Annotated in this window: 190 protein-coding genes (2 of these 190 only partly in view); 39 read left to right on the top strand and 151 right to left on the bottom strand. The window is 47.9% G+C overall.

Annotated elements, in window-relative coordinates; translation table 11 throughout:
- The 10 genes from ACFORK_RS01485 to ACFORK_RS01440 form a co-directional block, all read right to left on the bottom strand.
- Window positions 1–1532, bottom strand: partial view of a tetratricopeptide repeat protein gene (locus tag ACFORK_RS01485; protein ID WP_379194894.1) — the 5' portion only. Its footprint begins 31 nt before the window's first position; only the first 1532 of its 1563 coding nucleotides appear in the window; it begins with the start codon at window positions 1530–1532; its stop codon lies off the left edge, out of view.
- 1234 nt (window positions 1533–2766) lie between these two features.
- Window positions 2767–5184, bottom strand: a complete 2418-nt coding sequence (locus ACFORK_RS01480; RefSeq protein WP_379194892.1) for a HelD family protein — start codon at window positions 5182–5184, stop codon at window positions 2767–2769.
- Window positions 5185–5318: 134 nt separating this feature from the next.
- Window positions 5319–6617: an NCS2 family permease gene (locus tag ACFORK_RS01475; protein ID WP_379194890.1), complete on the bottom strand. Its 1299-nt coding sequence runs from the start codon at window positions 6615–6617 to the stop codon at window positions 5319–5321.
- Between the two features lie 199 nt (window positions 6618–6816).
- Window positions 6817–7572 carry a tRNA threonylcarbamoyladenosine dehydratase gene (locus tag ACFORK_RS01470; RefSeq protein ID WP_379194888.1) on the bottom strand — a complete coding sequence of 252 codons (756 nt, stop codon included), beginning with the start codon at window positions 7570–7572 and terminating at the stop codon, window positions 6817–6819.
- Window positions 7573–7638: 66 nt separating this feature from the next.
- Window positions 7639–9423, bottom strand: coding sequence for an aspartate--tRNA ligase (gene aspS, locus ACFORK_RS01465; RefSeq protein ID WP_379194886.1), 1785 nt, complete (start codon window positions 9421–9423; stop codon window positions 7639–7641).
- A 58-nt stretch (window positions 9424–9481) separates the two neighbouring features.
- Window positions 9482–10735 (bottom strand): histidine--tRNA ligase, encoded by a 1254-nt coding sequence (hisS, locus tag ACFORK_RS01460; RefSeq protein ID WP_379194884.1) that lies wholly within the window; start codon window positions 10733–10735, stop codon window positions 9482–9484.
- An 837-nt stretch (window positions 10736–11572) separates the two neighbouring features.
- Window positions 11573–12007 (bottom strand): hypothetical protein, encoded by a 435-nt coding sequence (locus ACFORK_RS01455; RefSeq protein WP_379194882.1) that lies wholly within the window; start codon window positions 12005–12007, stop codon window positions 11573–11575.
- Between the two features lie 200 nt (window positions 12008–12207).
- Window positions 12208–12363 carry a hypothetical protein gene (locus ACFORK_RS01450; RefSeq protein WP_379194880.1) on the bottom strand — a complete coding sequence of 52 codons (156 nt, stop codon included), beginning with the start codon at window positions 12361–12363 and terminating at the stop codon, window positions 12208–12210.
- A 173-nt stretch (window positions 12364–12536) separates the two neighbouring features.
- Window positions 12537–12980: a D-aminoacyl-tRNA deacylase gene (gene dtd, locus ACFORK_RS01445; RefSeq protein ID WP_379194878.1), complete on the bottom strand. Its 444-nt coding sequence runs from the start codon at window positions 12978–12980 to the stop codon at window positions 12537–12539.
- A gap of 21 nt (window positions 12981–13001) precedes the next feature.
- Complete coding sequence (locus ACFORK_RS01440) at window positions 13002–15182, bottom strand: RelA/SpoT family protein (protein WP_379194876.1); 2181 nt, start codon at window positions 15180–15182, stop codon at window positions 13002–13004.
- Between the two features lie 363 nt (window positions 15183–15545).
- On the opposite strand from ACFORK_RS01440, the gene uraA reads away from it, so the two are divergent.
- Window positions 15546–16850 carry a uracil permease gene (gene uraA / locus ACFORK_RS01435; protein ID WP_379194874.1) on the top strand — a complete coding sequence of 435 codons (1305 nt, stop codon included), beginning with the start codon at window positions 15546–15548 and terminating at the stop codon, window positions 16848–16850.
- A gap of 96 nt (window positions 16851–16946) precedes the next feature.
- Here uraA and ACFORK_RS01430 read toward each other — a convergent pair whose 3' ends face one another.
- The 6 genes from ACFORK_RS01430 to ACFORK_RS01405 form a co-directional block, all read right to left on the bottom strand.
- Window positions 16947–17465: an adenine phosphoribosyltransferase gene (locus ACFORK_RS01430; protein ID WP_379194872.1), complete on the bottom strand. Its 519-nt coding sequence runs from the start codon at window positions 17463–17465 to the stop codon at window positions 16947–16949.
- Between the two features lie 244 nt (window positions 17466–17709).
- Window positions 17710–20112 (bottom strand): single-stranded-DNA-specific exonuclease RecJ, encoded by a 2403-nt coding sequence (recJ, locus tag ACFORK_RS01425; protein ID WP_379194870.1) that lies wholly within the window; start codon window positions 20110–20112, stop codon window positions 17710–17712.
- 31 nt (window positions 20113–20143) lie between these two features.
- Entirely contained in the window at window positions 20144–21112 is a 969-nt protein-coding gene (locus ACFORK_RS01420; RefSeq protein ID WP_379194868.1) for a cation diffusion facilitator family transporter, read from the bottom strand.
- A 124-nt stretch (window positions 21113–21236) separates the two neighbouring features.
- A complete protein-coding gene (gene secF / locus ACFORK_RS01415) occupies window positions 21237–22133 on the bottom strand; it encodes a protein translocase subunit SecF (protein WP_379194866.1) in 897 nt (298 codons plus the stop codon).
- Window positions 22123–23373, bottom strand: a complete 1251-nt coding sequence (gene secD / locus ACFORK_RS01410; protein ID WP_379194864.1) for a protein translocase subunit SecD — start codon at window positions 23371–23373, stop codon at window positions 22123–22125. Before secD ends, secF begins: the two co-directional genes overlap by 11 nt.
- A gap of 223 nt (window positions 23374–23596) precedes the next feature.
- On the bottom strand, window positions 23597–23848 hold the full coding sequence (locus tag ACFORK_RS01405) for a post-transcriptional regulator (RefSeq protein WP_379194862.1): 252 nt from the start codon (window positions 23846–23848) through the stop codon (window positions 23597–23599).
- A 216-nt stretch (window positions 23849–24064) separates the two neighbouring features.
- Here ACFORK_RS01405 and spoVB point away from each other — a divergent pair, with 216 nt between their 5' ends.
- Window positions 24065–25729, top strand: a complete 1665-nt coding sequence (gene spoVB / locus ACFORK_RS01400; protein ID WP_379194860.1) for a stage V sporulation protein B — start codon at window positions 24065–24067, stop codon at window positions 25727–25729.
- A gap of 7 nt (window positions 25730–25736) precedes the next feature.
- On the opposite strand, the gene ACFORK_RS01395 is transcribed toward spoVB, so the two are convergent.
- Complete coding sequence (locus tag ACFORK_RS01395) at window positions 25737–26504, bottom strand: YetF domain-containing protein (RefSeq protein WP_379194858.1); 768 nt, start codon at window positions 26502–26504, stop codon at window positions 25737–25739.
- A 219-nt stretch (window positions 26505–26723) separates the two neighbouring features.
- On the opposite strand from ACFORK_RS01395, the gene ACFORK_RS01390 reads away from it, so the two are divergent.
- Window positions 26724–27116 (top strand): TIGR04086 family membrane protein, encoded by a 393-nt coding sequence (locus ACFORK_RS01390; protein ID WP_379194856.1) that lies wholly within the window; start codon window positions 26724–26726, stop codon window positions 27114–27116.
- 96 nt (window positions 27117–27212) lie between these two features.
- On the top strand, window positions 27213–28052 hold the full coding sequence (locus ACFORK_RS01385) for a phosphatase PAP2 family protein (protein WP_379194854.1): 840 nt from the start codon (window positions 27213–27215) through the stop codon (window positions 28050–28052).
- 83 nt (window positions 28053–28135) lie between these two features.
- Here ACFORK_RS01385 and yajC read toward each other — a convergent pair whose 3' ends face one another.
- The 8 genes from yajC to ACFORK_RS01345 form a co-directional block, all read right to left on the bottom strand.
- Entirely contained in the window at window positions 28136–28450 is a 315-nt protein-coding gene (gene yajC, locus ACFORK_RS01380; protein ID WP_379194852.1) for a preprotein translocase subunit YajC, read from the bottom strand.
- 45 nt (window positions 28451–28495) lie between these two features.
- The gene (gene tgt, locus ACFORK_RS01375) at window positions 28496–29635 is read right to left on the bottom strand and encodes a tRNA guanosine(34) transglycosylase Tgt (RefSeq protein ID WP_379195740.1); all 1140 of its coding nucleotides are present in this window, start codon (window positions 29633–29635) and stop codon (window positions 28496–28498) included.
- Between the two features lie 23 nt (window positions 29636–29658).
- On the bottom strand, window positions 29659–30687 hold the full coding sequence (gene queA / locus ACFORK_RS01370) for a tRNA preQ1(34) S-adenosylmethionine ribosyltransferase-isomerase QueA (RefSeq protein WP_379194850.1): 1029 nt from the start codon (window positions 30685–30687) through the stop codon (window positions 29659–29661).
- Window positions 30688–30696: 9 nt separating this feature from the next.
- On the bottom strand, window positions 30697–32802 hold the full coding sequence (locus ACFORK_RS01365; protein ID WP_379194848.1) for a SpoIID/LytB domain-containing protein: 2106 nt from the start codon (window positions 32800–32802) through the stop codon (window positions 30697–30699).
- A 32-nt stretch (window positions 32803–32834) separates the two neighbouring features.
- Complete coding sequence (ruvB, locus tag ACFORK_RS01360; RefSeq protein ID WP_379194846.1) at window positions 32835–33842, bottom strand: Holliday junction branch migration DNA helicase RuvB; 1008 nt, start codon at window positions 33840–33842, stop codon at window positions 32835–32837.
- A gap of 44 nt (window positions 33843–33886) precedes the next feature.
- The gene (gene ruvA / locus ACFORK_RS01355; protein WP_379194844.1) at window positions 33887–34504 is read right to left on the bottom strand and encodes a Holliday junction branch migration protein RuvA; all 618 of its coding nucleotides are present in this window, start codon (window positions 34502–34504) and stop codon (window positions 33887–33889) included.
- Window positions 34501–35004, bottom strand: coding sequence for a crossover junction endodeoxyribonuclease RuvC (gene ruvC, locus ACFORK_RS01350; protein ID WP_379195738.1), 504 nt, complete (start codon window positions 35002–35004; stop codon window positions 34501–34503). Before ruvC ends, ruvA begins: the two co-directional genes overlap by 4 nt.
- Before the next feature lie 401 nt (window positions 35005–35405).
- A complete protein-coding gene (locus tag ACFORK_RS01345) occupies window positions 35406–36155 on the bottom strand; it encodes a BofC C-terminal domain-containing protein (protein WP_379194842.1) in 750 nt (249 codons plus the stop codon).
- A 182-nt stretch (window positions 36156–36337) separates the two neighbouring features.
- Here ACFORK_RS01345 and fabV point away from each other — a divergent pair, with 182 nt between their 5' ends.
- Complete coding sequence (gene fabV / locus ACFORK_RS01340; protein WP_379194840.1) at window positions 36338–37528, top strand: enoyl-ACP reductase FabV; 1191 nt, start codon at window positions 36338–36340, stop codon at window positions 37526–37528.
- 97 nt (window positions 37529–37625) lie between these two features.
- Here the strand turns inward: fabV and ACFORK_RS01335 are convergent, their stop codons facing one another.
- Entirely contained in the window at window positions 37626–38027 is a 402-nt protein-coding gene (locus ACFORK_RS01335) for an Rrf2 family transcriptional regulator (protein ID WP_379194838.1), read from the bottom strand.
- Between the two features lie 204 nt (window positions 38028–38231).
- Here ACFORK_RS01335 and ACFORK_RS01330 point away from each other — a divergent pair, with 204 nt between their 5' ends.
- Complete coding sequence (locus tag ACFORK_RS01330; RefSeq protein WP_379194836.1) at window positions 38232–38951, top strand: YebC/PmpR family DNA-binding transcriptional regulator; 720 nt, start codon at window positions 38232–38234, stop codon at window positions 38949–38951.
- A 102-nt stretch (window positions 38952–39053) separates the two neighbouring features.
- Here ACFORK_RS01330 and uxaC read toward each other — a convergent pair whose 3' ends face one another.
- From uxaC to ACFORK_RS01295, 7 genes are all read right to left on the bottom strand, one after another.
- On the bottom strand, window positions 39054–40475 hold the full coding sequence (gene uxaC / locus ACFORK_RS01325) for a glucuronate isomerase (RefSeq protein ID WP_379194834.1): 1422 nt from the start codon (window positions 40473–40475) through the stop codon (window positions 39054–39056).
- A 14-nt stretch (window positions 40476–40489) separates the two neighbouring features.
- Complete coding sequence (locus tag ACFORK_RS01320; protein WP_379194832.1) at window positions 40490–41542, bottom strand: mannonate dehydratase; 1053 nt, start codon at window positions 41540–41542, stop codon at window positions 40490–40492.
- Window positions 41543–41639: 97 nt separating this feature from the next.
- The gene (locus ACFORK_RS01315; RefSeq protein WP_379194829.1) at window positions 41640–42353 is read right to left on the bottom strand and encodes a GntR family transcriptional regulator; all 714 of its coding nucleotides are present in this window, start codon (window positions 42351–42353) and stop codon (window positions 41640–41642) included.
- Between the two features lie 218 nt (window positions 42354–42571).
- Window positions 42572–43894: a family 43 glycosylhydrolase gene (locus ACFORK_RS01310; RefSeq protein WP_379194827.1), complete on the bottom strand. Its 1323-nt coding sequence runs from the start codon at window positions 43892–43894 to the stop codon at window positions 42572–42574.
- Between the two features lie 100 nt (window positions 43895–43994).
- Window positions 43995–45683 (bottom strand): carbohydrate-binding protein, encoded by a 1689-nt coding sequence (locus ACFORK_RS01305; protein ID WP_379194825.1) that lies wholly within the window; start codon window positions 45681–45683, stop codon window positions 43995–43997.
- A gap of 257 nt (window positions 45684–45940) precedes the next feature.
- Complete coding sequence (locus tag ACFORK_RS01300; RefSeq protein WP_379194823.1) at window positions 45941–46783, bottom strand: NAD-dependent epimerase/dehydratase family protein; 843 nt, start codon at window positions 46781–46783, stop codon at window positions 45941–45943.
- 94 nt (window positions 46784–46877) lie between these two features.
- On the bottom strand, window positions 46878–48101 hold the full coding sequence (locus tag ACFORK_RS01295; RefSeq protein ID WP_379194821.1) for an enolase C-terminal domain-like protein: 1224 nt from the start codon (window positions 48099–48101) through the stop codon (window positions 46878–46880).
- A 215-nt stretch (window positions 48102–48316) separates the two neighbouring features.
- Here ACFORK_RS01295 and ACFORK_RS01290 point away from each other — a divergent pair, with 215 nt between their 5' ends.
- The 4 genes from ACFORK_RS01290 to ACFORK_RS01275 all read left to right on the top strand — a co-directional run bounded on the left by ACFORK_RS01290 (window position 48317) and on the right by ACFORK_RS01275 (window position 54560).
- Window positions 48317–49792 (top strand): protein adenylyltransferase SelO, encoded by a 1476-nt coding sequence (locus ACFORK_RS01290; RefSeq protein ID WP_379194819.1) that lies wholly within the window; start codon window positions 48317–48319, stop codon window positions 49790–49792.
- Window positions 49793–50492: 700 nt separating this feature from the next.
- The gene (locus tag ACFORK_RS01285) at window positions 50493–50909 is read left to right on the top strand and encodes an HIT family protein (RefSeq protein ID WP_379194817.1); all 417 of its coding nucleotides are present in this window, start codon (window positions 50493–50495) and stop codon (window positions 50907–50909) included.
- A gap of 14 nt (window positions 50910–50923) precedes the next feature.
- Entirely contained in the window at window positions 50924–51805 is an 882-nt protein-coding gene (locus ACFORK_RS01280) for a helix-turn-helix domain-containing protein (protein WP_379194815.1), read from the top strand.
- Between the two features lie 109 nt (window positions 51806–51914).
- On the top strand, window positions 51915–54560 hold the full coding sequence (locus ACFORK_RS01275; RefSeq protein WP_379194813.1) for a glycoside hydrolase family 3 protein: 2646 nt from the start codon (window positions 51915–51917) through the stop codon (window positions 54558–54560).
- A 124-nt stretch (window positions 54561–54684) separates the two neighbouring features.
- Here the strand turns inward: ACFORK_RS01275 and ACFORK_RS01270 are convergent, their stop codons facing one another.
- The 7 genes from ACFORK_RS01270 to ACFORK_RS01240 all read right to left on the bottom strand — a co-directional run bounded on the left by ACFORK_RS01270 (window position 54685) and on the right by ACFORK_RS01240 (window position 68062).
- Entirely contained in the window at window positions 54685–55278 is a 594-nt protein-coding gene (locus ACFORK_RS01270; protein WP_379194811.1) for a DUF2441 domain-containing protein, read from the bottom strand.
- 342 nt (window positions 55279–55620) lie between these two features.
- Window positions 55621–56004 carry a nuclear transport factor 2 family protein gene (locus tag ACFORK_RS01265; protein ID WP_379194809.1) on the bottom strand — a complete coding sequence of 128 codons (384 nt, stop codon included), beginning with the start codon at window positions 56002–56004 and terminating at the stop codon, window positions 55621–55623.
- A 308-nt stretch (window positions 56005–56312) separates the two neighbouring features.
- Window positions 56313–62375, bottom strand: a complete 6063-nt coding sequence (locus tag ACFORK_RS01260) for an S-layer homology domain-containing protein (protein WP_379194807.1) — start codon at window positions 62373–62375, stop codon at window positions 56313–56315.
- Between the two features lie 113 nt (window positions 62376–62488).
- Window positions 62489–64045 carry an extracellular solute-binding protein gene (locus ACFORK_RS01255; protein ID WP_379194805.1) on the bottom strand — a complete coding sequence of 519 codons (1557 nt, stop codon included), beginning with the start codon at window positions 64043–64045 and terminating at the stop codon, window positions 62489–62491.
- Between the two features lie 56 nt (window positions 64046–64101).
- Window positions 64102–64986 (bottom strand): carbohydrate ABC transporter permease, encoded by an 885-nt coding sequence (locus ACFORK_RS01250; protein WP_379194803.1) that lies wholly within the window; start codon window positions 64984–64986, stop codon window positions 64102–64104.
- 81 nt (window positions 64987–65067) lie between these two features.
- Complete coding sequence (locus ACFORK_RS01245; RefSeq protein ID WP_379194801.1) at window positions 65068–65994, bottom strand: ABC transporter permease; 927 nt, start codon at window positions 65992–65994, stop codon at window positions 65068–65070.
- A gap of 202 nt (window positions 65995–66196) precedes the next feature.
- Window positions 66197–68062: a cache domain-containing sensor histidine kinase gene (locus ACFORK_RS01240; RefSeq protein ID WP_379194799.1), complete on the bottom strand. Its 1866-nt coding sequence runs from the start codon at window positions 68060–68062 to the stop codon at window positions 66197–66199.
- Between the two features lie 70 nt (window positions 68063–68132).
- On the opposite strand from ACFORK_RS01240, the gene ACFORK_RS01235 reads away from it, so the two are divergent.
- The gene (locus ACFORK_RS01235) at window positions 68133–70865 is read left to right on the top strand and encodes an alpha-mannosidase (RefSeq protein ID WP_379194797.1); all 2733 of its coding nucleotides are present in this window, start codon (window positions 68133–68135) and stop codon (window positions 70863–70865) included.
- A 62-nt stretch (window positions 70866–70927) separates the two neighbouring features.
- On the opposite strand, the gene ACFORK_RS01230 is transcribed toward ACFORK_RS01235, so the two are convergent.
- Window positions 70928–72556, bottom strand: a complete 1629-nt coding sequence (locus ACFORK_RS01230) for a response regulator (RefSeq protein ID WP_379194795.1) — start codon at window positions 72554–72556, stop codon at window positions 70928–70930.
- 268 nt (window positions 72557–72824) lie between these two features.
- Window positions 72825–73592, bottom strand: coding sequence for an HAD-IIB family hydrolase (locus ACFORK_RS01225; protein ID WP_379194793.1), 768 nt, complete (start codon window positions 73590–73592; stop codon window positions 72825–72827).
- Window positions 73593–73798: 206 nt separating this feature from the next.
- Here ACFORK_RS01225 and ACFORK_RS01220 point away from each other — a divergent pair, with 206 nt between their 5' ends.
- On the top strand, window positions 73799–74563 hold the full coding sequence (locus ACFORK_RS01220; protein ID WP_379194791.1) for an ABC transporter ATP-binding protein: 765 nt from the start codon (window positions 73799–73801) through the stop codon (window positions 74561–74563).
- A gap of 62 nt (window positions 74564–74625) precedes the next feature.
- On the opposite strand, the gene ACFORK_RS01215 is transcribed toward ACFORK_RS01220, so the two are convergent.
- The gene (locus ACFORK_RS01215) at window positions 74626–75540 is read right to left on the bottom strand and encodes a LysR family transcriptional regulator (RefSeq protein ID WP_379194789.1); all 915 of its coding nucleotides are present in this window, start codon (window positions 75538–75540) and stop codon (window positions 74626–74628) included.
- Between the two features lie 120 nt (window positions 75541–75660).
- Here ACFORK_RS01215 and ACFORK_RS01210 point away from each other — a divergent pair, with 120 nt between their 5' ends.
- From ACFORK_RS01210 to ACFORK_RS01195, 4 genes are all read left to right on the top strand, one after another.
- Entirely contained in the window at window positions 75661–76710 is a 1050-nt protein-coding gene (locus ACFORK_RS01210) for an aliphatic sulfonate ABC transporter substrate-binding protein (RefSeq protein WP_379194787.1), read from the top strand.
- 18 nt (window positions 76711–76728) lie between these two features.
- The gene (locus tag ACFORK_RS01205) at window positions 76729–77715 is read left to right on the top strand and encodes an Ldh family oxidoreductase (RefSeq protein WP_379194784.1); all 987 of its coding nucleotides are present in this window, start codon (window positions 76729–76731) and stop codon (window positions 77713–77715) included.
- Window positions 77712–78485: an ABC transporter permease gene (locus tag ACFORK_RS01200; RefSeq protein WP_379194782.1), complete on the top strand. Its 774-nt coding sequence runs from the start codon at window positions 77712–77714 to the stop codon at window positions 78483–78485. Before ACFORK_RS01205 ends, ACFORK_RS01200 begins: the two co-directional genes overlap by 4 nt.
- A 230-nt stretch (window positions 78486–78715) precedes the next feature.
- On the top strand, window positions 78716–80410 hold the full coding sequence (locus tag ACFORK_RS01195; RefSeq protein WP_379194780.1) for a CocE/NonD family hydrolase: 1695 nt from the start codon (window positions 78716–78718) through the stop codon (window positions 80408–80410).
- Between the two features lie 96 nt (window positions 80411–80506).
- On the opposite strand, the gene ACFORK_RS01190 is transcribed toward ACFORK_RS01195, so the two are convergent.
- From ACFORK_RS01190 to ACFORK_RS01170, 5 genes are all read right to left on the bottom strand, one after another.
- The gene (locus ACFORK_RS01190) at window positions 80507–82849 is read right to left on the bottom strand and encodes a glycoside hydrolase family 95 protein (protein ID WP_379194778.1); all 2343 of its coding nucleotides are present in this window, start codon (window positions 82847–82849) and stop codon (window positions 80507–80509) included.
- A 309-nt stretch (window positions 82850–83158) separates the two neighbouring features.
- Window positions 83159–85462, bottom strand: a complete 2304-nt coding sequence (locus ACFORK_RS01185; RefSeq protein WP_379194775.1) for an AraC family transcriptional regulator — start codon at window positions 85460–85462, stop codon at window positions 83159–83161.
- Between the two features lie 127 nt (window positions 85463–85589).
- The gene (locus ACFORK_RS01180; RefSeq protein ID WP_379194773.1) at window positions 85590–87170 is read right to left on the bottom strand and encodes a DUF3502 domain-containing protein; all 1581 of its coding nucleotides are present in this window, start codon (window positions 87168–87170) and stop codon (window positions 85590–85592) included.
- A 90-nt stretch (window positions 87171–87260) separates the two neighbouring features.
- Window positions 87261–88142 (bottom strand): carbohydrate ABC transporter permease, encoded by an 882-nt coding sequence (locus tag ACFORK_RS01175; protein ID WP_379194771.1) that lies wholly within the window; start codon window positions 88140–88142, stop codon window positions 87261–87263.
- Between the two features lie 30 nt (window positions 88143–88172).
- Window positions 88173–89084 carry an ABC transporter permease gene (locus ACFORK_RS01170; RefSeq protein WP_379194769.1) on the bottom strand — a complete coding sequence of 304 codons (912 nt, stop codon included), beginning with the start codon at window positions 89082–89084 and terminating at the stop codon, window positions 88173–88175.
- A gap of 409 nt (window positions 89085–89493) precedes the next feature.
- On the opposite strand from ACFORK_RS01170, the gene ACFORK_RS01165 reads away from it, so the two are divergent.
- From ACFORK_RS01165 to ACFORK_RS01150, 4 genes are read left to right on the top strand one after another with little or no spacing between them, the layout of a single operon-like run.
- On the top strand, window positions 89494–90174 hold the full coding sequence (locus ACFORK_RS01165; protein WP_379194767.1) for a response regulator transcription factor: 681 nt from the start codon (window positions 89494–89496) through the stop codon (window positions 90172–90174).
- The gene (locus ACFORK_RS01160) at window positions 90171–91955 is read left to right on the top strand and encodes a sensor histidine kinase (protein ID WP_379194765.1); all 1785 of its coding nucleotides are present in this window, start codon (window positions 90171–90173) and stop codon (window positions 91953–91955) included. The genes ACFORK_RS01165 and ACFORK_RS01160 overlap by 4 nt, the downstream gene beginning before the upstream one ends.
- A gap of 40 nt (window positions 91956–91995) precedes the next feature.
- Window positions 91996–92520: a CDP-diacylglycerol--serine O-phosphatidyltransferase gene (pssA, locus tag ACFORK_RS01155; protein ID WP_379194763.1), complete on the top strand. Its 525-nt coding sequence runs from the start codon at window positions 91996–91998 to the stop codon at window positions 92518–92520.
- A 7-nt stretch (window positions 92521–92527) separates the two neighbouring features.
- Window positions 92528–93025, top strand: a complete 498-nt coding sequence (locus tag ACFORK_RS01150) for a DedA family protein (RefSeq protein ID WP_379194761.1) — start codon at window positions 92528–92530, stop codon at window positions 93023–93025.
- On the opposite strand, the gene ACFORK_RS01145 is transcribed toward ACFORK_RS01150, so the two are convergent.
- Window positions 93022–93339, bottom strand: coding sequence for a hypothetical protein (locus ACFORK_RS01145; RefSeq protein ID WP_379194759.1), 318 nt, complete (start codon window positions 93337–93339; stop codon window positions 93022–93024). The genes ACFORK_RS01150 and ACFORK_RS01145 overlap by 4 nt on opposite strands.
- A gap of 170 nt (window positions 93340–93509) precedes the next feature.
- Here ACFORK_RS01145 and ACFORK_RS01140 point away from each other — a divergent pair, with 170 nt between their 5' ends.
- Entirely contained in the window at window positions 93510–94085 is a 576-nt protein-coding gene (locus tag ACFORK_RS01140; RefSeq protein WP_379195736.1) for a TetR/AcrR family transcriptional regulator, read from the top strand.
- 79 nt (window positions 94086–94164) lie between these two features.
- Here the strand turns inward: ACFORK_RS01140 and ACFORK_RS01135 are convergent, their stop codons facing one another.
- A complete protein-coding gene (locus ACFORK_RS01135; protein WP_379194757.1) occupies window positions 94165–94977 on the bottom strand; it encodes an SDR family NAD(P)-dependent oxidoreductase in 813 nt (270 codons plus the stop codon).
- A gap of 222 nt (window positions 94978–95199) precedes the next feature.
- Between ACFORK_RS01135 and ACFORK_RS01130 the strand changes: the two genes are divergently transcribed.
- A complete protein-coding gene (locus ACFORK_RS01130; protein WP_379194755.1) occupies window positions 95200–95781 on the top strand; it encodes an LOG family protein in 582 nt (193 codons plus the stop codon).
- Between the two features lie 701 nt (window positions 95782–96482).
- Here the strand turns inward: ACFORK_RS01130 and ACFORK_RS01125 are convergent.
- The 11 genes from ACFORK_RS01125 to ACFORK_RS01075 all read right to left on the bottom strand — a co-directional run bounded on the left by ACFORK_RS01125 (window position 96483) and on the right by ACFORK_RS01075 (window position 108059).
- Window positions 96483–96797: a hypothetical protein gene (locus ACFORK_RS01125; RefSeq protein WP_379194752.1), complete on the bottom strand. Its 315-nt coding sequence runs from the start codon at window positions 96795–96797 to the stop codon at window positions 96483–96485.
- A gap of 368 nt (window positions 96798–97165) precedes the next feature.
- A complete protein-coding gene (locus tag ACFORK_RS01120; protein WP_379194750.1) occupies window positions 97166–97852 on the bottom strand; it encodes a DUF4982 domain-containing protein in 687 nt (228 codons plus the stop codon).
- The gene (locus ACFORK_RS01115; protein WP_379194748.1) at window positions 97809–99644 is read right to left on the bottom strand and encodes a glycoside hydrolase family 2 TIM barrel-domain containing protein; all 1836 of its coding nucleotides are present in this window, start codon (window positions 99642–99644) and stop codon (window positions 97809–97811) included. Before ACFORK_RS01115 ends, ACFORK_RS01120 begins: the two co-directional genes overlap by 44 nt.
- A gap of 30 nt (window positions 99645–99674) precedes the next feature.
- Entirely contained in the window at window positions 99675–101186 is a 1512-nt protein-coding gene (locus ACFORK_RS01110; RefSeq protein WP_379194746.1) for an ABC transporter substrate-binding protein, read from the bottom strand.
- A 61-nt stretch (window positions 101187–101247) separates the two neighbouring features.
- Complete coding sequence (locus tag ACFORK_RS01105; protein WP_379194744.1) at window positions 101248–102135, bottom strand: carbohydrate ABC transporter permease; 888 nt, start codon at window positions 102133–102135, stop codon at window positions 101248–101250.
- Between the two features lie 13 nt (window positions 102136–102148).
- A complete protein-coding gene (locus ACFORK_RS01100) occupies window positions 102149–103084 on the bottom strand; it encodes an ABC transporter permease (protein WP_379194742.1) in 936 nt (311 codons plus the stop codon).
- A gap of 280 nt (window positions 103085–103364) precedes the next feature.
- Window positions 103365–104006, bottom strand: coding sequence for a TetR/AcrR family transcriptional regulator (locus ACFORK_RS01095; protein WP_379194740.1), 642 nt, complete (start codon window positions 104004–104006; stop codon window positions 103365–103367).
- Window positions 104007–104072: 66 nt separating this feature from the next.
- Entirely contained in the window at window positions 104073–105770 is a 1698-nt protein-coding gene (locus tag ACFORK_RS01090) for a glycoside hydrolase family 3 protein (RefSeq protein WP_379194738.1), read from the bottom strand.
- Between the two features lie 20 nt (window positions 105771–105790).
- Entirely contained in the window at window positions 105791–106597 is an 807-nt protein-coding gene (locus ACFORK_RS01085) for a tyrosine-protein phosphatase (RefSeq protein ID WP_379194736.1), read from the bottom strand.
- Window positions 106598–106992: 395 nt separating this feature from the next.
- Window positions 106993–107526 carry a group II intron maturase-specific domain-containing protein gene (locus ACFORK_RS01080; RefSeq protein WP_379195734.1) on the bottom strand — a complete coding sequence of 178 codons (534 nt, stop codon included), beginning with the start codon at window positions 107524–107526 and terminating at the stop codon, window positions 106993–106995.
- A gap of 332 nt (window positions 107527–107858) precedes the next feature.
- Window positions 107859–108059, bottom strand: a complete 201-nt coding sequence (locus ACFORK_RS01075; RefSeq protein WP_379194734.1) for a hypothetical protein — start codon at window positions 108057–108059, stop codon at window positions 107859–107861.
- A 133-nt stretch (window positions 108060–108192) separates the two neighbouring features.
- On the opposite strand from ACFORK_RS01075, the gene ACFORK_RS01070 reads away from it, so the two are divergent.
- On the top strand, window positions 108193–109791 hold the full coding sequence (locus ACFORK_RS01070) for an amidase family protein (RefSeq protein WP_379194732.1): 1599 nt from the start codon (window positions 108193–108195) through the stop codon (window positions 109789–109791).
- Window positions 109792–109937: 146 nt separating this feature from the next.
- On the opposite strand, the gene ACFORK_RS01065 is transcribed toward ACFORK_RS01070, so the two are convergent.
- Window positions 109938–111116 (bottom strand): adenosylhomocysteinase, encoded by a 1179-nt coding sequence (locus ACFORK_RS01065; RefSeq protein ID WP_379194730.1) that lies wholly within the window; start codon window positions 111114–111116, stop codon window positions 109938–109940.
- A 128-nt stretch (window positions 111117–111244) separates the two neighbouring features.
- Between ACFORK_RS01065 and ACFORK_RS01060 the strand changes: the two genes are divergently transcribed.
- A complete protein-coding gene (locus ACFORK_RS01060) occupies window positions 111245–111919 on the top strand; it encodes a Crp/Fnr family transcriptional regulator (RefSeq protein ID WP_379194728.1) in 675 nt (224 codons plus the stop codon).
- A gap of 87 nt (window positions 111920–112006) precedes the next feature.
- On the opposite strand, the gene ACFORK_RS01055 is transcribed toward ACFORK_RS01060, so the two are convergent.
- The 12 genes from ACFORK_RS01055 to ACFORK_RS01000 all read right to left on the bottom strand — a co-directional run bounded on the left by ACFORK_RS01055 (window position 112007) and on the right by ACFORK_RS01000 (window position 125467).
- Window positions 112007–112840 (bottom strand): carbohydrate ABC transporter permease, encoded by an 834-nt coding sequence (locus ACFORK_RS01055; RefSeq protein ID WP_379194726.1) that lies wholly within the window; start codon window positions 112838–112840, stop codon window positions 112007–112009.
- Window positions 112841–112855: 15 nt separating this feature from the next.
- Window positions 112856–113746, bottom strand: coding sequence for a carbohydrate ABC transporter permease (locus ACFORK_RS01050; RefSeq protein WP_379194724.1), 891 nt, complete (start codon window positions 113744–113746; stop codon window positions 112856–112858).
- 106 nt (window positions 113747–113852) lie between these two features.
- Complete coding sequence (locus ACFORK_RS01045; protein ID WP_379194722.1) at window positions 113853–115253, bottom strand: ABC transporter substrate-binding protein; 1401 nt, start codon at window positions 115251–115253, stop codon at window positions 113853–113855.
- 257 nt (window positions 115254–115510) lie between these two features.
- Window positions 115511–116242 carry a glutamine amidotransferase gene (locus ACFORK_RS01040; RefSeq protein WP_379195732.1) on the bottom strand — a complete coding sequence of 244 codons (732 nt, stop codon included), beginning with the start codon at window positions 116240–116242 and terminating at the stop codon, window positions 115511–115513.
- A complete protein-coding gene (locus ACFORK_RS01035) occupies window positions 116242–117564 on the bottom strand; it encodes an ArgE/DapE family deacylase (protein ID WP_379194720.1) in 1323 nt (440 codons plus the stop codon). The genes ACFORK_RS01040 and ACFORK_RS01035 overlap by 1 nt, the downstream gene beginning before the upstream one ends.
- Window positions 117561–118130 (bottom strand): ureidoglycolate lyase, encoded by a 570-nt coding sequence (locus ACFORK_RS01030; RefSeq protein ID WP_379194717.1) that lies wholly within the window; start codon window positions 118128–118130, stop codon window positions 117561–117563. The genes ACFORK_RS01035 and ACFORK_RS01030 overlap by 4 nt, the downstream gene beginning before the upstream one ends.
- 24 nt (window positions 118131–118154) lie before the next feature.
- A complete protein-coding gene (locus tag ACFORK_RS01025; protein ID WP_379194715.1) occupies window positions 118155–119198 on the bottom strand; it encodes an autoinducer 2 ABC transporter substrate-binding protein in 1044 nt (347 codons plus the stop codon).
- Between the two features lie 21 nt (window positions 119199–119219).
- Window positions 119220–120155, bottom strand: coding sequence for an ABC transporter permease (locus tag ACFORK_RS01020; RefSeq protein ID WP_379194713.1), 936 nt, complete (start codon window positions 120153–120155; stop codon window positions 119220–119222).
- On the bottom strand, window positions 120152–121114 hold the full coding sequence (locus tag ACFORK_RS01015) for an ABC transporter permease (RefSeq protein WP_379194711.1): 963 nt from the start codon (window positions 121112–121114) through the stop codon (window positions 120152–120154). The genes ACFORK_RS01020 and ACFORK_RS01015 overlap by 4 nt, the downstream gene beginning before the upstream one ends.
- Window positions 121111–122625 (bottom strand): sugar ABC transporter ATP-binding protein, encoded by a 1515-nt coding sequence (locus ACFORK_RS01010; protein WP_379194709.1) that lies wholly within the window; start codon window positions 122623–122625, stop codon window positions 121111–121113. Before ACFORK_RS01010 ends, ACFORK_RS01015 begins: the two co-directional genes overlap by 4 nt.
- A 191-nt stretch (window positions 122626–122816) precedes the next feature.
- Window positions 122817–123815 carry a LacI family DNA-binding transcriptional regulator gene (locus ACFORK_RS01005; protein WP_379194707.1) on the bottom strand — a complete coding sequence of 333 codons (999 nt, stop codon included), beginning with the start codon at window positions 123813–123815 and terminating at the stop codon, window positions 122817–122819.
- Between the two features lie 752 nt (window positions 123816–124567).
- A complete protein-coding gene (locus ACFORK_RS01000; RefSeq protein WP_379194704.1) occupies window positions 124568–125467 on the bottom strand; it encodes a LysR family transcriptional regulator in 900 nt (299 codons plus the stop codon).
- 137 nt (window positions 125468–125604) lie between these two features.
- Here ACFORK_RS01000 and ACFORK_RS00995 point away from each other — a divergent pair, with 137 nt between their 5' ends.
- Window positions 125605–126615 (top strand): alpha/beta fold hydrolase, encoded by a 1011-nt coding sequence (locus ACFORK_RS00995; protein ID WP_379194702.1) that lies wholly within the window; start codon window positions 125605–125607, stop codon window positions 126613–126615.
- A 41-nt stretch (window positions 126616–126656) separates the two neighbouring features.
- Window positions 126657–127403, top strand: coding sequence for an MFS transporter (locus ACFORK_RS00990; RefSeq protein ID WP_379194700.1), 747 nt, complete (start codon window positions 126657–126659; stop codon window positions 127401–127403).
- A gap of 19 nt (window positions 127404–127422) precedes the next feature.
- Here ACFORK_RS00990 and ACFORK_RS00985 read toward each other — a convergent pair whose 3' ends face one another.
- From ACFORK_RS00985 to ACFORK_RS00965, 5 genes are all read right to left on the bottom strand, one after another.
- Window positions 127423–128013, bottom strand: coding sequence for a TetR/AcrR family transcriptional regulator (locus ACFORK_RS00985; RefSeq protein WP_379194698.1), 591 nt, complete (start codon window positions 128011–128013; stop codon window positions 127423–127425).
- Window positions 128014–128055: 42 nt separating this feature from the next.
- A complete protein-coding gene (locus ACFORK_RS00980) occupies window positions 128056–129135 on the bottom strand; it encodes an oxidoreductase (RefSeq protein WP_379194696.1) in 1080 nt (359 codons plus the stop codon).
- Between the two features lie 280 nt (window positions 129136–129415).
- On the bottom strand, window positions 129416–130774 hold the full coding sequence (locus ACFORK_RS00975; protein WP_379194694.1) for an Nramp family divalent metal transporter: 1359 nt from the start codon (window positions 130772–130774) through the stop codon (window positions 129416–129418).
- A 250-nt stretch (window positions 130775–131024) separates the two neighbouring features.
- Window positions 131025–133094: an iron ABC transporter permease gene (locus tag ACFORK_RS00970; RefSeq protein WP_379194692.1), complete on the bottom strand. Its 2070-nt coding sequence runs from the start codon at window positions 133092–133094 to the stop codon at window positions 131025–131027.
- Window positions 133091–134113 carry an ABC transporter substrate-binding protein gene (locus tag ACFORK_RS00965; RefSeq protein ID WP_379194690.1) on the bottom strand — a complete coding sequence of 341 codons (1023 nt, stop codon included), beginning with the start codon at window positions 134111–134113 and terminating at the stop codon, window positions 133091–133093. The genes ACFORK_RS00970 and ACFORK_RS00965 overlap by 4 nt, the downstream gene beginning before the upstream one ends.
- Before the next feature lie 246 nt (window positions 134114–134359).
- Here ACFORK_RS00965 and ACFORK_RS00960 point away from each other — a divergent pair, with 246 nt between their 5' ends.
- On the top strand, window positions 134360–134989 hold the full coding sequence (locus ACFORK_RS00960) for a class I SAM-dependent methyltransferase (RefSeq protein ID WP_379194688.1): 630 nt from the start codon (window positions 134360–134362) through the stop codon (window positions 134987–134989).
- A 128-nt stretch (window positions 134990–135117) separates the two neighbouring features.
- On the opposite strand, the gene ACFORK_RS00955 is transcribed toward ACFORK_RS00960, so the two are convergent.
- Complete coding sequence (locus tag ACFORK_RS00955; protein ID WP_379194686.1) at window positions 135118–135942, bottom strand: aldo/keto reductase; 825 nt, start codon at window positions 135940–135942, stop codon at window positions 135118–135120.
- 26 nt (window positions 135943–135968) lie between these two features.
- Window positions 135969–136727 (bottom strand): IclR family transcriptional regulator, encoded by a 759-nt coding sequence (locus tag ACFORK_RS00950; RefSeq protein WP_379195730.1) that lies wholly within the window; start codon window positions 136725–136727, stop codon window positions 135969–135971.
- A 216-nt stretch (window positions 136728–136943) separates the two neighbouring features.
- On the opposite strand from ACFORK_RS00950, the gene ACFORK_RS00945 reads away from it, so the two are divergent.
- On the top strand, window positions 136944–137348 hold the full coding sequence (locus ACFORK_RS00945) for a hypothetical protein (RefSeq protein WP_379194684.1): 405 nt from the start codon (window positions 136944–136946) through the stop codon (window positions 137346–137348).
- A gap of 165 nt (window positions 137349–137513) precedes the next feature.
- Here ACFORK_RS00945 and ACFORK_RS00940 read toward each other — a convergent pair whose 3' ends face one another.
- From ACFORK_RS00940 to ACFORK_RS00910, 7 genes are all read right to left on the bottom strand, one after another.
- Window positions 137514–138485 (bottom strand): alpha/beta hydrolase, encoded by a 972-nt coding sequence (locus ACFORK_RS00940; RefSeq protein WP_379194681.1) that lies wholly within the window; start codon window positions 138483–138485, stop codon window positions 137514–137516.
- A gap of 138 nt (window positions 138486–138623) precedes the next feature.
- Window positions 138624–138908 (bottom strand): CD3324 family protein, encoded by a 285-nt coding sequence (locus ACFORK_RS00935; RefSeq protein WP_379194679.1) that lies wholly within the window; start codon window positions 138906–138908, stop codon window positions 138624–138626.
- A 505-nt stretch (window positions 138909–139413) separates the two neighbouring features.
- Window positions 139414–139674, bottom strand: a complete 261-nt coding sequence (locus ACFORK_RS00930; protein WP_379194677.1) for a hypothetical protein — start codon at window positions 139672–139674, stop codon at window positions 139414–139416.
- 106 nt (window positions 139675–139780) lie between these two features.
- Entirely contained in the window at window positions 139781–140590 is an 810-nt protein-coding gene (locus ACFORK_RS00925; protein ID WP_379194675.1) for a hypothetical protein, read from the bottom strand.
- A complete protein-coding gene (locus ACFORK_RS00920; RefSeq protein WP_379194673.1) occupies window positions 140590–141558 on the bottom strand; it encodes an ABC transporter substrate-binding protein in 969 nt (322 codons plus the stop codon). The genes ACFORK_RS00925 and ACFORK_RS00920 overlap by 1 nt, the downstream gene beginning before the upstream one ends.
- Before the next feature lie 28 nt (window positions 141559–141586).
- Window positions 141587–142822, bottom strand: a complete 1236-nt coding sequence (locus ACFORK_RS00915) for an alpha/beta hydrolase family protein (RefSeq protein ID WP_379194671.1) — start codon at window positions 142820–142822, stop codon at window positions 141587–141589.
- 140 nt (window positions 142823–142962) lie between these two features.
- Window positions 142963–144555 carry a helix-turn-helix domain-containing protein gene (locus ACFORK_RS00910; protein WP_379194669.1) on the bottom strand — a complete coding sequence of 531 codons (1593 nt, stop codon included), beginning with the start codon at window positions 144553–144555 and terminating at the stop codon, window positions 142963–142965.
- Window positions 144556–144734: 179 nt separating this feature from the next.
- On the opposite strand from ACFORK_RS00910, the gene ACFORK_RS00905 reads away from it, so the two are divergent.
- Both ACFORK_RS00905 and ACFORK_RS00900 read left to right on the top strand, forming a co-directional pair.
- Window positions 144735–145097, top strand: a complete 363-nt coding sequence (locus tag ACFORK_RS00905; RefSeq protein WP_379194667.1) for a MerR family transcriptional regulator — start codon at window positions 144735–144737, stop codon at window positions 145095–145097.
- Window positions 145098–145228: 131 nt separating this feature from the next.
- The gene (locus ACFORK_RS00900) at window positions 145229–145984 is read left to right on the top strand and encodes a Nif3-like dinuclear metal center hexameric protein (RefSeq protein WP_379194665.1); all 756 of its coding nucleotides are present in this window, start codon (window positions 145229–145231) and stop codon (window positions 145982–145984) included.
- A gap of 103 nt (window positions 145985–146087) precedes the next feature.
- On the opposite strand, the gene ACFORK_RS00895 is transcribed toward ACFORK_RS00900, so the two are convergent.
- From ACFORK_RS00895 to ACFORK_RS00885, 3 genes are all read right to left on the bottom strand, one after another.
- Window positions 146088–147239, bottom strand: coding sequence for a stalk domain-containing protein (locus ACFORK_RS00895; protein ID WP_379194663.1), 1152 nt, complete (start codon window positions 147237–147239; stop codon window positions 146088–146090).
- Between the two features lie 182 nt (window positions 147240–147421).
- Window positions 147422–148354 carry a DMT family transporter gene (locus ACFORK_RS00890; protein WP_379195727.1) on the bottom strand — a complete coding sequence of 311 codons (933 nt, stop codon included), beginning with the start codon at window positions 148352–148354 and terminating at the stop codon, window positions 147422–147424.
- The gene (locus ACFORK_RS00885) at window positions 148354–149214 is read right to left on the bottom strand and encodes an AraC family transcriptional regulator (protein WP_379194661.1); all 861 of its coding nucleotides are present in this window, start codon (window positions 149212–149214) and stop codon (window positions 148354–148356) included. Before ACFORK_RS00885 ends, ACFORK_RS00890 begins: the two co-directional genes overlap by 1 nt.
- A gap of 145 nt (window positions 149215–149359) precedes the next feature.
- On the opposite strand from ACFORK_RS00885, the gene ACFORK_RS00880 reads away from it, so the two are divergent.
- Window positions 149360–150538, top strand: coding sequence for a DNA glycosylase AlkZ-like family protein (locus tag ACFORK_RS00880; protein WP_379195725.1), 1179 nt, complete (start codon window positions 149360–149362; stop codon window positions 150536–150538).
- A gap of 58 nt (window positions 150539–150596) precedes the next feature.
- Here the strand turns inward: ACFORK_RS00880 and ACFORK_RS00875 are convergent, their stop codons facing one another.
- Entirely contained in the window at window positions 150597–151184 is a 588-nt protein-coding gene (locus ACFORK_RS00875; protein ID WP_379194659.1) for a TetR/AcrR family transcriptional regulator, read from the bottom strand.
- 177 nt (window positions 151185–151361) lie between these two features.
- Between ACFORK_RS00875 and ACFORK_RS00870 the strand changes: the two genes are divergently transcribed.
- Entirely contained in the window at window positions 151362–152102 is a 741-nt protein-coding gene (locus tag ACFORK_RS00870; RefSeq protein ID WP_379194657.1) for an SDR family oxidoreductase, read from the top strand.
- A gap of 223 nt (window positions 152103–152325) precedes the next feature.
- Here the strand turns inward: ACFORK_RS00870 and ACFORK_RS00865 are convergent, their stop codons facing one another.
- The 16 genes from ACFORK_RS00865 to ACFORK_RS00790 all read right to left on the bottom strand — a co-directional run bounded on the left by ACFORK_RS00865 (window position 152326) and on the right by ACFORK_RS00790 (window position 169520).
- Window positions 152326–153021 (bottom strand): HD domain-containing protein, encoded by a 696-nt coding sequence (locus ACFORK_RS00865; RefSeq protein WP_379194655.1) that lies wholly within the window; start codon window positions 153019–153021, stop codon window positions 152326–152328.
- A gap of 219 nt (window positions 153022–153240) precedes the next feature.
- Complete coding sequence (locus ACFORK_RS00860; RefSeq protein ID WP_379194653.1) at window positions 153241–153531, bottom strand: hypothetical protein; 291 nt, start codon at window positions 153529–153531, stop codon at window positions 153241–153243.
- A gap of 30 nt (window positions 153532–153561) precedes the next feature.
- Entirely contained in the window at window positions 153562–154686 is a 1125-nt protein-coding gene (locus tag ACFORK_RS00855) for an MBL fold metallo-hydrolase (RefSeq protein WP_379194651.1), read from the bottom strand.
- Window positions 154683–156437, bottom strand: coding sequence for an ABC transporter ATP-binding protein (locus tag ACFORK_RS00850; RefSeq protein WP_379194649.1), 1755 nt, complete (start codon window positions 156435–156437; stop codon window positions 154683–154685). Before ACFORK_RS00850 ends, ACFORK_RS00855 begins: the two co-directional genes overlap by 4 nt.
- A gap of 18 nt (window positions 156438–156455) precedes the next feature.
- Entirely contained in the window at window positions 156456–157235 is a 780-nt protein-coding gene (locus ACFORK_RS00845) for an energy-coupling factor transporter transmembrane component T family protein (RefSeq protein WP_379194647.1), read from the bottom strand.
- 14 nt (window positions 157236–157249) lie between these two features.
- Window positions 157250–157840, bottom strand: a complete 591-nt coding sequence (locus ACFORK_RS00840) for a hypothetical protein (protein WP_379194645.1) — start codon at window positions 157838–157840, stop codon at window positions 157250–157252.
- A 19-nt stretch (window positions 157841–157859) separates the two neighbouring features.
- Window positions 157860–158561 carry a Crp/Fnr family transcriptional regulator gene (locus ACFORK_RS00835; protein WP_379194643.1) on the bottom strand — a complete coding sequence of 234 codons (702 nt, stop codon included), beginning with the start codon at window positions 158559–158561 and terminating at the stop codon, window positions 157860–157862.
- A gap of 38 nt (window positions 158562–158599) precedes the next feature.
- Window positions 158600–159043 (bottom strand): NUDIX hydrolase, encoded by a 444-nt coding sequence (locus ACFORK_RS00830; protein WP_379195723.1) that lies wholly within the window; start codon window positions 159041–159043, stop codon window positions 158600–158602.
- A gap of 242 nt (window positions 159044–159285) precedes the next feature.
- Window positions 159286–160122 (bottom strand): SDR family NAD(P)-dependent oxidoreductase, encoded by an 837-nt coding sequence (locus ACFORK_RS00825; protein ID WP_379194640.1) that lies wholly within the window; start codon window positions 160120–160122, stop codon window positions 159286–159288.
- An 850-nt stretch (window positions 160123–160972) separates the two neighbouring features.
- Complete coding sequence (locus tag ACFORK_RS00820; protein WP_379194638.1) at window positions 160973–161701, bottom strand: SDR family oxidoreductase; 729 nt, start codon at window positions 161699–161701, stop codon at window positions 160973–160975.
- 402 nt (window positions 161702–162103) lie between these two features.
- Window positions 162104–163411, bottom strand: coding sequence for an LLM class flavin-dependent oxidoreductase (locus tag ACFORK_RS00815; protein WP_379194636.1), 1308 nt, complete (start codon window positions 163409–163411; stop codon window positions 162104–162106).
- 11 nt (window positions 163412–163422) lie between these two features.
- On the bottom strand, window positions 163423–163962 hold the full coding sequence (locus tag ACFORK_RS00810; protein ID WP_379194634.1) for a GNAT family N-acetyltransferase: 540 nt from the start codon (window positions 163960–163962) through the stop codon (window positions 163423–163425).
- On the bottom strand, window positions 163959–166001 hold the full coding sequence (locus ACFORK_RS00805; protein WP_379194632.1) for an ABC transporter ATP-binding protein: 2043 nt from the start codon (window positions 165999–166001) through the stop codon (window positions 163959–163961). The genes ACFORK_RS00810 and ACFORK_RS00805 overlap by 4 nt, the downstream gene beginning before the upstream one ends.
- A gap of 22 nt (window positions 166002–166023) precedes the next feature.
- On the bottom strand, window positions 166024–166848 hold the full coding sequence (locus tag ACFORK_RS00800) for an ABC transporter permease (RefSeq protein ID WP_379194630.1): 825 nt from the start codon (window positions 166846–166848) through the stop codon (window positions 166024–166026).
- Window positions 166849–166907: 59 nt separating this feature from the next.
- A complete protein-coding gene (locus ACFORK_RS00795; RefSeq protein WP_379194628.1) occupies window positions 166908–167831 on the bottom strand; it encodes an ABC transporter permease in 924 nt (307 codons plus the stop codon).
- A 24-nt stretch (window positions 167832–167855) separates the two neighbouring features.
- Window positions 167856–169520: an ABC transporter substrate-binding protein gene (locus tag ACFORK_RS00790; RefSeq protein WP_379194626.1), complete on the bottom strand. Its 1665-nt coding sequence runs from the start codon at window positions 169518–169520 to the stop codon at window positions 167856–167858.
- A gap of 268 nt (window positions 169521–169788) precedes the next feature.
- Between ACFORK_RS00790 and ACFORK_RS00785 the strand changes: the two genes are divergently transcribed.
- Window positions 169789–171123: an LLM class flavin-dependent oxidoreductase gene (locus ACFORK_RS00785; protein WP_379194624.1), complete on the top strand. Its 1335-nt coding sequence runs from the start codon at window positions 169789–169791 to the stop codon at window positions 171121–171123.
- Between the two features lie 68 nt (window positions 171124–171191).
- Here the strand turns inward: ACFORK_RS00785 and ACFORK_RS00780 are convergent, their stop codons facing one another.
- Window positions 171192–171815: a TetR/AcrR family transcriptional regulator gene (locus ACFORK_RS00780; RefSeq protein WP_379194622.1), complete on the bottom strand. Its 624-nt coding sequence runs from the start codon at window positions 171813–171815 to the stop codon at window positions 171192–171194.
- A gap of 168 nt (window positions 171816–171983) precedes the next feature.
- Between ACFORK_RS00780 and ACFORK_RS00775 the strand changes: the two genes are divergently transcribed.
- The 4 genes from ACFORK_RS00775 (at window position 171984) to ACFORK_RS00760 (ending at window position 175335) form a co-directional block, all read left to right on the top strand.
- The gene (locus tag ACFORK_RS00775; protein WP_379194620.1) at window positions 171984–172676 is read left to right on the top strand and encodes a response regulator transcription factor; all 693 of its coding nucleotides are present in this window, start codon (window positions 171984–171986) and stop codon (window positions 172674–172676) included.
- A gap of 80 nt (window positions 172677–172756) precedes the next feature.
- The gene (locus ACFORK_RS00770) at window positions 172757–173677 is read left to right on the top strand and encodes an ATP-binding cassette domain-containing protein (RefSeq protein ID WP_379194618.1); all 921 of its coding nucleotides are present in this window, start codon (window positions 172757–172759) and stop codon (window positions 173675–173677) included.
- Window positions 173670–174389, top strand: a complete 720-nt coding sequence (locus ACFORK_RS00765) for a hypothetical protein (protein ID WP_379194616.1) — start codon at window positions 173670–173672, stop codon at window positions 174387–174389. Before ACFORK_RS00770 ends, ACFORK_RS00765 begins: the two co-directional genes overlap by 8 nt.
- Before the next feature lie 22 nt (window positions 174390–174411).
- A complete protein-coding gene (locus tag ACFORK_RS00760; RefSeq protein ID WP_379195721.1) occupies window positions 174412–175335 on the top strand; it encodes a sensor histidine kinase in 924 nt (307 codons plus the stop codon).
- Window positions 175336–175662: 327 nt separating this feature from the next.
- Here the strand turns inward: ACFORK_RS00760 and ACFORK_RS00755 are convergent, their stop codons facing one another.
- The 8 genes from ACFORK_RS00755 to ACFORK_RS00720 all read right to left on the bottom strand — a co-directional run bounded on the left by ACFORK_RS00755 (window position 175663) and on the right by ACFORK_RS00720 (window position 185272).
- A complete protein-coding gene (locus ACFORK_RS00755; RefSeq protein ID WP_379194614.1) occupies window positions 175663–176721 on the bottom strand; it encodes a threonine aldolase family protein in 1059 nt (352 codons plus the stop codon).
- Window position 176722: 1 nt separating this feature from the next.
- Window positions 176723–177160 (bottom strand): MarR family winged helix-turn-helix transcriptional regulator, encoded by a 438-nt coding sequence (locus ACFORK_RS00750; RefSeq protein WP_379194612.1) that lies wholly within the window; start codon window positions 177158–177160, stop codon window positions 176723–176725.
- Between the two features lie 189 nt (window positions 177161–177349).
- A complete protein-coding gene (locus ACFORK_RS00745) occupies window positions 177350–178159 on the bottom strand; it encodes an SDR family NAD(P)-dependent oxidoreductase (RefSeq protein WP_379194610.1) in 810 nt (269 codons plus the stop codon).
- A 77-nt stretch (window positions 178160–178236) separates the two neighbouring features.
- Window positions 178237–179337 (bottom strand): MBL fold metallo-hydrolase, encoded by a 1101-nt coding sequence (locus tag ACFORK_RS00740; protein ID WP_379194608.1) that lies wholly within the window; start codon window positions 179335–179337, stop codon window positions 178237–178239.
- A gap of 145 nt (window positions 179338–179482) precedes the next feature.
- Window positions 179483–179893, bottom strand: a complete 411-nt coding sequence (locus tag ACFORK_RS00735; protein WP_379194606.1) for a MerR family transcriptional regulator — start codon at window positions 179891–179893, stop codon at window positions 179483–179485.
- Between the two features lie 216 nt (window positions 179894–180109).
- Entirely contained in the window at window positions 180110–182419 is a 2310-nt protein-coding gene (locus ACFORK_RS00730) for a glycoside hydrolase family 95 protein (RefSeq protein WP_379194604.1), read from the bottom strand.
- 1003 nt (window positions 182420–183422) lie between these two features.
- A complete protein-coding gene (locus tag ACFORK_RS00725) occupies window positions 183423–184544 on the bottom strand; it encodes an AbrB family transcriptional regulator (protein WP_379194602.1) in 1122 nt (373 codons plus the stop codon).
- Window positions 184544–185272: an MBL fold metallo-hydrolase gene (locus ACFORK_RS00720; RefSeq protein ID WP_379194600.1), complete on the bottom strand. Its 729-nt coding sequence runs from the start codon at window positions 185270–185272 to the stop codon at window positions 184544–184546. Before ACFORK_RS00720 ends, ACFORK_RS00725 begins: the two co-directional genes overlap by 1 nt.
- A gap of 148 nt (window positions 185273–185420) precedes the next feature.
- On the opposite strand from ACFORK_RS00720, the gene ACFORK_RS00715 reads away from it, so the two are divergent.
- Window positions 185421–186308, top strand: coding sequence for a TetR/AcrR family transcriptional regulator (locus ACFORK_RS00715; protein WP_379194598.1), 888 nt, complete (start codon window positions 185421–185423; stop codon window positions 186306–186308).
- A gap of 83 nt (window positions 186309–186391) precedes the next feature.
- Here ACFORK_RS00715 and ACFORK_RS00710 read toward each other — a convergent pair whose 3' ends face one another.
- The 30 genes from ACFORK_RS00710 to ACFORK_RS00565 all read right to left on the bottom strand — a co-directional run bounded on the left by ACFORK_RS00710 (window position 186392) and on the right by ACFORK_RS00565 (window position 223722).
- Window positions 186392–187072 carry a TetR/AcrR family transcriptional regulator gene (locus ACFORK_RS00710; RefSeq protein ID WP_379194596.1) on the bottom strand — a complete coding sequence of 227 codons (681 nt, stop codon included), beginning with the start codon at window positions 187070–187072 and terminating at the stop codon, window positions 186392–186394.
- Window positions 187073–187112: 40 nt separating this feature from the next.
- The gene (locus ACFORK_RS00705; protein WP_379194593.1) at window positions 187113–188294 is read right to left on the bottom strand and encodes an FAD-dependent oxidoreductase; all 1182 of its coding nucleotides are present in this window, start codon (window positions 188292–188294) and stop codon (window positions 187113–187115) included.
- A gap of 343 nt (window positions 188295–188637) precedes the next feature.
- On the bottom strand, window positions 188638–190065 hold the full coding sequence (locus ACFORK_RS00700) for an MDR family MFS transporter (RefSeq protein WP_379194591.1): 1428 nt from the start codon (window positions 190063–190065) through the stop codon (window positions 188638–188640).
- A 288-nt stretch (window positions 190066–190353) separates the two neighbouring features.
- Window positions 190354–191787 (bottom strand): aldehyde dehydrogenase family protein, encoded by a 1434-nt coding sequence (locus ACFORK_RS00695; RefSeq protein WP_379194589.1) that lies wholly within the window; start codon window positions 191785–191787, stop codon window positions 190354–190356.
- Between the two features lie 183 nt (window positions 191788–191970).
- Window positions 191971–192909, bottom strand: a complete 939-nt coding sequence (locus ACFORK_RS00690; protein ID WP_379194587.1) for an ABC transporter substrate-binding protein — start codon at window positions 192907–192909, stop codon at window positions 191971–191973.
- A gap of 266 nt (window positions 192910–193175) precedes the next feature.
- Window positions 193176–193886, bottom strand: coding sequence for a nicotinamide riboside transporter PnuC (pnuC, locus tag ACFORK_RS00685; RefSeq protein WP_379194585.1), 711 nt, complete (start codon window positions 193884–193886; stop codon window positions 193176–193178).
- A 5-nt stretch (window positions 193887–193891) separates the two neighbouring features.
- On the bottom strand, window positions 193892–194617 hold the full coding sequence (locus tag ACFORK_RS00680) for a nucleoside phosphorylase (RefSeq protein ID WP_379194583.1): 726 nt from the start codon (window positions 194615–194617) through the stop codon (window positions 193892–193894).
- A gap of 3 nt (window positions 194618–194620) precedes the next feature.
- Window positions 194621–195289, bottom strand: a complete 669-nt coding sequence (locus ACFORK_RS00675; protein ID WP_379194581.1) for a Crp/Fnr family transcriptional regulator — start codon at window positions 195287–195289, stop codon at window positions 194621–194623.
- 290 nt (window positions 195290–195579) lie between these two features.
- A complete protein-coding gene (locus ACFORK_RS00670; RefSeq protein WP_379194579.1) occupies window positions 195580–196530 on the bottom strand; it encodes an iron-hydroxamate ABC transporter substrate-binding protein in 951 nt (316 codons plus the stop codon).
- Between the two features lie 233 nt (window positions 196531–196763).
- The gene (locus tag ACFORK_RS00665; RefSeq protein WP_379194577.1) at window positions 196764–198302 is read right to left on the bottom strand and encodes an MFS transporter; all 1539 of its coding nucleotides are present in this window, start codon (window positions 198300–198302) and stop codon (window positions 196764–196766) included.
- Window positions 198303–198335: 33 nt separating this feature from the next.
- Window positions 198336–199421, bottom strand: coding sequence for a TetR/AcrR family transcriptional regulator (locus ACFORK_RS00660; protein WP_379194575.1), 1086 nt, complete (start codon window positions 199419–199421; stop codon window positions 198336–198338).
- Window positions 199422–199457: 36 nt separating this feature from the next.
- Window positions 199458–199967 (bottom strand): NADPH-dependent FMN reductase, encoded by a 510-nt coding sequence (locus ACFORK_RS00655; protein WP_379194573.1) that lies wholly within the window; start codon window positions 199965–199967, stop codon window positions 199458–199460.
- Window positions 199968–199980: 13 nt separating this feature from the next.
- Window positions 199981–200469, bottom strand: a complete 489-nt coding sequence (locus tag ACFORK_RS00650; protein ID WP_379194571.1) for a flavin reductase family protein — start codon at window positions 200467–200469, stop codon at window positions 199981–199983.
- A gap of 56 nt (window positions 200470–200525) precedes the next feature.
- Window positions 200526–201863, bottom strand: coding sequence for a zinc-binding metallopeptidase family protein (locus ACFORK_RS00645; RefSeq protein WP_379194569.1), 1338 nt, complete (start codon window positions 201861–201863; stop codon window positions 200526–200528).
- Between the two features lie 2 nt (window positions 201864–201865).
- Window positions 201866–202474, bottom strand: coding sequence for a cysteine hydrolase family protein (locus tag ACFORK_RS00640; RefSeq protein WP_379194567.1), 609 nt, complete (start codon window positions 202472–202474; stop codon window positions 201866–201868).
- The gene (locus tag ACFORK_RS00635) at window positions 202471–203547 is read right to left on the bottom strand and encodes an LLM class flavin-dependent oxidoreductase (RefSeq protein ID WP_379194564.1); all 1077 of its coding nucleotides are present in this window, start codon (window positions 203545–203547) and stop codon (window positions 202471–202473) included. The genes ACFORK_RS00640 and ACFORK_RS00635 overlap by 4 nt, the downstream gene beginning before the upstream one ends.
- Before the next feature lie 28 nt (window positions 203548–203575).
- Window positions 203576–204718: an ABC transporter substrate-binding protein gene (locus ACFORK_RS00630; RefSeq protein ID WP_379194562.1), complete on the bottom strand. Its 1143-nt coding sequence runs from the start codon at window positions 204716–204718 to the stop codon at window positions 203576–203578.
- A gap of 55 nt (window positions 204719–204773) precedes the next feature.
- Window positions 204774–205685: an ABC transporter permease gene (locus tag ACFORK_RS00625; RefSeq protein ID WP_379194560.1), complete on the bottom strand. Its 912-nt coding sequence runs from the start codon at window positions 205683–205685 to the stop codon at window positions 204774–204776.
- A 2-nt stretch (window positions 205686–205687) separates the two neighbouring features.
- Entirely contained in the window at window positions 205688–206464 is a 777-nt protein-coding gene (locus ACFORK_RS00620; protein WP_379194558.1) for an ABC transporter ATP-binding protein, read from the bottom strand.
- 433 nt (window positions 206465–206897) lie between these two features.
- The gene (locus ACFORK_RS00615) at window positions 206898–209522 is read right to left on the bottom strand and encodes a carbohydrate-binding protein (RefSeq protein ID WP_379194556.1); all 2625 of its coding nucleotides are present in this window, start codon (window positions 209520–209522) and stop codon (window positions 206898–206900) included.
- Window positions 209523–209667: 145 nt separating this feature from the next.
- Window positions 209668–210672, bottom strand: a complete 1005-nt coding sequence (locus tag ACFORK_RS00610) for a carbohydrate ABC transporter permease (protein ID WP_379194554.1) — start codon at window positions 210670–210672, stop codon at window positions 209668–209670.
- An 18-nt stretch (window positions 210673–210690) separates the two neighbouring features.
- Window positions 210691–211596, bottom strand: coding sequence for a carbohydrate ABC transporter permease (locus tag ACFORK_RS00605; RefSeq protein WP_379194552.1), 906 nt, complete (start codon window positions 211594–211596; stop codon window positions 210691–210693).
- Complete coding sequence (locus tag ACFORK_RS00600; protein WP_379194550.1) at window positions 211593–214145, bottom strand: DUF5696 domain-containing protein; 2553 nt, start codon at window positions 214143–214145, stop codon at window positions 211593–211595. The genes ACFORK_RS00605 and ACFORK_RS00600 overlap by 4 nt, the downstream gene beginning before the upstream one ends.
- Window positions 214146–214162: 17 nt before the next feature.
- Window positions 214163–214771, bottom strand: a complete 609-nt coding sequence (locus ACFORK_RS00595; protein ID WP_379194548.1) for a Yip1 family protein — start codon at window positions 214769–214771, stop codon at window positions 214163–214165.
- Between the two features lies 1 nt (window position 214772).
- Entirely contained in the window at window positions 214773–216227 is a 1455-nt protein-coding gene (locus ACFORK_RS00590) for a gluconolactonase (protein WP_379194546.1), read from the bottom strand.
- 16 nt (window positions 216228–216243) lie between these two features.
- The gene (locus ACFORK_RS00585; RefSeq protein WP_379194544.1) at window positions 216244–217119 is read right to left on the bottom strand and encodes a carbohydrate ABC transporter permease; all 876 of its coding nucleotides are present in this window, start codon (window positions 217117–217119) and stop codon (window positions 216244–216246) included.
- Between the two features lie 4 nt (window positions 217120–217123).
- Window positions 217124–217996 (bottom strand): carbohydrate ABC transporter permease, encoded by an 873-nt coding sequence (locus ACFORK_RS00580; protein ID WP_379195719.1) that lies wholly within the window; start codon window positions 217994–217996, stop codon window positions 217124–217126.
- Window positions 217997–218113: 117 nt separating this feature from the next.
- Complete coding sequence (locus ACFORK_RS00575) at window positions 218114–221008, bottom strand: extracellular solute-binding protein (RefSeq protein ID WP_379194542.1); 2895 nt, start codon at window positions 221006–221008, stop codon at window positions 218114–218116.
- 115 nt (window positions 221009–221123) lie between these two features.
- A complete protein-coding gene (locus tag ACFORK_RS00570; protein WP_379194540.1) occupies window positions 221124–222533 on the bottom strand; it encodes an extracellular solute-binding protein in 1410 nt (469 codons plus the stop codon).
- Between the two features lie 178 nt (window positions 222534–222711).
- Window positions 222712–223722: a LacI family DNA-binding transcriptional regulator gene (locus ACFORK_RS00565; RefSeq protein ID WP_379194537.1), complete on the bottom strand. Its 1011-nt coding sequence runs from the start codon at window positions 223720–223722 to the stop codon at window positions 222712–222714.
- 355 nt (window positions 223723–224077) lie between these two features.
- Here ACFORK_RS00565 and ACFORK_RS00560 point away from each other — a divergent pair, with 355 nt between their 5' ends.
- Window positions 224078–226207 carry an alpha-galactosidase gene (locus ACFORK_RS00560; RefSeq protein WP_379194535.1) on the top strand — a complete coding sequence of 710 codons (2130 nt, stop codon included), beginning with the start codon at window positions 224078–224080 and terminating at the stop codon, window positions 226205–226207.
- Between the two features lie 71 nt (window positions 226208–226278).
- Here ACFORK_RS00560 and gndA read toward each other — a convergent pair whose 3' ends face one another.
- The 4 genes from gndA to zwf all read right to left on the bottom strand — a co-directional run.
- The gene (gene gndA / locus ACFORK_RS00555; RefSeq protein ID WP_379194533.1) at window positions 226279–227694 is read right to left on the bottom strand and encodes an NADP-dependent phosphogluconate dehydrogenase; all 1416 of its coding nucleotides are present in this window, start codon (window positions 227692–227694) and stop codon (window positions 226279–226281) included.
- Window positions 227695–227713: 19 nt separating this feature from the next.
- Entirely contained in the window at window positions 227714–229072 is a 1359-nt protein-coding gene (locus ACFORK_RS00550) for a glucose-6-phosphate isomerase (protein WP_379194531.1), read from the bottom strand.
- Window positions 229073–229088: 16 nt separating this feature from the next.
- The gene (fsa, locus tag ACFORK_RS00545) at window positions 229089–229754 is read right to left on the bottom strand and encodes a fructose-6-phosphate aldolase (RefSeq protein WP_379194529.1); all 666 of its coding nucleotides are present in this window, start codon (window positions 229752–229754) and stop codon (window positions 229089–229091) included.
- 480 nt (window positions 229755–230234) lie between these two features.
- Window positions 230235–230686 carry the end of a glucose-6-phosphate dehydrogenase gene (gene zwf, locus ACFORK_RS00540; protein WP_379194527.1) on the bottom strand. It continues 1087 nt past the right edge of the window, so the window shows 452 of its 1539 coding nt (coding positions 1088–1539); its start codon lies beyond the right edge, outside the window; its stop codon occupies window positions 230235–230237.

The following is a 230686-nucleotide window of genomic DNA, read 5'->3' as shown; positions in this document are numbered from 1 at the left end:
AGCTCCAAGGCTTCTTCGTATTCCGGCTCTAGCTCCAGCGCTCTGGTCGTATAATCCAAGGTAGCCGCATCATCCCCAAGCTCATAGTTGCAGATGGCGAGACTATACAGGACAGGCACGACAGGCTCATCCAGATTGGCTTGCACAGAGAGTTCCAAGAACTCCCGTGCTTCCGCGAATTGATCCATCTCGAACAGCAGCAGTCCGCAGTCCAAGGCAAGATCATAACTAGCTTCCATCGCATAATGATTGGCCCACATGATCTGAATTCCTCTTTGCAAATCGAGCAGCTCCTCGTCACCACAGTCCTGAAGCTGGGCCGAGATGTGCTCAGCGCTGTGGATAAATAACTCGGCATCATAGCCGCCAAGGCGCCAGAAGGCCAAGAGTTGACGAAGTTCCATTTCACCCAGGTGCTGATCCACGGATCCCTTCAAGCAGTAAAAATCATCCGGCCCGAAGCGCCCAATGGACCGCCGATAGGCTAGCCGTGTCTGTACGTAACTATTCGGCTCCTGAAGCATGAAAATGCAGCCGACATTGATATCTTTATAGTGATGCTGTGTGAACAGGGACACGGCCCCTTTTTGCTCAAAAGCATGCTGGATCGCATGATAGTTCGCTGTTAGAGAGAAGCAACCGTGGTGAATTAGCTCAGGGGGCGGTGCGAACTCCCAGTTCTCTAGCCTATGGTCGCCTTTATCTGCTGTGATTAGAAGAAACCCTGCCCGGGATAAAGCATTCAGACGCTCCATACACGTCAGCCCAGCCGCAGGGAACAGAATATGCGAGTCTTCCAGCTTGTCCTGATATATTTTTATAATCCCCTGATAAGGGTGCGTATCCTCTTCATAGCCGGCTGCACGGCGGTATTGGAATTCGGGAACCACTTTTTTGAGCAGCTCCGATTGGCTAAGCCCTTCCACTTCCTCGGGAAATTTCAGTGCCACCTCGCACTCGAAAATTTTCCCTTCATCCACATAAAGCAACTCTTGCGGGATACTGCAAAAAAAGTAGTTGGCGATTACCAGGAGTGGCTGCTCCAAATCCCCAGGACGGATGACCACTTTGCTTTGTGTCAGATGCAGCTCTGTATCATGGACGGCATCAAAACGGGCAAAATCCAGCAGCCCCTCATCTACCAACGACAGCAGGCCAGGATGCCGCTGCCAGGAGGAGACGTTTTTGGCGGCCAAATCACTCATAACATAACGAACGGGAGGTAAAGTAAGCCCTGCATACTCCCTAATTTCGCGTAATTGCCGAACGATATGGAAGGCTAACCGGCCAGCGCCCGCTCCAAGCTCCAGAATGGTAACCGGCTCCGATACATGTCCTTGTGCGGCCCGATCCTGAAGAAATCCGAAGATCATCTCCGCGTAGGCTTCCGCAATCATAGGATTGCTCGTAATATACTGTGGCACTTCGTCGTCTTCCCAAGCTTTCATACCTTTTTCTTCAAAATAAGCGCGCTGCAGCTCCCAGATCGGGGCTTCACTGAAGCGGTAGAACTGTTGTCCATTGGTTGTCATTGATGTGTAACCTGCTCTCTATCATATTCCACTTAATATCTACTTCTAAGGATTGATGATCCCGGCCGGTGTGTCAACCGGTTCTTTCAGGATTTTGGTTTTATTTATAGATAAGACGAGCTTAAGGTCTGAACTAAAGTACTTAGGATCTGAATTTAAGATTTCAACTTTAGATCGAACTTAAAATCTGAACTTAGGATCTGAACTTTAGGTCGAACTTTAAATCTGAACTTAGGACGTCAACTTTAGTTCGAACTTAAAATCTGAACTTAGAACCTAAATATATGTCTCGGTAGTTCCTACGGTGGAAGGTTTGGACTTCTGATCACTGTTACCTCCGGATTTTCTCTGTATCGCCGTTTCTATAGGACGCATTAAAATAACAAACAAAGCCAAGAAAAAGAGGATAAATAGGCTTCCCGATTTGTAATTAACGGCATTTTTGCACCTTAAATGCTCTGTATTTATGGGCTAGTGTTAATTAAAGGCATTTTTGTACCTTAATTATCCCATAATATCCCTTTTAAGCTAATTTTATCCAAAATAAGGTACGAAAATGCCCTTATTTCCCTCTTTTATCTCCATTTGATAAATATAAGGTGCAAAAATGCTCTTAATTGGGGAAGTGGGCCTTTTTTCACGGTTAAGAGGAAGGAGAACGGGTGGGCGCAATTGGTTTTGTGTCCTAAAACCCTAACTTCACCAAAATCACACCTGCTCTTCTGTTTGATTTTTAACTTCACTTCATACAGCGGCTGAAATCTGGCGACAGCTTAGGCTCACGGGTGCGAGTTTTCCTACTGAGAACTTTGCTAGAGCTTTCCCGAGAGCTTTGCTGAGAGCTTTCCTTCTGGGAGCTTCGCTAGAGCTTTCTGCTGAGAGCTTTGCTTTGGGCTTTCCCGAGAGCCTTGCTAGAGCTTTTCTGCTGCGAGCTTTGCTACGGGCTTTCCCGAGAGCTTTGCTAGAGCTTTCTGCTGCGAGCTTTGCTACGGGCTTTCCCGAGAGCCTTGCTGGAGCTTTGCTAGAGCTCTCCTGTTGAGAGCTTTCCTACTGAAAGCTTTGCCGAGAGCTTTGCTACTAATTTTCCTAACGAAAGCTTTTAAGGCGAGCGCTTCGCTCCTACAGCTCCAAACCTTCCCCTTCATTCCATCTTGCTTCTGTCACTTTCTTTCATTCGTCTTATATGCAAAAAGGAACTAACCGGGGCAATCTCCCCGGTAGTTCCCCAGATATCTTAATGCAGCGACGTTTCCGTCGGCCAGCCGATCAGAACCTCTCCTTCAGACGCCTGCACGTAGGTCGGAAGTTCTCCATCATGCAGCAACCACAACTCATGCAGCGCGCGCGTGCAGCCAACATACGTCAGCTTGGCATCCCAGGCTGCGTCCCCATAGTGACTACGATCCGCATCCGCCAGGATAACGGCGTCGAACTCGAGTCCCTTGGATAGGTAAACCGGGAGTATCGATAGCCCGCCTTGGTAGGCTGTCATGCTACCGTCGATGAGATGGATGTCAGTAAAATGCTCTGCCAACGCCTCGTACAGCTCCGTGGCTTCCCGCAAACTACGTGTCAGGACAGCAACCGTACGATACTCTCGGCCAGACAACGCAGCCAGTGCGGCCCTCAGGTCCTGCATGCGTGGATCCAAGTGCTTATTCTCCGTCAACGAGCGGTCTGACTCAGAGCCACCTGCCCTTGAGTCCTCCTCAGAGCTGCCCACTTCAGAGCCACCTGCCCTTGAGTCCTCTCCCTCAGAGCTGCCCACTTCAGAGGCACCTGCCCTTGAGCCCTCTCCCTCAGAGCTGCCCACTTCAGAGCGTTCTGCCCTAGAGCCCTCTCCTTCAGAGCTGCCCACTCCAGAGCCGCCTGCCTCAGGCCGGCCCCCCTCGCCATAGGCGATGAGTCTCACCGGATTACCACTGCGGAAGACCGGCACAGCCAGCAGCGGGCTATTCACGCCCGCAGACAGGATACCGTTCGCAAACTCGATGATCTCCATCGTCGAGCGATAACTGCGCGTAAGCGCATGGTACGCCGTATGCTCAGGATCGAAGAGCTTCTGCATCTCATCCCAACCATGTACACCCTTGTAGGCATGTATGCCCTGCGACAGATCGCCGAGGATCGTGAAGGAGTGCCCGCGCACATACAGATCCAGAATCGCGATCTGGAATGGCGAGAAGTCCTGCGCCTCGTCAATCACGACATGGTCAAAACGGCTGATGCCTTCATTGCCGTTCAGAAGATAATGAATATACAGCAGAGGTGGCAAATCCTCTTCCCGAATAATACCCTTCTTCAGTTCCTTTGCCGTTTCCTTCAGCACACCAGCCGGAATGATCCCCGGTGGTTCTACCGGCCAACTCTCCGGGGTTTTCGCCGCCCGGAAGATCTGCTTATAGATCGCCAGCGGGTCGTATTTGGACCATTTGGCGCTGTACGCTTTTTCACGTTGAGCGCCTTTCTTCTTGCGTTCTTTCATGGCTGCTGCGGACGGGCTCTTCTTCAGCTCCATCTCGATCCAGCGGTGTATCCGTGCCATCACCCGCTCCTTGCGCTTCGCCGGCGGGTACGGCGCATACTCCTCGTTATGCCAGCGCAGAATCATTGAGCGGCGCAGCACCGCACCTTCCCAAGGGATGAAATCTCCTTCCGGGACAGCGTCTGCTTCCAGCAGTTTGACGGAGTCTTCAATGAGACCCATCAATGCGGTGGAGCCCTTGAAGCGGCCCGGCGTCTCTTCCGTAATTTCCGGCATGCTGCCGGAAGTCTCGAACCAGCGGTTCATCGTCTGCGTCGCATCCTGCTGCGGCAGCTCCAGCCCCAGCACCTCCGCTGCCCAATCCGGGAATGTGTTCTGCGCAATGTTGCCCACACCAAGCTCTGGAAGCACATCGGAGATGTAGTCCAGGAACATACGGTTCGGGGCGAAAATAATCATTTTCTCCGCCGAGACCTGATCCTTGTATTGATAGAGCAAGAAGGCCAGACGGTGCAGGGCTACCGTGGTCTTCCCACTACCCGCTACCCCCTGAATAATAAGCGCGGTGTTCTTCGCAGCCCGGATGATCTTGTCCTGCTCTTCTTGGATCGTAGACACGATGTCCCGCAGCCGGTTATCCTTGTTCTCGCCAAGGCGATAGACGAGGAATTCGTCCGACACCGCCGGACCATCGCTCTCCCTGTTAAAGGTATCCGCTACCCGTTCTAGAATCTGCTTGCGGATCACCACGTTGCGCTTGAGGTAGACCAGCCCTTCTACCAATCCGTCCGGTGCTTCATAGGAAGCAGGCTCCGTCCCGCCGGTAAACGAATAGAACAGGCTTGCTACCGGTGCGCGCCAGTCGATGACTAGCGGACGGTCACTTACCTGTTCTCGGTCTGCACCGATTTTGCCAATGTAAAGTGCCTTTCGATCGTTCTCATCTGTACCTTGAAAATCAAGCCGTCCGAAATAAGGCTCCTGCCTTAGCTTGGCCAAATCCCTGCGTTTCTGCTCTCTGACAGCCTCTAGGGCTTGCTCCGTGTAGTCATGCCCGGTATAAACCGGCGTATTGCGGAGCCTCTCCAGCATAGCATCAATTTCTACAAGTGTTTTGTCCAGCCTGTCTTCTTCCTCTTGATAGGCACTTTGAAGATTGTCTTCCAATTTCAGTTACCTCCTAAAAGTATTATCGAGCCATGGTTGCCTTATTCCTCTTCCACTTACAAAAAGGATTCTCATTGTAGCATAACCAAGGCCCGAAATCCATATGTTTCAAGCTGGACAAGCGGATTGAGTGATTATAACAGTGCGTGCAGGATAAAATTCGCTATAAATAGGGCCGCTATGGCGTACAGCGCCGGTGGGACATCCTTCCCTTTGCCCATCGACAGCTTAAGGATTGGGTAGGTAATGAAGCCAAACGCCATCCCGTCGACGATGCTGTAGGTGAACGGAATCATAACCATGACCAGGAACGCCGGGAACAGCTCTGTCATGTCGCTAAAGTCCATCTCACGTACACTCTGCACCATCAATCCCCCAATGACCATCAGGATCGGAGCAATCGCGCTATCCGGCACATAAGCCAGCAGTGGAATGAACAGGAAGGTTGCACCAAACAGGATACCTGTGACTAGCGAAGTCAGACCGGAGCGGCCACCTGCTGCAATACCGGCATTAGATTCGGCGGCTGCTACCACCGGACTACTGCCGAAGATGCCTGCTGCAATGTTGGCGATGGAAAGCGCGCGCAGACTGCTTTTAAAACGCTCTGGACGGTTCGCCAGTTGAGTCTGGGAAGCGATCAGACCGATATTTTCAAAGACAACAATCAGCAGCAATAGGAAGATCGCAATCCAGAATACCAGACTGAGCAGGCCAGTCCATTGCATGCCGAAGAATACACTACTGTATCCACTGAAAACATGTCCGGATTCTACATTCTCGGGTCCTTTGGTTGCCCCTAGCAGATAAGCAAGCCCGGTGCCTACCGCCATGCTAATCAGCAGACCGCCACTCGTACCCCGGATAAACAGCACCAGTGCGAGCAGCAGAGTGATACAGGACGTGATTACTGCCGGGTCACTGAAATGGCCGATAGCCACAAAGGTCGTCTGATGCGCAATAACGATCCCACTCTTCTGCAGGCCGATAAAAGTCAGGAACAGACCGATGCCGACTGTGATGGCATGCTGTAGATTGTGAGGAATCGCTTCGCTCAAGATGCGATAAAGCGAAGTGAAGGCCACGATCGCAAACAATACGCCGGTTACGACAACAACAGCCAGCGCTTCCCGCCAATCCAGCTTCATAGAATGCACAAGGGTATACGTGAAAAAGGCGTTGATCCCCATCCCCGGCACCACGATGATCGGCGTCTTGCCGGCAAAGGCCATCAATAGACAGCCCGTAATGGCGGTCAGCAGGGTAGCTACCATTCCCGCCCGCAGCGGCATACCTGCATCATGCAGTATGGCCGCATTGACCATTACAATATATACTGAAGCGAAATAGGAGAGAATACCGGCCGCCCATTCCCGTTTCCAGTCATGTTCAGGAAGTAAACCTACGCTATTTCGCCAAAAACTGTATTTCATTTTCTAAAAACCTCCGCTAATGTCAAGTCAGGCCCAGCCCTATACTTTGCAAAAAAAGTCCCCAAGCCCTGACAAAAGGGCGTCAGCAGCCAGAAACCGGCTGTACGCCCTTTTGTACGTTTACTTTGTTAATAATTAGTGTACCCTTAATTCTTAAAATTCTTACGGCCTATACACAACTGCTTGGTAAGCGATGCAATCAGAAGCTGATGCCTCCGGCCTCCAACAGATCCTTCACAGTTACGCTAACCATAATAAGACCAGCTACAGGCGGCACGAACGCGTTGCTGGCAGGCGGCTGCTTCGCTTTGCGTCTGTCCGGCGCGTTCTCGGGAACGATTTTATCCGTAACATCCTGACGCGGCACCACCGGAGTCTCCGTAGAGAATACCACCTTAACACCCTTTTTGATGCCCTCTTTACGCAGCTTCTGACGGATAATCCGGGCAATAGGGTCATAAGTGGTCTTCGAGATGTCGGCAACCTGGAACCGGGTAGGGTCCATTTTGTTGGCTGCGCCCATACTTGAAATCATCGGAATTCCCCGTGCCAGGCATTCTTTAATCAGATGGACTTTGTAGATGATCGTATCCGAAGCATCAATCACATAATCCAGCTTATATTTAAACAATTCTTCATACGTTTCTTCCGTATAGAACATGTTCAGCGCAATGGCATCACAATCCGGATTGATCAGCTTGATGCGGTCTACCATCAGTTCGGCTTTCTTCTGTCCTACAGTGGTGGTGAGCGCATGAATTTGACGGTTGACATTAGTGATGTCCACAACGTCCTTATCAATCAGGATAATCCGCCCAACCCCACTACGGGCCAGCGCCTCTGCCGCTATACCGCCGACACCACCGATACCTAGCACTGCTACTGTGCTGTTTTTCATAATATCCAGGCCTTCCGGCCCGATGGCAAGTTCTGTACGCGAGAACTGGTGCAACATATTTTAAGCCTCCTTAACTAGCACTACGAAGCGCAAAATGCGCTTCGCAGTGAATGAATAGTATGATTATTCTTTGTCCTTTTCCTTTTTCGGTTTCAGAGCCAGCTTGATGTGCAGATCTTCCAATTGCGAGCCTTCTACTGGAGATGGAGCATCCATTAGCAGATCGGTTGCACTTGCTGTTTTCGGGAATGCGATCGTTTCACGCAGGTTAGTGCGTCCAGCAAGCAGCATCACAAGACGGTCAAGACCAAAGGCAATTCCACCGTGTGGAGGTGTGCCGTATTCAAACGCGTCGAGCAGGTAACCGAATTTATCGTAAGCCACTTCCTCTGAGAAGCCAAGCGCTTTGAACATTTGCTCTTGCACTTCACGTTTGTAGATCCGCATCGAGCCACCACCGACTTCGTAGCCGTTCAGCACGATGTCGTAAGCCTGGGCACGAATGGCACCCGGATCAGTTTCGAACAGGTGCAGATCCTCTTCACGTGGACGTGTGAACGGATGGTGTTCAGCAACATAACGTTTTTGATCTTCATCATAGCCGAGCAGCGGGAAGTCTGTTACCCAAGCGAATTTGAAGACGTTGTCGTCGATCAGGCCGAGCTGACGTCCGATTTTGAGACGCAACGCGCCAAGAACATCTGCAACCACTTTTTTGTTGTCTGCGGAGAAGAGCAGCAAGTCGCCTTCCTCAGCGCCAGTACGTTCTTTAACTGCAGCAATTTCTTCTTCGGAGAAGAACTTAACGATTGGCCCCTTAAATTCGCCATCCTTCACTTGAATCCATGCTAACCCTTTCGCGCCGTAACGAGCGGCATACGGTCCAAGATCATCGATCTCTTTACGAGTCCAAGTACCACAGCCCTTGGCGTTAAGGCACTTCACTTCTCCGCCTTTTTCGATAACGGATGCGAATACCTTCACGCCGCTGGTCGCTACGATATCATTCATCTCGATCAGTTCCAGCCCAAAGCGCAGATCCGGCTTATCGGAGCCGTATTTGCCAATAGCATCAGCATACGTCAACCGTTGGAAAGGAAGAGCGAGATCTGCACCAACAGTCTCCTTGAAGAGACGCTGCAATAGCTTCTCCATCATACCCAGCAAATCATCTTGGGACAGGAAGGAAGTCTCAATGTCGACCTGAGTGAATTCCGGCTGACGGTCAGCACGCAGATCCTCATCGCGGAAGCAACGGGCAATTTGATAGTAGCGTTCTATACCGCCCACCATCAGCAGCTGTTTGTAGATTTGTGGGGATTGCGGCAGACCGAAGAATTCCCCTTCATGCACTCGGCTCGGTACAAGATAGTCACGCGCGCCTTCAGGTGAGCTTTTGGTTAGAATCGGTGTTTCTACATCGATAAAACCTTCGCTGTCCAGGAAGTCACGGAATATTTTGGATGCTTTTGAGCGGAGAAGCAGCGTCTTTTGCATTTCAGGACGACGCAGGTCGAGGTAACGATATTTAAGACGCAGTGATTCGTCTACTTCCACACCATCTTCAATGAAGAACGGAGGAGTTTTAGCTGCGTTCAACACTTCAATATCCGTGATTTGCACTTCAATCTCACCAGTAGGGAGATTCTTATTCACGGTTTCGGCATCGCGCTTAACCACTTTACCTGTAACAGCCACAACGTATTCGCTGCGTACTTTGTCAGCAATTTGCAGCGCTTCGCCCGAATAGTCGGGATTGAAAACAACCTGTACAATACCGCTGCGGTCACGAAGATCAATGAAAAGTACGCCCCCAAGGTCGCGGCGAGTTTGTACCCAGCCGTTCAGGGTAACGGTTTGTCCAATATGGTCCTGCGTTAATTGTCCACAATGATGACTTCTTTGCATGATTTATCATATCCTTTCATGGTTGAAATATCGCTTGTACTATTACTGTTACCTTAGGCTAGACGATGGACTGAACCAGTTCATCCAGCTTGACGTTACGCTGTTCTCCTGTGTCCATCGACTTCAAGGCAATTACGCCAGCCTTCAACTCGTCTTCGCCCAGGATCGCAGTGTATCTGGCCGACATGCGGTCTGCCGATTTCATTTGTGCTTTCATTTTCCGGCCCAGATAATCGCGTTCGGCAGAGTAACCCTTACTGCGCAGAAGATACAGCTGCTTCGTAATCTCAAGATCAGCTTCCTCACTCAGCGCTACGAAATAGACATCCAGCGGTTTGGAAGATTCCAGCTCAACCTTCTGGTGTTCCAGAATAAGCAGAATGCGCTCCAGACCGATCCCGAAACCGATACCCGGTTGATCCGGTCCACCGATTTGTTCCACGAGCCCATTGTAGCGCCCGCCGCCGCCGACCGTATCGATAGAACCGATGCCGGCTGCTTTATATTCAAACGCAGTATGCGTGTAGTAATCGAGTCCGCGCACAAGACGCGTATTGATGGAGTAATCAACGCCCATCGTATCCAGATGCTGCTTAACCTTGGCAAAATGCACTGTGCACTCTTCATCCAGGCTATTCAAAATAGATGGTGCATCGGTGAATTTATCCTGATCTACCTTGCAGTCCAGTACCCGCAGTGGATTGCGCTCCATACGCCGCTGGCAGTCACCACAGAGGTTGTCTTTCATCGGTCTTAGGAAATTCAGAAGCTCCTCCCGATAAGCTGCACGGCTTGGGGCGTTACCCACGGAGTTGATCTCCACCCGCACATCCTTCAGACCCAATTCCTTATAGAACTCGTAGCCCAAGGAAATAACCTCAGCATCAATTGCCGGATCCACCGCTCCGAAAGCTTCAACACCAAACTGGTGGAACTGACGATATCTTCCCGCTTGTGGACGTTCATAACGGAACATCGGCCCGATATAATACAGCTTGCTGACATCAGGCTCGCCATACAGCTTGTTCTGCACATAAGCACGTACAACGCCTGCTGTCCCTTCTGGACGAAGCGCCAGATCCCGGTCGCCCTTGTCCTTGAACGTATACATCTCGCCTTCTACGATGTCCGTAGTTTCGCCTACGCCTCTTTCAAACAATCCGGTATGTTCGAACATAGGTGTGCGGATCTCCCGGTAGTTAAAACGGTGGCACAGTTCTCTGGCCTTCGCCTCTACAAACTGCCATTTCTCCACCGCGCCTGGCAGCACATCCTGCGTGCCTGTGGGTTTCTCGAATCTTTCTTTAGCCACTGCCTATCCCTCCTGAAAAAATACCCCTTATAGCCTTAATTTCTGCGTTAATGCGCAGCACAACAAAAAATCCCTCGCCCTGTTTATTGCAAACAGGGACGAGGGATTATCATAACCAATAATTCACCCGTGGTACCACCCACATTCCGGATTAGGAGATTGCTCTCACCATATCCGCTTCAAGCGGTTAACGCCCGCCTACGCGCAAACGGCTACTATTGCAGCAGTTGTAGAATCCTGCCGATGTTCGCCGTGCGTTCTCGGGGAGGTCATTCATTCGCTCATCAACAGAATCCTTGCAGCAGCCATACGCTCTCGGGTTACATTGTCATTGGTGGACAATACCGATTCGTCAGGGGATTCCTCTCTGGGGTTGTGGGGGTCGAATTACTTATTCCCGTCATCAAAGCACTATAATGTAACTGTTATTGTTAGATTCTACTGAACCACTGCGCTAAAGTCAAGAAGGGAAATTAAAATCTAAGATGTATTTCGGCAGAAACTGAGCTAAATCGTCAAATTGTTCCTGATACAAAAAAAATGACCCACAGCCGATTGCTGCGGGTCCATCATCATATATTATTAAAAAGGGGGTCATGTCTTTATTATAATCACGCTATATTAAGGAATCATGTATGTAATATTACGAGTACATTACAGAAAAGTAAGCGCTTCATTTTCAAGGACATCCCTGTTTCGTGTTTCTATATCATACCTTTAGCCTGACATCACGGCAACCATGGGGAACCCCTATTTTCAACTGGACCAATTTAAAAACGCCGGATAACCCCTAAAGGCCATCCGACGCTATATTACTAATATCCTTGAATGCGGTCTTTAATCAAACCGCTCCACATAAGCTTGCTTGCCGCGCAGAATTTGAATGACCTCGTTATATCTATCTTCTTCTACCTTCAGCTCCATGATATAGCGGAGTTCCCCAAGTTCTTCGTCACTAAGTTCGTTGTCCTCCCCGGCGTTTCCGCTAAGCCCGCGGCTTTCAGCATCGTCCACAGTCTCTGGAATTCCGGTGCTAGCCACCAGCGCAGCTCCGGCACCCGGAGCCCCGGAGGTACCCGATATGCTGAATCCTCCCGCCGCCAAGGCCGAATTCCCAAGTGGAATCACTGGTAGCAGAAAACGGCGGTCTTGTCCCGGCCGATCATCGAGCGGCCACACCTCCAGCCCTTCCACGTTATAGGCGATAAGCGCTGTTTTGGCCCCTAGCGCATCATCTTCTGTCTTGAAATAAGCCTGAATTCTTCTAGCCATTGTTATTCCCTCCTCGGTTAAATGTTCAACCCAGTCTTCCATCCTTGAATGTCGCGCCTACATACATCAACTTTCGGGGATCTCTCGTTCATCTATTACCCGGTTCATCGAATGTTCTAACCCTGTTTTTGCAGATTGACCCTGTTGTTATCCCTATTGCGCCAATAACATCACAGAAAAAAGCCGCCTTGCCGCCCTTCTCAGGTACGCGGCAGCAGCTCGCGGCTTCTTCCCTTCAATACCTGAATCTCGGCAGGAACCTCCGCTCCTTTTACCATTGCACCAGCTTCTGCAGGGCTTCCTGTCGCCAGTGCCGGGATGCTTCTCCATACCCAAGCCTTTTGGGATTGTCTCATTGCCGTAGCTCCTTGCATCTTGCCATAATGTCCATCCGCTCCTAGTCTAACCATGCGAACAATACCCTATCCGTACAAAAAAAGATGCCGCTCATCGCTCCTAAAGGAACAATGATGCGGCATCCGTCGATGTCTTGCTGATCTCAAATAAAATTAAGATTGTCACGCTTGATTTAGCCCCTGCTATCGAGAATTAACGTAACAGGCCCCCAGTTGACGAGCGACACATCCATCATCGCTCCGAACACCCCGGTTTCAACTTGCAGACCACGAGCAACCAGCTCACGGTTAAAATAATCATATAGCTGCTCAGCCTCAGTCGGCCCGGCAGCGGCCATGAAGTTGGGGCGTCTGCCTTTGCGGCAGTCCCCGTATAACGTAAACTGCGATACAGACAGGATGGCGCCGCCGGTGTCGGTGACGCTGAAATTCATTTTCCCAGCTTCATCCTCAAAAATCCGCAGTCCCGCCACCTTCTCGACCAGATACGTCGCATCCTTCTCTGTATCCTCATGGGTTACACCGACCAGTAGCATCAAACCTTCGCCAATCTCACCGGTCACCTCGCCATTAACAGTTACCTTAGCTTCCTTACAGCGCTGTACTACTACTCTCATTACAGCTTTCAGCTCCTTGCCTTATTGCATGATCCGATGGACCGTATAGACATCCTTGACACGCTTGACCCGATCCACTACCGATTGCAAATGCTCGGTATTGCGGATCAGAACTGTCATATGAACCATGGCCATCTTGTTCTTGTCGGATCGTCCGGTCACGGCCGAAATGTTGGTCTTACTCTCCGCGACTGCCTGCAGCACTTCATTGAGTAGCCCGTTACGATCATGGCCTGTAATCTCAATATCAACGCTATAGTTGGCCTCTACGGTGCCTTCCCACTCTACCTCGATTACCCGTGCCGCTTCTTCGCCCTCACCATCTCCCGGAATATTGGAACAGTCCTGGCGGTGAACAGATACCCCACGACCGCGGGTCACATACCCCACAATGTCATCCCCTGGCACGGGATTACAACATCGGGCAAAACGCACTAGCAGGTTATCAATACCTTTGACGCGCACACCGTTCGTCGGTTGATTTCGTTTCTCGCCGGAGGATTTGATCGCCTTCATCTCGGAGGTCAGCTCCAGATGATTAGCAGCATCTTCCTGCTCCTTCCGCAGCTTCTCGGTCAGCTTGGAAGCGATCTGTGCGGCCGTAATGCCGCCGAAGCCTACGGCAGAGAGCATATCTTCAATATCATTAAAGGCGAATTTCTTCGCTGCCTCTAGCAGCTTGTCATCGGAGATCCATTCGGAGACTTCAACGTTCAGGCGCTTAAGCTCACGTTCAATCGCTTCGCGGCCCTTCTCGACATTCTCTTCACGTTTTTCCTTCTTGAACCACTGCTTGATCTTGCTCCGGGCATGGGAGGACTGAGCAATCTTCAGCCAGTCACGACTCGGTCCATACGAATGCTTGGAGGTCAGAATCTCCACGATGTCCCCGGTCTTCAGCTTATGGTCAAGCGGTACAATTCTTCCGTTTACCTTGGCACCGATGGTTCGGTTACCGACCTCCGTATGAATGCGGAAGGCAAAATCAAGTGGTACTGAGCCGGCAGGCAGTTCAATAACCTCGCCTTTTGGAGTAAACACGAAGACGAGGTCTGAGAAAAAGTCCATTTTCAGTGATTCGACGAACTCTTCCGCATCCTTGGCCTCATGTTGAAGCTCAAGAATCTCCCGAAAGAATGGCATTCGGTTCTCAGGATTGACGTTGTTGCCGGTGCCTTCCTTGTACGCCCAGTGCGCCGCGATCCCGAATTCTGCGGTACGGTGCATCTCCCAGGTGCGGATTTGAACCTCTGTAGGTTCCCCTCCTGGTCCAACCACGGTGGTGTGAAGCGACTGGTACATATTCGCTTTGGGCATAGCAATATAATCCTTGAAACGGCCAGGCATCGGCTTCCAAAGGGTATGAATAATGCCCAGTGTGGCATAACAGTCTTTGATATTATCGACAATGATACGAATGGCCAGCAGATCATAGATCTCGTTGAACTGCTTGTTCTTCGTGCTCATTTTATTATACACGCTGTAGATATGCTTCGGACGCCCGGACAGGTCGCCTTCAATGCCCATCTCATCCAGCTTGGCCTGAATGCGGCCGATGACGCTCTCGATAAACTGCTCGCGCTCCGCCCGCTTCTTATGCATCAAATTGGCAATACGGTAATATTGCTGAGGGTTCAAATACCGGAGGGCAATATCCTCCATCTCCCATTTGATTGCCGAAATACCCAATCTATCCGCAATGGGACAGAAGATCTCCAGTGTCTCGTAAGAAATCCTGCGCTGGCTTTCTTCCGACTGGTATTTCAGTGTCCGCATATTGTGCAGACGGTCCGCCAGCTTGATGACAATGACCCTGATATCCTGCGCCATTGCAATGAACATCTTGCGGTAATTCTCGTTCTGCTGCTCTTCCTTGGAGCGGAAGCGGATGCGTTCCAGCTTGGTCAGACCATCAACAAGCATGGCGCAGGTGTCGCCAAATTTCGCGCGGATCTGTTCGAGGGACACTGTCGTATCTTCCACAACATCATGCAGAAGTGCAGCAATAATGGAGATTACATCCATTTGCATATTGACGACAATATCTGCGACGGCAAGCGGATGCAGGATATACGGCTCCCCCGATTTGCGGACCTGCCCATGATGGGCCTGATCGGCAAATTCATATGCTTCCGTGATGCGGAGCAGATCTTTTTCTTTTATATATGCGCCAGCTTTGTCAATTAATCGCTCAATGCCCATTCTCGTCGTATCCGTTTCCTTTCTATAAGAAAAACTCCTGCCAGGAGTCTCTCGATGATGTAGTCAATAAAATAAACAAACCTGCAAAAATATGCGTCGTCTGCAGGTTTCTAAGGTTGGTATTCCGCTTTCTGTGAACTTCCGCTTACAGTTGAAAGTTGTCTATAATTATGACGCTTGCGAGGGATTACGTCAACACTTGCCATCTCGTGGTATTAGTGTCAGTGGAAGTCACACATAATAGACAAATTGATGTCACTTGTAAAATTGTTGTTGTAAAAATGTCAAGTTCTATTTAATCTAGTAAAGGCAGTTTGCCACGGAGTGACTTTATATTATGAAAAGAAAGAGGAGTGACCACCATTGCAACGCGAAATTCAAGTTAACGAAAGACTTCCCTGGGGGCCGGGCTTCCTTCTGAGTCTTCAGCATTTGTTCGCCATGTTCGGCAGCACAGTGCTGGTGCCCAACCTGTTCGGGGTAGACCCCGGTATGATTCTGCTGATGAACGGTATCGGCACACTCTTGTACATTTTAATCTGCCGCGGTAAAATCCCTGCTTATCTTGGCTCCAGCTTCGCTTTTATTTCACCTGTTCTGGCCGTGCTGGGACAACACCAGGATGATCATCAACGTGGATATTCGCTTGCACTTGGCGCATTTATCGTCACCGGCGTGATCTTCATCCTTGTCGCGCTGATTATCCGTTTTGCCGGAACCGGCTGGATTGACGTAGTCTTCCCTCCAGCTGTCATGGGTGCGATCGTGGCCACCATTGGACTTGAACTCGTTCCGGTAGCGGCGCGTATGGCAGGACTGATCGGTCCTGAAGGCGCAACGGATTGGACACCAGACACCAGTGCTATTACTCTCTCCATGGTAACCCTCGGCGTTACTGTGATTGGAGCCGTTCTCTTCCGCGGTTTCCCAAAAATCATTCATATTCTGATCGGGATCGTGACAGGTTACGGTTTGGCATATTGGATGGGCAAGGTAGATACAGCAGCTATTAGCAACGCTCATTTCTTTGCCAGACCAACCATTACTACACCTTCTTTTGACTGGGACGTTATTCTAACCATTATCCCTGTGTCCCTCGTCGTTATTGTTGAGCATATCGGACACTTGCTGGTTACAAGCAATATTGTCGGCAAAGACCTTGCCAAGGACCCTGGGCTCGATCGCTCACTGTTCGGGAACGGGATATCTACCATTATCTCCGGTTTTGTCGGTTCCACTCCTAATACTACCTATGGTGAAAATATCGGGGTTATGGCTTTGACCAAAGTCTACAGCGTATTTGTAATTGGTGGTGCCGCCATCATTGCAATTCTGCTCTCGTTCTCCGGTACCTTCTCATCTGTTATTGCCAATATCCCGCTTCCAGTAATGGGTGGCGTATCCCTGTTGCTGTTCGGTGTTATTGCAGCATCGGGTCTACGTATCTTCGTAGAGCAAAAGGTTGATTTCTCCAAAGCAACCAACATGATTCTGGCAACGCTCGTTCTTGTCGTAGGTATCAGTGGTACAACCCTTACTATCGGTGGTGTTCAACTGAAGGGAATGGCGCTGGCAACCATCGTCGGTATGGTTCTCTCCTTGTTGTTCAAACTCATTGAAGTGCTGGGATTGAGTAATGAGAAAGAAAATGAAAAATCTGCTCACTAATCACTCGGGTAAAATCATTTTAAAAAAGCGGACTGCTGTCATCTATCGACAGCAGTCCGCTTTTTATTTCCCGGGAAACGCTATTTCGTTTATCTCTTAGTCCTCGTAGTTCAGCAAGGAGATAACTTCGATATCAGTCAGCTTGTTGCGTCCGGCCAGTTCAACTAGCTCGATCAGGAACGCGGCCCCAACGACTTTACCTCCAAGTTGTTCGATCAGGTTAACCGAAGTAGCAATCGTACCGCCGGTTGCCAGCAGGTCATCAGCGATCAGAACATTTTGTCCTGGCTTGATGGCATCCGTGTGTATAGCCAGCTTATCCTTACCGTATTCCAGGTCATATCCAACCTCAATAGTCTCGTAAGGAAGTTTGCCGCTCTTGCGGATTGGCACAAAGCCTACGCCAAGCGCATACGCCAGTGGTGCACCCACAACGAAGCCACGAGCTTCAGGTCCGGCGATGATATCAATTTTCAGGTGGGCAACCAGGGCTTTCAGTTCATCGATCGCCTGGCGGTAAGCCTCACCGTTGTTAAGCAGTGTTGTAATATCCTTAAAGCTGATTCCCGGTTGTGGGAAATCCGGAATCACGCGAATAATTTCTTTGAAGTTCAAGATTATCATCTCCTAAAAATTTTGTGAGCATAGCCTGCATTGATTTAACGTCGAACAAAATCGCTTCGAAAGCATAGGCTTTTTGTGAGCTTATACTTCGGTGCAATACTTCGAACAAAATTACCTCGGAAGCATACGCTTAGTTTTGTGTAGCATAAGCTGCATTGATTTACTTCGACAAAACTAGCTTCGGAAGCATACGCTTTTTGTGAGCATATACTGCATTGGTCTACCTTCTATAATCTCAGGACACACCTTGCCGGCGGGATTGCATAAAGTCCTGCACCTCTGACAAACTGCCGTCCATGAAATATTGTTCCATCTCTGCTACCTGTCCCAACCGGATAAAATGCTGCGAAGTTGTTAGACTCTTGGCGGCAGGCTGTGTGACAAAAGTAATTAGCCCTTGATGGCGTTCGATAAAATCAAGCTCCTCGAACACATCCAGCATCATACTCAACATACGTACGCTTAACGGAGTCTGACGACTCAGACGCAGCAGCACCTCATGCTCTGGGGTTGCCGCAGCAGCGATGGAAGCAATCAGCTTATATAAGGCCTTAAAATGATCGCGGGTTGGAACCAGCAAACGTTCACGTCCCTCTCGGATCGAGTGGAGCAATGCCACATTATCGATGAGTGGAAAAGCTTGAAGTACCGCGTCCAACTGTTCCGGTGACTCCGGCAGATCCAGCAGACAGAGCACAAAAACACGCGCCTCTTCCAGCTTATTCTGCTCATCGTCAAGTGCAGAGATTCCACCATCCTCATTGTATACCCAAAGGGCCAGCCCTTTCAGCTCATCCGGCAAGAAAGACCGCTCCTTGCGGGACACGGCTACAGCCCGATACGGAGCCGTTCCCGCATAGGGCGTCAGACGTTCGCTGATCTCACGCGCTTGCCGAGTCACATCTGTGGCTCCGCGGAGATCGAACAGTTGAGTCTCGTGAACCTCCAGATCTTGTAGCATCAGTTGCGGTTTGCGAGAGCCGTTCCACTCATTCACAGACAATTCGGCTAACACATCCACTTTAGTACCACCGGGAAGCAGTGCCCCGAGTGCACCTTTACCAAAAGCAACCGCCTCAATAATATGCTTGCCCTGCTGGAAAACAATTTTGAGATGCTTGCCTTCGGCGCCCATGGTGCGCGTCTCTTTGACGACAGCACCGCGTAGAATAAACTTCGGCAGCGGGTTGCTCATGCCGAAGGGCGCTAACCGTTCCAACTCATCCGCCGCTTGAAGCGACAGATCGGCAATCGTTGCTTCGCCATCCGCTGATGTCACCGGCACAAAATGCTCTGGTGTGAGCACACCTGAAGCATATTCATTCAGTGCATCAGCAAAGGCACCAAGGCCATCGCGATGAAGGCTCATGCCAGCTGCCGAAGGATGACCGCCGAAATGATCCATTAAGCTAGCACAGGAAGATAGGGCTGCATAGATATCAAAGCCCGGAATCGAACGAGCCGAACCCTTACACATTCCCGTTTCGGGATGAATGTCCAAGATGATTACCGGCCGGAAGTAGCGTTCAAGCAACTTGGAGGCGACAATACCTACCACACCTACATTCCAGCCCTCAGATGCCAAAACAATAACATCCGGAAGCCCTTCAACTTCGATTCTTTCCTCCAGTTTGAGTGTAGCTTCAATCACGATTCTCTCTACAACCAGCTGGCGCTCCTTGTTCAGCAAGTCCAACTCATCCGCCAGCTCACGCGCTTCTTCTGCATGCTCTGTGGTCAACAGAGAGACAGCCCGGCCAGCGTGATCAAGCCGGCCGCTAGCGTTAATACGCGGTGCCATGCCAAAAGCAATATTAACCGCGCTTACCGTATTCATCGCGACCCCACTAACCTCAAGCAATGCCCGAATGCCAGGGAAACGGGAATTGCGCATAGAGAGAATACCCCTGCGAACAATCTCCCGATTCTCCCCTAGCAAAGGCATAAGATCGGCCACAGTACCTATGGCAGCGATTTCGGTCCACGCCTCCGGTGTATCTCCACCCAACAGCGCCTGTGCCAGCTTAAGAGCAACACCTACACCAGCCAAGCCTTTGAAAGGATAGGGACAATCCGGCAGTTTCGGATTAATCAGCGCATAGGCCTCTGGCAGAAGCGTCGGCGGTTCATGATGGTCCGTCACGATAACATCAATGCCCAGTTCCTTGGCATAAGCAATCTGGTGATAAGCACTGATGCCGGTATCTACGGTAATAATCAGGGTAACTCCCTGCTGCAGCGCCCAATCCAGGGCATGATTATGTAAACCATAGCCTTCGTTTGAACGGTGCGGGATATAAATGTCATAGGAAGCACCCAGATAACGCAGCAGATGAATCATTAGCGCTGTGCTGGACACGCCATCGGCATCATAATCACCGTAGACCAGAATATGTTCTTTTTCTTCCAATGCCTTTCTAATTCTCGGAACTGCTTCAGCCATCCCCCTTAGCAAAAAAGGGTCATGCTGCTCCTGTCCGCCGCCATCCATGAATACCAGCGCCTCTTCAGGCGTTGTTTTGCCTCTGGTAACGAGCAGTGATGACAAAAGCGGAGAAATAGAAAGGCTCCGGGCCAGTTCCCGTACTGCATCGGGATCGGCTGCCGGAGAATGCCATCTTGTTTTAGAATGAAGCACTGATAACTCACCTTTCTCTTACCTTGGCTAACTATTGAAGCAAGGTGGGCAGATCATCATCCACCAGTTCATGATTACTCTTGTAAGGATAACCCGGATCATACGGCACGACATCCATACGTACCTCGCCCACGTGAACAAAACGTTGCAGCAATAGCTTTCTGGCACATTCCGCAATCTCCTGGGCTTCCAAAACTGTAATGCGCGGGTTCACGCTGATCTTGACCTCCAGATTCACATAAGGCCCCTGCTCCATCGCCTTCAGATGCTCCACACGGATTACCCCATGCACTCGCTGCACGGTATCGAGAAAGCTGGCTACATCTTCTGAGGGTAACTCCTGAGTGTTCTTTACGTAGACCGAACTGGCAATCAGACTATAGCCCTTGCGCAAAATCAGGAGTCCCGTCAGCAGCGCAGCAATGGGGTCCATATACAGCAGCGGATGCCAGCCGGAGTAGCTTCCAGCCATCGCAAGTGTAATCCCGATCAGTACAGTGATTGAAGTATACAGACTGAAACGGTGGCTGTCCGCATAAGCAGCATGGCTGCCATCGCCCAGCCTCTTGAAGTGACGATATTGATATTGGAACACGATTTCTTTCACCAGAATTGATAATAAAACCGTTACAAGTGCGAGATACCCGGGTGTAGTTAAATGCCCATAAGTCAGATCACGAATGGAGGAAAAAACAACCTGCATCCCGCCCATCAAAATGAGCACCGAGCAGGATATAGCCAAGATTGGCTCCTTGCTTCCCTGCCGGACACCGACACTTGATCTGGAGGAAGCTTTGCTGTTCTTTTTCTGTCCAGAGCGCCACGGAAGAGCATCTGCCAACTTGGCTGCGGCGTCTGCTCCTGAATATAAAGCATCCCCCATTAATGCTTTGCTGCCTGAAATGTAACCCACGCTTCCCTTTGCTATGGCCAAAACTACATCGCTGACAATCCCGGTCCAGGCGACCGTCTCATCCTGCGTTGCTTGTTTATCATTCATGCGAGGCCCTCCTTGCTGCTGCATATCATCTCATGATGCATAAAAAGCGCGTGGCGTGCAGCTCCGAAGATTTCGAAAGCCGCGTCGCCTTTGACGCGGCTTTCTTTACAGTCAGGTTTTAGCTTTAAGCCGTTTTGTTGGCCACTTTCGGCTTCTGACGCTTCTTGAGAAGCAGCCAGAGCGGGCTCGCAATAAAGATGGAGGAGTAAGCTCCGAAAAGCAACCCGACAACCATGGCAAGCGAGAACATCTTAATGGATTCTCCGCCCATAATCAGCAGGAAGAATGCCGCTACAAATACCGTAAATGCCGTATACAGGGAACGCATGAGCGTTTGAGTCACACTCTTGTTCACAAGAGCTTTCATATCCTCATAAGTTTTCTGCTTGCCAAAGCGCAGATTCTCACGGATACGGTCAAAGATTACAATCGTATCATTGATGGAATAACCGATGATTGTAAGCACCGCGACAATAAAGGTCAAATCCACTTCCAGACGGAAGATGGAGAAGACTGCAACAACCATGAACGCGTCATGCAGCAGCGAGACAATCGCAGCCAAGGCAAAACGCCATTCAAAGCGGATACTTACATAAATGATAATCCCGAGACAGGAAATAAGTACGGCATAAATAGCGTTGCGCGCCAATTCTTTCGCCATTTCCGTATCTACGGTGTTGATTTCGAAGGAAGCCTTGTCATCCAGCTTGGTAATTCCAGCCTTCAACGCTTCACTTTGATCCTCAGTCAGCTCTTTATCATAACGGATATTGACCCGTTCCTGACCTATAGAGATGCTCGGTTCATGAGTGACACCCAGGTCCTTGATTGCCGCTTCAACTTGTTCTTGCGTAAGATTCTTGGACAGGGAGATATCCACATTGGAACCTGCCTTGAAATCAACACTGTAATTCAAACCAAAAGTTGCCAGAAAGATCAAGCCGGCTACAGTCAGCGCAATGGAGAAAATATAGAAATATTTACTTAAATGTACGAAATCAAACTCTCTCTTAAAGTGCACGGATTTCACTCTCCTTAACCCCAAATTGCTTTGGTTTACTCAGTTTACCAGCTTTGACAAGCAGGTTGAGTAACCAGCGGGAGAAGTAAAGATTCGTGGCAATACTGAGCACGATTTCCACAATCAGAACCAGTGCAAAACCTTTAACCGCACCAGTACCGTATGCGAACATTACAGCCGCAACGATAATAGTGGTGATATTGGCGTCCATTACAGTACGGAATGAAGACTTACTACCCGCCTTCACGGCAGACATAATGCTTTTCCCGTTGTAAATTTCTTCTCTAATCCGTTCGTTGGTAATGATGTTCGCATCAACCGCCATCCCTATACCGAGAATAAACGCGGCGATACCCGGTAGCGTAAGGGTAAAGTCAGCCCAAACGAAGACAAGAATCAGAAGCCATGTATGAAGGATCAGCGCGAAGCTGGCCAGAAGACCTGGCAAGCGGTACATGCCGATCATGAAAATAAGAATTATCAGGGAACCGACAAGACCGGCTTTGATCGTTTGATCAAGAGACTGTTTACCCAGTGTGGCGCCTACGCTTTGGGAGTATTTCTCCGTCAGCTTCAGCGGAAGAGCACCAAGGTTAATCGTATCAGCCAATTCACGCGCGCCTTGAAGCGTATAATTGCCGGAGATTGAAGCACTACCGTCCGTCAATTCTGCTCTGACCTGCGGATCTGACAATAAGTTCTCGTCCAGGTAGATGGCAAGGTTCTTGCCCAAGAGCCGCTTGGTAATTTCTGCGAACTTAGCCTTGTCCTTCACTTTAATGCTGATGACCGGCTGGTTCAGTTGATCACGACCAACCTCTGCAGCACCTTCTACGAAGTCACTGCCCACCAGTTCAATCTTGCTGTAAGTACCGGCAGGATCGCCCTCAGCAGCACTGCGGAAAGTCAAAACTGCAGGTTCTTTCATCTTCTTGCGGACTTCGGCCTCATTGGTCACACCCGCAATTTTCAAACGAATACGGTCCGTCCCTTCCGTGGTAACCTCTGGCTCACTAGTTCCGAGCGCATTGGCCCGCTTCTCCAGACTCTCTGCAGTTTTTTGCAGCGAAGCCCGAGTCAGTGCTCCTCCGGTCTCCATCGGTTCGGCGTGATACAAGATCTCGAAGCCGCCCTTCAGATCAAGACCCAGACGGACCTTGTCCAACAGACCAGGGGTAGTGAATACCATGACGCCTGTTAAAACGAGCACGGTAACGATAAAGCTCATAAGTCTCTTCATGCTCTTGCTAGTTCCCCTTTCATAACTCAATATTCCTATTATAGCCACGCGCCAAATGACCGTCAATTCATGTAAGAATGGACAAGGCTATATTCACACAAAGAAACGGCGGGCTCTTCCCATTTGGCAAGCCATCCGTTTTTCAGTAGGAACTGTGAAATTGAATCCCTTCATCACTTTACCGCTTTGTGAAGTTGTTTGCAAAGAAAAATGTCTCCCTGCATCAAATCAATCCCCGGTACGCGGCAATAGTCAAATAATTCATGTAACTATTGGCTTTTAAGGAATATATATCATTGACCAGCTTATAAAGCGGCGGCTGTCCTTCCTTTGCGTAATTACGGCTGACACACTCCCAGATATCCTTGCCAGTAACATATTCGTAGCCAAGGAGCCGGAATTCCTCCGCTTTGCTGCAGCACATGGCTTCGATTTCCTCACTAAGCTCGTCATAACTCCATTGCCCCGATTCCACGTGTTGACACCTCCAGGTCGCTCGTATACGCATGTTCACCCTATTTATTCGACCTTCTCCCCTGCCTTTCCTTCTTCCTTCAAAAAGTTATGTTAGCACAATGCTTGTCATGTCGGTATAGGGGTTCAGCATATCCATAGAACAAGCCCGCTTAAGTGCAAGCCTTCAGCGCATGCTCATTGACCTAACAGTTGGGTACAAGCAAATCATCAAAGGATGAGTCGCCACCAGCGTCCCATTCATGTCGGGAAGAAGGAATGTTCTGTGAAGAAACCAAGCTCCTTAAACAAACAAAGCTTTATACAAGGTACATTAATTCTGCTGGTCGCAGGATTGATCAACCGCATGCTCGGCTTCATTCCCCGAATTGTTCTTCCACGCGTGATCGGGGCTGAGGGGGTGGGCCTGTACCAGCTCGGCTATCCGTTCTTTATTCTGCTTGTTACCGTAATTACGGGAGGGCTGCCGCTGGCGGTAGCCAAGATGGTGGCCGAGGCAGAAGGCAAGAACCGTCCAGAGAGATCAAAGCAGATTTTGCGTACAGCACTTGCGCTTAGTCTGGCGCTTGGCATCTTTTTCACAATCGTTGCCTTGGCCAGCGCTTCATGGGTTGCCAACGTTCTGCTGACAGACAACCGGGTCTTCTATACATTCATTGCCATGATTCCCATGCTGTGTATCATTGCTGTATCTGCAGTCTACCGCGGCTACTTTCAGGGCAGGCAGAATATGATTCCTTCCGCGCTCTCCTCCGTGCTGGAATCCGTGATCCGGATTTTTGCTATGCTCTGGTTCTCCTGGCTGCTGCTGCCTAAGGGAATCGCTTTTGCAGCGGCAGGAGCTATGATCGGGGTCACTGTCGGCGAAATTGCGGGTATGCTCGCTCTGCTATGGCAATATTACTTCATTGTCAGAAAAGACAGGCCTGAACATGGACCGCAGTTGGAAGATCACTCTTCGGACGCTACTGTCCCTCAGACTGCACCTTCAGCAGCACAGGTCAACGATTCCTTGTTGAAACGACTGCTTGGCATTTCCATTCCGGTGACAGCCGGTCGGCTGGTGGGCTCCTTCTCCTATTTGCTGGAATCGATTATCACTGCCCGCAGCCTTGCTCTTGCCGGGATTGCCACAGCCGTTGCTACTGCACAATATGGCGCACTGCAAGGTATGGTCATTCCGCTCCTCCTGCTGCCAGGAGCACTGACTTCATCCCTGGCGGTATCGCTCGTTCCTTCCTTGTCGGAAGCCGCCTCCCGCAGGGATTTGTCCATGATCCATAAACGGATGCATCAGGCGCTAAGGCTTGCCCTGGTTACAGGGGCCCCGTTTGCTGTTCTTATGTACATCCTGGCCGTTCCGCTCTGCAGCCTGCTGTATGGAAATGCGGATACCGCCCCCATGCTGCGCTTAATCGCACCGTTCGCTGTATTCCTGTATGTACAGGCACCGCTTCAGGCAGCACTTCAGGCCATGGACCGGCCAGGGAGAGCGCTCGTGAACACCCTGATCGGAGCTGTGGTCAAAATCCTGTTGATTCTGCTTCTGGCCTCACAACCACAGTACGGGATCTATGGCGCTATTATCGCAATTATTGCCAATAGCATTCTTGTAACACTGCTACATGGGTACAGTGTCGTCTCGCTCATTTCTTTGTCCCTGCGCATTAGGGATTTGTTCAAAATTACAGCAGCTATGATTATTATGGGCGCTGGCGCCCAGTTCGCGTATACCGCCATTCCGATTGCCGGAGCACAGTGGATTCAGTTTATTTTTGCCGCTACGGTTGGCCTCTTGATCTACCTGGTCATCTGCCTGTTATCGGGACTCGTCTCGGTCCGTGATATGGATCGTCTCCCCTTTATCAAGCGCTGGCGCTAAAGAATCTCTAGTGATACAGAGGGGAGACATAGATTTTTCCCTGATGGTCCACCGAGCACAGGAAGACATCGCGGAAGTCCGATACTCCCTTTTGGCGAATCTGCTGTCTCAGCCAAAATCTGGTTTTCCCGATCATCTCCAGATTCTCATCCTGTACTTTTCCATCCATAATTAGCGGAATCGGAAGTCCTTCATACCTGATTTTATCCTTGGGAAGCTTCACAGTCTTGGAGCTGTTAGCGCTTCCGGTTGACTTGTCACCGGCGTTACTGTTCTCCTCCTCCGAGCTGTTGGTTGATTGAGCCGATGAGGAGCCGCTCTTGTTCTTCTCAATAATTGTAAGCTGACCACTGGCCTCCAGAATGGCGAACTCTACATCGGCAGGATTATCAATATTCTGGCCACGCAATTGCAGCAGCAAGTCATCAATGTTGTATCTCTGTTTGCGCATCTCGCCACGGTGTAATTTGCCATCGGAAATCAGAATGCTCGGCTTACCATCCATAAACATACGTAGTTTGCGGCTTTTCAGGCCAAGCTGGGCCACCAGCACCTGAATCAGGACAAGTGTGGCCATGGGAACAATCCCTTCGTACACCGGCCTTTTAATATCATCTATAACAAACACCGCAATCTCGGCAATCATGATCGAAATGGTCAAATCAAACACCGACAGCTTTCCGATCTCTCTTTTTCCCATGATCCGCAAGCACAGAAAAATGAAGAAATACATCAGCACGGTCATGAGGATGTGGTATGTGATCTGCTGGAACATATTGCTTCTCTCCTTCCGCGTTTACCCGCAGTGAGTTCTCCGCAGGCCATTAATGTATACCCTATTCTGACCGCAGGGGTCAGGGAACATTCGGAAGCTGGCATATTAATTAATGGTAAAAGTAGCGACCGTCTCATTCTTGTACTAATGGGGCAAGCCTCCCCATACAATGAGTAGTAGCTTGTATTGTCATAATAAAAATGCTTAGGAGGTTGTACCATGCATGTAATCCGGCGCCTGTTCTCATGGAGAATAGCCAATCCTGTATTATCTGGCTTGAGCCGATCATTCCTTTGGATGCTGCTGGGCGCGTTTGTGCTTTCGCTTCTGCTCTGGGGTAGCGGGTTGGAGGAAAAAGACCTCTCCCTCTACACTTACATTGTACATGCCGTAGCCATCGCCTTCGGTGGGCTCACTGCAGGCCGCAGAGCCAGCAGCAAGGGCTGGTATCAAGGAAGCCTGACGGGTCTTTTCTACGGTATTATTGTGCTGATCATCGGCTTCTTAGCGCTAGACAGTGCGCCTTCAGGCTCGGACTTGCTCTGGACTTTGGCAGCTGCAGGGATTGGCGCGCTGGGCGGAATGTTTGGGGTTAATTTACAAAAAGCATAAATTCAAGGATTTCTAAAAAAATCGGAACCGCTCCCCTTAAAATATGTTAAACTGTGTTCACTGACTTCAAAAGGGATCAAGGAGGCTTCGATTGCTTTGCTTTACCAATCCATGGATCATATCGTGTTATACACTGTTGTTCTTGTTATTGCACTTGTCTGGATCGGCTCACGCCGCAACCCGTTTACTGCATTAATCGAGATCGGAAGAGAACTGATAAGCTCTTATAAGTTTTTGTTACTTTTTGTAGGCTTGTTCGGGGTGCTGGCCCTCAATAAATACGAGCTGCAGATTGAAAAAAAGCTGAATATCACCTCGGACTTCACTCCGTCTATTTTCGGATTGGAGGGACACTTTGTCCAAAGTCTGCAGCATTTGTTCTATAGTCCTTGGCTGACACCGATCATCGTCTTTTTCTACATCTTCATGTTGCAGGCGGTGTTGGCGGCTTCTCTGGGCGTATACCTGCTCGACAATAACCGTATTATGCTCTACGCTACCTGCTACGCTATTATTATTAATTATGCCGTTGCCATTCCGTTCTATCTGTTCTTCCCAGTGAATGAGGTGTGGTCATATGCTCCGGCAGGCGTTAGATTTGTCATGCTGGATGTATTCCCTAGATTTGAACAGGAGTACAGACCGCTTTCAGGGCTTGATAACTGCTTCCCGAGTCTGCATACCTCTATCTCTGTTACAATGGCTCTGTTAGCCTACCGTTCAGGCAACCGCCGCTGGATGGCAATCACCACCCTGTCCGCAGTTGTCATTGTATTCGGAATCTTCTATCTAGGTATTCATTGGCTAACGGATATGCTCGGCGGTACCGTACTTGCGATATTATCCGCCACAGTCGGTGTTCAACTGGCTAAGCTAACGCTGCGAAGCAGTTCACAAGGACTTACTTTCCGCAGCCGCGCCAACCCTATGCGTTGATCATTAAACAAGTTCATATGAGAATGAAAAAAAGCGGCAGTTCCTCTCTAACGAGAAGAACTGCCGCTTTTATATGAATCTTTCTACTCTTTCGTATCCGTATCGGTCACAACCGCATGACTAACGGAACCACGGTCAAATGTGAGCTTAGTCACATCATTAACCTTGAGGACCGCGATGTCGTCGGAGATTTCTACAATCGTTCCGTGAAGACCACCGATTGTAACAACCTTATCCCCTTTTTTCAGCGCTTTCAGCATCGTATTGCGAGCTTTGGTTTTCTTCTGCTGAGGACGGATCAGAAGGAAATAGAAGACTACGAACATCAGTACAAAAGGTCCTACCAGACCCAGGATGCTGCCCCCGGCTTGGCCTGTACCTCCCGCTAACTCAAACATAATTCTCCCCCCTTTCAAATGACTGGCAAACGCACAATTCCGTTTCTAGAAGCCTTTAAGATTATTGTTTAAGCCGTATTGTGCAAAAAACTCATCGCGAAAATCAAGCAGCCGATCTTCTCTGATGGCTTCACGCACTTTACGCATCAGTTCCAACAGGAAGTGCAAGTTATGGTATGTCGTTAACCGCAATCCGAACGTTTCGTCAGCCTTAATCAAATGGCGCAAATACGCGCGGGAATAATTCTGGCAGGTGTAACAGTTACACTCGGGATCCAGCGGCCCAAAATCACGGGCATACTGAGCGTTGCGTACAACGAGTCTTCCTTGGCTGGTCATTGTAGTTCCGTTACGGGCAATACGGGTTGGCAGAACACAGTCGAACATGTCCACACCCCGGATTGCACCTTCCAGCAGCGCATCCGGCGAACCCACGCCCATCAAATAACGGGGCTTCCCTTGCGGCAGCAGCGGAACTGTGTAATCCAACACTTCATACATTAGCTGCTTGGACTCTCCGACGCTGAGCCCCCCAATAGCATACCCCGGGAAATCCATGGAAGTCAAATCAGCGGCGCTCTGACGGCGCAAATCTTCATACATGCCTCCCTGGACGATGGCGAACAGTCCCTGGTCCTGAGGACGGGCGTGACTCTTGAGGCAGCGCTCTGCCCAGCGGGTAGTCCGCTCGAGCGATTTTTTAACATAATCATATTCCGCCGGGAATGGTGGGCATTCATCAAATGCCATCATAATATCCGAACCAAGCGCATTCTGAATTTCCATAGCCACCTCAGGCGAGAGGAATTTCTTGTCTCCATTCAAATGGGAACGGAACTGCACGCCTTCCTCGGTGATTTTGCGCATGTCGCTTAACGAGAAGACCTGAAACCCGCCGCTGTCAGTCAGAATCGGACGGTCCCAGTTCATGAACTTGTGCAGACCTCCAGCTTCACGAATGATATCGTGGCCCGGACGCAAGAACAAATGATAAGTGTTACTCAGAATGATCTGTGCATCCATCTGCTTCAGTTCTTCCGGGCTCATAGTCTTGACTGTGGCCTGTGTTCCTACGGGCATAAATGTTGGTGTCTCAATGACACCGTGAGGCGTGTGGACTCTTCCGAGTCTTGCGCCGGATTGCTTACACGTTTTGATGTGCTCATACGTAATTGCTGCCATTATTCAACCCATCCTCTTACTCTTACTTAGTAAATAAACATTGCGTCGCCGAAGCTGAAAAACCGGTACTTCTCTGCAATCGCCTCTTCATAGGCGGCCAGAATATGCTCACGACCCGCCAATGCGCTAACAAGCATCACCAGTGTTGATTTGGGAAGGTGAAAGTTCGTGATCAGTGCATTAACGACATTGAATTGATAACCTGGATAAATGAAAATATCTGTCCATCCGCTGCATGCCACGAGCGGTCCCCCCTGACACTGCCGCCCGACTGTTTCCAGTGTACGGCAAGAGGTCGTACCTACAGCTATAATTCGTCCCCCGCGCTCCCGAGCAGCATTCAGCGTATCTGCTGTCTCCTGCGACATGACGAAATACTCGGCATGCATGACATGCTCCTCAACCTTCTCTACAGACATCGGACGGAACGTGCCCAGACCAACATGCAGCGTAATGTAGGCAATGGATACGCCTTTGGCCGCTATCTGCTCCAGTAAGCTGGTGGTAAAATGCAGCCCTGCCGTTGGCGCAGCCGCTGAACCTTCATGCTTGGCATACACCGTCTGATACCGCTCGCGGTCATCCAGTGTCTCCTTGATATACGGTGGAAGCGGCATCATTCCCAGTCTGTCGAGAATCTCCTGGAAGATCCCTGTATAAATGAAGCGAAGTGTCCGTCCGCCCATATCAGACTCGTCTTCCACTACAGCTCGCAGTTCATCGCTGAATACGATAACTGCACCACTCTTCAGCTTCTTGCCGGGCTTCACCAGTGCTTCCCAGCGATCCTCCCCGAGGTTCTTTAGAAGAAGCACTTCTGCCTTCGCCCCAGTCTCTTCCTTGACACCGAACAGTCGAGCCGGGATGACTCTCGTGTCATTCAGGACCAGTGTATCTCCCGGCTGCAAATACTGTATCATATCGCTAAAATGCCGGTGGTCTGTCTCACCTGTCTCCTTGTTGACCAGCAACAGCCGCGAGGCAGTACGGTCAAGCAGCGGAGTCTGGGCAATCAGCTCTTCAGGCAAATTAAAATCATAATCTTCTACATTCATTGTGCGTCTTCATTCCTTAACTATAGTAACGTTACGATAATAGTGTTGCAATATTTGCTTGTAATCATACCCGCTGTCGGCCATCCCCTTCACACCCCACTGGGACATGCCTAGACCGTGGCCATAGCCTTGGCCGATGAACAGGAAGCCAGACCCACCAGTAACTACTCTAGCTTTGGCATCGCCGCCCATAACCACCGTACCGCTGGCGGAAGACGTTACTTTGCCATTTGCGGAGAGAACACCAGCATTGCTGCCACTACCGATGGTAGAGACTGAGCCGTCAGCGCCTAGTACAGTATAACTGCCGGTTGGCACAATATCAAACAATGTGCTAGGCAGACCATTGAATGCCGAACGGAACAGATCCGGATATTTCACCTTCAGAATCTCGCCATTAGCCTTCACCTCAGTTGCTCTTCCCGAAGGGCCGCGCTGGGTAACCTGAAGGCTGAAGATTGACGAAGGAAGGCTATTGCTTGTCTTGCCTTGCAGACTCTTCAACAAATCAGCCGAAGAATAAGGACCCTTCACCCAAGAATAGCTGCCGGATTCATATACCTTGTCCAGCACCACAGCATTGTCTCCTGGGTTCAGCTTGCCCACCGGATTGGCATCACTTTGGATGATCGGCTGGGGACGAATGTTTACGTCCTTCGTGGTTGCTGTAGCCAAATCAAGTCCGGCTGCCGTTTTGCTCCCCGTTAATTTGATATTATCTTCCCGGGCATATCCAGCGGTTCCATTAGGCAGCAGAACATAATACCACTGTTTGGAAGCCACGGATGCAACGTCTTCCTTGCTCGGCACACTGGCAAATACGTCACTGGCGTTTCCCCACACCTCTGAAGGATCAGCCGTTACACCGCCGCTGTTGGAGGAGAACACGGCTTCTATCACCTGTCCACCGCTCTTCAACACCTCACCAGCTGTAGCGTCCACGGCCTTGGTGATGGCTGGCGCCTCAGCTCCGATTCCGTTGTATACCTGACTCAGTGTGGTGTCCACCACATTCGCCACGTCAAATTTGTTGCCTTGGGCCAGAGCATAACTGCGGGCAGCGACAGCCTGCGCCTTCAGAGCCTCTTCCGGCCAGCTTGCAGAGACTTCTCCGCCAACAACAGCATACAAATATTGCTCCAGCGACACTTCATTAATCACCGCGAGTGATCCGTTCAATCCACTAAGCTCCAGATTACCTCGATACACACGTTTAGAGCGCTCTACAAGCTGGATACCAGCATCATTGCCAGCAGCAAGGAATTTGGCTCCGCTACCGTATACAATATAGTGGGGAACTTGTCCCGCATTAGTAAGATCCAGGCCCGCATCACTGCGCACGATCAAGCCAGCTGTTGAGACTGCACCGTTGGACAGCGTAATCTGCGGCAGCGCCACATTCACCGCAGCAGCCAACGTGGCCAGATTCGCATCGTTTGCAGCTTCTCCAACCCAGACCTCGACCCGCGAACTGCCGTCTTGAGCTGAAGACAACACCGGCCAGGCATCGAATCCCGCTGCTGCCAAGCTGACAATTACTGCATCGGCCTCGTCCTGGGTCGCAAAGGAACCTGCCGACAAATGCTTGGTGCCTGTCACTGCCGGTGTCTGTCCCGGCGGAATGGCGAGTCCTGCTTTGGTTACTCTGGACAATCCATCCTTCGCTGCATTTTCACTGGCATATACTCCGGTGTAAAGCTGATACAGACTAGACCCATTTCTCGTCACCACAAACAGCTGAGGCTTGTCTGAAGTAGATTGCAGCTTCTTGGCAGCATCGGCTGCCGCCTGCCAGGACGGAGTTTCCAGCACCTTCACCCGAAAGCCATCCAGGCTAACACGAATACTGCTCTTGGCTGGAACCGTCGCAAGCGGCGCCCCGCCTCCTTGTGGGGTCACAAGATTAAAACTTTGGTCCGACTGTAGCGTTGCCGCCGCCACCGTAGATTTATATTTACTGCCGATATCGGCATACAGTGCTACACGAATCGTTGCACCGGGTGCAGCCTCACTGCTCCCGGCAGGGATCAGGAAGCTTCCCGCTGCTAGCGCTGACACCAGCAATCCCCGGCCCAGCACCTTCAGCGCTGAGAATTTCCTTCTTCCATGCTTCATTCAGCATCCTCCTTCGTACAGGGAATTAAGACTCATGATTGCTCCGGAGGGAGCGGAATGCCCAAATGATGATAGGCAGCCGGCGTGACAATCCTACCGCGTGGCGTCCGTTGCAGGAAGCCGATCTGCAGCAGGTAAGGCTCGTATACATCCTCTATGGTCTGGCTCTCTTCTCCAATAGTAGCGGCAATGGTATCGAGTCCTACAGGACCGCCGCGGAAACTCGTAATCATGGAGTGAATCATCTTATGGTCAATGCTGTCCAGTCCACGCGGGTCAACCTGAAGCATACGAAGCGCTTCAGCCGCAATGTCGGGTGTAATAATTCCATCGCCGCGCACCTGGGCAAAATCGCGGACGCGCTTCAGCAGACGGTTGGCGATACGCGGGGTTCCGCGTGCCCGCAGTGCCACTTCCTCAGCAGCCTCTCCTTGAATTTCAATGCCTAGCAGATCGGCATTGCGGGAGACGATAAAGCTCAGCTCATCGATGGAATAGAATTCGAGCCGGCTAACAACGCCGAAGCGGTCGCGTAGCGGCGCAGATAATAGTCCTGCTCGCGTTGTCGCACCGATCAGCGTGAATGGGGGCAGGTCCAGGCGCACGGAACGCGCACTCGGCCCTTTGCCGATCATAATATCCAGCGCAAAGTCCTCCATGGCCGGATACATGACCTCCTCCACCGTGCGATGCAGGCGATGGATCTCATCAATGAACAGCACATCGCCCTCCTGCAGGTTGGTCAGCAGCGCGGCCAGATCCCCCGGCCGCTCAATTGCTGGTCCCGAGGTTGTCCGCAAGTTCACACCCAACTCGTTAGCAATTATATTCGCTAGCGTCGTCTTGCCAAGACCCGGCGGGCCATAAAGCAGCACATGGTCCAGCGCCTCATTTCTCATCTTAGCTGCCTCAATATAAATCTTCAGGTTCTCCTTAACCTGACCTTGTCCGATATATTCACCCAGATAACGAGGGCGCAGGCTCAGCTCTACAGCCTGTTCTTCCATCATCAGATTGGCAGATATGATCCGGTCGTCCATACTCTATCACTTCCAGTTCTTTAAAAGATGCCCGCAGGCAGGCTTTATTTCGCCAAGTACAGCAGCTTCAGCGCTTTTTTCATCAATACATCAACACTCCCCGTGTCAGCTCCCTCTTTCTTCAGGGCTAGCCATACACGGTCCAACTCGCTCTCGGTATAGCCAAGCGCCTTCAAGCCGTCTCTAGCCTCATCCCACGGCAAGGCATCGCTGCCTTCTTCCTGCGGAACCGCAAAGAGGCCTGTCTGCATGGAAGCCATACTAAGTCCATCCAGCTTGTCCTTCAGATCAAGGATCATGCGCTGGGCCGTCTTCTTGCCAATCCCCGGCAGCTTCGTCAGGAACGTAATATTCTCCTGATAGATGGCCGAGATCAGCTGATCCGGGGTCCCACCTGTCAGGATGCCAAGTGCTACCCGCGGCCCGATGCCGGACACTTCAATCAGCTTGCGGAACAACCGCTGCTCTTCACGGGTCGAGAAACCGAACAGCAGGGTAGCATCCTCACGAGTCACATAATGAATAAAGATCGTTACAGGACCCTCGGTCTTGGCAAAAGCATAGGGATTCGGACAGAATACGCGATACCCTACCCCCTGCACATCCAGCACTACATATTCCGATTCCAGATATACAACAGGACCTCTTAAGAAATCTATCATTTTCGCAATACCTCATTTAATTTGGAATTTAGGCTATAGGAGTGCGCATGACAAACGGCAACAGCCAGCGCATCCGCCACATCGTCAGGCTTCGGAATCGCGGACAGCTTCAGAAACATCTTCACCATCTCCTGTACCTGGCGCTTCTCCGCCTTACCGTATCCGACGATGGCCTGTTTGACCTGCATAGGTGTATATTCGGCAATGGGAAGCCCGCGCTGGATGGCCGCCAGGACCATAACACCGCGTGCTTGCGCAACCGGCAGTGCAGTGGTTACGTTGCGGGCGAAAAACAGCTTCTCCAGTGCCACCGCATCTGGTTTGTATTTGTCCATAAGCTGGACAATGCCCTCATAAACATGCAGCAGCCGCTCCTCTTCCGGAGTATGGGCCTCCGTCTGGATACAGCCATATTGCACAGGCGTCAGCTTATGACCTTCCTTGTCCACAAAGCCGAAGCCGACAATCGCCAGCCCCGGGTCAATTCCTAATATCCGCACACTTCTCTCTCCTCTATGGTCAATAAGAAGCCAGGCTCCGTCCCTCGGCTCCACTACTAAAGCGAACATATGTATTCCTTCTAACCATTATAGCAAAAATAGACTCCCCGGTGAGGAGAAAGTTTCCTTGTTGCCAGAAAAGGGGTCTTTTGGCCCTATACAAGGGAGGGGTTGCCGCGAAAAAAAGATAAAAATAAGGCTCAACAGCGTAATCAGCACCTGACCCGCTTGTTCGTGTAAAGGCTACGGGATCATGAGTTCTTCAACTGTGCTCCTGCATATCGTCAAGCACTGATTTTGTGGAAAAAACGAAAATAAACAGCAAAAAAGACCTGCGGGTATCCCACAGGCCTTAATCCTGTACTTCCTATTAACAACCTCGCCAGAACAGAAGCTGCGGCTTATTCCTTGTTCTGCATGACCTGCTCGGAATTATCCCGCGCGTAGTCACTGAAGGTGGAAAGCACACTGTTGTACTCTTCAATGTCCTGCACCCGGATGCCATCCTGCAGCTGCCTCCAGATGTCCTCCGGCAAAGATGATTTCATGGAGCCCATATCTATTTGAAAAAAAGTCTTCAGCACTTCATCCTGCCCTGGCGGGCCCTTGAACAGTGTCAAGTTCCCATGCTCATCTACGCCAAAGTAGGCTTCCTTCTTAACGGCTGGAGACAGGTCATCAATTCTCTTTTCCAGCCAAAGATCTCCGGCAGCACTGATTTTTGCCTCCCAGGAAGGATGCTTGGCGATCAATTCCTTCAATTGGGCCGGGTTCATCTGTCCGGGTAGATTCTGAATCTCTTCACCGGATACATAGCTAACCTTCAAATGAACCGCTCTGCTGAGTCCACTCTGCTGTATCGTCTGGAGAATTAGCTCGCGCTTTGAGCTGTAGCCGCCCTCTTCATCGCCCTCTCCTCCCCGAAAAACTGCCGTTACCGGCTCATCCCCGGAACGTTCCCCGTTCTCAACCGTGCCGCGCAGGCGATCCAACGAATCCGCTACAGAAGCAGATGGTTCCTCAAGCAGCTCAGTAATTTCGCCGGGAAGCTGCATTCCGCGCCACGCCAATATCGTTATAGCGACACAGGCCGCCCCCACCCACAAGGCCTTTTTCCAACGTCTCCATCTACGCCAAAGCTGTTTTTTCAAGCGAGAAGCATTCACGTTAATCCCTTCATTCTGGTTTTTTCCTATTGTGACCTGTGAAGGAAGCCTTTATGCATGAGTGGGGATGCTTTGCTGTGCAAATGCTTTGAATTACTAAATATTGTTTGCTATACTCTTACTGATTGATTGCAGGTTTAAATTTATTTACAAAGGGGAATTCCTTGATGATTATCCAACCAAAAACACGCGGTTTTATATGCACAACAGCCCATCCTGAAGGATGCGCCAAGCAAATAGAGAAGCAAATTAAATATGTACAGTCCCAGAAGAAAATCTCCGGCCCAGCCAACGTGCTTGTAATCGGTGCTTCGACCGGTTATGGTCTGGCTTCGCGAATTGCCGCAGCTTTTGGTGCAGGCGCCAATACGATCGGCGTCTTCTTCGACAGACCGGCAGAAGGCTCTCGTACAGCTTCCGCTGGCTGGTACAATTCAGCAGCTTTTGAAGAGCAGGCTAACGGGCTTGGATTGAAATCCTTCAGCATTGTCGGCGATGCCTTCTCCGATGGTATCAAGGAAAAAACCATCGAGCTGATCAAAAACGAATTTAAGAGCGTAGACCTTGTAATTTACAGCGTGGCTTCCCCGCGCCGCACGCATCCGGTAACCGGAGAGACCTTCTCCTCGGTAATTAAGCCGATCGGCGAAGCATATAGCAACAAGACTATGAACTTCCATACCGGAGAAGTATCCGATACAACCATCGAGCCGGCTACAGAGGAAGAAGTTCGTCAGACGATTGCTGTTATGGGCGGCGAGGACTGGAGCATGTGGATTGATGAGCTGTCCAAAGCCGGCGTTCTGGCGGATGGAGCCACTACCGTTGCCTACTCCTACATCGGACCAGAAGTTACTCACGCGATTTACCGCGAGGGAACTATTGGTAAAGCCAAAAACGATCTGGAGCAGACAGCAATCAAGCTGAACGAACAGCTCGGAGCTAAAGGCGGTCGTGCCTTCGTATCCGTGAATAAGGCGCTTGTTACGCAATCCAGCTCGGCTATTCCTGTTGTTCCACTTTACATTTCCGCACTGTATAAAGTAATGAAGGAAAAAGGAATTCACGAGAACTGCATCGAGCAGATCTATCGCCTGTTCTCCGACCGCTTGTATGGTGAAGGCCCGGCAACTGCCGATGGCAGCACGCTGATCCGCATTGATGATTGGGAAATGCGTGATGATGTGCAGAAGGAAGTTATGGACCGTTGGAGCAAGCTGGAAACCGCCAATGTCTCTGAGCTTGCCGATCTTGAAGGCTACCGTGAGGATTTCTTTAACCTGTTCGGTTTCCAGACCGAAGGCGTAGATTATGACGCTGAGTCAGATCCTGCTGTAGAGCTTCCAAATTCTTATTAATCCGCTAAAAAATAAAGAGTCCGGCCTGGATAACCAGGCTGGACTCTTTTTGATGAGGAGATCTAAAGCAACGCACCGTTTTCTCGGCACTTGCTTTTTATAGAACGACAGTTATTTTCTCTGCCAACGTGGACAGCTTTTGATTCTGCAAATGCTCCTCCATCTTGTGCTCCCCCTCCACCATCACCTGCTGGATCAGGCATTCCGAGGAATGATCGAGGCTGCATTCAAACAAGGAGGCCGTGCCTTCAATAGCATGAATCACATCAAGGAACGAAATATCTTCCTTCTTGCGCTTGAGGCGATAACCTCCGTTCGCTCCGGAAGCGGATTCAATAAGACCGCCCTTGACCAGCTTGGTCAAGATTTTGGACAGATACGTAGGGGACACGCCTTGTCTTTCTGCAAGCTGCTGAACTCCCAAGGGTTTATCTGTGCCGGCCGCCATCATAAACAGCATCGTATGCAGCGCGTAATTGGTAGCTTTTGAGTATTTCATGTAACACCTCAATTACAGACTTTATTCATCTATAATAACGTTGAATCTCTAAGGGGTCAACATGCCGCACTCTTCGCCAGGTTCGGTTCTCGTGCAATGAATTTTTTTGCTTCTAAAGGGTTCAGAATATTTGATCATGCCCCCCTGAAAGAGATATAATAAAGAATAGTGATGCACATTCAATGTTGAAAGAGAGCGAAAACTATGGGACGTAAGTGGAATAATATTAAAGAGAAAAAAGCATCTAAGGATGCCAATACAAGTCGTATATATGCTAGATTTGGCCGCGAGATTTATGTAGTAGCCAAACAAGGCGAGCCGGACCCGGAATCCAATCAGGCCCTGAAATTCGTCCTTGAGCGTGCCAAGACCTATAATGTTCCCAAAGCCATAATTGACCGTGCCATTGAAAAAGCCAAAGGTGGCTCCGACGAGAACTATGACGAGCTTCGCTATGAGGGCTTTGGCCCGAACGGCTCGATGGTCATTGTCGATGCACTGACCAATAACGTGAATCGCACCGCTTCCGAAGTGCGGGCAGCGTTCAGCAAGAACGGTGGCAACCTTGGGGTAGCCGGTTCCGTAAACTATATGTTCGATGAGACAGCGGTTATCGGCTTGACCGGTAAAACCGCCGAGGAAGTTTTGGAGTTGCTGATGGAAGCAGATGTCGATGCGCGTGATATTCTCGAAGAAGACGACGCTGTGATCGTATACGCTGCACCTGATCAATTCCATGCTGTGCAGACAGCGCTGAAGGATGCAGGCGTTACTGAATTTACGGTGGCTGAAATCACCATGCTGGCCCAGAACTACGTAGAGATTCCGGCAGAGTCAGAAGCGCAGTTCAACAAAATGATCGACGCGCTGGAAGACCTCGATGATGTTCAGCAAGTGTATCATAACGTGGATTCTGAGGAATAGAATCACACTGCACATTAGAACAGGCTAAGAAACCGCTGAACGGCGGTTCCTTAGCCTGTTTTTTTATACATATGCTGGTACACAATGCTTGATAGTCATTATCTATTTCTTCAAGGCATGCCCTTCCAATCCAAAATAGGCATTGGCATTGTTGTAGCAAATATCCTCTACGATACGGCCTAGGAACGGGAAATCATTAGGTACTTCACCGTTCTCTACCCAGCCCCCCAGGATATTGCAGAGGATGCGGCGGAAGTATTCATGACGGGTATAAGATAGAAAAGAGCGGGAGTCTGTCAACATACCAATAAAGCAGCTAAGCTGTCCCAGATTGGACAAGGCGGTAAGCTGTTTGGTCATACCATCCTTCTGGTCGTTGTACCACCAGCCGGAACCAAACTGGATTTTGCCACGGACGCCGCTCTGTTGGAAAGAGCCGATCATCGCGGCCAGTACATCATTATGGACCGGGTTGAGGTTGTACAGAATGGTTTTCGGCAATTCATTACTTTGTTCCAATCCATCCAGCAATCTGTAGAGATTGTCAGCATAATTATTGTCGCCGATCGTATCAAACCCGGTGTCAGGCCCTAACTGGCGGAACATCCGGGTATTGGGATTACGAATCGCGCCAATGTGCAGCTGCATCGCCCAGCCGAACTGTGCATACTTCCTCCCCATCGCCAAAAACAGCGACGTAGCATATTGGTCAGACTCCAGATTGCTCAGAGACTCACCTTGCAGACGTTTGGAGACAATTGACTCCAGCTCCTCGGCTGAAGCCTCTGCATACGGCAAGTGAGTAAAGCCATGATCGGAGATCATGCAGCCCAACCGGTCGAAATATTCTATGCGCTCCAGTAAGGCTTTTTCAATTAATGCATAAGACCGAAGAGGATACCCTACTGTCTGTTCCAGCACCCCCACATAATCCAGGAAGCCAGAGGAACCAATTTGCAGGGCTTTATCCGGCCGGAACGTAGGCGTGACAGCGGTTTTGAAATCCTTCTGCTCCGCAATCTGCCGGTGATAGCGCAAATCATCCGCCGGGTCATCCGTGGTGCAGATCCATTTTACATTGGAACGAGTAATCAGCTCTTGAGTGGTGAAGTCCGGTTGAGATATGACCTCATTGCACTTTCTGTAGATCTCCTCCCAATTATCCGCAGTCAACAAATCGTCCACGCCAAAGTAAGTTTTCAGCTCCAGGGCCGACCAGTGAAACAACGGGTTTCCGATGGTATAGGGCAGCACCTCGCTCCATTTGGCGAATTTCTCTGCAGGAGAAGCATCCCCGGTGATATATTTTTCATCGATACCATAAGTTCTTAAAGCGCGCCATTTATAGTGATCCCCGCCCAGCCAAATGTCCGTAATACTGTCAAAACGCGCATTCTCTGCAATCGCCTTGGGGTCCAGATGGCAGTGATAATCGATGATGGGCAGATCCTTCGCATACTCATGGTACAGTCTTCGGGCCGCCTCCGATTGCAGCAGAAAATCCTCATGAATGAAAGTTGTCATCGTCTGCTCTCCTTTCAGGAATGTAACGACTTCTTGACCGCTTCGGCCAAGCCGTTGATATAGACGGCGCCCAGCGCCCGGTCATATAATCCGTACCCTGCTCTTCCCGTCTCTCCCCAGATCATACGTCCATGATCCGAGCGGAACGGCCCGTCAAAACCATACTCGACATAGGCTTTAACAATCTCGTAGAAATCGAGTGATCCCCATTCGGACAGATGCCCGGACTCCTGGAAGGACTTCTCACCCGTGATCTTGATATTCCGCAGATGAGCAAAATGCACCCGGTTCTTAACCCCGCCGTAATACTTAACCATATCGACAAAATCATTGTTCGGATCACAGCCTAAGGAGCCAGAGCATAAAGTCAGCCCGTGATACGGGGAATCATATAGATTCAGGAACCGTTCAAGATTAGCTTTGTTCGTAATAATGCGCGGCAGACCGAAGATGGACCATGGTGGATCGTCCGGGTGAATCGCCATTTTAACCTGACTTTCTACGGCAACCGGTAGAATCCCTTCAATAAAGTAGCCGAGATGCTCCCACAGCTTCTCTTCATCTATCCCTTCATATTGATCCAGGACCTTGCCAAGTCCCCCTTCTCCGTAAGAGGTATCCCAGCCCGGCAATGCCAGCTCACCCAGCTTCGGGTCCATTCTCCGGATGATTTCTTCCTCATAGATCAGAGTGGTGGAGCCATCCGGCAACTCAAAGGACAGATCCGAACGTGTCCAGTCGAACACCGGCATAAAGTTATAGCAGATCACAGGAATACCCGCCCGGCCGAGATTGCGGATTGTCTCCTTGTAATTCTCAATGTAGACGTCACGCGTAGGCAGCCCCAGCTTGATGTCCTCATGTACGGGAACGCTTTCAATAACCGATATCTTCAGACCTACCGACTCGACTCTTTCCTTCAGAGCTGTAATTTTCTCCATCGGCCACACTTCTCCTACCGGTACATCATAGATTGCGGTGACAATGCTTTTCATCCCCGGAATCTGCGCAATGTACTCAAGCTTGACCGGGTCCTCTTCCCCATACCAGCGGAACGACATTTCCATTTCGATTGGCCTCCCTATTCACGAATCCGAATACTTGTATACTAGCATACAAGGTGGGGTGGAGCAATATGATAAATGCCCTCCAGCTAAAAATAGTTCAAGATACATGAACCCCTGAACCCACATCAAAAAAATGTGCACAACGGCTGTCACCCCGGTACAATTCCTTCCACTGTTTCATTGGTTCCAGGATATGCTGTTTGACGGCACGCTCAATCTGCTCGGTCTGGCCCTGTTCGATAAGCCCGATCATATGGCGATGCTGCGCTACCGCCTCCGTGAAGCTATGCTCCATTTCAGAGAGCAGTCTAATGCGATTGTAGTGAGTGCTCAGACGGGTGATGGACTTCCACACATTTTCCAAATGATTGCCCCGATAGATGATCTGATGAAATTCCGTATCCAGTTGATGAAAATCAAGCTCCTTGCCCTTCTTGTCGATCAGCAGCTCCTGCAGCCCGACATTCTTCTTAAGCTCCAGCAGTGCCTCAGCCGGGAACGACTGACAAGAGCGGAGCAGGACCTCTTTTTCCAGCGTAAAACGCATAAAAGCAGCTTCTTCAATCAGATGGCCCTTGATTTTGGACACATAGGTGCCAACCTGCGGAACCACATCAATCAGATGCTCCTCCTTCAGCTTCGCCAGCACTTCCCTGATCGGCGTACGGGAAATTTGCAGCGCATCGGCAAGATCAATCTCGCTGATAACCTGCCCCGGGGCCAGGGTGAGCGACATCATATTTTCACGAATAACTCTATAAGAATAATCTTTATTGTTCTCACCGATTAATTTTGGGGATAGCTTCATCATCAGCACGACACTCCTTCATCTACACCAACCTGTACGGATCAGTACTCAATAGCCTCTTAAGCCGATCTGGCTAAAAGACTCAGTACATCATTATAGCAAATCTGCGCAGATTCTAGCCAACTGTTCTCATAGCAACTCACGTTTATACGCAAAAACACCCCGCAGGAGAAACCTCCTGTGGGGCTGTGTAGCAAACATTGAAACCACTAGACTCAATCTTACAGAGGGCTCACCGTGATGCGTTCAAGGCTGATTGCGCCATGTCCACCCAAGATACGAAGTGTGTTAACCTCTCCCGGCTGCAAATGAACGGTGATATTCGTAACTCCGCCGAACTCCTGCAGTCCACCCGTAGACAACGCATTCAGCAAGGAATAGTCCTTGTCATTGACTATCAGCTGCAATTTAGACAGACGTTCACCGGTAGCATAATGAAGCTCGATGGATGATCTGCCACCCTCACCACCATCTACATTTTCAAACAGGACATAAGAACCTTCCTGCTCCAGATGGGTCACCACACTCTGACCCGATTCCAGCTTGCTGATTTCCGCACCACCGAAGACCTTACTCTCCGCGGCCAGATAGGACTTCTGCTGAGCATTGTGTGCTGGGGCCGGACCGACGGACGATACACCTTCCAGAGTCTGCACAACGGTCTTGATGGAACCATCTTCGCCAAACTCCAAATAGTCGATGCACACGCTGCGCAGATTACCGTGCCCGGAAATCGCCTGATTATGATAGAACAGATACCATTGCCCTTTGAATTCCACCACCGAACCATGAGTTGTAGAGCAGCCTGTCGGCTTCAGGAAAATCCCCCTGTACGTCCACGGTCCAAGCGGGTTCTCGCTGGTTGCGTATCTCATTTGATTGTTACCTTCGAGATTATCCGCATAGGTCAGGTAGTAGAGGCCGTTTCTTTTAAAGACCCACGCCGCTTCATGAAAATCCTCTAATCCTTCCATTTCCGTCATCCCGTTCTTCAGGGATACCATATCCTCATTGAGCTCCCCGCCCAGACAAACACTGCCACCTCCGTAATACATGTAGGCGCGGTTGTCATCGTCCACGATTACACACGGGTCAATCAAAGCAAAGCCACCAAGACCTGGAACATACCCCTGATCGACAAATCCACTTGCCGGCTTGTCGCTGGTAGCAACTCCGATCTTCCACGAATCGTTCCAGTTCGAATCGCTCGGGTGCGGATAGTAGAAGTAATAGGTTCCGTTCTTGTATGCGCAGTCGGGAGCCCACATGAATCCACCCTCCGGTCGACCCCAGGACACATCGTCCGAGCTGAGGATTTCACCTTCATCCACCCAGTGAACCATATCCTCCGAAGAGAATACATGATATCTGTCCATGAGATCACAGCCTCTGGCCGGGTCCATATCATGGGATGCGTAAATATAGATTTTGCCATCATTCCATACATGGGCCGACGGGTCTGCTGTATAGATGGATGTAATCGTCGGGTTCAGGGATGTTGTCTTTTGTCGCTTAGTTTGTAAGCCTTGATTGCCAGTAGTCATAATAAGTCCTCCTGAAGATATGCTTTTTGCATAAAATATTGGTTTCTTACTAAGGCCTTCGTCATGTAAATCTACCATCCATGAAAGCCTTGTTATTCACTTACTGATGGCTCGTAGGATGATTAGCCGTTAATGGAATCTGTCCTTTGAGCAAACGATTAATGTCCCCGCTCAGCCTGAGATAGAAATCCGAGGATACCGCCACACCATCGGCATCCAGCGTCAGGAAGTATTGATTGGTCGGAATCATCGAGCTATTCTCTGCGGCTTTTGCAATGGCAGTGCCCTCATCATATTCGTCGAACATGGCAACATAGCCAGTGCTAATGCCCAAGCTCTTAATGTTGTAAGCTTGCTTCCACATGTAATCTCCATGTGCACGTGGAATTTGATTCTTCTGCTGTCCGGTCATATTAGACCAAGCGAATCCTGGCGACATCACCGGCTGATAGTCGATGCCATTCTGCTGGGTAAAGGTCAGGTCCGGCTGAAGCTGATTATTCTTGAAATTATCTACTCCATCCATACCGAAGCGTCCCACAGACCACGGCGAGATCATATCCAGCGATTTGTACACGTTCAAGAAGTCGGATCTGGAGTCATTGTTTCCGGTTCTCCAATAAGTAGGAACGCCGCCGATGACGTAAATTCCCTGGTTCTTGAACCAGCTGATCAGATTAGCCGCCTCTGTCGCAGTACCCGGGCGGTCGGTGAAGCCGATACCCCAGATACAAACAACTGTTTTACCATTCTGCTTGGCATAGGCGGAGGAAGAAGGCAGATGCATGTTGTTGACGATATTAGTCGTCCAGTCATGCTTAACCGCATTCACCCAATTGCTAGCATTCATGCCGGTAATGTCATACATGACGTAGAATTTGCGATTGTAGAACTCTGCTGCGTTCTTCACCTTTACAGCTACACTGTCACGGTTGGTCTTCCAGTTGTTAGGCGTATCGCTCTCATCTGCACCGAACCGCTGCAATGCCGCGCCATCGATATTGTAGCTCTGCATCCATTCAAAATGCTTGTTGACCGTCTCCTGATCATAGGAGGAGAACAGCTTGGCCGGCGTACCGTTGCCGAGATTAGCCAGACCGGTCTGATACAGCTTGGAATATTCCCGGAGATCCGGGTACAGCTCGAAATTCACATTTCCGCTGGCCGACGGGGCACTGCTGTTCTTAGACCAGTGTACCCAGCTGCCATTTGGCGAGCCGTCACCAGTGGCATTGAACCAGCCTTGATATCCCGCATACAGCTTGCCTACCACATCTCCACCACCACCGGTGGAAGCTGCATTGAACTTGAACCAGAGCAGATTGAATAAGTTCCCGCTGCCTCCGGTGAATTTAAGATAGAGCGTATGCACGCCGCTGGCACCGCTGATCGCACCAGACTTGGTTACCCAAGACTGCCAGCCACCGGTACCGGGTACAGCAACAGTTCCCACGAGTGTTCCGTTAAGGCTGTCCAGACGGACCTCAATATTTCCACCACTGTTGTTGCTGGCGACTCTAACATCTATTGAATTGGCACCGCTTCCAAAATCAACATTGTTGAAGACGATATAATCCCCATTGTCGATAAAGGCAACATTCTGCCCGCCTTCAGTGGAGTTCTCAAGTTGGATTCCGGATTGGCTGTTGTAACCGGATGCAGCCGTTTGATTAAACGCCGAAGCAGCCGAGGCGACGGAAGGAGCAAAGGAAATACACACCGTAAGAATCAATAAAGCCGCGCTTGCAAAAGCCAATAACCTCTTGTTTTTTTGCACAAAATTTAGCATAAGATCCTCCTGTTCTTTGGGTTTCCTGCTAATTACTGTCCAAATAAGGCCTGAGACAAGCTTTTAACCAAAACGGACTTACATTCGAGATTATCCTTTCGGGCATTATTTCCCTTCACTGCACCTCCTTTTCAGCACATCCAAATTTCCTTACAAAAATAGGGGATTTATCAGTTACAGCATACCCTTTCTCACTATTAGACTCTATGTGACGATCATAAACAAAACAGGGAATTCCAAAAGAAACTGGACGAGTGCTACTCTGGCTTCTCATCTCTCCAGGAATGCTTGGGACGCCAATCAAGCACCTTCTGTGCCAGACTGTTACTAACAACAGCTTCTCTATTCTGAAAAGGGACCCGCAGATCATTCACCTCAGGATAAAAGGTCTCCAGCAGCTTTTGCGTCTTCCAGTCACTTAACGTATCGTTGCCAGTAATGTTCAAGTGTATGGCTCCTGGATAATCTGTATGAAGGGCTGCCAGACTAGCATCCACCGCATCCCTGATATCGATATAGCTCCACAAAATCTGCTTGAAGGTCTCAGGCTTGGACGTAGCCAAATGCCGGTACTCACCCGGAGCGACAATCATCGAGTACCGCAGCGAAATGATCTGCATACCGGTTCTCCGGTGAAACATCTCAGCGGTCAGCTCGTTGACAACCTTAGAGAGGCCATAACACTCCTGCGGCTGCTGAGGGTGTTCCTCATCCACCGGAAAATAATCTGGAGAAAACGGCTGGGACGCCCAAGCAAATCCATACGACGATTCACTGGAGCCCATGACCACTTTCTGAATCCCCAATAAGGAGGCAGCTTCCAGCACATGATATCCGGCAACCGTATTATTGGCGAAAATATTAGCATGGGGAAAATGAATCGGTGCAGGAATTGCGGCCAAATGGATGATAGCATCCACTCCGGCAAGTGCTCCTACTACCTGTCCAAAATCATTGAGATCCACCTTAATTTGCCTGCAGCGAATCCGGTCTGACAAGTGATTGTCTAGCGATACTACTTCGTAGTCTTGCTGCTGCAGCATACTGATGACCTGTGATCCAAGTTTGCCGCCTCCGCCTGTAACCGCAATGGTTTTCATTTCTTCTAACCCTCCTTTTACCGTTTTTGAATATGTGAGGTCATGCACTGTACTGTGCTGTACTGTGCTGTGCTGTATAATTTGCTGAACTTGGCTATGGGCGCACCAATGTTCCGTCAGCCTTGCGGTCCAATGGATACGGACGGTGATATCGGCTCACGTTCCATGAATCGCCCAGCAGCCCCTTCGCTTTCACTTCATCCAGATCAATGCCCAGTCCCGGTTTGTCAGATGGGTACAGATATCCGCCTTCTCTGATGATGTGTCCCGGGAAAGCCTCCAGTTCATGATCCTTGAAATGGTTAACCTCTTGAATACCAAAGTTCCAAAGTGCCATATCCAGATGAACTGCAGCCGCCTGATTAACAGGATCATTCTCCCCGCCTTCCTGCCAGGCCGTGCGGACACCGTAGGCCTCGCCAAGTGTAGCAATCTTGCGGCAGGCACTGATTCCACCAGCCTTGGATACTCGCACCCGGATAAAATCAATTAACTTTTCCTGAATCAGTCCGGTCCATTCCTGCGGGTTCACGAACAACTCGCCGACCGCCTGTGGCGTGGCGCTCTGTTGACGGAGTTCGCGATACCAGCCGATCTGCTCCGGTGCAAGGACATCTTCAAGGAAGAACAATCCGTATGGCTCCAGTCGCTTCGACAACTGAATGGCATGAATCGGGGACAAGTGCTCATGCACATCATGCGTGAATTGAATCCCTGTACCGAATTCTACGCGCAGCTTCTCGAACATGTCCGGGATGGTATTCAGATACGTATGTTCATCGAATACAGGACCGCTGCTCCAAGGCTCGCGTGGCAGCTTCGCTTCCTTACCGCTGACAAATCCCCCGCCACCGTAGCCTCCCATTTGTACCCGAATCACCGTATAACCTTCTTCTATAAAACGGTGGACATCCTCCTTAAGACCGTTGATATCCGCGCCTCCGGCATGTCCGTAACAGGGAACCGCCGACCGGCAAGCCCCGCCGAGCAGCTGATAGACCGGCAGATTTGCTTCCTTGCCCTTGATATCCCACAAGGCCATATCAATTCCGCCAATAGCGGTATTGAGGATTGCCCCGTTTCTCCAGTACCCACTCATATGCATCAGATGCCACAAATCCTCTATGTTGGAAGCCTCACGCCCAATAAGCAGCGGACCCAGCAGCTGCTCAATGGTCTGAACGACTGCCTCAGGATTATAGAGATCCGAGGCAGAACCAAGTCCATAGAGACCTTCCTGATCCGTGGATACCTTCACAATAGTCCAGCTTCCGTCGTGCCTGGTGCGGATGCATTCGATACGCGTTATTTTTGCCATCAGATCACCATCCCTCTTTTGTGTCGAGTCTATTTTAATGCAATCTTCTCCACATCCAAAGAAGGCATTATTAAACTTTCCACCCCATTTCTATCCTTCTACTGCAACCACCCTCCTGACTTTACCTGGGAATTTGTTATATGTTAAAATTCAAACTAAATAGATCAATCTTTAAGTAATTACCTAAACCAATACTCAGGGGAGAAGGCGCTATAATGGCAGAGAAAAAAGCAGTACAAGTAACAGGATGGAATTTCGATAACAGCTATGCCGCTCTTCCGGAAATGCTTTTTACCAGACAGCATCCAGCCCCTGTACGAGCGCCGAAATTAGCCATTGTGAACCATGCGCTGGCCTCGTCCTTAGGCTTGAATTCCGAATATTTGGAGAGCAGTGACGGACTGGCGGAGCTCGCCGGTAATGAGGTACCTGAAGGCTCCTCACCACTGGCACAAGCGTATGCCGGACATCAATTTGGGCATTTCAACATGCTGGGCGATGGACGGGCACTCCTTCTTGGGGAACAAATTACCCCTTCCGGCGAACGGTTTGATATTCAGCTTAAAGGCTCAGGCAAAACCCCCTACTCCCGCGCAGGAGACGGGCGAGCCGCGCTCGGACCAATGCTGCGTGAATATATCATCAGCGAAGCCATGTATGGACTTGGTATTCCAACGACACGAAGTCTGGCGGTTGTAGCGACCGGTCAGTCGATCACCCGTGAATCCGAGCTGCCAGGTGCTGTTTTAACCCGGATTGCCGCCAGTTATCTGCGCGTAGGTACCTTTCAATATGTTGCAAAATGGGGCTCGCTCGAAGATCTCCGTACATTGGCTGACTATACATTGCACAGACATTACCCTGAAGCCGAAAAGGAAGAGAACCGCTATCTTGCTCTGCTTCAGGCGGTAATTCAACGACAAGCTTCATTAATTGCGCAATGGCAGCTTGTTGGCTTTATCCACGGAGTTATGAACACAGACAACATCGCTCTTAGCGGTGAAACGATTGACTATGGCCCTTGCGCCTTCTTGGATGCCTATGATCTAGGCACCGTATTCAGCTCTATTGACACCGGTGGCCGCTATGCTTTTGGTAACCAACCCAATATTGGCGCATGGGATCTGGCCAGATTTGCTGAAACGCTGCTGCCACTTCTGCATGATGATGCGGAACAAGCGGTTAAGCTCGGGGAAGAAGCGATCTCCCGATTTGCTGTACTATTTGATAAGCATTGGCTTTCAGGTATGAGAGCTAAACTTGGCATTTTTAATGAAGAGTCTCAGGATGAAGCGCTGTTCGAAGATTTGCTCGGGATGATGCAGAAGCAGGGTGCGGACTACACCAACACCTTCTTGGCATTGACTAACGACAAGTTAGAAGATACCGCCTTATCTGGCACAACGGAGTTTGCGGAATGGGTAGAGCGGTGGAAAGCAAGAAAAAGCAGACAATCGGAATCAGACGCCGCTTCCCAGGAGCTGATGCGAAAGAGTAATCCGGCAGTCATTCCCCGCAATCACAGAGTCGAAGAAGCCTTGGAAGCTGCTGTGACGCATGGTGACTATTCCGTCATGACTCAGCTTCTTGAGACACTATCTGACCCTTATGCTCATACGCCTGAGCAAGCCAAGTATTGCACGCCCGCTGCTCCATCAGATCTGCCTTACCGAACATACTGCGGGACGTGATTTTACTGTTTGGGAAAATATAGAACAAATCCAGAAGGCCGCCTTTCCTTTCTTAAGGAAACGGCCTTTTTTGTCTATTGAAGCTGGGCGCTTGTTTGAAAACACTCAAATTCCAATGCATACGTTTAGCTGTAGAGATATACTAACTATTATGAAGTGAAAATAAAATTCAAGCGTAAGACGAGCGTTGTCCTGGGGCAGATGCTGTTCTGGGGTAGGCGCTGTTCTGGGGTAGGCGCTGTTCTGGAGCAAGTGCTTTCTCGGGCAGGTACTGTTCTGATGCTGGGAGGGCTTTAGTACGCCAATCCCATCCTCCCCTCTACCAATCTTCTTAGAAAAAGGGTTCCCTTCACCAACTAAGGGCATTTTTGCACCTTATATATCCTGAAAAGAGGATAAAAAGGAAAATAAGAGCATTATTGTGCCTTATTTCTGGTAAAAACACGCTCAAGAGGCTATTTGGGAAGATTTAAGGTACAATATTGCCCTTAATTCCCACCAGCCCTTAAATTTAGAGTATTTAAGGTACAAAAATGCCCTTAATTTCCTTTCAGGAAACAATATTAACCAAACATCACCACAATGACGATCAAGCCCTATATTTGGATCTTAAGTTTGGATCTTAAGAAGTTCGGATCTTATGTTCGTCTTATATACTACAAAACTTGCTCTCTAATTTTAGGATGGAGTGATGCTTTAGATGGAATGCTTGGGATGTAGAATTGCTAATAATATTGAACCAAACTTAAACATTATCTATGAGAACGAACTTATCACTTGTGTGCTCGATATTGCCCCATTTAATGAAGGTCATACCCTGATCCTTCCCAAAAAGCATTTTTTGGATGTCGAAGAACTGGAATCAGAGGCCGCCTATGCCATCATGGATGCTTCGAAAAAACTTTCAGCAGTCTTAAAGGAATTGTATCAACCTGATGGCATCAGCATTTGTCAAAATGGCGGAAAATTTAACGACCTTACTCATTACCATATGCACCTGATCCCCAGATACGAAGGTGATGGTTTTTCCTGGAGCGAACCCCTGTATCCACACGATGCTGATAAACGATTAAGCCAAACGAAAGAAAAGATTCAACGGGCATTAAATGAGGAGTGAAGGAGGCCGTTCACTTGGCTCAACCATCCATAAGGGCATGGCATGAGAAGATCCGCCACAAAACAAGCCAGCCCCTCAATATCATTATCAGCTCGCTGGAGGAAGGCTATCCGGCTCATTGGCACAAAGAGCTTGAGATTGTATACATCCTTGGGGAAGGCATGCAGATCGGCATCGGCGGAGAGATCTACACACTGCGGACAAGAGACATTCTACTTATTAATTCCTGCGAGGTGCATCAAAATTTCGCCAATCCGAACGGTTGCGCGAAGATCATTCTTCAACTGGATAAGCTGCCGTTTGGAGTTTGGGGCGACCTTATTTTTAACCAAAAAATACTCCTGCCCCATCTCCGCCCTGCTATCACCGATGATCAGAACAATTCCTGGCAGGTAACGCTGCACGGAGAGCTCGAAAGATTGATCCTCGACATTCACCGTGAATGGGAAGGAAAAAGTGACGGTTTCGAACTGATCATCACTGCCCGAATGCATGATCTAATGGCACTGCTTCTCCGCCTGGTTCCCCGTGAGGTCTACAGCAAAGAGGCACTAGCCAAGCGCAAAATCCGACTGGAGCAGCTCGACCGGCTGGAAGGCGTACTGAACCATATCGAGAATCATCCCGGAAGTGAAATGACGCTCAAGCAAGCAGCGGATATTTCCGGCTACAGTATCTATCATTTCACCCGGTTATTTAAAGAAGCTACCGGCGTCACCTTTGTTGATTATATAAACATCTTTCGAGCGAACTATGCCGGACAGCTGCTGCTGGGAAGTGACATGAGTATTACCGAGGCGGCTTACAGAGCAGGATTCAACAGCATCGAGACCTTTAACCGTGTCTTTAAAAAAGTGAATGGATGCACACCCACCTTATATCGCAGCAAAATATGACAAGTCATCATCAATCCCTGACAGGTAAAGTCAGGGACTTTTTTTTATAATTCAAAGAAACAAGACTCAGTCGCAATGCACTTCAGATTGTACAAGGAGGTATTTTACAATGAGCATATCCACAGAACATTCAAATGCACCTTACCGAAACCCGGAGCTTCCGGTAGAGAAGCGGGTGGAAGATCTACTACAGCGTATGACGCTGAAGGAAAAGGTCCGCCAGTTGGACCAATACTTCGGGGCTTCCTTTATGACCGCAACACATCCACAGATGCATACCGTCATGGCCGATGATTCCGAAATACTCTGGGAGAAGATCAAAGAGTTGATTGGTGAAGAAGGCATCGGCTGTCTGCATGACCTTTACGGCACTACCAAGGTCAATAATGCGATCCAAAAATATGCCGTGGAGCAGACCCGGCTCGGTATCCCGATCCTGTTCAGCGAGGAAGCACTGCATGGGCTGCTGCGCCCAGGATGTACCGTGTATCCGCATGCCATCACCATGGCTTCCACGTGGAATCCCGAGCTTGTAAAACAGCTGGGGAGCGAGATTGCCGCCGAAACGCGCAGCCTCGGTATTCACGAGACCTTCGGCCCGGTGCTGGATCTCGCCCGCGAACCCCGCTGGGGGCGCGTTGAGGAAACCTATGGCGAAGACACTTATCTAGCCTCCCGGATGGCAGTCGCCATGATCAAGGGACTGCAGGGGGATGACCTGGCTTCCGGGCGGAACATTGTTGCTGAACCGAAGCATTTTGCCGTACATGGCATTCCTGAATCTGGGCTGAACCACTCCCCGGCCTCCATCGGAGCTAATGATATGCATACCTATCATATGCCTGTCTTTGAGGCTGCTTTTGTGGAGGGCGGTGCGATCAATGCTATGTGTTCCTACAATTCCATTGATGGCGTCCCCTGCTCGGCAGATTATAGTCTGCTTACAGAAATCCTGCGCGGAGCATGGAATATGCCTGGCTTCGTGAGATCAGACCTGGGAGCGATTGCCCGCCTCCAGCATGCCCATTACACAGCCGACACCGAGAAGGAAGCGATTCGCCAGGCGCTGGAAGCCGGAACCGACATGCAGTATTACGATTATCCGCATGACGTCTACCAGGAAGCGATAATGGAGCTAGTCACCAGCGGTGATGTTTCTTTGGACACCTTGGATACAGCGGCCGGGCGAGTGCTAAAAGTAAAGTTCATGCTCGGACTGTTCGAGAATCCTTATACGGATGAGGATCTGAGCAAGACTGTGATCCGCCAGACAGCGCATGCTCAAACATCGCTACAAACAGCTCGTGAAGGCATTTGTCTATTGAAAAATGATCAAAATCTGCTCCCGCTGGATAAAAATCTGGGCACCATAGCGGTTATTGGCCCAAGCGCGGATACAGCCAGATTGGGCGACTACACCCCTTATATCGAAGGGTTTGAGCCGGTAACCGTGCTGGATGGCATCAAAGCGGCTGTGGGTCCAAAGACTCGAGTGCTGTACGCTAAAGGCAGCAGCATTCTGGACGACGAATTGGAGCCTATTCCTCCTTTAAACTTCACCCACAGCTCCGGCACCCATGGATTGCTGGGCGAATATTTCAATAATCCGGATCTGGAAGGATCCCCTGTCCTGACCCGGACGGATAAGACGATTCATTTCAATTGGGCTATTTCCAAGCCGGATGAAATCGTCCGCAATCATGATTTCTCGGTACGCTGGAGCGGCAGCCTTATCCCTCAGCATGATCTTACAGGTTATATTGGTCTTTCCAGTCAGGACAGCATGCGGCTGTGGCTGGATGGTGAACTGCTCGTTGATGGTTGGGGTCAGGGACAGAGCGCTCGCCAAAACGTGCCGGTGTCACTGAAGGCTGGACAGGAATATGCGCTACGCGTTGAATATTGTAAAGATACGAATGGCGTCGAGGTGCTGCTGGGCTGGAATGATGCAGCAGAGTTCATTCAGGAGGCTGCTGCTACAGCTGCACAAGCAGATATCGCCATCGTCGCGCTCGGTGATTCCGAGCGCACCTGCGGGGAAGGCATCGACCGTCTCAGCCTGGATCTGCCGGGCACACAGCTTCAGCTTCTGAAGGCTGTGTATGAGACCGGCACACCGGTCATCCTCGTGCTTCAGAACGGCCGCCCGATAACCCTTAGCTGGGAATCGGAACATATTCCAGCTATCTTAGAGGCCTGGTACCCCGGTGAGAACGGCGGTCATGCTATTGCCGAAGTCTTGTTCGGCGATTACAATCCTGCGGGACGCCTGCCAATCTCGTTCCCGAAATTTCTCGGTCAAATTCCGGTATACTACAACCGCAGACGGGGTGGACAAAAGCATTATGTCGGCGGCGACAACCAGCCGCTATATCCTTTCGGCCACGGGCTAAGCTACACTACCTTTAAGTATGACAGCCTGCACTTCAGATCAGCTTCCATCCATCCCGATGAGGATCTTCGCGTGACTCTGAATGTGACCAACACTGGGACTCTCGCTGGAGATGAAGTCGTCCAGCTCTACATTTGTGATGTACACAGCTCTGTCGCCCGGCCCGAGAAGGAACTGAAGCGATTCCAGCGAATTCACTTGCAGCCAGGGGAGCAGCGCACACTATCCTTCACACTGGCCCCAAAAGACTTAAGCTTGCTGAACCGGAATCTTGAATGGATCGTTGAGCCCGGTACCTTCCGGGTGATGATCGGTCGCAGCTCTGCCGACATCGCAGTTTCAGGTGAAATTATCGTTGTCTAGCGTGTGACTGCCCCCAGTCATAGAAGCAGCGGCAGCCATGGACGATAAAATCCTGGGCTGCCGCTGTTATATTGAACTATCGTTTCCCGTTAGCATAATGGATGTTGAAGCGCTTTTGTTAAGATTAAGCGGAAAATTCATCAATAATTTCTGCCACTTCGATTCTTCCGTTAATCAGCAACTCAGGAAGTTCGTTGTTTTTATTGCCTTTCCAATATTCTCTGGCTTGTTCGATTTTGAGTGAGAAAGGAGTACCTTCTTCCTTTGGTAAAAGACTGCCGTCACCTTCAAAGATAGTCCCGGTAACCCGAAGTTTCACTATCTGCAAAACCCTTCGATGGTAAGAATCAAATATTTCTTTCCATTTCAAAGCGTCTTGGTAGCTTTTCGCAGCATATAAGCAAGACAATCGTGAAGGAAATTCTGGATATTCTTGCAGTCTTACCATCTCAACGATTACTTCTCTAATAGCTCTGATGGTTTGCCCTACATACTTAATAGCTACATCTGCATTCTCTTTATCCAACTTCAATCCATCATTAGTAAAATGACCCTCCAAGATTTGAATAAAGTCTTCACCCTTGGAATTTAGCTGTTCTTTCTCAAAAAAGAAATGATACAAAGTATTTTTTTGGTCTTTGTCAAAGCTAATTATTTGACCTAAGTCCATCTTCTTCCTAGTTACAAGGTGATAAGCATACAATTCTCTTTCTTGCATAACCTGCCCCCTATTAATCGTTTACATAGGGATTCGGTATATTCCAGCATTATCCTGCCCGTTCGTATTATGAGATCAACCAGTTCTTTCTGGTAGATCCTTTTTTTATTTGCATAGAGGATTATGGCAGTCTGGTCGAACGGGCGTATGCTTTTAATGTTTTCGGACTGAACCCTTGAATGCGTTTGTCAGCCTCATACAAACTCCACAACTCACTTAAGTTCATAACAAAACCTCCCTTTAGAAGCTATTAAATCTAGTTTGCTTCTAAGGAGAGGTTTTAATCTGCCTGTTGTAGTGAACTAGCGTTTCTCGTTAGTTTAATCATACGATATCTAATCATTAACTATAATCTTCAATCAATGATATTTCCCCTTCTTCAATTCCAAATACTGACTTCCCTTTTAGTTGAAGCTTATCTCCAATCTTTAATCCGTTAGGCAAATCAATAGCCAGTATTGCTTCAAAGTCAATCTGTATTTCTACTCTGTCATCTATAGCACTGTAATTGGTAATTGTCTGACGGCGGCTAGAGAAAATCTTTGACGACTTTTCTGCTAGCTCTTTAAACTCTTCTATTCCTCTGGTCTCTGTGTCAATTTCGCCATTAGAAATATTTCTAAACAAAATATCCTTATGTAAAAGTTTAACCATGCTCTCGACATCAAATGAATTGTAAGCCTCAACGTACTTTTCGATGATTGCTTGGGTTTCTTCACTAATCATAGTCATTCTCCTCCCTAAGATTGTACTCTATACATTTTCTTTAGAACTGATAGGGTTTCCTTCATTTAAAACAAGGAGACTGAAATTTGTATTAAACTAAGCTGCCCGTTTGAGTAATGGCGATCGTCCAGTCTAATCCTTTATTGGGTTCTCTGGGAGCGGAGACAGACTCTCTTCACTTTCAAAACCCCCTTCAAACAAAAGGCGCCCCGGACAGCCGATAAACGGACTGCTCAGGACGCCTTTTTTATAAACCTTTAACCTTTTACTTACACAATCTTTCTATTCAAGCATTTGAAAGTCGGGCTTTACAGACTATAAATCCGGTACAACAGCACGGCAGTCTCTGCACGTGTCAGCTTGCCTTTAGGGTTCAGGCTGTTGCCGCTTCCCTGCAGCAGACCGGACTCCACCAATGATGTAATGCTATCTAGGGCATAGCCCGCGATAAGGCTGGAATCCTTGAAGTCACCCAGTGTGCTATTGCCGGCTTGCGCCAGCTCAATCTTTTGGAGCTTCAGTGCGCGGTCAATGAGGACCGCTGCTTCTTCACGGCTGATGGTCGCATTCGGCAGGAATGCACCATTACCGGAGCCCGTTGCAATACCAAGCGCCTTGGCTATACTCACTGCTTCGGCGTAGTAAGCGTCTTGATCAACATCACCGAAGCTATCAGTGGTGGTTGCGGTCAAGCCAAGAGTATCCACGAGCAGCTTCACGAAGTCCGCCCGTTTGATCTGTGCCCCAGGATTGAAGGCTGAAGCAGACACGCCTTGGATGATTCCTTTGGCAGCGAGTTGTTCAATAGCCTCTTGCGCCCAAGGAACGCTGCTCAAATCGCCAAAGATTGACGCAGTTAAAACAACAGCATATTGGCCTGTTTCTGTTACCTTGAATAGAACCTTACCGTCTGCGTATTTCGCTCCAGCTACGACAGCACCCTGCTTATCCTGCAGAATTTGCCAAATTCCCAGGCCGGATGCTTGGGCTTGCTCGGTACCAGAAAGCACGTAAGGCAACGACAGAATAAGCTGCGAATTCTTGTCGCTCCATGCCAGGGTTTTATTCCCCGACAGGAGGGATAGTTCTACTGCCGGACGGCTGCCCAGCTTAGACTGCAGATCTTTGCTCCATTTTGTACGGTCAACCTCCCGCAAATAGAAGGTTACTGTTGCATCCAGCTCTTTACTCAGGGAAGCTAACAGGTTACCCGGCAGACTAAGTGTGCCTGTTGGCAGCACAATCTCCAGTACTTGGTCTGGGGAGCCTGCGGCTACGAAGGCCGTTGGAAGTTCAATTCCATAGCCTTTAGCTCCGTTGGTTGCTGCTACCTGAATGGACACATGTTTTACCCCGTTCTTATCAGGCTTAGCTTGAGCAAAAGCACTTGTAAGCTCAGATGAGGTCACAACGGCCTTGGCCGATTGCGATGCACTGTCCGCTACAGGTGCGGTCTTCACTTCGACAGTTCCATCTCCCCGCAGAGTGATGGATGTCTTGCTTCCCGAAGCTGCAGGGACAGAGGATGAAGATCCGGAACTTGGATTGCCGGTAGACGGCGTTTCCGTGCCGGGTTCCGGCTTTGGATTTCCAGGATCGGTACCTGGATTTGGGTTAGTACCTGGGTCAGTACCCGGGTTAGTGCCTGGATCAGTGCCTGGGTTAGTGCCCGGGTCAGTGCCTGGACCGGGATCGACCGAACCCCCGATAGCTGCCAACCGGGCAATCAAAGCAGTCTTCACCGGACCTTCAGGCAGCAAACTGACAAAATTAGCTGCTATATCCTGATGGGTGATATCCTTAAGCGTCTCTGCTTGTGCAACCTGTGCTGTTGCCGAATGTTCCAGCAGACCAGCATAATCGCTGTCCAGCAGAATCAGGTCCCCGTACAATGTTGCATCCTTGCTGGTTCCAATGCCCTGATTGTATTCCATGAATCCGGCACGGCCAGCTCCGTCATTCTCATTGATAAGCAGCGTAAATCCGATTACATCGGAAGGTGAGAATGTATACCCTGGTTTGTGTAACTCACTAAACGGAATCTTCAGGTTATACGTGGTCAGATGAGTGGACTCGTCACGGGTAATATCTGCCTGGACATTTTTCAACGCCCCGGTCTGTACCCCATCCGGTGCTCTCCATCTCCACTTCGTGATGCTGCCTTGATTATTCAGGGCAAAGCCCAGCTCATTTACATTTTTACTGGCCGATCCATCTTTCTTGGACAGATCAATACCAAGCTGGACACTATCGCCCTGCCAGATATCCCCGCCACTCCAGGTCTGTACATGCACATCGTCCTTCACAACAATCGAAGTGTACAGATTCCCGTCATCCCAGGTTACGGACGCATGGGCGCTGAGATCGTCTGGACCTTTCCATTGACCGCCTACACTGGAATATTGATCAATGCTTGACAGTTCAATCGTCGGATTAACCGCCGATTCCACTCCCTGGCGCTCGGCAAAGGTTTGTGCCAATCTGACAGAAGTCGTATAAGTGTAGCCATCATCCAGCGTGACGCGGTATTTCAGCGTGTCACTGGATAGGAACGGCAAGGCAATCTCCCGGGACTGTCCCAGAGCAATACCTTCAAATCGGATAGGCTTAAATTTCCCGGCATACCCGGAAGGCTGCAGTAACTCCAGACGACCGCTCAACGGCTGTTCCCCTGTTACATTGGTTACGGTGAGCACACTGTTCGATTTATCCGGTTCGTTAGCATTGAACGGACTGCGTTTAATGCCTAGTGCAACTGGAACCAGATTGGTGCCAGATACTTTATTCACAGCGTCATTGACTAGTTGCATGCCGCCCTTGAAGAGATTGTTCGTAATCACCAGCTTGCTGATATCCGGGCCGGCATAGACATGCGTAGTGCGCGGCTGTTGGAAGTAGGAATTGTATAATGCGGTATCCCCACCCAGAGCATTGATTCCTCGTTCTCCAACGGTTGTGAAGTTAGCTTGCTGAATACGCACGGTCCCAGCGTAAATATCGAAGGAACGCGTCGTATCTCCCCACATAGAAGTGTTGAAGAGCGTGACTTTGGAGTCAAAGCCTTCGCCGACTACGACATAGACTTTATCCGAGCTGCTCATCGATACAAGCTCGGTATTGATCAGAGAAAGCCCTGCTGGACCCGCACTGTCAATGACGGCGCCTTTTTTACTACCGTCCGTTCCGTGACCGATGACAACCGCTTCTGGACCAGAACCATTCTGTTCCTCGAAATGAATGCCATACATCGAACCGTAAACAAAGGTATTGAAAATCGTCTCCTGCTTCACATGTCCTACGCGGAAGGCATCCAGATGATCCTTCTGATAGTTCCAGACTTTATTGAAGTCCTCGCCGCTTTCAGGATGGTTCGGATAGTTGTTTCTTCCATAATAGTGTGGGTTAAACTGGACATTGCGGACCATTCCGCCTTCTGCCCCGCCGCCGAGGAAGATCCCTTCTTTAAGCGGAGAACCGGCGACATAATCAATATAATGTCCACTAGTATCATAGCTACCAAAATCAATGCCTTGATAAGAGTTAATCAAAGTCGTATTGATGGCGTACACGCCATGACCTTGTCCCTGAATCGTCCAGGAATAAGGCTTCACTGTGTTCCAATTCTGCTTATCATAGTAGACAGACAAGCCTCTGACACCTGCGGAGGCCTCCAGAGTGATCAGTGGTGTGCCATCAGGATCATTTTCCCCAAAATTGGTGAAGAACACGGTTCCGCCACCAATGGTATGATGGGGCACATCCCATGATCCTCTTAATTCAACACCGCTTGGCACAATAATAGGCGAGTTCAGCCGGTAGATCCCTGCTGGCAGATACACTGTACCGCCCCCGGCAAGCTTCGCATCATTAAGGGCCTGCTGCACAGTGGCGGCAGCGTCGATCTGACCGCTTTTATCAGCTCCGTAAGGCTGTGCAGTTACATTGTATAAGCCGTTTGTTGCAGGCTTCGGCTGCTGTGCCAGATCAAGGGCTGCTACTTCTGGCAGTGCCTCCAAGCTGTACTTGTCATCTTGGTAAATGTTCAGTTGTGCGCCTTCGCTCTCATTCTTCACCTGAAGCTGACCCTCATAGCCGGAATTGACAGCATTCACTTCAGCCACAGTATCTTGAAGCAAGATGTGATTTGACGGCTTGTCGAAGGTGGACTGACCAAGAATAAGCGAGCCGCCCTTGGCCACAATAGCATAGCCGCCAGCCTGGTCATCCCAGTTCTCGAAAGTACTATTTTCAAAAGAAAGTATACCCGTTCCTTCATTGACGACTGCCTGATGCGGCTGACCGCCGACCGTCACCTGGTTGAACTGAACGATGGAGCGGAACCCAGGCGTTGCTTGAATGGCGATTGGATTGGCTCCAACATCAGCTTTAAAGCTGCTATCAGTCACCAGCAGACCATAATCATTGACGCCTTCAATCTTGAGCGCTACCTGGGAATGATCAATATTGATTTTGTAAAGCTGGGCATTTGCCGTTTCCAGGCTATCCGTTCTGGTAGTCACGCGCATCCCGGTCTTGAAACCCGACAGGTAGATGTCCGACATATATTCCCAGTCAGAACGGCCCATGACAATCCCTTCGGCATGGCCTGTAAGATAATTCGTTAATTGCTCCTTCTGTGGAGACCCAGCCAGACCAGAGCCAGACCAATAATCAGGAGCTAGTCGAACATGCTCAAGGCGTCCGATATCTGTGGTGAAATCCAGGAAAATCCCGGTGTTCAGTACGGTACCGAATACATTTTTGACATAATGAAGCTCATTCCAGATCGGACCGATTTTGATACCATTATAGGAGTTGACCATTGTCACATTCTGAATGGTAGCGCTATCACCTGAGAGCTGCTCAAAGGTCCATGGATAAAGGACCGGCTGCTCGGCCGATTGCTCCGGATACCAAACTGATAGATTCGTGACACCACTGGAAGGTGCGAGTTGCAGGAAACTTGGCGCTTCAGCGTCTCCTCTACCAGCGTAAGCTTCAAGAACTGTTCCCTTTACTTCTTTATTGACTGTGTCCGGGTTTACCCAGTCACCACGGAGTGTAACTCCGGTTGGAATGATGAGATTACTGGTGATCTTGTAATGGCCTTCCGGTGCAAAGACTACCCCGCCCCCACGGTTGCCCGCTGCGGTCAAGGCATCCTGGAACGCCTGCGTATCATCCTTGACGCCATCCCCGACAGCACCAAAATCCTTAACACTGCCATCGGCTATAACTACATCCTGTGTTGCATAATTCGTTGTATATACTTTGGTTTGCGCGTCCACAGCAGTGCGTGGCGATTTCGTAATCGCGACCGAAGCCAAGATCAGTTCCGGATTACCAGCCGGTGCACCTGCACCACTGACACCAAGCCGGAAGTCGCCACCGTTAGTGCCGTTACCAAAATAAGCATCGCTTAATTTGTAGGTATGTGTCTTCCAAGTATTCGTATTTTTATAGGTGAACAATGGCGCATCTTTAAAATGCGCTGACTCTGCATCATACTGCAGAACCATGCTCCCATTGCCGCGATCATAGTATTCCACCGTTACAAATACATCCTGATCGGTATTCTGATACAAATAATCGTCGGCTACATTAAAATAAAAGTAGAGGACATTCTGTCCCGGATCCGACGAGCTTACATTCTGATTCGTCTGCCAGTAAGTTTTGCCGTCCCGTGTTCCAGTCACGAGGCCGGTAGCTGGTCCATCCCCAGGTCTTGCTGTAATGCCGTTAGCGTCGACTTGCGGCCCTAACTTGATGTCGACCTTTTGTTTTGAATCCGCTTTCAATTTCTTGACAACTTTAACTGCAGCAACCTTAAGATCCTTGTTGACCGCAGCATCAATGCCCCCGCCTTCCACACTAAGCCGCATATCCGCTCCGTTGGTACGGTCTGCAAATTTAGCATCCTTCAGCGTGAAGGTATGGCTTTGCCATGTCTTAGAATCACCATATTGGAATGGCTCCCCATCCTTAAAAGGGGCTGTCTGGGCATCATATTGCAGAACAAACTTTCCACTGCCCTCGTCATAGTAATCTACAGTGACATCCACATCGTAATCATTGCTGTCATACAAATAGTCTTTGTCCACGTCCAGATAGATATAGCTTGTTCCGAGGTCCTTACCAGTCTCCCAATAGGTGACTCCGGTGACCGTTCCGGTCTTCAGGCCGGCGGCAGTATCACCTGCCCTAGCAGACAGTCCATCCACAACCGGTGTTTCTCCCAAGATAACTTGCACAGCGCTGGCCTCAGCCTTTACTGTGCCAAGAGGAAGCTGGATGCTGGACACCAGCAGCAGAGCCGCAAGTACCCGTGATACCCCTCCCCGGAGCTTGGCCCATGATTGATTTGTACTCACTAACGCACCTCCAATAGTTTATTGGTCATACATTCCTGCGGATAGGCAATGGTGCTATGAATAAAAAAACAGGAAGCACACCTTACAAGGCGGCTTCCTGTTTGCCGCAAGCTTTATTTTTTGGCAGCAAGATAAGCATCAATTTGTTTCTGTGTTTCAGAGATAATTTTATCGAGTCCATTCTTCTTCTGAGTCTCAATGTAATCGGCTACAGATTTTTCAACATCCTTCACCATACCGTATTCGATCGGTCTGCTAATCTCATCGGTAGCCTGGTCACGCTTGGCCAGTTCATTCTTCATGCTGTCTTCAGCAATGAACAATCCGTCGATTGGCGAGTTCACGTTGTTCGGTTGGTTGGCGAAATCGGCTTCCTTCACCCAGAAATCTTTGGCATATGTTGTGGTTGGACGCATAAATTGTGGCTTCCAGAATGCCCATTGTCCGCCCCACTCCATGTAGTTACTAGTAGAGGATTGCATACCTGCCGGATAATCAGCAGCATCTCCATTCAGGACGTAGGTTTTGCCTTCGATACCATATTGCAGCAAGTCATACAAGGTTTGATCGGTTTCTACCATATCGAGGAACCGTAGTACCCGGTCCGGATTCTTGGAATTCGTATTGATGGCAACTACGTTGGCAAGAGCAGTACGGTTGACGTATTTCTTATCAGGATAAAGTAGCGACATTCCTTGTTTAAAGGAAGAATCGGAGAAGCCTGGATCAGCGTAAGCCCATTCATGAGAAGTCACGGTAAAGAGCAGCTTGCCGTTTCTCCACTGGTCTTCTGCGCCTTCTTTATCAATCATCGCGTCTCTGTTGATCAGCTTGTCATCGTACCATTTCTTAGAGAGCTGCGAAGCTTCCAGGAAGAACGGTTGTTGTTCAACAGGCTGCACAGTAATCTTCGGATCATTCAGATAGAAACCGAGACCGTGGAAGTTCAGATCCACCCATTCATCACGGATATAATAGAGGGACAGCGGTGTAGTACGGGACAACTTTTCGTTAGGATAAGCTTTTTTCAGTTCACGAAGCAGATTGTCTACATCTTCAATGGTTTTGATGGAATCTGGTGCAATATTAATACCTGCCTTCTCGGCAAGATCCGAGCGCCAGCCAGCAAATTTACGTTCATTCATTTTCATCGTCCATGGCAGACCAACAATTTTACCGTTCACTGTTGCTGCGCTCAACGTGCCCTGTTCTTCATATTTCTTCTCCAGATTAGGCGCATACTTCGGCAGCAGATCATTCAGGGCCATATAGGAACCTTTAGCCGCCATTTGCTTATAAGAGAGCCAGTCGCCGTCAAAGTTCATGTCCCAGCTATCCCCGGACGCGGCCATAACGAGCATTTTTTCCTTGAAATCACCAAACGGAATAAAGTTGACATCAAATTTAACATTAAGGCCTTTGGCTTTAACATAATCACTAATTTTGGACCAAACCTCATCCGTGGCAGCCTTCTTGTCACCGCCGAAATAGAATTTGAGGGTAACTTCATTCTCAGTCTTCGTTGCTGCTGTGTCATTTCCTCCGCCAGTACTCGTCTTATTGCCTGCATTCGACGTGTTGTTGTTACTACCGCCACATGCGGACAAGACTAGACTGAACAGCAGGAGTGTGGTCAGGATTAGCTGAAATCTACCGATGCTTTTGCGCATCCAAATCTCCCCTTTGTTGAAATGTAATTTATACTATACGACCGTGGTCGGCATAGTTAACCTTTTACAGCCCCAACCATGAGGCCTTTTACGAAATAACGCTGCAAGAATGGATAGAGGAAAATGATCGGGCCAATCGTGATGACTGTGAGCGCCATTTTGATCGACTCGGAAGGAATCTGGGTCGAAATTCGCTGCATCGCTGCTGCATTACTAGAGCTCTTCAGGAACTCAACATTGGAAATCAGCGTGCGTAAGAGCAATTGCAATGGCTGAAGCTCTTGCTTATCTACGAACATCAGACCGAGGAACCAGTCGTTCCAATAGCCCAGGGCTACGAACAAACCAACAGTAGCTAGAACGGGTAAAGCTAGCGGCATGATCAGTCGGGCATAAATTCGGAACTCGCCAGCACCGTCCATTTTGGCCGATTCGTGCAAATCTTCTGGTATGGAGAGCATAAAGTTCCTGATGAGGAACATGTTGAAAGCATTTGCCAGAGACGGCAGAATAAGTGCCCAAATCGTATCTTTCAAGTGCAGGTATCTAACGATAATAATATACCAAGGCACGAGCCCACCACTGAAGAGCATAGTGATAATGACGAAGATCGAAAGAATATTCCGGTATTTAAAGGAACGACGGGCCATAACATAAGCGCCCATGCTCGTCAGAAACAGAGACAGTACGGTACCGACAATTGTAACGAATGTGCTGACCCCGTAAGCCTGGAATATACGGTTAGAGCCGAGTAGCAGAATCCGGTAAGAGTCAAAGGTAATCGTCTTCGGCCAAAGTGAATAGCCATACTGCATAATATCCTTCTCTGTACTCAGTGAGCCGGAGATTACCATCAGGAACGGGAATAGGCAGGCCAGACTGAACAGGCCGATGACCAAAGCAATAAGGAACTGGCTGAGGGAAAATTTTCTTGCTGACATCGTGTGGGATGACCTCCTAAAAGTATAATGTGTCTGGTGTCCGAAGCACCTCAATGAACAAACGCTTCGGACACACAGCCTTTAGAATATCGCTGAGTCTTTGTCAATTTTGCGCGCCGCATAGTTGCTACCAAGCACCAGGAAGAAGGCGACAAAGGACTGAAGGAAGCCTGCAGCGGAAGCCATCCCGATGTCACCGGATTTACGCAAGCTCCGGTAGACGAAGGTGTCAATTACATCTGTGGTCGGGAAGAGCAATGAAGCATCCCCTACCATGGCATAGAACATACCGAAGTCCGCATTCATGATTCTTCCTACTGCCAGGAGGGTCAGGATGATGATCGTTGGCCGCAGCATCGGAATGCTGATATAACGAATCTGCTGCCATCTGGAAGCTCCGTCAATTGAAGCGGCTTCATAATAAGAATTGTCAACAGAGGTTAAGGCCGCCAGATAAACAATCGTGCCGTAACCGGTTATTTTCCAGCGTGCCGCAATGGTCAGAATGGCTGGCCACAGCTCGGCCCGGCTGTAAAAGTCTATCGGCTGTAAATGCAGGTACTCCAGAAAGCGGTTAACCGCACCGTTCTCAAAGTTCAACAGATTGTAAGCGAATACACCTACGACGATCCAGGAGATGAAGAAAGGTAGAAAGGTTAACGACTGGGTAATCCGTTTGAAATACTTGTTACGCATCTCATTCAGCAGCAAAGCAAATCCTACTTCAAATACTAGTCCTATCGCAATAAAGAGGGCATTCAGCAGGATCGTGTTGCGGATAGCCCGGAAGGCTACCGGTGAAGAGAATACATAATCAAAATTGCTGAACAGGGGATCCATCCATTCACTGCCAAAAATCCCTTTGGAGAAATCGAAATTTTTGAACGCGATGACAAGACCGGCCAGTGGCAAATAGTTAAAAAGCAAGAATAGTACCCCGACGGGGAGGAACATGAGCAGCAAGGTGCGATTTTTGTACAGTTCCTTGAACACTCCGTTTAGTTTCATATCGACTTCCCTTTCGCTGTTTGGATGACTTAATTGTAAAAGAGAACGATAGGCACTTCTATGAGTCATTCTTGCACTTTGTAGTTTCCTTTTGTCCTGATGACCCTATTGCAAGTCATTATCCCCCCAAACAGACAAAGGAGCGAATCTCCCACCTAGAGAGTCCCGCTCCTATGTCTGCTTTTACATTTCTAATAGTCTACTAATGGTCGTCCGACCTAGGTAATTCCAACTCTATCTTCTTAGGATGGCGCAGCAGTATTCGGGTACCGCCCTGTGAACCCGTCTCGATCTGCAGCTTGTAGTCAGACCCGAAGTACAGCTTCAGACGATCGTTCACATTGCGGAGCCCTACCCCCCGGCGGGTGGCAGTATACATTTCCTCGGCATGTACCTCATGCTCCAGTTCCTCTATGATTTGCTGCGGAATGCCTTTACCGTTATCTGTAATCTCTATGATCATATCCTGCCCCTCACTGCGCGCGGATACAATGATCTTGCCTTTCTCAAAATCACTTCGCACGCTATGCTGAATCGCATTCTCAACCAGAGGCTGCAGCAGCAGCCGCAAGAATGGGAGGTCGAGCAGCTCTTCATCAATAGAATACAGGATGCGGATCATACTGCCCATTCTGGCCTGCTCAATCAACACGTAAGCTTTGACCTGCTCAATTTCACGCCGCAGAGTTGTGATCTCCTTACCCTGATTCAGACTGAGCCGGAGCAAATTACCGAGCGCAGATACCATTTCACTAATATCGCTGCGTCCATGGTTCTCTGCCTTCCAGCGAATGGATTCCAGCGTATTATAGAGAAAATGCGGATTGATCTGGTGGCTTAGCACCTGGAATTCCAAGGCCTTCTTCTTCCGCTCTGAACGCCACGCATCCTGAATCAGCACATCAATCCGCTGAACCAGACTTCCGACCCCACGGTACAGCCAGCCCACCTCATCCTTCCGAGGGGAGTTCAGTACGATATTATGAAAGTTCCCGTCTTCCATTCTCCGCATCAACCGCACCAGACGAGCAATGGGCTGAGTAAAATACACCGTAATATAGAAGACAACGGCAATGCAGCAGATTAGATAGATGATCAGAAAAATAATCAATAGCCGGTTGATCTCATCATTTGTCCCGGTCAGCTCCTTGAGCAGCGTCAGGCTGACGATCGCCCAAGGCTCGCTGCCCAGCCCGACATAGGTTGCAAGATAGGTATCGCCATCGATCTTAATGGTCTGTGAACCTTCCGGACTTTGCTGCAGATGAGTGATGAACGACTCCGAAGGAAAAGAGGTGCCTGCCCACTCATTAGCAGATGAATCATAGTAAATCGTGCCGTTCTTATTCATAAGAAGCAGCTTCTGGTTCTTCAATTGCTCCGTGGGCGAAAAATAACGCTTCAGATGATCCTCCGAGACTTCCGTAACGACGATGCCGCGGGGCTTCCGATCGTAAAGGCCCGAGAAACGTTTGATATAGGCGAGTAATGGCCTTCCATACTTGCCTTGCTCCGGCATGAACTGCCTCCAGGTCGGCCCGGCACTTTCCTGAGGTTTCTGGAACCAATCCGCAGATATTAGATTAGCCGAATCTCCCAGCGTATTCATATAAGAAGGGTACAGCGCCGGATTCATCGGATACACTCTGACCCGGAAGGCATCGATTTGCGGGGTAGCCTGATAGAGCAATGTCAGCATATTTACCGTGAAGGCCTCCTCTTCAGCGGCATTGGCTGGCGGGTCGACCAACAGATCCTGCAGGCGTTTATTGCCGATAAGCGTATTGACCTGATCATTGAGTTTATTAAGATAGATTTCAAAATTTTTGCGGGCCTGCTGGAGATAGCTTAGTGAAATCTTGGTATTGGTGTTGGTAATGCCCTCAATAGACTTGATATGTGCATAGTAAGCAAAGATGAGGAACGGTAAAATAATGATCAAAAAAAACACCAGAATAATCCGGTTCCGAAACGATGCTCCCAGCCGCAGAGAAAAACGATTCACAGCCGCAGCCACCCTTCCTTCCATGTCGACAACAATCCCCGCAATAGTTTGCGATCCACTCATTGTGACAACGGATGCATATATTTATATTTATGCTGTAGCGTTCATCATCTTATGGAAAAGAGGAATCGCATTGACAGCATCCAACAAAACGGTTGTACATGTAATCTCCCACACCCACTGGGACCGGGAATGGTATATGCCTTATGAAGCCCATCACGTCAAACTTATCGAAACGATAGATACCTTGATTGAAACGTTCGAGTCCGATCCTGATTTCAAGAGCTTCTATCTTGATGGACAAACCATCGTTGTAGAGGATTATTTGCAGGTCTATCCCGAGAAGCGCGAAATCATCCAGCGCCTGTGTGATGAAGGCAAGCTGTCCCTCGGTCCGTGGTATATCCTTCAGGATGAATTCCTGACGAGCGGCGAAGCCAATGTCCGCAATCTGCAAATCGGCCACCGTGATGCCAGTACGTTCGGTCCGATCTCCAAGCTCGGCTATTTCCCGGATTCCTTCGGCAACATGGGCCAGGCTGCGCAAATTCTACAGCAAGCCGGCATCAGCACAGCCGTGTTCGGCAGAGGTGTGAAAGCCACCGGCTTCAACAATCGCGTAGAAGATGCTTCCGGCCTGGAATCCCCATACTCCGAGCTGATCTGGCAATCTCCTGATGGTTCCAGTGTTCTCGGTATCCTGTTCGCCAACTGGTATAACAATGGTATGGAAATTCCGGTAGACCCTGAGGCGGCCAAGGCGTACTGGGATATTCGCCTGGAACGTGCCCGGCAGTATGCCTCCACTAGGCATCTGCTGCTGATGAACGGCTGTGATCATCAACCGATCCAGACTGATCTGTCCGAAGCTCTGCGTGTGGCGCGTGAACTCTATCCCGACTGCGAATTCATCCATTCGAACTTTGATGATTACGTGAAAGCGGTGAAAGAAGAGCTTCCGGAAGATCTGACCCTCACTACCGGCGAGCTGCGCGGACAGCATACCGACGGCTGGTATTCGCTGGTCAACACAGCATCGGCGCGCGTATATATCAAACAGCTCAATCAACAGAATCAGACACTCCTGGAAAAAACAGCAGAGCCGCTGGCCGCCCTGGCACATGGGTTAGGTAAACCGTATCCGCATGGTCTGCTGCAATATGCCTGGAAGACCCTGATGCAGAACCATCCACATGACAGCATTTGCGGCTGCAGTGTGGACGAAGTGTATCATGAGATGAAGACCCGGTTCGCGAAGAGTATTGAAGTTGGCTCCTCCCTCGCCACCGAAAGTGCCAAATTCATCAGTTCCAAGGTGGATACATCCGTATTCGCATCGTATGGAGATCAGGCCGTTCCTTTCGTGGTCTATAATACAAGCGGCTACGCGAGCAGCGGTACAGTTACCGTCGAAGTGGAATGGTCCCGCCGGTTCTTCAACCAAAGTGAAGATCCTGTCGCCGTCTTCAATGAGGTCGTTGGCCGCACGCATGGCGAAGGTTATCTTGTTAATGCAGCAGGGGTACGACTCGATGTTACCGCCGAGGATCTGGGCGTACGCTTCGGCTACGAACTGCCCGGAGACAAGTTCAGACAGCCTTACATGGCCCGTGCCCTGCGCCTGACTTTTGAGGCGGATAATCTTCCTGCCTTGGGGCTGGCTTCCTACGCCTGGATTCCAAGCAAGGCTGCCAATACGGAACAGGAGCCGCAGGATGTCTATCTGGTCACCGGTGACTTGACCATGGAGAACGAGCATATCCAGGTTAGCCTGGAACAAGACGGCAGCTTCTCCCTGTTGGACAAAGCCAGTGGCCAGCTCTACAGCGGCCTTGGCATCTATGAGGATGTCGGCGACATCGGGAACGAATATATTTTCAAGCAGCCGATAGGCGATACAGCTATCACAAGCCGTGGTGTACAGGCCGAAATTACGTTAGTCGAGGATACACCTTATCGTGCAGCTTTTGTAATCCAACACACGCTGCAAATTCCGGCTTCTGCTAATGAACTGCTGCAGCAGGAAATAGATACGATGGTGGAGTTCAGACAGCGCCAGGCAACTCGCTCACAGCAGCTTGTCCCGCTTCATATCGTCACTCGCATCAGCCTGGAGCGTAGTAGTCAAGCCCTGCACGTGCATACCCGTATCGACAATCATTCGAAGGATCACCGCCTGCGGGTCCTGCTGCCATCCGGCGTCCAATCGGCTGTGCATTATGCCGACTCTGTCTTTGAAGTAGCCGAGCGCCAGACCGTACCTGCACCAGAGTGGGAGAACCCAAGCAACTGTCAGCATATGCAATCGTTCATCGATGTGCATGAGGACGGCCGAGGCCTAACTGCAGCCGGCAAAGGCCTGAACGAATACGAAGTGCTGCGTGATGCCGAGGGTACAATTGCCGTCACACTGCTTCGCAGTGTCGGAGAGCTTGGCGACTGGGGCGTATTCCATACCCCTGATGCCCAGTGTCTTGGAGTGAACGAAGCAGAGTGGAGCATTATTCCGCACCGCGGCGGGGACACTCGCTTTGACGCTTATCGTGAAGCTTATCGCTTCGCTGTTCCGCTCATCACAGCCCAAACTGACATTCATGAAGGCGAACTGCCGCCCGTACACAACTTCCTCACCTGGGAAGGAAAAGGGCTTGCCTTCTCCAACCTGAAGCTCAGCGAAGGCAGTGGTGACCTGATGGCCCGCTGGTACAACCTCGCGGAGACTTCATCCGAACTGAGCATCCACGCAAGCGAGGATGTCGTGCTCTATACCAGCAATATCATGGAACAGCACACCTCAGACGTTCTGGAACAGTCGCTTCCAGTGAGCAAGGCAGGTATTGTGACAGTCGGAATTTCGTCCCGATAATTGACTTGATTTGCTTTTAGGACCTCCAGGCTGCCAATTCCTACGAACGGGCAGCCTGAAGGTTATTCCTCAGCCATCCCCAGCTGTCTTCTAAATTCCTTCGGTGTGCAGCCTACCTGCTTCTTGAACAGCTTCGAGAAATGCACCGGGTCCTTGTATCCAACCTGATAGGAAATCTGATAGATTTTAAATTTCACATCATACAACATTTCCTTCGCTTTTTTGACACGAATCTCTGTCAGATATTCGAGAAAAGTTTTATGCAGTTCCTTCTTAAACAGCTTGCTGAGCCATACCGGTGTGACATGTACAGCAGAAGCAACGCTCTGCAGTGTGAGGCTTTCAGCATAATCACGATGCAAGATTTTCTCCGCCTCGCTGACGATCTGGCTTGGCGTCTCCGAGAGCTTGCGGAAATCAGCAGCGATCTCATGCAAGAACGCTTCAGTCTGCACACGCAGTGCTTGCAATGTATCATACTGCTCCAGCTGCTCCCAGACGGCAATCGGATTACTCCTCCAACTCTTAAGCACCGTCCCCTCCGCCCCTCTGCGGAACACTTCGAACAGCCACTCAAAAATTTTCTGTTGAATATCCCTTAGCTGTGTAAGCTGCCAGGAATGCACCATCTCGATGAAGCTGTCCATCGCCCTTGAAATATCGGCATCGGTCCCATAGCGGACCAGATCAAGCATTTCTTCCGGCTCCTGCAGCGACAGGTCCTCATTTTCTCCATCATAAAAAAGCCCCTGCTCCGTAAACAGCCGGTTGCCGCCATAGACCGCTTTCTGCTCCATTACGCTTAACGCCTCAGTGTACATGTGATAAAGATTCCGGGTGTTGCCTGGCTTGGTCAGCATACCCGCACTGGCCGTGATTTTGACAAACTCATTGATTCTCTGAATCAACAGCTGTGCCATGCCCTGGGCAAATTCTGTTTGCTCCAGCTGTGAACTGCCAAGCACGACGATCCAACGGTTGTGGTTATCCTTATAAAGAGCAGACGGATGCGGATATTCCTCCTCCAGCGTCTGATGAACAACATTACCGATACCGAACAGAATCAGTTCCTTCTCATGCGGATTCCGGTTCTCAATCGCTTTGAGATTATCGGCCTCGATAACAATCAGGAACATCGGCTCCTTCAGCATCCATTCCAGTTCCAGCGTCTGCAGACGGTGACATCTACGCATTTCCAGATTGGGATCGTAGACATGCTCGATCATTTCCTTCAGCAGTTCCTCCCGCATTTTGGGAATAGCGAAGACAGCCTGATTGCGTAGCATCTGGCGGTTGCGTTGATCCATCCTTTTGCGATTGATATTCTCCACCGATTTATCCACCATTTTCCCCAGTTCATCCAGGTTGATCGGCTTCAAGATGTAATCGCATACACCTGTCTGCATCGCTTGCTTCACCAGTTCAAAATCATCATAACCGCTGACAATAATCTTCTCCGGCTTATAGTCCTCCACAGGGCATAGAGCATTCAGAAACTCCAAGCCCGACATGCGATTCATTTTAATATCCGTAATGATCAGATCCGGTCTAACTTCAAGTGCCGTGTGCAAGGCCACATCCCCGTCCTCCGCCACCAGAATCTCCGTAATATTGTAATCCTCCCAAAGAAAGCGGTTACGTAAACCTTCACGAATCTCATATTCATCATCCACTATAAGTACGCTAAGCATCTGTTCACCTTCCCGATTCGCATTTTTATACCTTGTTTCCTTTGGCAACATTATGCTTTAGCTTCATACTACCTGACAGCGGCTAGGATTGCACGGGGGTAATCCTTAACTTTTATGGGTGAATATTAAATTGCACTAACCATCCTTTTTGAAAAGGGTTTAATCTTAGCTCCATAAAAATAAAACGGCATCGTCCAGAGAGACTTCAGCCGTTCTATATCTGTGCGCAGTGCGCTGTATTCAGCTCAACAACTTATATACCCAATGATCAAGAACGAACCGATGACACCGCTAACGCCTTCAGCTTATTGACAATAGCACCCTCGCAGTCACCTTCCAGTGCAATCGATTCCGAGGCATAGGGAGCAAGCTCCTCGTGATGTCCGATCATAACGGCATGCCGGGCCTGCTGGAACATGGAAATATCATTAGCATCATTACCAAAGGCAATAAACTCCTGACCTCGTACCCCAAGCCGTTGTAACGCATTCCATTTATGAATATTCTGCGGGCTGATATCTATGACATTTTCATTGCGGTGCCTATGAATGACCACGCCAAGATTTTTCAGAGATTTCGCCAACTCCTCCATATCATCAGCAGTCAAAATAAGAATCTTGACGATGGATTTCAGAGATTCCACAGGAAGGCGTTTGGCCAGCTTGGAGGGATCTACATTATTCAGAATGGGATGATCGTGTGGACCGGTATAGGCATAATCCCAATCACTGTCAATCAGATAAGTGCCCTGATGTTCTTCAATCAGCCTAAGAATCTCCTGAACATCCTCCTGAGTGAAAGCTTCGGCATGCAGAACCTTGCCTTCCTTGGACACTAACGACCCGTTGCCGCCGATGAGCGCAAAGGAATGAAAACGTTTATGCAGAACAGGTAGCATATCACGAATCGGACGGGCCGAGGCAAAAATCACTTCATGCCCTTCATGCGTCATTTCTTCCAGACAAGACAGAATAGTTTCGGATACCGGTTGGCCTTTGAAGCAAATCGTACCATCCAGGTCAAAAACGAATTTCACTTTTACCCCTCCAAAACAGATGAATTTATGTAATATATTACACTAATCCTACTGCTATTTTCAGAGAAAATAAAGCTTGGATTGGGTCATACTTCAGGAATTGGTGATCGATTCCGAAGAGCTATTCAGAAGGAACGTGATTGACAATCCAAATCAATTACAGTACCTTTAGTCAAAAAAAGAACACACCCGAGGTGAAATCACAGATGGCTACAGTTAAATTGCAGCATGTCTCTAAAGTATTTACATCCCAGAAGGACAAGGTTCAGGCTTTGGAAAACGTCAACCTTTCTCTGGAGCCCCATGAATTTGTAGCCATTATCGGACCCAGCGGCTGCGGCAAAAGCACCCTGCTGAAGATAGTTGCCGGCTTGGATACCGGGTATGAAGGAGCTGTCGAACTGGATGGCAAGCCCGTTACAGGACCGAGCATTGAGAAAGGTGTTATTTTTCAGGAGCATCGTTTATTCCCGTGGCTGACTGTCGAAAAGAATATCGCCGCTGATCTATCCCTGAAAGACCCTGAGGTCAGAAAAGCTGTTGATGAAATGATCGAGTTAGTCAAACTCGGCGGGTTCGAAAAGTCTTTCCCCAAAGAATTATCCGGCGGCATGTCCCAACGTGTTGCCATAGCTCGGGCCTTGATCCGGAACCCGAAGGTTCTGCTGCTGGACGAGCCCTTTGGTGCTCTTGACGCCTTCACACGCAACCACATGCAGGAAGCGCTGCTGGATATTTGGCGCAGTAACCGGACTACCATGCTGCTCGTGACTCATGATATCGACGAGGCCATCTTCCTTGCCGACCGGATCGTGGTGATGCAATCCAAGCCGGGCAGAGTGAAAGAGATTATCCCCATTAACCTGCAGCATCCCCGTTCCCGTATCTCCGGACCATTTTTGGAATACCGCAAGCGGGTGCTGGAAGCCCTAAGTGATTCCGAGCAGACAGAACCTGCATATAGCATCTAGTCAAAATATCTAAATTCTCTATTTCGAGTTCACGTCTCGCCCATGCTGGGTGAGGCGTTTTTTTATAATCCCAACCGCTCGATCTCCTGCTGCAAATGCTTAAGTAGTTCCTGATGGGCAATCGAGAAATGCTGTCGCTTGGAACGGGCATAGCCAAGTGGGATAATATCCTGATCCAGCTCCCTGGCCTCCAGCGGAATCGCCACAATATCGCCGCTCAGGATCAGCGGATCATTCATGATGTTGAACTCCATGAAGATACTGATCACATCCCCCGCAGCGATCGTCCGCTTCAGTACCTCCTGATTGGTCGAGGTGAACAGCACCTGTACAGGACCGTACTTCAGCATCAGCTTTTTCATAAAAAGCCTTGAAAAGCTTCCGTTGACGCTGACAAAAGTCTGGTCAAGCAGATCGGATACGCCCAGCTTGCTTCTGGAAGCCAGCGTGGATTTGCGACCCACACATACTACGAGTCGGGTCTCCAGCATCGTGGTTAGCCACAGGTCCTTGATTTGCTGGCTATGCTCGGGATGAAAATAAATCAGCCCCATATCGGTGATATCCTGGCGTATATCCTCCAGAATCTCCACCGAATCCTTTTCCGTAATCTCCAGCTTGACATAGGGGTTGTTCGCTTTGAAAGACATAATGGCTTTCGGAAGAATCGCAAGAAAATTGGGGCTCACAGACAGGCGGATATCGCCGTGGATCTGCTCCTTTTGACCAGAGACCTCGTCCTCAAACTCCTGAACCTTCAGCAGAATTTCACTAGCCTTGGCAATCAATATCTTTCCCCGTTCGGTTGGTAGCGTCCCGTGCCGCGTTCTGCGGAACAGCTCGAACCCTACCTCTTTTTCTAGCTTCATGATTGCTTTACTGATACCAGCCTGCGAGATATGCATGGTCTCCGCTGTAGCTGAGATTGATCCTGTTTTCGCTACATTTACAATATATTCTATTTGTTCGATATTCACCTGAAATTCACCCCGTTCCCATAACCATTGGTTATATAAATATCATTCAAAGTTATTTTACTTGTTTAATCGGATATAGTAAAGTGATCTTTAACTTAGATAAAGGGGACTCGAACTATCATGAAAAGAAGAAATACATTCGCAATTCTATTAGCTGCCATAAGTATGCTGCTGGTACTCGCTGCCTGCGGTAAAGATAATAGCTCCGGTAACTCCAGTAGCAACTCCACTGCCTCCGGAACCAATCAAGTGGCCTCCACTCCAGAAGTCACTGTCAATATCGGCGTCCAGCACGCTGTTGCTCCGCTGGTTCTGGCTCAGCAACAGAAATGGTTCGAAGAAGAATTCGCCAAGCACAACGCCAAGGTAAGCTGGGTAGAAGTACCGGGTGGCCCAGCGCAATTCGATGCGATTCTTACGGATCGTCTGGATCTCGCGGTAACCGGTAATACCACCGTTATCACTGGACAAATATCCGACATTCCTTTCAAAGAAATTGCCATTGGTAGCACTGGCTCCAAGAATGTCGGACTGCTACTGCCCAAAGACAGTAAGATTACCGATCTCAGCGAATTGAAAGGTAAAAAAATCGCTGTAGCCAAGGCAACAGCAGCTTATGACATCCTGTTCAGATTACTGGACAAAGCAGGCCTGACTGCAAATGATGTCGAGCTTATCCAGCTCACTGCGGATGAAGCCAAGGCAGCGTTCGTCGGAGGATCTGTGGATGCATGGGCCATCGGCGAGCCGTACCTGTCGACAGCGGTTGTAGATGAAGGCGCCAAGGTTCTCGCAGACGGTTCCACCATTAACTACATCAGTCCTGCATTCCATATTGTCCGCACCAAGTTTGCCGATGAACATCCGGATCTCGTAGTCGCCTATCTCAAGGTACTGGAAAAAACACTGCAGTGGCAGAAGGATCACCTGGATGAAGCGGTAAAAATCTACGCTGATGGCACCAAGCTGAATCCCGAAGTTGTTAAATCCGTCATCTCCAATGTCCAGTTCGCGACTGTACCGGTTTCAGATGATTTTGTAAAAGCTCAAGGAGAGCTGGCAGCGTTCCTGTTAAAAGAAAAAGCAGTAAATAAGTCTGTTGACCCTGCCAAGGTCGTAGATAACACCTTCATCAATCAAGCACTAGAAGAAGTGAAAAACGATAAATAACCGTTAGGAGAGACAGCTATGAGCACAATCACCATCCCAATCCAAGAACTCAAAGACATGGGTAAAAAAGTCCTGCTGAAATACGGCGCTACCGAGCACGAAGCAGAGATTATCGCCAGTGATTACCTGGATGCCGATTTGAGAGGCCGCTCGTCGCACGGTTTTACCTTCTTCAAGCAGGCGGTCGGCTCCCTCGAAGGCAGAGGGAAGTATGAAGCCGCTCCGCTGGAAGGCTCCTATCTGCATGTCGCCGGAAATTACGATCTGGGCCATATCGTGGCCCGGGAATCGATTGATCTCGCTCTGCCAGCACTCGCTGAGCGCAAAGTGATCACCATCGGTATCACCGATGTCTCCCGCTTCAACTGCCCGGGCATTATTGCCCGGTACGGAGCAGAACGCGGCGCGATTACGCTGATCTCCGCTTATGGCGGAATGAGTGTGATGGCACCTCCCGGAGGCAAAGGAGCTGCCGTGAACAATACACCGCTGGCGATTGCCATCCCGCATACAAATCCGCTGTTTGTACTCGACATGGCCGTATCGGAGCGGGCTTGGGGCCATCTCAGTATCGCCAAATTCAAAGGAGAGTCCATCCCGGAACATTGGGGAGTCGATGAAGAAGGCCAGCCAACCGAGAATCCTGCGGATGTCAAATGGCTCTCCCCGCTTGGCGGCTACAAGGGCTTCGGCCTGGCGCTCGCGCTGGAGATTCTGAGCGGCGCCCTTGTCAATGTACCTATCGGTGCCCAAGGACTGAAGAAGAATCGTGGAGCCTTCATCCAATTGATCGATCCTACCATTTTTGGTCATACTGTGGAGTCCTTCACCGCACAGGTCACTGGCTTCCTCGGCGAACTGGCCGATATTCCGCTGGCTGAAGGTCATAACGTGCCGATTACCTATCCCGGACAAGCTTCGGAACAGCGCTATCAGGAAGCGCTAGCTTCCGGTGTCATTACACTGCACCATTCTGCTATTGATTACTTGCGTAACGAACTATGAAAACGCAGAAATCTTATCTGAAATACGTTTATGGCAGCCTGCTTCCCCTGCTCATTGTGGTGGTGTGGCAGTTAATCGGGGAGCTTCATCTGCTGCCTCCCCAGCTGCTCCCTACACCGCTCAAGATCGGCAGAAGCTTTATTGATCTGCTCTCAAGCGGTGTGCTGCTGTCTAATATCGGAATCAGCATCTATCGTGCTCTGATCGGCTTCCTCATCGGCGGCGGGTTAGGAATCGTATTTGGGCTCCTCGTCGGTTTCTATAAAAGAACGGAGTGGACGCTGGACCCGACGTTACAAATGATTCGAACCGTCCCCCATTTGGCCATTATGCCACTCTTCATTCTATGGTTCGGCTTCGGCGAATTCTCCAAGGTACTGTTGATCGCGATGGGTGCTTTTTTCCCTATCTACCTCAATACCTTTATGGGTATTCGCAGCGTGGACTCTAAGCTGTTCGAAGTATCTCGCATTCTGGAGTTTAGCCGCTTCAAGCAGATTACCCGGCTCATTCTACCGGCTGCCATGCCCAATCTGCTGCTCGGCATCCGTTTGTCCCTCGGCACGGCCTGGTTGAGCCTGATCGTTGCCGAGCTAATGGGAGCAAACGCAGGTGTAGGCTATATGATCTCGGATGCCCGCCAGTTTGCCCAGACCGAGGTTGTTTTCGTCGGCATCGTTATCTTCGCTGGAGTCGGCAAGCTGACTGACTCCCTTGTGCGCAAGCTTGAGACCCGCCTGCTGCGCTGGCGGGATAATTATAACGGATGACCGTGTTACACTTTTTACATTTACAAGTACAGGAATAAACCAAACAGGCGTAGCCTTTCGCTCCTATGCGAGACGCTGCGCCTGTTCTTTTCATAGAGAAAAGCCCGCGCTGAATTATGCTATAACGCCTCTTTGCCCAATATCATCACTAAGAGTTACATGATAGAATTCAAATATAAGTTCCTTTTTGAAAACAACAAATCAGCATCTTTTATCGGGAGGCGTCTAACATGTCAGAAAAGCAAGATTCTGAATTCCCTGCTCCGCAGCATGAGGTGGGAGAACGTCAGGACCTATGGGTGACGATGAGTGACGGGGTGCAATTAATGACCCACATATGGTTAAGCAGGGGTGAACAGCCCGCGCCAGTAATTGTGGTACGCAACCCTTACATAGGCAGAGAATTCCGGCCAGACCCCGAAGTCGTGCTGCTCTCTGCTTATGGATACAATGTCATCATCCAGGAGTGTAGAGGACGCGGTTCCTCCGGCGGGCGCTGGGTGCCGTTTATACATGAGAAGCAGGACGGTCTGGACACGCTGGATTGGATCATCTCCCAGCACTGGTGCAACGGCAATATCGGCTTATACGGGGGTTCGTATCTCGGCTTTAACCATTGGGTGCTCGCAGACAGTCTGCCGCCAGAGGTCAAGACACTATATATCTCCGTGATCGGTACCGAACAGCAACGCTTCATCTATATGGACGGGATGTTCCGTCCGGATATCTATACCAGTTGGGCGGTTACCAACGCTGGCGCCGATCTTGGAGGCCGCAGCCCCCGGGACCTGGAAGAGCAAGCGCGCCAGTTCCGTCCTCCTCTGGAGATGGATGTGACCCTGCTCGGCAAACAATTGGATTGGTACCATGACTTCCTGTTGAACCCTGGAGCCGGAGACGAGCTATGGCAGGAGGGCTTCTGGCAGGAATTCCGGCATATCCCCTCCCGTCTTTCCGTTCCGGTCTGTATGGTCGGAGGATGGTTTGATATTGCTCTGGAAAGCATGATGCTGACCTATGAGCAGATTCCGCCAGAGATCCGGGAGCGCAGCCGCTTTATCGTTGGCCCTTGGGTACATTCGCTTGCCCCGCATGGGGACCGTGATTTTCCGGGTGGTACCGTCAATGGCGGCAATGGCGGTTTCCGCGAGGTGCTGGGATGGTTTGATTACATGCTTAAGCAGACGGCGTATGAAGAGGAGCTCGGCACGGTCAAAACCTATGTAATCGGCGCAGATGGCTGGCAGAATTGGACGTCCTGGCCGCCGCCGGTGCAGAAGCGAACCTATTATTTAGGGCAGCATAACGTCCTAAATGATGTGCCCGAAGTGGATGGGCATCAATTAACCTACACTTATGATCCGCTCGATCCAGTGATTACTGTAGGTGGAAGCGGTCTCTTATCAACCTTTGAAGCCGGTCCGGACCAGCCCCGTACAGCATGTGCATTACAGCTGGAACCGGGCTATCGCCAGGATGTCCTGAGCTTTCTCTCTGCACCGCTGGAGGAGGAACTGTTCCTCGCAGGGTCGATCGAAACGGTGCTGCAGGTCAAGTCAACCGCCGAAGATACTTCATTCACCGTCAAGGTGAGCGAGGTTCTGCCGGACGGCAGAACCTATAATATCGCTGATGGCATAACTTCACTGGCATATCGGAACGGTTCGCCGACCGCACTGCCTTATTCTCCCGGTTCACTCGAAGAGATCACGCTCCAATTATGGCCGATTACCTGGGTGCTGGGAACAGGCTCACGGATCAGAGTCGATATTTCTTCTTCCAACTTCCCGGCTTACCATGTGCACCCTAACCGGGCCGGCAACTGGTCCAAGATTCAGGAGACGGTGACGGCCGAGCAAAGTATATACTGGGGCGGAGGCCATAACGCTAGTATCCAGCTTCCAGTATGGAAACCACAATCTTAGCCATATAGATGTGAAAATCAAAGGCGGCCCCGATCAAATGTATTGACGTTTGATCGGGGCCGCCTATTTTACGTTGAAGGTATAATACTCTAAGTGCTAATGTCTTGGAAGAACTACGTAGCTTGAGCCTACCGTTGCTGTCCAGCTCACAGAACCATTTTCGTCCCGCGTAACGTCTACCGGCTGTCCGTTGCAGGCGATTTCCAGATCGCCAGCACCAGATACACGCAGCGTGCACTCCCCATCGCTCCGGGCATGAATGACTGCCTGATCCAGCGTTCCCCGACTCCAGACCATATCCACGTCATAGCCGCCTCTCGCCCGCAATCCTCGCACCTCACCCTCGGCCCATGCCTTCGGAAGTGCCGGAAGCAGATGCAGCTCTCTGTTATGGCTTTGCAGCAGCATTTCAGAAATCCCGGCTGCGCCGCCAAAATTCCCATCAATTTGGAAAGGCGGATGATTGTCGAGCAGGTTCGGTAGCGTGGAATGAGCCAGCAGTGCCTGGACATTCTCCCACGCCTTCTCTCCATCCGCAAGCCTAGCCCAGAGATTGATAATCCAGGCCCGGCTCCAGCCGGTGTGACCCCCGCCGTGCGCCAGCCGCCGCTCCAGCGTCACTCGCGCCGCCTTCATCCATTCCGGCGTTTCACTTTCGGAGAAACGGGTACCGGGATGCAGCGCGAACAGATGCGAGATATGCCGATGACCCGGCTCGGCCTCTTCATAATCCTCCAGCCATTCCTGCAGTTGTCCATATCTGCCGATCTCCGGCTGTGGCAGTCGTTCGCGCAGCGTATGCAGCCGCCCGGCGAAAGCGTCATCAACCTCCAGAATGTTCGCTGCCTCGATGCAAGCGCTGAACAACTCATGCAGAATCTGGCTGTCCATCGATGGGCCCACACAGAGAATTCCCGCCCTGCCATCCGGCAGCAGATATGTATTCTCCGGGGAGACCGATGGCACGGTAACCATACGCCCGTCTGGCAGCTCCGTCAAATAGTCTTCGAAGAACTCGGCTGCCTCTTTAAGAATCAGGTATATACGTTCCAGGAAGGCAGCGTCCCTGCCGAATTGGTAATGCTCCCACAAATGTAAGGACAGCCAGGCCGCGCCCATCACCCAGTAAGTTGCCGGAATATACAGATCCTGCGGCGCCGTATCGCCCCAAAGATCCGTATTGTGATGAGCTGCAAAGCCTTTGCAGCCATACATATCCCGGGCCGTTACTCTGCCCGGCTCCCGCATGCGCTCAATCATATCGAACAGAGGTTCATGGCAATCCGCCAGATTACCTGATTCTGCAATCCAGTAATTCATCTGGGTGTTGATATTGATCGTATATTTGCTGTCCCATGGAGGCAGAAACTGCTCATTCCAGATCCCTTGCAGCGTAGTCGGCAAGGAGCCGGGTCTACTGGAAGCTACTAGTAGGTAGCGCCCGAATTGGTAATAGAGCGCGATTAGGCCCAAGTCCTCTTCACCGCTGCGGATACGCTCCAGGCGGGCATCCGTTGGCAGGTCATCCCCCTGCAATGAGCTCCCTTCCACCGCTGCTCCAAGCCGGATCGACACCCGTCCCATCACGGACTCCATGTCCAGCGTATGTCGTTCCCTTAGTGCGGCATATTCCATTCCCCCTGCCTGATCCGCAGTCTTCAAAGCTTGCAGCTCCGGTTGGGGGTAGCGATAGGAGGTTGCCGCCGTCAGGTACAGGATCACACAGTCTGCCTGCTCAACTACGACATGTTCTCCAATAATAGCCGCCTTACCTCCACCCTCGGCTTTTACACACAGCACGGTGCGGAAATCCACACCACCTGCGCCGCCCTCGTTTCCCCGCATGACCAGCGTTTGATCATCGGCTTGAACAAGCTCGTCATAGTAGCGATTGTTACTTCCCCGCTTTAACCGGGCTTTGAAGCTCACTGCTCCCGGCACATTAGCCGTGATGCGCATCACCAACACCTGATCGGGATGGCTGACGAAGAGCTCCCGCTCATAACTCACACCATCCGCTTCATAACGTACACTTGCGATTCCATGGTCCAAATTCAATTGACGTGAATAGTCCGTGATTTCTCTGCCATGTTCAAACGCCAGCGCCAGTTCTCCCAGCGGAACGTAATGGCGCTGGCTTTCAGGAACACCCGACAAGGCTAGCACAGCCAGCTCCTGCGCTTTTTCTACCTCGCCCCGCAGCAATAGCCCCCGGATCTCCTCCAGATTAGCCTTGGCATCCGGATTATTGCGATTCCGCGGACCACCGTACCACAGACTGTCTTCATTCAGCGCGATCCTTTCCTCCAGCGGATCACCATAAATCATCGCTCCAAGCCGGCCATTACCTACAGGAATGGCGTTCTCCCATCGGTCAGCCGGGGAGGTAAACCATAACCGTTGGCAACCGTTCCCTATTACCTGTGAAGCTGAACTCATGTGAAGATTCTCCTCTCGCATTGCTCTATTTTTTCAAGTATAGATTGAACTTAGGATTATCAAATGGGGTAAAGTCGTCATTGCAGAGAATGTTTGGACTTCCGGCCGCTGTTATCTCCAGATTTCTTGGGATTGTACCACTATTCGCGGATAAAATCTGGAGACAGCCTATGCTTTCGATGCCAGCTTTCCTGCGGAAAGCTTTCAGGCAGACTCTTCGCTCCTACAGTTCCAAAATTCTCCTCCATTCCGTTCCCCTTATGTTAAATTCTTCAACTCAGTCTATATACAAAAAAATATCCATCCTCCCTAACCAGTAGCAGGCGAATTCTCCTGCAGCGACAGCTCACGATATGCCGAAGGTGTCAGACCCACCTGCTTCTTGAAGGCGGAATAAAAGTGGCTGCTGTTGGTATAACCGCACAGTTCGGCCACATCGCCCACCCGGTACTCATCGCTACGCAGCAGTTCCTTGGCCTTGTCTATGCGGACCTTGCGGATATACTCACTGGAATTGATCCCTGTGACCTCTTTGAAAATCTTTGATAAATAATTAGGCGTATAGCCGGCCCGCTCGGCCAGAACCTCAACACTCAAGTTATTGTCGTTATAGTTCAGCTGGATGAATTGCATAATCTCTTCGACCTTGCGGTAGAACTTGTTCTCCTTCAATTGCTTGATACTGTCCAGGCTGCTACTGTAATGATCGAATTGTCTAAGCAGCCAATCCATGGCCTGCTCCAGCGTCTCCATCTCAGTAAAGATCAGATTCAATTCCCCATACAGCACGCCAAGACGTTTGTTCTCGTCGTTAATGGTCTGATTCATCTGGGTGATGCAGACCAGAAAGAGATGGAACAGTGCCTGAATCGCGTCAGAGTATACGAATCCTTTTAGCACATAGGCTGCACCCGCCAAACTCTCCTGGAACCCAGCTCTGTCGTTCATAGAAATACAAGAGATCAGCTTCTTCTCCATCTCCGCCGGAAGTCCGTAACTGCGTGTAAGCATCTCTTCGACCTCTGCCTGGTGGATAATCCGTCCGTATCCTAGCACAAACCGCTGCTGAAGCATCTCTAGACCCTGAGCATAGGCCAGCGTGCAATCCCGATCCTGCCGTACATCGCTAAGTCCGATACTGACCGTAATCCCATGCGAAGCAATAAACCGTTGAATACTCTCCAATAGATCCAGCAGATCCTCGAAGCCTTCCGTTCCTCCCTCGCTCTCATTAAGCAAAACAGCGATTTCTCCCTTGGGCATCCTTACAGCCTCATAAGGGTAATCGTTATGCAGCCGTTGACTGATGCTCTCGAACAGCAGCGATTCGAACAGGGCTGCTTCCTTTCCATCTAACTGTGAATAGGCATCGATCCTGAACAGGCACAGACGGAACGTATCCAGACAAACCCCAAGTCCGTAATCGCCCCCTTGAACGTCTGCTCGTTCGTCGTTTCCCCCATCGGTCAGTAAGCTACGCAAATAAGTCTCCTTCACAATCCGCTGATTGCTCCGATTCTCGTTTTCCAGCGAACGCATATGCAGCAGCGTTTCTGTATACACCGATTGAATAAAAGAGATATCGCCGGTATTTCCACCCTCCACCTGGAACGGGGAGCGTTTGAACAATTCCGTCAACTTCTCCACTGGGATGTAGAGCCTCTTGGAAATTAGAAAAATAGCAGCAAGGCACATCAGGAGCACACTCGTACAGACGACCAGAAAGCCATTGCGTTTATCCTGAATAGGCTTGACCAGCGTGGAATAGGGTGCCTTGCTCAAGATATACCAGCCAGTGCTTTGATTTTGCACAAAAGCGATGAGCGATCGTGACCCTCCCTCCTTGTCGGAGAGGTTGCCCTTGGAGTCAGATTGTTGCAACACATTGGCAAAAGCAGAGGTGTCCTTGATATCCCCGCCAATCTTCTCCGGGTCTGTATGTGCGAGCAGCGTTCCCTGAGTGTCAGCAATCAGCAGTTCATTGCCTGAATTCGCCAGGTAATCATGAATAAACAAATTCTCGTCTAAATTAATGATCACCGTCTGCTGTTCACCATTGATGTTAAGGTTCGTATATTCGATACTGATCGTGTAATCCTTCTTATTGGTCAAAAAGTCTTGCTTATTACCGGACGGAACCAGCCGGGTTAAATAAACGGTCCGATTGCTGCCCACACTTTTGCGGTATGTGGAGCCCTGCTTTAAGAAGCCTGCGGCATCAAAGCCAAGCTCTCCCTCGCAAATGAATTCTTTGATCGTTGAGTTGTAAACAAAAATGGAGTGGATGTAGGGATTGATTTGGCGAATATTGCGGATCTGGATGCGGGCTTGGTTACTCGTTAAGGCATCGCTGCTGCTTAACGCTAGGAAGTAATTGATGTTGTCATTGATCTCCAAATTCAGAAAGATCTGATCCATCTCCCGGAAGAGATTGTCGATATTTCCGCTTAAAGTTTCGAGTCCCTTGATTTGTTCCCGTGATAGCTGATTAAAGAGCGTCTTGGAGTACAGGTTGGAAAAAACAAGGGTCATCGTAACGACAAGAATCATCGTCAATGCTGTGAAGGATAACAGCATCCGGACAAACAGTGAATCCCGCCTGAGCTTTGCCACCGATAGCTCCCTCTCTCTCTTTAAGCGCTTTCATATATTGGACTCCAGTATAGACGAAAAGGATCGCGAATGGCAATGAATATCGCCACCCGCGATGGTCATTTGGATACAATAAGATTAAGTCAACCTAGTTTGCTGCGAGGAATTCATCCAGTTGTTTTTGGACCTCAGCCACAATCTTGTCGGTTCCGGCATCCTTCTCCTTGGCGATAAAATTGGCAACATCTTTATCCACGTCCTTGATGTTGATTCCGCACATCAGCAGATTGCCCAGTTCACTGCGCAGCTGCTCCCGCTTTGCTGCCTCGGTCTTGATCGCTGTCTGGTCAGGCACGAAGTATTTGACCGTCGACGTAATCTGGTTCGGACGATTAATGAAGGCATCGTAAGTCTCATAGTATTTTGGTGTATGCTGCTCGTCATACTTCTGGAATTCCTTGCGCCAGAAGCCCCACTGTCCCGGCCAATCAAGATAGTTGGTTGGCTGGCCGTTACCTTGCCCATCCATATACTTCACGTTATCGCCATCCAGCTTGTAGGTCTTATCCAAAATGCCATAAATCACAGCATCATACACCTTCTGATTCGTGGACAGCTCCTCCAGGAACATGAGCACCCGCTCCGGGTTGGCTGCATTCTTATTGATCGCTACAATATTATCCAGCGGTGAAGCAATAACCCATTTCTTGTCTGGATAGAATTCCGACCAAGTCTTCACAGCTCCTTCCGCTTCCACGGACGGCTTGAACGTATTAGGGTTCTCCAGAATCCCACCGTCAATCTGGTTGATAGCAGAGCTCAGTGTTCCGGCCGAGAAGTCGCCTTCCGTTCCTTTGGTCGCCAGAAGGTTGCGCGGAATCAGGCCATCCTCGTTCCACTTTTTCGCATAGGTTACGAGTTCCTTGAAGGCTTCAGTCTGCTCCCACGGAATGACCTTGTGCTCGGGATCATCAATCTTGACGACTAGACCCATAGAATTCAGGTTCTCGTATTCATATTTCTGCAGGAACACCTGGGCGACATCACTGTACCAGCTATCCGGCCGCCAGGAGATGGGCAGAATTTGCGGTGAAGCCTTTTTGGCAGCATGGAGATACTCATCCAGCTCTTCCACCGTTTCTACCTTGTCTTTCATGTAGCCGCCTTTTTTCGCCAGATCACCCCGGTACCAGACAATCGGCTTGATGCTTTTCTTCAGTGTCCAAGGCGCCCCGTACACCCGGCCCTTGACCCGGATCGGGTCCAGTAGATTCTGTTTATTGTAAGTTTCGGTCAGCTTGGGTGCATATTTTGGCAGTAGATCTGTGATATCCAGATAAGAACCACGATTCATAGCATTAGGGAAATCATTCCAGTTCGCATCAAAATTAAGATCATAATTATCGCCAGATGCCTGAAGCAGCTTCATTTTATCCTTATAGTCATTCCAGTTGACAAAATTAATCTCGAACTTGGCATTCAAAGTATCCTTGGTCAGCTCCGACACATACGACCATACCTCATCGGTCGCCTGCGGCTTATCTCCCGGGAAATAAAAGCGCAGCGTAACAGGCTTCAGCTCTGCCTTTTGTCCTTCGCTTGTCTTTGTACCTTCTGTTTTGCTTGGGGTGCTTGCATTCTCTTTGTCACCGCCGCCGCAGCCCGCGAGCAGCCCTCCTGCCAGCAGCACCGTCAGTCCCAGCGCAGCCGTTCTCTTCCCTTTGACCATTGACGTTCCCCCTATTAACAATTTTGTGAATATGCTCAGCGGCAGTATTGCCGTTCAAGCCTTCATCAACCCGCCAAATCTGTGAATGTCTCACCCTTTAATTGCCCCCAACATCAATCCTTTAACGAAATACTTCTGGAGGAACGGGTACAGAAAAATAATCGGACCAATCGTAATCATCGTGGCAGCCATCTTGATACTTTCGCGCGGCATCATCTGGTCAGCAGTCGTTGCCAGCACGCTGGAATTGGCCAGATAATCCACATTCGAGATAATGGTCCGTAAGAGCAGCTGCAGCGGCTGCAGCTCTATCTTGTCGATCAGCATCAGCCCCAGCCACCAATCATTCCAGTAGCCCAGAGCGATAAACAAGCCGACAGAGGCAAACACCGGTGTAGATAATGGCACAATGATGGAGATCAACGTTCGGAACTCTCCTGAGCCGTCGATTTTGGCTGATTCATGCATTTCCTCCGGGATCGAGGAGAAGTAGCTGCGCATCAGGAACACATTGAAGCCGTTAACCATCGACGGTAGAATCAATGCGGCCATATTGTTATGAAGATGTAGATATTTGACGCAGATGATATACCATGGAACCATGCCACCGCTGAAGAGCATTGTGAGCAACACGTAACCAGAGATAAAATTACGGTATTTCAACCTGCGCAGCGACATTGGGTAAGCAATCATGGCGGTAATCGCCAGACTGGCGATGGTACCAATCACCGTGACCAGACTCGTGACCTTGTAGCCATTCAGGATCACACTCATCCGCTGGAACAAATACTGGTATGCCGCAAAGTCGAAATTCTTCGGAAACAGATTATACCCGCTGGTGAGAATGTCCATTTCCCGGGTCATAGAGCTGGATAGAATAATGACGAACGGGATGACACAGAACAGGGCAATCAGCGTGACGATCAGATTTAGAACCGCTTGGCCCCAGGAAAAGGATGTGCTGATTTTCATGCAAGTACCTCCATTATGCACCTCATTTTTTTAAAAGAGCGCTGCGTCGCTTTCATACTTGCGGGCCAGTCTGTTGCTGACATAGACAAGCACGAAGGCCAGTACCGACTGATAGAAGTTCGCCGCTGCAGCCATCCCCATATCCCCAGCCCCCTTCAGACTGCGGAAGACAAAGGTGTCGATGACATCCACCGTAGAATAGATCTGCGAGTTATCGCCGACAAGGGAGTAGAACATTCCAAAATCTGAGTTCATAATATGGCCGATGCCAAGCAGTGTCAGCACAATAATGGTTGGACGCAGCATCGGAATGGTAATATGAATGATCTGCCTGAACTTCGTAGCCCCATCAATCCGGGCCGATTCATACAGTGTGTTGTCAATCCCCATCAGGGTAGCCAGGTAGATGATGCTGTTATAGCCGATACTTTTCCATATAAAAATTATGGCGATTATAAAAGGCCAAGCCATCGGACGCGAATACCAGTCAATCTTATCAAAGCCCCACCTCACCAGTAGCTCGCTCAACATTCCGTGCTCATAGCTCAGGATATTGTAAGCGAACACGCCCACCACAATCCATGAGATAAAGTACGGAAGCAGCGTTAGCGATTGAGACACCCGCTTGAACCAGACCGACCGGATCTCATTAAAGAGGATCGCCAGCGCCACATTAAGGAAGGTACCCAGTGCGATGAATAATAAATTCAGTAGAATCGTATTCCGGGTCACCCGAACCCAATTGGAGGAAGTGAAGAAGTATTGGAAATTCTCATAGATCGGATGGGCCCAGGAGCTGCGAAATATCCCCGTGCTTAAATTGAAATCTTTGAATGCGATAATGATGCCGACCATCGGAAAATAACTGAATACCAGCAGCAGTAGCATCGCAGGCAAGGTCATCAAATACAGGACCTTATGTTTATTCAGTTCTTTGAGCAAAGTGGAACCCCCTCTACATTTCGTGAATCCGCTTACAAATGGAATGCTATCACAGCCATAACCCATTTTAAACTTTCGATTACTGTGATTTTGTTAACATTTCTACGATATAGAGCCATCAATTGCTATGATTTTATTGCTTTTTCGTGTTGTTTCCCCGAAACTTTATAGGCGATCTTATTATTGTTATACTGGGACAATCCTACTTAAGAATGCTAGGACAGCTTAGCCCCAGTGGTCTCAAAAAGGCGAAGGCGATACTCAAGGATGTATTTTTCACTTCATTTAATGATGTTTAAAATGACTTCCCCCGCTTCTCCCCCAAATTGCTCACGGTGTCCTCATGGACACATGAAGGACATACCCGCAGGTTATACTTTTTTCCAAGCTGAATTAAAAGAGGGATTACATGAATAAAAAAGTGCTTCTCGTTGAGGATGAAATCCGTATTCGTGAAGTCATTGCCGACTATTTCATACAAAGTGATTGGGAAGTCTACGAAGCTGGTGACGGTCAGGAAGCCTTGCTCTGCTTCGATGATCTACAGCCGGACCTCCTGATCCTGGATATCATGATGCCGAAAATCGACGGTTGGGAAGTATGCCGTCAGGTGCGCAGCCGCTCAGAGGTGCCGATTATTCTGCTGACGGCCAAATCAGGCGAGGATGACAAAATACTGGGCTTTGAACTGGGCGCCGACGATTATGTTACCAAGCCGTTTAGTCCCAAGGTGCTCGTAGCCCGGGCGAATGTGCTGATGAAAAGAGTCGAGGGTCTTTCCAAAGCTCAGCCATCACTCTTAACGTTTGGCAGCGCGGTGCTGAATACGATGGCCCGTCGGCTGGAAGTGAACCAGGTGGAAGTCGAACTGGCCCCCAAGGAGTATGAGTTGCTTCTTTATTTAATCAAAAACAAAGGGATTGTTATCTCGCGCGATACCGTGCTTGACCGGATCTGGGGCTTGGATTTTGAAGGCGATTCACGTGTGGTAGATACCCATATCAAAAAATTGCGGAGCAAGCTCGGAACGGAATCACGTCATATCCGTACTGTAATCGGTACCGGCTATAAGTTCGAGGAGGAAGAATGAAGAAACGTGGCGTCACCTATAAGCTGTTTATCATGACCGTTGTTTTTTTCCTGTGCTTCTACGGCATGGTGATCCTTAGCCAAATGCTGTTCTTCGAAGGCTTCTACGAGAACCAGAAAATCTCCCGGGTAGAAAATCATTTGAAGGCCTACGCCGCAAACTACGCCTCCCTAGAGAATCGGAGCATGAGTCAAATTTCCAAGGATACGGCCAAGTTCATCATTCAGAACAAAAGCCAGCTGGCCATTCTGACCCTGGAAGGCAAAGTGAAGCTGGGCGACCCCTTTCATATCACGTTGAAAAAAGAAAACGGGCAGCTGGTTACGATCAACCTGTCCCTTTTTATGAATATGTATGGCACCGAGCTGAAGGATGCTCGGATTCAGCTGGGCGACCATCTAACCGTCTTAGGTGAGAACGATGTCGTTGAAGAATCGCAGATACATGTGCTTTATCCGATCAACATTCACAAGCAAGGCGAAGCGGTGGTCGGAGAACCTCCTGCACAAACGCTAACCGAGGAAGCAGAGATTGGGAAAGCAGAGACCATCACGGGCACAGTTACAGAAATTGTGCTCCCTGATCTGAAGACATGGAACCCCCGTCAGGTTCTGATGCTATCTGCTATGGAGGAGTGGTTCCCTCTGAATCCAACCATACTTGAGAAGCTGAAAAACCTGGAGGTTCAGCAAGACGAATGGACAGAGCCCTGGACCGGGGTCCGCAGTTCCGTCATCATCTACCCTGTGAAGATGAAGAATGGCGACATTGATCTGTTGTTCACAGTGACTTCACTTCAGGAGGTTAGTGAGACGAATCAGGCTCTGCAGTGGTTCTATGTCTATCTCGGCATTGGCGGCTTCATTCTGATTCTGTTCCTCTCTCTCTTCTTCTCTAAAATTGTGACCCGTCCGCTCATCTCGATTAACAATGCGGCGAAACGAATGGTCAATCTTGACTTCAGCGTTCACGAGCCGATCCGGCAAAATGACGAATTGGGCAGTCTTTCAACCAGCATGCACACCCTCTCCCGCAAGCTGGACAGCGCGCTTAGGGAGCTTCAAGAAGCCAATCAGCAGCTAGTGAATGATATGACAGAAAAACAAAAAATGGAGATCGCCCAACAGGAATTCTTCGCCAATGCATCACATGAGCTGAAGACCCCCATCAGCATTATCAAGGGCTTCGCGGAAGGGTTGCAGGACGGGGTGAGCGCTGGCAAGCAGGATCACTACATCGGCGTCATTATCGAGGAATCGGACAAGATGGAAATGCTTGTTCAAGACATGCTGAATCTAGCTACCTTGCAATCTGACACCCTTAAGCTCCGCAAAACAACCTATATGCTCAGCGAGCTGGTAGAAGATGTGATGGGGAAGCTGGTCTATTTATTGAAGCAAAAAAATCTTGAAGCTGTAATCATCCCTTCCAATGAGCTCCCGCTGTATGGGGATTTGAGGTGGATGGAACAGGTAGTATCCAACCTGGTTACCAATGCGATCCGGCATGCGGTGGAAGGCAGTACGATTACAATCGGAATCAAGGGCTTGGAAGGCTCCTCTATTTTCTCCATAGAGAATACGGGCGAGCAAATCCCGGAGCATCAATTGGAGCATATCTGGGAGCGGTTTTTCCGGGCAGAGCCTTCGCGTAGTCGCCAGACTGGCGGGACGGGACTTGGGCTTGCCATCGTCAAGCGGATTCTGGATCTGCACGGCTGCCAGTATGTAGCGGAGAACACAGGGAGTGGCGTAAGAATCGTCATTACCTTTGATCATTAATTATTATCTTTTTTTTAAAACGAAAGGCGTGAAAATAAACATGAAATGGATTTGGTTACCCTCAGCATGTACTGTAATCAACTTGGGGGCAGGGGCATTATCATTATTTTTTACCATTCGTGAACAATATATGGTCGCATTCGCACTGGTGATGGTGGCCGCGATATGTGATGTGCTGGATGGTTTGCTGGCTCGGCTGCTGCATTGTCCCAGTGATTTTGGCAAACAGTTGGACTCACTCGCAGATATCGTCTCCTTCGGAATTGCCCCGGTATTTCTGATCTTGCTGTACAAGCTGGAGGATTCCATGTGGCTCGGTCCCCTCGCTGCGGTTGTATTCCTGGTATGCGGGGCGCTCCGGTTGGCAAGATTTAATATAAGCGTTCCCGTCAAAGGGTTCGTCGGTCTGCCCATTACCGCTGCTGGCGTGATCCTGTCACTTACAGCTTTACTAGGTGACCGGTTGAAGCCTGAAATGACACTGCTTGTGATGGGCCTGCTGTCTGTTCTGATGATAAGCAGAATTCCATTTCCATCCTTTAAAAAAACTTACGCCAGGAAGTGATTACAGCATGGCATGGATTATGGATATGATCACCCAATATGGATATTTCGCGATTTTTGCGCTGCTGGCGCTCGGAATTATAGGTATTCCGGTTCCCGATGAAATTCTAATGCTATTCGTAGGCTATCTGTGTTCTGTAATGGTGCTTGATTTCTCGATCTCCGTGCTAGTCTGTTTCACTGGGGCAATCACTGGTATGGTCACTAGTTATACCTTGGGCAAAAAGCTGGGGCAGCCACTGGTTGACAAGCATGGCAAGTGGATCGGCCTAACGGCCAAACGATTTGAGATCGTGAAGCGCTGGTTCGCAAAGTTTGGTCTCTGGACAATCCTGCTCGGGTACTTCATTCCAGGGTTGAGACATGCTACTAGCTACATCTCCGGAATTAGTGCCATGCCCTTTCGAAAATATTTCCTCACCGCAAGCCTGGGGTCGATGGTGTGGGTTCTGATATTCACCTCTATCGGTTATTATATGGGGGCGAATATGTCGTTTGGCGTTTAACACAAAAGAAACTGCAAGTAGAAAGCTCTGAGTTGCCGGTCAAATACTCTGTAAAGAGATACAGGCCGGCAATTTGATTGTTGAAATGAACCACTGCTTGAAAATGATTTATATTTCCTTACAAGTATCATAATTACTGCATATACCAAAAGTATGCCTCCGATACCCTCACTTAATAATTCAACACTGGTGGATACAGTTACTCCAAAGCCTTTATATAGTGTTGAAGGAATCAAACATATGAATACCCCCAAACACAGCCCTGCATAAGGTTTTGCCATAAAATTATTGAATTTTTCCCCATTTATATTCAATTCACTTCCAACCTCCTATTTCTTCTGAACAATTTGGTGTCTGTTGTGGGTTCTGGTGTTCACCTCCCCTGGTACGAAAAAGAAAACGAACAGTCCGTCTTTTATTGACAGGTAGCTCTATTTATCCTTAGAATAAAAGGAAGCTATCGGCTTGAAAGGAGGCGTTTGTTATTCGTAAAGGTGAGAAAACCAAGCAATTTGTTATCGAAAAAACTTCCCTGCTACTGAATCAGCGCGGGTACTTGTCCACTTCCCTTGCCGAGGTTACTGAAGCTACCGGACTGCAAAAGGGCGGACTCTATAATCATTTTAGAGACAAAGAAGATCTGATGATCGAGTCGTTCAAATACAACTGCACACTGATTAATGAACGAATGGAGCCAGCCATCGCCTCGGCATCAACAACAGCAGGCAAGCTGAACGCTTTTGTCGAGATTTATCTCGACCTTGATTTCCCAGGTGGCTGCCCTATTGCCAATGCCGCTGTGGAAGCCGAGGCTGTCTCCCCTCCCCTGTTCCAGCATGCACAAGAGGCGATGGAGAGACTACTGGACCTTTTAGTAGATATTATCAACACCGGTATGAATCAGGGGGAATTCAGAGCAGATGCCAATCCCCGTGATACAGCCATCGTCATTCTCTCGTTGATCGAGGGTGGACTGCTCATGAACAAGCTTTTGCCATTCTCTCCGTTGCAAATGATTAAGGATCAGGTCACTCGTTATGTAGATGAGGCGTTGAAATAAACATTTGTTGTCAATAAAAAGAGCCCTTACGGTTTCAACCGTAAGGGCTCTTGTGCTGATAGCACGACCGTGGCAAGGCTTACTCCGCCATCAACGATACCTTTTCCCACGCCACGACTTCCTCGATTCTTTTGCCCAGCTCATCCCGAATACTATAAGATGCCATAGAACCCACCGGGAAATGCAGGGGTGGATTCTCACTGTTGATCATAGCAATAATGGATTCTACCGCTTTACCTTGATCGCCTTTTTTCAAGGCGTCATAGCTCTTGTTGAAGGCGTCATACACCGGTGCGTATTCGTCGGTGGATTTGCTTTGTTTTTGGGAAGATCCCATAAATTCCGTCAAGAACACTCCCGGCTCCACAATCGTTGTCTTGATTCCGAACATAGCCAGCTCGGCAGCCATCGCCTTGGAGAAACCCTCGACTGCAAATTTCGATGCCGCATAGATGCTGTAAGTAGGTACGGCCCATACGCCAAAAATAGAAGAAATATTCACATAATGCCCCGAATTTTGCTTTTTGAAAACCGGAAGGGTTGCCCGGATAACATCCAACATACCGAACACGTTCACATCAAACTGATCTCTGATCTGCTCATCCGTGTACTCCTCCAACATGCCGAACAAACCGTAACCGGCGTTATTGACAACAATATCAATTCTGCCGAATCTGTCTATAGCCTCTTGAACAGCAGCTTCAATCTCGTCCTTCTTCGTGACATCCAGTTTGGCAATATGGACATTCTCGGGGGATTTCTCCTTCAAGTCGACGATGGAATCAATATTCCGTGCGGTAGCGACGATTTTATCGCCTGTATTCAGCAATTGCTCCACAAACTTGCGCCCAAACCCTGTCGACGTTCCTGTAATAAACCATACTCTGCTCATTCTTAACCTCTCCTTATGCTTTATGATATGTTGTAACACTTGTTTTTAAAATAAAAGACAGACCGTTCATATTTTTAATTATAGATAGGACGACTATTAAAGTCAAACGCAATTCATCTGGCCCCGAAGGGTAACATTCCTACCGACGGCTCTGTTCTCTTCACACGCGAACATACGTATGGTAGGATACCTATAAAAAGCATTCGAAGGAGAGAGGTTACGATGAAAAGTGTAGCTGTGTTTTGCGGATCGAGTGAAGGTGCTTCTCCAGTCTATAGAGAAGGCGCGCAGAAATTGGGACATGAACTCGCAGAGCGTAACATTACCCTGATCTACGGTGGAGCCAGTGTAGGACTGATGGGAGCCGTAGCGGATGCAGTATTAGAGAAAGGCGGGAAGGTTGTCGGCGTTCTGCCACATTTTCTGCAGACCCGGGAAATTGCCCACAATCACTTAACGGAGCTAATTGTTGTCGATTCGATGCATGAACGCAAAGCAAAGATGGCCGAACTCGCTGATGGCTTCATTGCTTTGCCGGGAGGACCAGGTACGCTGGAAGAATACTTCGAGATTTTCACATGGGGGCAGCTTGGACTTCACGAGAAGCCACTGGGGCTCTTAAACATCGAACAATACTATGACGCTTTGATTAACATGTTTGATCATATCGCTGCCGAGAAATTCATGCAGGAAAAATATCGTTCCATGGTGCTCGTCGATACTACGGCCAAGGGAATCCTAGATCAGTTCGATGCATACAATGCACCGGCGGTCAAAACCTATCTCACCGAAAACCGGACTTAAGCGGCAGTCACGCAGTCCCAAGTGAACGTTATTGACGAAGAAGTTGTCCCAAAAGGGATTTGAACCTTTGTGCGTCGCTTGTAGCGCAGAATGGTGGATTGGTCAGACTCCATGCAGCTCCTCAGATCCTCAGATCCTCAGATCTTCACATCCTAACTTGGGAACTGGGATCTGGGAACTGGGCTTGGCTCTGATTTAACAGGAAAATATACCGTTAATTCTCCCCTTTCCAGCGTTTTGCCCGGATTAAAGGGAATTTCTCCCGTTATTTTTCCCCTTTATCAGAAAATCGAAGGGTATCTTAGAGAACAACGGGAATTTTTCCTGTTATTTTTTTGGAACACGCTATTTTCGAAAAATTAACGGGAGTATTTCCAGTTATTTAAGCGCTGCATACTCGCAACACCCATTTTGACTTAAGTGGATCTGCACGCCTGAAGGCTAAGGGTTTGGGTTTGGGTTTGGGTTTGGGTTTGGGTTTGGGTTTGGGTTTGGGTTTGGGTTTCACTCTGGCTCTGGCTTTCGTTTACCCGTCCCGTGAATCGTCGACCACTAATAGAACATAGCGGACTTAGGCTTCCTCCTGAGTACCGCCATGTTCTATTTTCGCTTTATTTTTTAGCAGATAGGCTTCTTATCAAGAAATATACCTATTTTTGCGGTAGCCACTTAACTATGAACTCCTAGCGAATTGGTGCATGCTAAACTTCAGTCTCTTTCTCCGCCCAACGCTTTGCTTCATCCGATTCAGTGAGATTGGAGAAGAACGACCGATACGAGACGTCGCCGCTGCCACCTAATTGAGCATTCTTCAAATCCAGGTAGCGAATGTTCAGGCTCCTTACAGCCTCTTCGTCCATAATGGCCTCTACGGCCTCTTTCTTGACATTCTCATCCCATAGGACCTGGAATTCATAACGTTTAATTTCCGGGAAGAAGTTGTTCACATTCCAGGCATAGTCCACCATCGAGCGATAAATATCCTCTTTAATAGGCGAAGAACCCACTTCAGGCACAAACGTAAAATGGAGCGTGTACTGATCTTTCGAACCGTCGATTGTGAATTTTTACACAAACCTAAAGTGATCTCGAGTGTAGAATTCCACTTTACTGGTGATAAAATCTTTCTGTGACCTCATTTCGCCTGCTTCTAAAACAGACTTGGAATTGGCTTGTGAACATGCAGAGATAAACATCAGCATGAGTATTACCATAAGTACATTCAGGAATCTGTTCATAAGTTCCCCCTTCCTATTTTATATTCTCATGAACATCAAAATTTCACCAATTAGTATCAACGAAGCAAAAACACCCCCTGGAACTCTATCAGATAAACCAAAGGTTTATTCCAATGTCTATTCTAAGGGGTGCTCTTCAATTACTATTAGATAGCAGATGAATTCATTGAGGTTAAGGTCAATACGTCCGACACTAAGCCTACCGACGACGCTTTAATTTGGATATTTCCTGCCTGATCCAATGACTGTACGATGGCTAGAGCATAGCCGTTGAACACGCTCCTGGCATTCCCTTTATCCGATTCATGGCACCCGGGGTCACCATTCCCCAGCCCCAGCAGCTTGCCCTCCCCTGAAATTTGAAACTGAATCAGGTTATTGGCAACAGGCACTACTCTCCCCGCTGTATCTCTTACTGTTACGGTGATTATGGATACATCTTGACCGTCAGCCATAAGCTCTGTCCCGTCAGCCTCCAGATGAATAGCATACGCTTCGGTTGTAGTTTCTTTCCGCTCTCTCGCTACTTCCATACCGTCCCGGTAAGCAACAGCTTCGAGCACACCCGGTTCATAGACGACCTGCCATGATAATGTATGTTCTCCTGCTTCCACTTCCGCTTTCTTAATACCTAAGCTTTGTCCGTTCAATACCAGTTCAACCTCACTGCAATTGGTATACACGCGGACCTCCACCGGCTGTCCCGCCCGTTCGGACCAATTCCAATGCGGCATTAGATGAACTATGGGCTCATCCTTCCAGATCGATTGATAGAAATAATAAGAATCCTTAGCAAAACCGCAGTAATCGAGGATACCGAAATGCGATGTCACAGACGGCCACTGGAATGGTGTCGTCTCTCCGCGATAATCCTGTCCACATGAACAAACCTCCCGTAAAACGGTTATCCAGATAGTAGCGCCAGCTTTGCTCAGGTGTCGACGTTCCGCCCGCCCCGCCCAGGTTGCCTACATCCATCTCCTTGCCTGACATCGTATATTTAGAGCCGTAGCTGGAGCAGCGCCCGCCCCCTGGATCATCCTCATAGACCCCTCTCGTAGAGAAGAAGGAGACATTCTCCGTATTCAGCACCTTGGCCTGCGGATGGTCATGGAACCACTCTCCGATCGATTGGTTACCATTTATAGACTCAGCATAGTTAACGCCGTTCACATCAATCTCGATTCCATCCTGACTTAAGCAGGCCACCGTAAGGGGACGGGTAGGATCGATTTTTGTAGCCAGCTCCCGTATGCGCTTGAGCATTCGCTTGGCTTGATAGCTCCCGCTGATCTTCTCCTCATTGCCGAGACTCCACATAAAAATACTGGGATGATTGCGGTCACGGTACAACATCGATTTCAATTCCTCAAGCTTGATCTCCGTACTTTCCATCACACGGTTCTCGTTCATGACCAGCATTCCGAGTCTGTCACAGGCCTCCAGCAGTTCCGGCGCCGGGGGATGATGGGCACAGCGATAAGCATTGCAGCCCATTTCCAGCAGCCGTTTGATTTTGTATTCATGTACACGATCCGGCAGTGCGATGCCTACACCTGCGAAATCCTGATGATTGCAAGTGCCTTTTAGTAGTACGTACTCGCCGTTCAGATATAACCCGTCCTGACGGTATTCCACCGTGCGTATGCCTGTAACCGTCCGGTACGTATCGACGATACAGCCCTCATGTAGCAGTTCGGTTACAACCTCATATAAATGTGGTGTGCTCAGTGACCAGAGCTGCGGATACGAGACTTGAAGTGATTGTAGCGTTGTTAATTTATCAAGTCCACCTGTTGTACAATCCGTCTCTGTTGTAGAGGACAGCTTGCCGTTCCTATCCAAAATACTTGTACGAATGCGATAATCCATCGTCCGTGAATACTCGTTACTTATCGTCGTTTCCACTGTAATCGCAGCCGTCTCATTCTTTACCCAGTCGGTTCTGACAAAGGTTCCCCAGCGGTCGACATGGAGATAATCATGTTTGGTTAACCACACATGACGATAGATGCCTCCGCCTTCGTACCACCAGCCTTCCTCTCCGCCGGTGGTATCCGTCCGAACCAGGATGACATTATCCCCCTCAGCTTCTCCGTATTTCAGCAGATCAGTAATGTCATAATGGAAGCTGGTATACCCGCTAAGATGATCGCCAACGAAGCACCCATTTACCCAAACTGAGCTGGCCCGCATGACACCGTCAAACTCGATGACGATTTTCTTACCTTCGTCTTTCTGCGGAATTTGGAACACTTTGCGGTAATAGCCCACACCACCCGGCAAATATCCCTGAAACGCTGCTCCATGTTCCTCCTGGCTATAGGGTTGCTCTAATCTCCAATCATGCGGCAAATCTACACTAACCCAGCCTGTATGCTTGTCTCCTGGTGTATCCGATCCGTAAATTTGCGAAATTTCAAAATGAGGATCACCCATTAATTTCCGAATAACATCCTGGGTGATACGCGCGGCTTCACCCATAGCGAAAGGCTCATGCCGCTCTTCCTCAAGCGCATTGGTCAAGCCAGCTATCATCCCTGCTTTCTTAACCGTCTTCACGATCTTTCCTACCTCACCAAAATGAAACATCCAGTTTGTATCAAAATTCTCCCTGGTCCGCATACGCTTTTGACTCCTTCTGCACTGTACCCATTATTTCTGAGTCTTCGCCCATTCATCAAGCTGTTTTTGCTTCTCGCTGATAATCTTGTCGCTGCCTGCTGCTTTTAGCTTTTCAATAAACTTCGGCAAATTTTCTGCCGGGTCAAGCGTACCTGTCTCCAGTCCCACTCTAAACTCTGAGAGTACGTTATTGACTGCCGCCATTTCAGTTTTTACATTGTCCACATTGAAGCTGAAGCCCAGCGCCTTGGATTTCTTGGCACCCCTATTGAACTTGTCCATCTTGTTCCAGATATCCGGATCTTCTGTTGTCCAGGTGTAGGACAAGAATTGGTTACCGAACAGATACGGCGTACCGAAGTTATAGCCCAGGCTCTGAATATCTACGCCTTGCGGATAATCAATCACATTGTCGGACTTCTTCACATAATGCTTGCCTTCAATACCCCAAGTGAACAGATTGTACAACTCTTTATCAGAGTACAGCAGGTTCAGAAGCTTCATCGCTTTTTCGGGATTCTGCGAATTTACCGGAATGGACCACATAATGCCTGTGATGGAATCAGTCGTAGCATAAGCCGGTGTAAGGCGAACTACTGTCATTTCTTTGCCGCTCTTACGGGAGGCTTCAATTTCGGATCCTGGCTTAAGGTTGGAAAAGTAAGCGAAGGCCTTGCCCGCCTTCACCATTTCTCTACCATCCTGCTTGCTTGTCCCCGCGTCTTTCAGCATAAATCCTTGCTGGTACCATCTGCGCAACGTGCTCAGTTGTTCTGCGTATTTCGGCGTTTCATAGAAGTCAACGACCTTCATGTTGTTATCAAAATCCGGCAGAACCCCTACCCCTCCACCGAGAGGGTCGTACGTGATATATCCCGCGTCGAACGGAGCCGTACCAGGATTCTTGGCCACCAGTGGTACTATCGCCGGTTCTTTATCTTTAATCACCTGGAAGACCGCGTCCAGATCATTAATGTTTTTGATATTGGCTGCGTCGATATGATATTTGTCCAGAAGATCCTTACGCATCAAGATACCGTAGTCAGAGGCAAGATCTCTTACTGGCGTAACACCGTAGATCTTGCCGTCAACTTTGGAAGCCGAGAGCTGGGAAGGATCCAACGCTTTTTTGATCCCCTCTCCGTCTTTGTCCAGCAGGTCGTCGAGTGGTGTCAATTGCCCTTTAGCCACTTGTGTACTGTAATTGAATAAGGAAGACGTGAACATCAAATCTATCTTTTCATTACTGGCAAGCATCAGGTTCGTTTGCTGAGCCCAGTTACTCACTGCAATGGGCAGCAATTTGACGGTGGCATTGATTTTGGACTGGATGAGCTTGTTCATTTCACTCTGTACTTCCTGCATGTCCTTCTGTTCATTGCCGAAGAAAGCCATGGTCACTTCATAAGGAGCTTCATTCTTTCCATCTGTTGATGCACCTTCCCCGCCGGCTTTCTTTGTGCTGCAGCCAGATAGCACCATCGTTGCTGAAATAGCCAACGTCAAAACACTGTACACTGCTTTTTTCCCTCTTCTGTTCATCCCTGAAGCCTCCCTATTGATTTCCTTATTTATGCTAACCAGTGTCATACTGGACATAGCCTTAGCCTTTCACTGCACCTACTGTAAGTCCTTTGACAAAGAATCTTTGAAAGAATGGATAAGCTACCACAATCGGAATGACACCGATCACCGCCATCGCCATCCGTACGGTTTCCATTGGCGCATTGGAAGACACGTCAGCTTGGCTACTACCAAAATTGCTGCTCGCCAAAAATTGAATATCCAGCAATATCCGGTTCAACAGGTTCTGCAGGCTGAACAGGCTGCTATCCGTAACGTAGATCATTCCGTTAAACCAGTCATTCCAGTAGTTAATCGATTGAAATAATCCAACGGTCGCCAGAATCGGCAGGGAAAGCGGTAGCACAATCCGGATAAAAGTACCAAGTTCACCTGCACCGTCTATTTTGGCCGACTCAATAACGGGTTCAGGAATCGATGTCACGAAGAAGGTACGCATCAGCATGACATAGAAGGCATTCATCAGCAGTCCTGGCACGATAAGGGCCCAGATTGTATTTTTCATATCAAGCAGTTGTGTATACACCAGATAGGTCGGTACCAGACCGCCATTGAACAACATCGTGAAGAATACGAAGAATGACCACAGGTTACGAAACGGTAAATTGGGCCGTGATAAAGGATAGGCCAGCAGAGCTGTCAGAACCAGGCCGCAAGCCGTTCCCACTACTGTAATGAAAATCGTGATCCCGTAAGCATGCAGGATGCCCGAAGCATCATTTAGCAAGTATTCATAAGCAGCAAAGCTGATCTTCTCCGGGAAGAAGGAATAACCATGTTGATAAATGGCCTGCTCATCGGTTATAGAAGATGTCAATAACAGGACAAAAGGAAGGATACATACACAGGCGGTCAGCATCAGAATGCTATTGATTCCCCATTGCCACATCAAATTTCTTGTTTTCAATACTTTCCCTCCTTTAGAACAAGGCGTTGTCTTTGTTGAATTTCTTCACCACATAATTGGAGATAAAGACGAGCATAAAACCGACTAAGGACTGATACAGCCCGGCTGCCGAAGACATTCCGATATCTCCAAGTGTCATCAGTGCGCGATAGACATAGGTGTCAATAACGTTCGTGGTCGATTGCAGGGCTCCCGTGTTGAGCGGCACTTGATAGAACAGGCCAAAGTCGGAGTAGAAGATGCGCCCGATCTGCAGTAACGTCATTACCGTGACCACCGGCATGATTAGCGGGAAGGTAATGCTCTTGATCTGTCTCCATTTGCCCGCCCCATCGATCGTGGCAGCCTCGTAATACTCCTGATCAATCCCGATGATTGCAGCCAGATAGATTACACACAGATAACCTGCACTCTTCCAGCTGTGTACAAAGGTCAAAATGTAAGGCCAGTATTTCGCCTCGCTGTACCAGGAAATTTCGGATATTCCGAACATCGGCAGAATGCTCTTGTTGAGGAGTCCGCTGTCCATACTGAACACCGCAAAGGTCAGGTACCCAATAATCACCATCGAGATCAGATACGGGAGCAGAATGACACTTTGGTAAAAACGGGATAAGAAGCGCTGCTTCACCTCGTTCAGCAAGACGGCTAAGCCGACCGCAATAAATAGATTAAGAATAATAAAGACACCATTGTAAAGAATCGTGTTTCTTGTAATAACGAAGGCATCCGATGTCTTGAAGAGATATTCAAAGTTCTTGAAACCAACCCAATCACTGCCGAAAATGCCCTTGGTATAGTTGAAGTCCTTGAATGCAATGACCACTCCAAACATGGGTAAGTAATTGTTGATTACAAGGTAAAAGATTCCCGGCAGCATCATTAGAAGCAGCACGCCGGATTTCCTGACTCTGCTTTTCCTTTTGTCTGCAGTTGATGATTTTGTCATGTGGCCTACCCTTTCTAAAAATCAAATTGTTGTCATTGCGCCCTCCACCATTTACTGGTAGTACATAAGTGTTTACCACTAGTAAACACCCTTAGTATAGAATCAAATTGTCACAGTATCATCAACATGAAGTAAATCTATTGTTAAAATTCCGGGGACGGATGACATCCGCTCCAATGTGCGATCCCAAGCCTGCCGAGACACAAAAAGGCGCTATTCCCAAAGGAATAGCACCTTTATATTTACACAAACGATGATTTAAGCGCGTACGCGTACTAGCTTAAGCTTTTACATAAGCCAAGATCATATCCACCATATGTCTCATCACAATAGCAGGATCTGTATCCTGGTCCTGGTGAAGCAGTTTCCCGCGCAGCAGCATCCGCTGTTTGGTCGCATTCACGACATTGCTAATGGTGTAACCCAGTGCCTTGACATCTATATCCTGGCGGATCGATCCATCATTCACCCCATCTTGGAGCGTAGATAAAAAAGGATGCGGTACACTACGTAGAAACGACCGGTATCGATCTTCAAGTTCCGGAGTCGGATATTCTTCCTGATAGAGCGTATCGAACATCGCAATGAATCGAATCGCGTCCTTACTTCCCTTTGAGTCCAGGATCTGCTCCTCCAGCAAGAATTGCAGCTTTTCAAAGCCACTATTACCTTGGTGAGTCGCCTGATTGACCTTTTCCAACCAAGCGCTTAAAATCTCAATTTCCACCTCGAAAATAATCTCATCCAGAGAGCGGAAATACTTATATAAGGTCACTTTACTAATCCCGCAAGCCTCAACAATATCCTTAAGTGTAACCGCAGTCAAACCACGTTCCATGAATAACTGCTTGGCATGCTGGATAATATCTTCACGCCGCTGATTTCTATGCAGCTCCAGCTGTTCTTTCCACTTGGGTTCCATTAAACTCCCCCTTATTCATTTATAGTTACCGAAATTGGCATTTCCAATAATAAAATCCTTCGCAGGCTACAGCTTTGCTTCCCACAAACCGCAGAATGAATCTACCGGTGAAGTTCCTGTAAAGGGAGAGCGACCGAGCAGCTTGTCAACGACAGCTTCAATTGTGGCTTCATTGCACGAATAGGCATTAATATACGTGGGTATACGGGGAACATCCAGCAAATGATACGGGTTGGCAAAAGAAACAAACACCGTTGGCAGCTCCTTAACAAACCACGGTACATTCGCAGCAAGAAACGGTTCCCAATTAATGCGTACTGTCGTCTGATTGCTTGCGGTCTCCACATTCGCTGCGTATAGTACCAGGTCATACTGATCGCGCAGCTTCCCTATAGCTTGAAAGAAAGCTTCAAAGTCAAGTTGTTCAGGGTTGAAATGTGTGACCTCAAACCCTTCCTTATTTAAGTGATCTGTCAATTGGCGCTCGGCAGAAACTTCACCGCGGGCTTTGCCGTTGGTCAGGCCATATAAGAGTACACGTCTATGCTTAGAGGCGGAAAGCGGCAGCAACTGCTGTGTATCCTTGACCAGGGTAACCCCTTGGTTCGCGCAGGCCTGCGACCACAGCCGATGCTCCTCACATTGCAAGAGCGAGAGCGCCTCTGGCCCTGGAACAAGCGTGCCGGCAATTTTACGCTGATGCAGACCCAAAGAGGCTTTGAGGGCTAAAATGCGTGTGACCGCCTCATCCAGCCTTTGCATAGTGAGAATTCCGCTTTCAAGCCCTTTCACCATGAAGCTGAAATCCTCCTCCATATTCTTGTTGAACAAGAACATGTCGCAGCCCGAAGCAATAGCCTTCGGCACGGCAATCTCCCGTCGCTCTGCCATCATAAAGCCAGCCATCAGTGTGGCGTCTGTAACAACAAGACCGTTAAAGCCGAGACGGTCCCGCAGCAGCCCCTGAATCAACTCGGGAGCCAGAGTCGCGGGCATAATCTCCTCATCACTGAGGCCGGGAGCGAGCATTCGTGAGTACGCTGGAAGCATGATATGGCCAGCCATTATAGTGTTGGCCCCTGCTTCAATAACTTCCCGGAAGACGCTCCCATAGGTATCGTCCCAGGCCTCAACGGACAAGGAATTTACCGAAGTTAAGAGATGCTGATCACGCTCATCAACGCCGTCACCCGGAAAATGCTTGACCGACACCGCAAGCCCACTCTCCTGCATCCCTGATATGAATGCTTTCGCCATCCTTGCGACACGGACTGGATCAGCTCCGAACGTCCGAACATTCGTTATCGGATTACGAAAGTTAAGATCAATGTCCACCACTGGCGCAAAGGCCCAGTTGCAGCCAACGGCCCATCCTTCCTTGCCGGCCACAAGACCGAGCTTATAGGCCACGTTTTCGTCATCCGTGGCGGCAACCTGTAGCGGATTGCCGAAATAAGTACCGTCGACAGCCGTCCCGTTCCCCCCGGCTTCCAAATTAGCAGCAAGAAGCAACGGGATGTCAGACAGCTGTTGAATGAAGCGATGCGTCTCCTGCACAGACGCCCCTGCTCCAGGGCGAAATAGCATTCCGCCCGGCTTGACTGCTTCAAGCAGCACCTTTAACTGCTGGGGATCATCTGTCCAACCGATCAGACAGAATAATTGTCCGATTTTCTCCTTAACGTCCATCGCTGCCAGTGTTTCATGAACCCACTGGATGTCCGCAGGCTTTAAATTAAACGGTTTTGCTTCCAAGTTTACCACGTTATTGATCCTCCTGACACTCATTCCAAACACAGCTTTTGTAAAGCTTCCCGTTTGGAAAGCGTTAGGTCGAACTCGGCGGCTAAATACGAATCGTAATCTCCATAGTTGTCCTTAATAGATTTAAAAACAGCCTCCATATACTCCTCTTTAATGCCGAGCATATGCTCAATATTCTTCAGGTCATCCTCATCCACATGCCCGGCAAGCTGATGCAGAATTTGGCCATTGATCTCCCTCATCGTTTCATTGGTGAGCAGATAATCCTCCATAATATCAGCCTCCGAAACGCCAAGCGCCATTAGAATCAGAGCTGCTCCCACGCCGGTCCGATCCTTGCCAGCCGTACAATGCTGCAGCAGTCCCAGATTGTTTTCAAGCTGAATCATCTCCATTAACCGTTGATATGCCGGGTTGTTAAACACCAAGTTCCTGTATAGATCCAACATCATCGTATCTGAACGATACTGCTTGAAGAACCCGCTTTTTAACAAACCTATTATAAAATGCTCCTGCTGATCCGCATTCTCCGTTTGATCCGGCATATTCATCATAGATAGCGAACCGGACGTAATGGCTTGTATGTGCAGATGGTTCACCTGCGGGAAGATCGGGTCAGGCTTCTTCTGTACCTCATATTCACTGCGGTAATCAACTATCGTTCGGATATTCAGGCCTTGAAAATCCCTGATATCCTGCTCTGATAACGCAAATAATTCGTCTGAACGAAAGAAAAGACCATGTTTGACTTTACGGCCATCGGCAGTACGATAACCGCCCATATCACGGAAATTATGTGTTCCCTGGAAAGGAATTAACCGATTCATATGTTCACCCCACCCTAATATTTGGCCCGAAATTCGGCATTTGCAATGCGCTACGAGCGGTTTATCACCATAAATTCACTCATAGTAAGTATATATTTACTATTAGTAAACACCCTTGAGTATAAGTATGATTTATTATGTAATGATTAAATCCAAGTAAAGAAATTATCAACGTAATCGAGTAGGAGACTACTCATCGTTGAGTAGCCGACCTCTCACACCACCGTACGTACCGTTCGGTATACGGCGGTTCAACCGCATAAGTGCTATTTTCATAGATGCTCGTACTGTGCCGGAAAGTCATAATATCCGGCCAGCGCGAGCTTTTCATTTGTTATGGAACGAGACAACACAGGGCTTCCGGCGATTCTCCAATACCCAAGGCGCGAGTTTCCTCACTGGTATGCCTGCCCTTCCGGTATTCCTAGCTTGCGCAGGTTTTGTACCTTACTTCTCGGCTTCTTCCATCCTTTCCAGATGTACATTCGAAGTCGCCTCCGTAGCCATTCGCTCCAGTTTTGCAAGATTCGTTTCATGTCGGCCACATAGTAGTAGCCAATCCAGCCCCGAATGTAGACCTTCACCTTCTCCATGACTTGACGGATATTCCTTCCTTGACTGCGGCTCGTCAGTTCTTCCAGCTTCTTCTTTGCTTTTGCGAGGGACTGACCATGCGCGCGAATATCCACGCTATTTCTGTTCTTTCCTAGTGCAAAACCAAGGAATTTGAAATGCTTCCGGGCCACTACGCTGACGACCTTGCTTTTCTGCGCATTCATCTGGAGTCTTAGCTTGTTCTCCAAATACCTCCCGCAGGATTCCAAAAGCCGTGTTGCTGCCTGTTTGCTTCTGGCTAGTACCACGATGTTATCTGCATACCGGATGACGTTCACTTCCCGACTCTTCATTTCCTGGTCAAATTCGTTCAGGTAGATGAAACTTTCCGTACTATGGCCTCTGCTGACTTCTCACAGCGAGCTTTAATCCGCTATTTCGGATTTTTTTCCTACTTCGCGTCTGTGGGATCTCCCCGGGTAAGAGCGATAACCTTCCCCTCATCTATCCGCCACATTTACAAGATGGGATTCGGGCAGTATTGGACTTTGCTTTGTCATGCGAGCTCGTCCGTCCCACCCTGCCTTGTATGTGATTTCTGTTCGTCAGACCGAGGGTTTGCCTCCGGCTTCCTTCAGATTCTGCCTCGCGGCAGACACCCTTGCCCTTGGCTAACAGTTCCTACTGCCAAGCCTGTAGCGGACTTTCACCGCCAAGTTATCGCCCATGCCGGGCGCACATGAAAAAATGGCGGTACAAGGGTTATCCTTGCATCGCCATTTTTTTTGCTTTGCTGAACTTCGTATTTTTGCAGACGAGGGAGCAGGTCTTTGCGGAACGCGCGTACTGCTTTTTTTAGCGGCTTATCCTTTGGCGTTTCCTGTATCCGGGACTCTAACTGCTTCACGACGGCTTCCACGCAGCCCCGAGGTCTGCTTAATTTTAATGTTATATAAATTAACACAATCGACGAAATCTATTGATATTTTTAATTTTGAGTAATATAATCTTACGCATAAACAATAACAGGAGGGCATTTAATGAAATTTACACCCAGAAATCTAACATCACTTGTCATCGCCTTGGTTTTAATCTTCGGAGTTTTACAGTTTCCCGCCTACGGCAAGGACGCGAAAGATAAAGACAAAAAAGCCAAGCCCTTCGTCCTTGAGGAAGCAACTGTAGACAGCATTCACGCCGCATTCGCGAACGGAACACTCACTTGTACCGCACTGGTCAAAAGTTACCTCGCCCGTATCAATGCTTATGACAAGAAAGGCCCAGCCATCAACTCCATTATTAACGTCAACAATGACGCATTGAACCTTGCAGCGAAGATGGATAAGCAGTACAAAGACAGCAAAGGCAAGGTTAGTCCCTTGTTTTGCATCCCGATCATTTTGAAGGACAACTACAATACTAAGGATATGCCTACGACTGGAGGCAACGTGGCCATGAAAGACTCGGTACCACCATCCGACGCCTTCACAGTAGATAAGATGCGCAAAGCCGGGGCTATCATCCTCGCAAAAGCCAATCTGCAGGAATTCGCGCGAGGAGGCATGTCCATCAGCAGCCTCGGCGGCCAAGTGTTGAACCCGTACGACTTAACCCTGACCCCAGGCGGCTCAAGCGGAGGTACCGGCGCGGCTATTGCCAGCAATCTCGCCGTGCTGGGAGCGGGCAGCGACACCGGTCAATCGATCCGCTCTCCCGCTTCCGCCAACAGCCTGGTTGGCGTGCGTCCCACCAGGGGTTTGATCAGCCGTGCCGGCGTCATGCCTAACAGCTTTACGCAAGATGAAATAGGCCCGATCACTCGCACAGTGAAAGACGCGGCCAGACTGCTCGACGTCATGGTCGGTTATGACCCGAAAGATCCTATCACCGCATTCGGCGTCGGCAAGACCCCGAAAAGCTATGCGGCCGGATTGAATGCCAATTCGCTGAAAGGCGCGCGAATCGGCGTCATGACCAATCTGTACGGTACGGAAGAACGCCATGCAGAAGTAAATAAGGTCATGGAGCAAGTGATCAAAACGATGGAAGCCAAAGGCGCGACGATCATCCGTTTCTCGCTTCCGGAATACGATACATTGTCACCGAAGGTAGGGACGGCTAGCTGGGAAGCTAGATCTGCGATGGATAAATACTTCGCCGAACTTGGACCCAACGCTCCCGTGAAAACCTTCCGTCAGCTGGTGGATTCCAAAACCGCATCACCGACAGTCCAAAAAACACTTGAAACCGAAATTGCCGTGGAAGACGGCCTGAACAACCTGGAGTATAAAGACCGCACCCTGAACCGTGACAAACTGCGTCTGGCAGTATCTTCGAAGATGGCTGACTTGGGGCTTGACGCCATCCTGTACCCGCTGCAGAAGGTACTCGTCGCCCCGATCAGCGCAGCGGATCAGATGGAGCGCAACGGTACGCTATCTAACGGCACAGGCTTCCCGGCCGTCACGTTCCCAGGCGGCTTCTCTACGCCAACCGCAACGGCGCCGCTTGGCGTTCCAATCGGAGCCGAACTGCTCGGCCGCGATTACAGCGAACCGCTGCTCCTCTCGCTTGCATATTCTTATGAGCAAGCAGCGAAGGTGCGCAAAGCTCCACTCAGCACTCCGCCCCTTAAATAAACACGTAGAGTAGACAACTTCATACCCCGAGTAAGTACAAGAGGCTGTTCCAAAGTTTGTGTTTGGGACAGCCTCTTTGTACAACTCCACAAGCTACGCTTCGTGAAATCAACTGTTCGTTTTCTTGTTCCTTGAAAGGGAATGGATCACTTCAAGGATTCAATGAATAGCTGACTTATTCTTTCATTAATATCATCCGGCACCGGCTGCATTCCGGCTTTCAACGTCTCTACTTCTGTAACAATACGATAGGCGGAATAGGATTGTAATCCTAGCCCGAGATCCATGATTTCAATCGGGTTACCGTCAGCACCGGCAAGGTTCAGCGGATTGGCTTGGTGAAGCAAGTAGAGACTTTTCTCCCCAAAGCTGATTCGTTCAATCCCCTCCTTGACCTGATCTATTGAAATGGAGGCCTGCTTGATGGCCTTAACATTAATCTCGAAGCTGTAATGACCAGAATTGCCGAGGATCACTTTATCTTTGAATAAAGGAATGTGCTGCTCGGTAATGACATCAAAGGCACCGGTCACTGTAATAATGACATCCGCCTCAGAAATTAACTCCCGCAATTCACCTACAATATGCCCATCCGACTTCGCTTTCAATTGATAGACAGGATTGAGATCATACACGAGTGTCGTGGCCCCTAAGCCACGGAACTTCTTCGCTACACCGCTCCCACAGTATCCGTAACCCACTACAAGTACCTTTTTGCCGCCGACCAGAAGGCTGGTGGTTCGCATAAATCCGTCGACAACCGATTGACCGACACCTACGGCGTTCTCCAGAATTTGCTTCAGAGGCGAGTCGTCAATCACAACAATGGGATAGGCCGTTTCTACATGACTTTTCTCGATAAGCAGTTTCCCGGAACGTGTCTCTTCATTGGCACCCATAGGACTCCAGCCCGGATTAAGCTCATGATGAGCCAGAATCAGGCTTGCTCCATTGTCCAGGAAAAGGTCTATTTTATGCTCCATCACCAGCTTGAGATATTCCTTATGTTCTTCGTAAGTGTCGCCTTCCTTACCAAGCACGGTGATATGCTCAAGGGAGGCCAAATATGCCGCAGTATCCTTCTTGGTCGTCCCCAGGCAGCCCACCAGATAGACATGCTCCGCACCACCGCCCAGCAGCCCTTCAATCCAAAATCCGGTTTTGGGTTCAATATGCATACACACCGCAATCGTCTTGCCTTTAAAGATTTGCTGTTCCTTAAATGTTTGGTTTACCCCAGCAACAACGGGCATCCGCTCCCGGAACCAATGCATTCTTACAGCTCCCGCATTCGCCAAACTATGATCATCAATTATAGAATTCATACTGTCACCTCTGTCTCTATGCATTTGTCTTGTCTTTCTGGCTCTAGTATAATGATTTGAAAATCATAACCAGGAGGACATATGTCCGCTTTTAGGACGACAAATAAAGACGTGAGGAGTCTGCCTACATGACGGTCAACAAGCCTCGACCAGACCTTAGAGCAGCCATCGTAAAGGCCAATCTCCAGGATCTTATTCCGGACGAGATCCTTCCTGCTCTTGAAATTAAGTGTTACAAGAAGAACGAAACGGTGATCTCTACCGGCAATGAAGTAACGGAGTTCTTTATCATTATCGAGGGCAAGGTAGCCATTCATAATTCATCTGAGAAAGGGAACATCGCTGTAGTGGATTATTTGGAGCGCGGGGGACTGCTGGGGGACATTGAATATTTTCATAAATGCCAATACCTTCATACTGTAATTGCCGCTGTGCCGACAGAAATTCTGCGAATTCCCCTGGAGATTATGAATAGTACGCTGACCCGATCCGTTCCCTTCCTAATGTTCATGTGCTCCAGCATAACAGAGAAGCTGATGCGGTCCTCCATTCAGAATGCCAGGTCCATGCTGTACCCTGCTCGCAACAAATTATGCAAGTACCTATTGCAGACTTCGGAGCTATTCGAGACACCGGTAATCTTCTTTGTCAGCAAAGAGGTTGCTAGCATGCTGGGGATTTCGGACCGCCATCTCCGGCGACTGCTCAATGAACTTATAGATGACCGGATTATTATTAAGGAAAATAAAACCGTAACTATCGTAGATATAAATAAACTGAGACAGTACTCGTCTTATTTTTAAATAAATGTCTCCAAACAAAAAACGGCATTTCTGCCGTTAGAATTTTCAAAAAAGCATGTTTATCAAATGATATCTGGCAAAAGTGCTCTACCCCTTGGTTCCTCCCTGCAATCCAAACCCCTTGGACATATACTGCTGAGAGAGGATATACATGATAATCGCCGGGATGGCATACAAGACTGAGAATGCGGCCAGGCTGCCGTAATCTACCATACCGTATTGTCCGAAGAACTGATACAGCTTCACGGAAGCCGGGAATTTTTCAGGGGATTGGAGCAGGATATACGGTACGAAGAAGTTGCCCCAACTACCAGAGAAGGTGAAAATCGCTACCGTACATATACCGGGAACCATGAGCGGAGCGACAACCTTGCGAATCCCCGTAAACACTGATGCCCCATCCACCCAAGCGGCTTCTTCCAGGTCACTCGGCACGGAATCCATAAAATTTTTCATCATCCAAATGCCATAAGGCATCGAAGATGCTACATAGAACAGAATGACACCAAGAATGTTGTCGTACAGCTTCAGCCCCAGAAACAACTGATACACAGGCACCATAACCGCCGTAATCGGCAGGGAGGTCATGAATAAAATCGTAAGCATGAACGGCTTCTTATATTTCAGCTGATAACGTGATAGCGGATAGGCTGCCAGCAAGGCCAGAACTACAACCAGCACAGCTTGGCTAAGCGACATTACAAGGCCGATCAGGAAGGCTCTTTGATTGTCTCTGCTTGTGATCACTTCAATATAATTAGCTCCGGTGAGCCGGCTTGGAACCTTTAGAGATTGCATCGCATTGGGATCTACGGACGCTACCAGAATCCAGAGCAGCGGTAGCACGAAGCATATTCCAAGCCCTGCAAGGATGACATACGGCAGGATACGAAAAATCAGTTTGCGCTGTTTGGCATTCATTTGGATTCACCTCGGTTACTCTTTCATCGAGCGGATATATAACAGACTTAGTACGATACCGATTAGCAGCAATAGTAAGGATATGGCCGTCCCGTAACCGAGCTGATAGTTCACGAAAGCTTGATTATACATGAAGATAGGCAACGTAGTTGTGGAGTTACCAGGGCCACCGCCGGTCATGGCATAAATCAGGCCGAACACCCCGAGCGTCTGCAAGGTGACCAGCATCATGTTGGTTGTGATGGTCCCTTTAATATAAGGAAGAATGATACGGGTGAATATTTTCCACTTGGATGCTCCATCCACCACCGCAGCTTCCTCAATTTCACTCGGCACATCGTCCAGCGCCGCTTGGAACACCAGCATCGAGAACGCGGTACCATGCCAAATATTCGCCAGAATAATAGTGAGCATCGGCACCGTGAACAGCCACGTCACTTCCGAAAATCCGAAAAAGCCAATGATCGCATTCAGCGTACCATCATCCCCAAAAAAGCTGTACAGACACAAGGCACATACGATCTCTGGTGTAACCCATCCTGCAAGCACGATAGTCCCGATAACACGCCGAAAGGTTTTGTTCCGCTGTTTCATCAGCAGGGCAATGAGAAATCCGAGCACCTGTTGGCCAATAACCGCCGAGCCGATCAGGAAGATCAGCGTATTCCAGATGCTGATTCTTACCGTGGGGTCCTGAAACATCCGTGTATAGTTATCGAATCCGATAAATTTCAATTCCTTCGCGGCTTCACCGGTCAGCGCCAGGTTCGTAAAGGAATAGAAGAACGTCAACAATATCGGATAAATAAAAAATAGGAGCATAATCGCGATCGAAGGCAGTAAAAAAAAGAGCCATGTATACGATTTTTTGGACTTACCGTACATGTCCACTGACAAGCTGCTCATGTGCCGTTCTCCTTCCGTGCTGCAGTTCTGAATAAGGCCGCAGGCCCAAGCATTCATGGGTAACCTGAAAGAATGCTTGAGCTAGCCAGCCTCTGGCTAATGTCTTCTATTTCTCTACTGCATGATCCGCACCGACGATGCGGGTAACATCCTGCGCATATTTGTTCATTGCATCCGCAGGCGCAGTTCCGGTAGCCACGGACTCCACCATCGTTTGGATTTGTGTGGACACTTCCGGATATTTATCCTGAGCGGGTCTGAACTCCGCATTTTTCAGATATTCGGTTGCGATCTCGTTAAATGGCATTTTGGTATAGCCCGGGTCCTTGGCAACATCGGCACGCACGGTAATATTTCCGGAGGCAATAACCAGCTTCTGGGTGTATTCCTTGCCTAAGGCGTATTGGATAAACGCCCATGCTTCATCCTTATTCTTGGAGTTGCTTGGAATCGACAGTGCCCAGCCACCAGCCAGTGTTATAGAGCCTGGCTCCTGTCCTTTACTGGTAGGCATCGGTGCAAATCCCAGCACATCCTTATATTCCGGCCATGGCGCAGCCCCGGTATCGAGATAATTCCCTGAAATCCATGATCCGTCCAGTGAAATTGCCAGTTTGCCTTTAGGCAGGTATTCGCGCGAAGCGGTGTTGCCGGCCTGGCCGTTCAGCACTTTGGACAGCGGAGGCCCCAGCTTTTCCTTATTAACCGTCTCTACGAAGCCAAGCGCATCGAGAATGCCCTGGCTTTTGACCGTCCATTTCCCGGTGGCATCATCGTACAGTCTCTCGCCTGTACCATACAGCAGCATTTCGTAGGTCTGCATCGAGGTAGCCTCGCCCGTCGCCTTGCCCATGTTCATCCAGATCGGCACGACATCCGGCGCTTTCTCCTTGATCGCTCTGGCCGCATTCAGGACATCTTCCCATGTCTTCGGCTGCCAGTCTTCTGGAAGACCAGCCTGCTTGAAGATCTGCTTGTTGTACCATAAGCCGCGGGAATCCGTATTGTAAGGAACCCCGTATACTTTGCCGTCACTAGCTGTAACACCCTTCTTCATCGCTTCGATAAAGGAGCCGTTGGTCCAGTCCTCCCATTTCGCCAATCTATCATCAAGCGGCTCCAGGAATCCTGCACTGGCATCCGAATTCAGAATAAACGTATCTTCGGTCACAATATCCGGTGCGGTATCCTTGGACTTCAAAGCCAGAGCGATCTTCGCAAAATAATCTCCTTCCGACGCTTGAATCGGCGTGGGCTTGATATCCACATTTTTATCAGGATAGCTTGCCGCTACTTCCTTCAGCCACTTATAGAACGCCCCATTCTCACCGACACCGTCATCCCTGAACGTAACCGAAACCGTCTTCTTGACCGTCTGCCCTTCTTGGGTCTTCCCCGGCTTGCTCGTCTCTGCCGGGCTATTCTTGCCACCCGAACAACCAAACAATAAGGACACACTTAATACCGACGTTGCCACAAGCCAAAATCCCCTTTTGCCTGTCTTCATCCTTTGGCCTCCTTTTGTACATATAAAATGGTTATATAATCCATTTTATATGAATACGCTTTCAGTAACGTATATTCATCTCTATTTCCGAGGCCGTTCAGATATTCTTAACTTTTTTCTCACCACAAAAAGATCACGGTCAGACGAGCCATCAGCATGGACTCGAGATCATCAAAAAGCCGCTAAACAGGAAGGTTTAGCGGCTTGACAGCTATTATAATTTCTCATTCATTTCATATGATTTCCGGGACAGTATTCTATTTCAGACCCTTGAGCAGGTTCCCCCAGAACGTTGAGTAATGCTCCCAGTTCATGAATTCCAGCGAGCCCCAGTGTGGCGCACAGTCGCTTGCGAAGGCTGCGGTTTTGCCTGATCCATAGGTGCCTAGTACAAGCATTGGATCACCATTATGATTCAGAATTTCTTCCGCATCCGGCTTGGTCACCAATTTATTGTAGCCTAGCAGCCTCGGCCACTCACCGAATGAATCGACCAGCGGATGGGACTTCGAAGCCTTCGGAGAGAAGCCTTCCGGCATCTCCACACGGTCCTCACCATTCATCATTTCAACTGGCAACACCTCGGCGAGAATGGTGTTTTTGTAATTCGCCTTACCTTCGATCCCCATAAACGTCAGGTACCCACCGATCATCAATAGGCCGCCACCTGCCGCAACAAATTGTCTAATGGAGTCGAGCGCATTGGGAACAATCTGCATTTGATAGAACGTAGGGTTCTGCAACAGGAAGGTGTTGGCACCCACATCACTGATCACAATGGCATCAAAGGCTTGCAGCTCTTCCAGGCTTTTCGGGAAGCGTACCTGCACTTCATGCGAAGGCATGTAAGTCACATCTACATCTTCTTCGCGCAAGCAGGATAACAGATACGTAGCTCCTTCTTCATATTTAGTTGATGTAAAGCTGTCATACCCTTTCGTATGAATCATATGAACAATCCAGGATTCGCCTATGAATAATACCTTCATCAATTCTGCACCTCCACTGCTTCAGTTCCGCACCAATCTATAATCGTCTTCGCAATCATCTTCACCGCATCTATCACTTCGTTTACAGGCGTGAACTCATCGCTGTGGTGGGCCAGACTAGGATCTCCCGGTCCGAAATTCACTGTGGGAATCCCCACATTAACCGGCCAGCCCATATCCGTATGGAAGCCCAGACCTTCAATTTTGCCTTCCAGACCAAGGGATTGCAGGGATTGAACACAAGTCTGAACAAAAGGATGCTCAACATCGGTTTCCGCACAATCGGCATCCACCAACCACTCAATCTCCGGCAGATTTTGACTTAGCCAAGGATCTGATTTTGCTACACTATTAATAAAATTTTCCAGTTCTTTCTTTACATGTCCGCCCATTAATTTATCGTCCCGTTCCGAAGGCAAATACTGCGCATTAAACACGATTTCAGCTTCGTTGGCAAATGAAGTTGGGTACTCACCCGCATTAAACTGCGCTACATGGACCTGACAGGGAATCGAGAGATACGGATGTGTCTTGCGTACAGCCCAGTCTGCATTCAGATGATCGAACTGATCCAGGATCAATCTGGCTTTTTTAATGGCATCCACCGCACCGCCATTCTGCCAGTCCGCCTGCGGCATCTCGATATGACCACTACGGCCTTGCACCTTGATCTTGCCCCAAAGAATTCCTCTGCATAATGGAGCGATTGTAAGGGAAGTAGGCTCCGTCAATATACAGCCATCTGCACGATAGCCATGGTGAATAAAATCAAGTGCACCCATGCCACCCGTCTCTTCATCCACGACCGTACCCACAATGACAGGCCCCTTAAGCTTAGCCCCGCTGCGCAGGATCGCCTCAACCGCCATAATCATGGCCGCGACCCCGCCCTTCATATCCACCGTTCCCCGACCATACAGTTTGCCGTCAATCACCTCTGCTCCAAAGGGATCTACAGTCCATTTCGAACCGGCTTTTACTACGTCAATATGTCCAAAGAGTAGCAGGGACTTCCCTTCTGCCCCCGCTCCAAAAGTAGCCGCCAAATTGGGTCTTCCTTTAAAATCTCTTCCCGGATAATAACCGGCCATTCCCTCATATTGCTTTAAGTCGTCAGCGACAGGTTCCCATAATTCGATCTCCGCGCCTAATTTAGACAGCTTGTCAGCAATAAATTCCTGAACGTCTTTTTCTTTGGATGGCCCTGGCTCATCAAAAAACCAGGGGTTCACACTTGGAATCTGTATCAATTGCTGTAAGAAGCCTATAATTTCATCGTTATGATCATCTATCCACTGCATAATTTGCTGTTCTTGATTCATAGCTGCCAGTCCTCCTCAAGTTGATCAAGCTTGGGTACTTCAGAGATGGACGAGCCATCTCCGAAACTTACCGTATCTCCATCTTTGAAATCCACCCATGGATTGATCATTTCATCACCGAACTTGTCCTTCTTCTTCTCAATGGCGAACATGTAGCGCGCATCCTCATGGGCAGGATAAGCTGGACTGTGCCAGACCCCCCGGCCAATAATGATGGCTTGCCCCGGTTTGATCTTGAAGCATTTCACCGTGCGTGCATCGGGATGTTCATCCGGATCATCAATATCGGCACATAACGCCACCGGCTGAATGATCTCTTTATCGAAAGTAAGTAGCAGCTCCTCCCGACTTACGTGGCGCTCCATCGCCTCCACCAAAAACTCCCTCTTTTTCGTAATCACAAGTCCAAAGCCAATGGGCTCGTGTACATCCAGCATATCGATGTAATTCCAGCAGTCCCATCCATCTCCCGTTTTGGGCGGAGCGTAAGAAGGAAGATCTATTACTTTGCCGAAAGGTTCAAAAGCCTCTTTCGTTAATGGTTCTACAGAGATGCTATGCTGCATTTTTACGCCTCCTTTCCTGTAGGATTAGAATCCAAAGCTGTCTACGTTATCATTTGTGACTTCAAGCATGCCGATAAAGACGCTTTGCCCATCCACTTTCACCTTGCCGACCGTTGGCACATCCATGCCGTCTGTGATTTTTTTCCCTTGAGCTAGTTGATCGAGGACGTACACAGTCATGTAGGCGAGCTTGCCTGGGTCCCAAATAATATCTGTTTTAATCGTGCCATTCTTAACGTAGTTTTTGACCACACTAGGAACGGCAATACCGGTGATAGCAATTTGTCCTGCTTTCAAAGTGCCAGCCTTTACTGCTTGCTCGACCACTTCAGCTGCTGCCGGCGGCTCACCGCCTGCAAATCCAATGATGCCCTTCAAATCGGGATATGTTTTGATGAGGTTCTGCGCATTGGCATATGCCTTCTGTTGATCATCATCACTGGACACCGTTGTAACCACTTCAACGCCCGGATAATTAGCCTTCAGGTAAGCTTTTGCTGCTTCTGATTTGGCAATTTGATTCTGAGAACCAAGACCTGCTACCATGAATGCCACCTGGCCTTTGCCTCCAATCTCGTCGCCGATCGTTTTAGCCAACTTGTCTCCAACCTCTTCATCCGTGGCTGGAGCTATATAATATTGACGGTCCGTATCTGGTGCATCGCTGTCCCAGGTGACAATTTTGACGTCCTGACCGGCTGCTTTCTTGAATACAGGTCCAACGGCTTTGGCATCATTTGGCGAGACCCCAATCCCGTTCACTTGACGAGTCAACATATCCTGAATCATATTAATTTGCTTGGAGGAATCTGCCTCTGTGGGAGCATTGAAGAGAACTTTCACCTTCAGATCAGTCTCCGCTTGTTTGGCTCCTTTTTCAGCGGCCGCCCAATAAGCGGGGCCAATGGACTTGGGATTAATGAAATAGGTTCTTGTGGCAGTGGACGAAGAGCCTTGATTGCTATCGCTTCCCGCACTTTCTTGTGGTTTGGAGTTGCCCGTATTTCCGCAAGCAGCCAAAGTAAGTGTCAATAATCCAGTAATTAACGTAGTAGCGATTTTTCTCATGTGCTTCGACCTCCAAGTAAGTTATGCTTTTTGTTTACCAACAGCGATCAACAACAGAATGCCGAGAATTACGGATTGATACAATACGGATACACCCAACAAATTAAGGCCATTGCGTAAAAACACGATAATTAGCAAGCCGAGAAACGTACCTGCCAGACTCCCCCTTCCGCCAAAAATATGTGTGCCTCCTATCAGGGTAGCTGTAATTACATCAAGCTCTATATTTGTACCTGATGTCGCTTCTGCACTTGCCAGACGGGACACTAGGAAAACACCAGCCAAAGCGGAGAACAACCCACTGATCATGAACAAAATGAACCGGGTGCGAACAACAGAAATCCCTGAATAATGGACGGTTTCTTCGTTGTTACCTATGCCATACACATAGAGGCTAAAGCGCGTCTTCTTCATTACAAAATTCGCAATCAAGAACATGACGGCCAGGAAAATCGCATTAAAGGGAACCCCCCAGAAATATTGCTGGCCTAGAAAGTAGAAGGCATCCGGATAGCCGCTGATCGGCCTTCCTTCGTTCAGTACATAGACAAGACCGCGAAGCATCACCAGCATTCCGATGGTCACAACGATAGCCTGCATACGATGCCTGGCGATCAGGTACCCGTTAACAGCTCCGCATGCCAGTCCAGCTAACAACCCTATGATTACGCTAAGCCAAATGTTCAGGCCACCCTGGAACGCTAGTCCCATACAAACAGCGGAGAAGGCAAGAATTGAGCCGACGGAAAGATCCATTGCGCCTGAAATAATGATCATAGTCATCGGGATTGCGATCAGACCAACCTCGACCATCTGGTTCAGCACATTCATGAAATTGGTGAATGACAGGAAGTAAGGAGATTGAATGCTGAAAAAGACGAGGATGAAGATAAACAAAAGCGACTGAACCAGCATTTTATTAGATTTGAAGTTAAAAAATTGGGTCAGTGCACTCATATCAACTCGCCGCCTTTGCGTTTATTTTGTCTGACGTATTGCAGCGTATTAATGGCAATGGCCAAGATAATCAGAAACCCAGTCGTCGCATCTACCCAAAACGGAGACACCTTGGCAATGACCAAGCCGTTCTTGATAATTCCCATCAGGAGAATACCGACTGCCGTTCCAGCAATTGTGCCAGTTCCGCCAAAGATGCTTCCCCCGCCGATCAAGACCGCTGCCATTACTTCAAAGGATAGATTGCTGCCCGCCGTTGAGGCCTGAACACTACCCACCTTGGAGGCAAAAATCACTGCCGCAATGCCCACAAGCATTCCGCTGAATACGTAGACCATAAATTTGGTTCTCGGTATACTAACTCCGGCCAGCTTGGCCGCAGCTTTATTGCCGCCAATCGCATAGATTCTGCGGCCAAAGCGAGTGAATTTTAGAAGAAAGATAAAGCCGATGATCAGGACTACAGCAACGATTAGCGGAAAGGAAATGCCCAGGACCTGACCTTGTCCGAAGAACTGGAATCCTGGGGGAAAATTAGTCATCCATGTTCCGCCGCTGATCCCCACGGCCAGACCACGAAAGATATACATCGAAGCTAACGTAACAATAATGTCCGGAATGTTCAGCACAGCAATAAAGTAGCCGTTAAACACACCGCACAGAATCCCTATGCCAATGCCAAGCAAGGAAGCAAGCCAAGGTGACATCCCGTGACTGAGGAATAGCCCCACTGAAGTGGCGGTCAGGGCCAGCACCGAGCCTACCGATAAGTCGATGCCGCCCAGCAGAATCACCATAGTCATCCCGATTGCAACAATCGCGCTGGAAGTATTCTGATCCAATATCAACTTCGCATTATCCAGTTGAAGAAACTCCGGGGAGATGATGGTAAACAGGATGCCTATCAACAGTGTGAACAGGATGATCGGTGCCTCGTGGATGTTCAATAGACGCTTCATATGACCTCTTCTCCCTTCGTCCGCGGATTGGAGGCACGCTTCAGCAGTTGCTCCTGATCCGCTTCCCCGTGTCCAAATTCATGAACAATTTCTCCCTTATGCAGCACCAGGATTCGATCACTGAGGCCGATGACCTCCGGCATCTCTGATGAAATAAGCAATATGCTTAAGCCCTTTAATGCTAACTGATGAATAATGTTATAGATTTCAGCCTTCGCCCCCACGTCCACACCTCGTGTTGGTTCTTCAAGAATGAGGATTTCCGGTTCTGCGGCCAACCATTTGCCGATGACTACCTTTTGCTGATTGCCACCGCTCAAAAAATCGACACTTTGCAGATCATCGGGCGCCTTGATATGCAATTGCTCCATATAGGAGCTACTCATTTTTTTAATCTCTTCCTGATCCAGAATCAAGCCCTTTGAGAGTTTCGGCAGGATGGGAAGCGCTAGATTTTGCCGAATCGACATCGGTTTAATAATGCCTTGGCGGTGACGATCCGGCGGAACATAAGCAATCTTCTTGGCTTTCGCTTCATTAGGAGTGTTAATTTGTACTTGAACACCATTGATCTCGATTGCCCCTGTTCCCTTCACTAATCCGAAGAGTCGCTCTGCTACAGTGTGGGAGCCGGAACCCGGTATACCAAACAGCCCGAGAATCTCACCTTTTTTCAAGTTGAAAGAAATAGAATGCGTGGAGTCGAGAGACAACTCCTTCACCTGCAGCACAATCTCTTCTCTCGGCTCTACGGTTCGCACAGGATATAATTGGGCAACCTCTTTGCCAACCATCATCTGAATCAGACTCTGCTCGGTAACCTCTTTGATCCCGTGTGTAGCGATTTTCTTCCCGTCTCTTAATACCGTCACTTTATCTGCAATTTCGAATATTTCTTTCATCCGGTGCGAGACATAGACGATAGCCACACCCTGCTCTTTAAGCCGCTTTACTACATCGAACATCTTTTGCACTTCATTCTCTGGCAGCGCTGCTGATGGCTCGTCCATGATCAGTACGTCCGCCTGGAACGATAAGGCCTTGGCAATCTCGATGACCTGCTGGCTGTGAACCCCCAGATGTCGTACTTCCTTACGGACATCAATCCCTCTCCCACCAATGGAGTCGACCAGTTTCTGTGCTTCACTATATAATCTTGACCAGTGGATTCTTCCGAACCGCCCCACTACTTCTGGACGGTCGATATAAATATTCTCTGCCGCAGATAAGTTGGGAAACAGATTGAATTCCTGATGAATGATAGATACTCCTTGATGCTGCGCATCAAGAGGATTACGAAAGACTACATCCTGTTCTTTGAGCCGGACAATCCCTTTGGTAGGTGCATACACACCGGATAATATTTTCATCAAAGTAGATTTCCCGGCCCCATTCTCCCCCATCAAAGCATGAATCTCTCCGGGATAAAGCTCGAAATCAACACCTTCCAAAGCTTTTACACCCGGAAACTCCTTGCTGATCCCCTCCATCGATAAGATCGGACGTTCCATCGTTAACCCTCCCTTTCAAACGATCTCGTCTGGTTGACTAGTGAACAGATGTGAAATTTAGGCATACTTTAACAAGACTCAGCTTTAAATCAACAAAGTCAATGGATGCAATAGATTATCTTAATCCAACTTAATCTAATCCGCTCTTTCTTTTTTCAAATAAATTCAAGAACCTGCGCTTCTTCCTGCGACTAATTCATTTTTTTAACGGAGCCGTATTTCATTAGTTCGACATCCAGTATGACCTTCTTCGGATTTGTCTCATCCGTATCTTTATCCCTAATTCTCTTAATTAGCATTTCTGCAGCTTGCGTCCCCATTTCACGAGTAGGTCTGCGAACGACCGTTACTTTCGGTTGCACAAATTCGGCCAGTTCATTCTCATCGAACCCGATTAATGAAATGTCTTCCCCAATCTCCAGATTCAAATCCCTAATCGCCTTGATGGCTCCCTGACAAATCAAGTTATTGGCTGCAAAAATCGCTGTCGGGGGAATGTCAGCTTGCATTAATTCAATGGTAGACTGGTATCCGCTCTCCTCCAGCCAGCTCCCTTGCTTGTGATACTCAGGGTCAGGGCTAACCCCGCCTTCAACCATCGCCCGCTGATATCCCCAATACCGATCCTTACCGTCATTAAAGTCATGCTTCCCATCTATAATTGCAATGCGTGTGTGACCATACTCCAAAAAATGCTTGGTAGCTTCGTAAGCGCCGCGATAGTTATCAATCATGACACCATCATGGCCGCTGTTATCGATGTACCGATCTACCAGAATTGTCGGCTTACGAATGGTCTGGTAAAAATCCGCTGTCTTATGAGTACCAATCAAGATAAAACCGTCGGCGTTTTTACCAAGAAAACTCTCGAAATAGGTGGACTCTTCGGCCTCATCGCCATTCGTGGATACTACGAGTGTGACAAAGCCTTCTTTCTTTGCTACTTCCACCGTTCCGCCTATTACTGCCGTGTAGAAAGGATTCTGAATCTCCGGCACAACTACCGCCAGCATATTCGTCTTTTTATTCACCATAGATGCCGCTATCGTGTTCGGCACGAAGTTTAATTCATCGATTACTTTCAATACTTTTTTTCGTGTAGCCTCACTTACCCGGTCCAGTCCATTGATTACCCGAGATACAGTCGCAACAGACACATTGGCCGTTTTTGCCACATCTTTAATCGTCATGTCCCTTTTCGTGACAACCACTTCCATTCTTTACCTCTGTTTTTGTAATAACGTTTTTACAACCTTTATACCTTTTATAATGTAAGACTATTTAACATTGATCTGTTGTTTTGCAAAAACGTTTACGCAATTTCTAATCTCATTCTAGTTTATGTTAGATAAGTTATCAATACATTTTTAAAAATTTAAAAAATAAAGATAAATGCAACATATATATAACATTAAGATGACATAAATAATCATTTATACTCCATTAAAAAATAATTCATTTAATCACGTCATAAAATATAACACTTAAATGACAATTAGGAAGCTCTGTGCTGGATAATACAACATGGTCCCCCTAATTCATGAACACCATCCATTTCCAAAACCTAAGGCTCATCTATAAGAGCTAACGGATCGTATAGCCGTTACTTTCCACTCTAAGCTCTCTGAATGATGTTGCGGACTCAGATGACGTTATTTGCTAGCGGACAGCGGAATTTGCAGACGATTTCTGTACATAAGAACTCTGGAGTCCGTTATCTTTCTGAATGGCTGAATTTATAGGCGATAAGGTCTCTGGAGTCCGCTACCTGACGAGGCAAGTACTGATTTTGAGGCAGGCCCACTTAAGATTCATAAAAATGATCTAAACCACGCAAAAAACCTTAAAAAACTGACTTTCACATGTTACGACATGGAAGCAGTCTTTTAAGGTGTTATCATTGATTCTATCATTGGCTCTATCATTGGCTCTATCATTGCTTTTACAAATTGTTATTCCCCAGAAATGTATCCCGGCTTAAGTTTATAAAGGCTTCGATCGCAGGCGAGATCCACTTCTCTTCATGCCAGAACATGTGGGTTGCGAAGGATATGGCGGTCAAATCCCAAGGTAACGGAACCAGCTCTCCCCGATTCACTTCTTCGACCACAGCCATTTCAGGCAGGATGGCGATACCCATTCCTATTTTCGCACATTGCTTGATCGCTTCTGCACTGTTAAACTCCAACTCCGTAATTCCCCCCATGTCCTTATGCGACAGACTTCGCTCAAAAAACGTGCGATAAGAGCAACCCTTCTCTGTCAGCAAAAAGGTCTCACCCTTAAAATCTTCAACCGTCAATGACGTACATGTTGCCAAAGGATGATCAGGCGCCGCTAGGAAATAAAAGGATTCATTCAGCAATTTTTCTCCACAAAACCCGGTCTCACCCTTGTCCTCATCCAGCATAAAAATAATATCCGCGTCTCCTTCCCGTAGACTCTGTTTGAGATTGTCGTCGCTCAGCGCCCGGAACAATAGCCGAATCCCAGGATAGCGCAAGCGAAAACGCCGCAATACATCCGGCAGCCGATATGTACACAACGTCTCATCTGCACTTATGACCAGTGTCCCTGTCATTTCGCCAGATTGCCTGACCACATGCTCTGCTTCTTCAAGCTCCCTTAATATGTTGTCAACGTATCCGAGAAACTGTCTCCCCGCATCGGTTAATATTACTTTTTTTCCCAACCGGTCCACTAACTTGACACCTAGCTCCTCCTCCAAAGCCTTCATCTGCATCGTAACCGTTGACGGGACATAGTTCTGTACTTCTGCAGTGCGGCTAAAGTTGAGTGTAGAAGCAAGCGTATGAAAGGTCTTGAGTTGACGCAATTCCACAGTACATCCCATCCTTAGTTCAAAAAAATTGAATGTTTCATTCATAAACGTTTCCTTGAACAAACAATAACATCGTCGTAGAGTGGTGACAAGAACGACCGGTCATCTTGCGATTACGAAAAAAGGGGATTATTACGATGAAAGATTACGAAATTTATGAACTGGGGGATGTTCTGCTGCAATCCGGTGTCATCCTGCCCAATGCCATTCTTGCCTATAAAACTTACGGAACACTGAATACGGCAAAAAATAATGCCATTGTCTATCCCACCTGGTTTGCAGGTCTGCATACCGATAATGAATGGTTAATTGGACCTGGCAAGGCGCTGGACCCGGAAAAGTATTTCATCATCATACCAAATATGCTGGGCAATGGATTATCCTCCTCGCCAAGTAATACGGCTCCGCCCTATGATCGCGGAAACTTCCCGGAGGTCACGATTTACGATAATGTGACTCTACAGCATCAACTGGTTACCAAGAAGTTTGGGATTAGTACAATCGCCCTCGTTGTCGGCTGGTCACTTGGAGCTCTTCAAACCTTCCAGTGGGGAGCCAGTTATCCAGATATGGTGCAACGAATCGCCCCGTTTGGGGGTACGGCTCAGACAAGGCCACATGCGCAAATGGTATTTGCAAACATGATCGCTGCACTTCAAGCGGATTCCGCATGGGAAAATGGGTTTTATAAGCAGCAGCCTACAGCGGGACTAGCCGCAATGGGTCGGGTCTATGCACCCTGGGGCTTCTCCCAAGCTTATTATCTGGAGCAGCTCTATCAGCAAGACGGCTACCAAACCCTGGAGGATTATGTAGTGAATTATTGGGATCAAGTCTTCCTGACCTTCGATGCCAATGACCTGATCACTATGTTACGTACCGGAATCAGCGGCGATATCAGCGTAAACCAGGCGTATAACGGGAACTTCGAACTTGCATTACGTAGCATTACAGCCCGTGCACTGATCATGCCGGGAAGTACAGACCTGTTCTTTCCTCCCCAGGATAACAACTATGAGGCACAATGTATGCTGGATGCACGTTTCCTCCCGATTGACTCGAAATGGGGGCATTGCGCAGGCATTGGACAGCATGATCCTGATTCCGAATTTATAGATCAACAGCTGAAGGTTTTCTTGGGTGAATGATTTCAACGCAAAGTGAATAATAGAAAGTAGAGCGAATCCCATTGAAAAATAACATGATCATCTATATTCTTGCACTTGCGGTCTTTCTGATCGGAACCATTGAATACATTATTACAGGAATCATTGATATGATTGCCGTGGACTTGGGCATTTCAACTTCTAAGGTCGGGCTATTAGTGACTGTATTTGCGCTCGCAGGAGCCATAATCACGCCGATTCTAATCGCACTGACCATCAATATGGATCGCAAGAAGCTGCTCATGTCTTCCTTCGGTGTGTTCATTGCCACTAACGGACTTATGTTTGCGAATCTTTCTTATGAAATCGTACTATCAGTACGAATGATTCAAGGAGCTAGTGGAGGAATGGCTACCGTAGTGGCCATGGCAGTAGCAACACGACTAGTAGAAAAAGAACGAAGGGGACGAGCTATCGGCATTATTTTGATGGGTCTCAGCAGCTCGCTTGTACTGGGTGTTCCAATCGGTACATTTTTTAGTGAAAGGCTTGGATGGAGAGTTCTATTTATTGCAATCGGGTTATTAAGCGTTCTTCCCTTACTAATCATCTATAAAAAGGTTCCGGCCATCAAAGAAGAGGACAAGGTTACCCTTTTGAATACTTCCTTTATCCAATTAGGTTTTGCATTGGGATCTGGATTGGGCGGACTTGTCATCAGCAACACCTCTGTTCTCTACTTAAATTGGTTCGGGCTTGCTGCTGTAAGTATGGCTCTACTTCTTGCGATCTGGCTATTCAGTAATAAAAGCGCCCCCGGCACGCCATAAAAAAACTGCCCCGTGCTTTTCAGCGCGGGACAGCTCGTATGGAATCAATACTATAATCAAGAATTGCTCTAATTTCTTCTTGTGAACTGTTGGTTTTATTTAATACTCGGATCCCATGTTGAGTAGTGGATAAATTTTTAGCGATAAGGCTGGCTGGAAAATGAGATATAATTTCTCCTGCTTTTTGACCACGAATAATGACTTCCTCAAGCAACTTCTCCGAGTCTTTAAACAGTGCATCAATTTCCACCGAAGCCTCAGCATCCTCTGTGCCTAGCTCCAGGGCCATGTTTACGATAAAACAACCTTTCGGACAAGTGTCCTCACTGGGTTGCAGCAAATTTATTTTCCATAATTCTAATGTTCTTAACGCCGACGGTTCTTGATTCAACAACTCTTGAATGGAAGTTATGGCTTGCATTCGATACAGACGAAGCGCCTTTATAAACAAAGCATGTTTATCACCATAAGCCCCGTATAGACTTTGCTTCTTCAAATTGCTGACTGCCACCAAATCGGCCAGGGAAGTGCCTTTGTAGCCCTTCTCCCAGAAGGTCAGCATTAATTGATGCAATACTTTATCATAATCAAACTCTCTAGGTCTACTCATACACTGATCATATCCACTTATAGATTATTGTGTCAATAGCGCTTAGTCATTCTCCTTGTATAACTCACTGTCCTTTATAGTTGGAGCCGGACTCAATACTTCCCCTGTAAATTCTTCAATAGGCAGACCATTTTCCACTTTTTTGACCCAATCATGATTGCCTAGTGCCGGTTTTCCAAGAGAAATCAGATCTGAACCTGCCTCAAGTGCTTTCTGTGCATCCTCCGGCTGATCCAATTGCCCATTGGCAATTACCGTTGTTTTCCCGTACTTCTTGGCAAGCTCTGCTAACGTATAATTACTGTTCGCAAAAGCAGGGGCTAAGCTATTGTATTCCGTGATGTGAATATAATCCGTTTGTTCTGCGCCAATGGCGCCAAATATGATCTCAGCATCCTGTTCGCCATTCGCCCATTTGTACTCATAATTATTGATCTTTGCTTGAGAAATACGAACACCAACAACGATGCGATTACCAACTTTTTCTCTAATGGCTCTAATAATCTCAGTGATGAAACGGGTGCGCTTTTCTGTAGAGCCGCCATATTCATCTTGACGAAGATTGGTATAATCCGTTAGAAATTCATCTATTAAAAAACCATTGGCACCATGAAGTTCGATTCCATCGAAGCCCGCTTGTTCAGCCCTCACTGCAGCCTCTGCAAATCCAGCAATAATTTCTTGAATCTCTTCAGTGGTAAGTTCTTTCGGGGTATGCCCCTGCTCTGCCCCAGTTGGCTGTACGGATGATGGAGCGACGGTCCCCTCTCGATATCTGTTACCTTGCGATACTGCGCCAGCATGAGCGATTTGCAAAATAATCTTACTGCCTCGGGCATGTACAGCTTCAGTTACAGCTTTCCATGCCGTAACATGATCATCGCTAGCGATCCCCGGTTGATTCAAAACCCCTTGGCTATATTCCTCGTCAGGGTATGCCGCTTCTGCAATCACTAGACCGAAGCCACCTGCAGCAAAGCTCTCATAATATCTGGCCATTCTATCAGTTGCACGACCGTCGTTGTCAGCGGACATCCGTGTCATCGGGGCGAGCGCCACACGATTTTTAAGAGTTATATTTCCAAGTTGGTAACTGGTTAGCAGTACGTTAGGTGTTGTCATGGAGTTGCTCCTTTTATTAGTTATTTTTGCATCTCATTATTATTGACCAAAAGGTCATTAAATGCTCAAAAAAATATTTATGAAGGGAATATTTCTTTTAAGCATCACTCCCATAAAACATTTGTCGAATAGCGTGGCTTTATAATATCAGTTATTTACCTTTTGGTCAATAATGAAAATCAGAGGAACTCCAGAGGGAAATTAAACATTTTTTTGCTCAGGAACCTTACGTACACATAAGTAAAAACCCCTCGGGATTCCCAAGGGGTCTTATCTTGTGTCATCCTAATTCATGACCGGTAAGGATAATATAGAATACCAGGAACACATTGAGGGCAACGATAACTCCCGTGGATAGCCAAGCCAAAATTTTAATCCACAGCCGATTGGCGAATTCGCCCATTTTATGCTTATCGCTAGTGAACAGTACAAGTGGAATAACCGCAAAAGGCAACTGCAAACTAAGCACTACCTGACTCCATAACAACAAGTCGCCCGTTCCTCTGGAGCCTGCTAGCCAAGTAACGATAAATGCCGGTACTACAGCAAGTAAGCGGGTAATCAATCTACGGAGCCATGGAGATACTCTTAATTTGACGAATCCCTCCATTACAATCTGCCCTGCCAACGTTCCTGTAATCGTCGAGTTCTGACCAGAAGCAAGCAATGCAACCGCAAATAGCGTACCTGCAATACTAACGCCAAGCGTAGGACTTAAAAGCTCATACGCGCCTTCTATTTCCGATACATCTAGGCCCGTACCATGGAAGGCAGCCGCACCCAGGATCAAAATAGCAGAGTTAATCAAGAAAGCAAAGAATAGTGAAAGATTAGAATCCAGAATAGAAAACTTGAGTGCTTCTTTCCGTCCCTTGGTCGTTCTCTCATATTGTCGGGTCTGTACAATGGATGAATGCAAGTACAAATTATGCGGCATCACTGTTGCACCCAAAATACCTAATGAGATAAAGAGCATCTCAGGATTCGTAACGATCTCAAATTTAGGAACATATCCACCAAATAAGGCCGCAACCTCCGGTTTGGATATGATCACTTCAAAAGCAAATACTGCAAATATGGTAAGCATTAAGACGATAATGATAGACTCCACAATGCGGAAGCCTTTTTTCTGTAAAACTAGCAGCAGCAGTACATCAAGTGTAGTAATCGCTATGCCCCACAATAACGGAATGCCGAATAGTAAATTCAGAGCAATCGCTGATCCGATCACTTCCGCCAGGTCTGTTGCCACAATCGCCAGCTCCGTTAGAATCCATAGAAAAGCAGCCACTTTGGGACTAACAGCATCCCTCGTTGCCTGTGCCAAGTCTCTTCCGGTGACAATGCCAAGTTTGGCTGACAAGACTTGAAGCAGCATGGCAATCAAATTTGAAATTAAAATAACAGATAAAAGAGTGTAGCCAAAGCGTGCGCCGCCTGCTATCGAGGTTGCCCAGTTGCCCGGATCGATATAGCCGACGGCTACCAGTGACCCCGGCCCCGCAAAGGCAAAAAACTTTCTCCAGAAACCTGCTTTTAGAGGGATTTTTACGGAATTGTTTACCTCCTCCAAGCTAATACTAGAACTACTTCGTAACCATCCTTGGTCTTCTTTCACTTGCTGAACTCCTGTACTCATGGTCTCTCCTCTTTTCACACAATAATCGCGGGGATGTTCCAAGCCCCTAAACTTAACGAACATATACTGTTGTTTATTATTTTGCTCTTGGGAAACATTTTTGTCAATAACTAAATTTTATGTACAAGACTAAAAAAAGAGGACCGTACCAAAATCCACAAATGGATTCTTGGATCGGTCCTTATGTTGTTATTATGAAGAAGGCCGCCCCATAACGGGACGGCCTTGAATAGACATCTCAAACCATATTCTATCCTTTTCTAACAAGCGAACGGTACATTAAGAACAGGAAATACGGAGCTCCGATCAGCATAATAATCAAGCCTGAAGGAATTTCTTTGGGCGCCATGACCGTTCTTCCGACAGTATCAGCAATGACCAGCAGTAATCCGCCCAGCAGACCCGATAAAATAATGGAGCGTCTCGTGTGATGACCAATCATCATCCGCACCGCATGTGGTGCGATGAGCCCGAGGAAACCAATCGTCCCCACACTGGCAACAGCTCCCGCTGCCAGCAATACGCCAATAATCATCGTCCAGAGCCGTGTCCCGCGAACAGGCAAGCCTAGACCTACTGAACTCTCATCACCAAAGGCCAGCAAATCGATTTTCCGTCCCAAATAGTACGCAACGGGTAACAGGATAAGGAGAAAGATCAGCAGACTATAAAATTGATTCCAGCCCCGTCCATAGGTCGAACCTGTAATCCAAATTAAGGAGTTGCTGCTCCAGATGCTTGCCTTGACGATCATCACTTGAATACCCGCCGAGGCGATTGCAGATATTGCGATTCCAAGCAGGATGAGAACCGATGGATTCAGAGATCTGCGCCATGCCAGGAAGAATACAAAGGCTGCCGCCAAAGCCCCGCCAGCCATAGCGGCAATAGGTAACGCAATTACCGTCATTGCCGGCCATAAGAACAGTACGACCAGCGCACCAAAGCCGGCACCCGAGGTCACGCCGATAATAGAGGCGTCTGCCAGAGGATTGCGAACAGCGCTCTGAATCAGTACACCGCTAACAGCAAGGGCAATACCACCTGCAGCCGCGACTAGTGTACGAGGAAGCCTTAAAGTCAGCAGCACAGAATACGATTCATCACCCCTGCTAGCAAGACTATTCAGTAGATCCCCGATAGGTATTCTCGTTCCGCCAAGCGACAAGCTAACAAGGATAATCACAATTAGCAACACACTCATGAATATCGCAGTCGGAACAAAGCGCATACGTAGCGCTACTCCGCCTATACTCATAGAGGATTGCCCTGGACCTGAACCAGATATATTTTTCATTCTGGTCAGCACCAGCCAGATCAGCCAAGGAGCTCCGATAATCGCCATAACCGCACCAACCGGCATCTCCCCTACACTACTCCGCACGGCACGCGCAATCGTATCCGCTGCCGTAATGAGCAACGCTCCCCAAAGGGCGCTCGCGGGAATGAGCAGGCGATGCTTACTTATACCGCTAAGACGGACAAGGTGGGGCGCGACCAGACCAACGAAGCCGATGGGGCCGACCACACTGACCACGATCGCAGCCATCAATACGGATATGCCGAGGCCTACAGCCCGGGTTAACCCTACTCGCTGTCCTAGCGAACGGGCAGTGGACTCATCAAGTTCAAGTGCATCGAATTGCCTGCCTGCGAACACGGATACTCCGATGAGTACAAGGACGAAAGGCCAAGCATACCGGACGCCGTCCCAATTCAGCTGAATCAGAGAGCCCGAACCCCATAAGAACAAATTTTGCGTTTCCGTCTTATTAAAAATAAATAAGGCCGAGGTGAACGCTCCAAGCACCATGGACACGATCATTCCGGATAGGGCCAGCCGGACAGGCGTAGCCGTCTTGCCTCCGCTCAGTAGATAGGCAATAAGTGCCGCCAACAGGCCCCCAGCCGCTGCCAACACAAATGGGAACTGATGCTGTAAAGCCGGGAAAGCAACCATGCCAAGGACGACCATAAAATAAGCTCCCGCATTAATTCCCAGTGTATCTGAGGAAGCAAGCGGGTTCTTCGTTATCGTTTGCAGTAACGCGCCAGCCGCAGCCAGGGCAGCTCCAGCCAGAATACCGATAACTGTACGCGGCATCCGGATATCCCAGAGCAGATGATGTTCCATAACATCCTGACGGTTCAGCAATCCCTCTACTACAGTAGCTGCCGGGATTTTAGCTTCCCCAAAGCCTAGACTTAGAATGAACAGAACGAAGAGGACGGCAAGGCCGCCCCCGAATATTCCAATCATCCGCCAGGTCATACTGATTGAAGTTTTTCCACTGCTATGCCCGTTCATAGTAGCACTCATTTCGTTAAGGTTTTTACAACTTCATCCACAATCACCTTGGAGGAGATTGGACCGCCGAACACCCAGGTCGCGCTGTCCAACGCGTAAGTGCGTTTCTCCTTAACGAAGGTAAGACCGTTCCAAACAGAATTATCCTTCAGTGTTTTTGTGAAAATATCATCATCCTTTTGGACGATATAGAGCAGATTCGTATCCTGAACCGCCGGCAATGCTTCAACGGTTGATGTGCTGAATCCATAGCTCTCGAAATTTTCAGGCTTCCAGTCATTTTTCAGACCAATCCGATCCAACGTTTGTACTGCTAGTGAATTGTCTGTGAAAAGACGCATTGTTGCTGCATTCTGATAGCTATATGCTTGTGTCAGTACGTAATTCAGACCTTCCTTGCCAGCTGCAGCCAGCTTCGTCTTCGCATCCGTATAGTGAGCATCCAAGTCTGCAAGGACTTTGTCACCTTCTGCGGTTTTACCAAGCGCCGCTGCTATCGTTTTAAAAGTATCCTCCATCAGTGTGTATTGATCGCCTTTTCCTTCATCCGGATACAGGCTGAAAATCAGTGTTGGAGCAATACTTTTCAGTTGATCATAAATGGCTTCGTTGCTAGGCGCATTCGCAATAATCAAATCCGGCTTCAGCGCCGCAATCGTCTCCAGATTTGGTTCATCACGTGTACCAACATCCGTCACGCTTGCATCCAATGGTGCTTCAGATGTCACATACAGCTTATAGTTCTCGTTATCGGCGTTCCCTACCGGTTGTACTCCCAGCGCAATTACATCTTCTGTAAAAGTCCACTCCAGTACAACAACCTTTTGTGCAGGCTTATCCAGCTTAACCTCGCCTTTAGCATCTTTTAATACAATAGGGCCACTTGCGGTATCACTACTATTATTTGCAGCCGCCTCATTACTCTTTGCGGCACTGTTCGTTGCGTTATTCGTGGAATTGTTAGAGCCGCAGCCAGCTGCAACCAGTATCACAACAATAAGCATAACTACACTCAAAAACCTTTTATGCATTTCGTATATCCCCCTGATCTTCAGTGATTGTATTTGATAATGATTATCATTTTTAATGACATGGACTATGTTATATACGATTTCATGGAAAGTCAAGGGAATATGCTATTTTCACCAATGAACTAGTTTTGGAAAATCTCACGGGTAGATCCATATCTATAGCCTCAATAGTTCAACTAACAGCGTAAATATGATGATTTGTTAATTAATCACAATATCTAAATAACTTCCAAAGTAATGGTTTAAATGGATAATTATTGGGATAAAAGATTTGATAATGAAGGAATGATTTGGGGTCAACAACCCAGTAAAACAGTCTACCAAGCAATTGAATTATTTAAGAATAACAAAGTTAAGACAGTCTTAGTTCCTGGATCTGGGTATGGAAGGAATACTAAAGCACTCTCTAAATTTTTTCAGGTTGATGGGATTGAGTTATCACATAAAGCTATTCATATAGCAATGCATTGGGATCCTTATAGTCATTTTATTCAGGGATCTGTTATGGATGATCTAACCGGTACTACGACGTATGATGCAATCTATTGTTTTGATGTATTACACCTATTTCTAGAAGATGATCGAAAGAACTTTATTAATAATTGTGTACGACAACTAAAACATGCTGGAGTAATGTATTTTACATGCTTTTCAAACGAGGATCATAACAATGGGGTCGGGAGACAATTGGAAGATGGGACATATGAATATGTAGAAGGAAAATATGCTCACTTTTTCACTGAAAAAGATCTAATCAATCATTTTAAGGACCTAAAAGTTATTGGAACAGGAACCACACAGGAAATTTTCAATTATAAAGAGAAGCAGAGCAAAAAATATATTATCAGATATATAATAGTAAAAAAGACAGGTTAACTGCTCCAGTACTTATAAATGAATTATAGAACTACGCATTAATGCACAGTCGATTGATGATTTTCATTGGATTAAAAAGCCCGCAAATCGCTTGTAACAAGCAGATTTACGGGCTTTAAATCATTCGATTATCTCATATGAAAATCGTTTGGATGCGGGCCTTTGCGGCGGTTGCTGTCCAGTTGATTAATGGACTCCATTTCGTCAGCAGAAAGTTCAAAGTCAAACACATTAATGTTTTCTTCGATTCTGGAAGGTGTCACTGATTTAGGAATGACAATGGAGTTACGTTGCAGGTGCCAGCGAAGTACGATTTGCGCCGGGGATTTGCCATGAGCTTCGGCTAGCTTGACGATCACTTCATCCTTCAAGACATCGCCGCCTTGATCCAGCGGGCTCCAAGCTTCAAGGAAGATGTCGTGCTTATCACCGAAAGCTTTCAATTCATTTTGAGCCAGGTATGGGTGGCATTCGATCTGATTAAGAACAGGCTTCACTTCACATTCCTTCAGAAGACGCTCCAGATGCTCAATTTCAAAGTTACATACACCGATCGCTTTTACTTTACCATCATGGTACAGTTTCTCCAGCGCCTTGTAGGTGTCAATGTACTGATCGAAATTCGGCGTTGGCCAGTGGATCAAATACAAATCAATATAATCCAGTTCCAGCTTCTTCAAGCTTTCATCGAACGCACGCAGGGTATTCTCATATCCTTGGTCTGCGTTCCACACTTTGGTCGTAATGAACAGCTTCTCCCGCGGAATTCCGGATTCCTTGATCGCTTGTCCCACACCAAGTTCGTTCTGATAAATCATAGCAGTATCAATCGAAGTATAACCTACTTCAAAGGCTGAAGCGATCGCAGAGGCAGCCTGTTCATCGCTAACCTGCCACACGCCCAATCCAAGCTGAGGCATTTTCACACCGTTATTCAATGTTACAAAGTTCATGGTTTAATCTCCTTCAAATTGTATTTTTATGGACTGTTAAGCAGATCTGAAATCTCCTGTGCACATTTGGTTACCTGCTCAATATGGTACGCATCTTTCTCTTTGGACACTCGGGTTGTCGGGCCACTGATCGCAATGGCAGCAATAACCTTACCATCTTTCCAGATTGGTGCACCGATACATCTAGCCCCGCATTCCCCTTCTTCATCATCCAGGGCATAACCTCTGGCCTTAATGTTGCTCAGTTCCTCACGGAATTTCTCTGGAGATGTAATCGTATGCTCCGTCTGCTTCTCAAAAGACATGTTGTCCAAAATCCACGACTGCAGCTCCTCACCCTGGTAAGCCAGCAGGCATTTCCCGATGGCATCGCCGCGAATAAGCTTACGATCTCCAATCACATGATGTGTTCGGGTAGCATAGATCCCTGGCATCGCATGCGTGATAACAACCTCTGTGCCATGAAGGATTCCGAGATATGTGGTTTCCCCTGTCTCCTTACTTAGCTTGTCCATGGATGGCACGGATTGCAAGAGATCAACGTCCTGCTTGAGCAGATTCTCACTTTGCAATTTGGATACAAACACATCCGAAATCACAAACCCATTCTTAGGACTTCTCATGATGAATTGATTCTGCTCCAGTGTACTTACCAAGCGATAGGCTGTACTTTGGTTGAGCTGTAATTGTTCCATGATCTCTTGAGTAGTGATGTTCGGGTTATGGAGCACAAGGTTAAAAATATCCAAACCCTTCTTGAGCGTACCAACCTCATTGCGGTTTATATCCCCACCCCCTACTCAATAGTATTCCACTCACAATTGCGATTATAGCAAAGGAAAATCCATTATTCAAATATAGATAATAAAATAATAATAATTATCCATAATGGATAATCTGTTTCATTGATCCAACTTTCTTATGATATTGTTATATAGATTTACTATTCAATATCCGCATGGTAAATTTAGTAATAACATTTCAAACAAGCAGAGGTGACAATGAAAAAGCTAAGTATTTTAATAGTTTCCGTGTTGATAATCCTTGTTGGCTGTTCAAGCCATAGCAACTTAAATATCAACTATTTAGACCCCAGTGAAGTTAAGGAGCCGATACATAAATGGTTAGAATCTAATCGTGCGAGAAATGGAATCTATATAGGCAGAATATCCGCCGAACACCGTGTGTATCTGTATATAAATTATAACAATGAAGAACATAATCAAAAGTTCACAGTACCCTCAGTAGATATTCAGAATCAGGACGGAAAGCTTCTCGTAGAAACAGTAACCGCCGCTTCAGATCATTCGTTTGAAAAAATATTTGTTATTACAAATAAGGGAATAAATCGGATTGAGTTAAACGGACAAGAAATTAATTTGGAACAGTTAGAGGAACTCCAGTAGTTTTTTTTGATTTACCTTCCTAAATAAACAGAAGAAACGTAACCCATGAAAATAAGGACGTATCTGTTTGAAGCAAAAAACAGCGGCAACCTAGGAATTGAATTATCAAATCCATAAGCTGTCGCTGCTTTTGTTATGAGTTTTTACTGTTATTTTTCTTCCTGATTAAAGTAAATCCAGCGCCTTCAGCAAGGCGTGCTCGCCTGCCTTAACACCCTCCTGAGAATAGTGGGCGTTCGGGAACATTGGCGACAGATGGTGGTAGCCCGGATAGACATGCAGCTCGACCAAAACACCATCATGAACCAGTTGTTTCGCGAATAGCAAAGCTTCATCTACGAATAAATCGATGCTTCCTATCGTAATAAAAGTAGGTGGCAAACCAGCAAGTGATTTCGCACGTGCAGGCACATAATACTGGCTTACGCCTTCCTGATCTGGTTCATGACCTAATACAGATTTCCAGCCAAAATAATTACTTGCTTTGTTCCAAACAAATTCTCCGGCATAAGGATGATCTGGTGCAACACTTGTACGGTCATCCAGCATCGGGCTACGCAATCTCAGATGATGAATCTCAAATTCCTTCTGATCCCGAATATATAAAGCCAGACCAGCCGCCAAACCGGCGCCAGCACTTGAGCCTGCAACGGCGACTTTCTTAGCGTCGATTCCCAGTTCTTCCGCATGTTCGATACACCATTTTAGGCCTGAATAGATATCCTCTAGCTGGCTTGGCTGAACATGCTCCGGTGCCAGACGGTAATACACAGACACACAGCAAAAACCATGCTGCACAGCAAGGGCGGCATTCCCCATGCGATCACCAACCGGACTTCCCATAACCATCCCGCCGCCGTGAAGGGAATAATATAAAGGCATGTTTTCATATTTTGGCTGCGTAGGTTTAATGATCTCTATACGAACTTCCGGCCCTCCAAAATAACTTGGTACCGTTCTTTCTTCAAAGGTAACCGGAAACTTTTGCGTAACATCAATTTGTGGCATCATTTGTGCTTGCTTCATACGTGATTCCATCAGCACAGACTGCGTAAGATCCGTTGTTGGGAACATATCAAGGGCGCTAACCACTTCTGGATCAACCAGATGTCTGCTTCTGCTTTGCTCTTCACTCATTGCCAATATTTCCTCTCTATATGTCATTATTCAGACTAGCTGTCTCTATTGTTAGTCTACAGTGTGCCCTCGACTCTTGAAATGATGACAATGACTTAGAATCATTTTCGGCATAAAAAAGACACTGATGAAGTATGCTCACCAGTGCTGTTTCTTACTTTTATGTGAATAGACAATTTTCTTAATTGTTTCGATCGAGAGAAAATATTCCTCGGCCAGCTGCTCAATACTGCTACCGTTCCTAAAAGCAGCTCGGATCGCGGCGTTTCGCTCATCAAGCAACCGTCTCCCGCCACTCTGGCTTCCCCAATGCTTATACTCCGTTTCCGGCTTAGGAATGTACAGCGTTTCTCCCTGAACGTATTTTTGAATTTCCATAATTAGCTTTTCGGGTAACACTTTTGCTGCATTAATATATTTCATTGTGCCCGCTCCTTATTTTAAAGTTTCCAAATAAGGTGCAAAGCCAACATATTAGAAGAGCTTATTTAGCGTTAAAAAAAGGTTTTGCCCCATGCAAAGTAACGCTTTTCTAATACAGGCTTTGCATGAGTGGGAGAAGTACCAGACAATCTTACAAGATTCTCCATCTATTAAGCACCCCCTTTTCGCTAACCATTATAGCATAGTTTCACGTGTGGCTGTCACGAACAGCACTACGAGGACAATTGGCTTTGCCACGTACATCTTCATCAACGTAGACTTTAAAAGTTAGACGTTATCTTTTGCTATATAGAACGCATTTAAATAAACAAACATAGCAAAAAAAGAGAGCTTATATAAGTAGTATAATTAAGGGCATTCTCGTACCTTAAATCCTCTGCAACTAAGGGTTCGTGGAGATTAAGTGCAATATTGTACCTTAAATCTTCCAGATTACCTCGTCTAGCATGCTTTTCCGAAAAATAAGATGCAAAAATGCCCTTATTTACCTTATTTGCCTGCATTCAAGAAAAATAAGGTGCAAAAATGCTCTTAGTTGGGGAAGTGCCCCCTCTTTTTGAACTGTTACGACGACGGAAGGTGAAGGGGAATACCCCGCTTCTACTAACATCGCTGGATTTGAACAGCCCTGGATTATAGGTCTTGCTTCCAACAGTCTATGTTCCGGTGCTAACTTTCCTTTGGAAAGCAAACAGGCAAGCGTTTTGCGCATACAGCACAGTTCTAAACTTCCCCATTCGCTCATCTTCGTCTTAGTTAATTTCTTTTGTTCGACTCATACAATCTCTTCTTTCTGTATAATCCGAAAAGAAAAAAGGCATCCCTTATTAGGATTGCCTTTTACGTTTTGTCTAGCCCTGCTGCAGCCAATCCATACGATCTTGCTTAGACAGGCGTGGACAAGTATAGCAGTATGAGCGATTGGTACGCTTGTATTGCAGACAGCAGGTATTTTTAATAGCGAGCTTCTTCCCTGCCTCAAGCGGATGGTCTAGGAATCGGACTTTAGCTTGGAGTGGGTTCTTCGATCGTCCGAAGGCCTCAGGGGCAAGCTCATTACACATGAAGGCATCGTCTTCAGCCAGATAGGACAGAAGCGAAGCATTATCCTGTGTAGACAACTGGGTAGACAATAGTGCTTGCAGCTTTTCCCTGTAATTCTGCAGAGCCGTCGGCAGCTGCCCCCATAAGATTCCTGCCTGAATCCCGCTGGCCTCCGATACACAGAGGAGCAAGGGGCTAACAGTATCCCAATAAAATCGGCTGAACACTTGCTCCCGCCATACAGTCCAATCTATCGTTTGTCTCTCTCCTGGCGCATGATCTAATTGATCCTCCGACAGTTGAAAAGCAATTCGAGTGAAGCCCTGCTCAGGGGTGAGATGTACCTGCAAGTTCGCAAGTGTGAGGTTCGGAGCGGTATTGTGCACAGAAACGCTATACAACAACGCAGCAGCCACATCCCCAAACCAGCTGACAAAATAAGCTGCAGCAACTGGAAGCTCTTCAGCCTCAATGAACTCGCCGTAGGCGGTGAGAAAGCGATGCATGACTGCCTTCTCAGTTAAAGCTTCCCCTCCGATAGTGCATACAGCCTTCCCCTGCTGCTGAATATGAAGGTTAAAATAAGAGCTCAGTTGATCCCAAATGTTCGTGTCCATTATTTAACGAAAATTTTAGTCAGATCATCCAGCATGGAGTTAGCAGCGTTAGGCCCATAGCCGCCGAACCAGGAATCCGAAGACAGCGTGTACACCTGATTGTTCTTAACGGCTTCGAGATTTTTCCAGATACTTAGATCCTGCAACTCGTTATAGATACTATCACTGTCGTTAATGAGCAGAATGTAGTCCGGATTGATTTGCGGAAGCTTCTCATTGGACAGGGACTCATAACGATTGTCCGCCGAGGTTACTGGGTAGACAGCAGGACGGGTGAAGCCGAAATCATCATATAGCCATTTGTAATCCATATCCCCGTAATAACGAATATCGTTACGAATACGCAGTACCATTAAGGTTTTGCCAGCTACTTTATCGTGGATCTGCTTGATTGCTTCTTCCTTGTGCTTATCATAGTCGGTGATGACTTGCTCAGCCTTGTCTTGAAGGCCAAAAGCTGCAGCCGTTGCACGGAATGCTGTCTGCCAATCCGGCGCACCATAACCATTTTCCAGCATAACCGTAGGCGCTATTTTCGCGTACTCGTCATAAACTTTTTCGCTGTTGGTGTCTGTAATAATCAGATCGGGATTTACGGATAGCAGCTTCTCCAGATTCACCTTTCCTTGGTCGCCAATAATTTCAACATTATTCAGAAAAGGCTTTAGGTACAGCGGAAAATCTTCATTTTGCGACTTAACGGAAGCCGTTGGCGTCAAACCCAGTGCGATCATATGATCTGTTAAATAAGTTACCGTTGTGGCAATATTAGCAGGCTGATGCTCAAGTGTATGTTCTCCATTGTTATCTTTGTAGGTAAACTTAGTCTCTTGGGCCGTATCCGGACTGGCAGTTTGTTCTGCAGCAGGCTCAGAAGACTCCTTGCTGCAAGCTGTAGCAATCGCAAGCATCATCATAATCAGAATCACTACGCTCAATGGGCGCAGCTTTTTATAACTGTTTCTCATATTTCTTTCCCCTTTTTATTCTATTTGATTAGACTGGTACTTCTCGACGATCTCTCATGACACGGGAACTGGTAATCCAGCCTTTGGTATTGGTTAGCTGCACAAAGTAGACTCCGCCTGAAACCGGCAAAGCAACATGCGCTTCTCCGTGATCATTACTATTTTCATCCTTGTACAGAATAGCTGTCTCCGAATGCCAACTGGCGCTTCTCCAGTCCGTGTCATCCCCGCACCAGTACAGCACAGCCTTCACGACTTCAAGCGGCGATTGAAAACACACCCGTACCCGCTCCTCATACTGCTCCGCACGAAGAATGCGAATTAAGGCAGGCCCCTCTCTTGTGATACTGTCTGCAAAAGCATAGCTCTCTTCACAGGACCATGCATCCGGATAAGTATGGGGCAGTCCATGCTGAATGCTTAATCGGCTATGTAACTGCGCATCCTCATAGTGATGTTCATGTTGTTCGTAGGACTTCACAAAGATGGACAAAGGAAAATGCGTATCCTGGCTGCCGTTTAGCCACAGCATCGGTATCTTGCTTTGGTGCAGATAAGAAGACGGGTCCCATAGCCCCCGAAGACGTTCAGCTGTAGCGGGTGGCATAGCAGCAAATCCGCGACCGTAGAGCGTACCTGGCTCATAAAGATAACCACATCCATATACCGGCATGGCAAAAGAAAGCCTGTGATCCAGACCAGACACCAGACTGGTAATAATACCTCCCCATGAGATCCCTGTAATTCCAATTCGGTCTTCATCTACACCAGGCAAACTGCGAAGGATGGTATGTGCCGATAACACAGCGGCTACAGCGTGATACATCCATTGATCCTGCACAGCTTCGCCATAATCTGCGAATACTCCCTGCTTCATTGGGCCACTCCAGGGATGTGGCGAGAATAGTGGCAGGGATGAATCCGTATGAAGATCATCACGGCTTCTCTCGCTGATGTTGTTATAGCTTGCAAAGGGGACCTGCCCCTCGAGATCCATCGCAATTGCGGCATAACCCCGGTCATTCCATTGCTTCACCCAATGGGAGAATGCGCTCCCTGCACCGCCATGAACCAAAATGATCCCAGGAATCTGCTGAGGGATTTCATTTTGCTTATGTTCTTCAATCTTAGGCAATCCATAGTAGGCAAACACTCGTGTTTCTTTTCCCTTATAAGGAACTCCTTGATAAAACGCGGCATGAATTCCGGTCTCTTCATCTTCAAAAACCGGATACAGGGCAGGCAATTGGAATAATGACTCCAAATCCCAGGGGATAGTAGTAAAAATAAAAAATCTCCCCCTCCATATTCATGAGAATGATTTTCTTTCTCAACAAACAATAGCACGTAATCCTTCTCATGGACATGGATTATGGGAAGATGAGTTCTGGATTTTTGTTACCTTCAAAACTGAAAATTGCGTCCACCCAAAAGTTCAGCAAAATAGGATAAGGCGCGATCATGAGACCAAGCAGAATACTCCAGGAGTTTTTCGGTGCCAATGTCAAAGATTCTGTTATTTTTGGCCGCCGTCAGATTTCGTAATAACTTGCTTCTCTGTAATGCCCTCCACTCTAACATTGCCTTTGGGGAAGGATCAATCATGATAACTAGCGCATCAGCGTCATACACCGGCAGATCTTGGCGGGTCACTGTTTCATACACATCCATTGCCTTTAATGAATGAGTAGCGGTTAGTTGAAAATCTCCATAGAGTACCGCACCCACATTCCGGTCCCCGTAGACCCGATATTCATCATCCATGATCCGCCAGATATTAAGTGTCGCACCACCCAGATACCTGCGTACCTTGCGCCGGACAATGTCTGCCCTCTGATCATACTCCGACAACCATTGTTGTCCCTCTGGTTCTAGATCGGCAGCTTCAGCAATGAGCGTCAATTGTTCACGCCAATTTGCAGTAAGCCAGGGAACCGTGACGGTCGGTGCGATTTGCTCCAATTCATAATGCGCCTGTGTATTCAAAAAATCGGTGCAAAAGATAAGCTCAGGGTTCGCGCCTTGTAGCATGGCCACATTGTCTCCCCACATTTGTCCTACACCTTGTTCATCAGAATGCAAGCGAAGCATTTTGGAGTCCGGCTTATGATTCGGATAGAATGCAGCCGCCGTGGGCAGTAATTGCAAGGCAAGCAGACTTCCGAAGATCGGTTCGGACACACTGGCAATTTTTCTTCTACGGCTATTTACATAGGTCAAGGGAGACATTCCGATCTGCTGTTTGAACCGCCGGCTAAAATAAAATTCATCGTCAAATCCCACACGAGAGGCTGTATCCTTAACCCCATTCCCCGATAACAATAGTCCCTTAGCCTTGGCCATTCGCAAATCCATAACAAATGCTGTTGGTGATTGCCCCATTAACTGCTGAAAGGCTCGTGAGAAATAGCCTGGACTAAGTCCAGCTAACTGCGCAAGCTCGGTTCGTGTTAACTCCTGATCGATATGCTCCCTGATATAGTTAGATACACGTGCAATCGCCTCAGCCAACGTTTCCTCAGCAGAAGGCCTGGCTGTTGAGGATTGTAGCAATGCCATCAGCTGGTAAAAATCAGCCTGTCCACTGTAGCGACTGGACGACTCAGATATCTGTACCTGGTGTAATCTGTCACATAGGCCCGCCAGCATTTGAGGATTCTCACAACGCAGCCACTCGTACCGAACTAGATTATGTTTTGCTACAAGATTCTCTTCCTTCTGTACATAAGAATCAAATTGAATCCGCCAGCCCTTAAAGAGCTCCTGAGCATCTGCGATGATCTTGAGCTCTTGCCCTGGGGGCAGTATACAGATCTCTCCAGAAGCTAGTGAACAAGCTTCACTCCCCCACTCCACCGCTGCTCGGCCGTTCAAGCAAATCACCATTGTATGTGAATCTATGCTGGAATAGAAAGTCTCGCCATTCATCACAATCTCAATCACTTGTATTCCATTGAAGCGCAATATATCCGTAAAGACGTCCTCAAGTCTATTCATTGAAATCCCCCTACTAAACGTCTAAGCTCCCAGTTTATTTTACTTGACTATACCTGTTCTCTGCATAAATGGAAAAGGGAGAAAATTGGAATTAGTAACTTTGCTAACGCTATCAGGTTGTATTGAAGCTCACTTTAAGGGTTATAATAGCCATAATTCATGTGCAGAGGATGAAAACCATGTATACGATCAAAGAGGTCTCCGAAAAATTCAATCTGGCTTCCCACACACTGCGATATTATGAAAAGGAAGGGTTGTTGCCGCCTGTTCACCGTATGGACAATGGCAGACGCGTCTACAACGAGACGGATTTACAGCGGATTCAAATGCTGTGCTGCATGCGGGACTCCGGCATGTCGATTGAAGCGATCAAGCACTATAATGAACTGATCCTTCTTGGGGACGACACTGTACCGGAAAGACGTGAAATCATTTCTCGGCAAAAAGAGACCGTTCAACAGCACATCGCAGAATATCAGAAGTATCTCGATCTGTTATCTCAAAAACTGAACTACTACGATGCTTTTTTAGACAAAAAGTAAAAGAAGCCGCCTCTTTGGTGGCTCTTTTTATATCTATAGCTTAGCTGATTTAAAAACAATAATTTACATAAAAGGGTTATACGAACACATCATCGAATAAGAATCGGAGACAATTTTAAGGGGGGGTTAAGATGTATCTAACTGATTTCAATGACTTCATTAAGAGTACTTTTGGCAGCTTGGTTGAACAATTTAAAGAAAATGATGAGTATGGCTATAATAATCCACGATCACAGGAGATTATTCGGGTTGGGTTTACAACGAATTTAACTCCAGACGTGATTCTCAAAGCAGTCGATCACAAGGTTCAGTTCATTATTACACACCATGACGCCTGGGATTTTCTATACGAAGTGAAAGAGCAGTGTATGAAACACCTGATCGACAATGAGATTTCACATTTTTATATCCATCTCCCTTTGGATTGTGCAGAATTTGGTACCTGCAACTCGCTTTTGCAAGAAATCGGGATCTCAAAAATAACTCAGCAGACACACTATGAGGACAACCACGAAATCATTGGTATCGGTGAGTATAACGAGCCTATAGCTTTTGAGGAACTAGTGGATAGAATTTCAACCGCATTAGGTGAGGATGTGAAGGCATGGAAAAACTCCAATACAACGATAAAGAAAGTCGGAGTCGTCACTGGCGCTGGAAATTCCACAGATCTAATCAGACAAGCCAAAGAAGCGGAGTGCGATGTGTATATCACGGGTGAAAAATCATTGTATTCTGTTCAATACACGAAATTCGCTGGCATCAATCTCATCGTTGGAAGTCACACATTCACAGAGATCTTTGGTGTTAACTCTCTTGTGAAGAGGCTGAAAGCAGCTTTTAACGAGATTGAGACCATCTATCTTGAAGAGGAACATATGGAGTAAATCCAAGATATGAGTTTTATTAAAAAAAGCCCATAGACCAGACACATCTTTAGAGAAATGTGTTGAGCCTATGGGCGCTTTTCCTATAACCCTCGAATTACGCTTATTTTTGGGCTGTAGCAGTCACCTGAATATCATCAAAGTACAGTGTGGTTAAGCCTTCAAAACCAGAGTCTGCGCCGATTAGAACATACATCACTCCCTTGGCATTTGTCTTCACCTTGGCGTTGTAATGAAAATCGACTCGCTGATAGCCTGGCTTGTCCGATTCCGGCTTCGCGGCATTGCCGATCACCTTGATCTCCTTGCCGCCGGTCCCTTGACTACCGGTATCTACATTCATTCGATAATACTTTCCTCCGGCATACTCTGTTGGGACTGATAACGGTTCATTCGTAAGAATGCCGGCTTTGATGAAGAGCGATTCCGCTGGCGAACCGCCAATGCCAATTGATCCTCCAGCCGCATCCGTATACATAGCAAAGTTAAGTTTTACATCATAAGTGGTATTCGGCTTAAATCCTCCGATCCCCCGAGAGAGGAACATAAACAAATCGTCGCTGCGGTTATGCCCGGAAAGCTGGAGGCCATAGTTTGTCTTGTTGTTTTGTAGTGGTAGAAGCTCACGGTTATATTTCAATTCATAGATGGTTTTATCATAATTAACCGGTAGATCCGCGAACCCGCCTTTCCATCCCTCGGTATCTTTATTGAATAAAAAGCTAAATTGTTTGGGCTCCTGAACCGCTTCCTTGCGCGCGATCGTCAAGGTATGCGTCCCGGCATCCCAGGTCAAGTTAGCATTCAAGAGAGTGGACAACGACCTGGCAGGGACAAACCATACCCCTTTTACCTGACGGATCTGTTCAGGCAGCTTCACACGTTCTCCCTTGGCATTGATTGCATAATCCGAGAACCTTGTAAATTGAACGGTGCCCAGGCTAGGCCCCGATAATTCGAGTGTTCCCTTCTTCGGATTCCAGTTCACCGTGCATCCCAATGATTCGGCTGCGGCCCGAAGCGGGATCATCGATGTGCCTTTTACCACGAACGGGGCAGCGTTCAGACGATGCTTCCCTTGGCCGTTAACATAGACGGGATTATTCAGCTTGAATATCACAGTCCCGGAAGTCATTGTCGTTGTCACTGCGCTCTTCACTGGTGAGGCCGCTTCCGCATGCAATTGTGAGGTGTTGTTTAAGGATAAGGCTGTTGCCAAAATAATGCCGGATAAGAGAATCTTCTTCTTGTTCATAGGTCTGCACCTTTCTTTGCGGGTATAGCAGGTAGACGCAGGGTGCAAGAAAAAGGTTGCAGTGGGGTTCACCAGTATCGTTATTCCGTGTCCCCAGATTTTGACCACCTACGCGAAAGGATGCGTATTAGCGAACACTTAAATAGCCTGACTATTGGTATACAGCGCCGTGTCCATTTTTTCTATAAAGATCCTTGCTCTGTGACAGAATCCGTTACATGCCTGCGCTTACGAAGGAATCTTTGTTCCGACACGATTAAACCTACCAAGGTTAGCGCAATACCCACGATACCAGCACCGGTAATCCTTTCATTCAACAACAAATAAGCTGCTACTACAGTAACTACAGGGGTCAAATAAAAGTATACGCTGGTCTTGATCGCTCCCAGAATGCCGACACTCCAGTTCCAGCTGACATAACACAAGGCCGAAGCGCCCAAGCCAAGGAATAGAAAATTCCACAAATGAGACCCTGTCCCAAACCGGACCAGATCCAGTCGGAAATCACTAAACAAGGTTACCGGCAGCATAAAGATCAGTCCGTAGAAGAAGACTCTCCGGGTCATGCCAATTGAAGGGTATTGAAACTGATTGATCTTGCGCAAAAGGATTGAATACAAAGCCCAGCTAATGCAAGCAAGAACGGCCAGCAAATCCCCAAGTGGATTTAATTGCAGCTTCGAACTGCCACTCCAGGAAATAAGGGCAATCCCAATCATCGCGATCAGGAAGCCTACAAAAAACCGAAAATGCAGCTTCTCATCCTTCAAAATAAAATGGGCAGCCACCGCTGTAAAAAAGGGAGCTACGGTGACGATGACGCCAACATTGGAGGCATACGTATAGGTTAGAGCAATGTTTTCCAGGAGAAAATACAAGGTCACGCCGCACAACCCGGCCGCTGCAAACAGCAGTTCCTCCCCTCTCTTCCGAAACGGAATCAGTCTTGGATGAACGATCCACAAGGCGACATAACCAATCAAAAATCGGGTAAACAAAATCTCCATGGGACTAAAATCGCTCAAAAGTACTTTGGACGAGATGAAGGTGGTTCCCCAAAACAATATGGTAACCAGCGTTGCGAGATGTGCGGCCGCGTGATAACGAGAATTCATCATTGGCGCTCACCCGAAAGCAAAGTTTCTGCAGCCGTTTCCTGATGAAAGATCCGCATATACTGCCGCGGGGTCAGGCCAATCAATCTTTTGAAAAAATGTGTGAAATGGCTTTGATCGCTAAAGCCTGTCATATGTGCTATTTCAACAGGAGCAATACCCTGTTCCAATAGCTTCTTAGCATTGCCAATTCGAATCGTCTCCAAGTAATTATAGGGAGAAATCCTCTTATGCCGAGTGAAGGCGCGTAAAAAATGATACTTGCTGAGCCCGGCCAGATCACTCAATTCTGACAGCGTAATTTTGGATGCATAATGGGTCTCCATATATTCGCACACAACCTCAAATTCGGAAGGCCCCTTCTTTCCTGTCTGTTCATGCTCCTCCGGCGAATTCGCATAATCCTGCAGCAATTGGACAATAAAAAAGAAGAACAATTCCTCTTTGATAAAATCCGGTTCCCCCCTAAAGATCATTTCATGCAATTCTTTTAAAGCTGGCGCAAATTCGCTCCCGGAAAGTACATTCAGTGTGAATGAAGGCAAAAACGCATGGCCCGTAATATCTTTCATCATGCTCATCATACGATCCGGCTTAATATTGATGCTGCGATAATCTAACGGCCTGCCGTCCACTTCTTCACAGGAATGAACATCACCAGGATTAAAGATCAGGAGATCACCGGGCTTGATACTATACTCTATATTGTTGCACAGCATGCGGCGCGGACTGTTCTCTATATATCCGAACACATAATGATCATGAAAGTGATTGGGGAAGCTATGCATCACACCCTGAAACCAGTAGGCTTCCACTTGCAGTTCAGTATCGTAATAGGCGGTTCTTAACTCACCAGGCATGACAACCCCTCCTCTAATATGCTCCGTTACTATACCAAATACGGCGACGCAAGGATTGCATAATATTGCTCTGATTCGCACTGTAAATAAGAACTGTTGTTTGGTATATTGAAGTTGTAATCATTCCTTATTATAGAAAGCAGGGATTATTATTACACAGCTATCATATTCAAAAGCAGATATCCGAAAATACTTAATCACCTACCATCATTTAAGCGACGACTCCGCACTTCAGAGCACGTCTCAGATTGCCGAGTATATCCGTAAAGTTGGCTGTATTCAATACGATCCACTCGATGTCGTAGGCCGTAATCCTGATCTTACGCTGCAGTCTCGCTACGCTACATACCGTAAAGGAGATATAGATCAATATCTCTACACCGAGCGGATTTTGTTTGATGTGTGGGACAAGAACATGTCTATCTGCGAGGTCAATGACTGGCCTTCTTTTCAAAGATTCAGGGAGAGGTATCTACGCTGGTGCCATGAGCACCAAGAGACCATTGATGTCATAACTGCATACCTAAGAGAACACGGGACGGCATGCTCCTCCGATTTTGTACTGGAAGAAAGAGTGGATTGGCATTATGGGCCGCAACGGCTGGCTAAAGCTGCCTTGGAAGCAATGTGCTACGCCGGTCTTGCCGTTGTTCATCATAAGAAAGGGACTCGGAGATATTATGGCTTGGCCGATCAATTTATACCCGAACCGTATTTCAGTTCTCCGGCACCTTATACGACAGAGGAAGAATTCTACAAATGGTTTGTGCTGCGGAGAATCAATAGTGTTGGCCTCTTGTGGAACAGACAAAGCGATGCTTGGCTGGGCATTAACGGGCTCAAAAGTCAGCATCGGAACGAGGCGTTCCAAGCGCTGATCGATGAGGGGAGCATTTATGAAGTAGCCGTTGAAGGTATCAAGCACCCGCTGTATCTTGCGACTGATCACGTAGAATTATTAAAGTCCTCTGCAGAACGGGAGCTAAGCGGCAATACGGCCAGAATTCTCGCCCCGCTGGATAACCTGATGTGGGACCGTAAGTTGATTCAGGAATTGTTCGGCTTCGAGTATACATGGGAGGTCTATGTTCCTGCTCCCAAGCGCAAATACGGTTATTATGTGCTCCCTGTGCTGTGCGATCAGCAGCTAATTGGCCGAATTGAACTGGAAACGGATAAAAGCAGCCAGACTTTGATCGTGAAGCACTTTTGGCCACAGTCTGAAATGAACAGTCTCGACTATCGCGAGCAGCTGCTCACCGGCTTGGAACGATTTAAACAATACAATCTTTGTAGTGGGATCGAAATTGGCTGTGATCTGTAAACAGCTAAAAACTCGCGAACAGCCTTGTCACCTTGAGACTTATCGCGGGTTCTTCATGTTAACTTTTCATTTGCATATAAACCTCATTTTTCTCAAACAGATGCCGCACTTGAGCCGCCATATATGCCGGAGGGTGCGGCATTTTGTTGCGAATCCACCATTCCAGGATACCGACAAAGGCGGAAGACATAAACTCGGCGTTGATCTCATTATCAATGGCTGTTCCTGCCGTTTGCTGATCCAGCTTCTCCTTCACGTTGCTCGAAATAAATTGCAGCAGCCGCTCACGGAAGAGAGCCGTCCGCTGATTAAGCAGGATCGCCGAGAAGAAGCGAAAATGCTCCCCTAAGTAATCGAAAACCAGTTGGAGCTCATCCTGATCCATTGAAGTCGCTGATGTAGCAGGTTCATGAGTACCACAAAACGAAATAAGCTTGTTCAAATGTTCCTCTATATATTGATCCAGCAGGTCGTATTTGTCGCTGTAATGCAAATACACCGTGCCCCGGTTAACGTTCGCCTGATCCGCAATCTCATTGATTGTAATCTGCTCAAGTTCCTTCTCTGCAAAAAGCTCCAGAAACGCCCGGTTAATCGCTTCCTTGGTTTTAGTAATCCGCCGGTCAACCTTTCGCTCGCTTGCCATTTGAATCTCTCCTTCACTTTATTGAACAGTTTCATCCACTCTGTTGATTATGGGACAAATACACGATGATTAGCGATTGAATGAATCTAATATCTTTATATAATGTTAATCAACGGCCGTTAAATAATCAACACAAGTTAAATAAATATTATCTTAATGCTAAAGGAGAGAAATCAAGTGGACAACACTAGAGATAAAGTAGTTATTATTACAGGGGCATCAAGCGGAATCGGTGAAGCTACTGCAAGACTGCTGGCAGAAAAGGGAGCCAAGGTTGTATTGGCTGCCAGAAGAGAAGAGCGGCTGAAGGTTATTGTGGAGGAGATTAAACAATCGGACGGGGAAGCTTCTTATATTACAGCAGATGTCGTTTCTGCTGAGGATCTGCAGCAGGTCGCACAATTTGCTCTGGACCAATATGGCCGGATTGATGTACTGGTCAACAACGCCGGAATTATGCCAGTTTCGGTGCTGAATGAAATGCGGGTTACCGACTGGGACCAAATGGTTGATGTTAACATCAAAGGGGTGCTGAACGGTATTGCTGCCGTACTTCCTATCATGAGAGAACAACAATCCGGTCATATCATCAATATTTCTTCGGTGATGGGGTACGAAGTCAGCCCGACTTCGGCTGTATACAGCGGCACCAAGTTTGCAGTCAGAGCAATTACAGAAGGGTTACGCAAGGAGGAATCCCCGGCCTCACACATTCGTACGACGCTCATCGCGCCGGGAATCACTGAAACGGAGTTATTCGGCACCGTGACAAGCCCGGCGGTTCAAGCTATGGCCGAGCATATGGGCGGGTTGGCAATCTCCCCTTACAGCATTGCAAGAGCGATTGCCTTTGCCGTCAATGAACCAGAAGACACTAGCGTAAATGAGATGATTATTCGGCCTACTCTGCAGCCTTAAAGTCTGCAGATGTTATCATCTGATCCGAACATCGAGCATTGCCGGTGATACACCGCAAGTCTGAAAAAACCGCGAAGCGCCTTGGAAGATCAAGGGTGCTCGCGGTTTTTTGGTGAAGCTATATCCATAATTAGCTGGATGAATACTATTAGCGGAAAAGCATAAGTTTCGTGGATAAGATGCTTTTTCAAAACTTTTGCCGCCTTATCTCGATATGGTTACTTCAACGGAAGGTTAGCCTCAGTTCGTTCTCGAATTGCTCTAAAAAAGTGATCATCACCTGATGTCGCTGAGCAGCCATTCGCCTCCCGGGCACCGTATGCATACCGTCTGCAAGCTTTAAGAGCTTTTCATAGAAATGCATGTGTACCGAACCATAGGGACGAACGTTAGGGTCGAATTCAGCCACCACTGACTTCTGCTCCTCCTCAATCATCGGCAGTCCATGTGCGCCTCCGAACATAAAAGTACGGGCGATTCCAACCGCACCCAAGGCTTCCAGCCGGTCCGCATCCTGCAAAATCTGCGCATCTAGCGAAAGGATGGCGTTAGCGCTATAGCTTTCGTGAAGCGCAATGGCATCCAATATTCTAGCGAAGGCCTGCTCTCCGATCTCAGGAACAAACAGTGGCTCGAACTCCCTGCGCAGATCGGCTATCGCCTCTGGGCTAAAATGCAGCTGGCCGGTTTCCTTCTCTTCTTTGCGATAATAATCATGCATCAGCCCGGCTGCTGCAGCGATATCTACATCGGCATGGAGTTCATCCGCGATGCTCGTCGCCAGCTCCATCACTCGTACCGCATGCAAAAAATCATGACCAGTCGTATCATCGCACATCTTGGCAAATACCTTGGCCACGACAGGTCCGATCCATTCCGGCAAAGGCATTGTAATGTATGGAAAATCCAGCTTTCTCACACCTATTCCTCCTAATGCTATCTATATTCTTTCAGGCGAACGCTTGCGAGTCAGGGCAATAGTGCTTTTACTAATTAGCACAGATTCTACACTCTCAACTTGGCGTAGCCCACTGCATTCCCGAATTGGCATAGCTCACTGATTCCCAATTAAGAGCATTTTTGTACCTTATTTTTCTTGTATTTAGGTTATTTAAGGAAATAAGAGCATTTTTGTAGCTTAATTTTTGGAAAAGAGCCCTGAAGGGGGACATTTGGAAAATTTAACGTACAAAAATGCCCTTATCTTATGCAAAACACCTGCTGCATCCGATTTAAGGTACAAAAATGCACTTATTGACACCATGGGGAGCCTTGAGCCACCCTTCCCCTGCATGTCTCCTCGACTTTTTGTTTCGATCTCTCGTTTCTCTTCTTTCTCTTGTTTTTCTTGTTTTTCTTGTTTTTCTTGTTTTTCTTGTTTCTCTTGTTTCTCTTGTTTCTCTTGTTTCTCTTGTTTCTCTTGTTTCATTCTCTGGTCATCTCTTCTAACTCGTTTCCCCTACGACCATATGTGCCATTCATGCTGCCTAAGCAGCCTCATTCCGCACAGCGCTTTCTCCTCAAGCCCCCTCGGGGCTTCCCCGTAATGCATCAAATAGGTATATTGGCGAATGGCCTCAGGGTATTGGCATAATGCTTCAAAGCTGGCATGGACGGGGCTGGAATCAAAGCTGCAATCGTGGTAAAAATCCGTAATTCCTTCTTGGTGAAGCTTGGACACCAGTTCTGCGTCAGCCACCATATCCGCACTATAAAAGAAGCGACTATCGATCACGAGCGAACAGCTGAACTTGGATGGCACGTGATGTGAAGAGAGCCAGCGCATGGACAGTAGCTGTTGGTCTGCTTCAGCGCCAAAGCCGCTACCAGCATTAATAGCCTTAGTAGCACTACCAGCTTCACTAGCTTCACCGGCATCACCAGCATCACCAGCCTCACTAGCGCCACCAACACCACTAGCACCACCAGCTTCACTAGCACCACCAACTCCATCAATACCACCAGTAGCACCAGTACCACCAGCACCACTAGCACCACCAGCTTCACTAACACCACTAGCATCACTAGCACCACTAGCACCACTAGCACCACTAGCACCACTAGCACCACTAGCACCACTAGCATCACCAGCATCACCAACACCACTAGCACCACTAGCACCGCCAGCAACACTAGTACCACCAGCACCACCAACATCACCAGCATCGCTACTGGCCGTTAGCCAAAAAAGTTCTCCCTCTTCGACGGTCTGTATATCAAAGTAGTCCGCTAATGATGTTTTTCCTTCAGCAGCATTCTCCAAGGTTCCGCGTAAATGCTGCTCCCATAACACACTCTGCAGCGGAGCCGGAAGCCAGAGCTGCATCTTACGCCCGGCAGCATAGGCTCCATACAAAGCGGCTTCATCCAGCCCTCCGCAATGGTCATAATGCAGATGTGTAATAAAGATGCCATCAATATCCTCAAATCCGAAGCCGAGTTCATACAGGCTGTGCCAAGCCAGTGCACCGCAATCGATCAGAAAGCGGCGGCCACTTACTTCCACCAGTGCATTGTTATGATAAGTCGATTTTACAAATCCGTTGCCGACACCGAGCATCATGATGCGGAATTCCTGGTTCATATGATCACTCCACCGCCAAGGGCCGGCTCTTGCAGAGCCGCAGCGGATAAAGCCTCTACCAATTCATCGGAAGTCAGGGCTGCCGGTGTCCATCCCCAGATGTGCGACAGTTCAACCACTGGCGGAAGTGTAATATGGTACCGCTCCAGTTCTTTTCCCTTCGAAAATACCTCACGGGTAGGCGCGTCCCACACAATCTGTCCCTGGGATAGCACAATGGTGCGCGGAATATAGTCTGCTACAACCCGCATGTCATGTGTAAGCATAATGATCGTGTGGCCTTGGCGCCACAGCTCGGTAATATAATCCATCATTTCCCGGCAGCGTACGGAATCCAGCCCGGTCGTTGGCTCGTCCAGAATAATCACTTCCGGCTGCATCACCAGAATGGAGGCGATCGCCACTCTACGCCGTTCGCCCCGGCTTAAGAAATGGGGATGCTCCTGCAGATATTTATCAATTTGCAGCAGTTTAGTGACTTTCTTGACACGTGCCTCAATCTCGTCGGCCGGCAGCTTCTGAACACTTAAGCCATAAGCGACTTCGTCATACACGGTACGGCGAACAAACTGATAATCTGGATTTTGAAAAACAAAGCCGATATGACGCACACGCTGGTCAGCCCGGTATTCACTTGAAGGTCTGCCGTGAATAAGCAGCTCCCCGCCATACGGTTTTAATAGACCGGTAATCAGCTTGCAGAGGGTGGACTTGCCCGCCCCGTTGCGGCCGATAACCGCTGCAAATTCGCCTCTGCCGATCCGGAGATTCAGCGGCTTGATCGTCATCTCGTCTTCCTGCTTACGGTAGCGGAACGTAATATTCTTCAGCTCCAGCAGCGTTTCACCAGCGGCTGCTACCCCGCCTTCAAGCGTATGACCACTCCCCAGCTTTGGAGGCTCAGGGCGAACAATACCTCTGTTGTGCAATGCCTCCCGCAGCTCCTCCACGGTCAGCGGATCGCATTCGCCGTGCTGTTCGTCTTCTATCTTTACACCCAACTTGCGGGCCAGTTCAATCACCTGTGGCAACGGCAGCCATTCACGAACAAGCGGTTCATCATACAGACGGCTTGGCGGCGCATCTGCTACGATCTTCCCTTCAGCAACAACGATCACCCGGTCGACATAGGGCATAGAGACATCAAGATTATGATCGACGAAGACGATTGTATATCCCCATTCTTGATGCAGCTCACGGATCGTATCCAGTACCATTTCTTTGCCAAGTGGATCTAGCTCCGCAGTTGGCTCGTCCAGCACAATGACCTTCGGCTTCATCATCAAACAGGCAGCGATCGCCACCCGCTGCTTCTGCCCACCGGACAGATCCAGTGTGGAGCGAAGCAGCAGCGATTGAATCTCTACTCTCTCTACAACTTCTTCCAGTCGCCGGTCAATTTCGTCAGCGGAGAACCCCATATTTTCAAGAGCAAAGGTTAGTTCTTCCTTCACTGTTCCTCTGACAAGCTGCCATTCCGGGTCCTGCAGCACCGTTCCGACGACCGAGACGAGATCGTTAGGATATACATCCTGTACCTTGTTTCCGTCCACCGTCACACTGCCCTGATACGTAGAGCCTTCTGTCTCATGCGGAATCAATCCGTTAATCGAGAAGCAAAGCGTCGACTTCCCGCCGCCGCTCGGCCCTGTGACAAACACAAATTCGCCAGGTGTAATGTTCAAATTCAATTGATGCAGCATCGGCTTCCCTGATGAATAGGTGCAGCTATAGTTATCGAAAGTGATCATCTTGACCCTCCTCCGTGGTTATAAAGTAATAAAGCATTTTAGTGCCAGGAAGGCCACAAACAATACTACTCCGGCCAGAATGACCCGCTTATCGAGTCCGGTAATTCTGGGATTGTAATAATAAGTTCGCTTGTTTTTTCGCCCTGCACCTTTGAGTGTCAGAGCGAAACTGGTCGTACGGAACCGCTTCAAGAAGACGAATAAGACGGGAACGAGCGTACTTGCGAACCGGACGGAGCGGGCATACAGGTTACCCGAGCGAAAATCGACGCCCCGCACGTATTGCGCGTCCATGACTGTTTTGACATCGAAGATCATCAAACTCCAATACCGCAGCGCAAGCGACACAGATAGTGTCACGAATTCAGGCAGCCCAAACTTTTTCAGACCCATTACAATGTCCTCATTGGAAGTTGTGAACAGTATCAGGAAGAAGAGCAGACACCAGATCAGCGTACGGCAGATAAATTTTAGCGAAAGTCCGATGTTACCCGAAGAAATGATGACTTGCCAATACCCCAAATCCGCCTGAAAGTATGTTGTACCGCCTCCGTCGGACAGAAAATAGGACAAGCTCATGGTGAACGCCAGGATCAGCACGGGGATTAGCAGTAGCCAATGCCAACGCGTTGGGCGAATATAGATGAATAATGCCAGGCAAATAACAAGCAGACCTAGAAGACTTGCGAGCCGATCCATAAACAAAGGGATAAAGGTAAAGAGTAAACCGAAGACCAGTATTTTCGTAAAACCATGCAAGTAGTGCAAAAGTGAATTAGATGGATAATACAATTGCATAAACGTAACCCCCGTCAGCCTAGAAACCTTTTGAAAAATAAGCCGGATTTATTCATATAGTCGGACATCCAAGCGAACAGAAGCGGGCTGAAGATAGCCGCAGCAAGCGTATTGCTGACCTGCATCCAAGGCCAAATGGTGCCCCAGACGACGTTGCCGGGAATTTTTTGAATAAGGACGAGATTCAGTGACACCAGGACCGAGGACAGAACCATGCCGAGCACAACCGTAACGATGAAAACAATACGATCCTTGGCACCTTCAAACCGGACTTTACGGAACGCGATTCCCGGAACGAACCCCATCACGAATTGTGCGAGCAAGGCTAACGGATAAATCGCCGGATTCATGCCAACAACGACCATCGATAAAATATTACCAATTACAAGCCCCGCCGAACCCCAAACGCCAAACCAGACGCCGAACAGCGGAGCAAAGATCGCAGCAGGATACAACACTTGAACCGTACCCAGCTTGATCGGGACAAACCGGGAAATATAGATCGTCGCTCCAAAAATCAGCGCACTGATGACCATAGCCACGATATGACGGGCGGTCACCCCTCTGTTAGGTAATCCTGATTGCATGGAAGTCATTTGGCTCACAATAAACACTCCTTGGATGTTATTTTTCCATGTCCGTTAATTCTTTCTTTAATAAAAAGCGGCTCCATTCATTGCAGATAATCCGGTTCTTATCTACGTAAATAATCTCCCGGTCCTTCAGTTCCTTCAGCACCCGGTTCACACTGCGCAGCGTCACGCCCCACTGGGAAGCTATATCTTCACGTGAGATGGGAATGATAAACGAAGTTTGCCGGTTAAAATTGATATGCTCTACCTGACCGTACAAATAGCGGAGCAGCTTGTGCCTGAGGGACATAGACACGCTGTCAATCGATTTGCGTACCGTCTCCTGCAGCTTCCCGGCCAATTGCTTCGTTAAGTACATTAAGAAGTGGTTATCGGCCAGCAACCATTTAAGATAAATATCCTTTCTCAGTACAAGCGTAGAAGACTGGGACTCCGCGGTAATCCGGCAGACGTACGGCGTCATTAAGGCAATCTCGATATCACTGATCATTTGACCGGGATCAAGATAGGCGATAATGAGAATGGTACCATCTTCCAGAATGTACTCTACCTTCAAGCGCCCTTCGATAACGATATAAAAGACATCTGGATGGTCGCCTTGCTCACATACCAGTTCTTCCGGATAATAGCGCCATAGCTCCCAATGGACAAGCAAGTCCGGCGGCATGTGTTCCAGCATGTCATGCAGCCATCTGTGGGTGTTCATCAAGTTGAGCAGGACGGACTTGTCCATTTGCAGCCTCCATTAACCTTTTTACAACTAGTATTCCCCTAGTACTTCCGATCTTGCAAGATTTGCTTGGCGATTTTCCGAATCGCTTCTGGCATCGACTCTTGATCTAACTTAGCAGCGTCAAGCCAAATCCACTCTTCTTCGGACTCCGTTCCCTCTTTACGAATGACTTCTCCGACATAGATGTAATCGATATGATCATGCTGGTCATCAATGTGTTCAAGCTGAATTCTAATTGGAAAAGTCAAAGGAACTACACCAGGCTCTATATAACTGCCTTCTTGTGCGGACAATAATCGGATCAGATAACCTGTCTCTTCTTGCACCTCTCGAATCGCAGCTTCATCCGGTGTCTCGTTCGGCTCCAGGTGTCCTCCTGGCGGAAAAAAGCACCCCACAAACGGCGGTTTTCTCCTCCGCATGAACAAAAGCGCATCACGTTCTTCATTCAGGACATAGACCGTAGCGGTAAATTCTCGAATTCGTTTCTGCTCGATCTCTTCTCACCTCCACTCACTTGCCTTATTTGATTCTTATTTTAGAGATTTTTTTATACGAAAAAAGGACAATTGTCTAGTAGTGTTAAACAAGGTGACCTCTTTCGTAAAATGAATATTAAACATAAAAAAAAGGACATCCCGACTGGAATATAGCTCCAATATCAGGATGTCCTCTATTTATTTATCTTCTATTATTCACCATTCATAAAGCTGGTCTCTTCATTTTAGGAAGTGAATTCTACCGTTTCACTCACTTGGCGCCACTTGGCATCAGTTGCGGCACGAGCCTTCTCCGCTGCATCTGCATTATCGACCGCATCCTGGCCCAGCAGCAAACGAAGAGGGGCCTCAGGCAGCAAGGCTAGCTCGCTAATAACTTCAGCAAACTTCTCCGGTTCACTGCCAAATTGACCTGAATGCTCTTGCAGCATACGAGCTAATGCTCCAATGGTCTCTTCGTACGGCTGGCTGATTGGCGGAATAGTCATCGAAGAACCCGCCCAATCTGTGCGCATGCCGCCTGGCTCAATGACAGTTACTTTGATGCCAAAAGGAGCCACCTCTTGAGCCAGCACCTCGGAGAATCCGCCGACTGCCCATTTTGCACTTTGATATGCGGCTAAGCCCATAGTAGCAATCCGGCCGCCTACAGATGAAATCTGGATGATATGCCCGCTGCCCTGTTTGCGCAAAATCGGAACGACAGCTTTGGAAACATAGACAACACCGTAGAAGTTCGTATCGATCTGAGCCCGGAAATCATCCAACGTGACATCTTCAACCGATGCGACATCGCCATACCCAGCATTGTTAACCACGACATCCAAACGGCCAAACACTTGAACGGCTTGTTCAACCGCAGCAGACACAGCCTGCTCATCACTGACATCTAGCGCAAGCGGATGAATCTGCTCACCGTATTGCTCCACCAAATCATTCAGCGACTGCGGGTTGCGGGCTGTTGCAATGACATAATCACCTTTTTTCAGAACGGTTTCTGTCAGACTGCGACCAAGACCTCTAGAACTGCCGGTAATGAACCATACGTTTGGTTTAGACATTTGATATTCTCTCCTTTTATTTAATATCGCGGCTTCCATTCTGCTTTGATATTATCTATTTATCTCACTTCTGTATAATAAACGATCATTCAGTTATAGTCAATCTGGTGCAAAAACTTACCATATATCACTTATCACTTATCACTTATCACTTATCACTTATCATGTAGTTCAGTGCCAAAAACCCGCGAAATAGCCTTCTAAAATGAGCTCTGACGCGGGTCCTTATATTATTTAATCCACCTGATGCTATATAGAACAACATTTAAAAACAAACATAGCCAAGAAAAAAGAGAGCTTACATAAGAAGTATAATTAACGGCTTTTTCGTACCTTAAATCCTCTGCAGCCAAGGATTAATGGAAATTAAGTGCAATATTGCACCTTAAATCTTCCGGGATACCCCATCCAGCGGGCTTTTTCGAAAAATAAGATGCAATAATGCCCTTATTTCCCTCATTTGCCTATTTTGAAGAAAAATAAGGTGCAAAAATGCCGTTAGTTGGGGTGGTGCCCCCTCTTTATCACTGTTAAGACGACTGGTGAAGGGGAAAATACCGCTTCTAGTGACATCGCTGGATTTGAACAGCCATGGATTATAGTCTTGCTGTCGAAAGTCTATGTTCCAGTGTTCCAGTGTTCCGCTGCTAGCTTTCCTATGGAAAGTTTTCAGGCGGTCGCTTTCGCTCAATCCTACAGTTCCAAACTTCCCCGTTCCCTCATCTTCGCTTTTTGTTAAATTCTTTTGTCCAGCTTATTTTGTCCAGCTTATTTTGTCCAGCTTATATAGAGCACTGTGATGAAGTCAATCATCCCGTTCCATATGACCGTCTACGTTTCAGAGGTAAGCTTACCAAGGAACCACGCCGTCTTCGTTAAAGAAGCTTCCTGTAGGTCCATCCTCTGGCAGTGTCGCGAGAGTAACAATAATTTTAGCTGCTACCTCAGCTGAACGATGGCCTTGGTTACCCGTTAAGTCTGTAGAGGTATAGCCCGGGTCAGCCGCATTGATCTTCAATGCTGTATTTCTAAATTCCTTGGCGAACATGATCGTCAATGCGTTCACAGCCGTTTTGGAGCTTGGGTAAGCAAGGAAGTTAAAATTAGCATATTCGGCAGCCGTATTGCTCATAAAGGCTAATGAACCGAGTCCACTGGATACATTAACAATTCTACCTGCCGGGGCCTTAGTCAGCAAAGGAAGAAACGCCTTCGTGACAGCAAATACGCCGAAAAAGTTCGTCTCATACGTTGCCTTCAAATCAGACAATTCCAGTTGGCTTGGCTTAGCAAATGCTTCAAAAGAAGCTCCAGCATTATTAATCAATACATCGAGGGAACTAAATTCATCAGCAATTTGCTTGGAGGCAGCATCAATTGTACCCTGATCCGTAACGTCGAGCACAATGTGACGAGCATCGAAGCCTTCGCTTACCAGCTGTGCTGCTGCTTCTTTTCCTCTCTCCGCGCTACGCGCTCCTAGCAGGATAGTATATCCTAGAGCGCCCAATTGTTTAGCTGCCGCGTACCCAATCCCCTTGTTGGCTCCGGTGATCAGAACAGTCTTTGTATGTGGCATGGTTTTACCCCGTTTCTGTATAGAATTTGGTTGAATACTATATAAGTCGAACTTATGATCATCACTTAAGGCTCGGTCGTCACTTCGGTGAATGTTTGGACTTCCGGTCGCTGTTGTCCCCAGATTTCTTTCTATTGGACCGCTGTTTGCGGTTGAAATCCGGAGACAGCTTTTGCTTCCGATGTGAGCTTTCCTGCAGAAAGCTTTCAGGCGAACGCTTGAGCTCCTACAGTTCCAAACCTTCCCCTTCGTTCCTTCTCGCTTTTCGTTATTTTCATTTGTTCATCTTATATAGTGACACTCACACTCTACAACTTGGAGTATACTCCAAGTCAAGCGCCGCCATACTGGGCAGTCCATCGTTCAAATTCCGTCCATATTTACGGGGAAAACCTCTAGCCTTTAAGATTGAGCGTGACGATTCTTCGGTATGCTGAGTCCCAGATTCTCTCTAAGTGTAGAACTCTCGTAAGCTGTGCGGAATAAGCCACGCTCTTGCAGAATCGGTACCACTTCATTTAAGAAATCATCCAGTCCAAACGGGCCGAAAGGCACGAACATAAAGCCATCTGCAGCGCCTGCTTCAAACCACGCCTGCAATTTGTCTGCGATTTGTTCAGCTGTGCCCATGAATGGACTGCGCGGAGTTGTCGCCTCCAAAGCAAGCTGTCTGAGCGTTTTACCGCTCTGCAGTTCTTCTGTAAAGTACTTATAGGTTCCTTCCTGACCCGGAATCAGCTCCAGCAGGTTTATTGCCGGTTCATCCAGTGGATACTGCGAGAGATCAAGATGGTTAAAGAATCGGCTGGTATAGTTAAGCGCATGCTCGATAGTGACCAGGCCTGCAATCTCCTGATATTTTTGCTCAGCTTCCTCCGCGGTCGCGCCCACAACAGGAGAGATATTAGGGAACACCAGTATATCGTCTGCCGATCGTCCGAAGCTTACCGCTCTTTGCTTCATATCTTCTCTAAAAGCAATCGCTTCTTCGATACTCTGTGGAATCGCGTAGATCGCATTGGCATATTGGGCGGCAAAGTTACGGCCCGGTTCTGACAAACCGGCTTGGAAAATAACCGGCTGCCCTTGCGGAGAACGCTCAATGTTCAGCGGCCCTTTGACAGAAAAGAATTTACCTTCATGATTCAGGGTGTGCATCTTCGCGGGATCAAAGAATACCCCTGTCTCCTTGTTGCGTACAAAGGCGTCGTCTTCCCACGAATCCCATAACCCTTTAGTGATTTCCAGATATTCCGTGGCCAATTCATATTTTTCGTCATGATGGACTTGCTTTCCATTAAAGTTATTGGCCGCTCCATCCAGTAAGCCTGAGGTAACTACATTCCAGCCTGCCCGTCCGCCACTCATTTTATCCAGCGATGCAAATTGACGTGCGATGGTAAAAGGATCACTGTAAGTAGAAGATACTGTACCCACAAGGCCAATATTCTTCGTTACAGTAGCCAGAGCGCTGAGCAAGGTAATCGGTTCAAAGCGATTTAGAAAATGAGGCAGCGACTGTTCCGTAATATATAAACCATCCGCAATAAAAAGAATATCGAAAAGTGCAGCCTCGGCCTTTTGTGCCCATTCCTTGTAAAGTTCAAAATCGATACTTGCGTCCGCTTTCGCATCGGGATGTCGCCATTCAGACATGCTTCCGCCGACACCACGCAGGTTGATTGCCAGTTTAATTTTCCGATCGCTCATTGAAATTCCTCCTATAGTTCAGCTGGTAAGTCAAGCCGAAAGCCTTCCATGAAATTTTCTCCCAGATGAAGATCCTGGTCACTTGAACGGACAAACCCCAGATGTTCATATAATCTCGCAGCCGATGCATTGGTTTCCAAGGACGTATGCAGATATAGGTAGCCGGCTCCAGCGTTCCATGCTCGCTTCGCGCTCTCTTGAATAAGCCGTGTAGCAATTCCCTTCCCTTGCCATCCAGGTAAGACAGCTAATCTGCGCAAAACTGGCGTTGCAATTGTCTGCAGGGTGTCACCGTACGCTTCATCTGCCGTATGGAATAGCTCTGCTGTTCCAACAATAAGACCTTCCGCTTCAGCCACAATGCGCTCCTGAGAACCTGGCTCCAGATACTTGCGCAGTGTCTCCTTCAGCGATTCTCTGACTTCGGGGTAGGTCACGGCGTAGCTTTCCCAAGCCCGAGACAGTACCTCAACCACTGATTCATAGTCAGCAGGGACTGCGCTGCGGATCGTAATTAATACCTTCTGTTCCGAAGAATTGGACAAGCTCATGATAAGTCTCCTTCAAATAGGATAGGGTGATGACAAGCTACGTGATGTTGCTCTCCGACATTTTGCCATACAGGGTCTTCAACTCTGCATTTGTCAGTGGCTGCAGGACATCTTGGATGAAACTTACAGCCTGTCGTCTGGAACGTCTGCGAGGGAACTTCCCCCTTTAACAGCCCATGTGCTTTTTTACCGGAAGGGTCCGAAGCTGGGATGGCTGATAATAACGCATGGGTATACGGATGAGCTGGCGAGGCATACAACGCTTCTGTAGGGGCAAGCTCCACGAGCTGGCCCAGATACATCACCCCTACACGGTCTGATAAATGCCGGACGACATGGAGATCATGGGCGATGAATAGAAAGGTCAGTCCGAGCCTGCGCTGCAGATCCTGCAGCAAATTAATAATTTGCGCCTGTACAGATACATCCAGGGCAGAGACCGCTTCATCGAGAACGATGAATTTTGGGTTTAACGCAATCGCCCGGGCAATGGCAATACGTTGCCGCTGCCCGCCGGAGAATTCATGAGGATAACGATCTGCAGATGCAGGCTCCAGTCCAACCAGAGCCATCAGTTCTTCTACTCTCACTCTTCTTTCCTTAGAAGATAACGAGAGATGGACCTTTAGTGGCTCACCAATAATATCCGCCACTTTCCAGTGAGAGTTGATAGAACTATACGGGTCCTGGAACACCATCTGCATCTCACGGCGCAAACCTCTTAAATCCTTGCTTTTCGTCTCAGCCAAGTCTTGTCCTTCCCAATGAATTTGGCCTGAAGTCACCTTCTCCAGTTGAAGCATCATGCGCCCCAGTGTTGATTTCCCACTTCCAGACTCCCCTACCAGGCCGAACGTCTCCCCTTTCAGAATCTGTAAAGAGACCTCATCCACTGCACGAACACCTTGCTTTTTCCGGGATAGAACCCCCCTGCTGGTATGGAATCTTTTAGATACCTTCAACGCTTCGATCAATACTTCTGGATCGCCTATATTGGTGTGAGACGCAACGACAGCGGCCTGTGCATCCTCTTCATAAGTCTGCTGTTCCGCACCCAGTGGAAGTGCTGATATGTCATCGGCATGCCAGCAAGCAACCATGTTCGTGCCGTTCGTAATGGCAGGCGGCTCCTCAGAACGACACTGATCCGTAGCAATTGCACAGCGCGGATGAAAACGACAGCCTCGCGGCAAATCCGCCAGACTTGGGATAGAACCCGGAATATGATAGAGCGGCTTCGTACGATCACTCTGTAACGTCATAACCGATTGCAGCAGTCCACGTGTGTACGGGTGCTGTGGCTTCGCATAGAGGGAATTAACATCGGCGACTTCTACCACTTTACCTGCATACATAACTGCGACCCGATCGGCCATCTCTGCAGCGATCCCCAGATCATGGGTGATCAGCAGAATGGACATGTTGAACTCTTCCTTCAATTCCTGTAGTAGCTGCAGGATCTGAGCTTGGATGGTAACATCCAGCGCTGTCGTCGGTTCATCGGCAATAAGCAGCTCCGGTCCGCAGGTCAGAGCCATTGCAATCATGACACGCTGCCGCATGCCTCCCGACAGTTCATGCGGATACTGCTTCATCCGGAGCTCCGGATCGACAATACCTACACGGTCCAGCAAAGAAATTGCCCGATTTCGTGCTTCCTCCTTCGTGGCCAGCCCATGATGAATCAGGATTTCCATCATCTGTTGACCAATCGTAAAGATAGGATCAAGCGCCGTCATCGGCTCTTGAAAGATCATCGCGATCTTCCGGCCGCGAAGTGCCCGCAGCTCACGAGGGCTTAGCTCTGCCAGATTGAGTCCATTCAATTGGATAGAGCCTTGCGTGATACGCCCATTGTCATAATCAATGAGCCGCATAACAGATAAGGAAGTGACCGTTTTCCCGCTCCCCGACTCTCCAACCAAAACTAGCGTTTCTCCCGGAGCAATGGTCAGATTGATATCGTTCACCATATTTCGAGGTCCTTGCGGTGTCATAAAATCAACGGACAGCTCTTTAATATCGAGTACATTGTTCAAGGGATATGCGTCCTCCTTTCTTTTAACCTTTTCGAGGGCCGATTGCAGACTGTAACTCGTCCCCTAGAAAGTTAATCGACACCACTAGCAAAGTAATGGCAAGACCAGGGAACGTCGCAATCCACCAAGCCATTGAGATATAGCTCCGTCCCTCTGACAGCAAGCTCCCCCAATCCGGAATTTCTTCCGAACTCCCGAGTCCAAGAAAACTGAGTCCAGAGCCCATTAGGATCGCACTGCCCACGCCAATCGTCCCCATTACCAGCAAAGAGGAGAAGGCGTGTGGCGCGATATGCGAGAATAAAATTCTAAGATGTGAGGTACCATTGCTTCTCGCCGCTTCGATGAATGTGCGATTCTTTATCGTTAGCACCTGTCCGCGTAGCACGCGAGCAAAGCTGGGAATGATCGAAATACTTACAGCGATAATTAGATTAAATTTACTTGGCCCCAGTACCGCTGAAACCGTCAGTGCCAACAGAATTCCTGGTATGGTCATCAGCGTATCAATAAGACGCATCAGCACAGCATCGATGAACCCCCCGCCATAGCCGGCAATAGCACCGATCAATGACCCAATACCTCCGCCGAGCAGCACCGCAGAAATCCCGATGATCAAAGCGTCCCTACTGCCATAGATAACCAGGCTTAATATATCTCGTCCAAAATAATCCGTTCCGAGCCAGTGAGTCCCGTTAGGTGCCTGCAAAATATCTGCCCCATTCATCTCGGTAGGAGAATAAGGAGCAATCCAGCCAGGAACAATCGCAAACAGCACCAGACAAGCAATCATCAGTATGGAGACGGCTATCATTGCCCTTGAAAAAAGACTTCGTTTAGCGTTCACCTTATTCGTTCCCTTTCTGCTTCGCCAATTGGCTCATGGTTTGCCTTTATGCCTTCAAGTTAGGCTTGGCGAATCCTTGGATCAATGATCGCATACGACAGGTCAACCAATAGATTGACCAGAATATAGATTGAAGCCGTGAGTAGAATCGCCCCTTGGACTACAGGCAGATCTTTTGCCAAAATGGCATCGAGAATTACTCTGCCTACCCCTTGCCTTGCAAACACGGATTCAATAACAACCGCACCCGCAAGCAGTTCTCCGAGGAGCATCCCCATCATCGTCACCGCTGGAATGAGCGCATTACGCAGGACGTGCTGATACATCACGCTTCTCTCCGGCAGCCCCTTCGCACGCAGCGTTCTTACAAAGGGTTCATGCACTACTTCCAGAATACTGCCTCGCACCATACGAGCAATCAGCCCTGAGCCTACAATGCCCATCGTCGCTGCCGGGAGGATGAGATACTGAAACCCTCCCACTCCTGAAGCCGGAAGCCATTGCAGGTTAACGGAAAAGAGGAGCACAAGAAGAATAGCTACCCAGAACGTCGGCATCGAAATGCCGAAAATACTGAGCAGCCGAATGAGATGATCAAGACTGCGATGCCGGTACACAGCAGACACAACGCCTAGCAGCACACCAAACACTATGGATATAGCCATACTTAGAAGCGTTAACCACAATGTTGCAGGGAATTGCGCCATAAGCTTGGTCATAACGGATTCATTATCCACGAGCGACTTTCCAAAATCCCCTCGGAATACCTTGCCCATATACTGGAGGTATTGCTTATACAGCGGCTGGTCCAACCCGAATTCATGCTTCAGTTTGGCCACAACCTCCGGGGATACGGGATTTCCTGCGATTTTAATATTGATTGGATCTCCTGGCAGGAGGTGCAGAAGAAAGAACACAAGTGTTACGGTGCAGAGCAAGACCACGATGGAGACTAGTAGTCGGTAAAGAATAGTTCTAAGCATTTCCCCCCGTCTCCCTCCTGCTGCCTATTTCGAGACTGCAACGTCATAGAATTGTGGATACCCCGGGAAGTCAAATGTAATTCCGCTCACTTTTTTACTTGCAGCAATGGTGTATGGGAACACATATACAGGAATAGACACGGCATTCTTCACAAAGTATTGTTGCAGTTCTTTATACACCGCAACCCGCTTCTCCGGATCGGCTTCCTGGTAAGCGTCTGTTAACTGCTGCTCAATCTGCGGATCATAGAAACGAGCAAAGTTGGAGTTCGCATATTCATTCGTAGACCAGTTCGCTTTGGAGAAAATGGTTCTTAAAATATCAGGATCTCCGCCAGCAAAGCTGTGGCCCACCAGATCATAGCTGGCAGCTTTCAGTGCATCTACATAAGGACCAGCAGCCATAATCGAAACATTCATTTTCACGCCGATTTGCTTCACCTGCTGCTGCACCATTTTAATGATGTCGCCGCGTTTTTCTCTATTGCCGGTGATATCAATATAATTGATCTCCAGTGGCTTGCCGTCTTTTTCGCGGACACCGTCCGCACCTAACTTCCAGCCTTCTTCATCAAGCAATTGGTTAGCATGCTGAATATCTACCTTATATGAATCTTCCAGGGAAGAATCGTAGCCTAAGGTTGAGGAGGACAATGGACTCCATGACCGCGGGAATGTGCCAAGATACAAAGATTTCACAATCGCATCGATATCGACAGTGGACTGTACCGCCTGGCGAAGCTTCACATTATTCCACGGTGCTTTCTCATTATTAAAGGTGAGTTGGAAAGTAGCACCTGGGAGTAGCGCCTTCTGAATCTGGTAATTAGCGTCTTTCTCCAATACGACAATATTTTGTGCCGGAATAGATTCGGCGGCAAGCACCTGACCACTTTGCAAGCTGCTGACACGAGTGGCCTCTTCCGGAATAAGCTTCAATACGATTTTATCCAAATAAGCTGGACCACTATGTTCAGCAGCCGGCGAAGGCCATTTATAATCACTGTTTTTCTCCAGCACGATCTCGGAATTGGCAACCCAGGAGGCCAGCTTGAATGGACCGGTTCCTACAGGATGCTGACCAACGTCCTCACCATACTTCTTAAAGGATTCAGGAGATTGAATGCCCAGCGTGGATTTAGCCAGATTGCTTAAGAAAGGCGTAAACGGTTCTTTAAAATTCACTTTTATCGTGGACTCGTCGATGACCTCGGAAGATTCGTACGGTCCTAGCAATTGTTTCGCATAAACGGACTTCCCGTTAGGATCAGCACTTCTGTCAAAATTGACTTTTACTGCCTCTGCGTTGAATGGCGTACCGTCATGGAAAGTAACGTCTGTACGCAGCTTGAAGGTATAACTCTTCTTATCTGCTGAAATTTCCCAGGACTCTGCCAGCCAAGGATTGATCGTATGATCTGGCAGCTCGCCCACCAAACTATCGAATATATTCCGGCCAACCCGGAAGTCAATATCAGAAGAGGTGACCCCTACATCCAGCGTGCTCGGAGATCCCGCAAGGGCGAAGGTTAACTCCCCGCCCGCAGCAGGAGTAGATGCCGGAGCTTTATCTGATGATGCTGTATTAGCAGGAGCATTCTTATCACCACTGCTGCATCCTGAGACCACTAATGAAAATCCAATAGCCATAACAATGGCCCATTTAAACTTTGGAAAAGAAAGATTCATGGTTACACCCCTTGTTTTTTTCGCATAGGAATACATGGAATTAAAGCACAAGTTGACCGCGCGTTCAACTTGTGATCAATTATATTCACTCCCTATGACACTGTCAATTTTAAATTTTCTTATTTCAAATTAGTTATTTTGATGACATATATTCGAATTGACAGCCAGGTAGGAAGCAAGCTATAATGATTCACAAATTAAACGAACGGTCAATCTGTTGGGCGATCTGCACTTTAATCCGAGTATACTCATTCTCTTAGTAGATCAAATGGTGGGAGGAATCGTTGTGAGTCTGAAAAAAATAAAATTGGCTGTGAACTTTCGTGGCGTTGGGGACAGCATTTCTGAATGGAGACACCCTGATGTTCAGTCGGACGCCAGTGTGAATTTTGAGTTGTATAAGCAGTGGGCCCAAAAAGCCGAGTCTGCCCTTTTAGATGCCATCTTTATTGCGGACGGCTTGTATATTACAGAACAGTCACTACCCCATTTTTTAAATCGCTTTGAACCCATCTCGCTGCTGAGTGCCTTAGCGGCAGTAACTTCCAACATTGGTCTAGTCGGAACCGTATCTTCCACCTTCAGTGAGCCTTTTACACTGGCACGCCAGTTTGGAACGCTTGATAAAATTAGCGGGGGAAGAGCCGGTTGGAATGTTGTGACTTCTGGCACGCTTGATGGGGCGGCGGATAATTATAACGAAAAACATATTGAGCACGATGCGAAGTACAGATTGGCCACCGAATTTCTGGAGGTTACAAAAGGATTGTGGTCATCCTGGGAAGAGGATGCCTTCGTACGCGACAAGGAAAGCGGCGTGTTTTTTGACCCTGCCAAAATGCATACCCTGAACCATAAGGGAGAGTTTTTCTCTGTCAAAGGACCGCTGAGCATTGAACGTTCGCCGCAGGGTCAGCCTGTTATTTTCCAAGCAGGAACATCAGAAGTAGGTCGCAATTTTGCAGCAGAGCAGGCGGATGCCATCTATTCCATCCCCGAGACAATCGCAGAATCCATTGCTTTTAGAGAGGATATGAGAAGAAGAGTGGAGACCTTCGGTAGATCAGGGGACGATATTCTAGTCTTCGCAAGCATCGCTCCAGTTGTGGGTAGAACCGCAGAGGAAGCAGAGCAGAAATATCAGGAAATGGCGAGCCTCGTCACGATCACGGATGCCCTTAAATACACCAGCCGCTTTTTTAATCACCATGATTTGACGCAGTATCCACTGGATGAGCCAGCATTGCATTTGCTCGATCTTGTCCCGACTCAACAAGGTTCCCTGAAGAACTTTACCGAAGCTCTGAAAAGCGGAAAAACGCTCCGCCAGCTGGCTTTAGAAGCTACAACTCCGCGCAGTCCGTTTATGGGCACACCGGCCCAAGTCGCAGATACACTACAGGAATGGTTTGAAGCAGGCGCCGTAGACGGATTCATGTTGGTCCCGTTCGGTCCTTTCGGAATGGATGACTTCTTAAGTGAAGTGGTGCCAATTCTGCAAGAACGCGGTTTGTTCCGAACCGAGTATGACAGCGATACGCTTAGAGGAAATTTGGATTTACGTATTCCGCAGAACCGTTATGTAACGAATGAATCCCTTTAATAAAACGTCAAAAAACCGTGAAGCTCTTGGTAAATCAAGCGATTCACGGTTTTTTATATTTATAGCTGCTATTGACGAAGAAACAGCTTCAGCGCATTTTCAACATTATTATTATCAAACAGTCCTTCATTCCTAGTATTCTCCATAAACATGCCATTCACGATCGAGGAATAATGAATCGCCAGCTGGTAAGGATCACCTTCGATGAGCTGCCCAGCGTTTTGCCCCTGCTTGATGATTTCGGCAACGGTTTGCCGATTAAAAGTATAAGCTTTATCCACGTCACTCTTATAAGGCTCAGGCAAATGTTCAAAATTGAGAAATTGCATGGAAAAGGCCAGATTAAATCGCATTTCGACGGCATCCCCAGCGAGCTTAGACTTTTGCAAGATAACTACATCCTTAGCCAATTGACAAAGTCTTTCCCAGGCTGTCCCTTCCATCACATACAGGAGATGATTCGCATCTTCCTCCGATAAACCTAGGATATCAACAGCCAAAATGCTATACAACTCAACTTTGGATTCAAAATAGTTATAGATCAGACCTTTGCTCATGCCCGCAGCTTTAGCAATTTCACTGATCGTTGTGGCCTGAAGCCCATTCTCTACAAATAGTGGGAGAGCCGATTTCAAAATTTGTTTTTTCCGCTCTTCACGGAGTTGAATATCTTTTTCATGATTTCTGGGCATCCTATAATCTCCTAATTAATCGAAATATCCTTTCCAACAATTATAAGCCAATGGGTTGTGTTTGCAACAGTTGTAAATAAGCTCTCGATGCCCTTTGCAATTTCATCGTATATTTCCTACAATTTAACGTACTTATACACATTTGAAACGGACAAAGGGGAATAAATCATGAGCTACCGCATTTTAATTGTTGAGGATGATATGGATATTAATCAGCTGCTAGCACGAATATTGAACGATAACGGCTACACGGTGACCAGCGCTTATTCAGGTTCGGAAGGCCACCTGTTAATGAGACTTGAGACATTTGATTGCTTGTTACTGGATTTGATGCTGCCGGGAATGGACGGGAAGTCGTTGATTGCAACGATTCGGGAGAAGCATACAATGCCCATCATCGTCATCTCCGCCATGCTGGGTACGGATGCTCGCGTAGCCACGCTGCGTCTGGGAGCGGATGACTTCATCGCCAAGCCTTTTGAAAATGAAGAAGTATTAGCTCGTGTAGAGGCACAACTCAGAAGAAGCCAAGTCTTCTCTAAAAGCACTACCCCCTCATCCGCTACATTGCTTCGTCATAAAAATTGTGAATGTAATACCGCAACAATGACGGTTAGCATTAATGGAACACCCATCGACCTCACATCGCTAGAATATCAGATCCTCACCCTCTTTTTGCAGCATCCGGATCGCGTATTTACCCGTTCTAATATTTTCACTTCTTGCTGGAAGCAAGAGTTTCTGGGTGAAGATAATACAGTAGACGTACATATCAGTCGTATTCGGAGTAAAATTGCGCAGGTAGACAGCGAGGAATACATTAAGACCGTGCGTGGCATAGGTTATCGCTTGAATCCGTGAACTTCAGAAAGTCTTCAGAATTCCTTCATGCTCTTGTATTCTTCGTTAGCTAAGATAAGTACATCGAAGGAGGTATGGTCATGAGCGAAAACATCGTCGCCACGAATGGTTTATCTAAAAAATACAACTCTTCCTTTGCACTGATGGATTGTTCCTTAACCATAGAAAAAGGTCAGATCTATGGCCTGGTAGGAAAGAACGGTGCAGGTAAAACCACATTGATGAGACTCATCTGTGGTCAGAGTTATCCGACGTCGGGATCACTTACTTTGTTTGGAAATAGTGATTCCCGAAAGCTCGAAGAGAGCCGCACACGCATTGGCTGTGTGATTGAGTCCCCCACATTTTATCCCAACCTTTCAGCCAAGAAAAATTTGAAGATTTATTGCATGAAAAAAGGAATACCGATTACTAATGAGCTTGACGAGTTGCTGGAATTTGTAGGTCTGGGGGATGTAGGCCGTAAAAAATTCTCCCAGTTTTCCTTAGGCATGAAAGAACGGCTAGGCATTGCCCGTGCACTGCTTGGTAAACCGGAGTTTCTGGTGCTGGATGAGCCTACGAACGGTCTTGATCCTTTGGGAATCTCACAGATTCGGGAATTGATCCTGAAGCTTAATCAAGAACAGGGTGTTACCATTCTGATCTCCAGCCATATTTTGAAGGAGCTCAGCTCCATAGCCACCCATTATGGGTTCATTGACAACGGAATGCTGATTGAGCAGGTTAGCGCCAAGGAACTCGAGTTACAATCCAAAGGCGCACTGGTCATCAAAGTCAGTAACACAGCAAAAGCATCTACGGTGCTGGATATCTGCGGCTATAAGAATTATAAAGTTTTTCCTGAGAATATTATTCGCTGTTACGACCCAGTGGACCATCCGGAGCAGATCAATCGGGAGCTTAACGAGAATGGCGTAGACGTATTCTCATTAACGGAAGAGAGAAAAGATCTCGAGGATTACTTCATAAGCTTGTTAGGAGAGAGATCAAATGCTTAATTATTGTAAAGCTGATTTATATCGTATTGGTACCCGCTTTTCTTTTTTGGTATGGTGCTTCGTTTTGATCGCTGTTCCGGCCCTGCTGATCATTGGCGTAGGCAGCCACTATGCTCCATCCATCGTTGTCCGCATTGTTCCTAGCCTCATGTATGCAGCCTTTTTCTTTATCACGCTAATCATTACAGAATACACATTCCGAGAAGATATGCAGCTGGGATTGTATAAAAATGATACAACCAGCGGCATCACACGCATGACGATCTTTATTTCCAAATATTTCAGCGGACTCCTGCTCTTATTGCTCATGTGGATACTATGCTCTGCTTCCGTCTTGGCTTCAGTCTTTTATAGCTTCGGTGCAGCAGATGGGAATACTATGCTTCAAGAAATGGGTTCTACGACGATGATTTCTAATTTTCTCAGTATCGCTGCCTATCTCGCCTTGTTCCAGATGCTTAGTGTGCTGATTCAAAAGACAGCCTCCCTGATCCTGGTGTGTATTCTGTGTAGCACGATATTTTCTAATGTAAGCAACATGCTAAGTTCAACCTTCCCTGGTCTTAGCAAAGTGTTGGCTTACCTAAATCCGGTGGCTGAGAACAGCGCACCCTCTGTAACGCTGCAGATTGTAATGCTCATCATCCCAGTGGTCTGTGTTGTCGTGCTACTAGGTGTTGGTAGTTTCTTATTCCGCAAAAAAGAACTTTAAGGAGACCGATATGCTCATTGTGATGATCGTTTTAGGTGCAGCAGCCTGCTTATTTGCAATCCTCTATAGCCTGCAGGTCTCTCAGACGCGGCGGCTGATGCAAAAACTCAGACAACTGAACGATGAAGAACGATCCCAACTCGTCACGATGAGCTTTCCCTCCAAGCTGAATCAGGAGCTTGTGATTGAGATTAATCGGCTGATCGGTGCCAAGGAACAGATGGCGCGGTCTTATCAGTGGAATGAAAAGCAGTTGCATCAAAGAATCTCCAATATTTCGCACGATATGCGAACACCGTTAACAGCTATTTTAGGCTATCTACACATGTTGATCCAGAACAAGGCGACCGATCAGGAAAAATCGCACTATCTTCGTATTGTGGAGAAAAGGGCCCGTGCGCTCCATCGTCTTATATGGGATTTCTACGATCTATCCCGCTTGGATGAAGGTGAATATGCGCTTGAATCCACTTTAATCGACGTCAACGAGATTGGTCTGAATTTACTGGCTGAAGTCTATGACGATTTTGAATCCTCTGGATTTCAAGTGGACGTTTCTCTTCCTCCTGCTGCCCCAAAGGTTATTGCGGATGCCAACGCCGTACATCGGGTCATTGAGAATGTGCTCCAGAATGCCAAGAAACATGGAAAAAATAAATTACGGGTGGATAGCAAGGTGGAGTCCGGCTCAATCGTGATGTCCTTTGCCAATGAAAGTGAGTTCATCACCAAACAAGAGCTGTCCCATGTGTTCGACCGCTCATATACCACAAGCAGCAGCAGAACAAATGACAGCACTGGACTCGGACTTTCCATATGTCAATCGCTGCTCACTCAGATGGGTCATAACATTACGGCCGACTATACCGATGGGATTTTCATAATTACAATTATTTGGAATATTGAGAGTGAGGAATATAATAATGACGAAGCAAAAAGCAAGTAGGGGAACTGGAACCTGGGCGCTATATCTGGGGTTCCTATCGATACTTTGGTCATCTAGCTTGAATGGCATTCCTGTGATTGAAACTCTAGGAGACAAGATTGGACTTCATAATCATACGGTTTTATCCCTGTCTGTCTTAATTCTTACGATACCAGGCCTCCTCTTGGGGTTAAATCATCTCAAAGATTGGGGCGCGAAAATCGGCACTTTAATATGCCTCGGTACAACGATAAGTGTTGTTATTACTATAATTACTATGTAAGACAAACGAGCTATCGCTAGATAATTTGAGTAAGGCCCAGTCGATCAACTCAACTGGGCTTTTTCTTATACTAAGTATGGTGTAGCTATTTTCATTTCTTTAATATCTTCTATTAGCATTTCAACATGTTCTTTTTTCGTAGCCCAACTAGTACAAAATCTCAAAGCACTGTGTGTAGCATCGATTTTTTCCCAGAATTGAAATGCATACTTTTTGCTTAATTCAACAATTACCTCTTCAGGCAAAATGGGGAACTGCTGATTGGTTGTAGAATCATAATGTAATGAAAAACCATTTTGAACGAAAGCATCTCTAATCATCCCTGCCATTTCCACAGCATGATTAGAGAGTTCATGGTATAAACCATCCTCAAATAGGGTTTCAAACTGGATTCCCAAAAGTCTACCTTTAGCCAGCAGTCCGCCTCTTTGCTTGATAATATAGCGAAAATCTTTCTTTAGAGAATCATTCGTTATAACTACTGCTTCACCAAACAATGCCCCAATTTTAGTTCCACCTATATAAAATACATCACATAGCCTTGCAATATCCTCTAATGTGATATCGTTGTCCTTCGAAGCCAAAGCATACCCTAATCTGGCACCATCCATGATCAAAGGTATCCCGGATTCACGACATACCTTACTCAATTCTTCCAATTCTGATTTGCGATAGGTTGTCCCATTTTCAGTTGGATGTGAAATGTACACTAAACCTGGCTGTACCATATGCTCATGAGTGACATCGTTCCAATGAGCATCATACAATTCTTTGACCTGCCCCGCTCGGATTTTCCCATCTTCACTTGGTATAGGAAGGACTTTATGACCAGTAGCTTCAATTGCCCCAGTTTCGTGTACTGCGATATGACCCGTATGTGCCGAAACTGCACCTTGATGTGGACGTAAAATCGAAGCGATAATAGTCGTATTGGTTTGTGTTCCCCCTACTAAAAAGTGGACATCTGCACTTTCAGCATTACAGGCTTTTCGAATATACCCTCTAGCTTTTTCACAATGCTCATCCATTCCATATCCAGGTGTCTGCTCGTCATTGGTTTCTAATAATCGTTCAAGAATTCGCTGATGAGCGCCTTCTGCGTAATCATTTTCAAATCGTATCACTTTATTTTCTCTCCAAACTATCTAAATTCTTCTTTATAGCTAACATAGAAGTGTGTATCTCATTGATTTGTTTCCGTGATAAACCTTGGAATAGATCCACTAATTGTTCATCCGATTTTTTATTTATTTCATTAAAAAGTGCTACACCTTCAGGAGATAAGCGAATGAGATTCGTTCTGACATTCGAGGTCGATGGCTCCTTAATAATCAGCCCATCTTTCTTTAGCTTTCTAATGATTCTGCTCATGTAACTTCGATCAATATTAAGTAAATCAACCAGATTGTTCGCAATACATTGCTCCATCAAGCCAATTTCTATAATGACTCGTGCTTCTGTCAATGAGTAGCCCGTATCTAATACACTTTTATTTAATAGACCTAGTACGTCCGTGTAATATCTATTGAATTGACGTATATCTGCAATAACTTTATTATCCATGCTTGTCTCCTTTCTAGTGGACTCTGTCTACTAATAATGTATTATTTCTAGTGGACTCTGTCAACATGAATGTAAGTGGTATATCAACAGTGAGTTAAGACACGTTCGTTCGCTTATATATAAATATTGTGGATTCATTAATATAAAAAAAAGAGGAGCGGATGAATTATCCACTCCTCTTTCTTCATATTAATCTGCGCTTGCCGTAATGTGTTCCCACTTGTCATATTCCTCAAGCATGCCATTCAGCTGCGTACGCGCCATCACAAGGCCCATGCTTCCGAGCGCTAGTCTTCTCGGAGCATTATCTGTGCCGGCAATATCGGCAACGGCTGACATCGCTTTTTCAACATCGCCGTAAGGCGCGGTCTCAGCAAGATCATTATACCAATCATACAGCGGTTGGTAGTCTGGAATGCTGCTTGTGATTTCCTGAGTATTTCCTTGGAAGCCAGTTTTGAATCCTGCAGGCTCTACCAGCGTGAGCTTGATGCCCAGATCCTTGACTTCAGCCGCCAGACCTTCACTCAAGCTTTCAAGTGCTGCTTTGGAGCTACAGTAGATAGACAGCGTTGGCAAGCTTTGTACGCCGCCCATGGATGAGATATTGATAATATGACCGGAGCGATTTTCCCGCATTTGTGGAAGAACAGCCTGGATGGTGGTCATCACACCAAACACATTCGTTTCATATTGCTTACGTGCTTGGTCAACAGTTACTTCTTCAAAAATGCCTGCTTGCGCATATCCAGCATTATTGAGCAGTACATCAATTGCTCCATATTGACGCGTTACCGCATCTACAACCTCTTGGGTCATTTCCGCATTAGTAATATCCAATGCCAGGACTTGTACGTTACTATATTGGCTAAATTCAGCGGCAGCTTTCGATGTATCCCGCATGGTAGCTACGACATTCCATTCACGCTTCGCAAATTGGAGAACCAACTCTTTTCCGAAACCTGTTGATGTGCCTGTGATTAAAATTGTTTTACTCAAGTGTATTCCCTCCTGATAACGGATTGAGCTGGGCTCATGAGTTATCGTAACCCTTAAAGTTCACTTTAAGGCAAGGATTATTTTTTAATTGACTCCCACCAGCTTGAAGTAGGGAATTCACTTGAACCGATCATCACTTTTTCGCCAATTTTTGGCGTAGCCAAAGCTACATTCCGCTCACCTGCAGCTGCTTTCGCCCGCTCAATAGGGTCTGTCCAACTGTGCAATGCCAGCGTGAAAGCTCCCCAGTGAATAGGAACCATTACTTTCCCCTGTACATCCAGATTCGCTTGCACGGACTCTTCAGGAAGCATATGAATATTGGCCCATTTCACATCATATTGACCTGTTTCAATGAGGGCAAGATCGAACGGACCGTATTTATCACCAATCTCCTTAAAGTGAGGCCCATAACCACTATCCCCGCTAAAATATACATTCGATTGGTTACCTTGAATAACCCAGGAGCTCCATAACGTGGACCCACTACGGGTGCCGCGGCCAGAGAAATGTCTTGCCGGCGTGCTAACGAAGTTCAACCCTTGATACGATGTCTCTTCCCACCAATCAAGCTCCTGAATCTGGCTAGGATCAACGCCCCATTTTGTCAAATGCCCAGAGACCCCTAGCGGAACGATAAATTGTTTAACCTTTCCTTTCAGCTTGCGGATCGAACTATAATCCAGATGATCATAATGGTCATGCGATATCAAGACGACATCAATATCAGGCAGATCCTCAATCTGTGCTAGCGGCTTATTGCTATAACGCTTTGGCCCTGCAAAAGAAACTGGAGAGGCATATTTACTAAATACCGGGTCGATCAGCAGCTTCATTCCACTGACTTTCATCAATAAGGTCGAATGACCAAACCAGATGACTTGATCCTCGTTACTGTCCGAAAATGCTTTTGCATTAAAGACCTCCATCGGAAGTGTTACCTTTGGCCGGCCATTCGGGTTGCCTTTTATCGTATCGTATAAAGCCCCAGCAGTATCTTTTAAGCTGTAATCCATCGGTGTCGGTATTTGATTGCGAAACTTCCCATCGACAAAGTTAGCGGATTCATGAATCCGTTGCTGACTATCGGCTGAACTCTTTCCACCAAGAGGAGGATAATAACTCAAAATTAAGAAAATTACTAATGCGAGTGCGAACAAGATTATTACATATTTCATCCAGTCTCTCCTGCTTTCTTATTCCGATGAATATTATTTTTTAATAGTCCCAGTATATACCTTAAAGTGCACTCTAAGGCAAGGTCTATGATTACAACAAAGTCACCCTATTCTTCGTTAGAGTGACTTGTCACCATCACAATTCTTATATGGGTGTATCTAATTCCTCGATGTACGTGAGAAAACGTTCCTCTGGATTGCCCTTTTCAATATTGTTATACACTTCAAGCTTCTGGCTAACAGCTTCAAAAGCCTCATCCAGCACTCGCTGCTTCCGTTTGATCTCTGCTTGATGGGCTTCCAGTATGGCTCTACGCTGCCCGATCGTTTCATCCCCCTGCAAGGCAAGATCAACAATCTTTTTCAAATCCGCTACACTCATTCCTGTCGCACGAAAACAAGTCATTAAGCGAATCCAGTCCAGATCTCTTTTCTCGAACATGCGGTTGCCGTGATCGTCCCTGCGGATGTTGGGCAACAATCCTTCTTTATCGTAAAATCGGATCGTGTGAGCAGCGCAATTTAATTTTTCCGATGCTTCCTTAATTGTAAACAAAGTGCTCTCCTCCCAAGTCCAGTGTTCATAATTTCACTTATTCTATTATTAGCATTAAACTGAACTTTAAGTCAAATTCCTCAGGGTCTCGTTCACTCTAGAGAGAAGTTGCTAATGAAAAAAAGCTGTCTCTATCGTGGAAATCCACGTTTGAGACAGCCCTTCAAAGTTCTTGCTAAAGTATTTCCCCTTTTAGGGAATTCTACGATGTGCTCTTTACTGTATTCTTAGCTCGGAATCTATGCTGTAGCTGTGTCCCGCTTCATAACTGAACGGCAGCGTCTGTTCACCATAGCGCAGCGTGGTATGTCCCGTAGTCAATGCTCGCACAGACACCTCGACCAATTGTCCCTCCGACCAGATGACGTCTACCTCCAAGGCACCCCTGGCCCGAAGTCCACGATATTGCCCTGAAGACCATGATGCCGGAAGGGCTGGCAGTAAATGAAGTTCCCCTGCATGACTCTGTAGCAACATGTCCGCAATCGCCGCCGTTCCGCCGAAATTGCCATCCGCCACATAGATCGGACTCTCCGCGCCGCCAATCCCCGGCTTCGAGAAGGTCAGCAGGTTATCAAAGCACAAGCTTCCAATCAGGTGCGAAATCTGCTCATAAGCATTTTCTCCATCATGCAGACGGGAATAGCAGCCGGCAAAGGCAGCTACCGTAAACTCCACATCCTCATGATTGCTGGTTGATTTACGACCCTCCAGCGTAACACGTGCAGCCTCGCTAAGTTCAGGGGTATGCTGCGGAGTAACGCGATAAGCTGGATACAAGCTGTGTAAATGGGACAAATGACGGTGTTCAGGCTGCGCTTCCACGTAATCCTCCAGCCATTCCTGAAGCTGTCCTTTTTGCCCGATCTGCAGCGGTGGCAGCAAGGCAATAGCTTTTTTCAAATCAGCTTGCAACTGCTCATCCACCTCAAGCTTCTCTGCTGCCTCCAAGACAAATTCGAACAGATCGCTCACTAACACCTGATCCAGCGTCGTCCCCATGGATAGATAGTGATGCACCTGTGTGCCATTGGCATGGAAGGTATTTTCCGGGGAGATCGAAGGTCCCGTGACAAGCCAGCCATACGTAGGGTGCAGGGCCATATAATCTAGAAAGAATAGAGCCGCTTCTTTTAAAAAAGGGTAAGCAGTTTCACTTAAAAATTGTTCATTCAACGTAAATTCATAATGATCCCGCAATTGCATCGCAATCCACAGACCGCCTGTGACGTTCAGCCCCCAGGAATTCTGCCAGGCCGGAGCTGTAAAACCCCAAGCATTGGATACGGTATGCGCCACCCAGCCTTCACATCCATAGAAATCCCGAGCCGCTGCTTTTCCGCTCTCCGCGAGCTGCTCAATGTAGCGAATTAACGGCTGGTGAGACTCAGACAAATGAGTCGTTTCCGTCGGATAGTAGTTCATTTGCGTGTTAATATCAATGTGGTAATCACAGGTCCAGCCCATACGGCAAGCCTGGTCATCGTTCCAGATCCCCTGTAAATGCAGCGGCAGAGGCGAATCCTCTCTTGCCCCGCAGAGGGTCAAATACCGACCATATTGGAAAAATAACGCGAATAAAGCAGCATCCTCACCTTTACCCTGTGACACATTGCGGATTCTTTCGTCCGTAGGTAATGACGTTTGTTCAGATGTTCCCAGCTCTAAGCTGACTCGATTATACAGACTGTTATAGTCTGCAATATGATCCAATTTAAGAGACTCATATCCTTTGGCTACCGCTAGTAGGTTCCTATTCTCCGCCACATTCATCCAGTCGTCGCTGGTCACGCCATAGTCTGTATTGATCGCAAAATAAATAATAGCTTCCTGCGCATTACTAACCTCAAGCCTTCCCGCGTCTCCACTAATTGTTCCACCCTGTGTTGTAACATGAATGCTACCTTGGCTACGCACACCACATTGTCCATCGCTATGCAGCTGCTCCAGCGCTTGCCCCTTAAAGAAGAGTCTGCCTGCGCTCTGTGGCTCGTTCCAGCTCTCGAAATAATCCGTTTTCCCTTCAAGATGCAGGCTGAACGAAACGCCCTCCGGTTGTTCACTCCATAACCGGCAGACGATCAGTCCATCCGCATGGGAAGCAAATAGCTCGCGGTGTACCTTCGCACCCTCAACTTGATACGTTGTCTTCGTGATTGCGTTTTCAAGATTAAGCTCTCGAATGACATCTTCTCCGGCAGCTTTAAACTTCAAGATTACATCACATACGGGCAGATTGGTGCCAAAATTCTCTTTGCCTGGCTCAAGTAATTGGCTCGCTAACCGCTCGCCGCCTTCATAATCTCCATCGAAAAAGTGCTGTCTGAGCCGCGCCAGATCATCCTTGCCGGAAGATTGGCTGGTGATCAGTTCTCTTTTCCCGGACCAGTAAGTCGATTCCGTGATATTCCAAACTTCTTGTTCTGCTCCGCCATATACGATTGCAGCTAATCTGCCATTTCCGACCGGGATACCTTCGGACCATGAAGCCGCTGGTTTGTTGTACCATAGTTTCTGTGCGCTCATCAAATCTGCCTCCAGAAGTTTCTTCATTATATATAGTAGTTATATTAGTGGTTTTCTCCCGGAAAAGCTTTGTACGAAACTATTATTTTTTATCGAAAACAGAGAAATGGAGGGCAACCAGTGGCAGCGTATGGATGAGAAATGATGGCTGCGTGCGGGACAACTGATGACGCTGATGACTCCGGTCGGGACAGTTAATGACTGCGTCTGGAGGCATGAAAATAGCCAGAGCAAAAGAAAATTTGCCCTGGCTGCGGTATTTGATTCGGGGATTTCATTCAGCTAATAGAGTTATTAAATAAAATGGATTTGAAATACAGAGGTATAGATAGAGATAGAGATAGAGATAGACGTAGAGATCAAGTCGGCGTAGTTCCGGTGAAGGTGGGATTTTCGGCCACAGTTGTCCAGAATTCTTAAAGAGGCTAAGTGTCGCAACCCCTCGCATCCCCAATTAAGAGCATTTTTGCACCTTAAATTCATCGTTTTGAGAGAAAATACGCAATTAAGGGCATTATTGTAGCTTATTTTCTAGAAAAACCGCTATTCGGTAGAATTCCGTAAAATTAAGGTGCAAATTTGCCCTTATTTCAAGCTAACCCCTTCGTTCCTGATAATTAAGGTACAAAAATGCCTCTATTTACAATTTGGAGATGCATGAGAGGTGCTAGAGAGGTGTTTGGGATACTCTCGATGCTCTCAACACTCTTGGTAATCTTAGCACTCTCAGCACCGTTAGCACCGTTAGCACCCTTAACTCTTAATACTTTTAGCACTCTTAGCACTCTTAGCACCTCAGCACTCTTAGCACCCTCAACACTCTCAGCACCGTTAGCACCTCAACACTCTTAGCACCTTAGCACTTCCACACTTCTGATGCTCTTGGCACTATCGATACTCTGAGACACTCTTGACTCTCTCGATGCTCTTAAGACACCCTCAGCACTCTCGACACTCTTCCACGTCATCCCTTCACGCCTTCTACATCTTCCCTTTGTTCAGTCTATGCAGTAACCTTCTTATCCTTTAGCATCGACCGGAAAACCAGCTTCAGCACAGGCGGCACTGCAAAGAAGATAAACAATGTTCGGAAGAGCTGATAACACGTAACAATCGACAGGTCGCCGTTCACTTCCTTGGCGATGAGGGCCATTTGGTCCATACCGCCTGGCGACAAGCCAAGAAAAGCTGTGACGATTGTGATGTCATGCATTCGTGTCAGCAGCAAGCTAAGCCCCATCGACACCCCAATCAGCAGCACCCCGCTCAATATTGCGAGCAGAACAATTTTCGTCTTATTTTTTAAACTCTCCAGATCCAGCAGCAGCCCAATGTAGCCTCCGATCATCAGCTGTGAAAGACTGAGTACGATGGGTGGCAGTGCATGGCCCTCATACCCGGTCAAATTAAGCAGGATCGTGCCGATCATTGGTCCAAGCAGAAAAGCCGTTGGCATCTTGATCTTTTTGGCGATGAACGCACTCAGTACGCATACTGCGGCAAAGACCAAAATATGCGGAAATAGCGCAGCATATCCAGCAGATCCGCTCGCAGCAGCAGCTACGGCATTGTGGCTGCCACTGACATGAAACAATGGACTGAAGATCAGCAGCGGTACGCAGAAAATAATCATCATTAGCCGGGACACCTGCAAAAAGGTGACGACTGTGATATCAATTCCTTTCACTTCTTCCGCTAGCGTGATCATCTGGCTGAGGCCCCCGGGAATACTACCCATAAGCACCGTCGGGAAAGGAATACCGGACAATCTCGAAATTAAAAATGCAATAGCCCCGGCACATAACAGCAGCAACGCCGTAAACAAAATCATCGTCGGCAGCTGCTGTCCGATCTGCGTTAAGGTCGACAGGGTGAACGAGAGTCCCAAGGTATAACCGATGATAATCATACCCGTGTCGCGGACTTGCCCAGGCCAGTAAAAGGAGATCCCTTTAAATAATCTGGAGCCGATCACAAGGAACACCATCGAGCCGAGTAGCCATGGAATTGGCATATGGATCAGTTGAAAAACAAATCCGCCAAGAACGGCAATGGCACAAGTCACCGCAAAACGGAGCCACTTGTTCTCCTTCCCTAATACCTTCCGAGGTGTGTCGCCGTCCATTACAGGCTCTCCGTTATTTCATCGATAGCCTTGTGAACATCTCCTTTAAAAATGCCTCCATGATAGCAGATTACAGTCTCGATTGGATAATCCTTCAACTTGCGGAGTGATTCCAGTGCGAGTGGCATATCTGGCGTAACTGCCGGATTAGGACCGATCAGTTTACTGTCTTCAACGTTTAAAGCATCCCCTGCAATGAGTGTCTTACTAGGCTCATGATACAGGCTTATATGTCCAGGCGTATGCCCTGGTGTATGAATTGCGGTCAATCCGCCGCCGAAAGACAGTTTCTCTCCGTCTGCCAGTAACGTAGTCACATTCTTTTCTTTTCCAGAAAAAGTAGCTTCAAAGGCAGTAGCAAGATCTTGCGGAAGAGAGGCAATTAGTCCTTCTTTACGTTCCCCGCTGAACTTAATCATCGGCTTCAGTCCATCGATATAAGGCTGGTCATCCCCGTGGGCATACACCTCTATGCCTTCACCCTTGAACTGCGGCAAGCTGCCTACATGATCGATGTCTTGATGGGTTAAAATAATGGAATGAGGGGCCGCAGGGTCAATTCCCGCTTGGGTTAAAAGCTCCGTGATTTGGCCGTAAGAACCAGGCATACCGGTGTCCACTAATACATAAGAATGTTCACCGCGGATCGCCACCGGGTTAATGATAAAGTCATGCTCACCCATCTTAAGAGTAAGCACTAGCATTTCAATCTGATCGTTAATTTTCATGTTGCGCCAAAGCGAATGCTCTGGCTCACCTCCTTAGAAATAAGTTCATAAAACTGACAAGTTCATTATATGACTTTGGGGTTTTGTCGTCAAATTCCTTTATTGACCACATGGAAGGGACATGTCAGAATGTGTAGGGGTGGTTAAGTTGGAACAATTCAAAAGACAGCAAATTATTGAAACAGCAATGTGCATTTTTAGGAAAAAAGGATATTTCGCTGCCTCCATGCAGGATATCGCAGAAGCTTGTAGCATGGCCAAGGCCAGCATCTATAAAGTGTTTCCATCTAAAGAAGATTTATTTACTGGCGTATTTGTCGAGGTACACAGAATTCTATTCGAAGAGGCCAGGCAGCTTGATCGGAGACTTTCGCTTGAGGGGCTTCCACCGAAGGAAGTGCTGCGTCTTAAGATCGAATATCAGATGCAATATATGCTTGAAAATTATTTTTTCACCAGTGAGTTTAAAGAGCTCCCGATCACAAGCAATGACAACTTTGTAGTGGAGTGGAGAAAAAAACGCGCCTCATTGCTGACATTACATCAGGATTGCTTCTATGAAGCGTATGGCGAGCCGATTGTTCCTTATCTCGGGGATGTTGTGACCATCTTCCGCGGCATGATCAAAGAATATCTGTCGCATGCGGTCCAAGCTGTGATCGCTGTTCCCATGGCCGAATTAGCAGGCTTCTTCGTCGATCGTCTGGATACAGTCATCGGGGACTTGATCGCCAGCAATCCTGAACCTGTGCTTAAGACCTCGAGTGCTTTTTTCAATCAAATCAATCCAATGGATAACGACACCCGGCAGAACAACCTGGATGAATTTCTGATGTTTTTTGCCGATAAGATCCGCGGGCTGCCACAACCAGAGCAGATTCGGATTGAATTGCTGGAGGTCATCGAACTGCTGAAGACGGAGTTAGGACAATCAAAGCCTAATAGTACCCTTATTCGGGTATACACCAACTTTTTGGATTCTGTCAGCGAGTTAGCACCTTATGTACGCCAGCTCAATCTAATGCTGAACCGTTAGATAATTTAACAAGGCAAATCATAAAGAAAAAGCAACCGAAATCAATCAGTTGCTTTTCCTTGTTTAAATATGATTATTTCCTCTTAATTCTTGTCCAGCTTAATTCCCTGTAACATCACTTCAAGTCCCCAATGGAACCGGTCCATGACGACCTCGCCTCCCGAGAATAATTCTTCAGTCAGACTGTGAATGAACGGAAAACGAACAGGGTCTGCTTTTTCAAAGGATTCTTTGATGGCAGGCATCTCCACAGTGCCATGTTTCCTCCAGGAATGCTTCTCGAAGGCTGTAGATGTGACGTATAACAGTAGCAGATCCACTCCCCAGGCTGCTGCCGCCGATTTGGCTCCACCTTCATGCAGCGCGGTAAGGAGGTATTCGACTAACTCAAGGTATTGGTCTCCCCGTGGCATCGTGGACAGTGAAATTTCAGAGAGACCTGGTTGCTCGATTAATAGCAGGAAATACGCAGTAAGGGCTCCGAACAATCTTTCCTTCCATGAACCCTGCTTGGAATCAGGCAGCACTAATTCACCAAGTCCGTAATCCAGAACATAAGAGCTTAAATCCTCCAGATTATTAACGTACACATACAATGAAGAAGGGCCTGTATCCAATGCTTTTGCAACTTTACGCATGCTCATCCCTGCCATCCCTTGCTCTTTGAGGAGTTCATAGGCGGTTTTAACGATGAGCTCACGGCTTAACGGCTCTTTGGCCGGACGGTCACGACGGCTTACAATAATTCGATTAGAATTCTTCATAGTCTCTTTATAATATAGCATAGTCAGAAATTCAACATGTTTATTGACCTTCGAATTGCTCTTGGAAGGACTGCATTAATTCAGCCATCTTGGCAGCGGCATTGTCTGAGAACGTAAGCTGCAGGCTGTAATCCGATTCCTGAGCTTTGACGGATGAGAATGCATACATTTTTTCCTCGTACTCCATGATTGCCTTGGCATAATCACCACGATTCCGGGCAATGGCAAGTGCTAGCTCCAAGGCATCATACATCGCCATATTTACACCTTCACCCGCGAATGGCGACATGACATGGGCGGCATCCCCGATCAAGGTTACGCCAGGGTTATAATTCCACTTGAATCCGATAGGAAGCATGTAGATCCGTCTAGTCAAAATAGCATCTTCAGCGTAACGGATATAGTCTTTTAGCTGCTCATCCCAATCACTGAATAGATCCAATAGCCGCTCCTTAGCTTCTTTAGGCTGGTCGAACGGAATCCCACTTGTCTCTAACCAGTTTCTCTCTACCTGAAGACTAGCGTACACCTTAATTCGTCCATCTCCATTCAATTGACCAAGGATACCTTTATGATCATCCAGTGCAAACATTTTACCACGTTTATTAAACGCCGCTAATTCCGGATGATTCTGGGCTGCATTCAGGATGTTTAGTTCAATCATAGTCAGACCGGAGTACTCAACATCGGCATCCGTGAGCAATGGGCGTACACGTGAGAAGGCTCCATCCGCACCAATCAAGAGGTCAACCGTATCCACAGCACCATTTTCAAAATGAAGCTCGGTCATGCCGTTCTCTGACGAAACAGCCTTTGCGAGTTTATAACCATATTTGATCGTACCTTGATCAAGATCGCGTAACAGCAAATCACACAGCACGCCGCGGTCAATCTCGGGACGAGTCCCTGCTCCGCCTGATTCTGAATCTGAATCTTCATCAACATAAATTTTCGCGTTTTTATCAAGTACCCGGAAGTCCTCTTCTTCAAAGCGGGCAATACGTTGGAACTCCTCCAACAGCCCAGCTTCTTTAAGTGCTCTTTGACCGGATTCTTCGTGAATATCCAAGGTACCGCCTCTTTCATGACTAGTGTCATGAAGCTCCCGCTCATAAACTACAGACTGAATGCCTTGGCGCTGCAAGATTAGGGCTAGTGTCAATCCCCCTGGTCCTGCTCCGATAATAGCAATTCGTTTTTGTTCTTTAGATACTGTTGTCATTGTAATGCATCTCCTTCATGTAAGTTTAATTTGTATAAAGTGAACCTGAGATTTTTACGTAAGGCTTGGTCGTCACTACGGTGGAATGTTTGGACTTCCGGTCGCTGTTGTTGTCAGATTTCTTCTTTAATAAACCGCTTTTAGCGGTTGAAATCTGACAACAAAGGCGAGCGCTACGCTCCTACAGTTCCAAACTCCCCCCTTCGTTCCTTCTCGCTTTTGTTTTTTCTTATGTTCATTTTCTAGAGAATTAAAAGATCTAAGCACTCACTGAACATCGTTCTTTAAGAACACTGTTCGTTAATAGCAAAAATATATTGCCCCCTATCCTATTTATGGGCGGTTAGCGTGCCTTTTTAGGAGGAGCCGACGATTTTTTCAGAAAGAACGTCAATACCAAAGCAATAAGTGCAAAGGATAATGTGATCCAGAACGTGTGACCGAATGATTGTCCTAGTTGTTCCAATGTATGTCCTTCCGGCAAGTTTCTAATTTGCTTAGTCAGGTACGCGGCTGTAATCGTTATCCCGAAGGAAGACATAATCTGCTGCGCGGAAGTGGTGATCGGTGTCACACGGTTTACGAGTTCTATTGGAGCTGATTTAAGCACATGCGTATTAAGCTGCATCATGGTTAAACCTTGACCAAGTCCCACAAAAGCAAAACTACACATAATGTAAACTGCACTGGTACTCGTAGTAATATGCGTTAAGGCAAACAAGGCACCGGCTAATGATAAAATACCAAGGAATGTAACTGGACGAACCCCGTACCGGTCAAATAGCTTCCCGCCTACATTAATCCCGATCGTTGACATGATCGCTTGAGGAATAACGTACAATCCAGCTTCCAGAGGAGAGAGTCCCTTAGCCTGTTGCAGATATAGCGTAAACAGCAGGATACTCCCGAATAATGCCATTTGGTTCATCCAGGCCAGAATGATGCCATGCGTGAATGTCTTCGAGCGGAACACTCTCAACTCAAGCAGGGGGTGCTTTTGCTTAAGCTCATTCCAAATGAATAATAACAAGGTAACAACACCCAGTCCGAGAGACCCCAAGGTCCATTCGTCAAGCCAGCCCTTCTCCCCGGCTTGATGCACACTGAACACTAACGAAGCAAAGGCAATCGGGGCTAAAATTGCACCCAGGAAATCCAACTTCATTTCTTTACCTGGCTTTGAAGCCGGTAAGTAACGCCATGCCATCCAGAAAGCAAAGATTCCGACAGGCAGATTAATAAGGAATATCCAGTGCCAGTTAATAAATTCGATTAACCAGCCGGACAATATAGGTCCGAAAATCGGAGCGAGCAGCATAGGAATACCGAGGATCCCCATCACGGAACCGCGCTTATCTGGAGGCGATACCTTGAACACCATGGCAATACCGATTGGTGAGACCATTCCGCCGCCTAGCGCTTGAAAGATGCGATAAATAATCAGCTGCTCTGGTGTTTGAGCCAGTGCACAAAGCATTGATGCAATAACAAATAATACAATGCTTGCAAGAAACATACGCTTAGGTGTGAAGCGATCCGAAAACCACCCTGCGAGTGGAATGACCGCTGAGAGCGCCAACGTATACGCTGTAATCACCCATTGAATCGTGCCGAGATTGGAATGAAAGGTGTCCACTAATTTAGGAACAGCTACATTCATAATTGTACTGTCCAAAATAATTAGAAACATTCCCGTTGCCACTGCAAGCAGAATCGGCAGGATCTTCTTCATTGAGAATTCGGATGGAGCACCTTGAGCTTGTGTGTTCAAAAGAAGAACCACCTCTTTTCTTTATTATAGTCATCATCAACTTGAAATTTCGTGTGCTTATTTAGAACCAATCGTAGTAGCGCACCACCCTCCTTTTGTTCTCGTTCATCTTGTTTACACATTATTTATACCATAACGAACAGTGTTCGTAAAGTACATTGTTCGTTTAATTTTAAAATAAATGATTCAAACCATTTTCACACCTCTTGCCTGAGATAAAATAAAAAAACCACAAGAAGACAATCCTTCTTGTGGTAGTAGTATCCGTCAGCTTTCGTACCGACTAACTTATATAATCACTGCATTGTATCCCAGAATTGATTTAGGCTCCAGATACTCCTCGATACCGTAGGTGCCATGATCCCTGCCTATGCCGGAATTTTTGAACCCGCCGAAAGGCGCTTTTGGCTCGTCATGCACGCCATTAACGGAAACCCGGCCAGCCACAATCTGATCAGCCACGTGGTTACCCCGCTCCTTGCTTCCAGAGAAGACGAATGCTTGTAGGCCATACGCTGTATCGTTCGCGATGTCTATCGCTTCGTCTTCTGTCTTATAGGTTATAATGGACAGGACCGGACCAAATACTTCTTCCTGAGCGATGGTCATATCATTAGTCACATTAGAGAACACCGTTGGCTTAACGTAGTAGCCTTCATCTAACCCCTCAGGACTGCCTGTACCACCAACGACCACTTCAGCTCCATCTTCGATCGCCCGATTAATATAATATTGAACCCGATCATACTGCTTCTGATTCACCATTGGCCCAATAACTGAAGCTTCATTATAGAGATCTCCGACTGTTAAAGCTTCGATGGTAGTAACCATCAAGGACTTTACCTCCTCCAAACGCGACTCTGGAACAAGCACTCTTGTACCCGCCAGGCACGCCTGCCCGCTATTGATGAACCCAGCGCTTACGGCAAGCGGAACTGCTTTGGTGAAATCGGCATCTTCTAGAATGACAGTTGGAGATTTTCCGCCAAGCTCTAGAGTAACCCGCTTAAGATTGGCAGCGGCCACTTCCGCGATACGTTTCCCAATTTGAGTGGAGCCTGTGAATGTTATGCCGGTGACATCAGGATTGCGGGTTAATTCCTCTCCCACCTCTTCTCCCTTGCCATTAACGATATTGATAACCCCTTGTGGGATATTGGCAGCATGGATAGCTTCAATAAATATTTCCGTTTGAGCTGCACTGAACTCGCTTGGCTTAACAACTACGGTACAGCCTGCTGCCAGTATTGGTGCTATTTTGTTCGCCATATGCGTAGCATTTGCATTCCAGGGCGTAATGGCGCCAACGACACCGACGGATTTCATGTGAACTTGTGCCGAGCCTGCCGTCCGTATAAATGAATAGGATTCGAGACTTTCCTTCGTATGCAAAAATGCATTTACAGCAATATGAGTCAACATTCTGGCCACGGAAATCGGAGCGCCGTATTCCTTAACGGTTGCCTCTGTTAATCGGTCGGACCGCTCCAGTAGAGATTGGTGCAGCCTTAAGAGAATTTCAGCCCGTTCCTCAACACTCGTCTTCGAAAATGTTTTGAATGCAGCTTTGGCTGCTGCAATGGCACTTCGAGTATCCTCAACATTCCCCAATACGACTTTACCGGTGATTTGTTTGTTCGCAGGGTTGATGAGCTCCAGCTCTTCTGTACCCGATGGTATAACATATTCCCCATTGATATAAATCTTATTGTATAAGTCCATTGTCATGCCTCCAATTCACAAGTATTGAACCACAATTCATATCCTACAAGTTAAAGTTCACTTTAAGTCAAGTCGATCAAAATAGCGAAGCAACAAGTTAAAGAGCAGAGGGATCTATCCCCCTGCTCTTTAAGATGCGCCATATTCTGTATCTACAAACTCAAAAGAGATTTTGAAATGCCATTACCCTTTTATCAAGCCATTAGCAATCAGCCATTCTTTTGCTACTTCAATCGGAGCCCGCTGCTTATTTTCCACCTCGCCATTCAGGCGTTGCATCTCTTGATCCGTGAGCTTCCCTGCGATTGAGTTCAGAACCTGCTCCAGTTCCGGATGCTTCTTCAGCACTTCATCACGGACAATTGGGATGGCGTAATACGGCACGTACACATGCTTATCATCGTCAAGCACCGTAATCGGTCTCACCAGAACCTGGGCGGAGGTTGTCTGCACCATCGCTACATCGATTACGCCCTGGTCTATGGCCTGATACGCCAAGCCCCCTGCTATCGTTTTGATCTCCTTAAAATTAGGTTTGTAGTTCTCTACAACCGGCGGCCAGAGATCCGGACGATTCATAAACTCTTCACTTGCTCCGAAGACCAGCTCTGAGGATTTCGCGGCAATATCCGAGCCTGTCTTGAGACCCAGCTTCTCTGCGATCTCCTTGCGCACTCCGAACGCATAGGAATTAGTGAAGCCCAGTGGATCCAGCACCGTGATCTGATTTTTCTCCTTTAGCTCCTTCTTCACCTTGTCATAGACCACTTGAGGATCATATTCAGGTTTATCCTTCAAAATATTAATGAGTGCCGTTCCTGTATACTCCACATAAGTGTCTACTTCATTTCCTTTTAAGGCTGTCCACAGAAGATTGTTATCAAGTTTCTTGACGATCGCCTTCAGATCTGTCTTATCTTCAATAAGCAGCTTTAATGCATTGGCCAAAATATCCGACTCCGCAAACCCTTTGGTCGCGATCTGAATCGTGTCCGAGCTTGAGCCTGCGCCTCCTGCTGTGGAGCAACCTGAAATTCCAATCGTCAGCAGTATTGCTGCTGTAATCGTCAGGAAGGCTCTCCTGCTCTTCCCCCACTGTTTAAAAAGCTGTTTCCTCTTCATAATCTTATCCCCTTTCGATTGGTCTTCCGATTTTTGATACAAATCTTTGTTGTTACCTAGTCCAAGATTAGCCTCCCTCCAAATTCGCAAAAAAAGAGGCCTCATGTCCCTCTCGGAACATAAGACCTCCATCTGTACGGTGGGTCCAGATTATTAAAATACAATAAACGAGAATTACTAATTAATAATTTTAACTAATAATATTACTGTGAATGAGTGTTTGTCAATCATTTTATACAATTCTCATCGGAATTAAATGTTTTAGCTTATTTCATGTTCTGCTCGTACGATTTCCAGACTTTATTGGCGTAAATACTGTTGAATAGCAATGCCGCTTGGAGCGCTACTTGAGATAAACATCCGCCCACGGTACCGACATCAGTATGACCCGTAGCCACTTGATACGTTAGAACAGCCCAATAGGCCAGGTTAGCAATATTGACGATGATCCACAGCGACCAATTCTCTTTGTATTTACAGATATATAGCACCTGTGCAATAAACGAAATGACGAGGTTAATACTATCGAAATAAGGCAATTGACCGCCTGTTCTTGCTAATACAAACCAACCTACAGCCCAGGCAACAAAGGCAGCGAGGAAAATAAGCCGTTTCATTTTGGGACTAATCGTATTTACCGCTTCATCATTTCCCCATAAGAACCATCCGATCGGCTGGGAGATGACATAGAATATATTCATCACAAATGCGCCATAAGCGTGGCTTTGCCAAGCAATCATTGTCATGGCTATACATTGGACCAAGCCGAAGGCAAAGGTTAATTTCTTCCCTTTCATCCCGAATACAAGGCAAATGACACCGGCTACACCACTCACCATACCGATAATGGAATCCGGGGCAATCACATATGCGACCACCTGTAACAGGATCAATACGATCGCATAAGTTACTTCGAATCTTTTCCAACCGCTAAAGAATTGGTTATATAACCATGATTGTTGTTGTGTGTTTTCCATATGACTCAAGCCTCCTGCTCACTTAAAATCGTTAATGCCAACCCAATCGATGCTTGTTCACCAATCGCTACTGTGTTTTCTCCTGAGACTAATTGATTAACTCCGGCAGACAAATCGGCACGGTATAAGACAACATTATTTAGAATTGAGAGTGTTTTCATTTTACGCAATGTGCCTAATACAAAGATGATGCTGGTCTCCATATCACCGCCAAGTACACCATACTGAGACCATTCTTGTTCTACAGCCTCATTGTTATCCATGTAAAAACCATCATGTGCTCTGGTAATTCCGAAATAGCCCTCAGGATGATGCTTCTTAGCTAGCTGCAACAAATCTGCATCTGGAATGGCTGGATAAATGGATGGAACGTATTTACTGGATAGACCATCATCACGAACGGTCCCTGTAGCAATAATTAAAGACCCTAGCGGAATGTTCTTTTGCATCGCGCCGCAGCTTCCTACTCTGATGACCGAGGTGATCCCTATATTGTGCAGCTCCTCCATGGCGATAGCAGCGGACGGGGCTCCGATCCCAGTAGAAATAACCAAGATATCTTCGCCTTGATAACTACCTTTGATCGATTTAAATTCTCTATTATAGGCCAGGGGCTGTACGTTATCCATCAGCGCGCCAACTTTATCTACTCTGGCCGGATCTCCAACCAAAATGGCTTTTTGCACATTAATTGAGCTATCTAGTTGAATGTGTGCTTGTTTGTCTGTCATATCCTATCTCTTCCTTTCAGGGTCAATCCATAATTTCTCACGATCCACAATCTCTATCTCATCACCACTGATGACGATGCTCCCCTCCACCTCAAGCTGGTTTAAGACACGGTAGACACTTCGGTTGGTAGAGGAGACTGAATCTAAAATGGCCTTCTTCTGGATGATTGTTGACTTCTGCCCATTACTCTCCTCAATAAGCGATGAAATGATTTGTGATCGCACACTGTCTAAGCTGTATTTTATCGTTCGATTGGTAAGCTTATACATCTGCTCACATAGAGAAGCAATCACGATCTGATTGAAATTAGCATCCTTTGAGAGCCAATATAAAAATGCCTTATCAGGTATCTTTATTAAAGTTACTTCACCAATGCTCACTATAGATGCACTATATGGTTTATGGATCATCGCTTCTTGCTCACCAATAAAATTACCGCATGAATAGATATCTAACGTTACCTGTTTAGCGCTTTCATTCATGACATAGACTTTGACGTTTCCGCTTACGACAATGTATACGAAGGCATGCATCTCCCCTTGTGGTAAATAAAACTTGTTCTTCTTGAACGATTGAATCTCCATTTCTCGTAAAACTTCAAAGGGACAATCTTTCAAAATAGCATGGATCTTAGGATTATTGGAAACGATTGCATCGATGCTTGTAAGCATTTGTTCTTATCTCCTTGGGTTATATTTTCTCAAACGCAAAGCATAAAAGCTACGACAAAGGACTTGATATGAATGGATTTATATCTTATTTTTATGATGAACTGCGACATTTTTCAAACCTAAAAAAATCGTCCCCATTATTCTCCAGAAGTCTGCTCACTAACCAAGCTTGCCCTGAACGTTTTGCTCCCATACAGGCTGCACGATTGCTGTGAACATATAAAAAAAGCCGATCGGACAGTGTCCAATCAGCGTTTGAAGCTTTATACCTACTATTAATAGTTGAGGACTTACTGCAAAAATCCTTTTTCAAAAATATTAAATAAATTCTCAAGTGTGATGGGATCACTATAAGAGGAGGATTCCGTATCAATCTCAATCACATGATGATTGGCAACAGCCGGGAGGTTCTTCCAGATTGACGATTCCATGAAGGAATTATCGACCTTGGCGTTTTTGCTCAGGACGATATAGTCTCCGGCATAATCACCCAGCACTTCAGTAGATACGGCATATAAACCTGGACCGAGCGCATCCTTCTTCACTTTGTCAGGCATATTCAGCTGCATCATTTGATAGAGCAATTCCGTTCCCCGCGCGAAGTTATTGCCAAAGACGTAGAAGCTCTTGTTATCGCCTTCCAGCACAGACACTGTTCCATTCTCCCCGATTTTTGCTTTGATCTTGCGGCTCAGTTCTTGCGAACGCTGAGTAAAATCATCGATCCAAGCCTGCGCTTCCTTCTCCTTATTCAAGAGCTTACCGACTTCCAGATGCTGCTTCAAATAATCATTTTTGCCCCACGTGTAGACTACAGTCGGAGCAATCTTCTCGAACTTATCAATATTTTTGTTGTGTGCCGCGGCGAGAATCAAGTCCGGTTCAAGATCCAGAATACTCTCAACATTCTCATCGGACACCACGTTTACCCCTTGTAGCTTGTCTGCGAATAGTGGATTACCGTAAGTCCATTCATCAACGCCAACAAGCGGTATGCCGAGTGACAGTACGTTAGAAGCACTGGTCAGCGCGACAATGCGCTTTGGATGAGCAGGTACTTCTACGGGTCCACGCTCCGATTGATAGACGATTGTATCATTATTTCCCGCCTGATTGGAAGCCGCCGCTTCAGTTGGGCTTGGGCTTGGGGAAGAGGAATCATTCACAGCCTTTTGAGCTCCACACCCACTAATCATGACTACTAATAAAATAAGCAACGGAATAATACGTTTTCTATTCACTTTCTAATATACGCCTCTTCTCTATTATGATATTGATTATCATTATTAATTTAGTCATAGAGAAGAAATATTGTCAATAAATTCTGCTTATTCACAAATCAAATAATTGCACTATAAATGGACGATGTCCAAGGCATATCACGCTTTGCCAAGAACATCGTCCTATTGTTCATCACATAATATTCTGATATGTCTCAACCACATTAACAGCCACCAGGTACTCGCCATCATAATTAGCCCATCGACGCCATGTCTACTCGCGACTCCTCGACAGTCGTGTCTGTAAAACGGCTGCGGCCCGTCCACCATGCCGCCACAAGACCGAACGCAGCTGCGGCTGCCAGAAACCAGAAGCCTGCATGCACGGCTGCGGCCAATGCCTCCTGTGTAGCGGCGGCACTCTGCCCATTCGCACTTGCCCCTTCTAGCAGCCGCTGGATCTGTTGATCAGCGCTACCTTCACCCGCAGCTCCTGCGGGAAGCTCGTGGACAAGCCGCATGTTGATAACAGCCGCCATGACGGCCGTACCAAACACACCACCAACGGAGCGGAAGAAGCCTACAGATGAAGTCGCGACCCCTTTGATCCGCTCGTCAGCACTGAAGGTGACAGCCATCTGCCCGACCGTCATCATAATGCCGACGCCAACACCAATCAGAATCATCAGGAACCGGATATGCCATGGGCCGATATTCAAGCTAGCCACAGTCATCCCAAGCAGCCCCCCGGCGCTGATCAACATAGCAACAAAGATGCAGACGCGCCAGCTCCACCATTTGATAAGCGAACCGCTGACTGCGGCCCCCACCATAACGGAAAACATGAACGGCGTCAGGACGCCCCCGGTGTCCGAGGCGTCACCACCCAGACTACCTTGGACGAAAAGCGGAATGTATATGAGCGATCCGTACATAATGGCGCCCTGCAGGAAGGTCGCTGCCAGCGTCCCGCCAATGGCCCGGTTACGAAACATGACTAGAGGTAAGATCGGCTCTGGCGTGACGACCTCAACCCGCAGGAACGCCACCAGGCAGATCAACCCCAAGCCGAGCAAACCGGCCACCTGCCAGGACATCCAGCCCTCGCCTTCGCCGCCGAGCTTAAGACCCAGCAGGATGGAGAAGGTGGATACGGCGAGTAGGAAGGCTCCGCTCTTATCTACGCTCGGCTTGACATCCGACTTGGGCGTTACCGGCAGCAGCCGGCTCATCGCCACGAAAACCAGTATGCCGAGCGGTATGTTCATATAGAAATTGTAACGCCAGTCCAAGTGCTCTGTGATCCAGGCGCCGAGCGCCGGGCCACTCACGGAAGACACTGCGAATACACCCATATATAGCGTCTGATAAATACCTGCACGTTCCTTTGGCATGTTCGTGAACACCAGCGTGTAGGTGACGGGGATGAGGAAGCCTGCACCCAAGCCCTGAACCGCCCGATAAAAGATCAGCTGCGGCATACTCTGAGCAATCCCGCACAGCGCTGATCCGAGTATGAAGACAACAAGACCTAGCATATAAAAACGTTTGCGGCCATACAAATCCGACAGCTTGCCGGCGATCGGCATCATCATGGTAGAGGTCAGCATATAAATCGTAAACACCCAGGACATCAGTGGCAATCCATACAGTTCCTTCACAATCGTGGGAAGGGCTGTCGAGACGATCGTCTGATCAAGTTGTGTCAAAAAGATGCTGACGAATAAGCCGGCCATCGTCCAGTTGAGTCTTGATTTGCCGGGCAGGGCAGCCTTCATCTGCATCGTCTGCATCGTCGTTCACTCCGTTTCGCTAATAAGTGGTCTCTACCCCCGCAGGCCAGCCCATTTGAGGCATCGCTTGGCATAATTCAGCGGGCTTATATCCGCTGTACGAGCTACAGCATAGGCGCCAATTCTATTGACGGCATCCTCCAACAGGCGCTGCAACGCCTCGGATCCTGCGCTCCCGCGCTCTACCCAGATACCAACGGTTACCTCTTCCACATTGGGGTTATTCCTCAAATCCTCTAACCACGAGACGATAGGCGGCGGCATTTCGCCATATAGAGTGGAAGCGAATACAAATACTAGCTTCTCCGCCCGTCCACCGCTCGTGTCACGCTCCTCCTCCCACGCCAGCAATGGCTGGCGAAGTGAATCCTGTAACCAGAGGCACATATCTGCGCACTCACTGCCCTCCTCAACTGAGGCAGAACCAACACTGTAAATAAAATCCGTCTCGCGCCACTTGGGGTCTGCCTCCTTATTCCCTCCGCCGTATAGGGCAGGCACGACACCGTGCAGCGTCAGCCGGATCATCTGATCGGCCACCCGGTCCTGCAGCGATTCCAGATCACCCTCTCCCCCTACGATTTCACGCAAGTTATCTTCCGAACGGAAGTAAAATTGGTTCATCATGCCCCACAGCAGGAATAGCAACGCCTTCCTATTCATACCCGCGTCTAACGCACCTTCCTGTTGCCAATCGAGAATCATCTCTGTGTGCTTCAAGAAATCCTCATACCAGGTAGAGGAGGCATATTTAGTGAACAGATCACCCTCTTCCATCGCTTCCCAATGGAATATTCTGTACAGATTCGGAATCTGGCACTTAAGACGGAACTGTGCACGAATGTAGGTTGCCAGAAATTCCGGCGCGTTCATCCCGCTCCAGGATAGTTTATTAACGTACTCCTCCCACTGTCGGAACAGACTGACGAGCACTGCTTCATATAGCTTCTCCTTCGATTCGAAGTAATAATGGATAAGCGCCTGATTAACTTCAGCCTTAACAGCGATCTCACTTATACGCGTTCCCGCAAAGCCGCAAGCGGAAAAAACCTCCTCCGCAGCTATTAAAATGCGTTCCTGAACATTTATTTTGGTTTCTGCCGGACCTGGTCCAATCATTTCCTTTCCTCCTTTCCAATTTATTAAAGTATATCTTCAAACCCGGTTCAGCAGCCACTTATCGTTCTGTGACACCCATTCTTTCGCGATTGTCCCGAAGTCGTCCAACTGAGAGTCCATCACGTACAGACCCTTTGTCGGGCAGGAAGCCCCCAGTTCGATGAGCAGCGGCCTCAGGTGAAGCTCGACAGCCAGACTGTGATGCGGAGCCGCTCCCACGAGCAGAGGAATAGCTAACTTGCCAGCCAACGCCTCCGGCGGCAGCTGATCCGCAAACAGCTTCAGGAGCCCTGTATAGGTAGCCTTATATGTAGGGCTAGCGAATACAACAGCTTGCGCACGGGCAATACGCTCATTTAGTTCGGCTGCCACAGGGTCCCCCCATGATAGAAGTGAGCCACCATGTGGCGCCAAATCGATCAATTCATAGGTCACATGAAGTGACGTATGCTCGGCATACTCAGCGATCGCTTCGGCAAGGCGAAGCGAGATTGTATAGGTCTTTGATAACGGTTTCGGATTACCAACAATAACCGCGATATGCATATAAGAACCCTCCTTAGCCCTCCAGCGCCTGCAGCGCTCTGTACTTACCCTGGTAAAATAATAGGGGGCTTGCTTGCGTTTCCGACTCGTACAGGAATTCGCCCTGTCCAACCAGAATCAGATGGTCGCCTCCATCCAGCGTATCCGCCAGACGGCATTCAACTGAAGCAAGGCAGCCGCCAAGTATGGGCAGCCCCAGTTCGCCCTCACGATAGTCAATCTCTGCGAATTTGTCAGTCTCGCTCTTTCGTGCAAAGCACCGAGATAGGTCCTCCTGCGTATCGGCCAGGAAGTTGACCGCGAACTTCCTTGCTGCAAGCAGGCTAACCAGTGTGCTGCTTCCCTTATCCAAGCAAATAATAAGTAGCGACGGTTCGAGCGACAGAGACGTGAATGCATTGGCTGTCATCCCTATCGGCTGTCCTGCTTCATCGAGCGTTGTAATTACTGTAACTCCCGTGGCGAACTTCCCCATCACGCTTCTCCATGCAGTACCTTCCATACTCTATCCCTCCCAATCAATCGAAGCAAAATTACAATTGTTCACTGATATTCCGGCTATCTTCGGCTGTTGCATACCTGCCAGGCGGTTACAGCATAGACGACAGCTGCATCGACCATATCCTTTAGGCTCGGTTGGAACCGGGTCGGACCATAAGTCGCCGACGGTATGTTATACATGTTAAACACGTTATGATCCCGCCACATGCTGGAATAGACCGGGTGCGCGATTGGCGCCGCCCCGCGTCCGCTAGCTTCGCCCGCTGCAGCCAGCGCGGTACGCAGAGGATCGATTCGTGCTGCGTCCGCTTCAAAACCTTGGCGGTAGACTATTGGCCGAACAGCGCCGTTATAACGGCCGCGCTTCAGTAACGCCTCCAGTTCGCGCTGCACATCAGCGACGTTCTGAGCAGGAGTTAGATTTACCTCAACATAAAGCGAACAGACCTCACTTCCTCCGCCAAAGATATGAGGATCACCGCCACGAATGGCTGAGATCTGCACCTTCGGAACAGCTGTGCCGCCCGGCGAGCGGTACGTTTGCCGGATTTCGTAATCTGCAGCCCAGAGTTGCACGTCCACAATGAGCGGCGCAACCTGTACAAGCGCACTCGGATGATCCTTCAATTCAGCCGGATGCTCCAGCAGTGGCGTGAACACATCCTCACCATAGACATCGATGCGGAAGAGCGCATGGCCGCAGCTTACCCAAGAGATGCCAAAGTCAGTACCTTCAGCCGCAATCGCGTAGTCCGGTGCAACACCGCCATGTGTCATCATATAGTGCGCACCGATCTCCTTACCCAGATACTGTGTACCCTTGAACTCCTCAACATGCTCGGGACCGATCTCCGCTGGACAAGCAGTCAGGTACAGATGTCCCGCCAGGGGCAGACCTGCCAGCTTCAACGCTTTGGCTGCTATAAGAAAGCATGCCATCGGCCCCCGATCATTCTCCACCGGATGCCCGGAGAAGCGCCCCTCGACTAGCGAGGCTGTCGTCCAACCCGGATCATCAATTGTACCGCCTGGACGGTATTTCCACTGATCACGCCAATTGTACTGCGGTGCTTCCGTATCCAGATGGCTCGTAAACAGCAAATTCCTACCTGCCTCCGGCGTTTCTCCACCCAGTCTACCGACGACACTGAACCGATCCTCGACCATACCAACACGACTCGGAGCAAAGCCCTCCCGCTCCATCCAGGCGAATACATAGTCACCCGCCTCCTTCTCATAACCCGCCAGACTGCGAATGTTACACAACTCCAGGATAAGTGAGGTCAGCTCCTCAGTGTCGATATGGCGCCGGACGAGGTCTTCTATTTCGGCGATTCGCCCTGCATCTGCGCCGGCTCCGTCCTCTGTGTTTATGAGATTACGATGTTCCGCCATGCTTATACCTCCCCGATATCTGACCACTCTGCCAGTAGCGTTTCCGTGTCAATCAGCGTAGCGAAGTTCAATGCCATCGCCCGCAACGAATAAAGATGAAGCTCTTCCTCGTAGGCTGTGCACGCATCACTAACAACAAAAGCGTCGTAATCTCGCATGAATGCGTCGCGCACGGTCGACTCTACACAGCATTCTGTCGTGACACCTGTCGCGTACACAATACCGATCTCCTTCTCTTTCAGCACCTCTTCCAGATTCGTGCCGACGAAGCCGCTATACCGCGTCTTCGAGACAACTGTATCGCCCGGTGCAGGGAAGAGGCGATAATAATCCGCCCCCGGCTCCCCCTTACGGCATACGGCCGCCGCTACCATGGGATCGATGCCCTGTCTCTCATACCATCTAAGCATTGCAGGCGAGTCTAATTTCGGTTCCGTTTCAAGCCGGATGAAGATGACATCGACACCGGCGCGACGGGCCCCACTTACCAGTCGCTCAATCCTGTCCACCGTCCCATCGATTGTAGACAGATCGGCACCGAATGCCGCTACCGCACCGTCCGGCGCGCAGAAGTCATACTGCACATCGATAATCAGTAGCGCTGTCTTCATTCTTCCACCTTGCGCAACAGCGGTATTACGCGCTCCCCGAAATAGCGGAGATCTTCGGTGTAGTCCGAGAACGTCAGCATCATACCATCGATACCCGTATGCTCAATGATGTGGCGAACTTGCGAAGCGAGTGAATCTGCGTCGCCAACGAGCATTTCATTCATGAACACGTTCTTGGCACGTGCTTGCATTGCATTCTCGCGGCCATCCGGATCCATTCCGTAGCTGCGCAGCAACCCTTTTATCGCCTCAATATCAGCACCATCTTGAAAATGCTTCAGCTTGGCCTCCGCTTCCTCTTGTGTATTTGCCGGAAGCACTCCGAACATCGAGTACGTCTTGATTGTCTTCCCCCGCTCTGCAGCCATCTCCTTGGCGCGTCTCGACAAGGCCGCCAATTCGTCCAGATCACGGCCACCAATGAAGCAGGCATCGCCTTCCTCAATAGTGAAGCCCATCCCTTTCTCAGATTGACCTGCACAGATGATCGGCGGACGAGGTGACTGCTGCAACGGCTTCGGATTAGACTCACAGTCGATCAGTTCGAAATACTCGCCCTTATGATTGACACGCTCCTCCTTCCACAGCTTCTTCACGACCTGCATCCATTCACGGGCCAGGTCATAGCGGGCATCATGGTCCAGATGCTCCGGCCATGTGCCCATCTGTCTGAATTCTCCCGCATAAGAGCCCGACACAACGTTCATGCCGACCCGTCCGCCGCTGATTTGATCCAGTGTCGCGAACATCTTGGCAGCGACAGCCGGATGATAGAGCAGCGTATGCACCGTAGCGAACACCTTAACCCGAGAGGTTGCCTCAGCCAGGCCCGCCATCATCGTCATCGATTCAAGTGAAGTGCCCCAGTGATTTGTCGTGCCGCCATACCCCTTCCACTTCGCCATCGACATAATGAAATCAAATCCGGTCTCCTCTGCGATCACAGCAGCTGCGCGATTGAGTAGATAACTACCGTCTGGACGGGGCTCAGAATCCGATATGATCCAGCCTCCATTCGTGATAGGTAAAAAGACGCCGAAGTCCACATTGTTATAATCAATACCTTTTGTCATATTCGTATCCTCCTGCAGCTGATGTTTGTTATTTGTTTGGCCAGATCAGATTAGCTCCGTCGTAGATGGAATTGAGATATTGGTTGTCCATGACATCTGTAACAGCCAGTGTCTTCGTCAGCACGCCTGCGTTCTTCAGCATGTCGATCTCATTCTGCCACTGTGTGTCCGTTTGCCATCCCACTCCGTGCTTTGAGTCTTGTGCATCTTTAACAATTTGACTTTCAACCGCCCACCGATTAGTCTCAGAGGTCAGATCGTACCCCGATTGTGAACGCTTCTTCAACATATCGAGCGCTTTTTCACCATTAGCAAGCGCCCATTCATGGGCTTTGGCGACAGCACGGAGGAAATCCGCAACCGTATCCGGATGCTCCTTGGCAAACTCATCATTAGCTACGATGACGCCAAATGACGTCTTAGCACCGTAGTCACCAGGATCAATCAAATTTACCTTGAATCCCTTGCTCTCCATAATGTGTGGTTCGTTAGACTTGTAGACAGTGAGCGCGTCGATTTTGCCGGAACTCAGCACGCTCGGATCATAACCGACTGAGACGCCTTTAACCGAGGCTGGATCAATCCCTTCATTTTTGAACATGGCTACATAGTTTGGCGGCAACGCCCCGTGGTACCCAATCGTTTTACCTACCAGATCCTGTGGTTTCGTAATGCCTGAGTCAGCCATAACCATCAGCGCGTTGTTCCCTTTGGCGCCAAAGGTAGCAATCCCTTTAATACCAGCACCGCTAGCAACCGACTGGATGACAAGGCTAGGGGCGCCTGCACTAGCGATCTGTATCTTATCCGCAGCAAGGAACTTCATCCCCTCGGAATCAAGACCACCCTGAATCTCAACATCGATGCCCAAATCCTTAAAGTATCCGAGCTCATCCGCAACAACAACTTCCAGATCAGGCGGCGATGCCCCGAAGTAAAATCCCGTCATATACCTGATTTTCCCTGCCTTCTCGTTGGACGCCTTGCGTGCTGCCCAGTCCGATTCTGCCGAAGCAGGTGTCGACACGATTGCGGTAGGCGATGCTGCTGCCGAAGAAGAGGAGCTGCTGGAATTGCCAGAATTGCCTCCGCAGCCCGCCAGTACCATCGCGAACAGCGTCAGCAGTGCGCCTACCGAACTTACTGTTTTAAAGCCTTTATTCTTTGCCATATCCCAGACCTCCACCTCTATTGTTATCGATTACTCGTGATGCTGTACGCCTAAGTTATCCTTTGGACTGTTCAGAGCTATGCCATGAAAGCACCCTGCGTTCGACCAAACGGACGAGATTGGTCAGTATAATCCCCATCAGTGCGAGCAGTAGGATCGAAGCGAATACCTGATTCATCTGCATATTATTACTTGACAGCATTACCAGATTGCCTAGTCCTTCCGTCGAGCCGCTCCATTCGCCAACGACCGCCCCCATTACGCTCAGACTAACGCAGGTGCGAGCGGCAGAGAACAGATAGGGTAGACTATTCGGCAGCCGTAGTTTCAAGAAAATCTCCATCTTGCTCGCGTGGAGCGACTTCATATATTCATAGTTGTTAGCATCAACAGAGCGGAAGCCTGTAATCGAGTTGACCAGCATCGGGAAAAAAGTGACGATTGCCGCGATCAGCACCTTGGGCAACGCCCCGAAACCAAACCAAATCATGAGTAGTGGAGCGATCGCCGAGATCGGTGTCACGTTGGCAAGTACGGCGAGCGGGAGCAGCGAGCGCTCAATCAAACGCGAGTGCGCCATGATGATCCCACCCGTCAGGGCTAGCACAGACCCAAGGAGGAATCCTCCAATCGCCTCGTACAGTGTTGTCCAAGCATGTGGCAAGTAGAAGGAGAAGTGTCCAAACAATTCTGAAAGCACTGAGCTTGGTGCGGGGAGCGTCAGTGCATTGAGACCGATCAGGCGAACGAGCGCCTCCCAGACAAGGAAGAAGCCAATGAAGGCAACCGTCGGCGGTGCCGACGATGATAAGGCCCGACGCGTTTTCGAAAACTTGTTAGAAGGTGCGGACGACGGATCAAACGTAATTCCAGACTTCCTATTGGCATTCAATTTAATCTCCATCATCGTTACACCTGCTCCTTTTGCGTTTAATCTCGATGTGTTTTGCTTATCAACGACCACCATAGTCAATCCCACCTTTCCTGCAACAAAGCACGGATTTGATGTACATAGTCATGAAAAATCGGATCATTCTCTTCCATCTTCGTTCGAGGATGCGGCAGATTAATGTCGACGATCTCGGTTATTCGCCCGGGACGGCTCGACATGACAACAACTTTATCCGATAGAAATACAGCTTCGCGGATGTTATGCGTAACAAATACAACGGTTTTTTGATGTTTCTCCCAGATACTCATCAACTGGTGACTGATCTTCTCTCTTGTGATTTCATCAAGCGCGGAGAAGGGTTCATCCATGAGCAGGATCGGCGCACCACTTGCGAACGCCCTCGCAATCCCCACACGCTGCTGCATGCCGCCCGACAACTCCTTCGGATATGCGTTGGTGAAGTCGCCGAGACCGACAGCTCGCAGCAATTCCGTCTCGTCTTCGCGGTTGCCCTCATAGGCTGCGCCGCCTTTGCGGTTCACTTCCTGCGGCAGCTGCATATTCTCAATAATCGTGCGCCAAGGAAACAAAGCGGGCGCCTGAGGGACAAAGCCGAACACTTTCGAGGCCTGCGCCTCAAGCGGGGTCATTCCGCCGATACTTACCCCTCCGACATCCGCGGTCTCCAGTCCGCCGATGATGCGCAGCAGCGTTGATTTTCCACATCCGCTCGGTCCAATCAGACTGACGAATGTACCGCTATCAAGCTCCAAATCGATGTTACGTAAAGCCTCAGTCCACTGTCCTTTGCGCGAAAACCTTTTGGACAAGTTCTCCACCAATATGGCTGACATTCGCCTCTCCCCCAATTCTTTTTTTAATTTTTTAATTAAATTATTTGATGAGTTGATTAACTTTGAATACAATTTAGCACGAACCCAAAATAACGTCAATATACATGACACGTATAATTTAATTTTATCGGATCATAGAACGGAAATAGTATTTTCATACCATTTACACTTAAAATATAACTTTTAAATGTAATATTAAATAACATTAATATGACGTAATGATAGAGCTTGCTTTAAACATGCAGCAGCGTATACAAAAGAGAAAGAGATCACTCAAGGTCATAACTTTGATTCGAAATCGTGAACTTGATTTTTTAATTAAATATCAAATGACGAAGACGTTTAGCCTGGGTCATTACTTGGCATATCCAAAAAAAGCGCTGACTGGACAATGTCCAATCAGCGCTTGAATCTCAATGCTTGTAGCCAGCCTTTATTTTGGAGCCAGTTTATACAATACGGATTGTCCCTTGCTAAGGGTGAGCGTAAGCTTCCCATTTTGGGATAAGACCGGCTTATTAGTCCACAGATCAAGTATACTGCTATTCACCGGAATCCCTGCGCGCTCGAGATCAACGATTTTCTCCGTAGATTCCTTACCGTAGTTAAATACAGCCAGATAATAATCTCCCTGATCTTCCAGAACAAATGTATCCGAAGCCGCGGTTCCTGTATTGCCCTCCACATTGCGGAACGCCTTGCCTTTGACAGCGAGTGCATTCACGCGCGGGTTGGTGAGTAGCTTCTTCATCAGATTTTGTGCATCTTTATTAGTCGCATCATCCGAACTGAAGTACACTGTCCCCGAAATGGCAGCTGCATTCACGCGGGACTGGGCTCCCGCGTAGCCTCCACCTTTAAGCAGGGTCATATAATCTGGATCGGTATAATGATAGATCGTCCCATTCTGCCACCAGCCATATGTCTGACTGTTCAACTGATATTCTGTAGAGGACGCCGAGCCATCAATATCACAAGAGATTCTCCGACTGTGCGCGTACTGACTCGGGAAGATCGGTGCAATAGATTCACTAATGAACATGCTGTCACCAATCTGTTTTAACAAATAGGACATCCCTTCGTTATAAGCCTGTATTCCTGTCGTGATCTTCTCATCATAGAACTTCCCTTCCATTGTCGCATGAGTAAGGAAGTCGAGCTTAATGAACTGATAGCCACGGGCTTTGAAGCGGGCAATATCATAATCGATCTTCATCTTCGTACCTGGATGAGTGGGATCAAGGGCGATTCCATTCCCATACGGCACGAGCTTCCCTTCACTATCTTTGAGGATGATATCGCCATAAGTGTACTGCCCATCTGTTCCTTCCACTACAGCAATCATATTCTTACCCCAATATACGAATGGTGTATGGTATGTTCCCGGAATCTGTCCGTTCTTGCGGATCTTCACCACAGCTTCATCAAGCTGCTCATCCGACAGATTATCCCAGAAGGAATCCATATTCATAAACACAGCACCATTATTATTGAAGGAAGCATTTTGGAGATGGTCATGGAAAAAGTTAGACGCTGCCATCAGATTATCGTACGACAGATGCTCTGCATGCGCTCCCCAGCTATTCCAGCCTACCGGAACGCCTGGCGGAATATTCGGTCCAAAGGCTAGTGGAGGCGCTACTACTGCATTCGCGCGGCCATAAGCTTCCATCCCGTCACGGTAATCGCTGTAGAAACCGACGAAAATTTGCGGCGACTTCAGTATCTTTCCTTTGATCGCACCATGTGGCAAGCTATCATAGGTGACCTTTTTGGAAGTAAAGCCACCGAATACCTTAAGCTGATCCAGACGATTATCTGTACCGCTCCAGTGAATTCCTGTCTTCCATGTATCATGAGTCACCGATCCGACGATCAGACCGTTACGGCTGGCATTATCAAAGATCGCCGTCACTTCAGAACTAATATTGCTCTTCGTGTTCAAGTGTGTGTTCATCGACTTGGAATCATAACGCGCCCATGCATCATTATCGAACGGCACGATAAGCACGCGGTTATCACCATACTGTCCAAGATCGATCCCACCAGATGTCTCCAGCACCACTGGAGCCATCTCGTTACTACTTAGCTCACTACTGCCGCTCACTTCTTCAGCTTTGATAAAGTAGTTGCTCTTCTCGTACACATAATAGATTTGATCAAGTGTTGGTAGCCCTTGCTTTTCATTACGGACAATGAACTTAATACCCTTCCCGTGTCCATCCTGAATCTGTTCAATCTGATCCGTTAGCAACATGTGTGTATCATACTCATTATTGTAGACCAGATCCTCATTCAGCTTGAAGCTGCTATATACCCCCTTAGCAATCATCTTGCCATCCCAGGAGTATGATGATAATCCGGTTGTCGTATTATAAAGCAATTGGTAAGTACCACTATTCACTGTAAATCCAGAGCTATGCTGCGACACCTTAATATCTCCAAAATTCAAAATGGCACTGGCCTCACCAATATTGGCCGAATCGCCCCACTGGAACGCTGGATTCTGTCCAACATTAATGCTATCAGGGTCCTTCTTGATCAAAATTCGATCCAAATTCGGAGAGTACCAATCACCGTCAGAGAACAGCAGGACATTGTTGCCACCGCTTAGCTCGATCTCAAAATCAAAGCTGCCCACTGATTCCCAGTCGTCTTTCGCAACTTCTGGAAAGTCGATTTTCTCTGAATCTTTGTCATTAACCTTAACATAAAAAGTACGTGGATCTCCCGACACATAGTAAGCGGTTACAATGTATTTCCCAGATTCCTCTACCTCTACATTATTAAACTGTATTGAACCGCCCTCGAAGAGACCCCCTACCTGTTTGCCATCAGAACACGGTGCGCAATCAGCGATTTCGGTATGCGGTCCTTTCAAAGTGTTGCGAGAATCATTAGCTTGGAATTCATATAGGGTCGGTGCTGGTGGCTCGGTCGCATTCGCCGCTGGCAATTCTGCAGCAGCTTGCTGCTCCTGTACTACCGTATCTTTCGCTGGTGAATCTATAGCCTTCTCCTCCCCCCGGGGATTACTAAGCCATACAAAAACAACCACAACTCCAATGATAAGAAGCAGAGCGGCAAGTATTAGCTTTCTGTTCTTAATCAGCTTACATCCACCCTTCCACCTATTGTCGTATAAACAAGGGCGCAAGAAAGCATTCAACCTTCTTGCGCCCGATTCAGATTAGAGCTAGCGATTAACCCACAAGACCACTGCGCTCCATACTTTCTACAAAGTGGCGCTGTACAAACAAGTACATAATAATCAGCGGCAGAATTGCCATCAATACTGCAGTATTACGAATCATGGATGCATACAGCGGGTCCATACCGAGAGAAGTCTCCGTGTATCGCAGATAGAACATAATCTGGCCCCAGGCGCTCGATACCATGGATGACATTACGCCAGTCTCATTCAAGATCATTCCCGTGAAGAAGGAATCATTCCATTGCCACACGAAGGAAAATAGCATGACTGTGACCAGTGCCGGAACCGCGTTAGGCAGAATAATCCGCATAAAGGTTCCGAAGGTTCCCGATCCATCCACCCAAGCTGCTTCCTCCAAATCCTTAGGAATCCCTCTAAAGAATTGACGGAAAATGTAAACAAATAGTCCTGTCTTCAGCCCCATTCCTAGAATAGAGGAAATAAAGAACGGCCAGTAAGTATCGATGAGATTCAGAGGTTTACCTGTGAAGAAGGTAATGATACCGAGAATATCAAAGTTTTTATAAGTCAAATAGGTTGGAATCATAATGGTCTGTGGTGGCACTAGAATCGTAAAGATCACGCAGCCGAACAACAAACCGCTCCCCCGGAACTTCATTCTGGAGAATCCATAACCGGCAAGAACACAAGACAAAGTCTGGCACACCATGACCAGGATAGACAATAGCGAGGTGTTGAGCAGAACCTTCGGATAATTCAGCGATTCGCTAACTAACACAAAGTTTCTTAACGTGAAGTGCTTTGGAATCCAGACTACACTAGCATCATACAGATCAACAGGGTCTTTGATCGCAATCATGACCTTAATCAGAATGGGATACAAGATAATAAAGGATATACCAGCAAGAAGAACACTTCGAACAAAAACCCAAAGCCAATTTTTCACCTTATTCGTCCAAAAACTCTTATGAGTCATGCGCTCCAAGGAAGAAGGTAGCACATGCGCCTTTTCTCTAAGACTTTCAGCTTTCATAGCAGGCTCCCTCCTAACTTAGTCGTAGTAGAATACTTTTCTGGAAATGAGCATCGTAACTAGCCATAAGAAGAGCGAGATCACGACGAAATAGATCCACGCCATTGCTGCACTAAGTCCAAACTGGTAGGACTTGAAGGCCGTATCCCGAATTTGCTGGGTTGTTGGGCTTGTAAGCAAGTTATCAATGATAGAATAGACCACATTCGTCAAAATCAACGGGCTGATCATCGGAAACGTAATTTTCCAGAATGACTCGTATCCTGTTGCACCTTCGATTTTGGAGGCTTCATAAAGCGATCCAGAAATGGATTGCAAGCCTGCTACGAAAATTAGAATCTGCACGCCAGAGGCGGTAATGATCTGATAGATCCGGTTAACCGCCTCGACCAGATATTGAACGATATGATAGTTGACACCCGAGTTCAGCAGCAGCTTAGCGAGCTCTAGATTACGAAACAGAGCAAACTCGCCGCTTGACGTCTGAGTCGCACTTTTGATGATTCCTTGGGTGTAGTCGCCGCTTTCAACTGCAGCGATAACACCAGAGGCTAGAATAACCGGCAAGAAGAATATGGCGCGAACTAAACCTCTTCCTTTGAACTTCTGATTCAGCAGTACCGCTGCAAACAAACTGAAAATAACAATGAGCGGTACGTTGATGGCCATGTTCATCATGGATTCAGTCAACGTTCGTACATAATGCTCATCTTGAAACAAAGCATTCTTAAAATTAGCCCAACCTACAGATTGCATAGAAAATCCATTATCGTTCACCTTCAGTGTACTGAAGCTATAGCGCAGCGAATTAATAAGCGGCACAAGGAACAATAACAGGAATCCGGCGAACCAGGGGAGAATAAACCATACGCCTTTATACTTTTGCCGCTGATGCAGCGTTAGCCCGACTCTGGGTAGCTTCAATTGTGCTCGCCTCCAATCAGGTATCCCATTGCTTCAACAGCAGCGCCCCCTACGTTGACCGCATAATCATTATAGTTGACTACTATTGTTGTCCCATCCTCATAGGTGGTTTGATAGACACCTGTTTCTAGCATTTGATGATCCTGTATGCTCTGGGTCCGTACTTTGCTAAGCGCGTTGTTCACTTCGGCATATGCACGTCCCGCCTCATCCATCCAATTTTGATAGCTCGCAGAATACAGATAGTCGAACCCTGTTTCCTTCACCAGAGATGGTTTCTCGTAGAACCAAGTAAAGTACAGCCCAGCGCCAGTCTCCAGTGATTTTAGGACATGATAACGAGTATCCTGCTCATCCGAGAGATTGAGCGCTTTCCCTGCATAATCAATGTACCCATGTAGGGCCATCTCATAGAAAGGCACGCTCTGATCGGTAAGGTTATACCCGCTGTTCTCCAGCGGTGCATTAACGACACTATCTACAAAAGGAAGAGTGTATGCGTTACCACCAGAGACCATCATGTTCGGATAAGTGTGCAGCTTCGCAAGCTGCTCTTCTACTGCCTTCTTACTCTCTTCCCTGGTAAGGACATTCTTCGTATTAAAGTCGGAATTCAGTTCATCTCCCATATCATGTAGAGACAATCCCTTTTGCCCGAGCTTGTTGTACTGAGTTATAAATTTATCGACAACTACAGGCAGCCTTGCAGGAGAGAGCGGATAGGTCGGCTCCAAATACGTAAGCTTGAAATAACTAGCTATATCGTAAGGATGGACCGTTGCTACTACGCCATTCATTGTACGTGACGCATCTCTTTTAGGCTTGAAATCCCCTTTATCCTGAAGCACTCTCATGAATGATACATCGGGATACAGCGTGATTCCGTTACTATTGGCAAAATCCTGTAGCTCCGCAAGTCCTTTTTTCCCGCCCAGCTTGCTATCCACGGATACAGAGGATGGAATTTTATGATTTAGCCCGCCATTGAACCATCCCGTATAGCGGACTTTAATATTGTGGATACCATCGTTCTGAAGCTGATTAAGAATGTCCTGCGCCTGACTGAACGTGGTCAGTGGCTGATAAGAGGTATAAGGAATACCCAGGAAGAATTTCCGTGTTGGAATTCCACCAATCAATTCCACATTGAACGGAATTTGCTCCTGCTCTTGCAGCTTCGTAAGCCCATGCTTCTTGATTAAGTACGAACGGTAGTAGGAAGCCATCCCACTGTAGCTTGCATCCTCTTTTTGCAAGAAACCGTAGCGAACGGTAATATCGCCGTTATAAGGTCTTTCCTGGAATTTGGGAACCGACTGCTGCATCCAGAATCCTGTCAGCGCAAGCGGATCAGAACCAGTGATCTCATAACTACTGAACACATAATTGTAGGAGTTAGCCCGTCCGCTTATATCGGCTTCAATGCGTCCGATTCCGTCCCCATTTTCTACGATGGCTACAAAACCTGCATCATTCTTTTTCATACCAAACACCGGCAAACGAGCTGTTAATCCGCCTGGCACCTGCTTTTTCGGCAAGCTAACGGAATCGGCTCCGTACAGTGGCACATTATAACCATAGGCAGTCAACTTATTGTTATTGAGATGAATGAGCGAACCAGAGCCGTCAGGTACGAACATGTAGCCCTGATCCTTGGTACCCGCAGCACCAAAGTAAGGTAGAACGGAAATGGAGTGTAGAAAGAAACCTTTGTTCTCAATATTCTCAGCGGATACATTCACTACGAGCTGATCATCAGCAAGACGATAAGTCACAGGAATCACGAATGAAGCCTGGCTGACCGCATCACTGTTCTTACGGTCAATCTCCATCTCTTCTTCGCCATATCCGATTTCCTCTAGCGTACGCAGTGTCTTGGTCAGCGCCATCCCTTTTAAGGCAGTATCACGCCGCTCATAGAGCTTACTATTCTCATCCAAGTTGAATCTGCTAAGGACATCTTTTTTCTTCTTCTCATCCTTGATCTTATCCAGGATCAGTGTTTGGAAACGTTCTTCACTAATAAACTTTGGAATCTGCTCTACACCGCGCAGCTTTTCGCCGATGGTATAGACGATTTTAAGGCCGTCACCCAGCTTCTCAATTTCAAATTGCTCGTACTCCACACTCTGATTGAAATTGTTATATTGCTGCGGCTTGCCTGTTTTATCCGAAAAATTCAGCAGCAATTGGCTGGATAACATTGATTTATTCATCCCAGACGCTTTACCGTCCTTATCCCGATCCTGCGGGTTCGAGAACCAAATTGTACCATCCTTCTTATTACTGACAGCAATCTCTGTCGTCTTGGGACTATAGTAAAGTGCCAATGCTTCGTTCTCGGCAGCCAGCGTCATGGACTCTAGAGCCGAAGCTGCTGCGCCGGAAGAATGAACCACCTCTTCAGACGAGTCACTTTGAGTTACCGGCGCATCCAAGGAATTGGGCGCAGCAGCAACATTTTCAGCATGCCCGATTGGCCCGCTTCCAGCAGTTACTAAACTGATTACAACTGCCGCAGCAATCGCCGCTCTCCATTTGTTTTTCACGTCTGCCAGCCTCCTTCCTAGATGCGGTATGAAATCTCATTATAGATGGATACCACGAAACCGATCATTTCCTGAAGCAAGCTGAAGAATAACAGCCCCAGGAACATGATAATCCCCATAACCACCAAGGTTAGCACCATCGTGACAATGGTCTTCAGAACTGTATATTGATGTACCGTCATCGTGCCGATAAACAGCAGCCAGACAAACCATAGTACAGAAAGTGAATCTATCATGTAATAGAAGGCGGATTCGCGCGTAGTAATGATGTTACTGATCAGCACATTCCCGAATCTCATCAAGATCAGCGGAAGCAGCGCGTAACCAGTAGCCATCACAATTTCCCTGAATTTCCCTTCACCATCCATGAGCGTCGTCAAAGACCAGTTAGCTACGCACCATAGAAAGAATGGCAACACAATATATTGCAGTTCATTAATACTATTGAGATCATAGGGATAATTAAAGTTAACAACAAAACCAGCGTACTGCCGTAGCAGAATGGTCGCCACCGTCAGTAGTAGTAGCATGGTCAGGGCAACGCGCAGTTTGCCCTTATTCTCATACTTTAAATCCCAGAATCCTTCAAAAGGATGAAGCAGTACATAAAACGGGGTTTTGGTCATCTCACGTAACATTTGTCTTCACCTTCCCTCTCGCCCTTCTTCTTAAGAGGCTGAAGCCCCCCAGAGCTACACCCAGGACGATCACGATGGTCATCCCTGTCCCAAAATATTCACGTACCACCTCTTTGCGATATTTGCCGAATGCCTTAGAGTAGTACTCCCTGTCATAACCAAGCTTCAAATATTCCAGTGCCTGCTTGTTCTCTCCTTGGCGGAGCATCACCTTGCCAATACCGACATAAGCGATTTCATTATTGGAGTCTAGCTTAAGCAGATCCTTCCACTTCTGTTCCGCCTCATCGTACTTGCCAGAGAACAGCAGATGATTCGCTTCATTAATTAATGCACCATAACGGGTAGGCTTGAATACGCTGATTCGATTCATCGCCTTATCCAGCACCAGGAAATCATCCCCTCTTCGCTCTAAAGCAACAGGGGTTCGGAACGTGCCTTCCTGCTCACCCATACGACCGAAAATGTACAATAGATTTCCGTCTTGGTCATAGGTAAATACACGCCCCTTTCGGGAATCAAGCGCACTATATACCCCATTCTCACCGACTTTGACATCGATCAAGAGTGAACTTTCACTCGTTCCCATGGAATATATATCTCCTCTTGGGAACCAGTAGCCTTGACGCCGCAAGACATCTTCTCCAACTGGATTCAGCCGCTTAATCGGATCGGTAGAGGTCGGCTCAGATGTCGTCGTATACAAAAAGCCTTCGCTGTCGAGATCCACATTGTTGAACTCTAGCGGAACAAATTGTTCCAGCTTACTGCGCTGCTCTTTGGTCGACATTTTCTTCCAGAAGTAGTCCCATGCATCAAACTTGACTCGGTTCGTCCCCATAAAACCAGTGAAGTTGCCGTCCGCATCAAGCTCGATAATTCCATCGAAGACCCCTCTGCCGACAACATAGATCCGGCCCGCATGATCTACAGTAACCTTGATCGGGTAATATTCGAAGCCAGAGCGGATGACATCAGACTTCGGAGCTCCAATGTCGCGCACAAAGTCTCCTTCTCCTGTTAGCTCCACCACTCTGCGGTTTTCAGTATCTGCAATATAGATATGGTTGTGCTTCGTAACATAGATTCCTTGCGGACTATTGAACTTCTCATTCTTCCCATCTCGCACAAAGCCGCGAATCTCTCGAACAACCCGCCAATCTGTATCAAAGACGACAATTCGTCCATTCCCTGCATCCAGTACATAAAGCAAGCCATCCTCAGCAACATACATATCGCTCGGTTCTAAAAGCTTGCCAATACCTTGCTCGCTACCATCAATCGTGCCTGACGGAATGTAAGCATTAGGGGTATTCACACTATCACCCCAGTAGGAGTAGGTGTACCCCTCATAGGGAGCAGCTCCCGCTTGAAGCGGTGATGCTAATAAGCTTACTGTTGTTAAGACAAGCACTACTTTGCTAATTGACTTAATAAGCTTCATTTTCGTTCCTCCCGTGCTATTCCTTCATTCCGGAAGATGCCATCGTCTGAATGATCTGGCTCTGAGTGATGACGAACAACGCCATCGGAACGCTCATCAATAGCAGAGCTACCGCTGCTGCTATACCTGCCCGGGCAATACCACCTTGAATAATTTGTCCCATTGCATAGTGCATGGTCTTAAGCTCTTCGCTATAGATAAAGCTGCCGCCGTCGGTGGCCCATAACATCTGGAACAACAAGATAATAAGCGTGAACCATGCTGGCTTAACCAGCGGCATAACAATCGTCCAGAACACGCGGTACTCGCTCGCACCGTCAATTTTGGCGGATTCAATCAAGGCCATCGGAATCTGCTCAATGAACTGCTTCATCAGATAGAGCCCGAGCGGGAAGGCAAATGCTGGCACAATGATCGCCCAGTACGTGTCAATCCAGCCCAGCCAGGACATCGTCATATAGTTCGGGATCGCCGTCACCTGCGAGGAGAACATCAGCGACAGTACGACAATCGAGAACAGGGTCTTAGAACCAATAAAATTGTACTTGGCCAGCGGGTAGGCTGCTGCCGAAGCGAGCAGAACGTGTCCGACCGTGCCGACTAGAGTGATGAACACCGTATTGAAAATGTATCGTGAAAAAGGAACCCATGATTTAGCCATCAAATGGAACAAATCAGGAAAGTTATTAAAGGTCGGGTTCCGGACAAAAATTTTCGGTGGAAACAGAAACAGCTCATCGAGCGGCTTGAACGCATTATTGATCGCATAGATCAGTGGAATGGCCATAAAGGCGCCGAACAGGCCTAGAAGAAGGAATAATAGAACGTCCACCTGCCACGAGCGGTTAATTCTCTTCTCCCCGCTCAATCTGAATTTAAGCGCTAGTCTCACTGGCCTATTCACCTACCCTTCTAAGCATCTTCTGAATCAACAGGTTGGAGCACAGCATAATACCGAACAATACGGTTGCAATGGCTGAGGCATAACCCATCTCAAATCGAATCGTACCGTAGTCAATCAAATGGGTAACAATGGTATGGGCAGAATACTGCACACTTGGGAATCCCGCCAAGTTCATCGCTACGTCTGCCACTGCAAAGGATGCCGTAATTTGAATAACCGCCCCGAACATAAGCTGTGGTCGCATAGAAGGCAGCGTAATATACCATAGCTCCTGCCACCGGTTGCGAATTCCGTCCATCGCACCCGCCTCGAACAAAGTCTTATCCACAGTCTGTAGACCGGCAATGAACGCCAGAAAGCTCGTGCCGAGACTCAGCCATAGCTGAACAATAATAATGATCATGAGCGTATACTTCGGATTCTGGAACCATAGGATCGGTTCATTAATAAAACCAGTCCTCATCAGGAAACCGTTCACAATACCGTAGGAATCTCCAGAAAACATGATCTGCCACACAAAATAGATATTCCCGGAAATCGAAGGCGCATAGAAGACAAGGGTCATAAAGGCCCGTACCTTTGGCCTGAGCTCATTGATTAACCAGGCAAATACGAAACAGGCAATATAACTGATCGGACCCGTAATCACTGCGAAGATCAACGTATTTTTTAGAGCGATCAGAAAAATATCATCATCTAGTAGCAACCTTGTATAATTGCTCCAGCCTGCCCAGCGTGGAAACTCCAGCATATTGAAGTATGTAAGGCTGATAAGCATGGACATGACAACCGGAAGCACAGTGAAAATGAAGAACAGCACCATATATGGAGCAATCAACACGTAGAGATGCTTGTCATTTTTCATTCGCTTCAGATTAAACCGGAGTTTACTATGCTTGGTGCTCACGCCTTTCTGAGGCGAAGGCTCACCCGCGGATGCCGGTAATGCATTGGTTTGCTGCAACTTAGATCACCTCGGTCTCTACTTCAGATTGATTTCTGTTTGCTTAAATTCGATCTCACGATTGATCTCTTCCACGTAATCATAGAGAGCGTCTCTCGTGTTCGTTTTATTGTTAATGACTTCTCTAAAAGCATTATCAAGGTTACGACCCGTGTAGTATCCACCAGGTACCTCAGGAACACCCTTCACCCAATCCCACTGCTCTTTCAGGTTCTGAAGATCCTTACTTGGCCATGGCAATTCTTCCATAGCTTCCACATTCGCAGTTGGATAACGAGCTGCTGCACCCATGAGTCCTTCCATCTCTCGACCAAAGCGCACCTGTGTTTCCTTACTGGTCCACCATTTCATGAATTCCCAAGCTGCTTCTTTGTCCTTCGTTTGCTCCATCATGATGACAGCCGAACCACCGCTCGATACATCCCGCTTGATGCTGCCATCTTTCTGTTCAAGTCCAGGAACAACCGTAAAGTCCCACAGTCCTCTAATCTCTGGAGCGGATACCGCCAGCGTATTGTAGAATGTGTAGTCCGAAATCGCGACTGGAATCTCACCTGTCCGGAAACGAGTCGTTAGATCGAACTGAAGTGGGAACTTATAGTTCACGAAGAAGTCAGTCCATTGGCGGAAAGCCTGCATAGACGGTTCAGAATCCAGGGCACTTCTAGTGCCATCGTTGTTATAGAACTCGCCGCCTTGCTGATACAACAGCATCGCAAAGGCTTTACTCGGTTCAAGTGTGGATACCCCAACGGTCTGAGCAAGGGGCAGCGCCAAATCCATATGATGCTTTTTGAGCACCGGAATGATCTCATACATATCTTCCCAGGTCTGTGGAGCTTTCAAGTTAAGCTCGCCCAGAATATCCTTGCGATAGAACAGCATTGGGAAGATCTGCTGCTCTGGCAAACCGAAAACAGCATCATGGAATTTATACGGGGTAATCGCACTCTCCCGGAATCGCTTGGCAACCTCTTCGTAATCCTTGAACTGAGTCAGATCCACAATGGCATTCCGCATCCCATAGTTGACGGGAATATCATTAGAAATTTGCATCGCTACATCAGGTCCTTGTCCTGATAGGGTAGCAGGCATAAGGACAGAAGGATTGACTAGTCGCAAATTCACGCTAATTCCTGTTTGCTCTGTAAATGTATCGTCAGTCATCGCTTTAATTACCTGTGCCTGGTCACGTCCGGTTCCTACCCAAACCGTTACTGCTCGTTCATTCTCACTTGTATTCCCCATGCTGTTATAGTCTGTAAAGAACGAGCTAAATAAGTTCGTTACCTCATGCTTGGCTTTGCTAGCAAAGGATGCAGCCGCCTTAGGCATCTTCTGCTCAGGGGAAGCGAGAACGATATAGTCAATTTCGAGTGGTTGCTCTCTAACCTGCAGAACCCAGGTACCGAGACCACCAACATTGATTTTGAAAGATTCCAGACGATTCTGCAGTGTCTCTGGATGCTTAGCCAAGTCCTCAAGCTGATAGGCCATTTTCGTCAAAATTGCCACCTGATCACTTTTCTCACCTGTGATCTCGTTCAATTGATCGGCTACACCTGTTAGAATCTTACTGTGTTTCTCAAAGACAGCAGTCATCTCGGGAATTTTTTGCTCCAGATTATAATCCCGGAACGGATCCGGCACACTACCCGTAATCATCAATATTTTCCGATAAATGGAGTTAAGCTCTAGAATACTACTCTGCACTTGACGAATCAGTGGTGCAACTGAACCAAGGCTGACCGCAAGCTTCAACTCATGACTTCCTTTAGTCAAATAGAACAGATACGGCTCCTGCTCGCTGCCGAGCGTAGTCATCTTCCAGTCACTTGAGTAGTTGAAAGGAATCTCCTGCACTTCATTAAAAGGAATTTCACCGTCGATATACAGGGTTCTAGTAGAGTACACCCCGCGCAAAAACTCCTGTCTACTCTTGATGCCAAGCTTGTAAAGTCCATCCTCCGGCACTTCAATCACCCAAGTAATGGAATCGCCCGGCATACGCCAGTTATTGCCGCCTATGGTATTCATGCGAATCTTCGAAAGGGACTTTGGTTCTGTGCTTGGACTGGAACGATCTGTGATAGGGTACAATGTGGGGGCAGATTTGAGCCTCGCATCCTCACCCTGTACCTTCACTTGTTGTCCCTTGGCCTCTTGTAGTCCCAGCTTCTGATAACGCGCCTTCATCTCTTCATAATTAGGCAGCGTATCGATCTGACCGATCTTGATCTCGCCGATCACCATCGGCTCCTTAATAGAGTTCAGCGTAACTGTATGGTTACCAGCCGACAGATAAAAAGCATACGGCTTCTCATAAAAGCCCTCTGCATCCCGGAAAGGTATCTCCTGCCATCCATGTGCCTCAATCTGGCGAGGACGGATATCATTCCCTTGATTATCCTGCTCGATCTCCGGCTTCTCGTTCATCCAAAGCCTTGGGAAAATAAAACTTCTTGCACCAGCGAACGGGAGCTCCCCGTCGATCAGAAGTTCTCTCTCGATCGAAGATGATCTACCTTCGAGCGTGTAATAACGAAGAGTCATGTTGTACAGCCCGTCTTCAGGGACGCTAACCTCCCATGATATTGAACCTGTATCATAACTCTCTACGAACGACCCTTCCTGATCTCCTACCGAATTGACCTTTTTCGGTGAGGGGCCATCAAACTTCACGTAATCACCGCCATGGATTACGATATCTTGTACCGGTCTACCCGCATTCTGATGACGCTGCAAATAACTATCATAGCTATCCGTTTGAAGCGCTTCCACAACTTCCAATTGTCCTGTCTTGCTATCTCCTGCAGCATGAATCTGTTGCCCGTGATCTGTCCCTCCCTTCATGGGAATCACAGTCGTACACAGGATGGCAAATGCAACAGCGACGCGCAACACCTTAGGCATATTCAACGCAATCCCCTACCCTGCCTGATAATTTATGGTCCTAGTTTGTGTAACTTGGGGAGCAGCCCCCCTAGGCATTCTTCACCTGGTTGTCTACTCCCCTCTCTTCAATAGACTATTCGCCTTTAAGAACTTTATCTGCAGCTGATTCCAGAGCAGGGAAAATTTTCGCTACCCCAGCTGACGGAGTTGTTTTTCCAGCTATGATATCGCGATATAACTGGTTCAGGTTATCTTCGACACCCAGGCCTGCATAACGCGCAAATTTCATAATCTTAAATGTGTTCATTGCGTTGTTAACGGAAATTTCATCATCAAACCAGGACTCGGCAATCGTTTGGTTATCTTCATCAATGGTATCAAAGCTTTGCAGATCTTCCCAAATCTTGTAGACAACATTCGCATCTTTCACCCCGCGTGGAATGACGTTCACGTGCAATTGCGGCATACCCATGATGAACTTGCCACCAGATTTAGGTCCGCTTGGGAAAGGTACGAAAACATATGGGTCTTCCATCTGATTTTGGAAGCGCGGAGCTACTTCGAACAATTGCACTGGATACATTGCAACTTGACCTTCTCTGAAGTATCTCGCAGGATCTTCCCAGTCGTTACCCTCATCTTTTTTAACCACTTTGTACTCGTTGTAGAGCTTATTCGCAAACTCAAGACCTTCCATAGCTTCAGGTGAATCTATCGCGATCTTTTGTGTATCTTCATCAAAAATTACGCCACCGTTAGAATAAATCGAGGCTGTAGATATAGAGAACGGAGATCCAGTGAAGCCCCACTGATCAATTTTCCCGCTGCCGCCCTTGCTCTTCGTTAATTTCTTCGCAACATCTAAGAAGGTATCCCAAGTCCATTCCCCTTTTTCGATGTACTCTTCAGGTGTAGGTAGACCCGCTTCATCGAAAAGACGCTTGTTGTACAGCACTCCAGTGTTATCGAAGAGTGGTGGACCTGTTACAAAACCATAGGTTTTGCCAGTTCCATAGCTACCTGCTTCAATGATGCTGTCAGAAAGCTTAGTTTCTTCTTTGACATTCATCACGTCATCAAGCGCTGTCAAATATCCACCTTTCACGAAGCTCCGTATATAAGCGGCAGGTGCCAGCATAATGTCAGCGAAAGGATCGCCAGCCATAACTGTGGAAGTAAATTTCTCAGCAAGCTCAAAATAGTCTACAGCGACATATTTGATCTTGATGTTGTACTTCTTCTCAATTTCCGCTTGCTTCTGAATGGCCTTCTCACCTTCTGGCGTATCAGCTTTTGGTGTTCCATCCCACCAAGCGCCAATTTTAATTTCTCTTCCGCCAAGGTCGTAAGTCTCTTCCGGTTTGACTTCTTCTTGTTTAACTTCTTCTTCTTTTACCGGTTCGTTAGTAGCATCTGCTTTAGCTGTATTGCCTGCATTCTGGGAAGCAGAAGACGAATTTTGACTACCGCCACTACAAGCAGTCAACGAGAAAAGCAAAACAAAAACCAAAGAAAGTAATGAAAGCGGTTTCAATTTACGCATTTGTTAAACACCCCTCGTCAATTTTCCATACTCTGACCACGCTTGAATAATAGTTATTAATTTTCTTCAATAAAAACACAAACCTCAAGCGCAACTGCCCCGTTTCGTATGCAGGTATCTCATCTCCACCAAGCAGTAGCACTACATCGTACTCACCTCCTTTAATATGCTTGCGGGCCTATGACCCGCAGCTGTTACGTACAATTAGTTTGGCAGGCACAATCACCTGTACTGGAGTTTCTCTACCCTTAATCTGATCAATCAGCAGTTTTACTGCCATTCGCCCCATCATCTCTGGCTGACTTCGGATTGTTGTAAGAGGAGGACTCATATACTCCGCAATATCAATATCGTTAAACCCGACAATTGCCACATCTTCAGGCACGCGCAGCCCTGCTTCCTTGACGGCATGAATTGCTCCAATGGCCAATGAATCATTAGCAGCGAAAAACGCTGTTGGCAAATTACCTTTCGCAATGGCTTCTTTCATTAATCGATTCCCTTCCGGAATCCACCAACCACCCATATAAACATGCTCTGGATTAAGCAGTTCCTTGTCTTTCATATAACGCTCAAAGTAGAACTGCCGCTGATCCTTACCGTATGTACGATTACCTCCGATATAGCCGATGTTTGTATGTCCAAGATCAAAAAAATGGTCCAGTGCAAGCTTAACCACCCGCTCGAAATCAATCACCACGGAGTCATAGCTTTCCACATCGGGAGCAGAATCGACAAAAACTACATGCTTTAATGTGCTTACATTCTGAATATCGAAATCGTACGACCTGTCGATGAAAATCACACCGTCAACATCACCAAAATCCATCTTCGGACTCTCAAACAGTTCTAATCTGAAGATATCAGCTGATCTAATGCCGGATGCCACACACTCTTTCTCGATTCCCTGTCTAATCGCATGAAAGTAGAGATCATCTTCCTCCTGATTTTCGGTCAAAAACATCACGGTGCCAATCTTGATATTCGATAGCTCGTTATTATCTACGCCTTCCTTGCCGCTTGCTGCTCTGCGATTGCGAGGTGTCTGGTAGTTCAGTTCCTCGGCGATAGCAAGTATCCGTTGTCTGGTTTCGTCAGATACCGATAATGAATTATCCTTATTAAGTACTCTGGAGACGGTCACACTCGACACCCCTGCCAGTTTTGCAATATCACGAATGGTTGCCATGATTTCACCCTGTCTATATAGATTAATTCTTAATTCTAAATGATTTCATGGAAGTTAACAATTTTATTTCCACTACAGCGAAAAGAACATCGCCATCTATCATTTAGCTGCAACAGTGAAAAACGCTGGGGTGATGGACCATTTATTCAGTGAATATTTTTCAATATTTCAGTGATTAAATCATAGCAGATGATTTTAAGCTTAGCAACAACTATTTACATTTATATACTTAAAAGCGTTTTCTATATAAATATTCATTGGTTATATCCAAAATGATAAAAATCATTTTCTTTTTTTAGTGAATTAATATATATTTATTAAGTAAATATTCACTAAAGAGAAGAGGCGATTTTCAATGGCATTGCTATATGACAAAGAAACATCTCGCTGGCTCCTTCAAGGAACCAACTTATCGTACGGTTTGGGCGTGCATGAGAACGGCACTTTGCAGCACCTTTACTACGGTCCTAAACTCCCTTATCTTACAGACCTGCCGGCTTCTGATAAATCAATCGTTCGTCATTCTTCTTTCGAGCCATCCGAAGGGATCCTACAACAGGAATTCCCGGCTTGGGGTGGCATGTACTATTATGAACCTTGCTTGAAAGCCACCTTCCCTGATCAAGTTCGTGATACGAAGCTGGTTTACAAAGAACATGAGATCATAGAGGGTAATGAGCATGAAGAACTAATCATCGTGCTGAAGGATACTGTCTATCCGCTGCTGGTGCATCTGCACTACCGTCTCTATCCGCAGCATGATATTATCGAGCGTTTTGCCGTAATTGAGAATACTGGTGAAGAGGCCATTACACTGGATCAATCCCTCTCCGCAACATGGCATGCACCAAGAGGCGACCGTTACCGCCTGACCCATCTGGCGGGCAAATGGATCGAAGAGACCCAAATCTATCAGGACGAGATCACTCCTGGGAAGAAAACACTGGAGAGCAGACGCGGGAATACAAGTTGTCAGGCGAACCCGTGGTTTGCCATTGACCGTGGAACAGCGACCGAAGACCACGGTGATGTATGGTTCGGGGCGCTTGCATGGAGCGGCAACTGGAAAATCACAGTAGAGTATAGCCCATTCAAACTGCTACAAGTTAGCGGCGGTGTGCATGACTTCGATTTCTCCTGGCATTTGGCTGGCGGCACGAAGTTCCAAACTCCTGCCTTTGTCGGCGGTTATACACGCGAAGGCTTCGGCCAAGCAAGCCGCAACTTCCATCGCTATCAGCGTGAGCATGTACTGCCTAAGCCACTTTCAAAAGAATTGCGCCCTGTACTGTACAATTCATGGGAAGCAACTTACTTCGATGTTAACGAAGAAGGACAAACGAAGCTGGCGGAGAAAGCGGCTGCGATGGGCGTGGAGCTGTTTGTTATTGACGATGGCTGGTTCGGCGAGCGCAATCATGACCGTGCAGGACTCGGCGACTGGACCGTCAATCCGGAGAAATTCCCGAACGGCCTGAAGCCGCTTATCGATAAGGTCGAGGCACTGGGGATGAAATTCGGTATCTGGGTGGAGCCAGAGATGGTCAATCCGGACAGCAACCTGTACAGAACCCATCCGGATTGGGTGTATCATTTCCCTAATCGTCCACGTACCGAGAGCAGAAATCAGCTGGTACTCAATGTAGCGAACCCGGAAGTGCAGGCTTTTATTTTCGAGATGATGGACAATTTGCTGAGCGAGAACAATATCGCTTTTGTAAAATGGGATATGAACCGTTCGCTCAGCGAAGTCGGCTGGCTCGACGCGCCGCAAGAGCAGCACAAGGAAGTATGGGTGCGTCACGTACAAGGGCTGTATGACATTTTCGCTCGTCTGCGCGCCAACCATCCAAATGTTGCCTTTGAAGCTTGCTCCGGCGGTGGTGCACGGATCGATCTGGGCATTATGCAGTTGACCGATGAGGTCTGGACCAGCGACAACACCGATCCTTATGAGCGTCTATTCATCCAAGAAGGTTACTCCCTTGCTTACAACGCGCAGTCTATGATGTGCTGGGTAGCCGACGCCGGAAAATGGATGAAGAACCGTCCAGCTTCTGTCGCATACCGGTTCCATTCCTCGATGATGGGATCGCTTGGCATTGGCGGCAACCTGCTGAACTGGTCTGAGGAAGAGCTGGAAGAGTCCCGCAAATGGGTTGAGGTATATAAAGGTATTCGACATATCGTGCAAAAGGGTGACCAGTATCGTCTGCTTTCGCCAAGAGAAGGTAGCACGACTGCTGTGCAGTATGTAACAACGGACCAGCGTGAATCCGTGCTCTTCGCACTGATGCATCCACAAAAATTCCAAAATCACTCCCCTCGCATTTATCTGCGCGGTCTGAAGAGTGAGGCTCTGTATCAGGTTGACGGCTTTGAACAACCTCTAAGCGGCAGCGCGCTGATGAACCGGGGACTGGATCTGGACCTGTGGGGCGATATGTCCAGCAAGATGGTCAAGATTACGGAGATCTCTAAGTAATCATCAAAAACCTAATCATAAAAAAACGAGAGCAGATCAACTCTGCTCTCGTTTTTTTATAAGTTCTAAAATTAATTGTTGCCCATCCATTGGAAGTGGAAGCTTCCTTCTTTATCCACACGTTCAAAGGTATGTGCGCCAAAGTAATCACGTTGTGCTTGCAGCAGGTTCGCTGGAAGTCTCTCTGTACGGTAGCTATCATAGTAAGCCAGCGCAGAGGTGAAGGCCGGCACCGGAATACCGCGGCTTACTGCAACCGTGATAACCTCTCTCCAAGCCTGTTGATAGTTTTGTACGATGTCTGCAAAGTACTCGTCGAGCAACAGGTTTTTCAATGCTGGGTCGCGGTCATACGCATCCTTGATATTTTGCAAGAATCTCGCCCGGATGATACAGCCTCCACGGAAGATCATCGCAATGCTGCCATAGTTCAGATCCCAGTTGTATTCCTCGGAAGCCGCACGCATTTGCGCAAAACCTTGCGCGTACGAAGCGATTTTGCTGGCATACAGCGCTTTGCGGACCGCTTCGATGAATTGCTCCTTATCGCCGTCATAGCTTGCTGCTGAAGGGCCGCTCAGCTGCTGACTTGCTGCTACGCGCTCTTCCTTCATCGCAGAGATGAAGCGGGCAAATACGGATTCCGTAATAATGGACAATGGCACGCCCAGATCCAGGGAGCTTTGGCTGGTCCATTTGCCAGTTCCTTTTTGTCCGGCAGAGTCCAGAATGACATCGACCATCGGTTGGCCAGTCTCAGGGTCCTTCTTGGAGAAGATATCAGCCGTAATTTCGATAAGGTAGCTATCCAGTTCGCCTGTGTTCCACTCTGAGAAGATTGAATGCAATTCCTCTGCGCTCACGTTCAGCACATCTTTTAAGAGGTGATACGCTTCACCAATCAGCTGCATATCGCCGTATTCAATTCCGTTGTGCACCATTTTCACATAATGGCCTGCGCCATCCTCACCAATGTAAGTGGAACAAGGGTCACCGTTCACTTTAGCAGAGATTGCGGTCAGAATCGGCTCTACCAATTCATACGCACTTTTTTGTCCCCCTGGCATAATCGCAGGGCCCTTCAGCGCGCCTTCTTCCCCGCCGGATACACCCGCGCCGATGAAGCGGAAGCCTTGTGCTTGCAGTTCTTTATTTCTTCTTTGGGTATCAGGGAAATAAGCGTTACCGCCGTCGATCAGAATATCTCCTTGATCCAGGTAAGGCAGCAATTGATTAATCGTGCTGTCTGTAGCTTCTCCAGCCTTGACCATGATCAGAATTTTGCGAGGTGTTTCCAGAGCCTGTACGAATTCTTCAACACTATAAGTACCGACAAAATCTTTGCCCGGTGCTTCCGCAAGCAGTTCTTTTGTTTTGTCTGCTGAACGGTTAAACAAGGCTACAGAGAAACCTTTGCTTTCAATGTTCAGAGCCAGGTTTTTCCCCATTACTGCCAAACCAATTACACCAATCTGTTGTTTTTTCATGTTCACTTCTCCCCCTATGTTACTTCTGCTCTGTTGCAGAATCGGCTGATAAACGTTTGTTTAGCGCCTCTTTTTGCGCTTCAAATCCCGGTTTGCCTAGCAGGGCAAACATATTTACTTTGTATGCCTCTACACCCGGCTGATCGAACGGGTTCACACCAAGCAGCAGACCGCTGATGCCGCAGGCCTTCTCGAAGAAATACACCATTTCTCCGTAAGTGTACTCATTCAATTCATCCAGCTCGACGATGAGATTCGGTACGCCGCCATCCACATGCGCAAGACGTGTGCCTACGGCTGCTTTTTTATTCACATCATCCATGGTCATGCCAGACAGGAAATTCAATCCGTCCAAATTATCGATATCCTCTGGAATCGCGAGCTCGATCCGTGCCTTATTCACCGTTACTACAGTCTCAATGAGATCACGACGTCCTTCTTGCACAAATTGACCCATGGAGTGCAGATCCGTTGTAAAATCAACGGAGGCCGGGTACAATCCCTTCTGGTCTTTCCCTTCACTTTCACCAAAGAGCTGCTTCCACCATTCGGACACATAGTGCAGGGAAGGCTCAAAGTTCACCAGCAGCTCGATAGTTTTTCCTTTACGATAAAGCGCATTACGAACAGCCGCATATTGATAGCTCTCGTTCGTCGCCAAATCCGGATTGTTATATTTTTGAGCGGCTGCCGCAGCTCCCGCCATCATCTGGTCAATATCCAGTCCCGCTGCAGCAATTGGCAACAGACCCACAGCCGTAAGTACAGAGTACCGTCCGCCTACATCATCCGGAATGACAAACGTTTCATATCCCTCTTCATCCGCCAATGTCTTGAGCGCACCCTTCGAGGCGTCAGTCGTTGCAAAAATACGCTTTCTGGCCTCTTCTTTGCCGTATTTCTTCTCCATGTAATCCCGCAGGATACGGAAAGCGATGGCAGGCTCTGTTGTTGTACCGGACTTCGAAATCACATTCAGGGAGATGTCTTTATCCTTGATCAGCTCAAGCAGATGCGAGAGATACGTAGAGCTGATATTTTGTCCGGCAAAATACACCTGTGTTGTTCCGCTCATCTGATTGTGGAAGGTGTGCGACAGCGATTCGATCGCGGATCTGGCTCCAAGGTAGGAGCCGCCGATCCCGATTACGATCAATGCATCCGAATTGCTGCGAATACGCTTAGCCGCTTCTTTGATGCGGGCGAATTCTTCCCGGTCATATTCCAGCGGCAGGTTCACCCAGCCCAGGAAGTCCGAGCCCGGTCCCTTTTTCTCATGCAGCATATGATGAGCCGTTCCGACAAACTCGCTGAAGTAATCGACTTCATGCTGGTTCATAAACGACAGTGCGCTTGAATAATCAAATTTAATACTCATGGTGATTCACTCCTTTTTATTGAACAGATTTCTTCCAGTCCGCAGCGAATTTCTCCAGACCTTGATCGGTCAGCGGGTGTTTGGACAGCTGTTCAATAACGGAAAATGGAATGGTGGCAATATGTGCGCCGGCCATCGCTACACGAGTAACGTGGTCCGGGTGACGTACGGAAGCGGCAATAATTTGGGCATCCAACTGATGAATGCGGAACAATTCGGCAATCTTCACGATCAATTGTACGCCATCTTCAGAGATGTCATCCAAGCGGCCCAGGAACGGCGATACATAAGTCGCACCTGCACGGGCAGCGAGCAGCGCCTGGTTTACGGTGAAGATTAGAGTAACGTTAGTTTTCACACCTTTTTTGGAAAGGTAACGACAAGCTTCCAGTCCTTCAAGCGTCATTGGCAGCTTAATCGTAATGTTCTTATCATTGTTGTTGATCTTGATGAGTTCGTTCGCTTGCGCGATCATTTCCTCAGCAGTTACCGCATCAGGAGTGACTTCCGCAGATACCGATTCCACCTCAGGCACAGCACGCAGGATCTCAGCGATACGATCTTCGAACTTCACGCCTTCTTTGGCTACCAACGAAGGATTAGTCGTTACACCAGAAAGAACTCCAACTTTATAGGCCTTTTTGATATCTTCCACATTTGCTGTATCGATAAAAAATTTCATTTGAATAACCTCCGTTTTTGGGTGTAGTTTGTTATTTTTAATCGGTATAACCGTTTCAATTCCTTCGAAAAAATGCTACGGGTGCGAAGGGTTTTTCCTATCGCTCTTAAATGGAGAAAAAGCTCCGTTCAAGCTGCTCCGCAGTGCAAATAACGGCATTTTCGCTCCCTAAATTGAGGCAAAAGAGGGTCGATTTAAAATTAAGCGCATTTTTGTATGTTAAATCTTCCGAATTCGGCCCTTGTTGGGTATTTTCCACAAAATAAGCTACAATAATGCTCTTATTTGCTTATTTTTCCTAAAAACAAGAAATATAAGGTACGAAAATGCCCTTAGTTGCTATTGCTATTTTCGCCGATAAGGGGCCATCGGCAGCTAGACCGAAAATGTGACCGAGATCGGGACTGTGACCGGGACTGTGAACGAGCCGTGCCTTGTTCAATCCTTGAATGTTGAGAGTACCTTAAACCTGAGCGTAAGTTAAACCAGCGTCTTCTCTTGCTGTACCACTTTCTCTTTCTGTGCCGCAAGCTCTTGCTTCGCAATATCATCGAACCACCAATGGAACCCATCCTTGGCTAGCAAGGCATCGGATTCAGCCGGTCCGCAGCTGCCTGCGGCATACAATTGAAGAGGGACCATGTTCTCTGCATAAGCATCAAGAATCGGCTGTACCCACTCCCAGGACAATTCAACTTCATCCCAATGAGCGAAGAAGGTAGAATCGCCTTGCAAGGCATCGCGGATCAGATTTTCATAGGCTTCGCGGCCATCTCCGCGTCCTTCTGGCAAATCTACGTTAATCGGGTTAAGCTTCTCTGCACCTTCAAAGTTAGGGCCTTTAAATTGCAGTGTAATGCCCTCACCAGGACTCATTTCCAGTACCAGCAGGTTCGGAGCTTTACTCTTCTCATGAGTTGAGCCGAATTGCC

The sequence above is a fragment of the Paenibacillus sp. GCM10012306 genome (genome assembly GCF_042649265.1).
Classification (GTDB): Bacteria; Bacillota; Bacilli; order Paenibacillales; family Paenibacillaceae; genus Paenibacillus_AQ.
The sequence above is the reverse complement of the archived record's forward strand: the minus strand, read 5'-3'. Positions and strand labels throughout refer to the sequence as shown.

Bases quoted from the DNA above. Each gene is read 5' to 3' on its own strand.
- ACFORK_RS01475 (WP_379194890.1), bottom strand. From the start codon at position 6,617: ATGAAATACAGTTTTTGGCGAAATAGCGTAGGTTTACTTCCTGAACAT.
- ACFORK_RS01470 (WP_379194888.1), bottom strand. From the start codon at position 7,572: ATGTTGCACCAGTTCTCGCGTACAGAACTTGCCATCGGGCCGGAAGGC.
- aspS (WP_379194886.1), bottom strand. From the start codon at position 9,423: ATGCAAAGAAGTCATCATTGTGGACAATTAACGCAGGACCATATTGGA.
- ACFORK_RS01455 (WP_379194882.1), bottom strand. From the start codon at position 12,007: ATGGCTAGAAGAATTCAGGCTTATTTCAAGACAGAAGATGATGCGCTA.
- ACFORK_RS01450 (WP_379194880.1), bottom strand. From the start codon at position 12,363: ATGAGACAATCCCAAAAGGCTTGGGTATGGAGAAGCATCCCGGCACTG.
- dtd (WP_379194878.1), bottom strand. From the start codon at position 12,980: ATGAGAGTAGTAGTACAGCGCTGTAAGGAAGCTAAGGTAACTGTTAAT.
- ACFORK_RS01440 (WP_379194876.1), bottom strand. From the start codon at position 15,182: ATGGGCATTGAGCGATTAATTGACAAAGCTGGCGCATATATAAAAGAA.
- ACFORK_RS01420 (WP_379194868.1), bottom strand. From the start codon at position 21,112: ATGAATGATAAACAAGCAACGCAGGATGAGACGGTCGCCTGGACCGGG.
- secD (WP_379194864.1), bottom strand. From the start codon at position 23,373: ATGAAGAGACTTATGAGCTTTATCGTTACCGTGCTCGTTTTAACAGGC.
- spoVB (WP_379194860.1), top strand. From the start codon at position 24,065: ATGAGTCGCCACCAGCGTCCCATTCATGTCGGGAAGAAGGAATGTTCT.
- ACFORK_RS01395 (WP_379194858.1), bottom strand. From the start codon at position 26,504: ATGTTCCAGCAGATCACATACCACATCCTCATGACCGTGCTGATGTAT.
- ACFORK_RS01390 (WP_379194856.1), top strand. From the start codon at position 26,724: ATGCATGTAATCCGGCGCCTGTTCTCATGGAGAATAGCCAATCCTGTA.
- yajC (WP_379194852.1), bottom strand. From the start codon at position 28,450: ATGTTTGAGTTAGCGGGAGGTACAGGCCAAGCCGGGGGCAGCATCCTG.
- queA (WP_379194850.1), bottom strand. From the start codon at position 30,687: ATGAATGTAGAAGATTATGATTTTAATTTGCCTGAAGAGCTGATTGCC.
- ACFORK_RS01365 (WP_379194848.1), bottom strand. From the start codon at position 32,802: ATGAAGCATGGAAGAAGGAAATTCTCAGCGCTGAAGGTGCTGGGCCGG.
- ruvB (WP_379194846.1), bottom strand. From the start codon at position 33,842: ATGGACGACCGGATCATATCTGCCAATCTGATGATGGAAGAACAGGCT.
- ruvA (WP_379194844.1), bottom strand. From the start codon at position 34,504: ATGATAGATTTCTTAAGAGGTCCTGTTGTATATCTGGAATCGGAATAT.
- fabV (WP_379194840.1), top strand. From the start codon at position 36,338: ATGATTATCCAACCAAAAACACGCGGTTTTATATGCACAACAGCCCAT.
- ACFORK_RS01335 (WP_379194838.1), bottom strand. From the start codon at position 38,027: ATGAAATACTCAAAAGCTACCAATTACGCGCTGCATACGATGCTGTTT.
- ACFORK_RS01330 (WP_379194836.1), top strand. From the start codon at position 38,232: ATGGGACGTAAGTGGAATAATATTAAAGAGAAAAAAGCATCTAAGGAT.
- uxaC (WP_379194834.1), bottom strand. From the start codon at position 40,475: ATGACAACTTTCATTCATGAGGATTTTCTGCTGCAATCGGAGGCGGCC.
- ACFORK_RS01320 (WP_379194832.1), bottom strand. From the start codon at position 41,542: ATGGAAATGTCGTTCCGCTGGTATGGGGAAGAGGACCCGGTCAAGCTT.
- ACFORK_RS01315 (WP_379194829.1), bottom strand. From the start codon at position 42,353: ATGATGAAGCTATCCCCAAAATTAATCGGTGAGAACAATAAAGATTAT.
- ACFORK_RS01310 (WP_379194827.1), bottom strand. From the start codon at position 43,894: ATGACTACTGGCAATCAAGGCTTACAAACTAAGCGACAAAAGACAACA.
- ACFORK_RS01305 (WP_379194825.1), bottom strand. From the start codon at position 45,683: ATGCTAAATTTTGTGCAAAAAAACAAGAGGTTATTGGCTTTTGCAAGC.
- ACFORK_RS01300 (WP_379194823.1), bottom strand. From the start codon at position 46,783: ATGAAAACCATTGCGGTTACAGGCGGAGGCGGCAAACTTGGATCACAG.
- ACFORK_RS01295 (WP_379194821.1), bottom strand. From the start codon at position 48,101: ATGGCAAAAATAACGCGTATCGAATGCATCCGCACCAGGCACGACGGA.
- ACFORK_RS01290 (WP_379194819.1), top strand. From the start codon at position 48,317: ATGGCAGAGAAAAAAGCAGTACAAGTAACAGGATGGAATTTCGATAAC.
- ACFORK_RS01285 (WP_379194817.1), top strand. From the start codon at position 50,493: ATGGAATGCTTGGGATGTAGAATTGCTAATAATATTGAACCAAACTTA.
- ACFORK_RS01275 (WP_379194813.1), top strand. From the start codon at position 51,915: ATGAGCATATCCACAGAACATTCAAATGCACCTTACCGAAACCCGGAG.
- ACFORK_RS01270 (WP_379194811.1), bottom strand. From the start codon at position 55,278: ATGCAAGAAAGAGAATTGTATGCTTATCACCTTGTAACTAGGAAGAAG.
- ACFORK_RS01265 (WP_379194809.1), bottom strand. From the start codon at position 56,004: ATGATTAGTGAAGAAACCCAAGCAATCATCGAAAAGTACGTTGAGGCT.
- ACFORK_RS01255 (WP_379194805.1), bottom strand. From the start codon at position 64,045: ATGCGCAAAAGCATCGGTAGATTTCAGCTAATCCTGACCACACTCCTG.
- ACFORK_RS01250 (WP_379194803.1), bottom strand. From the start codon at position 64,986: ATGTCAGCAAGAAAATTTTCCCTCAGCCAGTTCCTTATTGCTTTGGTC.
- ACFORK_RS01245 (WP_379194801.1), bottom strand. From the start codon at position 65,994: ATGAAACTAAACGGAGTGTTCAAGGAACTGTACAAAAATCGCACCTTG.
- ACFORK_RS01240 (WP_379194799.1), bottom strand. From the start codon at position 68,062: ATGAGTGGATCGCAAACTATTGCGGGGATTGTTGTCGACATGGAAGGA.
- ACFORK_RS01230 (WP_379194795.1), bottom strand. From the start codon at position 72,556: ATGCTTAGCGTACTTATAGTGGATGATGAATATGAGATTCGTGAAGGT.
- ACFORK_RS01220 (WP_379194791.1), top strand. From the start codon at position 73,799: ATGGCTACAGTTAAATTGCAGCATGTCTCTAAAGTATTTACATCCCAG.
- ACFORK_RS01210 (WP_379194787.1), top strand. From the start codon at position 75,661: ATGAAAAGAAGAAATACATTCGCAATTCTATTAGCTGCCATAAGTATG.
- ACFORK_RS01205 (WP_379194784.1), top strand. From the start codon at position 76,729: ATGAGCACAATCACCATCCCAATCCAAGAACTCAAAGACATGGGTAAA.
- ACFORK_RS01200 (WP_379194782.1), top strand. From the start codon at position 77,712: ATGAAAACGCAGAAATCTTATCTGAAATACGTTTATGGCAGCCTGCTT.
- ACFORK_RS01195 (WP_379194780.1), top strand. From the start codon at position 78,716: ATGTCAGAAAAGCAAGATTCTGAATTCCCTGCTCCGCAGCATGAGGTG.
- ACFORK_RS01190 (WP_379194778.1), bottom strand. From the start codon at position 82,849: ATGAGTTCAGCTTCACAGGTAATAGGGAACGGTTGCCAACGGTTATGG.
- ACFORK_RS01180 (WP_379194773.1), bottom strand. From the start codon at position 87,170: ATGGTCAAAGGGAAGAGAACGGCTGCGCTGGGACTGACGGTGCTGCTG.
- ACFORK_RS01175 (WP_379194771.1), bottom strand. From the start codon at position 88,142: ATGAAAATCAGCACATCCTTTTCCTGGGGCCAAGCGGTTCTAAATCTG.
- ACFORK_RS01165 (WP_379194767.1), top strand. From the start codon at position 89,494: ATGAATAAAAAAGTGCTTCTCGTTGAGGATGAAATCCGTATTCGTGAA.
- ACFORK_RS01160 (WP_379194765.1), top strand. From the start codon at position 90,171: ATGAAGAAACGTGGCGTCACCTATAAGCTGTTTATCATGACCGTTGTT.
- pssA (WP_379194763.1), top strand. From the start codon at position 91,996: ATGAAATGGATTTGGTTACCCTCAGCATGTACTGTAATCAACTTGGGG.
- ACFORK_RS01150 (WP_379194761.1), top strand. From the start codon at position 92,528: ATGGCATGGATTATGGATATGATCACCCAATATGGATATTTCGCGATT.
- ACFORK_RS01135 (WP_379194757.1), bottom strand. From the start codon at position 94,977: ATGAGCAGAGTATGGTTTATTACAGGAACGTCGACAGGGTTTGGGCGC.
- ACFORK_RS01130 (WP_379194755.1), top strand. From the start codon at position 95,200: ATGAAAAGTGTAGCTGTGTTTTGCGGATCGAGTGAAGGTGCTTCTCCA.
- ACFORK_RS01115 (WP_379194748.1), bottom strand. From the start codon at position 99,644: ATGCGGACCAGGGAGAATTTTGATACAAACTGGATGTTTCATTTTGGT.
- ACFORK_RS01110 (WP_379194746.1), bottom strand. From the start codon at position 101,186: ATGAACAGAAGAGGGAAAAAAGCAGTGTACAGTGTTTTGACGTTGGCT.
- ACFORK_RS01100 (WP_379194742.1), bottom strand. From the start codon at position 103,084: ATGACAAAATCATCAACTGCAGACAAAAGGAAAAGCAGAGTCAGGAAA.
- ACFORK_RS01095 (WP_379194740.1), bottom strand. From the start codon at position 104,006: ATGGAACCCAAGTGGAAAGAACAGCTGGAGCTGCATAGAAATCAGCGG.
- ACFORK_RS01085 (WP_379194736.1), bottom strand. From the start codon at position 106,597: ATGAATCGGTTAATTCCTTTCCAGGGAACACATAATTTCCGTGATATG.
- ACFORK_RS01070 (WP_379194732.1), top strand. From the start codon at position 108,193: ATGAAATTTACACCCAGAAATCTAACATCACTTGTCATCGCCTTGGTT.
- ACFORK_RS01065 (WP_379194730.1), bottom strand. From the start codon at position 111,116: ATGAATTCTATAATTGATGATCATAGTTTGGCGAATGCGGGAGCTGTA.
- ACFORK_RS01060 (WP_379194728.1), top strand. From the start codon at position 111,245: ATGACGGTCAACAAGCCTCGACCAGACCTTAGAGCAGCCATCGTAAAG.
- ACFORK_RS01055 (WP_379194726.1), bottom strand. From the start codon at position 112,840: ATGAATGCCAAACAGCGCAAACTGATTTTTCGTATCCTGCCGTATGTC.
- ACFORK_RS01050 (WP_379194724.1), bottom strand. From the start codon at position 113,746: ATGAGCAGCTTGTCAGTGGACATGTACGGTAAGTCCAAAAAATCGTAT.
- ACFORK_RS01045 (WP_379194722.1), bottom strand. From the start codon at position 115,253: ATGAAGACAGGCAAAAGGGGATTTTGGCTTGTGGCAACGTCGGTATTA.
- ACFORK_RS01040 (WP_379195732.1), bottom strand. From the start codon at position 116,242: ATGAAGGTATTATTCATAGGCGAATCCTGGATTGTTCATATGATTCAT.
- ACFORK_RS01035 (WP_379194720.1), bottom strand. From the start codon at position 117,564: ATGAATCAAGAACAGCAAATTATGCAGTGGATAGATGATCATAACGAT.
- ACFORK_RS01030 (WP_379194717.1), bottom strand. From the start codon at position 118,130: ATGCAGCATAGCATCTCTGTAGAACCATTAACGAAAGAGGCTTTTGAA.
- ACFORK_RS01025 (WP_379194715.1), bottom strand. From the start codon at position 119,198: ATGAGAAAAATCGCTACTACGTTAATTACTGGATTATTGACACTTACT.
- ACFORK_RS01020 (WP_379194713.1), bottom strand. From the start codon at position 120,155: ATGAGTGCACTGACCCAATTTTTTAACTTCAAATCTAATAAAATGCTG.
- ACFORK_RS01015 (WP_379194711.1), bottom strand. From the start codon at position 121,114: ATGAAGCGTCTATTGAACATCCACGAGGCACCGATCATCCTGTTCACA.
- ACFORK_RS01010 (WP_379194709.1), bottom strand. From the start codon at position 122,625: ATGGAACGTCCGATCTTATCGATGGAGGGGATCAGCAAGGAGTTTCCG.
- ACFORK_RS01005 (WP_379194707.1), bottom strand. From the start codon at position 123,815: ATGACGATTAAAGATGTGGCAAAAACGGCCAATGTGTCTGTTGCGACT.
- ACFORK_RS00995 (WP_379194702.1), top strand. From the start codon at position 125,605: ATGAAAGATTACGAAATTTATGAACTGGGGGATGTTCTGCTGCAATCC.
- ACFORK_RS00985 (WP_379194698.1), bottom strand. From the start codon at position 128,013: ATGAGTAGACCTAGAGAGTTTGATTATGATAAAGTATTGCATCAATTA.
- ACFORK_RS00980 (WP_379194696.1), bottom strand. From the start codon at position 129,135: ATGACAACACCTAACGTACTGCTAACCAGTTACCAACTTGGAAATATA.
- ACFORK_RS00975 (WP_379194694.1), bottom strand. From the start codon at position 130,774: ATGAGTACAGGAGTTCAGCAAGTGAAAGAAGACCAAGGATGGTTACGA.
- ACFORK_RS00970 (WP_379194692.1), bottom strand. From the start codon at position 133,094: ATGAGTGCTACTATGAACGGGCATAGCAGTGGAAAAACTTCAATCAGT.
- ACFORK_RS00965 (WP_379194690.1), bottom strand. From the start codon at position 134,113: ATGCATAAAAGGTTTTTGAGTGTAGTTATGCTTATTGTTGTGATACTG.
- ACFORK_RS00960 (WP_379194688.1), top strand. From the start codon at position 134,360: ATGGATAATTATTGGGATAAAAGATTTGATAATGAAGGAATGATTTGG.
- ACFORK_RS00955 (WP_379194686.1), bottom strand. From the start codon at position 135,942: ATGAACTTTGTAACATTGAATAACGGTGTGAAAATGCCTCAGCTTGGA.
- ACFORK_RS00945 (WP_379194684.1), top strand. From the start codon at position 136,944: ATGAAAAAGCTAAGTATTTTAATAGTTTCCGTGTTGATAATCCTTGTT.
- ACFORK_RS00940 (WP_379194681.1), bottom strand. From the start codon at position 138,485: ATGAGTGAAGAGCAAAGCAGAAGCAGACATCTGGTTGATCCAGAAGTG.
- ACFORK_RS00935 (WP_379194679.1), bottom strand. From the start codon at position 138,908: ATGAAATATATTAATGCAGCAAAAGTGTTACCCGAAAAGCTAATTATG.
- ACFORK_RS00930 (WP_379194677.1), bottom strand. From the start codon at position 139,674: ATGAGCGAATGGGGAAGTTTAGAACTGTGCTGTATGCGCAAAACGCTT.
- ACFORK_RS00925 (WP_379194675.1), bottom strand. From the start codon at position 140,590: ATGGACACGAACATTTGGGATCAACTGAGCTCTTATTTTAACCTTCAT.
- ACFORK_RS00920 (WP_379194673.1), bottom strand. From the start codon at position 141,558: ATGAGAAACAGTTATAAAAAGCTGCGCCCATTGAGCGTAGTGATTCTG.
- ACFORK_RS00910 (WP_379194669.1), bottom strand. From the start codon at position 144,555: ATGAATAGACTTGAGGACGTCTTTACGGATATATTGCGCTTCAATGGA.
- ACFORK_RS00905 (WP_379194667.1), top strand. From the start codon at position 144,735: ATGTATACGATCAAAGAGGTCTCCGAAAAATTCAATCTGGCTTCCCAC.
- ACFORK_RS00900 (WP_379194665.1), top strand. From the start codon at position 145,229: ATGTATCTAACTGATTTCAATGACTTCATTAAGAGTACTTTTGGCAGC.
- ACFORK_RS00895 (WP_379194663.1), bottom strand. From the start codon at position 147,239: ATGAACAAGAAGAAGATTCTCTTATCCGGCATTATTTTGGCAACAGCC.
- ACFORK_RS00890 (WP_379195727.1), bottom strand. From the start codon at position 148,354: ATGAATTCTCGTTATCACGCGGCCGCACATCTCGCAACGCTGGTTACC.
- ACFORK_RS00885 (WP_379194661.1), bottom strand. From the start codon at position 149,214: ATGCCTGGTGAGTTAAGAACCGCCTATTACGATACTGAACTGCAAGTG.
- ACFORK_RS00875 (WP_379194659.1), bottom strand. From the start codon at position 151,184: ATGGCAAGCGAGCGAAAGGTTGACCGGCGGATTACTAAAACCAAGGAA.
- ACFORK_RS00860 (WP_379194653.1), bottom strand. From the start codon at position 153,531: ATGAAACAAGAGAAACAAGAGAAACAAGAGAAACAAGAGAAACAAGAG.
- ACFORK_RS00855 (WP_379194651.1), bottom strand. From the start codon at position 154,686: ATGAACCAGGAATTCCGCATCATGATGCTCGGTGTCGGCAACGGATTT.
- ACFORK_RS00850 (WP_379194649.1), bottom strand. From the start codon at position 156,437: ATGATCACTTTCGATAACTATAGCTGCACCTATTCATCAGGGAAGCCG.
- ACFORK_RS00845 (WP_379194647.1), bottom strand. From the start codon at position 157,235: ATGCAATTGTATTATCCATCTAATTCACTTTTGCACTACTTGCATGGT.
- ACFORK_RS00835 (WP_379194643.1), bottom strand. From the start codon at position 158,561: ATGGACAAGTCCGTCCTGCTCAACTTGATGAACACCCACAGATGGCTG.
- ACFORK_RS00825 (WP_379194640.1), bottom strand. From the start codon at position 160,122: ATGTCTAAACCAAACGTATGGTTCATTACCGGCAGTTCTAGAGGTCTT.
- ACFORK_RS00820 (WP_379194638.1), bottom strand. From the start codon at position 161,701: ATGCCACATACAAAGACTGTTCTGATCACCGGAGCCAACAAGGGGATT.
- ACFORK_RS00815 (WP_379194636.1), bottom strand. From the start codon at position 163,411: ATGAGCGATCGGAAAATTAAACTGGCAATCAACCTGCGTGGTGTCGGC.
- ACFORK_RS00810 (WP_379194634.1), bottom strand. From the start codon at position 163,962: ATGAGCTTGTCCAATTCTTCGGAACAGAAGGTATTAATTACGATCCGC.
- ACFORK_RS00795 (WP_379194628.1), bottom strand. From the start codon at position 167,831: ATGCTTAGAACTATTCTTTACCGACTACTAGTCTCCATCGTGGTCTTG.
- ACFORK_RS00790 (WP_379194626.1), bottom strand. From the start codon at position 169,520: ATGAATCTTTCTTTTCCAAAGTTTAAATGGGCCATTGTTATGGCTATT.
- ACFORK_RS00785 (WP_379194624.1), top strand. From the start codon at position 169,789: ATGGTGGGAGGAATCGTTGTGAGTCTGAAAAAAATAAAATTGGCTGTG.
- ACFORK_RS00780 (WP_379194622.1), bottom strand. From the start codon at position 171,815: ATGCCCAGAAATCATGAAAAAGATATTCAACTCCGTGAAGAGCGGAAA.
- ACFORK_RS00775 (WP_379194620.1), top strand. From the start codon at position 171,984: ATGAGCTACCGCATTTTAATTGTTGAGGATGATATGGATATTAATCAG.
- ACFORK_RS00770 (WP_379194618.1), top strand. From the start codon at position 172,757: ATGAGCGAAAACATCGTCGCCACGAATGGTTTATCTAAAAAATACAAC.
- ACFORK_RS00765 (WP_379194616.1), top strand. From the start codon at position 173,670: ATGCTTAATTATTGTAAAGCTGATTTATATCGTATTGGTACCCGCTTT.
- ACFORK_RS00760 (WP_379195721.1), top strand. From the start codon at position 174,412: ATGATCGTTTTAGGTGCAGCAGCCTGCTTATTTGCAATCCTCTATAGC.
- ACFORK_RS00750 (WP_379194612.1), bottom strand. From the start codon at position 177,160: ATGGATAATAAAGTTATTGCAGATATACGTCAATTCAATAGATATTAC.
- ACFORK_RS00740 (WP_379194608.1), bottom strand. From the start codon at position 179,337: ATGAAATATGTAATAATCTTGTTCGCACTCGCATTAGTAATTTTCTTA.
- ACFORK_RS00730 (WP_379194604.1), bottom strand. From the start codon at position 182,419: ATGAGCGCACAGAAACTATGGTACAACAAACCAGCGGCTTCATGGTCC.
- ACFORK_RS00725 (WP_379194602.1), bottom strand. From the start codon at position 184,544: ATGGACGGCGACACACCTCGGAAGGTATTAGGGAAGGAGAACAAGTGG.
- ACFORK_RS00720 (WP_379194600.1), bottom strand. From the start codon at position 185,272: ATGAAAATTAACGATCAGATTGAAATGCTAGTGCTTACTCTTAAGATG.
- ACFORK_RS00710 (WP_379194596.1), bottom strand. From the start codon at position 187,072: ATGAAGAATTCTAATCGAATTATTGTAAGCCGTCGTGACCGTCCGGCC.
- ACFORK_RS00705 (WP_379194593.1), bottom strand. From the start codon at position 188,294: ATGACAACAGTATCTAAAGAACAAAAACGAATTGCTATTATCGGAGCA.
- ACFORK_RS00695 (WP_379194589.1), bottom strand. From the start codon at position 191,787: ATGGACTTATACAATAAGATTTATATCAATGGGGAATATGTTATACCA.
- ACFORK_RS00690 (WP_379194587.1), bottom strand. From the start codon at position 192,909: ATGAAGAGGAAACAGCTTTTTAAACAGTGGGGGAAGAGCAGGAGAGCC.
- pnuC (WP_379194585.1), bottom strand. From the start codon at position 193,886: ATGGAAAACACACAACAACAATCATGGTTATATAACCAATTCTTTAGC.
- ACFORK_RS00680 (WP_379194583.1), bottom strand. From the start codon at position 194,617: ATGACAGACAAACAAGCACACATTCAACTAGATAGCTCAATTAATGTG.
- ACFORK_RS00675 (WP_379194581.1), bottom strand. From the start codon at position 195,289: ATGCTTACAAGCATCGATGCAATCGTTTCCAATAATCCTAAGATCCAT.
- ACFORK_RS00665 (WP_379194577.1), bottom strand. From the start codon at position 198,302: ATGCAGACGATGCAGATGAAGGCTGCCCTGCCCGGCAAATCAAGACTC.
- ACFORK_RS00660 (WP_379194575.1), bottom strand. From the start codon at position 199,421: ATGATTGGACCAGGTCCGGCAGAAACCAAAATAAATGTTCAGGAACGC.
- ACFORK_RS00655 (WP_379194573.1), bottom strand. From the start codon at position 199,967: ATGCATATCGCGGTTATTGTTGGTAATCCGAAACCGTTATCAAAGACC.
- ACFORK_RS00650 (WP_379194571.1), bottom strand. From the start codon at position 200,469: ATGGAAGGTACTGCATGGAGAAGCGTGATGGGGAAGTTCGCCACGGGA.
- ACFORK_RS00645 (WP_379194569.1), bottom strand. From the start codon at position 201,863: ATGGCGGAACATCGTAATCTCATAAACACAGAGGACGGAGCCGGCGCA.
- ACFORK_RS00640 (WP_379194567.1), bottom strand. From the start codon at position 202,474: ATGAAGACAGCGCTACTGATTATCGATGTGCAGTATGACTTCTGCGCG.
- ACFORK_RS00635 (WP_379194564.1), bottom strand. From the start codon at position 203,547: ATGACAAAAGGTATTGATTATAACAATGTGGACTTCGGCGTCTTTTTA.
- ACFORK_RS00630 (WP_379194562.1), bottom strand. From the start codon at position 204,718: ATGGCAAAGAATAAAGGCTTTAAAACAGTAAGTTCGGTAGGCGCACTG.
- ACFORK_RS00625 (WP_379194560.1), bottom strand. From the start codon at position 205,685: ATGGTGGTCGTTGATAAGCAAAACACATCGAGATTAAACGCAAAAGGA.
- ACFORK_RS00620 (WP_379194558.1), bottom strand. From the start codon at position 206,464: ATGTCAGCCATATTGGTGGAGAACTTGTCCAAAAGGTTTTCGCGCAAA.
- ACFORK_RS00610 (WP_379194554.1), bottom strand. From the start codon at position 210,672: ATGAAAGCTGAAAGTCTTAGAGAAAAGGCGCATGTGCTACCTTCTTCC.
- ACFORK_RS00595 (WP_379194548.1), bottom strand. From the start codon at position 214,771: ATGACCAAAACCCCGTTTTATGTACTGCTTCATCCTTTTGAAGGATTC.
- ACFORK_RS00590 (WP_379194546.1), bottom strand. From the start codon at position 216,227: ATGAAGCTTATTAAGTCAATTAGCAAAGTAGTGCTTGTCTTAACAACA.
- ACFORK_RS00580 (WP_379195719.1), bottom strand. From the start codon at position 217,996: ATGAAAAATGACAAGCATCTCTACGTGTTGATTGCTCCATATATGGTG.
- ACFORK_RS00575 (WP_379194542.1), bottom strand. From the start codon at position 221,008: ATGCCTAAGGTGTTGCGCGTCGCTGTTGCATTTGCCATCCTGTGTACG.
- ACFORK_RS00570 (WP_379194540.1), bottom strand. From the start codon at position 222,533: ATGCGTAAATTGAAACCGCTTTCATTACTTTCTTTGGTTTTTGTTTTG.
- ACFORK_RS00565 (WP_379194537.1), bottom strand. From the start codon at position 223,722: ATGGCAACCATTCGTGATATTGCAAAACTGGCAGGGGTGTCGAGTGTG.
- ACFORK_RS00560 (WP_379194535.1), top strand. From the start codon at position 224,078: ATGGCATTGCTATATGACAAAGAAACATCTCGCTGGCTCCTTCAAGGA.
- gndA (WP_379194533.1), bottom strand. From the start codon at position 227,694: ATGAAAAAACAACAGATTGGTGTAATTGGTTTGGCAGTAATGGGGAAA.
- ACFORK_RS00550 (WP_379194531.1), bottom strand. From the start codon at position 229,072: ATGAGTATTAAATTTGATTATTCAAGCGCACTGTCGTTTATGAACCAG.
- fsa (WP_379194529.1), bottom strand. From the start codon at position 229,754: ATGAAATTTTTTATCGATACAGCAAATGTGGAAGATATCAAAAAGGCC.